General features: G+C 55.5%; 191 protein-coding genes and 16 pseudogenes (1 of these 207 cut by a window edge). 114 read left to right on the forward strand and 93 right to left on the reverse strand.

All coding sequences use genetic code 11. From position 1 onward, the window contains the following. The first annotated feature begins 495 nt into the window (after positions 1 to 495). From MW046_RS12970 to MW046_RS12980, 3 genes are all read left to right on the forward strand, one after another. Positions 496 to 1359 carry a ParA family protein gene (locus MW046_RS12970; RefSeq protein WP_247995012.1) on the forward strand — a complete coding sequence of 288 codons (864 nt, stop codon included), beginning with the start codon at positions 496 to 498 and terminating at the stop codon, positions 1357 to 1359. 1 nt (position 1360) lies between these two features. After that, positions 1361 to 1771 (forward strand): DUF7970 domain-containing protein, encoded by a 411-nt coding sequence (locus tag MW046_RS12975; protein ID WP_247995013.1) that lies wholly within the window; start codon positions 1361 to 1363, stop codon positions 1769 to 1771. Positions 1772 to 2518: 747 nt separating this feature from the next. Continuing rightward, complete coding sequence (locus MW046_RS12980; protein ID WP_247995014.1) at positions 2519 to 3541, forward strand: threonine ammonia-lyase; 1023 nt, start codon at positions 2519 to 2521, stop codon at positions 3539 to 3541. A 3-nt stretch (positions 3542 to 3544) separates the two neighbouring features. Here the strand turns inward: MW046_RS12980 and MW046_RS12985 are convergent, their stop codons facing one another. After that, entirely contained in the window at positions 3545 to 4303 is a 759-nt protein-coding gene (locus tag MW046_RS12985) for a creatininase family protein (RefSeq protein ID WP_247995015.1), read from the reverse strand. A gap of 426 nt (positions 4304 to 4729) precedes the next feature. On the opposite strand from MW046_RS12985, the gene MW046_RS12990 reads away from it, so the two are divergent. Next, positions 4730 to 5827 (forward strand): hypothetical protein, encoded by a 1098-nt coding sequence (locus MW046_RS12990; RefSeq protein WP_247995016.1) that lies wholly within the window; start codon positions 4730 to 4732, stop codon positions 5825 to 5827. A gap of 8 nt (positions 5828 to 5835) precedes the next feature. Here the strand turns inward: MW046_RS12990 and MW046_RS12995 are convergent, their stop codons facing one another. The 3 genes from MW046_RS12995 to MW046_RS13005 all read right to left on the reverse strand — a co-directional run bounded on the left by MW046_RS12995 (position 5836) and on the right by MW046_RS13005 (position 9716). Then, positions 5836 to 7413 (reverse strand): DNA-directed DNA polymerase II small subunit, encoded by a 1578-nt coding sequence (locus tag MW046_RS12995; RefSeq protein WP_438268204.1) that lies wholly within the window; start codon positions 7411 to 7413, stop codon positions 5836 to 5838. A 246-nt stretch (positions 7414 to 7659) separates the two neighbouring features. Continuing rightward, positions 7660 to 8895 carry an MFS transporter gene (locus MW046_RS13000; protein WP_247995018.1) on the reverse strand — a complete coding sequence of 412 codons (1236 nt, stop codon included), beginning with the start codon at positions 8893 to 8895 and terminating at the stop codon, positions 7660 to 7662. 86 nt (positions 8896 to 8981) lie between these two features. Then, positions 8982 to 9716 (reverse strand): CPBP family intramembrane glutamic endopeptidase, encoded by a 735-nt coding sequence (locus MW046_RS13005; protein ID WP_247995019.1) that lies wholly within the window; start codon positions 9714 to 9716, stop codon positions 8982 to 8984. Between the two features lie 136 nt (positions 9717 to 9852). Here MW046_RS13005 and MW046_RS13010 point away from each other — a divergent pair, with 136 nt between their 5' ends. Beyond that, on the forward strand, positions 9853 to 10152 hold the full coding sequence (locus MW046_RS13010; protein WP_247995020.1) for a hypothetical protein: 300 nt from the start codon (positions 9853 to 9855) through the stop codon (positions 10150 to 10152). Between the two features lie 178 nt (positions 10153 to 10330). Beyond that, positions 10331 to 12919 carry a heavy metal translocating P-type ATPase gene (locus MW046_RS13015; protein WP_247995021.1) on the forward strand — a complete coding sequence of 863 codons (2589 nt, stop codon included), beginning with the start codon at positions 10331 to 10333 and terminating at the stop codon, positions 12917 to 12919. Positions 12920 to 13024: 105 nt separating this feature from the next. Here the strand turns inward: MW046_RS13015 and MW046_RS13020 are convergent, their stop codons facing one another. Continuing rightward, a complete protein-coding gene (locus MW046_RS13020) occupies positions 13025 to 13432 on the reverse strand; it encodes a hypothetical protein (RefSeq protein ID WP_247995022.1) in 408 nt (135 codons plus the stop codon). A gap of 274 nt (positions 13433 to 13706) precedes the next feature. Between MW046_RS13020 and MW046_RS13025 the strand changes: the two genes are divergently transcribed. Continuing rightward, positions 13707 to 14903, forward strand: a complete 1197-nt coding sequence (locus MW046_RS13025; RefSeq protein ID WP_247995023.1) for a helix-turn-helix transcriptional regulator — start codon at positions 13707 to 13709, stop codon at positions 14901 to 14903. A gap of 73 nt (positions 14904 to 14976) precedes the next feature. Here the strand turns inward: MW046_RS13025 and MW046_RS13030 are convergent, their stop codons facing one another. The 3 genes from MW046_RS13030 to MW046_RS13040 form a co-directional block, all read right to left on the reverse strand. After that, positions 14977 to 16767 carry a S9 family peptidase gene (locus tag MW046_RS13030; RefSeq protein WP_247995024.1) on the reverse strand — a complete coding sequence of 597 codons (1791 nt, stop codon included), beginning with the start codon at positions 16765 to 16767 and terminating at the stop codon, positions 14977 to 14979. A gap of 91 nt (positions 16768 to 16858) precedes the next feature. Then, positions 16859 to 17515, reverse strand: coding sequence for a metal-dependent hydrolase (locus MW046_RS13035; RefSeq protein ID WP_247995025.1), 657 nt, complete (start codon positions 17513 to 17515; stop codon positions 16859 to 16861). 86 nt (positions 17516 to 17601) lie between these two features. Further along, positions 17602 to 19107 (reverse strand): SagB/ThcOx family dehydrogenase, encoded by a 1506-nt coding sequence (locus MW046_RS13040; RefSeq protein ID WP_247995026.1) that lies wholly within the window; start codon positions 19105 to 19107, stop codon positions 17602 to 17604. Positions 19108 to 19299: 192 nt separating this feature from the next. On the opposite strand from MW046_RS13040, the gene MW046_RS13045 reads away from it, so the two are divergent. The 3 genes from MW046_RS13045 to MW046_RS19730 all read left to right on the forward strand — a co-directional run bounded on the left by MW046_RS13045 (position 19300) and on the right by MW046_RS19730 (position 21170). Further along, positions 19300 to 19722: a hypothetical protein gene (locus tag MW046_RS13045; RefSeq protein ID WP_247995027.1), complete on the forward strand. Its 423-nt coding sequence runs from the start codon at positions 19300 to 19302 to the stop codon at positions 19720 to 19722. Between the two features lie 312 nt (positions 19723 to 20034). After that, on the forward strand, positions 20035 to 20817 hold the full coding sequence (locus tag MW046_RS13050; RefSeq protein WP_247995028.1) for a hypothetical protein: 783 nt from the start codon (positions 20035 to 20037) through the stop codon (positions 20815 to 20817). A 224-nt stretch (positions 20818 to 21041) separates the two neighbouring features. Further along, positions 21042 to 21170 (forward strand): DUF7503 family protein, encoded by a 129-nt coding sequence (locus MW046_RS19730; protein ID WP_438268198.1) that lies wholly within the window; start codon positions 21042 to 21044, stop codon positions 21168 to 21170. An 85-nt stretch (positions 21171 to 21255) separates the two neighbouring features. Here MW046_RS19730 and MW046_RS13055 read toward each other — a convergent pair whose 3' ends face one another. Together MW046_RS13055 and MW046_RS13060 are read right to left on the reverse strand one after the other, a co-directional pair. Continuing rightward, positions 21256 to 23412: a CHAT domain-containing protein gene (locus MW046_RS13055; protein ID WP_247995029.1), complete on the reverse strand. Its 2157-nt coding sequence runs from the start codon at positions 23410 to 23412 to the stop codon at positions 21256 to 21258. Positions 23413 to 24094: 682 nt separating this feature from the next. Next, on the reverse strand, positions 24095 to 24331 hold the full coding sequence (locus MW046_RS13060; RefSeq protein ID WP_247995030.1) for a DUF8593 domain-containing protein: 237 nt from the start codon (positions 24329 to 24331) through the stop codon (positions 24095 to 24097). A 252-nt stretch (positions 24332 to 24583) separates the two neighbouring features. Between MW046_RS13060 and MW046_RS19735 the strand changes: the two are divergent. Further along, positions 24584 to 24708: pseudogene (locus MW046_RS19735) on the forward strand (TetR family transcriptional regulator); the annotation flags it as partial. A gap of 212 nt (positions 24709 to 24920) precedes the next feature. Here the strand turns inward: MW046_RS19735 and MW046_RS13070 are convergent. Next, entirely contained in the window at positions 24921 to 25124 is a 204-nt protein-coding gene (locus MW046_RS13070) for a DUF1328 family protein (RefSeq protein ID WP_247995031.1), read from the reverse strand. Between the two features lie 340 nt (positions 25125 to 25464). Between MW046_RS13070 and MW046_RS19740 the strand changes: the two are divergent. After that, a pseudogene (locus tag MW046_RS19740) lies at positions 25465 to 25632 on the forward strand (YunG family protein); the annotation flags it as partial. On the opposite strand, the gene MW046_RS13075 reads toward MW046_RS19740, so the two are convergent. Further along, a complete protein-coding gene (locus MW046_RS13075) occupies positions 25608 to 27308 on the reverse strand; it encodes a methylmalonyl-CoA mutase family protein (RefSeq protein ID WP_247995032.1) in 1701 nt (566 codons plus the stop codon). The pseudogene MW046_RS19740 and the gene MW046_RS13075 overlap by 25 nt on opposite strands. A 1227-nt stretch (positions 27309 to 28535) precedes the next feature. Between MW046_RS13075 and MW046_RS13080 the strand changes: the two genes are divergently transcribed. Both MW046_RS13080 and MW046_RS13085 read left to right on the forward strand, forming a co-directional pair. After that, entirely contained in the window at positions 28536 to 29807 is a 1272-nt protein-coding gene (locus tag MW046_RS13080; protein ID WP_247995033.1) for an orc1/cdc6 family replication initiation protein, read from the forward strand. 299 nt (positions 29808 to 30106) lie between these two features. Further along, complete coding sequence (locus MW046_RS13085; protein ID WP_247995034.1) at positions 30107 to 31429, forward strand: glycosyltransferase family 2 protein; 1323 nt, start codon at positions 30107 to 30109, stop codon at positions 31427 to 31429. Positions 31430 to 31438: 9 nt separating this feature from the next. Here the strand turns inward: MW046_RS13085 and MW046_RS13090 are convergent, their stop codons facing one another. Then, positions 31439 to 33514 carry an alkaline phosphatase PhoX gene (locus MW046_RS13090; RefSeq protein ID WP_247995219.1) on the reverse strand — a complete coding sequence of 692 codons (2076 nt, stop codon included), beginning with the start codon at positions 33512 to 33514 and terminating at the stop codon, positions 31439 to 31441. A 192-nt stretch (positions 33515 to 33706) separates the two neighbouring features. Further along, a complete protein-coding gene (locus tag MW046_RS13095; protein ID WP_438268199.1) occupies positions 33707 to 34192 on the reverse strand; it encodes a hypothetical protein in 486 nt (161 codons plus the stop codon). Between the two features lie 214 nt (positions 34193 to 34406). On the opposite strand from MW046_RS13095, the gene MW046_RS13100 reads away from it, so the two are divergent. The 4 genes and pseudogenes from MW046_RS13100 to MW046_RS13115 all read left to right on the forward strand — a co-directional run bounded on the left by MW046_RS13100 (position 34407) and on the right by MW046_RS13115 (position 39392). Beyond that, complete coding sequence (locus MW046_RS13100) at positions 34407 to 34808, forward strand: RDD family protein (RefSeq protein WP_247995035.1); 402 nt, start codon at positions 34407 to 34409, stop codon at positions 34806 to 34808. A gap of 209 nt (positions 34809 to 35017) precedes the next feature. Then, positions 35018 to 35164 carry a hypothetical protein gene (locus tag MW046_RS13105; RefSeq protein ID WP_247995036.1) on the forward strand — a complete coding sequence of 49 codons (147 nt, stop codon included), beginning with the start codon at positions 35018 to 35020 and terminating at the stop codon, positions 35162 to 35164. Then, positions 35154 to 36815 (forward strand): annotated as a pseudogene (locus MW046_RS13110) (sodium/proline symporter); the annotation flags it as partial. The gene MW046_RS13105 and the pseudogene MW046_RS13110, both read left to right, overlap by 11 nt. A gap of 603 nt (positions 36816 to 37418) precedes the next feature. After that, on the forward strand, positions 37419 to 39392 hold the full coding sequence (locus MW046_RS13115; protein WP_247995037.1) for an AMP-dependent synthetase/ligase: 1974 nt from the start codon (positions 37419 to 37421) through the stop codon (positions 39390 to 39392). Here the strand turns inward: MW046_RS13115 and MW046_RS13120 are convergent, their stop codons facing one another. From MW046_RS13120 to MW046_RS13150, 7 genes are all read right to left on the reverse strand, one after another. Next, positions 39393 to 39938 carry a DUF7974 family protein gene (locus MW046_RS13120; RefSeq protein ID WP_247995038.1) on the reverse strand — a complete coding sequence of 182 codons (546 nt, stop codon included), beginning with the start codon at positions 39936 to 39938 and terminating at the stop codon, positions 39393 to 39395. 41 nt (positions 39939 to 39979) lie between these two features. Then, complete coding sequence (locus MW046_RS13125) at positions 39980 to 41311, reverse strand: ABC transporter ATP-binding protein (protein WP_247995039.1); 1332 nt, start codon at positions 41309 to 41311, stop codon at positions 39980 to 39982. Further along, entirely contained in the window at positions 41304 to 42380 is a 1077-nt protein-coding gene (locus MW046_RS13130) for an ABC transporter ATP-binding protein (protein ID WP_247995040.1), read from the reverse strand. The genes MW046_RS13125 and MW046_RS13130 overlap by 8 nt, the downstream gene beginning before the upstream one ends. Beyond that, positions 42380 to 43414: an ABC transporter permease gene (locus MW046_RS13135; RefSeq protein ID WP_247995041.1), complete on the reverse strand. Its 1035-nt coding sequence runs from the start codon at positions 43412 to 43414 to the stop codon at positions 42380 to 42382. The genes MW046_RS13130 and MW046_RS13135 overlap by 1 nt, the downstream gene beginning before the upstream one ends. Before the next feature lie 3 nt (positions 43415 to 43417). After that, a complete protein-coding gene (locus tag MW046_RS13140) occupies positions 43418 to 44374 on the reverse strand; it encodes an ABC transporter permease (RefSeq protein ID WP_247995042.1) in 957 nt (318 codons plus the stop codon). Positions 44375 to 44454: 80 nt separating this feature from the next. Further along, positions 44455 to 46425 (reverse strand): ABC transporter substrate-binding protein, encoded by a 1971-nt coding sequence (locus MW046_RS13145; protein ID WP_247995043.1) that lies wholly within the window; start codon positions 46423 to 46425, stop codon positions 44455 to 44457. 170 nt (positions 46426 to 46595) lie between these two features. After that, entirely contained in the window at positions 46596 to 47261 is a 666-nt protein-coding gene (locus tag MW046_RS13150) for a nitroreductase family protein (protein ID WP_247995044.1), read from the reverse strand. 224 nt (positions 47262 to 47485) lie between these two features. Between MW046_RS13150 and MW046_RS13155 the strand changes: the two genes are divergently transcribed. After that, on the forward strand, positions 47486 to 47638 hold the full coding sequence (locus MW046_RS13155; RefSeq protein ID WP_247995045.1) for a hypothetical protein: 153 nt from the start codon (positions 47486 to 47488) through the stop codon (positions 47636 to 47638). Between the two features lie 8 nt (positions 47639 to 47646). Here the strand turns inward: MW046_RS13155 and MW046_RS13160 are convergent, their stop codons facing one another. The 7 genes from MW046_RS13160 to MW046_RS13190 all read right to left on the reverse strand — a co-directional run bounded on the left by MW046_RS13160 (position 47647) and on the right by MW046_RS13190 (position 55165). Beyond that, on the reverse strand, positions 47647 to 49332 hold the full coding sequence (locus tag MW046_RS13160; RefSeq protein ID WP_247995046.1) for an MBL fold metallo-hydrolase: 1686 nt from the start codon (positions 49330 to 49332) through the stop codon (positions 47647 to 47649). A 127-nt stretch (positions 49333 to 49459) separates the two neighbouring features. Then, positions 49460 to 50149 (reverse strand): ParB/RepB/Spo0J family partition protein, encoded by a 690-nt coding sequence (locus tag MW046_RS13165; protein WP_247995047.1) that lies wholly within the window; start codon positions 50147 to 50149, stop codon positions 49460 to 49462. Positions 50150 to 50224: 75 nt separating this feature from the next. Further along, positions 50225 to 51667: a lipase maturation factor family protein gene (locus tag MW046_RS13170; RefSeq protein ID WP_247995221.1), complete on the reverse strand. Its 1443-nt coding sequence runs from the start codon at positions 51665 to 51667 to the stop codon at positions 50225 to 50227. A 156-nt stretch (positions 51668 to 51823) separates the two neighbouring features. Further along, complete coding sequence (locus tag MW046_RS13175) at positions 51824 to 52099, reverse strand: winged helix-turn-helix domain-containing protein (RefSeq protein ID WP_247995048.1); 276 nt, start codon at positions 52097 to 52099, stop codon at positions 51824 to 51826. Positions 52100 to 52361: 262 nt separating this feature from the next. Continuing rightward, positions 52362 to 53315 carry a formate/nitrite transporter family protein gene (locus MW046_RS13180; protein WP_247995049.1) on the reverse strand — a complete coding sequence of 318 codons (954 nt, stop codon included), beginning with the start codon at positions 53313 to 53315 and terminating at the stop codon, positions 52362 to 52364. A gap of 156 nt (positions 53316 to 53471) precedes the next feature. Continuing rightward, positions 53472 to 53732 carry a zinc ribbon domain-containing protein gene (locus tag MW046_RS13185; protein WP_247995050.1) on the reverse strand — a complete coding sequence of 87 codons (261 nt, stop codon included), beginning with the start codon at positions 53730 to 53732 and terminating at the stop codon, positions 53472 to 53474. Between the two features lie 317 nt (positions 53733 to 54049). Beyond that, positions 54050 to 55165 (reverse strand): RNA ligase, encoded by a 1116-nt coding sequence (locus MW046_RS13190; RefSeq protein WP_247995051.1) that lies wholly within the window; start codon positions 55163 to 55165, stop codon positions 54050 to 54052. A gap of 98 nt (positions 55166 to 55263) precedes the next feature. Between MW046_RS13190 and MW046_RS13195 the strand changes: the two genes are divergently transcribed. Then, positions 55264 to 55950 carry an RNA ligase partner protein gene (locus MW046_RS13195; protein WP_247995052.1) on the forward strand — a complete coding sequence of 229 codons (687 nt, stop codon included), beginning with the start codon at positions 55264 to 55266 and terminating at the stop codon, positions 55948 to 55950. Positions 55951 to 56179: 229 nt separating this feature from the next. Here the strand turns inward: MW046_RS13195 and MW046_RS13200 are convergent, their stop codons facing one another. Further along, positions 56180 to 58132, reverse strand: coding sequence for an alkaline phosphatase D family protein (locus tag MW046_RS13200; RefSeq protein ID WP_247995053.1), 1953 nt, complete (start codon positions 58130 to 58132; stop codon positions 56180 to 56182). Positions 58133 to 58409: 277 nt separating this feature from the next. On the opposite strand from MW046_RS13200, the gene MW046_RS13205 reads away from it, so the two are divergent. Together MW046_RS13205 and MW046_RS13210 are read left to right on the forward strand one after the other, a co-directional pair. After that, on the forward strand, positions 58410 to 59231 hold the full coding sequence (locus tag MW046_RS13205) for an ABC transporter permease (protein WP_247995054.1): 822 nt from the start codon (positions 58410 to 58412) through the stop codon (positions 59229 to 59231). Continuing rightward, complete coding sequence (locus MW046_RS13210) at positions 59228 to 60100, forward strand: ABC transporter ATP-binding protein (RefSeq protein WP_247995055.1); 873 nt, start codon at positions 59228 to 59230, stop codon at positions 60098 to 60100. Before MW046_RS13205 ends, MW046_RS13210 begins: the two co-directional genes overlap by 4 nt. A 92-nt stretch (positions 60101 to 60192) precedes the next feature. Here MW046_RS13210 and MW046_RS13215 read toward each other — a convergent pair whose 3' ends face one another. The 7 genes from MW046_RS13215 to MW046_RS13245 form a co-directional block, all read right to left on the reverse strand. Further along, complete coding sequence (locus tag MW046_RS13215; RefSeq protein ID WP_247995056.1) at positions 60193 to 60972, reverse strand: IclR family transcriptional regulator; 780 nt, start codon at positions 60970 to 60972, stop codon at positions 60193 to 60195. An 87-nt stretch (positions 60973 to 61059) separates the two neighbouring features. Beyond that, positions 61060 to 62124: a Gfo/Idh/MocA family protein gene (locus MW046_RS13220; RefSeq protein WP_247995057.1), complete on the reverse strand. Its 1065-nt coding sequence runs from the start codon at positions 62122 to 62124 to the stop codon at positions 61060 to 61062. Between the two features lie 64 nt (positions 62125 to 62188). Continuing rightward, positions 62189 to 63259 (reverse strand): ABC transporter ATP-binding protein, encoded by a 1071-nt coding sequence (locus MW046_RS13225; RefSeq protein ID WP_247995058.1) that lies wholly within the window; start codon positions 63257 to 63259, stop codon positions 62189 to 62191. Beyond that, positions 63256 to 64320, reverse strand: coding sequence for an ABC transporter ATP-binding protein (locus MW046_RS13230; protein WP_247995059.1), 1065 nt, complete (start codon positions 64318 to 64320; stop codon positions 63256 to 63258). Before MW046_RS13230 ends, MW046_RS13225 begins: the two co-directional genes overlap by 4 nt. Then, positions 64320 to 65339, reverse strand: a complete 1020-nt coding sequence (locus MW046_RS13235; RefSeq protein WP_247995222.1) for an ABC transporter permease — start codon at positions 65337 to 65339, stop codon at positions 64320 to 64322. Before MW046_RS13235 ends, MW046_RS13230 begins: the two co-directional genes overlap by 1 nt. Positions 65340 to 65373: 34 nt before the next feature. After that, positions 65374 to 66378: an ABC transporter permease gene (locus MW046_RS13240; RefSeq protein WP_247995060.1), complete on the reverse strand. Its 1005-nt coding sequence runs from the start codon at positions 66376 to 66378 to the stop codon at positions 65374 to 65376. Between the two features lie 75 nt (positions 66379 to 66453). Beyond that, positions 66454 to 68241 (reverse strand): ABC transporter substrate-binding protein, encoded by a 1788-nt coding sequence (locus MW046_RS13245; RefSeq protein WP_247995061.1) that lies wholly within the window; start codon positions 68239 to 68241, stop codon positions 66454 to 66456. 114 nt (positions 68242 to 68355) lie between these two features. Here MW046_RS13245 and MW046_RS13250 point away from each other — a divergent pair, with 114 nt between their 5' ends. Next, positions 68356 to 68589, forward strand: coding sequence for a hypothetical protein (locus tag MW046_RS13250; protein ID WP_247995062.1), 234 nt, complete (start codon positions 68356 to 68358; stop codon positions 68587 to 68589). Between the two features lie 485 nt (positions 68590 to 69074). On the opposite strand, the gene MW046_RS13255 is transcribed toward MW046_RS13250, so the two are convergent. Further along, positions 69075 to 69800 carry a sugar phosphate isomerase/epimerase family protein gene (locus tag MW046_RS13255; protein WP_247995063.1) on the reverse strand — a complete coding sequence of 242 codons (726 nt, stop codon included), beginning with the start codon at positions 69798 to 69800 and terminating at the stop codon, positions 69075 to 69077. Between the two features lie 149 nt (positions 69801 to 69949). Here MW046_RS13255 and MW046_RS13260 point away from each other — a divergent pair, with 149 nt between their 5' ends. The 11 genes from MW046_RS13260 to MW046_RS13310 all read left to right on the forward strand — a co-directional run bounded on the left by MW046_RS13260 (position 69950) and on the right by MW046_RS13310 (position 88850). Then, complete coding sequence (locus tag MW046_RS13260) at positions 69950 to 71044, forward strand: Gfo/Idh/MocA family protein (protein ID WP_247995064.1); 1095 nt, start codon at positions 69950 to 69952, stop codon at positions 71042 to 71044. Positions 71045 to 71318: 274 nt separating this feature from the next. Then, positions 71319 to 73376 (forward strand): cellulase family glycosylhydrolase, encoded by a 2058-nt coding sequence (locus tag MW046_RS13265; RefSeq protein WP_247995065.1) that lies wholly within the window; start codon positions 71319 to 71321, stop codon positions 73374 to 73376. Positions 73377 to 73402: 26 nt separating this feature from the next. Next, a complete protein-coding gene (locus tag MW046_RS13270) occupies positions 73403 to 75331 on the forward strand; it encodes a cellulase family glycosylhydrolase (protein WP_247995066.1) in 1929 nt (642 codons plus the stop codon). 26 nt (positions 75332 to 75357) lie between these two features. Beyond that, positions 75358 to 77685 carry a cellulase family glycosylhydrolase gene (locus tag MW046_RS13275; RefSeq protein ID WP_247995067.1) on the forward strand — a complete coding sequence of 776 codons (2328 nt, stop codon included), beginning with the start codon at positions 75358 to 75360 and terminating at the stop codon, positions 77683 to 77685. A gap of 68 nt (positions 77686 to 77753) precedes the next feature. After that, entirely contained in the window at positions 77754 to 79163 is a 1410-nt protein-coding gene (locus MW046_RS13280) for a twin-arginine translocation signal domain-containing protein (RefSeq protein WP_247995068.1), read from the forward strand. A 34-nt stretch (positions 79164 to 79197) separates the two neighbouring features. Continuing rightward, positions 79198 to 80376 (forward strand): glycoside hydrolase family 5 protein, encoded by a 1179-nt coding sequence (locus tag MW046_RS13285; protein WP_247995069.1) that lies wholly within the window; start codon positions 79198 to 79200, stop codon positions 80374 to 80376. 29 nt (positions 80377 to 80405) lie between these two features. Then, positions 80406 to 81989, forward strand: coding sequence for a PKD domain-containing protein (locus MW046_RS13290; protein WP_247995070.1), 1584 nt, complete (start codon positions 80406 to 80408; stop codon positions 81987 to 81989). A 61-nt stretch (positions 81990 to 82050) separates the two neighbouring features. Beyond that, on the forward strand, positions 82051 to 84153 hold the full coding sequence (locus tag MW046_RS13295; protein WP_247995071.1) for an endo-1,4-beta-xylanase: 2103 nt from the start codon (positions 82051 to 82053) through the stop codon (positions 84151 to 84153). Between the two features lie 22 nt (positions 84154 to 84175). Next, positions 84176 to 85870 carry a cellulase family glycosylhydrolase gene (locus MW046_RS13300; RefSeq protein ID WP_247995072.1) on the forward strand — a complete coding sequence of 565 codons (1695 nt, stop codon included), beginning with the start codon at positions 84176 to 84178 and terminating at the stop codon, positions 85868 to 85870. A gap of 147 nt (positions 85871 to 86017) precedes the next feature. Continuing rightward, the gene (locus tag MW046_RS13305) at positions 86018 to 87247 is read left to right on the forward strand and encodes a hypothetical protein (RefSeq protein ID WP_247995073.1); all 1230 of its coding nucleotides are present in this window, start codon (positions 86018 to 86020) and stop codon (positions 87245 to 87247) included. 325 nt (positions 87248 to 87572) lie between these two features. After that, positions 87573 to 88850 (forward strand): MFS transporter, encoded by a 1278-nt coding sequence (locus tag MW046_RS13310; protein ID WP_247995074.1) that lies wholly within the window; start codon positions 87573 to 87575, stop codon positions 88848 to 88850. 100 nt (positions 88851 to 88950) lie between these two features. On the opposite strand, the gene MW046_RS13315 is transcribed toward MW046_RS13310, so the two are convergent. Beyond that, complete coding sequence (locus MW046_RS13315) at positions 88951 to 89847, reverse strand: malectin domain-containing carbohydrate-binding protein (RefSeq protein WP_247995075.1); 897 nt, start codon at positions 89845 to 89847, stop codon at positions 88951 to 88953. A gap of 93 nt (positions 89848 to 89940) precedes the next feature. Continuing rightward, positions 89941 to 90672, reverse strand: a complete 732-nt coding sequence (locus tag MW046_RS13320) for a GNAT family N-acetyltransferase (RefSeq protein WP_247995076.1) — start codon at positions 90670 to 90672, stop codon at positions 89941 to 89943. A gap of 208 nt (positions 90673 to 90880) precedes the next feature. Between MW046_RS13320 and MW046_RS13325 the strand changes: the two genes are divergently transcribed. From MW046_RS13325 to MW046_RS13335, 3 genes are read left to right on the forward strand one after another with little or no spacing between them, the layout of a single operon-like run. Then, positions 90881 to 91546 carry a DUF4129 domain-containing protein gene (locus MW046_RS13325; protein ID WP_247995077.1) on the forward strand — a complete coding sequence of 222 codons (666 nt, stop codon included), beginning with the start codon at positions 90881 to 90883 and terminating at the stop codon, positions 91544 to 91546. Next, positions 91543 to 93477, forward strand: a complete 1935-nt coding sequence (locus MW046_RS13330) for a DUF58 domain-containing protein (RefSeq protein ID WP_247995078.1) — start codon at positions 91543 to 91545, stop codon at positions 93475 to 93477. Before MW046_RS13325 ends, MW046_RS13330 begins: the two co-directional genes overlap by 4 nt. Beyond that, the gene (locus MW046_RS13335; protein ID WP_247995079.1) at positions 93474 to 93974 is read left to right on the forward strand and encodes a DUF7519 family protein; all 501 of its coding nucleotides are present in this window, start codon (positions 93474 to 93476) and stop codon (positions 93972 to 93974) included. The genes MW046_RS13330 and MW046_RS13335 overlap by 4 nt, the downstream gene beginning before the upstream one ends. A gap of 7 nt (positions 93975 to 93981) precedes the next feature. Here MW046_RS13335 and MW046_RS13340 read toward each other — a convergent pair whose 3' ends face one another. After that, positions 93982 to 95721, reverse strand: a complete 1740-nt coding sequence (locus MW046_RS13340) for an acyl-CoA dehydrogenase family protein (RefSeq protein ID WP_247995080.1) — start codon at positions 95719 to 95721, stop codon at positions 93982 to 93984. Positions 95722 to 96132: 411 nt separating this feature from the next. Between MW046_RS13340 and MW046_RS19460 the strand changes: the two genes are divergently transcribed. The 5 genes from MW046_RS19460 to MW046_RS13360 all read left to right on the forward strand — a co-directional run bounded on the left by MW046_RS19460 (position 96133) and on the right by MW046_RS13360 (position 103486). Then, a complete protein-coding gene (locus tag MW046_RS19460) occupies positions 96133 to 96267 on the forward strand; it encodes a hypothetical protein (protein ID WP_282190235.1) in 135 nt (44 codons plus the stop codon). Between the two features lie 108 nt (positions 96268 to 96375). Then, positions 96376 to 97491 carry a hypothetical protein gene (locus MW046_RS13345; protein WP_247995081.1) on the forward strand — a complete coding sequence of 372 codons (1116 nt, stop codon included), beginning with the start codon at positions 96376 to 96378 and terminating at the stop codon, positions 97489 to 97491. A gap of 288 nt (positions 97492 to 97779) precedes the next feature. Then, positions 97780 to 98886, forward strand: a complete 1107-nt coding sequence (locus tag MW046_RS13350) for a TrmB family transcriptional regulator (RefSeq protein WP_247995082.1) — start codon at positions 97780 to 97782, stop codon at positions 98884 to 98886. A gap of 63 nt (positions 98887 to 98949) precedes the next feature. Next, positions 98950 to 99855 (forward strand): AEC family transporter, encoded by a 906-nt coding sequence (locus tag MW046_RS13355; RefSeq protein ID WP_247995083.1) that lies wholly within the window; start codon positions 98950 to 98952, stop codon positions 99853 to 99855. Positions 99856 to 100459: 604 nt separating this feature from the next. Beyond that, positions 100460 to 103486 carry an FAD-binding and (Fe-S)-binding domain-containing protein gene (locus MW046_RS13360; protein WP_247995084.1) on the forward strand — a complete coding sequence of 1009 codons (3027 nt, stop codon included), beginning with the start codon at positions 100460 to 100462 and terminating at the stop codon, positions 103484 to 103486. A 92-nt stretch (positions 103487 to 103578) separates the two neighbouring features. Here MW046_RS13360 and MW046_RS13365 read toward each other — a convergent pair whose 3' ends face one another. Together MW046_RS13365 and MW046_RS13370 are read right to left on the reverse strand one after the other, a co-directional pair. Next, on the reverse strand, positions 103579 to 104112 hold the full coding sequence (locus tag MW046_RS13365) for an N-acetylmuramoyl-L-alanine amidase (RefSeq protein WP_247995085.1): 534 nt from the start codon (positions 104110 to 104112) through the stop codon (positions 103579 to 103581). Positions 104113 to 104452: 340 nt separating this feature from the next. Further along, positions 104453 to 105457, reverse strand: a complete 1005-nt coding sequence (locus MW046_RS13370) for a TIGR04024 family LLM class F420-dependent oxidoreductase (protein ID WP_247995086.1) — start codon at positions 105455 to 105457, stop codon at positions 104453 to 104455. Between the two features lie 150 nt (positions 105458 to 105607). Here MW046_RS13370 and MW046_RS13375 point away from each other — a divergent pair. Next, a pseudogene (locus MW046_RS13375) lies at positions 105608 to 105962 on the forward strand (molybdopterin-dependent oxidoreductase); the annotation flags it as partial. Between the two features lie 78 nt (positions 105963 to 106040). Here MW046_RS13375 and MW046_RS13380 read toward each other — a convergent pair. Further along, entirely contained in the window at positions 106041 to 107198 is a 1158-nt protein-coding gene (locus MW046_RS13380) for a CaiB/BaiF CoA transferase family protein (protein ID WP_247995087.1), read from the reverse strand. Positions 107199 to 107363: 165 nt separating this feature from the next. Between MW046_RS13380 and MW046_RS13385 the strand changes: the two genes are divergently transcribed. Then, positions 107364 to 108440: a polysaccharide deacetylase family protein gene (locus tag MW046_RS13385; protein ID WP_247995088.1), complete on the forward strand. Its 1077-nt coding sequence runs from the start codon at positions 107364 to 107366 to the stop codon at positions 108438 to 108440. Positions 108441 to 108600: 160 nt separating this feature from the next. Here MW046_RS13385 and MW046_RS13390 read toward each other — a convergent pair whose 3' ends face one another. Further along, positions 108601 to 108843, reverse strand: a complete 243-nt coding sequence (locus tag MW046_RS13390) for a hypothetical protein (RefSeq protein WP_247995089.1) — start codon at positions 108841 to 108843, stop codon at positions 108601 to 108603. Between the two features lie 261 nt (positions 108844 to 109104). Here MW046_RS13390 and MW046_RS13395 point away from each other — a divergent pair, with 261 nt between their 5' ends. Further along, the gene (locus tag MW046_RS13395) at positions 109105 to 109551 is read left to right on the forward strand and encodes a universal stress protein (protein WP_247995090.1); all 447 of its coding nucleotides are present in this window, start codon (positions 109105 to 109107) and stop codon (positions 109549 to 109551) included. A gap of 184 nt (positions 109552 to 109735) precedes the next feature. Beyond that, complete coding sequence (locus MW046_RS13400) at positions 109736 to 111880, forward strand: DUF2206 domain-containing protein (protein WP_247995091.1); 2145 nt, start codon at positions 109736 to 109738, stop codon at positions 111878 to 111880. Between the two features lie 20 nt (positions 111881 to 111900). Here MW046_RS13400 and MW046_RS13405 read toward each other — a convergent pair whose 3' ends face one another. Together MW046_RS13405 and MW046_RS13410 are read right to left on the reverse strand one after the other, a co-directional pair. Further along, the gene (locus MW046_RS13405) at positions 111901 to 113214 is read right to left on the reverse strand and encodes a right-handed parallel beta-helix repeat-containing protein (RefSeq protein WP_247995092.1); all 1314 of its coding nucleotides are present in this window, start codon (positions 113212 to 113214) and stop codon (positions 111901 to 111903) included. Positions 113215 to 113297: 83 nt separating this feature from the next. Next, positions 113298 to 114293, reverse strand: a complete 996-nt coding sequence (locus MW046_RS13410; RefSeq protein ID WP_247995093.1) for a GNAT family N-acetyltransferase — start codon at positions 114291 to 114293, stop codon at positions 113298 to 113300. A 333-nt stretch (positions 114294 to 114626) separates the two neighbouring features. Here MW046_RS13410 and MW046_RS13415 point away from each other — a divergent pair, with 333 nt between their 5' ends. The 6 genes from MW046_RS13415 to MW046_RS13440 all read left to right on the forward strand — a co-directional run bounded on the left by MW046_RS13415 (position 114627) and on the right by MW046_RS13440 (position 120524). Beyond that, entirely contained in the window at positions 114627 to 115736 is a 1110-nt protein-coding gene (locus tag MW046_RS13415; RefSeq protein WP_247995094.1) for a glycosyltransferase family 2 protein, read from the forward strand. Then, positions 115733 to 116590 carry a polysaccharide deacetylase family protein gene (locus MW046_RS13420; RefSeq protein ID WP_247995095.1) on the forward strand — a complete coding sequence of 286 codons (858 nt, stop codon included), beginning with the start codon at positions 115733 to 115735 and terminating at the stop codon, positions 116588 to 116590. Before MW046_RS13415 ends, MW046_RS13420 begins: the two co-directional genes overlap by 4 nt. Then, a complete protein-coding gene (locus MW046_RS13425; protein ID WP_438268200.1) occupies positions 116587 to 117618 on the forward strand; it encodes a lipid II:glycine glycyltransferase FemX in 1032 nt (343 codons plus the stop codon). The genes MW046_RS13420 and MW046_RS13425 overlap by 4 nt, the downstream gene beginning before the upstream one ends. A 4-nt stretch (positions 117619 to 117622) precedes the next feature. Continuing rightward, a complete protein-coding gene (locus MW046_RS13430) occupies positions 117623 to 118279 on the forward strand; it encodes an alanine--tRNA ligase (RefSeq protein WP_247995096.1) in 657 nt (218 codons plus the stop codon). Further along, entirely contained in the window at positions 118269 to 119162 is an 894-nt protein-coding gene (locus MW046_RS13435) for an FkbM family methyltransferase (protein WP_247995097.1), read from the forward strand. The genes MW046_RS13430 and MW046_RS13435 overlap by 11 nt, the downstream gene beginning before the upstream one ends. A gap of 108 nt (positions 119163 to 119270) precedes the next feature. Next, positions 119271 to 120524: a carboxylate--amine ligase gene (locus MW046_RS13440; RefSeq protein WP_247995098.1), complete on the forward strand. Its 1254-nt coding sequence runs from the start codon at positions 119271 to 119273 to the stop codon at positions 120522 to 120524. Positions 120525 to 120557: 33 nt separating this feature from the next. Here MW046_RS13440 and MW046_RS13445 read toward each other — a convergent pair whose 3' ends face one another. The 6 genes from MW046_RS13445 to MW046_RS13470 all read right to left on the reverse strand — a co-directional run bounded on the left by MW046_RS13445 (position 120558) and on the right by MW046_RS13470 (position 129199). Then, entirely contained in the window at positions 120558 to 121997 is a 1440-nt protein-coding gene (locus MW046_RS13445; RefSeq protein ID WP_247995099.1) for an MATE family efflux transporter, read from the reverse strand. 293 nt (positions 121998 to 122290) lie between these two features. Continuing rightward, positions 122291 to 123457, reverse strand: coding sequence for a glycosyltransferase family 4 protein (locus tag MW046_RS13450; RefSeq protein ID WP_247995100.1), 1167 nt, complete (start codon positions 123455 to 123457; stop codon positions 122291 to 122293). A gap of 405 nt (positions 123458 to 123862) precedes the next feature. Continuing rightward, on the reverse strand, positions 123863 to 124408 hold the full coding sequence (locus tag MW046_RS13455) for a DUF7344 domain-containing protein (RefSeq protein WP_247995101.1): 546 nt from the start codon (positions 124406 to 124408) through the stop codon (positions 123863 to 123865). Positions 124409 to 125019: 611 nt separating this feature from the next. Then, positions 125020 to 126354 (reverse strand): sulfatase family protein, encoded by a 1335-nt coding sequence (locus MW046_RS13460; RefSeq protein ID WP_247995102.1) that lies wholly within the window; start codon positions 126352 to 126354, stop codon positions 125020 to 125022. 365 nt (positions 126355 to 126719) lie between these two features. After that, positions 126720 to 127736: an alkaline phosphatase family protein gene (locus tag MW046_RS13465; protein ID WP_247995103.1), complete on the reverse strand. Its 1017-nt coding sequence runs from the start codon at positions 127734 to 127736 to the stop codon at positions 126720 to 126722. Between the two features lie 131 nt (positions 127737 to 127867). Continuing rightward, positions 127868 to 129199 carry an MATE family efflux transporter gene (locus tag MW046_RS13470; protein WP_282190241.1) on the reverse strand — a complete coding sequence of 444 codons (1332 nt, stop codon included), beginning with the start codon at positions 129197 to 129199 and terminating at the stop codon, positions 127868 to 127870. A 264-nt stretch (positions 129200 to 129463) separates the two neighbouring features. Between MW046_RS13470 and MW046_RS13475 the strand changes: the two genes are divergently transcribed. Then, positions 129464 to 130039 (forward strand): hypothetical protein, encoded by a 576-nt coding sequence (locus MW046_RS13475; protein WP_247995105.1) that lies wholly within the window; start codon positions 129464 to 129466, stop codon positions 130037 to 130039. Positions 130040 to 130095: 56 nt separating this feature from the next. Here the strand turns inward: MW046_RS13475 and MW046_RS13480 are convergent, their stop codons facing one another. From MW046_RS13480 to MW046_RS13490, 3 genes are all read right to left on the reverse strand, one after another. Then, complete coding sequence (locus MW046_RS13480; protein WP_247995106.1) at positions 130096 to 130953, reverse strand: universal stress protein; 858 nt, start codon at positions 130951 to 130953, stop codon at positions 130096 to 130098. A gap of 386 nt (positions 130954 to 131339) precedes the next feature. Continuing rightward, a complete protein-coding gene (locus MW046_RS13485; RefSeq protein ID WP_247995107.1) occupies positions 131340 to 131765 on the reverse strand; it encodes a hypothetical protein in 426 nt (141 codons plus the stop codon). Between the two features lie 69 nt (positions 131766 to 131834). Next, positions 131835 to 133157: a hemolysin family protein gene (locus tag MW046_RS13490; RefSeq protein WP_247995224.1), complete on the reverse strand. Its 1323-nt coding sequence runs from the start codon at positions 133155 to 133157 to the stop codon at positions 131835 to 131837. A gap of 273 nt (positions 133158 to 133430) precedes the next feature. On the opposite strand from MW046_RS13490, the gene MW046_RS13495 reads away from it, so the two are divergent. Beyond that, the gene (locus MW046_RS13495; RefSeq protein ID WP_247995108.1) at positions 133431 to 134078 is read left to right on the forward strand and encodes an HD domain-containing protein; all 648 of its coding nucleotides are present in this window, start codon (positions 133431 to 133433) and stop codon (positions 134076 to 134078) included. A gap of 48 nt (positions 134079 to 134126) precedes the next feature. On the opposite strand, the gene MW046_RS13500 is transcribed toward MW046_RS13495, so the two are convergent. Both MW046_RS13500 and MW046_RS13505 read right to left on the reverse strand, forming a co-directional pair. Further along, positions 134127 to 136787 carry a penicillin acylase family protein gene (locus tag MW046_RS13500; RefSeq protein WP_247995109.1) on the reverse strand — a complete coding sequence of 887 codons (2661 nt, stop codon included), beginning with the start codon at positions 136785 to 136787 and terminating at the stop codon, positions 134127 to 134129. 529 nt (positions 136788 to 137316) lie between these two features. Beyond that, the gene (locus tag MW046_RS13505) at positions 137317 to 138600 is read right to left on the reverse strand and encodes a nickel pincer cofactor-dependent isomerase, group 22 (RefSeq protein ID WP_247995110.1); all 1284 of its coding nucleotides are present in this window, start codon (positions 138598 to 138600) and stop codon (positions 137317 to 137319) included. Between the two features lie 176 nt (positions 138601 to 138776). Between MW046_RS13505 and MW046_RS13510 the strand changes: the two genes are divergently transcribed. Continuing rightward, entirely contained in the window at positions 138777 to 139565 is a 789-nt protein-coding gene (locus MW046_RS13510) for an SDR family oxidoreductase (protein WP_247995111.1), read from the forward strand. 180 nt (positions 139566 to 139745) lie between these two features. Here MW046_RS13510 and sugE read toward each other — a convergent pair whose 3' ends face one another. Beyond that, positions 139746 to 140066 (reverse strand): quaternary ammonium compound efflux SMR transporter SugE, encoded by a 321-nt coding sequence (gene sugE, locus MW046_RS13515; protein ID WP_247995112.1) that lies wholly within the window; start codon positions 140064 to 140066, stop codon positions 139746 to 139748. Positions 140067 to 140714: 648 nt separating this feature from the next. On the opposite strand from sugE, the gene MW046_RS13520 reads away from it, so the two are divergent. Together MW046_RS13520 and MW046_RS13525 are read left to right on the forward strand one after the other, a co-directional pair. Further along, on the forward strand, positions 140715 to 140948 hold the full coding sequence (locus MW046_RS13520) for a hypothetical protein (protein ID WP_247995113.1): 234 nt from the start codon (positions 140715 to 140717) through the stop codon (positions 140946 to 140948). Between the two features lie 59 nt (positions 140949 to 141007). Next, entirely contained in the window at positions 141008 to 141727 is a 720-nt protein-coding gene (locus tag MW046_RS13525) for a DUF7504 family protein (protein ID WP_247995114.1), read from the forward strand. Positions 141728 to 141790: 63 nt separating this feature from the next. Here MW046_RS13525 and MW046_RS13530 read toward each other — a convergent pair whose 3' ends face one another. Next, positions 141791 to 142828 carry a DMT family transporter gene (locus MW046_RS13530; protein WP_247995115.1) on the reverse strand — a complete coding sequence of 346 codons (1038 nt, stop codon included), beginning with the start codon at positions 142826 to 142828 and terminating at the stop codon, positions 141791 to 141793. 237 nt (positions 142829 to 143065) lie between these two features. Between MW046_RS13530 and MW046_RS13535 the strand changes: the two genes are divergently transcribed. Both MW046_RS13535 and MW046_RS13540 read left to right on the forward strand, forming a co-directional pair. Then, positions 143066 to 143860, forward strand: a complete 795-nt coding sequence (locus MW046_RS13535; protein ID WP_247995116.1) for a helix-turn-helix transcriptional regulator — start codon at positions 143066 to 143068, stop codon at positions 143858 to 143860. A gap of 395 nt (positions 143861 to 144255) precedes the next feature. Continuing rightward, complete coding sequence (locus MW046_RS13540; RefSeq protein WP_247995117.1) at positions 144256 to 145557, forward strand: MFS transporter; 1302 nt, start codon at positions 144256 to 144258, stop codon at positions 145555 to 145557. Positions 145558 to 145949: 392 nt separating this feature from the next. On the opposite strand, the gene MW046_RS13545 is transcribed toward MW046_RS13540, so the two are convergent. Next, positions 145950 to 146564, reverse strand: coding sequence for a class I SAM-dependent methyltransferase (locus tag MW046_RS13545; protein WP_247995118.1), 615 nt, complete (start codon positions 146562 to 146564; stop codon positions 145950 to 145952). Between the two features lie 5 nt (positions 146565 to 146569). Next, the gene (locus MW046_RS13550; RefSeq protein ID WP_247995119.1) at positions 146570 to 146929 is read right to left on the reverse strand and encodes a hypothetical protein; all 360 of its coding nucleotides are present in this window, start codon (positions 146927 to 146929) and stop codon (positions 146570 to 146572) included. A gap of 209 nt (positions 146930 to 147138) precedes the next feature. On the opposite strand from MW046_RS13550, the gene MW046_RS13555 reads away from it, so the two are divergent. Then, positions 147139 to 147537 (forward strand): helix-turn-helix domain-containing protein, encoded by a 399-nt coding sequence (locus MW046_RS13555; RefSeq protein WP_247995120.1) that lies wholly within the window; start codon positions 147139 to 147141, stop codon positions 147535 to 147537. A gap of 1794 nt (positions 147538 to 149331) precedes the next feature. Here MW046_RS13555 and MW046_RS13560 read toward each other — a convergent pair. After that, positions 149332 to 150399, reverse strand: coding sequence for a mannonate dehydratase (locus MW046_RS13560; protein ID WP_247995121.1), 1068 nt, complete (start codon positions 150397 to 150399; stop codon positions 149332 to 149334). 277 nt (positions 150400 to 150676) lie between these two features. On the opposite strand from MW046_RS13560, the gene MW046_RS13565 reads away from it, so the two are divergent. Continuing rightward, positions 150677 to 152050, forward strand: coding sequence for an Nramp family divalent metal transporter (locus tag MW046_RS13565; RefSeq protein WP_247995122.1), 1374 nt, complete (start codon positions 150677 to 150679; stop codon positions 152048 to 152050). Between the two features lie 177 nt (positions 152051 to 152227). Further along, positions 152228 to 152662 carry a universal stress protein gene (locus MW046_RS13570; RefSeq protein WP_247995123.1) on the forward strand — a complete coding sequence of 145 codons (435 nt, stop codon included), beginning with the start codon at positions 152228 to 152230 and terminating at the stop codon, positions 152660 to 152662. A gap of 255 nt (positions 152663 to 152917) precedes the next feature. Here MW046_RS13570 and MW046_RS13575 read toward each other — a convergent pair whose 3' ends face one another. The 7 genes and pseudogenes from MW046_RS13575 to MW046_RS13605 all read right to left on the reverse strand — a co-directional run bounded on the left by MW046_RS13575 (position 152918) and on the right by MW046_RS13605 (position 160946). Next, entirely contained in the window at positions 152918 to 153856 is a 939-nt protein-coding gene (locus MW046_RS13575; protein WP_247995124.1) for a dihydrodipicolinate synthase family protein, read from the reverse strand. Positions 153857 to 154120: 264 nt separating this feature from the next. Further along, positions 154121 to 155572 (reverse strand): 2,5-dioxovalerate dehydrogenase, encoded by a 1452-nt coding sequence (gene xacF, locus MW046_RS13580; RefSeq protein WP_247995125.1) that lies wholly within the window; start codon positions 155570 to 155572, stop codon positions 154121 to 154123. A 217-nt stretch (positions 155573 to 155789) separates the two neighbouring features. Beyond that, on the reverse strand, positions 155790 to 156383 hold the full coding sequence (locus MW046_RS13585; RefSeq protein ID WP_247995225.1) for an IclR family transcriptional regulator: 594 nt from the start codon (positions 156381 to 156383) through the stop codon (positions 155790 to 155792). Positions 156384 to 156386: 3 nt separating this feature from the next. After that, positions 156387 to 156554 (reverse strand): annotated as a pseudogene (locus tag MW046_RS13590) (helix-turn-helix domain-containing protein); the annotation flags it as partial. Positions 156555 to 158272: 1718 nt separating this feature from the next. Then, complete coding sequence (locus MW046_RS13595; RefSeq protein WP_247995126.1) at positions 158273 to 159583, reverse strand: site-specific integrase; 1311 nt, start codon at positions 159581 to 159583, stop codon at positions 158273 to 158275. 181 nt (positions 159584 to 159764) lie between these two features. Next, positions 159765 to 160115, reverse strand: coding sequence for a DUF7437 domain-containing protein (locus tag MW046_RS13600; protein WP_247995127.1), 351 nt, complete (start codon positions 160113 to 160115; stop codon positions 159765 to 159767). A 288-nt stretch (positions 160116 to 160403) separates the two neighbouring features. Continuing rightward, positions 160404 to 160946, reverse strand: a complete 543-nt coding sequence (locus tag MW046_RS13605; RefSeq protein ID WP_247995128.1) for an NUDIX hydrolase — start codon at positions 160944 to 160946, stop codon at positions 160404 to 160406. An 830-nt stretch (positions 160947 to 161776) separates the two neighbouring features. Here MW046_RS13605 and MW046_RS13610 point away from each other — a divergent pair. After that, positions 161777 to 161917, forward strand: coding sequence for a hypothetical protein (locus MW046_RS13610; RefSeq protein ID WP_247995129.1), 141 nt, complete (start codon positions 161777 to 161779; stop codon positions 161915 to 161917). A 15-nt stretch (positions 161918 to 161932) separates the two neighbouring features. Continuing rightward, complete coding sequence (locus MW046_RS13615) at positions 161933 to 162073, forward strand: hypothetical protein (protein WP_247995130.1); 141 nt, start codon at positions 161933 to 161935, stop codon at positions 162071 to 162073. 1149 nt (positions 162074 to 163222) lie between these two features. On the opposite strand, the gene MW046_RS13620 is transcribed toward MW046_RS13615, so the two are convergent. After that, positions 163223 to 163870, reverse strand: a complete 648-nt coding sequence (locus tag MW046_RS13620) for a hypothetical protein (protein ID WP_247995131.1) — start codon at positions 163868 to 163870, stop codon at positions 163223 to 163225. Between the two features lie 421 nt (positions 163871 to 164291). Here MW046_RS13620 and MW046_RS13625 point away from each other — a divergent pair, with 421 nt between their 5' ends. Both MW046_RS13625 and MW046_RS13630 read left to right on the forward strand, forming a co-directional pair. After that, entirely contained in the window at positions 164292 to 165125 is an 834-nt protein-coding gene (locus MW046_RS13625) for a hypothetical protein (protein WP_247995132.1), read from the forward strand. Positions 165126 to 165708: 583 nt separating this feature from the next. Continuing rightward, a complete protein-coding gene (locus MW046_RS13630) occupies positions 165709 to 166392 on the forward strand; it encodes a haloacid dehalogenase type II (RefSeq protein WP_247995133.1) in 684 nt (227 codons plus the stop codon). Between the two features lie 82 nt (positions 166393 to 166474). On the opposite strand, the pseudogene MW046_RS13635 reads toward MW046_RS13630, so the two are convergent. Together MW046_RS13635 and MW046_RS13640 are read right to left on the reverse strand one after the other, a co-directional pair. After that, positions 166475 to 167239 (reverse strand): annotated as a pseudogene (locus MW046_RS13635) (SDR family oxidoreductase). 53 nt (positions 167240 to 167292) lie between these two features. Then, positions 167293 to 167751 carry a TVP38/TMEM64 family protein gene (locus MW046_RS13640; RefSeq protein WP_247995134.1) on the reverse strand — a complete coding sequence of 153 codons (459 nt, stop codon included), beginning with the start codon at positions 167749 to 167751 and terminating at the stop codon, positions 167293 to 167295. A 277-nt stretch (positions 167752 to 168028) separates the two neighbouring features. Here MW046_RS13640 and MW046_RS13645 point away from each other — a divergent pair, with 277 nt between their 5' ends. Beyond that, entirely contained in the window at positions 168029 to 169141 is a 1113-nt protein-coding gene (locus MW046_RS13645; RefSeq protein WP_247995135.1) for an NAD(P)-dependent alcohol dehydrogenase, read from the forward strand. 206 nt (positions 169142 to 169347) lie between these two features. Beyond that, positions 169348 to 170136, forward strand: coding sequence for a formate/nitrite transporter family protein (locus MW046_RS13650; RefSeq protein ID WP_247995136.1), 789 nt, complete (start codon positions 169348 to 169350; stop codon positions 170134 to 170136). Positions 170137 to 170309: 173 nt separating this feature from the next. Here the strand turns inward: MW046_RS13650 and MW046_RS13655 are convergent. Then, positions 170310 to 170912 (reverse strand): annotated as a pseudogene (locus tag MW046_RS13655) (FAD-binding domain-containing protein); the annotation flags it as partial. 125 nt (positions 170913 to 171037) lie between these two features. On the opposite strand from MW046_RS13655, the gene uvsE reads away from it, so the two are divergent. The 5 genes from uvsE (at position 171038) to MW046_RS13680 (ending at position 173754) form a co-directional block, all read left to right on the forward strand. Next, positions 171038 to 171970: a UV DNA damage repair endonuclease UvsE gene (gene uvsE / locus MW046_RS13660; protein WP_282190236.1), complete on the forward strand. Its 933-nt coding sequence runs from the start codon at positions 171038 to 171040 to the stop codon at positions 171968 to 171970. Between the two features lie 134 nt (positions 171971 to 172104). Next, on the forward strand, positions 172105 to 172416 hold the full coding sequence (locus MW046_RS13665; RefSeq protein WP_247995138.1) for a hypothetical protein: 312 nt from the start codon (positions 172105 to 172107) through the stop codon (positions 172414 to 172416). A 17-nt stretch (positions 172417 to 172433) separates the two neighbouring features. After that, positions 172434 to 172628 (forward strand): helix-turn-helix domain-containing protein, encoded by a 195-nt coding sequence (locus tag MW046_RS13670; protein ID WP_247995139.1) that lies wholly within the window; start codon positions 172434 to 172436, stop codon positions 172626 to 172628. Between the two features lie 182 nt (positions 172629 to 172810). Beyond that, a complete protein-coding gene (locus MW046_RS13675; protein ID WP_247995140.1) occupies positions 172811 to 173386 on the forward strand; it encodes a carboxymuconolactone decarboxylase family protein in 576 nt (191 codons plus the stop codon). Positions 173387 to 173526: 140 nt separating this feature from the next. Then, positions 173527 to 173754 (forward strand): DoxX family protein, encoded by a 228-nt coding sequence (locus MW046_RS13680; RefSeq protein ID WP_247995141.1) that lies wholly within the window; start codon positions 173527 to 173529, stop codon positions 173752 to 173754. 202 nt (positions 173755 to 173956) lie between these two features. On the opposite strand, the gene MW046_RS13685 is transcribed toward MW046_RS13680, so the two are convergent. Both MW046_RS13685 and MW046_RS13690 read right to left on the reverse strand, forming a co-directional pair. Beyond that, positions 173957 to 174499 (reverse strand): hypothetical protein, encoded by a 543-nt coding sequence (locus MW046_RS13685; RefSeq protein WP_247995142.1) that lies wholly within the window; start codon positions 174497 to 174499, stop codon positions 173957 to 173959. 539 nt (positions 174500 to 175038) lie between these two features. After that, entirely contained in the window at positions 175039 to 175671 is a 633-nt protein-coding gene (locus MW046_RS13690) for a class I SAM-dependent methyltransferase (RefSeq protein WP_247995143.1), read from the reverse strand. 404 nt (positions 175672 to 176075) lie between these two features. Between MW046_RS13690 and MW046_RS13695 the strand changes: the two genes are divergently transcribed. After that, positions 176076 to 176537, forward strand: coding sequence for a hypothetical protein (locus tag MW046_RS13695; protein WP_247995144.1), 462 nt, complete (start codon positions 176076 to 176078; stop codon positions 176535 to 176537). Positions 176538 to 176695: 158 nt separating this feature from the next. Here the strand turns inward: MW046_RS13695 and MW046_RS13700 are convergent, their stop codons facing one another. Continuing rightward, entirely contained in the window at positions 176696 to 176863 is a 168-nt protein-coding gene (locus MW046_RS13700) for a hypothetical protein (protein WP_247995145.1), read from the reverse strand. A 604-nt stretch (positions 176864 to 177467) separates the two neighbouring features. On the opposite strand from MW046_RS13700, the gene MW046_RS13705 reads away from it, so the two are divergent. Next, entirely contained in the window at positions 177468 to 177734 is a 267-nt protein-coding gene (locus MW046_RS13705; RefSeq protein ID WP_247995146.1) for a hypothetical protein, read from the forward strand. 21 nt (positions 177735 to 177755) lie between these two features. Further along, on the forward strand, positions 177756 to 177953 hold the full coding sequence (locus tag MW046_RS13710) for a hypothetical protein (RefSeq protein WP_247995147.1): 198 nt from the start codon (positions 177756 to 177758) through the stop codon (positions 177951 to 177953). A gap of 168 nt (positions 177954 to 178121) precedes the next feature. Here MW046_RS13710 and MW046_RS13715 read toward each other — a convergent pair whose 3' ends face one another. Both MW046_RS13715 and MW046_RS13720 read right to left on the reverse strand, forming a co-directional pair. Next, entirely contained in the window at positions 178122 to 179129 is a 1008-nt protein-coding gene (locus MW046_RS13715; RefSeq protein ID WP_247995148.1) for a DUF5784 family protein, read from the reverse strand. Positions 179130 to 179282: 153 nt separating this feature from the next. Further along, a pseudogene (locus tag MW046_RS13720) lies at positions 179283 to 179513 on the reverse strand (transcription initiation factor IIB); the annotation flags it as partial. Positions 179514 to 180857: 1344 nt separating this feature from the next. Here MW046_RS13720 and MW046_RS13725 point away from each other — a divergent pair. From MW046_RS13725 to MW046_RS13765, 9 genes are all read left to right on the forward strand, one after another. After that, a complete protein-coding gene (locus tag MW046_RS13725; protein WP_247995149.1) occupies positions 180858 to 181631 on the forward strand; it encodes an IclR family transcriptional regulator in 774 nt (257 codons plus the stop codon). A gap of 94 nt (positions 181632 to 181725) precedes the next feature. Then, complete coding sequence (locus tag MW046_RS13730) at positions 181726 to 182739, forward strand: Bug family tripartite tricarboxylate transporter substrate binding protein (protein WP_247995150.1); 1014 nt, start codon at positions 181726 to 181728, stop codon at positions 182737 to 182739. Between the two features lie 16 nt (positions 182740 to 182755). Next, positions 182756 to 184174, forward strand: a complete 1419-nt coding sequence (gene tcuA, locus MW046_RS13735) for an FAD-dependent tricarballylate dehydrogenase TcuA (RefSeq protein WP_247995151.1) — start codon at positions 182756 to 182758, stop codon at positions 184172 to 184174. Beyond that, positions 184171 to 184767, forward strand: a complete 597-nt coding sequence (locus tag MW046_RS13740) for a tripartite tricarboxylate transporter TctB family protein (protein ID WP_247995152.1) — start codon at positions 184171 to 184173, stop codon at positions 184765 to 184767. Before tcuA ends, MW046_RS13740 begins: the two co-directional genes overlap by 4 nt. Next, positions 184767 to 186272 (forward strand): tripartite tricarboxylate transporter permease, encoded by a 1506-nt coding sequence (locus tag MW046_RS13745; protein ID WP_247995153.1) that lies wholly within the window; start codon positions 184767 to 184769, stop codon positions 186270 to 186272. The genes MW046_RS13740 and MW046_RS13745 overlap by 1 nt, the downstream gene beginning before the upstream one ends. Continuing rightward, positions 186269 to 187465, forward strand: coding sequence for a PrpF domain-containing protein (locus tag MW046_RS13750; RefSeq protein WP_282190237.1), 1197 nt, complete (start codon positions 186269 to 186271; stop codon positions 187463 to 187465). The genes MW046_RS13745 and MW046_RS13750 overlap by 4 nt, the downstream gene beginning before the upstream one ends. Positions 187466 to 188382: 917 nt before the next feature. Next, positions 188383 to 188628 carry a TetR/AcrR family transcriptional regulator gene (locus MW046_RS13755; protein WP_247995154.1) on the forward strand — a complete coding sequence of 82 codons (246 nt, stop codon included), beginning with the start codon at positions 188383 to 188385 and terminating at the stop codon, positions 188626 to 188628. Then, positions 188625 to 190991 (forward strand): PEP/pyruvate-binding domain-containing protein, encoded by a 2367-nt coding sequence (locus tag MW046_RS13760; protein WP_247995155.1) that lies wholly within the window; start codon positions 188625 to 188627, stop codon positions 190989 to 190991. The genes MW046_RS13755 and MW046_RS13760 overlap by 4 nt, the downstream gene beginning before the upstream one ends. Further along, the gene (locus MW046_RS13765) at positions 190943 to 191134 is read left to right on the forward strand and encodes a PEP-utilizing enzyme (protein ID WP_247995156.1); all 192 of its coding nucleotides are present in this window, start codon (positions 190943 to 190945) and stop codon (positions 191132 to 191134) included. The genes MW046_RS13760 and MW046_RS13765 overlap by 49 nt, the downstream gene beginning before the upstream one ends. Positions 191135 to 191445: 311 nt before the next feature. Here MW046_RS13765 and cysC read toward each other — a convergent pair whose 3' ends face one another. From cysC to MW046_RS13780, 3 genes are read right to left on the reverse strand one after another with little or no spacing between them, the layout of a single operon-like run. Beyond that, entirely contained in the window at positions 191446 to 192300 is an 855-nt protein-coding gene (cysC, locus tag MW046_RS13770; protein WP_247995157.1) for an adenylyl-sulfate kinase, read from the reverse strand. Beyond that, positions 192300 to 192668 carry a hypothetical protein gene (locus MW046_RS13775; RefSeq protein ID WP_247995158.1) on the reverse strand — a complete coding sequence of 123 codons (369 nt, stop codon included), beginning with the start codon at positions 192666 to 192668 and terminating at the stop codon, positions 192300 to 192302. Before MW046_RS13775 ends, cysC begins: the two co-directional genes overlap by 1 nt. Further along, the gene (locus MW046_RS13780; protein ID WP_247995159.1) at positions 192659 to 193882 is read right to left on the reverse strand and encodes a sulfotransferase; all 1224 of its coding nucleotides are present in this window, start codon (positions 193880 to 193882) and stop codon (positions 192659 to 192661) included. The genes MW046_RS13775 and MW046_RS13780 overlap by 10 nt, the downstream gene beginning before the upstream one ends. A gap of 179 nt (positions 193883 to 194061) precedes the next feature. Between MW046_RS13780 and MW046_RS13785 the strand changes: the two genes are divergently transcribed. Beyond that, entirely contained in the window at positions 194062 to 194817 is a 756-nt protein-coding gene (locus tag MW046_RS13785; RefSeq protein WP_247995160.1) for a YqcI/YcgG family protein, read from the forward strand. Between the two features lie 399 nt (positions 194818 to 195216). Here MW046_RS13785 and MW046_RS13790 read toward each other — a convergent pair. Continuing rightward, positions 195217 to 196037: pseudogene (locus tag MW046_RS13790) on the reverse strand (aldo/keto reductase). Between the two features lie 249 nt (positions 196038 to 196286). Here MW046_RS13790 and MW046_RS19465 point away from each other — a divergent pair. Further along, positions 196287 to 196790, forward strand: a complete 504-nt coding sequence (locus MW046_RS19465) for a helix-turn-helix domain-containing protein (protein WP_282190242.1) — start codon at positions 196287 to 196289, stop codon at positions 196788 to 196790. Between the two features lie 276 nt (positions 196791 to 197066). Here MW046_RS19465 and MW046_RS13800 read toward each other — a convergent pair whose 3' ends face one another. After that, the gene (locus MW046_RS13800; protein ID WP_247995162.1) at positions 197067 to 198557 is read right to left on the reverse strand and encodes an aldehyde dehydrogenase family protein; all 1491 of its coding nucleotides are present in this window, start codon (positions 198555 to 198557) and stop codon (positions 197067 to 197069) included. A 1323-nt stretch (positions 198558 to 199880) separates the two neighbouring features. Between MW046_RS13800 and MW046_RS19575 the strand changes: the two genes are divergently transcribed. Together MW046_RS19575 and MW046_RS13815 are read left to right on the forward strand one after the other, a co-directional pair. Then, the gene (locus tag MW046_RS19575) at positions 199881 to 201389 is read left to right on the forward strand and encodes a formate/nitrite transporter family protein (RefSeq protein WP_368411425.1); all 1509 of its coding nucleotides are present in this window, start codon (positions 199881 to 199883) and stop codon (positions 201387 to 201389) included. 509 nt (positions 201390 to 201898) lie between these two features. Next, positions 201899 to 202159, forward strand: a complete 261-nt coding sequence (locus tag MW046_RS13815; RefSeq protein ID WP_247995163.1) for a hypothetical protein — start codon at positions 201899 to 201901, stop codon at positions 202157 to 202159. Positions 202160 to 202715: 556 nt separating this feature from the next. Here the strand turns inward: MW046_RS13815 and MW046_RS13820 are convergent. The 3 genes from MW046_RS13820 to MW046_RS13830 form a co-directional block, all read right to left on the reverse strand. Then, positions 202716 to 205055: a glycoside hydrolase family 95 protein gene (locus MW046_RS13820; protein ID WP_247995164.1), complete on the reverse strand. Its 2340-nt coding sequence runs from the start codon at positions 205053 to 205055 to the stop codon at positions 202716 to 202718. A 200-nt stretch (positions 205056 to 205255) separates the two neighbouring features. Then, positions 205256 to 205468: a hypothetical protein gene (locus tag MW046_RS13825; RefSeq protein ID WP_247995165.1), complete on the reverse strand. Its 213-nt coding sequence runs from the start codon at positions 205466 to 205468 to the stop codon at positions 205256 to 205258. Next, entirely contained in the window at positions 205401 to 205550 is a 150-nt protein-coding gene (locus tag MW046_RS13830) for a hypothetical protein (RefSeq protein WP_247995166.1), read from the reverse strand. Before MW046_RS13830 ends, MW046_RS13825 begins: the two co-directional genes overlap by 68 nt. 26 nt (positions 205551 to 205576) lie before the next feature. On the opposite strand from MW046_RS13830, the pseudogene MW046_RS13835 reads away from it, so the two are divergent. The 8 genes and pseudogenes from MW046_RS13835 to MW046_RS13865 form a co-directional block, all read left to right on the forward strand. Next, positions 205577 to 206271: pseudogene (locus MW046_RS13835) on the forward strand (amidohydrolase family protein); the annotation flags it as partial. A gap of 10 nt (positions 206272 to 206281) precedes the next feature. Continuing rightward, a pseudogene (locus tag MW046_RS13840) lies at positions 206282 to 206774 on the forward strand (urease subunit gamma). Then, positions 206668 to 207284: pseudogene (gene ureG / locus MW046_RS13845) on the forward strand (urease accessory protein UreG). Before MW046_RS13840 ends, ureG begins: the two co-directional pseudogenes overlap by 107 nt. Then, positions 207285 to 207533 (forward strand): urease accessory UreD/UreH family protein, encoded by a 249-nt coding sequence (locus MW046_RS19470; RefSeq protein WP_282190238.1) that lies wholly within the window; start codon positions 207285 to 207287, stop codon positions 207531 to 207533. Between the two features lie 83 nt (positions 207534 to 207616). After that, positions 207617 to 208168 carry an urease accessory protein UreD gene (locus MW046_RS19475; RefSeq protein WP_282190239.1) on the forward strand — a complete coding sequence of 184 codons (552 nt, stop codon included), beginning with the start codon at positions 207617 to 207619 and terminating at the stop codon, positions 208166 to 208168. Positions 208169 to 208224: 56 nt separating this feature from the next. Then, on the forward strand, positions 208225 to 208569 hold the full coding sequence (locus tag MW046_RS13855; protein ID WP_247995167.1) for a hypothetical protein: 345 nt from the start codon (positions 208225 to 208227) through the stop codon (positions 208567 to 208569). Positions 208570 to 208578: 9 nt separating this feature from the next. Then, complete coding sequence (locus tag MW046_RS13860; RefSeq protein WP_247995168.1) at positions 208579 to 208764, forward strand: hypothetical protein; 186 nt, start codon at positions 208579 to 208581, stop codon at positions 208762 to 208764. 99 nt (positions 208765 to 208863) lie between these two features. Beyond that, positions 208864 to 209091 (forward strand): hypothetical protein, encoded by a 228-nt coding sequence (locus tag MW046_RS13865; RefSeq protein WP_247995169.1) that lies wholly within the window; start codon positions 208864 to 208866, stop codon positions 209089 to 209091. A 462-nt stretch (positions 209092 to 209553) separates the two neighbouring features. On the opposite strand, the gene MW046_RS13870 is transcribed toward MW046_RS13865, so the two are convergent. From MW046_RS13870 to MW046_RS13880, 3 genes are all read right to left on the reverse strand, one after another. After that, a complete protein-coding gene (locus tag MW046_RS13870) occupies positions 209554 to 210459 on the reverse strand; it encodes a DMT family transporter (protein WP_247995170.1) in 906 nt (301 codons plus the stop codon). A gap of 53 nt (positions 210460 to 210512) precedes the next feature. After that, positions 210513 to 212117 (reverse strand): HAL/PAL/TAL family ammonia-lyase, encoded by a 1605-nt coding sequence (locus MW046_RS13875; protein ID WP_247995171.1) that lies wholly within the window; start codon positions 212115 to 212117, stop codon positions 210513 to 210515. 350 nt (positions 212118 to 212467) lie between these two features. Further along, positions 212468 to 212632 (reverse strand): hypothetical protein, encoded by a 165-nt coding sequence (locus MW046_RS13880; protein ID WP_247995172.1) that lies wholly within the window; start codon positions 212630 to 212632, stop codon positions 212468 to 212470. 314 nt (positions 212633 to 212946) lie between these two features. Between MW046_RS13880 and MW046_RS13885 the strand changes: the two are divergent. The 9 genes and pseudogenes from MW046_RS13885 to MW046_RS13925 all read left to right on the forward strand — a co-directional run. Then, positions 212947 to 213270 (forward strand): annotated as a pseudogene (locus MW046_RS13885) (MFS transporter); the annotation flags it as partial. Between the two features lie 524 nt (positions 213271 to 213794). Next, a pseudogene (locus tag MW046_RS13890) lies at positions 213795 to 214122 on the forward strand (ferredoxin--nitrite reductase); the annotation flags it as partial. Between the two features lie 425 nt (positions 214123 to 214547). Next, the gene (locus MW046_RS13895; RefSeq protein WP_247995173.1) at positions 214548 to 214787 is read left to right on the forward strand and encodes a hypothetical protein; all 240 of its coding nucleotides are present in this window, start codon (positions 214548 to 214550) and stop codon (positions 214785 to 214787) included. Position 214788: 1 nt separating this feature from the next. Then, positions 214789 to 216519, forward strand: coding sequence for an NAD+ synthase (locus tag MW046_RS13900; RefSeq protein WP_247995174.1), 1731 nt, complete (start codon positions 214789 to 214791; stop codon positions 216517 to 216519). A gap of 166 nt (positions 216520 to 216685) precedes the next feature. Then, positions 216686 to 216901, forward strand: a pseudogene (locus MW046_RS13905) (MFS transporter); the annotation flags it as partial. A gap of 2 nt (positions 216902 to 216903) precedes the next feature. Next, the gene (locus MW046_RS13910) at positions 216904 to 217155 is read left to right on the forward strand and encodes a hypothetical protein (RefSeq protein WP_247995175.1); all 252 of its coding nucleotides are present in this window, start codon (positions 216904 to 216906) and stop codon (positions 217153 to 217155) included. A gap of 290 nt (positions 217156 to 217445) precedes the next feature. Continuing rightward, entirely contained in the window at positions 217446 to 219188 is a 1743-nt protein-coding gene (locus MW046_RS13915; RefSeq protein WP_247995176.1) for a transposase, read from the forward strand. A gap of 400 nt (positions 219189 to 219588) precedes the next feature. Beyond that, positions 219589 to 219846 carry a hypothetical protein gene (locus MW046_RS13920; RefSeq protein ID WP_247995177.1) on the forward strand — a complete coding sequence of 86 codons (258 nt, stop codon included), beginning with the start codon at positions 219589 to 219591 and terminating at the stop codon, positions 219844 to 219846. 886 nt (positions 219847 to 220732) lie between these two features. After that, a complete protein-coding gene (locus MW046_RS13925; RefSeq protein ID WP_247995178.1) occupies positions 220733 to 221140 on the forward strand; it encodes a hypothetical protein in 408 nt (135 codons plus the stop codon). A 239-nt stretch (positions 221141 to 221379) separates the two neighbouring features. Here MW046_RS13925 and MW046_RS13930 read toward each other — a convergent pair whose 3' ends face one another. Beyond that, positions 221380 to 221709, reverse strand: a complete 330-nt coding sequence (locus MW046_RS13930; RefSeq protein WP_247995179.1) for a hypothetical protein — start codon at positions 221707 to 221709, stop codon at positions 221380 to 221382. Positions 221710 to 221927: 218 nt separating this feature from the next. On the opposite strand from MW046_RS13930, the gene MW046_RS13935 reads away from it, so the two are divergent. Next, positions 221928 to 223082 carry a hypothetical protein gene (locus MW046_RS13935; RefSeq protein ID WP_247995180.1) on the forward strand — a complete coding sequence of 385 codons (1155 nt, stop codon included), beginning with the start codon at positions 221928 to 221930 and terminating at the stop codon, positions 223080 to 223082. Between the two features lie 263 nt (positions 223083 to 223345). On the opposite strand, the gene MW046_RS13940 is transcribed toward MW046_RS13935, so the two are convergent. Together MW046_RS13940 and grpE are read right to left on the reverse strand one after the other, a co-directional pair. Further along, entirely contained in the window at positions 223346 to 224221 is an 876-nt protein-coding gene (locus tag MW046_RS13940) for a hypothetical protein (protein ID WP_247995181.1), read from the reverse strand. Between the two features lie 552 nt (positions 224222 to 224773). Further along, positions 224774 to 226681 carry a nucleotide exchange factor GrpE gene (grpE, locus tag MW046_RS13945; RefSeq protein ID WP_282190240.1) on the reverse strand — a complete coding sequence of 636 codons (1908 nt, stop codon included), beginning with the start codon at positions 226679 to 226681 and terminating at the stop codon, positions 224774 to 224776. Between the two features lie 574 nt (positions 226682 to 227255). Here grpE and MW046_RS13950 point away from each other — a divergent pair. Next, a complete protein-coding gene (locus tag MW046_RS13950; RefSeq protein WP_247995183.1) occupies positions 227256 to 227405 on the forward strand; it encodes a hypothetical protein in 150 nt (49 codons plus the stop codon). 485 nt (positions 227406 to 227890) lie between these two features. On the opposite strand, the gene MW046_RS13955 is transcribed toward MW046_RS13950, so the two are convergent. Further along, positions 227891 to 228502 carry a hypothetical protein gene (locus MW046_RS13955; RefSeq protein ID WP_247995184.1) on the reverse strand — a complete coding sequence of 204 codons (612 nt, stop codon included), beginning with the start codon at positions 228500 to 228502 and terminating at the stop codon, positions 227891 to 227893. A 198-nt stretch (positions 228503 to 228700) separates the two neighbouring features. Between MW046_RS13955 and MW046_RS13960 the strand changes: the two genes are divergently transcribed. The 6 genes and pseudogenes from MW046_RS13960 to MW046_RS19580 all read left to right on the forward strand — a co-directional run. Next, positions 228701 to 228841: a hypothetical protein gene (locus tag MW046_RS13960; RefSeq protein ID WP_247995185.1), complete on the forward strand. Its 141-nt coding sequence runs from the start codon at positions 228701 to 228703 to the stop codon at positions 228839 to 228841. A gap of 130 nt (positions 228842 to 228971) precedes the next feature. Then, complete coding sequence (locus tag MW046_RS13965; protein WP_303657547.1) at positions 228972 to 229241, forward strand: helix-turn-helix domain-containing protein; 270 nt, start codon at positions 228972 to 228974, stop codon at positions 229239 to 229241. A gap of 35 nt (positions 229242 to 229276) precedes the next feature. Continuing rightward, the gene (locus MW046_RS19745) at positions 229277 to 229549 is read left to right on the forward strand and encodes a DUF7558 family protein (RefSeq protein WP_438268201.1); all 273 of its coding nucleotides are present in this window, start codon (positions 229277 to 229279) and stop codon (positions 229547 to 229549) included. A gap of 1 nt (position 229550) precedes the next feature. After that, complete coding sequence (locus tag MW046_RS13970; protein WP_247995186.1) at positions 229551 to 229919, forward strand: ribbon-helix-helix domain-containing protein; 369 nt, start codon at positions 229551 to 229553, stop codon at positions 229917 to 229919. Then, positions 229916 to 230485, forward strand: a complete 570-nt coding sequence (locus tag MW046_RS13975) for a hypothetical protein (protein ID WP_247995187.1) — start codon at positions 229916 to 229918, stop codon at positions 230483 to 230485. Before MW046_RS13970 ends, MW046_RS13975 begins: the two co-directional genes overlap by 4 nt. A 60-nt stretch (positions 230486 to 230545) precedes the next feature. After that, positions 230546 to 230686: pseudogene (locus tag MW046_RS19580) on the forward strand (ribbon-helix-helix domain-containing protein); it runs 192 nt beyond the window's last position.

A 230686-nucleotide genomic window follows, 5' to 3' on the forward strand; every position in this document is an offset into this window, starting at 1 on the left:
CTAGTCAAATATGATCCGACTTCACAGCGTATACAGTGTATCCTGTAACAACAGTACAAACAGTTCGTAAGGTATCAGATGTAGTGCTGAGAGATGCAAAAGCTGGATTCACAGCAATAGAACTTCTCATACTGTGTATCCACTGTAACAAATAGGGACTCTACACAGTGAGAACAGTGAACACTGTAGAAACAGCGATTACTGTCTGGAGGCTAAGAGAAGTAATCGGGTACTGTAACTCCAGAGGACACCTACTTGTTGTACAGTAAGTACAGTGTAGACGGTATAGAACCCCCAGTGTGGGTGTGTTCGTCCGACCATGATAGGGACAACAGCATATACAGTTAGAACTGTGTCCACCGTTATTACTGTTTGTATAGTAGTGATAAGCGTAGTAAACCGGGATTATTATGATGTGTTAACGTCATAGACCGTCTGTACAGTATCAATGGAACTCGTATACAGTACAGACAGTTCACACAGTTTTTAATGCATATGGAACCACAAACATCACAAAACGGCGTCGTTGCAGTATGTATTTTGAAAGGTGGAATGGGAAAATCGACGATCGCAATCAATCTTGCACACCGTCTTCAGGAGAATCACGGAAAAACGGTGTACGTCGATGTCGATAAGAACGGTCACGGAACGGAATTTCTCGGATTCGGGAAGGCGTACAGCGAAAACGGACAGCTCGAAAACGTCATTTTCAGAGATGCACACCCATCCGAACTCCTCATCGAGACGGAGTGGGGATTCAGCGTGGTACCCAGCTCTGCAGAGATGTCGACTATCAACGATCGGATGAAAAATCAGATGAACGCTGACGTCATTCTCAAAAACAAGATCGTCGATCCGTTACGTGAGGATGGGCATGAGTACGTCGTTTTAGATACGCCCGGTGATCCCTCGAAAGTGGCTGACAATGCGCTCGTGGCTGCCCAGAGTTTCATCGTTCCGGTCATCCCTGGTCAGGGTAGTATCAGCGGTCTCGAACGCATCATGGAATCACAACTGCTCCCGATCATCGAAGCAACTAACGGCGCAGCTGATATCCTTGCGATCACACCGAACATGTTGAGTGAATCGATCCGACCGAAGAAACCGGATCGCCGTTTGCTCGAAGACCTCAACGAGAACTGGGTCGATTATCTGCCGCCGTACGCGCGAATCACTGACGAACAGTGGGAACAGATCGACAACCAAGGCCGGGGAGATATCCCGCTTCCGGGTATTCGTGAACGTGATGCCCTATCGGATTCGTTCTCCGATAACAAACCGGTAGCGCAGTACGACTCATCGTGCGATCAGATCAAACATTTCGATACCCTGGCAGAAATCGTCGCGGAGCGTGCATAATATGGACAGCAGCAATCTACGGAACCAGTTGGACCAAGTAAAAGAGGGAGCAAGCGAACAGGAAGAAACTGACGAGCAGGCCTCTAAAGACGAGATCGAAACCCCAACAGACGAATCGTCGACTGACTCGGAGACAGAGACGACAGATTCGGAGAATACCGCTGGGCCGGCGTTTACCGCTCAAACGAGCCAGAAACTCTCGATCTATCCGAACGAAGAGACTGCACGACTCATCAAGGTGTTGTGCAACAGCGTCGAGAACGACTTGATCGCGCTGGGCCACGACGATTTCGAGGTTCGAGAAGCCCACGACGCGATGGTCCGTTTCGCCTACGAACACCCACAAAAAGTAACCGAGCTCGTCCTCGAAGCACGCGATCTAGACCCAGACGCTGTAGAGGACCTCCCCTAATTCTACCGCGTACACTGTTTAGACAGTACTAACTTCGAACACCGTTAGTACCGTCCGAACGTTCGAACAGCCGTAGTCCGGTGTGCAGTGTGAACTGTGAAAAGCGTATACACAGTTTAGAATTTACGTACTGTTACAGATGTGTTCACAGTGAATTAACAGTACGACATCCTGCTGCATCAGAGAAGGACTCATTCGGGGGAAACGGCATTGCCGACTGAGATGGTTCCGCTTTCAATGATCGTCGCTCGAAGGCCACCCCGGCGAATAAGAGCGTCTCGGAGGCCGGACAGATCGAGATGCTGCTCTAAGTACGCACAGGTTTCCACCGCTCGATACCGTTACAGATAGCGGCACCGACCTGGAAGCGATCACCCACGAGAGAAGCAGGATCAATCCCGCGTGTCGTAACGTTTTGGCGTGACTTCCGGGCGACAAATCGATGTCGTGCTCCTGTTGCACGTTAGCAAGGGTACTGGTCTCGATAAATGTGATATCACAGCCGGATCGATCCGAGAACGTACCATCTCCTCGAAGATACCGATCACCACGGATTCCTCGCCGAGAAACAGCCACTGCCTTGTCGACGGAGGTCACTGCAGCACCTTGTTTAGAGGCTACGTGAATTCGTTCCACCCGTCCGTGGTAGCCATACTCTTCGTTCTCCTTTCACGTGCTACAGTAACCGGATACCGGACGGCCTTGCCACCCGAATCGTTTACTGTCCATCCCGCCCACCGCATTGCTATGTACGAACCGGTCGATTCGCCCGACGAAACGACGCTGTTTCCCTACCACGACCGAACGCCACCAACGACGGCCGACGTGATCCGTGCTCGTCGGGTCGTCGAAGAGCAACTGCCTCAAACACCACTCATCCGGAGCGAGGCGTTATCTGCCGAGTTCGACGCCGACGTGTATCTGAAACGCGAGGACACACTGCCGACCGGCGCGTTCAAGGTGCGTGGCGGCGTCAGGCTGATCTCACAGTTGGCCCCGGAGTTCCACGATCCGGGCGTGATCGCTGCCAGCACGGGTAATCACGGCCAATCGATCGCGTATGCCGGCCGCGTGTTCGACGTTCCTGTCACCATCGTGGTTCCTGAGGACGCCAACACGTCGAAAGTGAGGGCAATGGAACGATACGGGGCCACCGTCGTGTTCCACGGGAGGACGTTTGATGACGCCCGCGAGCACGCCGAAACGATGGCTACCGAACAGGGATATCGGTACGTACATTCGGCGAACGAACCGTCACTCGTCGCTGGCGTCGGAACAGCTGGTCTCGAAATCGTCGAGACACTTCCCGACATCGACTACCTGTTCTGTCCAGTGGGGGGCGGTTCGAGTGCCGCGGGGTACTGTCTCACCGTCGGCGCGCTCTCGGATGCCACGGTGGTCGGTGTGCAATCGGAGGCCGCACCGGCGATGTATCGCGCCTGGAAGGAAGGTCATCTCCAACCCGCCGAACGGATGGAGACGTTCGCCGAAGGCATCGCGACGCGAGTGCCGTTCTATCTCACCACATCCGTGTTGCGAGATCAGTTGGACGAGTTCCAACTCGTGAGCGAATCAGCCATCGAACGCGGGATCCGAGAGCTGTTCTTCGAAGAAACGATCGTCGCGGAAGGAGCGTCTGCGACGAGTCTCGCCGGAATGGGCCAACTTCAGGAGGAGCTTCGCGGGAAAACAGTGGTGTTTCCCATCTCGGGGCGGAACCTCGCTCCCGAACGCTTTCAGCGGATCGTCGGGACTGCGTCGTCCGATTGATGCTTAGACGGCGTCGCGTTCGGCTTCGATCTGCTCCGCGTAGGCAGTTGCAACCGTTTCGAGGATCTCTTCACCGGCTTTCCGTGTCGCCTTTCGTGGGTCACCGAGGACGCCGTTTTCCGTGATCGATTTGAACCCCCGACTAAGCAGCCGTGATGGGGAGATAGCGCCCTCAACGCCAACTTCGTACTCGTCGGTTCGAACGTGGTCCTCGTTGATGGCCAGTACTTCTGAGGTTTCAACGGCACCCGCATGGATGGACGACTCCTGGTAGTCGACGCCAGCTGTTCTGAGGCCCTCGTTCTGTAGCTCCATGAGTTCCTCAAGATCCGCGAGGGTGATCACGGTGGCGTCGATGTCGCGGGCGATCTCAGGAGCAACGGTGTTCGTCGGGGCGAAGTTCCCGCCGTGGGTCGGAACGAGAACGATGTACTCGAAGCCGTGTTCGTCCAACGACTGACAGTGTGCGCGTATCAGTTCCATCAACGTCGACGCCGGGATCGTGATCGTTCCGGGAAACTCCATGTGGTGGCTCGAACAGCCGGGACGTATAGTAGGAGCAGCTAGCGCATCACCAAGCTTCTGGGCGATGCGTCGGGAAAGCTCATCGCCGGCGAGCGTATCCATGACCAGCGGAAGATGTGGTCCGTGTTGTTCGACCGACCCGATCGCCACAATCACCGTCCGCGTTCCGTCTTCGAGGGCCGTTTCGATCTCTGTCCACGTGTGCTCAGCAAGGCGTACCGACGTGTGAGATGACATACAAAGCAAGCTGGTGGCTCAGCTCTCATCCGTGTTGGGGGGACGAACGCACAAATCAAGGTCGCACCGTTCAAGAAGGGTGTTGGTGCCTGAGTTGTTCTGCGGTCTGTCCGGGAACTGGCGTTCCACAGTCTTTGCATTTCCACGTGGGCCGGATCGCGCCTTCCTTCGTGAGATCCTGTTTGAATCGTAGCGTGGCACCACAAGGACATCGGTAGTCGACGGGGGCCATTGGTGGAGTTATCCGGTCATCCGTAAAAAGCGCTGCGTGTCCGTCAGTCGAATGGGCTTCTGCTCCACGACAGGCCATGAACGGCGCGAGAAAAGCACGGACGTAATAGGAACATAGCACCCGACGCGATAGTTCCGTCTCTTATACGAATCGGAAAGCATTTCTCACAAAGACTGATCGCAACAGGTAGTCATATGAAACGCACAGTGTATTTGCGTGTCGGCGTCGCCGTGTTGGTGGTGCTGGTAGCCGCCGGGATGGTCATTCCCTTGGGAGCGGTCGCTCAGGACCAGGGAGAAGACGAGCCGAACGACGCCCGAGAGGCCGCAACGGCGATCAAAGGAACGTCCGTCACCGGTGAGATCACTCAACAGGGCGACATCGATTGGTTCTCAAAGGGGTTCACCAAGGGTGAGACCGCTTCGTTCGCGCTCACAAAATCACTGCGAGAGCCGGGATTGAAGATGACGCTTTACGCGCCGAACGGGTCGGAAATCAGCAATGAGACTGGCTATGACGGAATTGGAAAAATTGAGGTCTCAGCTACAGCGTCGCAAACTGGCAACTATTTTATTAAGGTAGAAGAAATAAACATGGATTCATATAACACACCATACACTATTTATTCGCCAGCAAAAAAGGCTCCACCGAAAAAGCAACCAACAAAACCAGTAACGGGAACGCAACAAGAGAGTGAGCCTAACGATGAACGAGGAAAGGCACAAGCTATTAGCGGGGAACAGATCAGTGGCAAAATCAGTTCTCCAGATGATACTGATTGGTATTCGTTCCAGGCTACTGAAGGCGAGAACGTTTCACTCGTGATCACCAAACCCGACAAATCGACGAGTGAACTGTTCAAATTTTATCTGCCCGATGATGACGACTTTTCTCATATGGAGACATTCAAGAGAGAAGATACGAGGCACCAAGTAGTGATTCCGATCGAACGGACCGGTACGCACTACATCAAAATAACATCGAAAGTTGTCGGTGAAGTGGCAGAATCTGGGGACAAGTACACAATACAATTCACTGGCGACATGCCCGTGCAACAATCCGAACCACCAGCCACTGATGGCGATGTTTCACCGGAGGCGACGAGTTCCAGCGAATCAGACGGTGATACCACAACCGAAGCAGGGACGGAAACCGGAGCCAATACGGATACAACAAACAACTCCGATGAAGACAATGAGGATCTAACCAGCCTGTTTGGCCCCGGCTTCACGGGTGGTGGCGCTGTGATCGCCCTCTTCGTGACAGCGGGGTTCGCACTCCGACGCCAATAGTTGCCATCTCAAACGGTGAACTTCCGGATCGTCATCTCGTGGGTGTCGAGATCAAGGATCGGGGCGTAACCGACGTCCGGATCGATCCCCTGTGAGCGCTGATATGACGTTTGTTTCTGCCAGCAGCCCGAATTGACGGCCAAAACGTTGTTGTACGAGTCACAGCCGAACTTGTGGAGATGGCCGGTGTGGAACACGTCGGGGATCTCGTCGATCACGAGATAATCTCGCTCTTCGGGTGCGAGTCGGAGCTGCCCGCCGTATTGGGGCGCGACGTGACGTTTCTTGAGGAGATTGCACATCGCCTCTGCGGGATGTTCTAGATCTAGGCCGGGCGTGTCGATAATGACTTCATAGAGAGAAACGCCGTGGTACAGCAACACGGATACGCCCTCGATCGTAACCGTGGAGGGGTTCCCCGTGATGTGGGCATCGTGGGCGCGCATGATGTCCCGAAGTTCCTCGTCGAACGCCGGTTGTGGTTCGGCCAGTCGAACAGCGTCGTGATTACCCGGGATCATGACGATCTCCATGTCGCCGGGCACCGCCTTCAGCAGCTCCGAAAATCGTTCGTACTGTTCGTAGATGTCGACGATCGACAGCTCGTCGTCTTGTTCGGGATACACGCCGACCCCCTCAACCATATCACCCGCGATGAGCAGATACTCGACGCGTTCGGCCTCCTCGGTGTGAAGCCAGTCGGTAAACTGCTCCCAAGCCGCCGCATGAAACTCCTGACTGCCGACGTGAACGTCAGAGATGAGCGCGGCCCGAACGTGTCGATCGGCCGTCGATGGTCGGTACGTGTGGGGAATGTCCGGGAAGTGAATACTGTCTACGAAGAGGATCTCGCCGTCGTTCGACAACGTTCCCGCCACGCCGATACACTCATCGAAACACAGTTCATCTACGGTGTCCGCGATCTCCCGGTCTTTCATCACGAGGCAACTGAACGTCCCGGTGGTGTCTTCGAGTTCGATCAGCCAGTGGCCGTTTTTCGTCGACTGGATGTCGTTCACCAAACCGATCATCTCTGCCTCGTTCTGACCCGGCATCTCCGCTAATGTCTCTGCTGGCCGATGGTTCAACCGTCCACGTAACTGCCCGGAGAGACGTTGGTACCGGTCTTGAAACGTCTGAACGAACGTCTCATACGTTCCGGTTCCAGTGCTCTCATCGGTGACGTCTCCCGTGATCGTCAGAGACCCACGTTCACGGTGTGTCGAACGGTGGTGATCGGTCGAACTGGATGTCTCCCTCGTCGGTTCCGGGTCGGGTGACTCGGAGTCGATTACGCCCGTCTGGTCGGTCTCCCCAGTAGCGGTCGATTCCTGTGGTGTCGGAACGTTACTTGGATCGACGGTGATAGGCTCTGACGTTTCGATTTCGCCCCCTAGTCTGTCGAGTGCATCCTGTACGTTGTCGGCGGTGACTCGGAGCGTGTCCTCCGGGAGGTGGTCAGCCATCGTTTCGATCACGTGCGTCGGTGACTCCGACGACGTAAGGAGCGTTACAGCCTCTCGGTCGGCGTTGTACCCCTGTCTTGCTAGTGTCCTTACAATCTGGATTCGGCGATTCAAGGTTATCGACCAAAATGCGCAAACGGCTGAAAAGGATTGGGATCACATGCTACGACCGTTCGGATAACGAATCGATCGTATCCGTGATATCAGTTCATTGATCACCAAAGAGTGAGCAACGCCGGATGCTCCTCCGTTTGTGGGGTGCGCTCTAAAGGATATCGACACGGCTTCGGACCGTGTCGTGTGGATGATGAAAAAGCTGTTATCGAGCGCGTGAACGCGCTGTATCGATCGCTCGCTAGCCGGATGTTACGTACTCCCTGAGTCGACAGCGGTTCGGACGGGAAGGAACACGTACAGACCGGTGGCGACGGCAGTGAGTACAGCGAGACCGACGATCGCGGTGTTCGCCAACTGCGCATCGAACAGCGCTCCGACGACAGTTGATCCGGTTGCAGCAAGGAGGAAAAAACTCGTACGAAGAAATCCCCACGCCGTTCCTTGAACAGCATCTGGGAGCACGGCGATGATGTAGGCGTTACTGACGGGATTGATCGCCAATCGAGAGCCCAGAAGCACGGTCACCACGCCCAACGGGACGGGTCCCTCGACGAACGGCAACGCGAGCAACGGCACGACGCTCACACCAGCAACGCTCATCAGCACCGTCGGACTGCCGAACCGATCGGCTGCGTTTCCTGCGAGCGACTGACAGACCGCACCACTCAAGAAAAACAGCGAGAACAGCCCGGCAGCGGTCGTCTGTTCGAGTCCCTTTACCATTACGAGATACGTCGGAAGAAACGCCGTCAGTCCTTGCACCACGAACAACATGAGCGTGACAGCGGTCGTGGCGATCGCAACTGCACGCCGCGTAACAGCCGTACGGACTGTTTCGAGGAGCTTCAGGGACGATCCGCTTCCGTCCGGATCAGTAGGAGGTTGTGATACGACGACCCACACACCGATCCCGACGAGCAGAAACGGCACGACGAGCATTCCGACGGTGGGTTGCCAGCCGATGGAGTCGACGAATCGGCTAGCAAGCAATGGGATCGTCGCCGAACCGATCGAGCCGGTGGCGAGCACAACGCCGATCGCGGTTCCGTCGTGTTCACCGAACTTCCTCGAGATGACGATCCCGCGAGCGGGACCGTACAGTCCGGTTCCGAGACCGAACAGCCCACAGCCGACGACGAACAGCCAGAACGTTGGCGCGAAACTGACCGCCACGATCGCTGTCGCTCCGATCAGGAGACTCCCTGTGAGGAGTCGTCGTTCGCCAAGCCGATCAGTCAGAGCGCCAGCCGGAAACTGCATCAGTGCATAGCCCGCCCAGAGCACCGTGATCGCCGTCCCAGCTGCCGCGTTATTGACGCCGAAAAACCGTCTGACCTGTGGCAGCACCACCGGAAAAAGGTATCGACCCCCAAGGATCGAGAGCCATCCAGCAGCCACGACGAGCAACGTCCATCCTCGTCCGTCACCCAACAGTCGCCCGGTTCTCACGAGCTGTTGTTTGAGTACGTCACCGACAGACTGCATCCGTCTCAACGATGGGACGAACATCGTATGAACGTGGCGAACTCGGGATCATCCGACCGAGTACCGGCAGCGTCGTTGGCAAGTGATCAAACCAACGTTATGTACGTGGTAACAAACAGAGTCGCGTTGTAACAGCCGTGAGTGAGGATCGGAACGGACAAGTTGTCGAATCGTTCGTAGAGAACGCCCATGATGATCGCAAGCAAAAACGGAACAGCACTCAGAAGAACGACACCCTGTACACCCCCGAGATAGCCGATCGCGTGGGGGATAACGAACAGAAACGCAGCAGTGACAATAGCGACGTCAGAACGCATACTCCGCATCAATCGACGCTGAATCACGCCACGGAACAGATATTCCTCGGCTGGCGCGATGAGCACGAACGAAAGTGCCACCATCACGAGCGCCATGGTCGGAGTACCGGCTATGAGATCTTGATCGAGACGACCAAGCTGAACGTCGAACGTGGTGGCGATTGCGCCGATGAGAGTCGCAATGCCCAGCATTAGCAGCGTGCTGACGATTACCCACCCAGCCTCACGGAGTGTCGGCATCTCAAGCGACACCGTCTCACTGAACCATCTCTGGAGATAAAGCCATCCCGTGAGAGCATAGCTGGCTTCCGATAGAACGATCGTTGCAGTGAGAACAGCGAAACTAGCCTCGCCTACTAACAGGGGACCGCTCGAAAGGACCGCCCCGATCAGGAGGGCGGCGACGACTAATCCGAATCCGACCGCGATGGCCCGTCCACGACCACGCCAGCTAGTTTGAGAAAAAGGACTATCCGAACCACTTTCTTGTTGTATACTATCCATTATAATGGTAAATAAATGCGCCTAGACGATATAGCTACCGCTACAGTCGGCTTCGATCGCAATCAGAAATTGTCAATCATTAAGAGCAACACTCGCCAGTCACAATACAATTGTATGACCGTTCCGTACAATATCTATGGATCCGGTACAAGTACCGGTCGTCAGCATCCCCGCTAACAGTTTTGGACTTTTTCTCGTTGGCATCGGGTTGCTCTGTCTCGGTCTAGGAGTTGGGTGGTGGTGGCTGCGAACCGCCCACGAGGACGAAAAGAGCCGCGTGGAAGGAGACAACGGGAACGAAACAGCACGTTCGTCCGATGATATTCCTGGCGACACCGGAGCGTTCGTATTCGGGACGGAAGGAAACGATTCCGACGCGTTCGAAAGCGACAGTGACGGGACCGTCGACACCGACGCCGTCGATCAGCGAGAGTGAGTCATGGTCGTATCGTCAGTAACACCGATCGGTTCGAACGAGTAAGCGTTCGGATACGGCCTACTTTGGAATTCGAAGTTCGTCCGGTTGTGATGATCGAACACCGGTATGAGATCGGGAACACCACCGACTATCATAGCAGAAAGGGCATTGAACGGGAAACCCCTACTTGAACACAATGGCACCACGCACCGCACAGTTCGATATACGGGGAATGAGCTGTGCAAACTGTTCTCGGACGATCAGAGAGGCGTTGGAGGAGGTTGATGGAGTAGCCGAGGCGACGATCAACGCCGCTACAGACGAGGGACGGGTCGAATACGACACGGCGAAGACATCGCTCGGAGATCTCTATGAGACGATCGACGACGCGGGATACAGCGCAGTAAAGTCCTCGATTTCGATCGATATCACCGATATGTCGTGTGCAAACTGCGCCACGACCAACGAAAACGCACTCACGGACGTATCCGGTGTGATCTCCGCGAACGTCAACTACGCGACTGGGGAAGCGACTGTTGAGTACAATCCGGCGGAAGTCACCCCTGAGCAGTTGTACGATGCCATCGAGGCCGCCGGTTACTCACCCGTCAGGGACGATAGAGAGATCGAACGGGATGCGGCCCAACACGATGAGATCCGTCGTCAGTTGCGTCTGACGCTGTTTGGTACGGCGTTTTCTGTTCCGCTGCTTGCGTTCCTCATAGAGACGTTCCTCTTTGGCGGTGGGGTGCTCCCTGAGACGGTGTTCGGGGTCGAATTCGGCTGGATCGAGTTCCTGCTGGCGACTCCAGTGCAGTTCGTGCTCGGCTGGCCGTTCTATAAGAACTCCTACAACGCACTGGTCAACAACCGGACCGCCAACATGGACGTGTTGATCGCACTCGGCTCCTCAACCGCGTACCTCTACTCGGTTGCGGTGCTGTTAGAACTGGTTGCCGGGAGCCTTTACTTCGATACAGCGGTGTTGATCCTGGTGTTCATCACGTTAGGCAACTATCTCGAAGCCCGTTCGAAAGGACAGGCCGGCGAAGCGCTCCAGCAACTCCTTGAGATGGAAGCCGACACAGCGACGCTCGTCGACGACGGAGACGAGCGTGAAATCCCCCTCGAGGAGGTCAGTGTCGGTGATCGGATGAAGGTTCGACCAGGAGAAAAAATTCCGACCGACGGCGTCGTGATCGACGGACAAAGCGCGGTCGACGAATCGATGGTCACCGGAGAAAGTGTTCCGGTCGAGAAGACCGTCGATGATGAGGTCGTCGGCTCGACGATCAACGAAAACGGCGTGTTGATCGTCGAGGCGACGAAGGTCGGCAGTGACACGGCGCTCCAGCAGATCGTTCAGACAGTCAAGGAGGCCCAGTCCCGGCAACCCGACATTCAAACCCTCGCTGATCGCATTTCGGCGTACTTCGTTCCGCTCGTGATCGCTAACGCCACGGTGTGGGGACTCGCTTGGTATCTCATTCCGGAACTGCTTGTGAGTGTAGTGAACACACTCCCCCTGTGGGGACTTGTCGCCGGTGGCCCCGCACTCGCCGGGGGAAGCGTTTCGTTGTTCGAGTTTGCGGTGGTTGTGTTCGCGTCGGCCGTGTTGATCGCCTGCCCGTGTGCACTCGGACTCGCAACGCCAGCCGCGACGATGGTCGGCACCTCGATCGGTGCACGAAACGGCGTGCTGTTCAAAGGCGGTGATGTGCTCGAACGCGCGAAAGATGTCGATACGGTGGTATTCGATAAGACGGGAACGCTGACGAAAGGAGAGATGGAACTGACGGACGTCATCGCCATAGATCGGACCAATCCTGATCTGGTTTCGGACGGCGGAGCAACACTCGAAGACCACCCGAAACCCGACGAAGAAACGGTGCTCCGTATCGCAGCGAGCGCCGAACGAGGCTCCGAACATCCGCTTGCCCAAGCGATCGTCGCAAAAGCGAACGCGCAAGGCATCGAGTCGACTGAACCGACCGAGTTCGAGAACGTTCCCGGCCACGGCGTCCGGGCGACCGTCGACGGCACGAACACGCTCGTGGGCAATCGTAAGCTCATGCGCGAGCACGGGATCGATCCATCGCCCACAGAGGACACCCTTACACGCCTCGAAGCGGACGGAAAGACCGCGATGCTCGTCGCTCGCGTGCCCGCTGGCACGACCAGCGGTGAACTCATCGGTATCGTCGCTGTTGCCGATACGGTCAAAGAGAACGCGAAGCACGCCGTCTCTGTGCTCAAAGAGCGCGAGATCGAGGTTCATATGATCACTGGCGACAACGAACGAACCGCACACGCGGTCGCAGCGCGTATCGGAATCGACCCGGACAACGTCCAAGCCGGAGTCCTGCCGGAGGATAAGGCCGATGCAGTCGATGCCGTGCAATCGAACGATAATCGGGCGATGATGGTCGGTGATGGCGTCAACGACGCACCTGCGCTTGCGGCCGCTACCGTCGGAACCGCAATCGGTTCGGGAACCGACGTCGCAATCGAGGCTGCCGACGTGACACTGATGCGCGACGATCCGCTTGACGTGGTGAAAGCGATCCGGATCTCGGAAGGATCACTCCAGAAGATCAAACAGAACCTCTTCTGGGCACTGGGGTACAATACGGCGATGATTCCGCTCGCCTCGCTCGGACTGCTTCAGCCGGCGCTCGCTGCAGGAGCCATGGCGTTCTCCTCGGTGTCAGTGCTCACGAATAGCCTGCTGTTCCGGCAGTACACTCCCGATCACGACTACGAACTACTCGGCGCGCTCCGGTGAACCATGTTAGATTGTCGTATGGCTGACCGCTCATAGCAAAATTCACCACGAAACCGCAGAAGCTGATGAGGAATCGATGCCACTAATTTTGGTCCGAAAACGCTGTTAGAGATCCTCGATGTTGTAAGAGATGCCCTCAGCAGACGGAATCGCTACGTATCCGTAGAACCTGTACACGTCGTAGTTGTTGGCGTATATCGCTCCGTCGACCGCGTAGTAATACGTCCGTCCATTATAATTGAATCCATTAGGATAATGATAAATATAATCCACTCCGTTACCACTACCATCTCCACCGTAGACATCTCCAGTGGTATAAAGCGTGTAGTAAGTAAAGTCAGCTATCCCTCCGATAGTCACCCTGTTTCGAGTAGCTTGCGTCCCGATGTCGCCGGACGGTTCGGATGACTCGGTGACGCGTATTCGGTCACCGTCTGGGAGGGAGTGAGATCGATTCTCGTGGACAGAAGGGCCTGTCTCTGTAGCGCTCGCTGTCTCGGTCACCGCGGTCATCGCGGTCATTCCGAAGAGACCTGTGGCACCCACAGTACGGAGGAAGCCTCGTCGACTGTGTGAAGCGCCAGTGTGTGTTTTTTCGTCCGATGCAATCGATCGAGCCGGTTCGTCGGTTGTCATGTGGTTTAGTTCACCACAAGAGCACTAATCGCAGGCGAATAGTTACCTAACCGATCGTGAAACTAGTCACCTATTATCATTAGTATATAAATACTAAGAAAAATATAAATATAGTACATCCATATCATATGCCAACTCGTTCGATCCTCCAATGGAACACACAGCCACCAACCTCGTGAGACTCTTGGATCAGCGTAATAATGTGCTGTCACGAGTGATCGAGGGACCGACGGACGCGTCAACGCTGACCCAGAGAGTATCGGTTTCCCGCTCAACCATCGATCGAGCTCTTTCAGCATTCAAAGAGTGGGAGCTGATCGTTCCCGATTCGGATCGGATCGAGCCGACCCTTTTTGCCCGTCTCGTCGGGAAGATCTACGGCGACTTCGAGACGGAAGTCAGGTCTGTGGCGGGCCACCTCCCCCCCGACAGTTCCTCCTGGAGCGCAGTTGATACTCGAGCTGATGCCGTGAGGTTAGTTACAACCCGGATCGAGTTCCTCGAATACGCTCGAACCGCGAGCACAAAACGCACGCTCGTCGCGGATCTACCGTACGCGCGCTCTACCGTCGATCGGGCTGTCCGTGAGCTAGAACAAGCTGGACTCATCCAGCGAACTGCTACTGGGTACGCGACAACCGACATCGGAGAGTGGATCACCACTCGATATCGCGTGACACGTGAGGCGATAGAGGACGTCCTCGCTGTACGTGATCTACTCCACTACCTCCCGACAGACGAAGTGTTTCCCCCGGCGCTGTTCGCTGGAATCAATATCGAACGGGCGGAGCGGACGGTACCGTATCATCTCCTCGAAGGATTACGCGAACACCTCGTTACCGCAGATCGGGTCAGTGCTGTGTTTCCGACGCTTCCAACACCCCAGTTTCTCAGCGTCTGTCACCACCGGGTCGTACAACACGGAATGACTCTCGAACTCATCACCACCCCGACGTTAGCCGATACGCTCACCGACGAGTTTCCTAGGCTCCTCACGGAGATGGTCGCCGCCACTGCTGGATCGGCCACTACATTCACGGGGACCCCGCCGCCGTTCGGTCTCATACTGAGCACGACTGACGCCGGACTGGGTGGTTCGATTCTCGTCTACGACGACCATCAATCGGTCGTCGGTGCACTTCATGCCGACAGTGACGCGGCACTCGCGTGGATCAAGAATTACTACGAACATATCCACGAACAGGCCACAGAAATGCCATCTGGCTGGTTGGATACAGTCACCACAAAAGCATCGGACAGTTCAACGTTGTCCACTAATCTCGACTACGTCGGACACGAAGACGAAGCGTCAGACAGATATGATTACAATTTTATTTATAAAAATTGATGGATAAACAAAGCGAGGAGCTACCGCGTTATCGCGCATCGGTTTTGGAACGCCCACAAGCGAGAAACGTGTATCAAGACACGTGTTCATCGAGGAACGAAACAATGCGCCTGTAGGCAGTAATGCGGTTCTCGAGCTTACTGATCCCGTGGCCTTCGTCCTCGAAGATGAGCGTTTCAGTCGGAACGTGTTCGCTCGCTTCACTGGCGATCTGTTCGGCCTCTTCTACAGGAACACGAGGATCGTTTTCGCCATGGAGGACAAAAAGGGGAGCAGTGATGTTTTCGATCGAATTGATCGGAGAAATGGATTCGAGAAACTCCGTTTCCTGTAGCGATCCATATTCGGCTTCGCGGTGCTGACGACGCCACGGCCCAGTGTTTTCGAGGAACGTAACGAGATTGGCAATACCGACGATATCGACGCCAGCGGCCCACAGCTCCGGGTACTCGGTGAGCGATGCAAGCACCATGAATCCACCGTATGATCCCCCAACAGCGACCACTCGGGAGGCGTCGATTTCCTCGCGATCGGTCAACCACTCGACGCCTGCTTTGATGTCCCTAACGGTGTCCATTCGCCGTTCCACGTTGTCGAGATCCATGTACGTTCGCCCGTATCCTGAGGAACCCCGAACGTTCGGTTCGAACACCACGTATCCGTTGTCCACGAAGTATTGGCGGAGCGCACGAAACGATGGACGGCGTTGGGCTTCGGGTCCGCCATGGATGTCGACGATGACTGGAAACGGTCCGTCGTCTCTTTCGGGGAGCGTGAGAAACGCAGGGATCTCGAGTCCATCGAAGGAGTCAAACCGGACGAGTTCAGGCATACGAAACGTCTCTGGTGGAATGCCCGCCGTCGCAGCGTCCGTCCACTGGGTGTACGCTCCACCCCGATCGAAGACGAAAACGTTCGCGTTCGCTGTCGATGCCGAGATGGCAGCTGCGATCTGTTCGCCGTCGGGACCGAACGACAGCCCCGAAAGCACGCCATCAGGACCGTCGAGAGTGACAAGCGGCTGTAGATCTTGGTCTGAATCGAGTTCGAACAACGAAAGATCAGAGTATCCTTCGACGTTGCGGGCGAGAGCAAGCGTCCGTGAGTCGTGATCAACACGGACATCGGAAACGTTCCAATTACCTCCTTCATACACCACGGTTACCTTGCCTGTCTCCGGATCGAGCGTCGCGAGTTCGAGCGTATCAGTCGCCCAATCGGTCGTGGCATATATATCCTCTCCATCAGGACCCCATGCGACCGACGGATATCGGACTTCCCTGTCTGGGTCAGTGAGCAGTCTCGTCTCACCGGAGGAACGATCGAAACAGTGAAGATCGTGATTCCGGTTCGAATGAACTTCGTGAGCGAGAAGACGTTCATCGTCCGGACTCCAACCCACGATGGAGAGGAGATCTGCATCCGATCCGTCGATAACGAGGTCGGCGTCCGTGCTGGCGCGGTGCTGGACGTAGCCATCGAAGCGGTCTCGTGAGCGTCGATTGGCCGTAAATGCGATGTGCTCGCCGTCGTGGCTCCATCCACCCCACTGGTGGATCGCATCGGGATGGCGGGTGAGATTCACCTCCTCGCTACCATCATCCGACAGTCGAAATAGCTGCCACCGTTCGTTGCCACCGTCGTCCATGCCGTACACGAGTTCATCGCGCGTCGGTGAGAACGATGCGAACGTGACTGACTCCGTGTGGAACGTGAGCTGTTGAGGCCATCCCTGTGGCTCGGTGAGACACCACACCTGTGAAACGCCGGTGGTGTCCATGAGAAAGGCAATCTGTCCGTTTGGACCGAACGACGGCCTGCTAGCACTCCGGATAGCAAGATACCGTTCGATATCATACGCCATGGATCGGATTCTCTCCGTATCCGGTTAGTGTTACCGGCGCCATGGACGATCGAGCCAGCTGGAGTGAAACAGATCTAAAAACAACGAGGAGTCATGTCCCACTTTCGAAGACCAATCCGCCGATCGCACGGACGGCGTCACCAAGCGGAGTGGTGACGAACGAAACGACGAGGATTGCTAGCCAGCCGAGCAGAAAGAACCCGAGGTTTGCCGTCTTATCGTCTGCGTACAGCGATGATACGGAGATCGTTCTCTCAGAGAACGGAAGCAATGGCTGGATACCAGACACCGTGATGATGTCGCCAGCAAGGTGTAACAATACGCCTCCAGTGCCAACCCATACCCCCACGAATGCGAGCGTCAGGGGACCGAGTGCTCCCAACCGGGTGGCAGCCCACGCCAGAGGGGTGTCCTCGCTAGCGACGATCGACAACAACCAGTCGGCGGCTGGTACGGTCACGTACGATCCGACCACCCAACCAAAACACGCACACAGACAACCGATAATACCGGCCGTCAGCAACGAATGACTCGTTTTGCGGTGTTCGAGTCGCGTGATCCGCTGGTCGTAGTCCGGCAACGGCTCGATAACGAACACACCGAGTGTCAATAAGGCAAGAAATGGTCGATCGGGCAACAGGAAATACAACACCGGAGAAAGCCCCAACAACGTGATCCCAATGTGCCCGCGACGGTGCATCACCACCCACCCCAGTGGCTGTTCATGAAACGATTCAGCGATCGACATCTAGTATCCATATGATTCAGATGTCGATCATTGCCAAAATAATTTTCGGATCTATATTAATAATAATTAGGTGAGTTAGGTAGTTCTCAAGCAGGTCGACCGAGCGTCCAAAGGAACATCGGCGTTTGACCTTTAGCTCGTGGGCTGAAGAAGGCGGTGATCTCGTCGTCGTAAAACGTGAGACCGGTTCCCCCGAGGTCCCGGTGGGCGTACGTCCCAAGGTAGAGCCGTCCGGCAGTGATCGCCGCTTCGAGTTGGGCAACTCGGTAACCGCGGTCACCTAGACATCCAGTAACAGCATCGAGGTCGGCGAGGAAAAACAGACAAAGGGCGGCGTCAGCTGCGAGTTGCTGATCTAAGGCTAGGTGAGCAGCCTCGCTGCGAAACGTTCCTGCTCGAAGGCGTTCGAGCGAGCCAGTCTCGGGATGGTACTGATAGGCTCCGTTTTGAACGGTTTGTACGTCGTTGATGATCAAATACGGATCACTGAATCGGAGTGGTCCGGAGTCGCCGACATCTAACGGAACATCTCGAATCGAACGGTCGAGAATCGTCGATATCTTGGAAAACGAAAGGGAATCACGGACGTACTCCCGGCAGGATCCCCGCCGTCGGATCGTCCAGTGTAACGGCGTTTTCACCGCACGTTCGTCCCCGACGGGCGTAAGATCGATCTGATGTCGTGTACCCGGTGAGACCGCATCTCCGTTGGACAGGGAAGTGCTATTCGTTCGCCATGTCCGGACAGCAGCCGTATCCGGAAGCATCGAGGCGGTGTACGCTTCCCGAATCAGCTCGTATTCGACAGGAAGGTCCGAGCGCGTCTCCGGATCGATCGGTTCGAGTGCTGGAGGTTTGGTCACCGCTTGGGCGTCTTTTGGGGCTCCGATGGGGACGAGGGCGATCGGAGCCTCGTCGTCGATATCGATTCCGAGCAGTTCGGCGATCTGTTCGTCGACGAAACCGGTCTCTACGTGCGCCGGCAGTTCGAGCGCGTGAGCAACGGCGAGCAGATTGGCAAGGATAGTTCCCGAATCCCAGAACGCGTGCCGATACGTTCGCGCGCGGTATTTCCACGCGTTTCGCCACCATACCGTGGTCGGAACCATCACGAACGGGGCTGTCGGTCCACACACGCCGCGAAAATCTCCAGTTCGGAGTAGATCGAGCGAGAGCGTGCGCGGATCGAAATGATACACACCGGCATCGAGACCAGGAAGAGGACCACAGATCACGTACAGTTCTACGTGATAGAGCGCGCCGGTACACGCCGCTGCACGAAACGGAATCGAATGTCCGCCTCGTTGGATCGTTTTCGTGATGCCTGTGGCGAAATAACACAGTTGAGTGATCGTCTCTCGGTCAGGAGAGGACAGCATCGAAGATGGCTGTCCATTACCGGTGATCGCCCGCAGTGTCGGAATCTGTGGCGGCCGAATCGTCGACGACAGAGACACCGATCGGAGTTTCTCGTAGATCTTGTACGGATGAGGCTTGTTCTCTAAATCAAGCTGAAAATCGCTGGTTCGAAAAGATTCCGGTGTCTGCCTCGTCCGATCGTGATAGCGCTGTGCCGATGCTTCCCGTGTCATTAACTGTCTCTATCCCCATATAGGCAAAAAACTGCGTGGGAAATGACAGTTGTAAATTTCAAGAGATCATACGTCTTACTGAAGAGCGAACAGCGATCGGGGCGATAGAGATTGGATCACCTAGCGGAGATGGGCGGGGGTAATCGATGGTAATTCGTGTGTGGCCTACAAACACTCTCTTGAGACCAATCAATGGGCAATGAGTATCGCCCACCTGCACAACGAATCGAATCACTGCTTGAGGAGCGTGAACAGTACATCGATCAGCAGGAGCAAATCCGGCAGAAGCGGATGGAGACGGAGCTTCACCTCCTGTTACTGATGATCGATGAGCGGTCCGCAGAAGATCCCCGTCTTATCCGTGAAATCTGGGATGAGCACGTCGATACAGACGGACTGTCCTCGTTCGACACGCTGTACGACGAGTGGAAAGAGTTGGGACACGAACTGGATCGGCTGTACAGCCACCAACAACGCGTCGAGATCGATCTCGCCACCTGCGTGCTCGATACTGATGAAACCGTCCTTGCAAACCTCGACGAAGCGATCGAAACGGTGTGTACGATGCGGGCAACACGGGATAACGAGGACGATACGACCCCGGACAAACAGTGACACACGGTATCACCGGTGTTCCACTCCCGATAGTAGCAGAACAGTTCAGGAATTGAAGATCGTTACTGAACGGAACGTAGGACACACACGGACAGAGCTTTCGAACGGATTTGGAACTAAGATCTACAACTCAGGAACACCCCAGCCACTCCTGTCGTGACTAGAACAGAATGTCACTGTCACATTCCCGTAATAAAATGTTACTGTTATGTGGATTGCAGCATACTAGGTAATGATCCGTCCGTTTGTAAAAAGTTATTATTAAGTTGTTCGGATTGTATTCGTGATTTGATGTCCTCGCATCAGTTAGATATGCCATCCGCCGCTGCGCTTGTCGTGGTGGCTGGACTGGTAGTTGCGACCGTGTGGACCGTTCCACACCAAGTCGTCGGACAAGAAAACATCGGCACCAAGTCACACATCGAAGGGGAGCTCGTCGAACCAGGGAGTTCCGTCAACGATGAGATAGAGGACATTCAGGGTACCGATCACTACAAGATAGATATTGAGCAGCCGGGAAAGTTAACTGTCAACGTCTCTAAATCAAATGGAAACGAATCGAAGCTTTTCGCTAGCCTTCATCGGATGGATACCCACCATCTTATCAATTACACTACGTTAGAACGAGGTGGGCAGCTGACAGCTGAGATCACTGAACCCGGAATGCATTACATCGAAATCGAGGGAGATGGATACACTGACTACTCATTCAATGTAAACTTCGAATCCTCAGAAACAGACGAACCGACCACTGATACGCCAACTGAATCAACCACTGATACGCCAACCCAATCGACTACTGACACGCAAACCCAATCGACTACTGACACGCAAACCCAACCGACCACTGACACGCAAACCCAATCGACTACTGATACGCAAACCCAACCGACCACTGACACGCAAACCCAACCGACCACTGACACGCAAACCCAACCGACCACTGACACGCAAACCCAATCGACTACTGATACGCAAACCGACACACAAACAAGCAGCTCGGAAGAAGAGACGTCACCGGATTCGGAGATCACGCATGAGTTGATCCGAGAAGACGATTCAAACGACGAGAGGAGAGACGAAGAGGACTGCTAAGCAAAAACGCAGAACTCCTACCGCATTATTTTTGGGCGGAAGTATGTGAGTAACATTCTTGTACGCCAAGTCGTGAGCCCTTGATCTCAAGACGCCCGAAGCCATCGAACGCGAACATCTGATCTAAACTGGTTTTCATGCAAATGAATATATTTTTTACCCATTCATATTTGATGAAAAATTTAGTTAGTTATTTTGTTGTATACTTATAATATATCGGTGTAATGTCCGATGGTAGAATCGCGACGCGTGTGGCAAAGCATCCAAAACTGATCAGCGGTCTTCTGACTGGACTTTTAGTCCTCTCACAGGTCGGTATGGTCGCTGCCGACTGGCACCCTGCTGGGCCGTAGCTACCCGAGGAGTGTTCCGGGCGTACATCAAGTGAACTACTCTGTCCTATCGTATCCGTTGGATATTATTAAGAGAAAACAGCGTCTACAATTTCGTTACATCGCTCCACACTAACGATCCATCGATACGAGCAGGGAACCGATCTTCCTGTAGAAATTCCACTGCTGTCTCTTCGGAAACGGTGAACTCTGTTATATTACTACTGCCGATATAGTACATATCACTGTCCACGACTGATGGGAGATAAAGCGATCCGATCAGTGATTGATTCGCTGCATAGGTTTGGAGATCCGCGACGAAGGCATCCTCATCCGACGTTGGAGTGAGTTCTACAAGCCGGGGGGCGTCCTGTGGATTCCAAACAACAGCTGTGCTCGGATCACCGACGATCATATACTGCTGTCCAGCGAGAGATTCCTCGTTGATAAGTCCGAGTGCGCCACCCAGGGTAAAGCCTACGTTGAGGAGCCGAGCCACCGTGCGCCCGATACGAGTAGCTGCCGTATTAGCGATGTTCGAGAGCGTACACATTCCTCCGTTCGCTCCGGCATCGACTAGAGATCGACCCTGAAAATAGGACCGACAGCCGTTGAGGACGAACATCCGTGTTTCGACCGTCTCAAGCGTGTGAGCGTCCAGCCACCCATCAGTACACTGAAGGCCCTCTGCGTCGACGTGACCGACGTAATGAACGAGATCGTAACTCTTCGTAAACACATCCCGGAGTTCCGAACGTGACAGATCTTCGTACATCGTCACATCAAACGTGATCTGTTCTCTCTGTCCGTACAGTTCAGTTACGTTCGACTCGGCACGCATCTCCGTGTCGTTACTGACGACAGCCACTTCGTATTCGTCGATAGAGGACGTATCGAATCGACGTTTGAGCGAGTCAATCGTTGGTTTTGCTCCCTGCAACGGATAGCCATCGGCGAGCCAAAGCTGGGTGATGCTGTCGGTTTCCGGAGGCGTATAAATGTTCGTCGGGAAGTCCGCGTCTTCCGACGACCGAGAACGGTCTCCTCTGACTGTCGATTCGTCATCGTTGTCCTGTATAGAACACTCGTCGTTAGGTGTCTGCCGACAGAACTCCTCGATCACAGGAGAGATAGAACCTGTCCATCGTTGACAGCTCAGGGGTAGACACCGTATCGTTCCGAGACTCTGGACAACGAACGGTAAAAACGGTATGTGTTTCCCTAACGGACGAACATCAGCAGTGAGTGGCCAGCGGGGCACAAGATCATCAAAAAGATCGAACGGGATCGAGACGTACTCGTCCAGCCGTTCGACCAGCGGCTGCTCATAGAGGGTAGCGAAATCAATCTCGAGTCCGGCATCAAGTAGGCGCTCTTCTAAGGTTGCACGCTCTTTGAGTGGAAACGGATAGAATCCCTCCGTTCGAGTGATACAATCGAGCGTGAAGACTCGTTTGAGAAGTCGTGCTGCACCAGCTTCGAGTCCATCACCCCGATCGAGCGGATGGGTGGTATCAGCAGTAACGATTCGAGGAGTGTCACCGGGACGAACGATGGCGTTCAGATAGTAGGCGAGCGGCGCGATCGGATAGATGGCTTCGAGCGACGGTGGAACTTCGATACGAACACTTGCCGTCTCCTCAGTCCGCTCGAGATTTGCAGGCGCTTGAAAACGCTCACCGCGCTCGAACAACGGTGGATGGCCGCGCAACGTCGGAAACGACCGTTCACAGGAAGTGGTTTTGAGTGCCGAACCAAGACACGAAAACGCGCGCATCACATCATAGGGTCGATCCGTCGTCGTCACCGTCGCAGCCGGTAATTCGTGAAAGGATCGCAATCCGAACCGGACGGTGTTGGCATCCGAGCAATCGATGATCCGCCCCCGATCCGATTCCGAACGAATCGTTACCGGACCATCAACGACCAGATACACCTTCATTTCTATCGACATGATATCGATAGTGTACTGTCCCGACGGAAGGGAATCCGATTCATCCCCTTTTATTTCTGCGACGATAGACTTATTAGAATTACGTACTGCAACTGGGTGGAGCTTACCCGTCCAGAGAACGAGTGGTGTCAGCTCATATGCTACCTCCACTGGAAAAAGGAACATATCTGTCGTACACTGTGTCGGGTTCGGAATGTGACTCGTCAACAGCGTGGTGGACACCCCTTGGATATCATCGATCAGTTCAAGGGCTGGTGGTTTTCGAGACACGTCGACGCGAATATCATCACAGCAGGTCGGAAGACTCATGATCAAACTGGGGACCGATCGGTCTCAAGCCTCGATACATGTGGGACTGACGGAAAACCACCCATCCGGATCAGCGTCCTACGTAGGGCGACATCCAGACGAAACGGACTCAAGCTAGAGAGTCCATTCGGGACGACAGCCTCAATCGATTCATACGCCATCGTTCCAAATGACGTATTCAGTATTGGAGAGCTGCCTCCGACCACACACCGGAGCGACGTGCCAACTATTCCTACTACATCCCGACCGATTTTGTATCGTTCAATTTTGGACTGCATGAATACAACAAATGATATCTGATCCTGAGACGGTTCATGCCCGGAGGAGTTCGAACACACTCACATCCCCATACAATGCACGGATTCCCTTACAGAAATATTAATCCATCGAAAATGCGTTTCATATCATGTAACTCCATTTCCCCGGTTATGCTGTGAATTGAATATCATACTATATGTATTCTTGAAATATATATCTAAATGATATCTATATTCATAAACATTAATGAACTCGCTTGTGCGCGCCTATTTATGAAGAAAAATACTAACATCCCTAATTGATCCGACCACGAAAAAGATGCGTTAATTGTCAATAAACTCGACAGGAGCATTCCGGGAACGTTTGATCGAAGTTCGTTTTCTCGTTTCCTTAGAAACGCCGGTGTCAAATGTTTCCTAGATAACTATGGTGAAGTCTGGAGTTTAATCTCATCGTCTGTTACGTCAACGATTTCTTGTTCTTGGAGCGGAAACGTTTCTTCGTCGATATCCTTCCATCCTAACTGGGACATCACTTTATCTGTGAGACCGGGATCAGGTTCGACGTACGCCGTTCCATGTTCGACAGTGGCCACGATACCAACAGTCGTATCGCCACGAACGACGGATTTCCCTTCGTCGGATTCTGTGATCCTTGACATCACACGATGTCTATCGTCTGGCACGAACATATGGCTCTCGGCTGCAAATGCTGCTGTTCACTGCACCGTTGACTGCTACATACCGATTGCCGTCGCCGACAGCCCTAGACTCGATACGAATAATTAATTACTGTTTGCCCATAAGCAAATGCCATAACTTTCTACACGTCGTCGGATTTTGGGTATCAATCTGTTGCAGTTCCGGAGAGAAACACGATGGATGGGGAAAAGAACCAATCTCGCCTCGAGCCGATGGAGCGAGAGATCATGGAGCAACGTGCCAGGCACTGAGCACACGGTTACGACGATCTTACGATCCAAGCTATTGCTGACGAGTTCGAAAACAGTAAATCTCGTTCTATTATCGCTACGATAGTAATGTTGATTCCGCGTCCGATAGAGATCGATATAAAATTCTGCGAGAGTCTCGACCTCTTTCCCGAGAGATGATCGATATCGCCGCCATTGATCTCATAGGCCACTGGTTTCTCGACAGTTGCGGTGAGCATCTCGTACTGCCCAGCCTCGGCTAACTCATCAATATATGCGAGTGTCGAGAGTTTGCTCGATCGGGGGTGAAAGGTGGTCGCTAAAGGAAAAACGAGATGATCGCCAATATGATGAAAATGACAATAAGTATGTATGCGATTCTCATTGTGACCCCTGCGATACCGCGCGCACCGACGATGTACGCAGCGAGTGCGAGGACGATAAACACGACTGCGAGAGACGCAAATCCTCCCTGAATAACAGGGCCGACCCCTGAGACAACAGAAGCAGGGGAAAGAATCATTGCTCTACCCCTAAAAACGCTGCTGGCTGCTGTTTACAAATCGATCGATCGACGCTAGTTGGATTACGTTGGCCGTTCACATTGTGTGATAATATCTGCCAATGTATTATGATTATGCTTGCATAAAACAGGATATTACAGTCGACAGCCTCAAGGGCAAGTCAACAGTGCTTGATCCACAGTGTGTTCCACTAACCAATTATTTAGTTTCACTAACTTTTTTCCTTAGAGAAGGGGGTGATGATACGGCTGTTTCGCGTGATACGGAGTTTGACGAAGGACAGTCCATCGATGGTTACGGGAAGCATGGTCTCCGGAATCGAGTTCGTTATGGACCGAAGACAATCCTTCGCGGGGACAATGCGGCGTTACTGCTCTCATACTCCAAGATCGATTCGGTGGAGAGATTCGAACACGAACAGGGATCAATACGTGGCACTCTCGAAACGATTTCACGCCGCGAGTGATCGAGACTGAAGCCGTTCACACCGTCACGGGGGTTTCCTGATAGGAGCCATACTGATCCTCGAAGACACCCATGATCTCGCCCATCGTGGCGTAAGTTTTCACGGCGTCGATGATGTACGGCATCACGTTTTCATCCGATTCGATGGCGTCAGACAGGGATGTGAGGGCGGTTGCAACCGCTTGGTCGTCTCGTTCGCGCTTGACTCGTTGAAGTCGTTCGAGCTGCGCTTGTTCGGCACCCTCATCCACGGTGAGAATATCGACGGACGTGTCTTCCTCAATCTCGTACTCGTTGACACCAACGACCGTTTCTTCACCTGCGTCGACGCGCTGTTGATACTCATAGGAGGAATCCTGAATCTCTCGATGGAAATAGCCGTCGTCGATTCCGTAAAGGACACCGTTGCGCACGGAACCATCTCCCTTCGCTTTGATCTCCTCGATGTACTCTATGATTTCGGTTTCCATTTCGTCAGTAAGAGCCTCAACGGCGAAGCTACCTCCGAGCGGATCAACGATGTCGGCCACGCCCGACTCCTCGGCGATGATCTGTTGGGTCCGTAACGCGACTCGGACGGCTTTCTCGGAGGGTAGTGCAAGCGCCTCGTCGAAGGAATTGGTGTGTAGCGACTGAGTTCCTCCGAGGACACCCGCAAGCGCTTGTATCGTTACTCGGGCGATGTTGTTCATCGGCTGTTGGGCGGTCAACGACTGTCCTGCCGTCTGGGTATGGAACTTCAACCGCTTCGCTTCATCAGTTTGTGCACCGTACCACTCGTCCATGATCCGAGCATAGACGCGCCGACTAGCACGGAACTTCGCCACTTCCTCGAAGAGGGAGTTGTGTGAATTAAAGAAAAACGAAAGGAGCGGCGCGAATTCATCTACATCTAGTCCTCGTTTTAGACAGTCCTCAACGTAGGCGAAACCATCGGCAAGGGTGAAAGCGGCTTCTTGAGCGGCCGTCGAGCCAGCTTCTCGGATGTGATATCCCGAGATCGATACCGGGTGGAACTTCGGCGTTTGCTTGACCGCGAACTCGATGGTGTCGGTCACCACATCCAACGACGGTTCGGGGGGAATCACCCACTCTTTCTGGGCGATGAACTCCTTGAGCATGTCGTTTTGAAGGGTGCCGTTGATCTGGTTGCGAGGGACGTCCTGCTGATCGGCAAGCGCGACGTACATCGCATAGATCACTGCGGCACTCGGATTGATGGTGAAAGAAGTAGATACCTCCTCGATATCGATGCCGTCGAACAACACTTCCATGTCTGCGAGCGTATCGACGGCGACGCCCTCTTTTCCAACTTCTCCCTCGCTCATGGGGTGATCGGAGTCGATCCCCATCAAGGAGGGCATATCGAAAGCGGTCGAAAGGCCAGTTTGCCCTTCTTCGATGAGATAGTGAAAGCGCTCATTGGTCTCCTCGGCTGTTCCGAACCCGGCAAACTGACGCATCGTCCACGTCCGACCCCGATACATCGTCGGATATGGACCACGCGTGTATGGGGGTTCACCAGGCATACCGAGATCCGCTTCGTAGTCGAGGTCAGCTATGTCCATTGGCGTGTACAGTCGGTTAATCTCGTGATTCGAGACGGTCGCGAATCGATCGCGCCGCTCACCGTAAGAATCGATCACAGGATCGAGGGTGTCCTCTTCCCACGTGTCGTGAGCCTCACGAATGGTGTCGAGGTCGTCCTCATCGTACATGTGTCTCTCGTTTGGCATCCGAAAGTAAAACAGTTCCTATTAGTAGTAAAATATACACGGGGAGATTAAGGTGGATTATATTCCTCGTTGCACTTTATGCCGGTCTCAGTTCAGAATAACCGAGAGACGGTTAGGAGGGGGAAGGACCCTCACCCCTGATCAAGAGTGTATCGTTAACCGCCTCGTTCTTTGACCCCCTCGCCCCTCGTCAAGAGTGTAAGCGCGTTATGGACGAAGAGAACCGGGGATTCAACCTATTTGTTATCCAACTTCTTTCACCCACCCACCCCTGATCAAGAGTGTATCCATTTACGAAGGGGGACCGGACTGAACGATCATCTCGGCAACCTTCGTCGGTTATCGAGTCCCCCACCCCTCGTCAAGAGTGTAAGCTCGAAAGGAGTCGGTGTTCTATACCTCCACGAGCGGCAGCTGTCCCGCTAAGCTATCCCACTAGTTCTAGCGTTTAATTTTGGAGCTGCGACAGTACTTTAATGTGCTACTGGCGTTTTCTTATTCTCCTAGTATTATCACTGTCTAGCCTAGGATTTCATCTAGTGTCTCTAGCTGTACCTAGCTAATTCTCTAGTAGTAGCTGGTTAAGCTGTAAGCTACATCTAGTTAGTACATCTAGTTAGTACATCTAGTTAGCTACGTCTAGTTAGCTATATCTAGTTAGTATATGTCTATAGTAGTTTATAGTATGTGTCTAGTACGTTTCATATGTCTAGTACGCTATCTAGCATCCACATGGCAGCAGAAAAGCAAAATCTTTATAACTAATACGCGAGAATAGTCCATTAAGTGTATCGTGAAAGAAGAGAACGAAGAGACCGTTCTCGTTCCTATCGAAACGATACCACCAAGCAGATTTTTATTTCCGCTATTCTATCACCTCTAATCGGGTTTTTCGACCTTTTCCGGAAAAATAACCCTCGTCTCGCTTGGACACCTCCCTTCGTGAACGGATACACTCTTGATCAGGGGTGGGTGGGTGGGGAAACGAGGTGAACCGCCAATACACTCTTGATCAGGGGTGCCCCCGTCTCGTTACGAGTTGTCATGATATGCAATCACAGAGAGACGCGATACATTCTGTTTCTGGTCCATCAGTCATGGATATGATACGGTTCGTACGCCGCTGTCACATCAGCGTGAACCGGAGAGATACACTCTTTCTGAGGAGGGATAAACCTAAGTAAACTCCCTCCACTGCATTGGATATACATGGTCGACGAGCCTCCTCGACTATCCGATTTCGACGACCGGTTTGAAGATCCGTCCAAAGATCCTCTGTTCAATTTTGACGACAATCCTTCCCACACCCATATTTTCAACCGGAAGGAGCTTCTCAAGGTCGGCCACGTTCCAGAGAGCGCTCGTATCGTAGGTCGGGACGACGAGATCGAAGCTGTCGCCGCGGAGCTTCGGCCCATCGTTCAAGATCAACCCCCGAACAACGTCATGATCTATGGGAAGACCGGAACCGGGAAATCCTTGGTCGCACGCCATGTCACTGAACGAGCGAAGCGTGCTGCGGAGGCTCAGGGAGCGTCTGTCGGGATGGTGTACGTCGATTGTGCTCAACATAACACTCAAACCCGTGTCGCTCGCTCGATCACCCGTACTGTGAACTCTCCGGACATAACTGGCTTCGACATTCCTCGATCCGGTATCGGAAGCGGAGAGTACTATGATTATCTGTGGGATATCCTCGATCAACGATACAACGCGGTTGTGATCATCCTTGATGAGGTCGACCGTCTCGAAAACGATGACGTGCTGATGCAACTTTCCCGTGCCCGTGAATCCGGCAAAGCCGATTGCCATCTCGGGATCATTGCGATCAGTAACAAGATCGAATACCACAACGAGCTGAACGAACGCGTCAAAAGCAGTCTTCGCGAGGAGGAATTCGTGTTCCAGCCCTACGACGCAAATCAGCTTCGGGAAATCATGAACCACCGACGTGATGCTTTTCACGACAGCGTTATCACCGACGATGTCATTCCGCTCACCGCTGCATTCGCAGCTCAAGAACACGGTGACGCCCGGAAGGCGATCGAAATTTTGCGCCACGCCGGAGAACTCGCTGAGCGACAGAACGCCGATAGGATCCGTGAAGAACACGTACGGGACGCTCAGGAGTGGGCGGAGATCGACCGTTTCGAAGAGCTGCTCCGGGGATCGACGACGCAAGTGAAATTCATCCTGTACGCGCTAGCGCTCCTTACCGAGAACAACACGGATGACGAGTTTTCGACGAGCCACATCTACGACCACTACACGGAGATCGCCAACACTCTGGGTACGAAAACACTCAGCGAGCACCGCGTCTACGAACTCCTCAAAGAGCAGGCGTTTCTCGGTGTTATCGAATCGACTCGAACAGGCGGCGGACGGGGACAGGGCAGCTATCTCGAACATCGACTCGTTCAGGATACGGACATCGTCTTGAAGTCTGTCCTCCGCGATAGCCAACTTGAGAAACTAAAATAACTCAAACGGGAGCTTCCGTAGCGGATCTGAACGTGATTGATGGTGGATACGTATCTATATCGAAGCATTTGTGAGGGTGGGTTGTGTTTCCTTCAATTACATCGAATGTATTCCTTGGTGATGGTAACATGAATGGTGACTTTCTTCGATCTTCCGACGCAGGCTACAGCATAATCCGGCCACGTCGGATGGTTCGGTGGAGTGTTGAGTCCGCCCTGTCCCTCCCAATAGCCCCGTTGTCGAACAACCTGACACTATGGAAGAAATATGATCTTTATTTATAATTGGTGGTTGTTAATATGAATATTGATCAGCGGTTTATCCGAGTGTATCTCCGTCGCTGGTTCGGTCGCCTCTGTTTTCTCAGTCTTTCGAGCGTAATCTTTACCTTCGAACTGGTTCGAGGGTTATCGATTATAACCATCCATCTCGATTTGATCGTCATCAGTTTTATCGTGGTAACGTTACAGGCTGGTATCGCGGCAGTCTCGTTTACTGGGATGGTGTCGTTGTCCGCCGTGGTGTTCTTTGTACAGCTTCTCATCCACCGTAACGACTCGACTGAAGCGTCCGAGATGGATGAGAGATCGATGACAGCCATCGTTCCCGTCTATAAGGACGCTGACGTGCTTGATTTGAGTGTCACGAGTCTCCTCGAATCGACGGTGCCGGTCACCGTTTGTGTCGTCTGTGAATCGGACGATCAACCGAGTATCGATCGGGCCACGACCCTTGCGTCCGATCACGAGGCCGTCAAGTGCCTCATCAATACGCGCTATCCTGGGTCGAAAGCTGGAGCTATCAACTACGCTGTCGAACAGACGTCGTCTCCGTACATCTCCGTTTTCGACGCAGACGAGTCGGTCCATCCTCGCTTTTTAGAAAGTGCACTAACTGAACTCTCCGAGTGCGATGTCGTACAAGGACGCACCGTCCCCCGCGCGAGTGGTCTTATCGAGGCGATCGCTTACTACGAATCTATTCTGCTGAGTTACATCACGAGCCGGTTGCTCTCGATATTCGTAGGATTCCGCTTAGCGGCCAGTCGGGCCGTCGTTATGCACCGAGACACCTTCGAAACGGTAGGTGGGTACGATCCAACGATGCTCACAGAAGACTACGACTTCGCGTATCGGTGTTACAAACACGGGTTTGACGTTCACGAACAACTGTACTACGCTTCGACGATCGAAGCAGCTCACACGGTAGACGATTGGTGGGGACAGCGCAAGCGATGGATGAGCGGATACGCGCAAGTGTGCCATATGCTCCTTCGAGAATGGTTCCCGCCGCGTGATCTCCGGAGTGTGTTGAGTATAGGAATCTGTATTGGTTCGGTTTTCGGTAACCTCTTGCTTCTCTCACTCACAGCGAAATTTGTGGTTGTCGTTCTGTTCGGTGACACGATGATCTCGTTGGGACCGTTCCTCGCAGTGATCACGATCACCGCTCTCGTTCGGTGTGTCGATTACCTCCAAGGGCGTGTCGACCGACTCGGCTGGGAATGGATCTTAACGCCGATCATTTTCCCTCTGTACGGTCTCGTGGCGACGAAAGCGATCACCGAATACGCGATCAGCGGTGTCGGAGACTGGTACCACGTCGAAAAGACTGGCCACTGAGTCCTACTCCTAGCGACAGCCTGCCGTGTTTTCGTCCCACGGCTCGTTGCTGGGATCGTCGTTTTTCCTGCCGTCGTTGTCGCCGTGTCCACGATCTGTATCTTCGGGTTGGTAGACGTACAGGCAGTCGTTGCTGTACGAACGCCCCAATTGATCCGCATCCTCACAGCAGAGGACTCGTCCGTCGTCCATCACATAAACGTTATCGACGTTAATCAATGCATCATCGGCAATGTCGGCTGGATCGCTCGCGTCCGGTCCGACGATGACGGGTTCGAGCGTCGATACGTCGTAATCGTGCTGGAGAGTGGCCCGGTAGACGACGCCGCCATCGACCCGTTCGAGTTGGAGATCGCCTTCCTCGGACATTCCATCGCTGAGCGCAGAAATGGCGAAATAAACGGGGTCGCCAGGTCGTGCATCGACATGGCTGTCGACACCTTCGGCTTTGTTGAATTCGATCGTCGCTCCGATCTCCTTGGCAGCCGCACGCGTCTCCAAAAACGGCACTTTCCGGAGCTTTTCATCCACGTCTCCGTCTTCGTACTGTTCTGCCCACTCGACGATCTCCTCGTTGGTAATGTAGTTTTGATTGCCGTTTTCTACCACTTCTCGATCGGCTTCTTCGAGTACCGCGTCGGTGACTGAATCTCCAGCTGTCCACTCGTCGGTGTGGGTAGCGAGGTAGTCGATTTGGGTGATCTCATCGTACTCAGCGATCCAGGCTTCAACCTCCCTGTTTGTGGCGTGTCCCAACTCCAGCCACTCGATCTCTAAGGAAACGTCAGCTGGGGATTCGTGTTTTGCGGCCGCCCCGTTGGTCACCGTCGGAGCGTACAAGGTGCCTGCGATGTCCATCGGATCCTGATAGCTGGGGATCGGTCGATCAGCCACAAACTTGTAAATCCCCTTGTTGTCGCCGTCCGAGCAGCCGTACACTGTTCGCAGATCGTTCTGGATGTCGGGCGCTTCCCACGAAACTCGACCCATTACGTAGTATTTGACCGGCTGTGGGGGATCGGCTGTCGGCTCTCGGATGTCGACGAAGTAGCCATAGCGGTACGGATTCGGATAGGGACCCTCGATTGGAGTGGTGGACTCGGTCGGTTGTGCGCCGAGGTAGTACGCCAGAAATTCGACACCTGACATCGCCCACCACCCCTGTACTGTCCACGTATCGTCGTAGTATTCCTCGATCGCAGATTGGATCTCGGAGGGTGCAGGCCGATTCCAAAACTGACATGCACCGATATACCCTTTACCGGTTCCGTTCGCTGCGATATCTCCGACAGTTGCGGTTCCAGAAACACGGGGATGGGCGTAGTTTTCCTCTGCGGAGATCATCGTGTTCCACGGGGTGCGATCGCCGTAACAGTTGATCCGTGTACCACCGATCTCACGGAACGGTTTCGTGTTGGCGAGGTTGATGGCCCGGTCGAGGTCGGCGTTCCATCCCCCGTTTTCGTCCTGACTGATCGGAATCCGTGAGATGTTACCGGGACTGTTCTCCCAGTTCGTGAAGAGATAACCGGTAGTACCGTTTCCGTTCATCGGGATGAACTGGTTGCAGTCGGGGTTTGCAGCCGGATCCCCATACATCGTTCCGGAGAAATTCTCTCGCGTGATGTTCGTCCCATCAGGTGTTTGAGCCACACCGAGCCGTTCTGTGTCGGAAATCGTCTCGCCTCCGTGTGCCAGGAATTCGTACTCTCCGCCTGCGCCACGGATCATTCCCTGCTGCTCGTTCGTGTTGGGCGTCGAAAGTTCGGTAAAATCGTCATTGGTTCCGTCCATCGAGAACCGGTACCCGGCGAAATATCCGATCCCCGAGCTGTTGTACGGTTCGGGATTGTCGCCGCTTGGATGTTGAAGACTGTACAGGAGCGTTCCATTCTCGAACACGAACGGACCCGTGACTTCAGCACCGAGTGCCGTCGAGGAAAACCGCTTGAGCTCCCCCCGGACGGACGGAGCTCGTTGGGTGTTCGTATCGCTGGCTGCAGCAGTTCCGACACCGGAGACGCTCGCCCCCAGCGCAGCCGCCACAGACGTTGCCATCAGCTGCCGTCGAGTGAACTCGACCATGCAGCCGAACGATGACAATGCCATTTGTTGTACATTTATAATATCGGTACACGGGTGTACGGTCGGGAAACGAGCACTTCCAAGGAATATATACCGATCGAAACGGAACTATGGAGGAAGGTGTTGGGTAAAAGCGTCTCATATAGAGGGTCCGGTCCGACGCTTCCGCATCGAATCATTGATCCGCAGCTGTCACTGATCTTCCGCTGTAAGCCCGCGTTCTGTCGCGTTGTCCCGAATCTCTTGAGCACGTTTTCGGACCGCAGTGACGTATCGCTCGATCTCCGAGGGCGTTTTCCCATAGAACGACGCTACCCAGTTGAGGTTCGTGTGTGGCTGGGTGAGAAGGTACGTGGCTAATGTGTCTCGTCCGGCCTGTATGATCACCGGTGGAACCCCTCGTTCACCCGTTCCTTCCTCCTCGAAGCCGTTGACGTCGAAGTAAACGTCTACGTACAGCTCTGCGAACTCCGGTGACTGAAAGACGACACCTCGATGGTTCGGTGCTTCGAATCGATATCGAACGCCGTCTTCGTCTCCGTGCTCCGCTATGAGGCGCACACCCAGAATGTACTCCCGGTACACCGATTCGGTTACGGTGTTCGCCCCCTGTTCGTCTGGTACCTGTTGTGCGTCCCGTGAACCGTCGGATGCAGTCAGTGTCGATGTCGGATCCACACATCTGATCGATATCTGGCCGATTCTTAAACCATTCTAATTCATGTATATATTAATATAAACAAATATTGTGTCTATATGGAGATAGCGCATGGCCAATAGCGCATACCGTACCACAACGTAATATCATATTGATAATTACCAGATGTAGATGTGATAGTTTCTTATATCTCGTCCTAATATGCCCGTCTGAATGTCACATGCAACCCCGGCGATGAATACTGAAGATAATGTTATCGGTGCCCGCATTGTTGCGGCTTTCATAGACATACTCATAGCTGCCGTCCTGGGATCGATCGGTGCTCTCCTTATTGGTGGCCTGCTCGAATCGATTATCCTACTCGTGCTCCTCTACGTACTCATTCCGGTGCTCTACTTCATCGGTCTTGAAGCACAGTACGGCCAAACACTGGGAAAACGACTCCTCGGTCTCGTCGTAGTCAAAGAAAACGGTACCCCTTGTACGTTTTCCTCCGCAGTACTCAGGAACGTTCTCCGAATCATCGATCAACTCCCGGCCTTCTACCTGCTGGGAATCATTTTCATGCTTCTCACGGACCGAAGTCAACGTATCGGTGACAGCGCCGGTGGAACGGTTGTCGTGCGCACTGAGTAGTTCCGTTCACTAGTGTAGACTACCGGCTGTCGAAACACGGATGTGGATGAATCGATTCCATTGATCGTTCACTACCGCCATCGATCGCCGTCAAAAACGAACGATACCCCGAGACTCACGCCACGGATCCACGGCTATATAACAGATAATATTGTTTTTAAAACATTAACCGGAAGGTAGAAACGTGTGTATGGGTTGTTGTGTTTGTAATGGCTCCCATAAATGTCATCGACTGGATCGGCTTGGTTGGACCGTACATCGTGTTTTTCGGCATGTTGATCGTGTACTACGTCTGGGAAGGAAAACGCGAGCGACGGCTTCGAAAGCGCTACACGGAGGAGAGACATGGCGAGTGACGCTATCGCCGGGTCTGCAAGCATCTGGGTACTGGGAACGTTCGCCGTGTATCTTCTGGTGCTCGTGGCGATCGGGCTGTACACCTCGCGGTTTATGGACTCCGTTGGGGACTACGTCATCGGAGGCCGCCAGATCGGTCCTGTGGTGACAGGCTTTTCCGAACGTGCTTCGGAGATGAGCGGTTGGCTCACGCTCGGTGTCCCCGCAGATGCCTACGGAACCGGTATCATGGCTTTTTTGAACGGACTCGGGATGATTCCGGCGGATCTGTTCTCGTGGGCTGCGATCGCAAAGCGACTCCGGAAGTACACCGAGTTGGTTCGTTCCGTGACGCTGCCGACGTTCTTTGCCCATCGACTCGGTGACGATACGGGTCGTGTTAAAGGTGTTTCTGCAGTAGTGCTCATGCTGTTTGAGGGAGGCTACGTCGGTGCACAGATCGTCGCAGCAGGAACGTTGCTACAGATCCTGACGGGCATCGAGCCGTTGGTTGGCATCATCGTCGGGGGAATTATCGTTATCGGCTACACGTTCCTCGGTGGATATTTTGCCGTTGCGTGGTCCGATTACTTCCAAGGTACGATCATCCTCATGGCGTTCATCGCGCTTCCAATCATCGCATTCGTTGACATCGGTCTCCCGTTCGAAGCGCTAGCCCAAAACGGGGATAGTCTCACGAGCATCACGGCCGGAGCGACCGGATGGGCGGCCGTGTTCGGGATCATCAGCTACGCCGCTATCGGACTCGGGGTGCCTGGCAATCCCCACATCATGGTGCGGTTTATGGGGATCGATCGAGTGAAAAACATTCGTCTGGCGGCACTCGTCGCACAGTTGTTCATGTTCGTCGCGTACATCGGTGCGGCTTTCGTTGGCCTGTACGCGCTCGCCGTGTTCGGTGGTGGAACCATCGAGAACGGTGATGCCGTGATGCCAATGTTGACTCTCGATTTGCTGCCAGACGTGCTCGCTGGGATCGTACTCGCGGCTGCGCTGGCGGCGATGATGTCGAGCGCGGATTCACAGTTACTCGTTGCCACCAGCGCTGTCGTCGAGGACGTCTACCACGGATTTTTCGATCGAGACGCGACTCAGGCCCAACTCGTTCGGTACTCCAGGTATGTGACTCTCGGTTTGGGCATGGCTTCCGTTGCGTTTGCATCTCTTGCCAGAGACACCCCCATCTACACGCTCGTACTCGACTACGCGTGGGGTGGACTAGGCGCGGCGATCGGTCCGACGATCATCGCCACGCTCTGGTGGAAACGCGTCACAGCTGAAGGATCGATCGCCAGCATGATCGTCGGAACGGTCACGATGATCCTGTGGACACAACTCCCGACTGTTCTACAGCCGATCGGACTGATGCCACCCGAGTCGGCCGGATTCTGGTACGGTCTCGTTACGGTGTACGGACTGTTCCCGGCGTTCGTTCTATCGACGCTCGTACTCGTGATCGTCTCGCTGCTTACGTCTCCACCGGACGGTGTCGACGAACGGTTCGAAACGTTCGACAAACCGTTGTCCGCGGTGCTTTCGGAGGATGGCACGCCCGAGTACGCCACTGATGGCGGCGCTGTCGCTGTCGATGCCCCCACCGAACCGAAGGTAGTAACCGAGACTGACAATATCCGGAGCCACGTTGCTGCCGTCGCAGCGGAGAACACGACCGTAGACGCAGAGCAGTCAGTGATTACCGGGGAACACCACGAACACGCCGAGCTGTCGGTGTTTCCGCCAGCGATCACGCGAGAGATGGTTACGACCGAATCCTCGGGCCGAGTCATCGCGGTCGCGTACCCACACCGTGTATACGAGACCGAAACCGAGGTCGATCGGCCCTTCATGTCGTCACACACGGACGATCACGTCGTCAGTGTGGACTGCTCTCGACGACTCTCGGTGAGAGCCGATCTGTTCCCTGAGACCAACACCAAAACCATCTCGGACGTGATCGTTCTGCCGAACGAACTGAGCACGCAACAAGCAGACGAGAAAGCTCGTAATCAGACGTTCGAGTGGACGCTTCGAACCTCAATACTCGCTGACGTCCCCGAGACCGAGATCACTCGTGTGACCGATGCATACAAGCTCTTTTGGGTGGTGGAACGTCCTGACGGTGATGTGATAATAGATTCGGTCCGAGGAACAGAGCGTCTGCTTGACGGTTGACGCGTCGTTCTCGAACTATCCGACAGTAATATGTCCTTATCGAATAAACGGTTACCTTGTGTGAGACACACGTTATCAAGGATGAGTAGTCGAGCAGCACCGAGTGCCGAGTGGTGGGACGCCGAACGAGAGTACGATGATGCGGTCCTCGAACCGACAACGATCGGACAGTCGTTCGAGGAGAGCGTCAAATCCAACCGCGAACGGCCCGCTCAGCGGTACAAAGGCGGGATATACGATCGCTCACTCGTTTCAGCAGACGTGATCGAGCAACCGCCAGCTGGGCGCTACGAAACGCTCACTTACAGCGAGATGCAACGGATCGTCCACACTCTCGCGGCCGGAATACGTGATCTCGGAGTCGAACCGACTGACCGGATCGCCGTTTTCGCTGATACGCGTATGGAGTGGGCACAGGTCGATTTCGCGTTATTGGTCGCTGGTGCGGTCGTGACGACCGTCTATACTGAGTCATCGACGGAGCAGGTGCGGTATCTTCTTTCCGATTCTAGTTCGGTCGGTCTGTTCGTGGAAAACGAGACGCTGTTAGGCCGCGTTCTCGCGGTCGAGGACGATCTCGATCTCCGGTTTATCGTCGTTATGGACGAGTTCTCATTGGCAGAGTCCCGCGAGGATATCTTCACGCTCGGAGAACTATATCGCCGTGGAGAACAGCTCTCACAGTCGTTGCAGCCTGAAACGTGGCTCGACTCCCGTTCACCGGACGATCTCGCAACCATCATTTACACGTCGGGAACGACGGGACAACCGAAGGGCGTCAAGCTCACTCACCGGAACCTCAGAGACAACGTCAACGGGATTCGAAAGCGAGGTGGACCGCGACCCGACAAGCCAGAGGACATGTTCGTTATTGATAAGGAAATTACTACCCTCTCGTTTCTCCCGCTCGCTCACGTGTTCGAACGGACTGTTGGGCATTTCACTATGTTTGCATCCGGGGCAACTGTCGCCTATGCCGAGTCTCCGGAGACGGTAGCAGAGGATATCGGAAAGGTCCGTCCGGACGGACTAACGAGCGTTCCTCGGGTGTATGAGCGCATCTACGATTCCATGCAGGAACAAGCCCAAGGATCACGACTTAAAGAACACATCTTCGAGTGGGCTCTCGACCTCGCCAGAGAACATTCACGCCGTTCGGAGCACGGCGTGTTCCATCGGCTCAAACACGCGCTCGCCGATCGATTGGTGTACAGCAACGTTCGCGAAGAGTTGGGGGGTGGTGTCGACGGATTCATCAGCGGTGGTGGGAGCCTCTCGGTGGAGCTTTCCCGACTGTTCGATGGGATGGGGCTAACGATATACGAAGGATACGGCCTCACGGAGGCCGCCCCTGTCGTGAGCGTCAATCCGATCGAGGATCCCAGACCGGGCACGCTTGGACCGCCACTCCCCGGCGTGGAGGTGTCTCTCGATGGCTCACAGATCGACGAGAGCCGAAAACATCATTCTACGAGTGAGATCGGCGAGCTGCTCGTTCGCGGCGCGAACGTCACGAGCGGCTACTGGCAGGACCCCCACGCCACCGAAGCCGCCTTCACCGAGAACGAGTGGTTTCGCACTGGCGACATCGTAGAGCAGACCGACGATGGGTATCTCATTTTCCACGACCGTCTCAAGCAGCTCCTCGTTCTCTCGACGGGAAAGAACGTCGCCCCCGAACCGATCGAAAACGCCTTTGCCACCAGCGACCGCGTCGAACAGATCATGGTCATCGGCGACGACGAGAAATTCATCAGCGCACTCATCGTCCCGAACTTCGAGGAAGTCCGGCGATGGGCCGACCGAGAGGAGATCCGACTCCCCGATAGTCGAGAGCAACTGTGTCACGATGAACAGGTCCAACGGTGGATCGTCGAGGAAGTAAATGCAGTCAACCGTCGGTTCCAACCCGAAGAGCAGATCAAGCTGTTCGAACTCGTTTCCGAACGATGGACTCCGCAGAACGGTTTGCTCACGCCCTCTCTGAAGAAAAAACGCCGAAATATCCGACAGCGCTACGACGAACGAATCGAGGATATCTATTCGAGCAACTGATCACCCGGAGTCAACGACGCGAACCGTCGTCTCGTCGTACAATCCTTTTTCGACGGCGTTGTCGACGTTGAGTCCCGCTCCGATCGTGTACGTTCCTGGTTCGGCAGGTATCCATTTAGACGCTGTGACGCGAAACAGCTGTTCCCACCGTCGTTCGAAGCGCTTACGCTCACCACGCCCGAACCGAAACGCTCCCGGTTCGTCGGGAGGGTCCCGGATCGACGCACGCGTTGCTTCGGTCTCTCCGTCGACGTTCCACGTCCACAGGATCGGCGAGCGTGTTCGGAAGGTGACCGGAACCGGCAGCGCGTTGGCCATCGTGACCCGAAACGGTATCGTCGCCCCTAGCGGGAACTCCTCGCTTGGCGTCGCCACCGATACCGAGACGGCCTGGTTGCGGAGCCAGCCGGGAAGTAGCCGTCGGCTTAACGCAGTCGTGTTCACCGACGGCACCGCTTGAAACGGCGTCTGGGAACGTCGCTGACTCGGAGTAAACTGCTCTTCGTCGTCCCGGTGGAGAGCTTCGGACTCGTAGATCCGACGCATACCCTCGCCAAGCGTCGTGCCAGCTAAAACGTTCGGAGTGATTAGTTTTCGACGATGGCGTCGGTCCCGCTGTCCGAGTCGGCATTGTCAAACCCACTGTCGTACAGCAGACAGGCGATTCGGTGTGTGTCGTCAGCTCGGTAGTGGTCTGGTGTACTGCGTTCACACGGAGAGACGAACGCCCCGAGCCGATCGGTTGCGTCCGCGATTTCGCCCGCATGAAGACGATCGATCGCCTCCGAGAGGATCGTTTCTGCTTCCGGATCACTCAGCTCACGGGGCAGCGAGAACTCCTCACGGATCAGCCTGTCAAGTCGATCGTTCGAAATCGCTGAGCGATCCACGTCTACCGCTCCGTCGTCAGAGGTTGTGAGCGATTCGACGCTTTCTGTGTTGCCCGCGTGCAGTTTGAGATCCACGATCGAGCGCCACTCTGTCTGGGTGAGATCGTACTCCTTGGATTGGATGATCCGTGGACACCGGGTGTGGAACCGACAGCCCGACGGTGGATTGATCGGCGATGGAACGGTGCCAGAAAGGGTAATCCGTTCACTTTCCCACAGCGGATCGGGTTCGGGAATCGCCGACAACAGAGCCTCCGTGTAGGGATGGTGAGGTGGGGAGAACACCGCTTGGGTCGGTCCGACCTCTGCGATTTCTCCGAGATACATCACCGCGACACGATCGGAGATGTGCTCGACGACGCTCAGATCGTGAGCGATGAAGATGTACGACAGTCCGAACTCGTCTTGAAGATCCTCTAGTAGGTTGAGGATCTGGGCTTGCACGCTCACGTCGAGCGCGCTCACCGGCTCGTCACACACGATGATCTCCGGATCGACCGCGAGCGCGCGAGCGATCCCGATACGCTGACGCTGTCCACCTGAGAACTCGTGTGGATAGCGTCGCGTGTAATTCGCGCTCAACCCGACAGTTTCGAGCAGTTCACCGATCCGTTCGGTACGCTCTTGTCCCGTTGCAATCCCATGGACATCGAGCGGTTCGCCGATGATATCGCCGACGGTAAGCCGAGGATTCAGGCTGGCAAACGGATCCTGAAAGATGTACTGGAGATCCGTTTTAAGACGCCGGAGCTGCGTGTTCGAAACGTCCGTCAGCTCCTCGCCGCGGTAGTACACGTTTCCATCAGTCGGCTCTATCAACTGAAGGATCGATCGGCCAAGGGTAGTTTTCCCACAGCCGCTTTCACCGACGATTCCGAGCGTCTCTCCCTCGTGCAGTTCGAGATCGACGTCGTCGACCGCTTTCACCGTCTGTCCGCGCCCGAGCAGGCTATCGATGAATCCACTAGACGTGTCGTAGTACTTCTTCAGTCCCTCGACCCGCAGGATCGGGTCAGACTGCTTAGTCATCCCGACCATCTCCGGTCTGATGGGGTTTTTCCTCTGCGTCCGTCTGTTCGACGACGACTTCGTATTCCAGTCCTCCTGTGAGACCGTCGGTGTATTCGAGACAGGCCGCGAGGTGATCGTCGGGGCTCGTCGCTCCCTCATCGGTCTCGACGTCGATCAACGAGGGCTCGGTACGCGAGCAGCTCTCTTCGGCGAACGGACACCGCGGGTGAAAGCTACACCCCGGCGGGAGTTCCACGAGATCCGGCATGGTTCCCGGGATCGTCTGGAGGCGATCGCGGTCGTCGCCCACTCGCGGGATCGAACTCATCAGTCCGACCGTGTAGGGGTGTTTCGGATCGTAGTACAACTCCTCGACGGGCGCTTTTTCGACGGGCTTGCCGGCGTACATCACCATCACCCGGTCACACAGCTCCGCGATGACGCCCAAGTCGTGGGTGATCAACTGGATCGCGGTGTCGAACTCCTCGGCGAGCTCTTCGATCTCGGCCAAGATCTGGGCCTCGATGGTCACGTCAAGCGCGGTCGTCGGCTCATCGCAGATGAGCAGCTCCGGATCGCACGATAGCGCCATGGCGATCACCGCCCGCTGTTGCATTCCACCGGAAAACTCGTGGGGATAATCGGAGTATCTTGCTTTTGCTTCCGGAATGTTCACGGTGTCGAGTAGCTCGATCGTCCGCTCTTTTGCCTCCCGGTCGTCGTAGCCGAGGTGGTAACGGATCGCCTCGGAAATCTGTTCACCCACGGTGTACACCGGATTGAGCGCGGTCTGAGCGTCCTGAAACACCATCGCGATCTCGCTGCCACGGATCGAACGAACCTCCGTTTCGGTCATTTCGAGGACGTTTCGATCCTTGAACCGGATCTCGCCGCTCGTGATCCGTCCCGGACGCTCGATGAGCCGCATCAACGAGAGAGCGGTGACGCTCTTTCCTGCGCCGCTTTCGCCGACGACGCCGAATTTCTCCCCGCGCTCGATGGAGTAGCTCAACCCGTCGACAGCGGTGACGACGCCCTCTTGGGTGTAGAACTCGACGGTCAGATCCTCGACTTCGAGCAGCGCCATCAGGCACCCCCCTGATCGTCCATCGTCGCTGCTTGGGCATCGAGCGCGTCGTTGATGCCGTCACCGATCATGTTCATCGCCATCACGAACAGGAAAATCGCCATTCCCGGATACACCGTTGCCCACCACGGGATCTGTCCGTCAGGGCCTTGGATGAGCGTCTCGCGGGTCGCGTCCAACATCGTTCCCCACTCGGCGGTGCCGGGCGGCATGCCGAGTCCGAGAAAGCCGAGCGCAGCGACGCCGATCACGACGGTGCCGATGTTGAGCGACGCCACCACGAGCAGCGGCGGGACCGCGTTCGGGATGATGTGTCTGAGAATCACCCAGCGGTCGCGCGCCCCAAGGGCTTTCGCTGCCAGCACGTACTCGTTTTCCTTGATCGACAGCACCTCCCCACGGACGAGACGGCCGTAGCTCGCCCACCCGAACACGGTGAACGCAAGCACGAGCTGCCAGTAGCCCCCGCCGAGGATCGTAACGATGATCAGGGCCAACACCAGCCCCGGGAACGCGTAGATCGTATCCACGATCCGCATCATGATCTCGTCGATCCAGCCACCATAATACCCCGAGACAGCGCCGTAGATGCTTCCGAAACTCGCGGTGAGCGCGACGACGACGAACCCGATCGAGATGCTGTATCGACCGCCGTACAGGATCCGCGAAAACAGATCCCGTCCTGACCCATCGATCCCCATGGGATGAGTCAACGTCGGCGGATCGTACACCTCGACCGTAGGATCCTGTAGATACAAGATCGTCGATGGTTCGTGTGGTGCCAGCGCGATCGGCTGGATCGGAACCCCTGCCACGGTGATCGGCCGGGCGAACAAAGCGGCGACCGACAACACCACCACGACCGCGACCCCAATCATCGCCGAACGGTTGCGCTTGAACCGTTTCCAGCCGCGATGCCATCGGCTCTCTGTCGATACCTCGCTGTCTTCCGTCCAGTCCGACAACGGATCGCGCGATTCGACGTGGTCCGCATCGAACCCGGAGATCCGAATTCGACCTCGTTCTGTAGACATGTGTTACTCGTATCTAATCCGCGGATCCAACACCGCATAAAGGATGTCTGCAAGCAGATTCGCCAGGATGATGAACACGCCCGTGAACAGGGTGATCGCCATCATGAGATTGATCTCCCGGGCGTTGATCGCGTCGATGAACTCTTTTCCCAGTCCCGGCCAGTTGAACACGACTTCTACGACGACCGAACCGGCGACGATGCTCGCCGTGAGCGTCGCCGCGAGTGTGACGACCGAGATCAACGAATTCCGCAGGACGTGTTTGAGCACTACCTGCCGTTCGGGTAGCCCCTTCGCTCGCGCGGCGGTCACGTACTCCTTGTTCATCTCCTCTGCCATTGAGGTGCGCATGACGCGCATGATCGACGCCGCCGACGCGGTACCGATCGTCAATCCGGGCAGAATGAGGTATTTCAGCATCTCGGGGTGCCACAGCGGCAGCCGCGAGGGTGCGAGCACCGGCCAGATGTCTAGCCAGAGCGCACCGATCAGGATGAGCATCAGACCCAACCAGAAGTTCGGGATCGAGATCCCCGACAGCGCGATGAAACGGCTCACGGTGTCGCCCAGCTGATCTTTATTCACCGCCGCATAGATCCCCGTCGGGATGGCGATGATGAGACCGAACGCCCAGCCGAACAGGCCGAGCGCGATCGTCTCCGGGAGTCGGGTCATGACGACTGCCGAAACCTCGCGGTTGTTTCGAATCACTGTTCCGAAGTCGCCAGTCAAGACGTTACCTATCCACGTCATGTACTGCTGGTAAACCGGCCCATCCAACCCGTACCGTGACCGAATCTGGGCCTCTTCGGCCGCCGTGATGTCCGGATTCAGTGCGACCATCTGACTGATAGGATCGCCCGGCGTGAGGTGAAACAGCCCGAACGTGATCACTGAGACGCCAAACAGTATCGGGACGATCGAGAGAACCCGATGCAGTATGAACCGTCGGAGACTCATGCTACAGTATCACCCATCTGTGTGTTTTGTCGATCATTGTAAACGTGGTGGTTCGATCGAGTGAATCGAGCGCAGGGTCATCAGTCTGACTTCTCAACCCAGATCGCCTGTGATTCCTCGGGGGCGTACAGCGCGAACGAGTAGAGGAACTCGTCGAACGGATCCGCTTTGAATCCAGTGACGTCCGTGTTCATCACGGCCGACGTGATGCTGAAGTGGGTGATAGAACTGTAGCGTTTCTCCGCGAGATACGACCAGATTTCGTCGTAGCGCTTGGCTCGCACCGAGGGATCTTTGACGACCTTGGGATCGTACCGGGCGTCGTTTATCATCTGGTCCAGTTCGGGATCGTCGATCCCGTTCATGTTACAGCACTGTCCGACGTTGTTGCTGTGATGTAGCGCTTCACAGAAGCTTTCAGGATTGAACGTTCCCGACAGCCCGATGGCCGGGAGCAAACCCTTGTTCTGGTAGTCAGGATTGATCACTCGGGCGGTGTAGGTGTTCCATTCGTAGGATTCGATCGATACTTCGAAGTACTCCGATTGCTCCATCGATTCGGCGATCAACTCGACCATCTTGACCCGATCTTCGCTGTTCGTGTTGACCTCCATTTGGATCTCGATGGGGTACTCGACGCCGAGATCGTTACCGACCTCATCCAGCAACTCGGCTGCCTTCTCGGTGTCGTATTCATTGGACGGGCGGACCTCCTCCTCTAGTGCTTCGATGTCGGCCGTTCCGTTTTTCTCAGCCAGTTTCGGGATCGATGTCCACGCTGGCCGTCCCCACCCGTTCAAAACGTTGTTCACGGTGCTCTCTCGTGGCACGAGATGGTTGACGGCCCGCCGGAACCGCTCGTCGTTCCACGGCTCGACGTTGACCGGATACTGGATGTAATCGTACGAACCGCCTTCGACTGCGGCTACGCGGTAGTTGTCGTCGTTATGGAACTCATCGAGCGTGTTCGATGCCAGCCCGGAGGTGACATCGATCTCGTCGTTTTGGAGCGCGGCCGAGCGGCTGGCGGGCTCCGGAATGATCTCGACTTCGAGCTTATCGATCACCGGTCCGTCCGGAAACTCCGATGGCCCATCGAACCAGTCGATCGAGTCGACGCCTTTGTCCTCGACCCAGTAGTTCCCGAATTTCGAAAGCTCGTAGTACTGTCCGTCCTCGAACGTATCGAGCGTGTACGCTCCGGTGCCGATCGGCGTGTTACCCTGTCGAGGATCGAGCGCCCCCCCGTCGAGATCGGCCTGCTCGGTCGCGTGGATGTACAACCCCGGCAGTTCCCGTTCTGCTTCGGCGTCGGGGACTTGTGCGAACAGATCGACCGTGTGCTCATCGACAGCGCGGGCGTGTAACAGCGAGTCGAACGTTTGCGCGGACATGTCGGAGTTCTCGTAGCGCTCGGCGGTGCGAACCACGTTCTCGGCGGTTAACTCCTCACCGTTGTGAAACTGGACGCCCTGCCTGAGCTGATACCGGAACTGCATTCCATAGACGCCGTCCTCAACAGCATTGGCAGCTTCATCGGGAGTGAGCACCCGCACCTCGTCGCTCTCGGCCGGATCGTCCTCTGGATGTTGGACGATTATCTGTGCGTCGGTGTCGGGTGCGCCCTCGTCGGTGGTTCCGACGGTCGTCATGTACTCCGTATAGGCGGTCCGGTCGATCTCTTGGATCTCCCGTTGATCGTAACTTTTCGCCAGCCACGGGTAGAGATTTCCCTGTCGATCGGTGGTGAGGAGCTGCTCGAAGACGAACTCCTGTGCTTGGGTCGACTGTGCGTCGGTGCTGTACGGTGGGTCGAACGATTCGACGTTCGTCGTGGTCCCGATTCGTAGAGTTCCGCCTTTCTGTACATTGGCGAAGTCGACGTTCGGCTCTTCCAGTTGCTCCAGCTTGTTGGTGCTGTCGTCCCCGCCGTTGTCATCGTTATCGCCTCCGAGACAGCCGGCCAGTCCGACCACACTAGCGGCGCCTATTCCTCGGAGTAAATACCGTCGGCTGATCGGACTGCTCCGTAAACCGGTGTATCGTGCCATGCACCCGGTTTAGAGTGCATCTATATAAATATATGATTAACTAAAATAGCGATATTACGAATAGTCAACGTAGTAAAAGACGTTTCCGATCGGGCCGACACCGTTCGCTGAACGTGCCGTGTCGACGATCAGAAACGAGTTGTTAACAATTGATCGCGCTAGAAGCGGCTTCAGTACTCCTCTCTGTGAAGCACTTCGTCGACACTGCGACGGGGAAGCTGATCGGGTTCCTCGCCGCCGCTCGGACCGAGGGCGATCAACACGACTGGGACCGTGTCATCGGGCAATCCGAGGAATTCAGCGATTCCTTCGGCGTCGAAGCCGATCATCGGCGTTGCGGCGAGTCCACGTGCGTGGGCGGACAACAGGAGGTTTTCGGCGGCAAGCGAGGCGTTCCGGATCGCATAATCCCGCCCCATCCGTTCGTCGGCGTACATCTCGACGGTCTGCTCTTTGGTTTGGGCGGCCGTCTCCTTGTCCATCCGTCCGGATTCGGTCCACTCATCGAACACGCGATCGGCCGTCTTTGGTGTGGTGTGTCCAGCGACCAGCACGGCCGTACCAGCGTCCCGAATGTGCTCTTGTCCGAACGCGAGTTCGACGACCGTATCCAGACGCTCCTCGTCTTGGACGACGACGAACTCCCACGGTTGGAGATTGTACGAAGATGGCGCAAGCGTCGCATCCTCTATAATCTCTTCGAGGGTCGCATCGTCGATATCGGCGTCGGGCGCGAAATTATGCCCCGAGCGGCGCGTCCGAAGTGCTGTGATGGCTCGTTCGAACGTTTCGTCGTGCTCGACGTCGTCTTCTCGTGTCTCCGAAGTCGGTTGCATCGTATCGATTCGTACTACTTCCGGAGATAAATCAGTTAGCTATCATTGGTGTCTGCTAGTAACAGTGGTGTAACCGGGCCTATCGACGCCTCTTTTTGCCTGATAGTGTATCACTACCAAAAACTATCAATGTATTTTTATTCCAGCATCGGCCGGTTCACTCTATCCGTCAACGACTTGAGCATCGAAACTGGCATATGGATGTTGGTCGTACAGTCCGTACTATGGTTGCTGTACTGCATCTGGGATTGGAGCATCCCAATCTCGTTTGGATCGCACTCACCGGGCTTCTCGCGTTCATCGCGGGGCTGGGCGTGAACCTGTATCGATCTTCGAGGACGTTCGGTCGTTCGGATCCCGACGAGAACTCCGAGTGAGGCTTGTGTCACTCGGAGCTTCCGAGTGCGAGTCGGACGAGTTCCGCGCGGACGATCTCGCGGATGCGCGCTTCCTGTTCGTCAGTGAACGCATCGCTCTCGTTCGTGATCTGGGGAAATTTTTCCGAGTCGAGAAGTCTCTGGACAGTAGCGTCAGCTGCTGGCTCCGAGGATTGCGATTCGTCCGATCCGTTCGTGTCAGTCGGTGTGAGACCGCTTTTGGTCGTCGCCCAGTCGATGGGCACTGAGACGCCCTTTGTCGCTGCTGACACCATCGCAGTGGTGTTCTCTTGCAGGTAGTTCCGGAAGGTTTTGACCGTCTCCGGTTCGCCGTGGATGAGATGAATGCTCGCAGGATCGACTTCTCGGGCGAAGTGTAACAGCCCTTGTCGGGCGGCATGGGCGCTGAAACCGTCAATTCTGCCAACCCAGTTGCGAGGGACGCTGATCGATTTGCGGTGAATTCCATATCCGTGGCTCATGCGTTCGTCAGCTTGATCGGGATCCATGAGTCCAGTGATTTCGACTTCCACTGTTGGTTCGTCGGCTTCGAGCAACGCTCGTCCGGGCGTGTAAGCGGCTTGGAACCCCGTGATGAAGACGCGAGCCATCTCACAGTGCTCGGTCAGTTGCCAGAGATACCACGGCGACCAGCCGCCGGTGAACATCCCCGAGGGAGCGACGATTATCGGCACTGTCTCTCCGTTCGCGGCGTCGGTGATGAGCCGCTCGCGTTCGGCAACTTGAGAGGGTGTCCACGCCTGTTCCGGCAGGAACGGTTTGCTGTCGTTGTGATCGGTCTTGTAGGTGACGACATTGTCGGCCAGCCACTCGTTGCGTACGAAGGCGTGGTAGATCTGCATCGAATCCTCGATCATGCCATCGTAGACGATCTCCATTTTGTCGAGTATCTCCGATGGGGCCTGCTGGGAGCGGATTCGCTGGGTGAACAACTGGAGCAGCTCCTGAGCGCGTCCGACGGCGAACGTCGGCAACAGCACCGGTAGATCGCGCTTGACTGCCGCACAGATCTCTTCCCAGAGCGTCGTTTGTGCGTCAGTGAACGAAGGGTGCGTGTCTCGGTTCCCGTAGGTGCTTTCGAGAAATAGTACGTCTGCTGCTGGGGGCGTATCGATCTCGCGAAGGTGGCCCGACCGACCACCGAGATCGCCCGAAAACACCACCCGGCGGCGGTCGTGTTCGAGTGCGAGCCATGCGCTTCCAAGCAGATGACCGGCGCTGCCAAACTGGTACTGAACGCTGTGGAACACCCCGGTTCCGTACTTGCGGGTGTCGAACCGATCCAAAACAGCTTCGACATCCTGTTTTCCGAATCGCTGGGACCGTCCGTCCCGGTCACAGTTCGCCCTGTGGATCTCGAGCGAGTCCAAAAGCAGGGTGTTCGCCAACGTCGCGGTCGGTTGGGTACAGATGATCGGAGCATCGTCAGCGAGGTGTCCCTCGTGTTCGAGAGCGGGTAACCCGCCGATGTGATCGATGTGCGCGTGTGTGAGAAACACGGCGTCGATCGGTCCCGAGAGCGCCTCGAAATCAGGGAACGTGGTCGGCGTCGATTGCCGTAGCCCGCAGTCGATGAGAAACGTTCGATCACCGACTGCAACGTGATAACACGACCGACCGACCTCCTGGGCACCACCGAGTGGAGTAACCGTAAACGAGTCTGGCTCTGTCATTGGTAGCTGTGTGAATCGAATCGTGTATCCTTTTTAGATGTTCTGATAGATCAGATATGGTGTGGTTAGAATGATAACTGATTGTGGTCTGTGTCGGCCACGAACTCCAGATCGGTTTCGATCACGTTCACCCGGTGGTGACGTGTCCGTGTCGGATCGCCTCCCGCCGGGTGGCTGCGAGCGTTTCTCGAAGATACGGAATCAGTGGTGTCAGCTCGCGGAGTCGATCGTCCGGCCACTCCTCTCGGAGCCGCGATATCGCCCGGTCGATATCCTGTTGAGAGTACATATCCTGTTCGTCTCCCCCTTCGACCGGGATGTGTTCGTCGACGAACCACGTGACCGCTTCCCAGTCGTCGAGTTCTACGATTCGTACCCCGATCGTCTCAAGCCCCGCCTTCCGGGCGGCGTGAAACCGCCGATGCCCAGCGACGATTTCGTAGGCGTGATCGGATGCGTCGACGGGACGAACGGTTGGATACGTCAGAAGGTGGCCGCGTTCACGGGTGAGCTTCACGAACTGTTGGTGGTCCGTGTCGTCTGTTCGACGAACACTGTACGGTGATGGAGCAACGGTGTCGGTCCGGACCTCCGTGATCGGCGGGAGCGGATCGAGTCGCTCGACGGCTTCCGGAGCGGTGATCGTGACCGCACCGACACGTTCCCCGTCCTCGCGTTCGGCGTCGTAAACGAGAAACGCCTGATCACTGTAGTTCCAACGTCCTCCCCACCCCTCGTAGGTGTGCGATGAGGTCTTTACTCGAACACGAACGCCACGGAATATGTCATTTAAATCTTCAACGAACGGATTACCCATCCAAATATCACCGTTAGGAGCTATTGGCGGTCCATCCCTCTTGTAGGTATGGGTCCGATTTCGGATATGTGACAGTCAAATTCTAAGTTCTGCCTCTGATATAGGATCGACGTACGATCCAACGTATTCCCGCTGCCACCACTGTCCGGTTTCAGAGCGTTCTTCGGGTGTCGTAAACCGGTAGCGATACCGGTGTATACGCACCAATCTCGGCGGGTCATTCGGAAACGGATCGCCTCTAAACAACGAGAGCGTTGCGTCGTCGTTTTCGAGGAGCTTTCCGAGGAGCGTGAGGAGCCAGCGCTGTCGAGGTCCGGGCCGGGACCGCATCGCGGCGAACCACAGTTGCCAGTCCAACCGCAGGTGGTACGGCGCCCATTGGGGGGGTCGCCGATCCGTTCGGACCGGCTGTCCTTTGAATTCATAGGCCGTCCAGTCGTCCTCGTCGGGGTTTCGTGCTTGGGTTCCTTCGATCACGAGCTGATACCGCGTTTTCGTGATCGAACCGAACGCGCCGTAGGTGTTGACGAGATGGAGGGGATCGAACGAGGTATTCATCACCTGTTTCGAGGAAAGCATGTTCCGAACCGGTTGCACGCTCAAGATGACGACCAGCACGGCTACGAGTAGTGCTCCCGCTTCGAGAAAGAACGGTGGAGAGCTACTCGTTGGACTCCCAACAGGCAGGATCGACGCGAGCACGCCGTCGCTGAACGTCGCTACGCCTTGGACTGCCGTCAAGGCGTTCAGCCACGAAAAGTTGCCAGTGAGCATGAGCCACAGTTGAAACAGGATCGTTGCCCCACCGGCGAACGACCGATACGGCTGTGGTGCAAACAGCACAAACGGGATCACCAGCTCGACGACGTGGTTACCGAACACTTCTACGCGATGGAATCGGTCGGGGAGATGGTGGACGAACCAACTCGTCGGATTCGGCATCGGTTGGGTTTCGTAATGGTAATCGAGGCAGGTCAGGTCCCGCCAACATTCATCACCACGGATCTTGATGAGTCCAGCTCCGAACATGTTCCGAAAGAGCACCCATATGAGCAGCCAAACGATCACGACAGGTGGTCCGGTCGCCCCAGCTCCGAGGAAGATCGTTAAAAATCCGGTTTCGAGGAGCATCGTCTCCCAGCCGTAGCCATAAAAGATCTGCCCGGAATTGACGAAAGAAAGATACAGAGCCCACAACACACCCCAGAGGAACATCGACGCGGGAACGGCGTACGGTTCGGGCAACCAGTACGGTCCCCCGAGGAGAGCGAAAATCGAAAGCCCGACTCCGAGCGCTCCGATGGCTCTGATGACGCGATCGTCAGGAACCAAATAAAAAAGGCTCGGTCGCTTCCTGAACGTCGCGTTTTCGACGTACTCTCCGATCGGTAACAGCCCTTCCTCGCCTGCGAGGGGCCGGAACTGCTTCAGCGCGACGAGAAACGCAACGAGATAGATGACGGCGAGTGCTCGTTGAAATGCGAATCGAACGAGCCAGTAGCTCTCGCTACCCCACAACTCCATACTGAGTATCACTGGAGGAAGAGCTAAAAAACCCGCTGTGGGCTATCAGGGACTGTCGTTCGTCCTCTCGGTTTCCGGTTGGTCGTCTCCCTCATCGCCTCTGGTGGGTGTTGGGCTGTAGCGCGCGAGATACGGCTACAAAGGTACAGATTATGCGAGATTTTGGGCTTCGATCGTCTCCCACACGTCGGCTCCTTGGTCGGTAATCCCGTAAATGCGTCCTTTCTTCCGGTCTTCCGGTACGAGTAGTTCGACGAGAGAATGCTCTCGAAGCTCACGCAGCGCCCGCGAAACGTGAGAGATCGGAATCTGAGCCTCGGTAGCGAGTTGCGACGGCGTCGTCGAGCCATCTGCCAGTTGGTTGAGCACGTCGACACGGTACGTTGATGCGAGGACGAAGCTTACGTCATCCCATTGCGGTGTCATTGCATACCACGACATGCGCGTTTGGGTACAAGGCACTTGAATACTCGGAGCATACACGATCTGAACACCCTGTAGTCACTGGTTGGGACACTACATCGTTCACTACGTGGACGGCGGTATTCGTTCCGTTGGCCCACCAGCAGGTCCGCTTCTCCCTACGATCGATAGCTAACCATTTGATACACGGATCACCGGTCGTGAGTTCTTGGGTGTTGTTCCGGGGTAAGTGTTACATACGTCGATAGATAGCTGTGGCGTCGGGTTACTCGGAAATAGGTTTTGACTCCTCATCGGTCGAATGGGCCGGTGTGTTCGTCTGTCCCCCCTTCCAGCTGAACAACAACTCCCGTGGAGAGAGCACTCGGGCCTCTGGATACGGATGCTGTTCGACCTGGGCGAAGTTCACTAGTCCAACGAGGAAGACGCCGCCGACGGTGTTTCCGAGTAACACCGGTAGCCAGAACTCATAGAAGATGCTTACTCCACTCCCGTTGACGAACACGAAATAGAACACGTCACACGCGGCAGTGATGACGTGAAAGAGATCGGCCACGGCGATCGTATAAAAGACGATGTAAATGAGCAACAGGCGTGCGATCGTATCGCGCGCGGCGTTGCCGAGCCACACCACTCCGGCGACGAGCCAGCCGGCAAACAGCGATTTGAAAAACACGTCCCACCACGCAGTTTCGAGACCGTGTTTGGCGAACATTGCTCCTGCCTCCATCGTTTGTGGGGAGAGGACGTGTGTATTGGCGAGAATGTACGAGCCAAGTCCGGCTCCGAGAACGTTCCCGATCAGCACGATTGTCCAGACACGAATCAGCAACGGCACGCTGGCGAGTCGAGTCAACACCAACACGACCGGTGGAAGCGTGTTCTCAGTGTACAGCTGATACCGACCGAGGATGATGTACATGAATCCCAGCGGATACAGAATCGCACTCAGGAAGTTGTTGTGTGGGAAGTATGTCTTGCCTACCGCGTATCCGATGAACGATAACACGATCGCAAACCCAGCAGCAAAGCCGCTGAAAATGAGTTCCTGTTTGCCTGTCGCGATCTCCTCGTCGGCGCTTGCGATCAGCCGTTGAAAGATTTCGTCTGACGAAAAACGATCGCGGATCGCCCATCCGGCGGCGGGTGCGCCCGATGCGGCACGATCGATCGCTTCCCGGGTTTCGCTATCCTCACTTTCGAACTTTTTATTTGTCATGAAATTATCATTAAGGCGTCCTTTCGATCGTTTCGCTATAGATTGCGTCCGTCAAGCGTGCATTGTAGTCGCCTTCTTCGCCCTAAAGCGGGCTTGTCGGTGTACTCCTGTTCTGGCCGACCTACTGGGTGGCAGGCGAGTAGCCGCCATTCACGTTCAGCGCCACCAGAAGCCTGAGGCTTCTGGTCGGCTCACAAGAGTGAAGCTCTTGTGAACGTCGACAGAACGTTTGCGTTCTGGCTGTCCCAGATATAATCTGGTGACCACCTTGTAGTCCACGTTGACCTCGTAGCCGCAGTTCTGGCAACAGAACCGTGTCTGCGTCGTGTGGTTTTCGTCCAGCGTCGTTCCGCACTTCGAGCACTGGGTGGACGTGTACGCCGGAGCTACCTGCGTGGCGTCGATACGCCCGTTCACCGGGGAGAGGATACATGGTCATCATGGAACGTGACACTCCGTTTGTCGTACCGGACGGAGGGCGTCGAGATGTGTGGTTGTGACGCCTGCTTGCCGTTCTGCTACCGGGCAACCACGCCCTTGATGGTGTCGTGGCATAGAGGTTGTGCTTGGGTATGGGAGTCGGTCGGCAATCGAACGACAGTTGGTTCTCACCGTGTCGCGTTCCTTCCCGCCGTGAACGGCGGAAGTTCCCGCTTGTATCTTGATGACTCACTGTATGGGCCTTATACCTTAGCCTGCATGGACGTTTCGGCCGCGACTGAAACGGTTGTAGGTCAGTCCCGATGAACACCTTCTTCGAGGTAGTATTTGATCTGATCTCGTGTTGCTTCGGCCACTTTCACGAATTCGACGATCTGCTCATCGTTCTCACGAGTGATTTCGTTGATTTCGAGTGTCAGTGATTGGTCGTAAAGGTGTTCGAGCAGTGCGTCGATCTGCTCGGGCGAGCCACGGACAGTGAACTGTTCGCCGATGGATCTGCCGTTTGCTGTATCACGAATGGTTTCGACCATCGGGAGCAAGATCGCCTCACCTAGTCGGTGTGCGCGCTTGCGGAGCTGGTCGTCGTCCGCTTCGAATTCGGCGGCCTGAAACGCCTCTCGGACGAGGCGCGAGAAGACGAAGTCCCGTCCCCGATCGAACGGTAACGAGAACGCGTAGGCGAGTTCCTCGTGGTGTTGGGATTTTGTCGTGTACTTCGCCATCTTTTCCCCGTTTAGCGTCTTTATTACGACGCCCTCCCGTTTTGCTGCATCGAGCATCTCGATGGCCGCACGGATGCCGTCGATCGCTTGCGATGGTCGATACCGGCCGAATAGCCGTGGCTGGGGAAATCCATATTCGGAACAGAGTTCACGTCGATCCAGAACGGGGAGCGGTTCACCGGACTCGCGGTCACGGATGTCGAACACACAGAACGTGTGAGAGTCGATCTCATCGTAGTCGTGAGTCGTGTATGGTGTCTCTGGGCCGACGAGTTCGACACAGAGCATTCGATTTGGATGCTCACGGAAGAAGTCCGCAGGGGCAAGGAGTTCCTTGGCACGCGCCGTCGTGTACGGACACACGTATCCACTGCGGGTGAATGCAAGGGGTTCATCGATGTTCGCGATCCGAACGTTCACTCCATCGAGTTTCTCCTCGACCGCGAGTTCGTTCTCGAAAAACGATGGAACGCCCGCCTCGATCACGAGTATGCGAGGAATCTTCGGGTATCCCCGGACGACGGTGTCCTCGATGACGATGGTGCCGCGTTCGATGCCGTGTCGCGCGTTCGGGAGTGCGTGGTACGTACGACCGGCTGCGGTGCGTCGCTCGAAATGTTCGAACAGATCCTCCGTGTCTGTCGCTGTCGAATCCAATCGGTCGAGACACTCCCGATCGTCCATACTGTACCTGGGTGGTGCATCCTGAAAAGTGCGTGGGAGAGAATATCAACCACAGAATGACAGTGAGAGCTTTGTGGGTGCTCCCCGAATTCATGGGTATGGCTGGATCGCTTCCACGCCAGCGGTTCGTGCTCGATACGTCCCTGTTCATCACGGACGAGATACGCGAGGCAGGACGTTCACTCCAGGAAACCATCTTACATCTACTCGATCTCGTGGCAACGGCTCGGCTCGAACTCAACATTTCCTGTTACATGCCGCCATCCATCCACGACGAACTCGGGACGATGCTGCGCGATCGAGAGGTGAGTGATGCAGTTCACTCTCGACTCGACACGTGGGTCGTCAGAAAAAGCCCTGACCGGTACGGTGTTACGATTCCTGCGGACATCGTGTATGAGTTCATCGACGAGATGAGCGACCGCGTGAATCGTGGCCTTCGCGTCTCGGAGGAAGCGATTCGGGAGGTTGAGCAACTCGATCCAACCGAGTTGGCAAGCGACGCCGACCGAAGCGAATACATGACGGAGGCCGACCGCATCCTCTCGGACATGCGGGATAAGTATCGTCGGGCGCTCCAACGAGGGGTCCTCGACTCGCGCGAAGATTTCGATCTACTCGTGCTCGCCCGAGAACTCGACGCCGGGGTCGTGACCGAAGACCGGGGTATCATCTCGTGGGCCGACGAGTTCGGTCTTCGATACGTTCGGGCGGGCCAGTTCCCGACGCTTCTCGAAGAGTATCTCAGGGCTACTGGAGTCGAAAATTACGGTAGTGAGGCGTAACCATCGAACCCCCATAATGGAATTCTTACTTATATATAGAAAACTATAATAACATAATGTTGTTGCTATCCGTCTCGTCGGGATTGACATCGCGTTGACTGTACATGAATGATCGGTAGTTCCGGGGTGCTTTCCATCGGAGACGCCGCACCCGTTTTGTTTGAGCGCAGAACGGACGAGAGGTTGTCGTAGAGCCGTTCCAGAGCGTGGCGGTCACCGTTTCGGTGAGCTACTGGTTCGCTGAAATCGAATTGGTCTCCCTCTGCTCTTGGTTCGGCGCATACGACGCCTCATCGAGGACGATCCCGTCGTCGTTGGCAACGATCACCAGATCCGGTGAACTGTCGTTCAAGACGGGATCGTCGAATCCAGTGTAGCGGGTCGAGGCGGTGTCTTTGCCGGTGCCGTTCCGGACGGTTACCGTCTGTCCAGCGTCCAGCGTGAACTCATCGAACGTGTAGAACTGACTTTCCCAACCTTCGAAACCGAGCCGGAACCCGGAGCAGTCGACCGTTGTGTCGCCCGTGTTTCGGAGGATGACGTATTCTTCCTCTAGATCGTCACTGTCCGGGGAGTTTGGCTGAATTTCGGTGATTACTAGTGGCTCGTGCGGCGGTCGTTCGGAGTCGAGTTGCGCGCCCGGTTCTCGATCGCCCGTCACGAACGACGCGATCGTTTCTACCGACGCGTTCGGCTTTTCAACGGTCGACACGACTCGGTAGTCGGTTCGCCACTGATCGGGAGTGATCGTACACCGAACGTAGCCCCGGTCGTCGTTAGCGAACTGCTGCCACGGTTCGCCCAGTTCGGAATCGTATCCGGTCAACCCGGTGCCGTCACCGAACGAGGAGATCGATGTACCGACGTATTCGGTGGCGACGGTCTCGGCGTCGGGATCGGTGGCGTCAGCTTTCACGTCGTACGCGTAGTTGCGGTGAACATCACCGGTGATCACGACCGGATTCCGGACGGAGTCCCGTTCTAGTACGGACAGCAACCGCTCTCGGCTGGCCCGATAGCCGTCCCACTTGTCTCCGCCTCCGAACTCCCGTTTCTCGGGATGTGGGTTCTCGTCGGTTGGGGCTACCGGAACCTGATTTGCAAGGACGTTCCAGCGAGTGTTCGACTCCGTTAGTCCTTCGAATAGCCACGACTCCTGTTCGTCGCCGAGTAACGTTCGATCGGGATCGGCGGCGGCGTCGCCGGAGTACACTTGATCGTCTCTGTATTGACGAGTATCTAATACGTTGAACTCGACCAACTCCCCGAACGTGAACCGCCGGTATAGTGGGAGATCCGGACCGTCCGGTTTGCGGGTGGGACGCAGCGGTTGGTGCTCGAAGTACGCTTGGTAGGCGTTGGCTCGGCGTTCGAGGAACTCCGCGGGTGGATCCTCGTTCTGGGAGATCTCGTCGGCGTAGTTGTTCTCCACTTCATGATCGTCCCATGTCACGATCCACGGACAAGCCGCGTGGGCGGCTTGGAGGTCCGGATCAGTCTTATACTGGGCGTACCGGATTCGATAGTCGTCTTTCGATGTGATCTCTCTGGGTGGTTCGTGCCCGCGGCCGAGCGATCCTTCTTGTTTTCCCTCATAAATGTAATCTCCAAGATGAATGGCTACGTCCGGTTTGTCGTGGGCGATCTTTGCGTGCGCCGTATGATACCCGGCAGGATAGTTCTGACACGAGGCAAATGCGAACGTGAGTGAATCGATCTCCGTCCCCGCTTTTGGAGCCGTCTTCGTGCGACCGACGGGACTCCGATACGGTCCAACGGTAAACTGGTAGAAGTATTCGGTGTTCGCTGCCAGTCCGCCAACGTCGACGTGTACCGAATGGGCCCACGCCGAATCGGCGTTCGTCGTGCCCGTCTTGACGATGCCGTCCATCTCTTCGTCGCGTGCCACCCACCACTGCACGGGAACGGAGCGATCCGGCATCCCCCCGTCCTCCGATAGCGGTTCCGGGGCAAGGCGCGTCCAGAGCACGACAGAGTCCGGGAGGGGATCACCCGATGCGACCCCCAGAGTGAACGGATCGTTCTCGAACGGTCCTTTCGTTTCCTCGGCCGCACCGGTGGCCGGACCACTCGCGGGAGCAAAGCCGACGACCATCGCGGTTGCTCCTGCCCGATGGAGAAACGTCCGTCGGTCGCTCTCGAATTGATCTACGCCTTCCATTTCTATTCCCAATAACACGCCTCGAATAAAATAAGTTAAAGTTATTCTGTTTATATTTCACATCTATATGGATTTCATAGAGTAATTGGTAGCCGAACAGTCCGGTCAGAGGAGAACTCATCTATGCATTAGTGCTAATTATTTCGTCTTTATCGGTATCTAGATCTTTGGGATCCAATCGAGGATGGGGGGACGACGCGATGTACACCCTGAATTTATATATGAAGTAGATAAATATATGATAAGAATGATAGGTGTACCGGTTAGTTTACGAGGAGTGGACCGGGGTGACGTTACAGTGTGGATCGATCAGGTCAGAGCCTTCGCCGAGCGGAGTTTGCGAGAGCTTTCTGGCAACCGGATTATGTTGTTTTGGGCGTTCGTTTTTCCGTCGGTCATGTATTTGTTGTCCGTGGAGTTGGGTCCTACCGACACCGGATCCATCCAGCGGGCGGTCATGGCGGTGGCAAACGGAATGTTCGGTTCGATGTTCGTTTGTCTGTTCATATTTGGCGAGCAACTGGTTACTGACGTAGAGGATCAGCGATACGAGGTGTACCGTGCGCTACCGATCCATCCGTTCGCTGATCTGATGGGACGGATGGTCTCTGTCCTCTGCTTCGCTTTCGGTGCGTTCGCCTCGACACTGTTCGTTGCCGCGCTCACAGGGGCTTCGTTCGATCTCCATGGCGTTTCGTCGGTCTTGATTACTGTCGTGGCTGGGACGTTGTGTTGTGTGCTGTGGATGGTCGTGGCGGTCCCGGTCGTCGTCGTTACTGAGGACGAACGGTACGCCGGGTTCATTACGACGGGGATCGCGGTGGGTACGTTCATGCTCACCGGGTACAACGGTGTTTTACCGGCATTGTTTCCGTTCGAGGAGTGGCTGTTGAACTACCTTCCGAACGCACTGCCTACACGGCTGTTGGTCTCTCACCTAGTCGATGTCGATCAGTCCGTGGCGATCGAGCTCTCTCGGGCGGCGTTACCGACGAACACCGCGTATCTCGGACTGCTAATGGGATATGCGGTGGTGTGTCTCACCGTCGGATCGGCGGTGTTTCACCGTTCGCTGTACAAACGGGGTGAGTGGTCGTGAGTTCGCCACACGAGATCATCAGGGCACAGAACGTCCGGAAAACGTTCGGCGACGACGGCGTTCTCACGAACGTCGATCTCGTCGTCGAAAAGGGAGAGATCCTCGCGTTGATGGGGAAAAACGGCGTCGGAAAATCCGTGCTGCTGTCCTGTTTGGCGGGCAGTGAACCCCTTTCTTCCGGTCGTATCGAGGTGTGTGGCGTCGCACAAGCGGGTCGGGAAGGAGTTGCTGGCTTTCTCTTACAAGAGGCGATGTGTATCGATCGGCTCACGGGTCGAGAGACCATCGCGTTCTACGATCGGCTCCACCCGCGATTCACTAACGCGTGGCGGGAGTACACCGACCAGCTCGATCTCGATGATCTCGACAAGCGCGTCGATACGTATTCGGGCGGGATGAAACGCAAGCTTGAACTCGTGATCACGCTGTCGATCGACGTACCGGTGTACTTCCTCGACGAGCCGACAGCGGGGCTGGATCTATCGGCGATTCAGGCAGTGCACGCCATTCTCCGTGAACAGCGGGCCGCGGGCAAGACGATCGTCGTCGCCAGTCACCTGCCGATGGACGCAGGGCTTGCCGATCGCATCGCATTCCTTCAGGGAGGAACGATCGTCGCTACGAATACACCGACAGCGTTGCTGTCAGAACTCCCTCCAGTGATCACCACCGCGAGCACGGACACCGCAGACGCGCTCACCGAGCATGTGCTTGGCGGAGAACTGTTCAGCGACGGTGGAACAGTGCGCGGGTTCGTCCGTCCGAGTCTGGTGTCCACCGTTACCGATGACTCGGACGTGCGAACCACCGAACCGACGTACACGGACGTGTTCAACTACTACACGAACCTTTCCCAGGAGAGCTACTAACCCAAATATCAACCGACAGAGTAAATCGAACTCGTTCGAAATCGACCTCGGTCCCGTTGATAGCGTCCACGCATGCTGTTCCGTACGCATCTTTATTCCATCCAGTCTCGATATGTACTATTTATTTCTATGACGCCTGAAACGTTTCTGATCTCCTGAGGGATGGTCTCGTGAAACGTTTCGTCATCGATCCGATCGACGGGGCCGCTCACGCTGATCGCACCGAGTAGTTCGTCGACCTCCGTAGCAAGCGCCGTAGCGACACATCGGATACCATCGAACTGCTCTTGATCGTCGAACGCGATTCCGCGCGATCGTATCTCTTCGATTTCCGAGCGGAGCGTTTCCGTCTCGGTCGTGGTGTTGTCGGTGTGGTACTCCACGTTTCGTTCTAGAACCTCGTCGATGGTACTGTCGGTCATCACTGACAACATCGCCTTGCCAGCGGCTGTACTGTGGAGATCCTCCTGGATACCTAGATGCGTTGGGATCGTCTCTCGATCGTGGTGTGTCGACTGATACAGCGTCACGGTGTAGCCTTGTCGTTCGACGACGAGGCGGGCTGTCTCGCCCGTCGCTGCTGCGAGTCTATCGACGCCGTCTTTGCCGATCTGGAACACTCGTTCGCGCTCCCGAGCAGCACCACCGTACGACAGTGGCCGGAGACCGAGTTGATACGCACCGTCCGTTTTCTCCACGAAATTCTGCTTTCGAAGCGTCGCAAGATAGTGATGTACGGTGCCTTTCGAGAGACCGATCCGATCGCTAAGCTCGGTTACACCCACTTGTCCCGTGCGCCGCAACTCCTCGAGGATCAAAATCGCGTTCTCAACTGATTTGATCGTTTTGCTCTCTTTTTCCCCCTGCTCCATATCATCTACTCTGTCTGATGCCACAAGTATCTCTCCATGGTGTATTGTTTATATTATAAATTTATTGATATTATAACTTATATAGGATCAATTGTCATCGTAGATTCGATCTATGATCCGTTGGACGGCGAGCGCTTGTTCGACCGTGTTGATCGATGGCGGTTCGTCGGTGGCGACGGCGTCGATAAACGTCTCTATCTGTTCTTTGTATGGGTCGTTTCGGTTCGTCGTTACCGAGCTATCGAGGTAGTGATCAGCCCCTCCAGTTCGTGCTTCGAAGAGTTGGAGCGACTGGTGAACGTCAGCGGTAGCGTTCAACACATCGGTGATGTCGAGGCGGGCACCGGCTTCTGTGCCGTGGATGTGATAAGTGTGTGTGGTTTCGGCGTTGACAGCCCATGCGACCTCGACTGTCGCAGTCGTGTCGTCCTCGAACTCCAAAAACGCCGACACTGAATCCTCCACGTCGAACATCTGTGTATCGTCGTCCTCACCCCACATATCGAGATACGCATATGAATCACGACCGCCGAAATCGCTTCGAGTCGTGGACATGATATCGTCCACATCCGATTCATCCAAAAAATACAGTAATAAATCGATCACGTGGATCCCGATGTCGATCAGTGCACCTCCCCCCGAGATCTCCTTGGAGGTGTACCACGATCCCCGGCCAGGGACGCCACGCCGGCGCATGTAGGCCGATTGAACATGTCTGATCGTACCGAAATAGTCCCGATCGATATACCATTTCAGGATCTTACAGACGTTCAGAAACCGGCTCTGATACCCTACCATACAGATTCGATCGGTTTCCTCGGCGACAGTCGCGATTTGGCGGGCGTTTTCGAGCGTGTTCGCTAAGGGTTTTTCGATGAACACATCGATTCCTCGCTTCATCGCCTCGGTGGCGACTGGGGCGTGAAACTTGTTCGGTGTCGTGATGACGACCGCATCGAGACCCTGTTCGAAGAGCGCCGTCGGTGTTTCGAAGTGATCATCACCGAATCGTCGTTCGAAGTTCTGCCGTGCGTCCGGACTCGCGTCGGATCCGTACACCTGTTGTCCGAACTCCTGAAGAATCTCCGCACGGTGTAATCCGTGGGTCCCTAGCCCTACCACTCCGATGTCGAGGTACGCGTTGGTGTTCATGCCCGTGTGTCAGACGGGACACTGATACTGGTTTCGACCGTCTGGTTGAAACCGGCCGTGTACGTCAGTCGGTAGCGTCTTCGTCCTCTTCGATCGGTTCGCTGTCCCAGTACGGGCTGGTAGAGCGAGCACGGAAACAACGGACGGACGATTCCTCCACGGGGACGGGTTGTGGATCAGTCGTCCGACAGTGCTCGCGGGCCTCCGGACAGCGGGTGTGAAACCGGCAACCGCTAGGTGGATTTACTGGATCCGGAACGTCGATCTTTCGCATCGGTAGCTCCTGTGGTGCCGTGTCGACTGCCGCGAGATCCGGTGTCGCCCAGCGCAACACTGAAGTGTATGGGTGCTGTGGATCCTCGATGAGTTGTTTTGCTGGCCCAACTTCTGTAAGCTCTCCGAGATACATCACACCAATCTTTCCATCACCGTGCTGTGTGAAATATCTGGCGTTCGAAAGATCGTGAGAGATGAAAATGTACGACGTATCGAACACGGCTTGCAGTTCGAGCATGAGATCCATCATCTCGACGCGTAACGACACATCAAGCGCACTGATGGCTTCGTCGGCGAGGATGACGTCGGGATTCATCAACAACGCACGGCTGAGGACGACGCGTTGTTGCTCCCCGCCCGACAGCTGATGTGGGTACCGATCGGCGAAATCCTGTGCTGGACTCATCCCCACTCGTTCGAGCAGCGAATAGATGCGTTCTCGGCGCTCACTCGTCTCCAATTCCGGATTGACCTGTCGGAGTGGTTCGGAGAGGATCGAGAGGATCCGTCGGTTGGGGTTCAAGGAGCTGCCCGGGTCCTGATGAATGATCTGCAACGATTGGCGGATCTCCTGCCACGACAGATCGGCATCGCTCTTTCCATCTCGGATCGACCAGATGTCGTGACCGCGGTACGTGACATGGCCCGCAGTCGGACGCTGGAGACCGATGGCGGTTTTTCCGAGCGTGGTTTTTCCACAGCCGCTTTCACCGACCAGAGAGACGACATCGTTTTCCTCGATAGAGAGCGACACGCCATCGACCGCCCGTACGACCTCCGACTCGTCCGTCAACAGTCCGGATTCGTTCTCGAAATGGACTGCAACGTCTTCGAGACGTAATAGGGGATCGGTGCTCATCGCCACTCACCATCGTTTGCCCCCTCTTCCGCGTAGTTCAATGGGATCTCCGTCCGGGCATTTTCCCAGTGGAAACACGCGGCTGTGTGTCCGGATGCGACTGAATCCATAGGGGGATGGTTCGTTCGACACTCCTCGGTATCGAGTGGACAGCGCGGGTGGTACGAACAGCCCGACGGCACGTTGATCGGGGCCGGACTCTTGCCTTTGACCGGTCGCATCTCCGCAAGAGGGGCATTGAGGTTCGGTGTCGCGTTCAACAGCGCTCGTGTATAGGGATGGGCAGGAGCGTCGATCATTTCACTGGCCGGCCCGAGTTCGACGAGTTCGAAGGCGTACATCACCGCGAGCCGATCGGCCAGCGACGCGACCAATGGGAGATCGTGAGTGATAAACACCATCGTCAGATCGTATTTCTCCCGTAACTCTCGCAATAACAACAGGATAGACTGTTGCATCAACAGGTCAAGCGCTGCAGTCGGCTCGTCCATCACCAACACGTCCGGTTCGAGCACAAGACTCAACGCGATGAGCGTTCGCTGTTGCATCCCCCCCGACAGCTGGTGGGGATAGGAGCCGAGTATGCGGCTTGGCTCCAGATACAGGTCTTCGAGCAACTCATGTGCCCGGTCGAGTCCCGTCTCGACGACCGCATCGTGTGCTTCTAGCGTCTCGATGAAGTGCTCTTTGATCCGCATCGTCGGATTGAACGAACTCATTGCCCCCTGGAACACCATCGATATCTCCTCCCAGCGCAGGGAACGGAGCTCAGAATCTTCTAGCGCCAGTACTTCGACGGTCTGCTCCTCGTCGGGACGGTACTCCACACTCCCCGACAACTGACCGGGATCGGGCACCGCATCGAGTAACGACGACGCTAACATCGACTTTCCGGAGCCGCTCTCCCCGACGATCCCGATGATTTCATTGCGCTCGATCGCCAACGACACATCGTCGAGCACGTAGGAAGTACCGTTATCGTACGTTACGGACACATCGTTCATTCGAATGATCGGGTCTTGAACCTGCGATTCGTTCAGCGTATCACTGCTAATAGACATCACATATTCACCTCAGTGTTCGTTTCTCGGTCCTCGTTCCCCGCGGTCGCTTCGGATTCACCCGCGAGCCGGGTTCGGACACGTGGATTGAACACTCGGTCGAGTCCCTGCGCTAGCAGGATGAGACCGAGTGCGATGCCCATGATGGCAATCATCGGCGCGATCAGTTGGTAGAGCGCCTCGCCGCCGACGAGCGCGCCTTCCTGAGAGTAGGCGTTTTCTAGCTGGAGTCCCCAGTTGTCGACCGAACTGGGTAACACGCCGAGATAGTACAGCCCGACGGAGGCGAACACCACGTACCGAGCGGCGTTGGCGAAGTTGACCAGCACGAACGGCATCAGGTTCGGGATGATGTCTTTGAACAGGATCCGTGACGTACTGACGCCCATCGTTCGTGAGGCCTCGACGTAGGACTCCTCCCGGAGTGTGAGCACTTGCGACCGGATCGAGCGACCGAGTCCGGCCCAGTAGTTGATCGTGAGCAACACTCCGATGAGAACGGGATCTCTCGGCCTGAAGACGACCGCGAGCACCATGACGAGCGGAAGTCCGGGGATCGACATCGCCACGTCGGAAAACGAGGTCAATGCGCGGTCAACAGTGCCGCCCTTGTAGCCAGCAACCGTGCCGATGAGAACCGCGACGCCGGTAGCGAAGATCCCGCCCGACATGACCATGATGAGCATCTCGGGGGTCGCGTGGATCACCATCCCCAGCACGTCCTCGCCCGATCCCGTCGAGCCCAGCGGTGCGCTCAGCGTCTCGAACGGTCCCAGTCCCCGTTCGACCTGGTTGCTTTCGGGCGCGGGGTAGAACCACGCGCCAAGGATGCCCATGAGCACGTAGATGGACATGATTGCCGCGCCGATGCGCGTCCGCCGGTCGTCCCACGCGACGAGTCCGGGCTTGTAGATGAACTCCTCGTAGAAATCCTGGAGCCGGTCGCTCCAGGTGACTTCCACGGTGGACCCACTCGTCTCGAAGGTGAACGTGTCCGTATCCGGCCCATCAGAGACGATGGTGGACTGTGCTGTATCGGCGTCCGACGTGGAATCAGTAGGTTTCACGTGAATCACCAGATTTGACTCGCGGATCGATCAGTCCGTAGGTGAGATCAGCAATGTACACCGCCAACACGAGCGCAATAGTGATGATGAGGAAAATACCCATCATCAGTGGGTAATCGCGGGCTTCGAGCGCTTGGAACATGTAGTAGCCGATACCGGGATAGCTGAACACCTGCTCGAGAATGATCGATCCGCCGAGATTGAACCCGATCAGCGTCAGAAAGCCAGTGTACATCGGAAGAATGGCGTTTCGCGCGACGTATCGCACCGAGATTCGGCGGTCCGACAGCCCCCGCAGCCGTGCCACACGGACGAAATCCGAACCCAGCACCTGAATGGCGTTTCCACGCATTGCCAGCACCTGTAGCCCCGCGCCGGTGAGGACCATCGACGCGATCGGTAGGATGGCGTGATCGATGGCGTCCAAAACGAACAACAGCGACAGTCCCGGTTCCACGTCGGGACTCAATCGGTGGCTCGTCGGAAGCAGCTCCAACTGATAGCCGAACACGATGATCAGCACGATACCCAGCACGTAAAACGGCATCGCCGCGAACAGGATCGAGGCACTGCTCGACGCCAGATCGAACGTGCTCCCTTCCCGGTAGGCCATGAGCGCGCCCCACACGATGGCGATCAGGAAGATGAGCAGCGTCGACGTTGCCATGACGAACACCGTCCACGGAAGGGCGTCACCGATGATCGCAGTGACCGGCTCCTTTTGGAGGAACGATTGTCCCATGTCCCCGGTCAGCAGCGCGGTCATATACTCGTAATACTGTTCGGGAAGCGACTGGTTCGGACGGACGTTCTGATACGACTCGATCATCGCGTTCACCCGGGAGGGTGAAACGCCTTGCCGAAGCAGCTTCCCACGAAGCTGTTCCAACGGTCCGCCGGGGAGCAGCCGGATCATCCCGAACGTGACAGTGATGACGATCCACACCGTCAACACAGCCCGGATCGTCCGTTTGAGATAGTAGTTGTTCATACGCATCCTTGATAGCTACCGTATTCTTATGTTTATCATACTAGCTCCAATCATACGTTTCAATGATGTCACTGTTTAGTTACCAGTGTACTGCATCTCCCCTTGACGTGGAAGCCATGTGTTAGCCCATTGGACTTGTGCGACCTCGGCGTCCGGTTTGGGAATATCCCATTCTTCACCGCCAGTAATGAACGTCTGTTCGACCTTTTCGAGCACGGGAAGCATCGGGAGATCCTGATTCGTGACCCACGCTTGTTCGACGGTGATCTCATTGACAGTACTCTCATCAGTGCTTCCAGCTAGTTCCGAGAGTCGCTCGGCCGGATTGACCGTTATCGTCCCCGATCCCGACCGCGCGGGCACGGTCACATCCTCGCGGTTCCCACCGCGGGAGCCATCGGCCGCTGGGTAGTTGTACGTGACGGCGTCGTTGTTCTTGACCAACTGATGATGCAGGGAGAAGTACGGGAACGAACCCTGTGGCGAACCATACAGCCAGCCTGCTGCGGCCACAACGAAATCACCGTTAGGGAAGACGTTGCCGAGCATGGCGTCGTAGCTCCGGGTTTCTTTCGTTGCCTGAAATCCGAACTGGGAGAGCTGGTCGACGACCGTATCGGTCGCCGTGTTCCAGTCCGACCAGTCGGATGGCACCATGATCGGCAGTTCGACGGTTTCGCCGTCGCTGTCGACCCACGTACCGTTTTGTTTCTTATAGCCAGCCTCTTCGAGGACCTGCGTGGCTTGTTCGGTCGCTGTGCTGTCCACACCGTACGTATCGAAGTCGTCGATCGCATCGCCCAACCACTCTTGTTGATTGTCCGAAGCGATTCCAACCGGGTACTCCGGAGCGGTCTTGGAGTCCGGAGAGACGTTGTCTCTCACCTGTGCCCGGTTGATGACGTACTGGATCGCTTGACGTACGGCCCGATCACTGAGATGTGGATCGCTGTGGTTCGGATACAGTCCGTAGCCCCAGTTCGAGGGCGTCTGGATCTGGGTAACTTTCTTCGGGAAGTTTTCGAGGATATCCGTCTGCACGAACAGAGAGAACGCCGAATCGATCGCCCCGTTCTGGAGCGCCTGCTGGGCCTGCTGGTTGCTTTCTCGGTATTCGAACACGTACTCATCGAAGTTGATGTTATCAGCGTCGGGGTGGTCATCGCGCAGCGTGAGTCGCAGTTGCTCCTGTCCGACGCTGTCGTGTTCGAACGGGCCGCTAGCGATCGGTTCCCGGTAGGCGAAATCTCCGAGCTCCTTGAGTCCTTTCTGTTCGTCGTTTTTGAGCGTCTCGAGATACGTACCGAACTCGCTTTCCTTTTGGTGAACGAATCGATCAGCAAGGATCTGGAACGTGACGATCTGCTCGTTGACGGTCGAATCGAACTGTAGCCTGACGGTCGAATCGTCGGGCGTTTTGATGCTCTCGGTGAAGTCGGCGTACGGTTCTCCCGTGTACAGTCCGATACGCAGCTGCGTGGCGATGTCGCTGGCCGTGACGTCGTCCCCGTTCGACCACGTTAACCCATCCCGAACCGTCAGCTCGAACGTATTACCTCCGAAATTCCACTCTGAGATCGCATACGGAATGAACTCGCTCGTCTTGAAGTTGTACTTCACGAACGGATCGAACAGCGCTCGATTCGTGATCTGGGGCGTATTCGCCGGATTACTGCTGTTCCACTGTATGTCCGCCGGCACTTGGTTGACGTGGCTGACGTGTCGTGGACTTTCATTTTCGTCGTCCCCGTTGTTGACGAGGTTAGCACACCCTGCAACGGCAACAGCGCTCGCAACACCGGTTAGTTGGAGGAACCGTCGGCGGTCGAACGGCTCTTCGCTCTGGTCTCCGTATTCTACCATGTTCTACGTTAACTCGGAGAAGCACGCAGTAATAAGTGTTGTGGTGTTGATACGCTAGGTGCCAGTGAGACTCTCGGTGGCAACCTTCATATCACTAGCGACATACCATCACGCATGTCGTGGATTGATGTGTTCTGGGCGTACGTGTACGATCATCGCCAGTATGGCTGGCTGCTGTTCGTACTTCTAGTGTTTTTGTTGCTCTTGACGGTGATCTCACTGTTGTTCGGAGAGCCCGGAACGACGTCCTACACGATCTCGATCGTGAATCTGGGTCTCGTCCTCTTTGTCGGACTCCTCGTTGGTACCCTCTTTGGGTACAGTCATTACCGTCGGCCGAACGAATAAGCCGTTTTCGTTCTGTTTCGCCAGTGTGAACGATCGATCTTCGTGAGTCCATAATACGTCTCTCTGATGTTTTATGGAAATAATATATGAAATCTTATGCATATGTCTACTATCTCTTTTCTATCTCCTTTCCATCCCCGAGACGGATGCGTTTCTTTTCCCTGTCTCGCGTCCGTCTTGTATCCAACTCCACAACGCGTTCGTTTGATATAGACAAATAACCGTCCTCTGGGTATCTCGTATTTGATATTGTCCGGGCGCGTTTCGCAGATGAGAACGACCGTTATCGTTTCAAGAGGAGAATCTCGAAACAAGAGTTACAAACGTACGTGTGTAATGGGACCGTGCTTCCTCTTCCCGATCTACTCATCCGGTCTGTGACCGAGTCTGCTGTTTGATTCCACAGACCTCCTGCGTTTTTCCTGAACTTTCGTCTTTCATCCGCTCCGTGGTTTTGTATTATCAAACACGGCAGGGGTTTTCGATCAGTCCGCCAGCAGCGCCGCGCCGTGTTTCAGGGAGTCATGGGGGTTCTCCGGTTCGTCGTGCTCGTAGACGATCGTTTCCACGTCGCCGAGTGCGGTTTTGAGACAGTTCGTAACGTCGACGGCACCGGTTCCGACTTCGGTCGGGGTTCCGTTGTCCGAACAATCTGTGAGATGGAGTAGTTCGATGCGGTCGGCATTGGCTTCGATAAACGTTTCGGGGTCTGCGCCGCCGGCTTCGATCCAGCCGGTATCGAGCTCGAAGCCGAGCGCGTCGCCGCTCTGTCGGATCAGCGCTTCGAGACCAGTTCGATCACCGATAGAGACGAGCTCGTGATCGTGGTTGTGGTAATGCAGCGATCCACCTGCGTCGGCCACTAAGTCGGCGAGTCGCGTCAGTCGCTCTGCGGTCGTGGCCACGCTGTCGGCGTCGGCGAACTGATCTGGATCGAGCCACGGAACGACGAGTGTATCACAGCCGATCTCGGCGTATGCCGCTACGGTACCCTCGGGATCGGTCTCCAGTCGGTCGATGTCGACGTGAGCCGAAACCGCATCGAGTCCATTGCGTTCGAGTGCGGCACCGACACGTGCCGTATCGGCGTCGGCAAACCGGTGTGCGAACTCGACGCCGTCGAAGCTGGTCTCTCCTACTCGGTCGAGTAGCGACGGGAGCGGTTCATCGATCTCACGAAGCGTGTACAGTTGTATCGCTGTAGTGCTCACAGTCGTGGTTTTGTCCGGTGAACTAAATAATTACGGCTCTGGACATCGCGCCGACCACGATTGTCTCCGTCCGACCGTCTCAGCCGGTTCTCATTCGACAGTGGAGCGAAATCACTATCTGGGTGGTAGTATAAACTGACTACCTGAGGATGAATCAGTATACAGTTGCGATCATTGGAACCGGTCCGGATCCAACGAACCCGACGGTCGAAGGGTTCGCTATGGGATATCGGCACGCGGAAGCGTATCGTGATCATGATCAGTGTCGCATCCTCGCGTGTGCGGATATCGTCCGCGAACACGGCGAGGCATTCGCTCAGGAGTTCGATCTCGATTCCGAGAGAGTGTATGAGGACTACCAGACGATGCTCTCGGAAGTCGAGCCGGACATCGTCAGCGTGACCGTTCCCCCCGCTGTTCACGAAGAGATCGTGGTCGACTGTGCCCGCAGCGATGCAGTGGCTGCGGTTCATTGTGAGAAGCCGATGGCCCACACGTGGTCCAGCGCCCAGCGGATGGTCCAAGCGTGTTGGAGAGCCGATACCCAGCTCACCTTTAACAGACAACGCCGGTTTGGTCGCCCGTTCACGGAAGCCGACCGGCTCCTGAAAAACGGCGAGATCGGTGCGCTTCAACGCGTAGAGATCGGCTGGGGTGACTTCTTTGATACCGGCGCTCACACGGTCGATCTCGCGGGAATGTTCGTCGGTGACCGGTCGCCGGAGTGGGTTATCGCACAGTTGGACTACCGAGAAGAAGACATCAGATTCGGTGCCCACCAGGAGAACCAGATGTGGGCGCAGTGGCAGTATACGAACGGTGTCTACGGAACGCTGTCGACCGGTGAAGGCTCCTCACTCGTCGGTGCAGCGTTCCTCCTGCGTGGTACCGATGGTACGATGCGCATCGATGTCGACAACGGGCCGATGCTCGAACTCGAACAGGACGGATCCCGAACTACCGTCGATGTCGGTGGCGAGACGATCCACGGTACCCCTGTCGATGGCGATCGCTTTGGCTCCCGGCTACACACCCGCACGATCGAAGCGGTCGTCGATGCCCTCCGGAACGACGAAGAATCCCAACTCTGTGGACGGGTCGGTCTCAACACGGCTGAGATCCTCTTTGCAGGATACGAATCGGTTCGCCGCAGAAAACGGGTCGATCTCCCGCTTGAGATCGACGATAATCCCATCGAACAGATGGTCGAATCCGGTGCGCTCTCACCCTCTCCGAGTGAGTGAACGCTCAGACGAACGGTCGGCGATACCCGAAAAACGCGTCAGCTCGTGACCCAACCACCGGAATGGCTGGATAGCGAGCTCGCTCTGAGGCTCGCAGTTTTATGTATTGTTGAAGCTGAACTCGACATAACTATAATCAAAAAACAATATAATAATCTACTATATATTTATAGAAAATCAATACTAGTAGAAAGTATTATTATGTTGGAGTTTATCTATATCGTTGTACCGCATTGACGCGTGTACCAAAGAATGGAGGCGACAGGGACATACAATGAGTGGCAACACGAACCGAACCGAACGAGGCGAATCGACAGAGCTTCGATCAGCGACCGGCGATTGGTCGGCGTCGCGTCGGGATTTCCTGCGTGCAACGGTTGCAGCAGGGGGTCTCGCGGCGTTCGGCCCTCTGGCTGTCACGGAGGCTTCGGCGGGGGTTCCGACGCCGTGGCTCCATCGAGACGGCAACCTGATCAAAGATCCCAGCGGGAACACGGTGACACTCCGTGGATTGAACATCGCGGATCCAAAGCGGATCAACATGACCGCACAAGCGCGCGGGATGAACGCGGTTCAGGTGATCGACAGTCTTACCAACGAAAGCAACGGCTGGTATCCACGGATGATCCGAGTCCCGGTTCAGCCCGTTGACATCGGGGAGTACGAACCCGGCTCGGGCCCGCCGATTCCAGGGTTCGATCGTAGTCAACTGGAAAGCTACTTGGAAAACCACCTGGATGCAGTCGTTCAGCGGTGTGGCGAGCGTGGAGTTTACTGCATCATCGACTATCACCGCCACCGGGATGTCCAGTGGGCAGAGGGACAGTCGGGTCCTGTCAACACAGCCCTTCAGGATGAGGTCGACATGTTCTGGGACGTCGTTGCTCCCCGGTACGCAGACCAGTCTCACGTCCTGTATGAGGTGTACAACGAGCCACAGGAGCCGGGGATGTGGAACGATCCAACCACCACGGAGTGGGTCGCCGACATCTGGCGGCTTTGGCTTGAGATGGGCCAGCCATGGGTGGACACGATCCGCTCGCACGCCGACAACCTGATCCTGATGGGTTCGCCGAGCTGGAGTCAAAGTCCGGAAGGTGCACTGGTCGAGGAGTTCTCGGGCAGCGACATCGCGTACACCTACCACATCTATCCGGGACACAACTCCAGTGCTGCCAACGACTGGGAGGACGCATCGAACAACGGTGAAGGCGTCGCCCACATGTACGAGGAGGCTCCCTTGTTCGTCACCGAATTCGGGTGGGAGGAAGGCGCTGGACAGTACATCGGCGGCACGGACTCGGGATTCGGGCAGCCGTTCCTCGACTGGCTCGAAGGCAGCGACGCGATCCACTGGACGGCGTGGTGTGGTGACCCCGTCTGGCGACCGGTGATGTTCGACCGACCGTTTGCTGATGACGCCGACGATTCCGTCGGTGATCCGTACAACGGGACGGTTCCAGAAGACTGTCCGGAGTTGCCGTGTGAGTGGGAACTCACGACTGGCAGCGGCTACATGGGTGACGATATCAAAAACGCGTTGGCGGACCTGCGCAACGACGGGATTCCGGGCGACGGTAACGGTAGCGATGACACGACGCCCCCAACCACGCCGTCGGATCTCTCGGTAACGGCGACGACAGGAACGTCGGTGTCGATCGCGTGGGCAGCCGCTACCGACACCGGTGGCTCGGGCCTAAGCCACTACGTTATCACCGTGGATGGCACCCGGGATCACACCGTTTCGACGGGCACGACCGAAACGACGGTCGAGGAGTTGTCCCCCGATACGAGCTACGAAGTGGGCGTGTCGGCACTCGACGGTGCGGGCAACGAGTCCGCAGCGACGACGGTGACAGCGACGACTGGTTCCGATGACGGTGGTAGTCCGGGCGATGGGTTGGTGATCAACGACTACGACGGTGATCCGGCGTGGTCGAGCAACACGAACGATCTGGGTCAGTGGTGTGGCGCTGGCTCCTTCGAAAACGGCAGTGGTACCGTCAGCGACGGGGCACTCGTGCTCGAATACGCCAACGGGGGGTGGTACCAAGAGCAGCTCAACCAGTCGATCACCGACTACTCGACGCTGGTCTTGCGCGTGAGTGGTGCGAACGGTGGCGAGGAAAACGACATCACCTTCGAGATGGGCGGAGTGAGTGCGTCGTTGGCTGATGTAACTAGCGATTCCGTCACCACGAGCGCGGGCGACGTGACGATCGACCTCGAAGCGGCAGGCGTCGACCGTTCCTCTGCCTCGCTGTCGCTCCGGCTCAACTTCTGGGGCGGCGGAAGCTCGACACTCACCATCGAAGCGGTGCGACTCGAATAGCAAACGATAAGACAGATTACAGACCAATGACGACTGACGACACATACGAAACGACTGACGAATCGACGACCGACCGATCCAACGAATCGAGCGCGCGCATCATCGACGGCATCTCGCGGCGAGGGGTGCTGAAGGCAGCGGGTGCGGGAGCGCTGTCTCTCGGATTCGCTAGCAACTTTATCAACTCCGTGTCGGCGGTGGGGATTCCCACGCCATGGCTCCACCGGGACGGCAATCTGATCAAAGATCCCAGCGGTAATTCCGTGATCTTGCGTGGTGTGAACATCGCCGATCCAGCGCGGTTGGCCCGGACGTGGCGGAGTAAGGACGCGATGGCGGTGTTCGATAAGGCAACGAACACCGACGAGGATTGGTACAGCCGCATCATCCGTATTCCGACCCAACCCCAGGATATCAGCGGTGTGAACAACAGCCTCCAGATGGCGCACGGCGACGATTGGGGTCCCTTGTTGCCCGGACAGTTCGACGAATCGGATCTCGATACGTATTTCAGCTCCTACATCGATCCGCTGGTCGATGCGGCCGAAGAGCAGGGACTGTACGTGATGATCGACTATCACCGGCACTTCCCGATCTTCCACCAGCCCCAACACGAATCGGATCTCGGTGAGTACCAGTGTGGAAACGAGAGTTTCCCCAACGATATCGGCTTCTGTGGCGAGCGAGGGATGCTCTGGCACTCCGAAGAACAGGCCGCTCAGCTCGATGGTTACACCGAGGAGTACGCCGCGGAGCTCGATGATGAGCTTCGAATGTACTGGAACTTCGTCGCCCCGCGCTACAGCAACCGCTCGCACGTTATCTACGACATCTACAACGAGCCGACCGGCCCGTACGCTGGCGATTGGGGTTCTCCGTCGGAAGTTCCACACGGCGGCAACGACGAGGGTGGCGAGGACACCGACGTGACCGACCCTGTCTGTAAAGACTACTGGGACATGTGGGTCGATCGGGCACAGCCATGGGTCGACATCGTCCGCGAAAACGCGCCCCAGAACCTCATCACGATCGGTTCGCCACGATGGAGCCAATACACGTACTGGGCACCGGAAAACGAGTTCGACGGCGACAACATTTGCTACACGGGCCACGTGTACACCCACGACAGTATGCGGCCGCTGTCGACGTACTTCGGTGAACCAGCCCAAGACGTGCCGATCTTCTTCAGTGAGTTCGGCTGGGCCGAGGGCGGTGGCAAGGACGACTTCGACTTCCTCGAGGGAACGGCCTCCGAATACGCCCCCGAGTTCGAGGAGTTCATCGAGAACAACCCGGTGCATCCGATCTGTTGGAACTTCGACCACACGTGGGAACCGGCGTTTTTCGTCCACGACACGAGTCAAGACGGAACGTGGGAGATGTGGGACTACGAGGCTCGTCCCGGCCAGTGGTGGCAGGAATTCCTCGCTGCTCACCAGAACGACGATCTCCCGGAGGGTAACGGGGGCACCACACCGACGGACACACCCACGAACACGCCGACGGACACGCCGGGCGATGGGTTGGTGATCAACGACTACGACGGTGATCCGGCGTGGTCGAGCAACACGAACGATCTGGGTCAGTGGTGTGGCGCTGGCTCCTTCGAGAACGGCAGCGGCACCGTCAGCAATGGGACGCTCACCTTGGAGTACGCCAACGGGGGGTGGTACCAAGAGCAGCTCAACCAGTCGATCACCGATTACTCGACGCTGGTCTTGCGCGTGAGTGGTGCGAACGGCGGCGAAGAGAACGACATCACCTTCGAGATGGGCGGGGTGAGTGCGTCGTTGGCTGATGTAACTAGCGATTCCGTCACCACGAGCGCGGGCGACGTGACGATCGACCTCGAAGCGGCAGGCGTCGACCGTTCCTCTGCCTCGCTGTCGCTCCGGCTCAACTTCTGGGGCGGCGGAAACTCGACGCTCACCATCGAAGAGGTCCGCCTCCAGTAACGCGGTCTTCCAGTAACCACTCGACCATGACACACGATGAACGAACGACTGCGAGCGAGACGGGATCGAACCACGATCGAACCGTCGACACGCTGTCCCGACGCGACATCTTGAAATCCACGGTGGCAGCCGGTGCGCTCGCAGCTGGCGTCGGTACCGGGGTCGTCGACACGACACGCGCGGCAGTGGTCTCGACGCCGCCACTACACGTTGACGGCAACCTCGTCAAAGATCCCGATGGCCAGACTGTCACGCTCCGTGGCATCAACATCGCGGATCCGAAACGGATCAACGTGACCGCGTCGGCCCGAGGCAAGACCGCAGAGCAGGTTGTAACTATGTTGACAGACACGGAGCGGGACTGGCATTCCCGAGCGATCCGCATCCCGGTCCAGCCCGTCGACATCGGTGAACACGAACCGGGACAGGGTCCTCCGCCCGTAGCGTTCTCCCGGGAGCAATTGGAGACGTATCTCACGAATCATCTCGATCCGCTGATCGAGCACTGTCTCTCGCGTGGAACGTACGCTATCGTCGACTACCACCGCCATCGAGACATTCAGTGGACCGACACTGCGCTCCACGAGGAAGTAGAGCTGTTCTGGGACACGGTCGCCCCGCGGTATGCGGACGAGCCACACGTCATGTACGAGCTGTACAACGAGCCACAGGAGCCGGGCATGTGGGGCGACCCCACACAGAGCTCCAACTGGGCTGATGTCTGGCGGGACTGGAAGTCTACTGCCCAACCGTGGGTCGACCTGATCCGTTCACACGCGGCGGACAATCTCGTCCTGATCGGCTCGCCAAGTTGGACCCAGAGCCCGGAGGGTGCGCTCGTCGAACCGTTCGACGGGAGCAATCTGGCGTACACTTACCACATCTATCCGGGCCACAGCGTGAGTGCCGAGAGTTGTCACTGTTGGGACGACGCTACCACCAACGGGGAGGGAGTGGCGCAGGTGTACGAGGAGTATCCGCTGTTCGTCACGGAGTTTGGCTGGGAGCGGAACGGTGGACAGTTCATCGGTGGGACTGACACCTTTGGGACTGCGTTTCTCGATTGGCTGGAACAAAGCGATGCGATCCATTGGACGGCGTGGTGTGGTGATCCCGTCTGGCGGCCGGTACTGTTCGATCTTCCGTTTCACGATGGCTCGTGGGAAGACGCCATCGGTAACCCCTACGAGGAGGAGATACCCACGGTGTGCCCGGAGCTCCCGTGTGACTGGTCGCTGGCCACTGGCGACGGCCACATGGGTGACGATGTCAAAGACACGTTGTACGAACTTCGCAATCACCGTCCACCGACCGTTCCATATGATCCGGATGCCCCGCCGGTCCCCTCGGAACTCACCGTCGACGGCGTGACCGAGATCACGGTCGACGTTTCGTGGTCGGCCGTCGAGGACGTCGGTGAGGCCGGTTTAAGCCATTACAATGTGTATATCGACGGAACAGAACACGTCCGAGTGGATCGTGGAACGACGAGCACAACGATCACGGAGCTCAGCTCCGATACGAGTTACGAGTTTGGGGTGTCAGCAGTCGACCGCGCTCGCAACGAATCCTCGCGAGTGACGGCGACAGCGACGACTGACGCGTTCGAAGACGCCACACCGCCGTCAGTGCCCGGAGACGTTTCCTCGCCATCGAACACCTATCGATCGGTTTCCCTTACCTGGATGGAATCGACTGATGAAGGCGATGCTGAGACGGCTGGAATGGACCACTACAACGTCTATCTGGATGGAAGGAAGGAAACGACGGTTCCGGCAACAACCACGGAGACGACGCTGTCCGGGTTGGATGCCGACACCACCTACGAGTTTGGGGTGTCAGCAGTCGACCGGGCTGACAACGAGTCCGAACCGGCGACGGTGTCCGTGACGACCGATCTGGCAGCCGCCGGACCGGATGATCTACTGATCGACGATTACGACGATCCCTCGTGGCCGTCCGCGAACGATCTCGGCAATTGGACCGGATCGGGCGGCTTCGAGCATATCGATGTGGTCGACGGTGCGTTGCGCATCGAGTACGATTCGAGTGGCTGGTACGGCACACAGGTGTCCCGGGACATCACCGCGTATCCGACGCTCCGCCTGAAAGTCGTCGGTGACGACGGCGGCGAGCACGAGGATATTCAGCTCGATTTCGGTGGCGTCCGGACGGACTTGTCACGGATAACGGCTGATTCGATCGGGACGACCGAATCGATCGTCTCGATCGATCTCGAGGCTGCGGGCGTAAACCTCACGTCGCCGGGACAGCTCGATCTCCGGTTTTACGGCGGCGGGACCGGTGCTATCGAGATCGAAGAGTTGTGGCTCGATCACGAGGAGAGAGGATAACAACTGAACGCCCATCGCTGGCGTCCGTCTCGATCGGACGGAACCGGGATGGGGTGTGAACGACAACGATGACTAGAAACACACACGATACGACGCGATCGACGAACAGCGACGCTGATGGGGGATCTTCCGAACGCTACCTTCCCGACGTGCTCGACGGCAGTTCCCGACGGGATTTCCTGAAAGCGGGGGTAGCCGTCGGTGTCGGCGGACTCGTGCTCGGAGGAGGGACCCCTGCGACGGCTGCGAAGGTCGAGGAGCGATGCAATTCGGACTACGGTACGATCGACGTTGCCGACGGCTTCGTCCTGATGGACAATCGATGGGGCAACGAGAACGCCCACCAGTGTATTTGGCGCAACGCCGATGGGAGCTACGGGTACGACTTCGACGCTTCGAACACAGGCGGCGGAATCAACTATCCTGAGGTGTTCATCGGAACGCGCCCGTGGGGTGCAAGCACTGGTGTCGCCGGGTTCCCTATCCAGCGCCGGGATGTCGAGGAGTTCGTGATGGAAGTGGACGGCGACGTCGATATCTCCGGTGGTGAGTGGAACTGGGCCGAGGAGTGGTGGTTGATGGAACAACCACCCACCCAACAGCCCGAAACACACCAGTATGAAGTCATGCTGTTGTTGGATTGGAGCGACGACCACGACCACGGCGCAGTACAGGATCCCGGTGCGTGGACCGATCGCTTTGGAAACACGGTTGATCTCTGGGTCAACTACGAATCGGGAGGTACCGACGCCGATTTCTACATCTTCCGGATTCAGGGCGGTCACGACGGCGGTAAGATCGATATGGCGGAGATCGTCACATATCTCAGCGGCACCGAGGGCGTCCGGGGCGATCTGTGGCTGTCGGGCATCGAACTCGGCAACGAGTACTGGACGGGTGCCGTCGGAGAGACCACGTACGACACGTTCGATGTCACCATCAACGGCTCGACGTACACTAGTGGGATCGATGACGGCGGTCCCGTCCCGACGGACACACCCACGAACACCGCGACAGAGACGCCGACGGACACGCCGGGTGATGGGTTGGTGATCAACGACTACGACGGTGATCCGGCGTGGTCGAGCAACACGAACGATCTGGGTCAGTGGTGTGGCGCTGGCTCCTTCGAAAACGGCAGTGGTACCGTCAGCGACGGTACGTTGGTGTTGGAGTACGCCAACGGGGGGTGGTACCAAGAGCAGCTCAACCAGTCGATCACCGACTACTCGACGCTGGTCTTGCGCGTGAGTGGTGCGAACGGCGGCGAAGAGAACGACATCACCTTCGAGATGGGCGGGGTGAGTGCGATGCTGTCGGAGGTCACCAACGACACGATCACCACGAGCGGGGGTGACGTGACGATCGACCTCGAAGCGGCAGGCGTCGATCGTTCCTCTGCCTCGCTGTCACTCCGGCTCAACTTCTGGGGCGGCGGAAACTCGACGCTCACCATCGAAGAGGTCGCGCTGGTGTAGCCGACTGTACGCAATTCGATACCAATCAACACATATGGTACGAGACGAACGAACGCACGGCAACGATTCGGCAACTCCCAGAGGCGTCGTTTCCCGGCGTGAGATGTTGGGTGCAACGGTCACTGGTGCGCTGGCGCTCGCTGCGCCCGGTGTCGTCGGTCGTGGAGCCGCGGGGATTCCGACGCCGTGGCTCCATCGAGACGGTAACCTGATCAAAGATCCCAGTGACAACACCGTGATCCTTCGGGGCGTCAACGTTCCCGATCCCAAGCGGATGGACACGAAAGCGTTCCGACCGAATGCGACGGAGACGATCCGACGGGTGACGAACGAAAGCGAGAACTGGTACGCCCGCGTCATCCGGCTCCCGGTCCAGCCCGTCGATATCGGTGACCACGATCCCGGCGGAATCCCGCCGGTCCCCGGCTTCACGGAGCGCCAACTGGAACGCTACGTCAGTGACTATCTCCGGCCAGCCGTCGATGACTGCGCCGAACAGGGGGTGTACTGTATCGTCGATTACCATCGCCATCGGGGCGAAGACGATTCTCACGCGTACACCAGTCAGGGGATTCACGACGAACTCACGATGTTCTGGGAGACGGTTGCCCCGGAGTTCGCCGAGGATTCACACGTCCTTTTCGAGGTGTACAACGAACCGATTCATCCGTTCCAAGGACATTACGAACCGAACGTCGACGTCGATCCAACCGATGATGAAGCGATCGAAACGTGGAACACGTGGAAGGACGCGGCTCAGCCGTGGGTCGACACGATCCGATCGAACGCTCCCCAAAACGTGATCCTGATCGGTTCGCCGCGCTGGTCCCAATGGACCTATCAGGCACCGAGAAACGAGTTCGACGGCGATAACCTCGCGTACACGGGTCACGTTTATGCACACCCGTCTCTCCGTCCACTGTCGACGTATTTCGGCGAGCCGTCACGGCACGTTCCGGTCTTCATGACCGAGTTCGGATGGGGTCCCTACGGCGCGGAGTGGCTGAAAGGCACCGCCGAAGTGGAAGGCGAGGAGTTCAAAGCGTTCTTCGAGAATCACGACGTTCACTGGCAGGTCTGGTGTTTCGACAGCAAGTGGTCGCCCGCGATGCTCGACCACGACTGGTCGATCAACAGCTACGGTACCTTCTGGCAGGACGTCCTCGCACAACAGCGCAGTTCGGCCCTTCCCGAAACGACTGGATTCGAATAGCCAAGTAGCTACCCTCCACCCAGATACCAATGACAACGAACGATACACCAACCTCGGAATCGAACGCCGATCACCGATCCGAAACGACTGACTCTCGACCCGACACCGTCTCGACGACGCTCCGACGCCGAAGCGTTCTCCAGGCACTAGGTACCGGTGTGGCGCTCGGGCTGTTCGGTGTCGGCTCAACGAGCGGCGCACCGGCTAGCGTTGGCGACGGCGTGAATCTCCAACCGTCATATTTCTGTGATGGCGATCAGAATCTGGGTTGGGGACTGATGGATCAGTATCCGGACATCCAGACAGTGCGAATCGAGATCGAGCCGTTCTCCTTCAACGAGGTCGCAACGACGAGAGAGGACGCAAAGCGCTGGATCGACGAGGCTGGGAGTCACGGTTATGAGGTGATCGCTACTTACCACCACTATCCAGACAACGGTGCGGCCGACGCACAAGCGCTACAGGCTGCGGCTGACTGGTGGGTGGAACAGTACGACTATCTCTCTCAAGATACGTCGTTTACGATCAACATGATGAACGAGTGGGGTGATCACACCGTCACCGCAAGCCAGTACGCATCGGCGTACAACGACGCGATCAGTACGGTGCGCGACGGAACCGGTTACGCCGGTCCCATCGTCTGTGATGCACCCGGCTGGGGACAGGAAACCCACCGCCTTGCCGATGCTGTCTCACAGATCGACGACGACGATCTCATCCTTTCAGTACACGTGTACCCGAGTGGGTGGAATCAGGAGGTGAACGAGGCGCTCCAGCCCGCTCACCTAGATGTCGTTGACGAGACCGGCTACCCCTGTATGATCGGGGAGTTCGGGAACTGGGCAGCGAACCCGAGCGGGGCCGACTGGTCGGCGATCGTCGATCACGCCAAATCGTTGGGCTGGCCCGTCATCGGATGGACGTGGAACGGCGACGGCTCGGACGATCCGATGAACATGGCTTCCCCGTATTGGGGCGATGACTGCGGTGCCACATCCTACTCGGCGTCGTCGTACTTCGACGTCGTGTACGACAAACTCGGTAGCGGTGGGGGTGGTGATGACACGACAGCACCCAGTTCGCCGTCAAGCCTGTCGGTGACCGGGACGACGAACTCCTCAGTGTCGCTTGCGTGGGAGAGCGCTTCGGACACCGGTGGCTCCGGGCTGGATCAGTACGCCATCACGGTCGACGGCAGCCGTGATCACACCGTCTCGGCAGGCACGACCGAGACGACGGTGTCGGGACTGACGGCCGGAACGAGCTACGAGGTTGGCGTGTCGGCACTCGACGGTGCGGGCAATCAGTCCGAGCCGGTGACCGTCTCGGCGACGACTACGGATGACGATGGATCGGATGCCGTACTCGCGGAGATCGATCCGAGCACGACGACAGCGTCGGTCGGCGAACGGATCACGTTCCAAGTGACGGACACCTCGGGCAGCGACCAGTGGATCACGGCGTTAGACTGGGCGTTCGGCGATGGGACCACTGCCACTGGCTGGTGGAACGAACACGCCTACGATGCGGCCGGCACCTACACCGTCGCGTTGACAGCCACCGACAACGAGGGAGATACGACGACTCACGAAGTCACCATTACCGTCTCTTGACCGTTGTCGAGTCAGTAGCTCCCGTAGGTGTCGTTGGCCGTCCGGCAGGTGCCAGCACCACGTGGCTGACACATGGAGCAACGCACGCGAACCGAACACACAGGACACGACAATGACCGACCGACACGACCCACGAAACGAGACCGTTCCAGGATCGGCCCCCGGTCGATCCGCGAACGAGGCAGATCCATCTGAATCATCGGAAAACGGACCGTTCTGGACGTTCGGCCGTCGGGATTATCTGCGCGCGCTGGGCGGGCTGGGACTGGCCAGTGCGCTTGGCGGTGCCTCCGCTGTGGCAGGTGAGCCAGCCGACACCACGAAGACGGTCGAGAAGCGCATCGAGGAGCACCGTACGACGGCTCTGGAAGTCATCGTCGAGAATCCCGACGGCACCCCGGTTTCGGATGTGCAGGTCTCCGTAGAGATGCAAGAGCACGAGTTCGGGTTCGGAGCGGCTGCCAGCGCCGACACGCTCATCGAACAAACGAATCCCGGCGACAACTACCGTACCTACCTCGCCGAGCTGTTCAATATCGCGTGGTTGGGAAACCACCACAAGTGGCGTTTCTGGGAGAACAACCAGCAACTGGCCGATCAGGCCACCCAGTGGTTGCTCGATCACGGTCTGGACGTGCGCGGGCACACGTGCCTCTGGGGACGGGAAGACGTGTACGCGATCCCGGACGATATTCTGACGGCCATCGATAACCGGGACGCCCAGACGATCCGCGACCGCTCGATGCAACACATCGAGGACATTATCGTCCACTACGGCGAGGATGTTATCGAATGGGACATTGTCAACGAGGCGATGCACGCATACCGACTCCAGCTTGGCGTGTACGGTGACCGAATTGACACGGACGAACCGTGGACCGGCGAGGTCGTTCCTTGGACGTCCGACCTGCTGGCCGACTGGTACAGCCACGCTGCCTCGGTGATCGAAGATAACGATCTCGATGTCGGCATCGCGGTCAACGACTTCAACCAGTTCGCGTACGACTACGTGGACGGTCGCTACGAGACCCAGATCGAGTTTCTCAATGACAACGCGGCGCAGATCGATTCCGTCGGACTGCAGGGCCACATCGCCGCCCGGTCGGGTGAGAATGACACTGACACCGATCCCGATGGGCGGATCAGCGCTGACGCGGTCGTCAGCGAGATCAACCAGTGGGCCGACCACGGCGCACGCGTGAAGATCACAGAGTTCGACATGTACAACGGCGACGACTGGAACGGCGACCAGGAACGCGCGGAGGTGATGGATAACTACCTCCGGGGGGCGTTCAGCCATCCCGCTGTCGACGCGTTCATCATAGGCGGCTTCTGGGATGCTAACCACTGGAGGGACGAAGCACCGCTGTTCTACGAAGATTGGTCGCCCAAGCCTGCCTACGAGGTGTGGACGGAGCTGGTGTTCGGGGAATGGTGGACCAGCGAGAGCGCCACCACCGACGACAGTGGTACCTACGCCACGTCGGCGTTTCTCGGCGAGCACGAGATCACGGTCACGACCGATTCGGACTCGACGACTACGAACGTCTCGCTGACCGACCCGTCCGGCACGGCCACCGTCACGGTGACTGTCGACGGCAGCGGCACCGACGACGAGACGGCACCGACACCCCCTTCCAACCTCTCGGTGACCGAGACGACGAGCTCGTCGGCAACCGTTGGTTGGGACGCCTCCTCGGACACCGGTGGGTCGGGATTGGATCAGTATGTCGTCCTCGTCGACGGTTCTCGGGATCAGACTGTCCCTGCTGGGATCACCCAGACGACGGTGGCGGGGCTATCGGCCGGAACGAGCTACGAGGTTGGCGTGTCGGCACTCGACGGTGCAGGCAACCAGTCCGAGCCGGTGACCGTGTCGGCGACGACCGCCGAGAACGGTGGCTCTGACGACCTGCTGGCGGAGATCGATCCGAACACGACGACGGCGTCGGTCGGCGAACGGATCACGTTCCAAGTGACGGACACCTCGGGCAGCGACCAGTGGATCACGGCGTTAGACTGGGCGTTCGGTGACGGCACGAGCGCGACTGGCTGGTGGAACGAACACGCCTACGATGCGGCCGGCACCTACACTGTCGCACTGACGGCCACCGACAACGAAGGGGATACGACGACTCACGAGATCACTGTCACCGTCTCCTGATCGAACACACCAACACATACTAATGACTGATACAAACCAACCTGACGAAGGCGTATCGAGCAATAACGACGGTTACCGCAGCGGACTGACGCCGTTTTCCCGGCGTATGTTCCTGCAAGCCACTGGCGCTGGTGTCGTTGGACTCACACTCGGAAACGGAGTCGGAACGGGGGCTGCGGCTCCCGGTCGACTCCACACCGAGGGCCGATGGATCCGCGACGCCGATGGCAACGATGTCCGCCTCCAAGGGATGGCCCCCGCAGATCCGGGTTTTTACCGGCGGTTTCATCCCAAGACGTTCGAGGAGGTGCTCGAATGGACGACCGACGAAAGCCGTGGATGGCATCCGAACGTCGTTCGTCTCCCGTTCACGAAGGATTCGGTCGATCACTTCGGTTTGGATACCTATGTGACTGAGATCATGCGCCCGGCAGTTGATCTCCTCGCAACACAGGGCGTTTACGCTCTGGTCGACTACCATCTCATTCGGCCGTACACACAGGCAGCGACCGATGAGTACAACGACGAAAACGACGAGAATCTCGATCCGATCAACGACGTGATGGAGTCGTTTTGGGACCGAGTTGCGCCCGAATTCGCTACTGACGAGCATGTCATTTTCGAACTGTTCAACGAACCAACGCAGCCGGCGATGTACGGCGACGATCCCGGTGCGTGGCAGGCGTGGCGCGAGGCAGCCCAACCGTGGGTCGACCTCATTCGACAACACGCCGCAGAAACACCGATCATCATCGGTTCTCCGCGGTGGACGTCCGTCACTCACATGGCTCCGGAGTATCCCTTCGAAGGGGAGAACCTGATTTATGCGGGCCACATCTATCCGGACAACGGCGCTCCCTCGGAGTTCGACCAGTACTACGGCCAACCCGCTACTGACGTTCCTGTCGTCATCACCGAGTTCGGCTGGGATCCAGCTGGCGGGAGCGTCGACCAAGGTACCACTTCCGGTTGGGGTGAACCGTTCCGCAACTGGGTCGAAGGCTACGGGAACATGGGCTGGGTCTCGTGGTGTTTCGACGACTCGTGGGCACCGACGTTCTTCGACTCTCCCGATGCGGGTGCCAACGAACCATGGACGCTCAAGGACGATCCCGAACAGATGGGTGGATACATCAAAACGTGGCTTGCAGGAACGGAAAGCGACGATACGGCTGCCCCGACAGCTCCCTCCAATCTGTCAGTTACCGGGACGACGAACTCCTCGGTGTCGTTTGCGTGGGACGCTGCTACCGATACCGGTGGCTCGGGCCTAAGTCACTACGTCATCGCTGTCGGCGGCAGCCGTGATCACACCGTTTCGGCGGATACGACGAGCACGACGATCACGGATCTCACTGCTGACACCGAGTATGAGATCGGCGTGGCGGCCCTCGACGGTGCGGGTAACGAATCGGCGACGACCACTGTTGTGGCGACGACTGCCGAGAACGGTGGCTCGGACGACCTGCTGGCGGAGATCGATCCGAACACGACGACGGCGTCGGTCGGCGAACGGATCACGTTCCAAGTGACGGACACCTCGGGCAGCGACCAGTGGATCACGGCGTTAGACTGGGCGTTCGGTGACGGCACGAGCGCGACTGGCTGGTGGAACGAACACGCCTACGATGCGGCCGGCAACTACACCGTCGCGTTGACGGCCACCGACAACGAAGGGGATACGACGACTCACGAGATCACCGTCACCGTCTCCTGAACCCGAAACGATTCCACACCGTTTTTCGCCGGCCTACTACGGATCGATCGGCTGTAGCAAACTCCATATAATATAAAAATAATAAATTATTAATTAAAGTATTAGTATTAATAGTTAAATTTAAGTTCTAGGAATATAATATATAACATGGTCAGACGACGGACCATACTGAAAAGTAGCATCGCCTTCGGGACGTTCGGTCTTGCGAGCGTGGTTACGGGACGGAATGCGTCTCCCTTTGCAGTGGCGGCAGACGATACGCTTCCCTCGACGATCACGGCTGATACGACGGTTGAGGAGCTGTGTCCTCAGTACGACGATCCGTACTACGTTCCACGGGACTTCCTCGATTACCTTCCCACTCAGTATTCATCGGATGCTGAGAAGGCAGCGCAGTTCGATTATGACGCCGAGGCGGTTCAGAATACGGTCGAGGATGGCACGCTGACGCTTGGCGATCTCGGAACGCAGGCCCTCCCCCTCGTTCAGACCCTCGCGGAATCGGATTTTCCCGCGCATGCAACCGTTAAACTCCTTCCTCGATTGGCTCTCTTGCCCGACGAAACGGAGACGTTGGAGCTGCACAACGAACCTCAAAGCGTTTGGGAGGAGACCGCCGGGCCGACCGTTGCGAACAACGATCCTCCCCAGTTCACTCAAGAGCAATGGCCCACGGATGCCCGGACGTACATCCCCGAGGAAGTCGCCGAGCGCGATCGTGTCCACGATCAACCCCAAAACGAGGAATGGGGAAGTGCTGCCCCGCTTCCGGATAATGTTCTTCACGACGACACCAACCCCGTTCTCGATGCAGCAAGCGAAAAAATCCATCCTGTGAGTGGCGAGTCGCTCGGGGGAGAGGGCTTTACTGCCACCGCACCGATGGCGGCCGAAGTCAACATGCACGTTCTCAACGACGGCTACTGGTACCAGTACTTGGAGTTCGAAAACGTCAGTTCGGTGCCCTACCACCTAGACGGTGCGGTTCTCTGGTGGCTCGGTCCCTCGGGTATGGGCGAGAATCTGGCTGATGGCCACTACAACAATGCTCAACGCCCAGATCCCTCGCTCGGTCACCCCCAACGCGACGTTATCGAGGTCGTTCACGGCGACTACGAGGGGCTTTCGGTGTATGCGACCCGGTTGGCATTTCACGACCAACCCTACCACATGCGAACCGCCTACCCCAATCAGCGGTGGTCGCTTGAGATCGGCACTCCAGTGTACGCCACTGATGTCTCCTTCCCCACTTCAGAGGAGCGTCAACAACTGATCGACACGATGTTGAATTCGCTTCATGTCGAACTAGAAACCAACATGGATCGAAACGATGACCTCATCGAGGCCATCAACCTGAAACACCGCGTTCCGAACTGATCTCGCCGAAACTCTTCGATATCTTATTCCTACTGGACCGAAGACGTGTACACATAAGACAGATATCTGATGATATGCGATAATAACAATTTTTATTTTATATATTAAATTTGTTATTTTATGTGGAGATAATTAATATTCTGTTTATAGCGTGTATTTTGAACGGTATAAGTATCTCTGCTGGTTTGACTGCTATAGATAATGCTAGAAATACATAATTACTGTTCATGTCATAACTGTAACTTCATTTATTGTATAGGAACAAAAACTGAGTTCAGCGAGCATTTTAGCCGTTAAGACACGTTCAATGGGTGTGTCAAGTTTCATGTCTGACCGGTCGCTTCTGGCACGGTACTACGTGTACCGTGCCACGATGTCGGTCGGTTTCATCACGCCGATATTCACGCTGTTTCTGTTACGATCGCTGACGTACACGCAGTTTGCGGTGCTGTCGTCGCTGTACTCGGTGTTGGCGGTCGTCAGCGAGGTACCGACGGGCTATGTGGGTGATCGGTTGGGTCGGCGAGCGAGTTTGCTGCTCAGCGTGGTGTTCACCGTCGGCTCGGTAGGTGGGTTCGTGGTCGTGAACGGTTTCGTTCCGTACGCCTTCTTGTACGCGCTGTGGGCGCTGGCGCTGACGTTTCGATCGGGCAGCATCGACGCGTGGCTGTACGATATTCTCGACGAGCGACTCGACGCCGATCGGTTCAGCGATGTCCGTGGCCGGGGGGACGCGATACAGAACTGGACCGCGGCGGTGACGATGGTTGTGGGTGGTCTGCTGTACGGAATCGAGCCGACGTATCCGTTCGTCGCTGCCGCCGTGTTTAACAGCGCAGGATTCGTCGCGTTGCTTTCTCTCCCGAAGAACAGCCAGTACGTCGAGGGTGAGACGGGTCCGGATCGACTGGGACTACGAGCTGTGTTCGCCATCGTTCGTGATCACCTCGTTCGTCCCCCGCTGCGGTCGCTGGTCGTGTACATCGGGTTGTTTTACGCCGTTATCGGTGTGGCTCAAGGCTACGTCCAACCGATGGCGATCGAGACGCTGGCTCCCACCGTCGCGGCGTTTGGTGTCCAGCTTCCCGTAGACAGCGGGATGGCGCGTGCCGGGGAGGCGGGACCAGCGCTGGCGTTCGGACTCGGGGTACTGTACGCCGGTCTCAGGATGGTCTCATCGGTCGGTAGCTACTACGCCGGACGGATCGAGGACCGACTCGGTGTTCGTCGGGCCGTGTTGCTCGCGTCGACGATCCCGACTGCTGCTCTCCTCGTCCCTCCTTGGATCGGACTGTTCGCGCTACCTACGTTCGCGGCGATGTCGAGCGGGCGGCCGCTGGTCGAACCCATCGCCAACGGCTACATCAACGACCACTCCCAGGCGGTCGGTCGGGCGACGCTGCTCTCGGTGGTGTCGATGGTGTACATGACGCTGCGCACCCCGCTGGCACTCGGGACCGGAGTGGTGGCCGATGCGACCACGGCGACCACCGCGGTCGCTACACTCGGTGGCCTTTTTCTCACGATCGGTGGAACCGTGTGGCTGGTCGGCTCCGTCGCGCCGACATCCCGACCGACGGCTGAATCCGGTCCGACTGGCTGATATCGTGACTGATCTGCCGTGATCTTTTTACTGTCCGTGCTTCGAGAACTGTTCGTACGGTACTAACTGTTCGTACAGTACCAACAGTTCGCAGGGAACGTCAATCGTCATCTGTATCGCTCGGTCCTTTATCCACGATCTCGATGCCGGAGACGATGGGATTCTCCTCTCCGCGGTGGAACTGGATCGTTAGCGTGCCGTCCTCCGAGGTCGTCTGGAAAGCATTGACGCCGCCCACATCGTGACCGTGTTCGAGGAACGGGTTGTACCCCTTGAGGACGGTTTCGTTCTCGACGCTAACATCGAACGACCGCGGTCCGGCTTCGGTGTAGGCCGCTTCCTCCGAGCGTTGTGGTTCTCCGTCGGTGAGGAACTCTTCCATGACGTAGATACGGACTTCATACTCGCGGTCTGGATCGATGGGGAACGCCCAGGTCATCTCTTCGGACGGGTTAAAGAGACTCCCTCCTTGTTCGAAGCGGTTCGTTTTGAACATCTCCGGAGGCACCGACTCGGACACGTTGTCTTCGACGGTGATCGGATCGGAAGTGTTACTGACGGCCGTATCTGACGCTTCATGGTTTAAATACGTCGCTGGGGATTCCGGACTGTCGGCGATCCAATCCGGACCGTCGGAAGCTTCGAGACGCTGCCCACCGACGTTGATACGGTATTCGACGCTGTCGGTTGGAGTAGGCGTCGGCGTTGGCGTCGCTGTCGGGGTGGGTGTCGGTGTCGGGGTAGCTGTCGTCATCACCGGTGACGTTCCATCGTTCGGTGTCGGTGTCGGTGTCGGAGTTCCCTCCGAGTCACCGCCGAACGGGATTCCTGTTCCTGCGATGACGACGATCGTTCCGATCAGGAAGATCCCTCCGACGCCGAACAACAGCCACTGTTGCCAGTTGCTCGTATCTTGATCTCGATTTCGATCGCGTTTCCGCTTTCGTTTCCGATTCCGATCACGGGATCGAGAACCACGGTTTGGGGGAGGAGACACGGATATCGGTCAGTTTAACCAGCACATCCAATTATATCTCACGTTTTCGTGTCCCCAACGGATGACTCCCCCGATCGTTGGGTGACAGACCGACTACAAGGACCGTGCCATCATCAGCTCGGCAGTAAACTCTCCGTCGATCATATACTGTTCTTTCCGGATGGCTTCAGTTTCGAAACCGTGGTCTTCGAGAAAGCGAGCAGCTTCTTGGTTCGTGGCTGGGATGGAGTTGTACACCCGCTGGTAGCCGTGGCTGCCCGCCCATTCGAGGCTCCGGTGGAGCAGGTGTCCCCCGATCCCGTGTCGGCGGTACTCATCGAGAACTCCGACGGTCAGTTTTGCAGCGTGACTGAGCTTTTCAAGCTCGGGGGCTTCGAGGTGTGCCCACCCGATCACGTCGTCCGCCACGGTAGCGACGAAGAACATCCGTGTCTCCACGTCGTTGTGACGGATGAGAACGCCCTCGAAATCGACCTGTTGAGCGACGGTTTCGGCCACGAGATACGTCTTTTCGCTCGTTATCTTTCGTATTACACCGACGATTCCAGCCAGATCTTCTTGCCGCGCCGGACGGATCGTGAACCCGACGCCGTTACTGGTGTATTCCTCCGCAGTACCGGCTTCAAGAGCTACTCGTATCGTGTCGTCCTGCTCTTCGAGATATCCATCACGCTTGAGCACCGCCAACTCGTGATGGAACTGCTCGGGATCCATCTCGAGCGCCTCTGCCGCCTCGCGGGGCGCGACGGTCCCCTGCTGTTCGACGTATTCATAGATCCGTCGGTGGTCCGGTGTTTCGAACGCAGGTGTTTGACGGGCTTGCATGGTCGTGATGGATTATCGTCCTGTGGGTATTTATCTTTGATGTATGGTATCTATTGACGTGCGTGTCACGAACGGACTGGATGGTTTCTATTCGTGATCCATTTCCGATCGTATCTGCAGGAAACCGTGCTTTCCTCGTTGCCTCGGTGTCTCTCGTTGCTAATCGTAACCACCAACATTCAATGTGGTACGTTCATTGTTTCCCTGCATGGATCGGTCCTTTGCTGCGTTCGTCTTCGTTGCTCTGTTCGCTATCACGGTGTTCGCTGTCGCTGCCTCATCTCTTGACTCTGCGGCGATCGAAAGCGGCTTCGGGATCGACGGAGGGCCCGTTTCCAGCGATTCCGAAGGCCGTTTGGAATCGAGCGAACTGCGGGCGGACGGTTCGGATGGAACCGGTAGCGGTGGGTTCTTCGATACGACGTTTGCGGTAGATCCTACTGACGGTAGGTCCGGCGGTCTGTCTCCGTTGGTAGTCGTGGGGCTCATGATCGGCGTCTCAGTCGGAGGTCTCGCGCTCGTTCTCTGGGTGGCGGGCGCTCCGCGTGTTCAGACCGAATCGACGCCCGCTTCACCCGGCAATGATCCGGAACCACCGGACGATACTTCGATCGTCGCTCCGACTAACGAAGTGTATCGAGCGTGGTGGGAACTGGTCCGACAGCTCGATGTGACACAGCATCGATCCCTGTCTCCGGCCGAGCTTGCGTCCGTAGCTGTCGACGAAGGAATCGATCCGGAGTTGGTTGCTGACCTCACGGCTCTGTTCAGATCGGTTCGATACGGTGACACCTCAATTACTGATAAAATCGAACAGCGGGCGGAGACCGCGCGCGACCGGCTTCGTGGTGAGGGGGTTCGTGTCGAGTCATGAGCCTTCGGTCCGCCACACTCGGATTCGGCGTCGTTCTGGGAGCTATCGGATTGGTGCTCGTTTTCGTTCCGAGCGTCTCCGTCGCTGTTCGCGTTCCGTCGGTCGTCGTAGCCAGCATCGCACTCCTCGCGCTCGTTGTGGCTTTTCATCTCGTACGCGTTCGATTCCGAAATGAACGCCGATCGCTCGCATTCCCTGCACCGGAAAACCACACGCACCCCATCGCTGGGGAGGCGACCGACCGACGGATCCGTGCCCTCTCGATGAACGCTCACCGTGGGGATGACGGCTCCTCTACGGCTTATGCGGCTCTTCGGACACGGATGAAGCGCCTCGTGCGCTTGGGACGGTCCTCGTTCGACGAACAGGCAAGACTGTCGGACGGAACGAACGATCACCGGGCAGCGGCTGTTCTCACTGAGGAACCCCTTGCTCGGCTCTCGGTGCGAGAACACGTTCACTGTTTGTGGACCGGCGAATCGCCCGTCCAACACCGGGCACGACGTGCTATCACTGCGCTCGTTCGACGACTCGATACCGCTGTGCCGACAGCTCGGGACGAGGAAGTGACTGTCCAATCTCTTCCCGAACCGAGACAGCCCATGGCCCACGAAGAAAAACTGCGTTTTCCCGAGGCAGACGAGACGATCACCCGCCGAACGGATCGGTGGCGAGGGATCAGTGCGTTGGCACTGGCCGTCGGTGCGGGTGGGATGTTGTTGCGCCAACCAGCCCTTTTGCTCGCTGGCGGGATCGGTGTCTGTCTAGCCGCGTACAGTCGAGCGGCATCTCCGCCGTCGGTTTCCCTCGCCATCAAGCGGACGGTCGAGGAGACTGAAGCTGGCGTTCGGGTCACCGTGACGGTTCGGAACGTTGGCGACGTGCTCCTTCCCGATTGCTCCGTGATCGACGGCGTTCCATCGGGGCTCGTCGTTACGGCTGGCTCTCCTCGGCAGGGCACCGCTCTTCGACCGGACGCGGAAACGACGTTTTCGTACACGCTCACTGTTGTCCCGGGTAAACATTCGTTTACACCGCCGTCCGTGATCGCACGTGACAGCAGCGCAAGCGTCGAACGGCTCACTCGTGTCGAACCGTCTGGCGACTCGACCATCACCTGTGCCCCGCAACTCGAACCGCTCGAAACGTCACCGCTTCGAACGCAGACCACGCGGTTCGACGGGCGGAGAGCGAGCAGTACTCCGGGACACGGTATCGAATTCTACGGGCTACGTGCGTACCGATCAGGAGATCCCCGCTCACGAATCGACTGGAATCGACTCGCAAAAACGGGTGAGCTATCGACGCTTCAGTTCCGTACCCGACGCAGGACGGCCGTGGTGATCGTGATCGACGCCCGCAAGGCGGCGTATCTGGCCCCCGACGCGAACGGACGGTGTGCCGTCGATCGGAGCGTGACGGCAGCCGGTCGGCTCTTCTCGACGCTTCTCGATGCGAACGTCAGTGTGGGCATCACTGCATTGTCGGCGCATCCACAGGCGTGCTGGCTCGCTCCGAATCGTGGTCCGGTTCACCGGCGACGGGGACGACAGTTGCTCACGAGTCATCCAGCACTCGCTGCTGTGAACGATCAGCAAGAACGGCCTACAGTCGAACAGCTGTGTCACCGACTCCCTACTGCTGCCCAAGTCGTCGTCTTGACGCCGTTGTGTGACGATGCGATTTCGGCGTCGATCCAGCAACTTGAGGCGCTCGGCCATCCTGTGACGGTGATCAGCCCCGATCCAACGACGGTAACGTCGCCGGGACGCCAGCTCGTGCACGCTGAACGAGCGCTTCGCAGCACTCGTCTTCGATCGGCGGGAATTCCGGTTCTCGACTGGCAGTATGACGATGAATCCCTGTCGACAGCGATCGATCGGTTGGAACGGCGGCGATCTGCCGGTGCTACCGCGGGGGGATCGTCGTGAGTGCAGTCGACCGTTCACCTGCTCGCTTGAGCAGTGCGCTGGGACTTGCCTTCGGAACGACTGTGTTGTTTCTCCTCGGGAGTTCGGGGCTGTCACTGGCGGTGGGACCGGGCCTGTTCGGTATGGGTGTCCTCGTGGTCGGACTCCGACGACAGTCGCGGCTTTTTCTCACATTAGGCGTGAGTGGATTACTTGTCGGCGTGGTGGTGATCGGCCTGCTCGGTGCTCGACCGGTACCGCTGTTGATAGCGACCGTGGCTACCGTTCTGACGTGGGACGTCACCGAAAACGCGATCACCGTCGGGGAACGATTGGGACGGGATGCCGAAACGTGGCCCGTCGAGATCGTTCATGTTGCTACGACTGCGGTTGTATCTTTCTTTTCGGCAGGGGCTGCCATTCTCGTCTTTCATCTGTCGATCGACGGTGCGCCGGCGGCCGCAGTCATCGTTTTACTCCTTGCGGGCGTGTTCCTCGCTCTCGGACTACGGACCTGAAACGAGCTCACTCCCCGAACCGTTCCGGATCGAACCGTGCGTATCGAACGACAGCGTCGAACCCCTCGTCTGACGGCTGACGGTCACTCGTGATCCCGCGGTCAGTACGGAGGTACGACGCGATGAACTGGCGGGCGACGAGCGCTTTGCGAGCGTCGTCGTCTTCTGTGAGTTGCCAGTGGGCCTGTTCGAGCAAGATCGCGGCGGTCATCACGTCGAAGATGTACTCGGTGAGTTCCTTGGCTTGGTGTTGGGCCGACTCGATGTCCGCGGACCCCACGCTGGTGATCGCGGTTTCGAGCTGTTCGCGTTCGGAGCGGACGACGGTGACCAACTCATCGAGTACAGAATGAGTGACTGCGTCGAGTCGTTCGTCGATCAGCGCTAGCAATGGTTCGTGTGCAGCTTCACGAGCCATCGCACGGAGCACATCGAGAGCCATGACGTTCGACGGTCCTTCCCAGATTGGAAGGACCTGGGCGTTACGCAGCAACCGGGGATGGACGAATTCCTCGACGTACCCATCACCACCCTTGATCTCCATGGCGTACGAAGCGGTGTCGACGGCCAGTCTCGCCGTGCGATACTTCGCAACCGGAATGAGAATGCGCACGAGCCGATGGGCCATCTCCGCATCGGTGCGCTCTCGCCGGTGGAACGCCTCGACGGCTTCGAAGGTGAACGCCAGCGCCGCCTCGTGATCGACCACCATTTCGAGGAGGTCCCGGCGCAACAGGGGGTGTTCGTCGAGTCGCTTGCCGAACGCCTCCCGGTTGGCGGCGTGGACCTTCGATTCCAACACCGATCGTCCCATCCCACCGCAGGCGGAGACGGCGTTGTACAGTCGCTCGGCGTTCAACATCTCGGACATCTGTTTGAACCCGTTTTCCGGCTCTCCGACCAGATACGCCTCGCTGCCCTCGAACACGACTTCGCCGGTCGGCACGGTTTGGGTGCCAAGTTTGTCTTTCAGACGACGGAATCGGTAGTCGGTCGGCTCCCCGTCTCGGTCGTGAGTCGATACGAGAAAGAGCGACAGTCCGTCGGTGCCATCCGGGGCGTCGGGTCGACGAGCCAACACGAGCGCAGCCTCCGAATCGAGATTCGAGCAGAACCACTTTTCTCCGTACAGTTCGTACGTGCCGTCCTCCTGTGGCTCGGCAGTCACCTCGTTTGCACCGACATCGCTTCCACCTTGCTTTTCGGTGAGAAACATCGCACCGGTCATCAACTCCTCGTACTCCCGCGCGGTCAAGCCCTCATAAAACTCCTGTAGTGCGCCGTCGTCGAACGAATCCAGAACCAGGGCAGCCCCTCCCGTCATCGCTGCCGGACAGCCGAGTCCGACGCTCGATGCGTACTCCATCAGGTAGAACTGCCCGAAATGGTATGGAAAGGAAACAGGAGTCTCTCGATCCGGTGGTGCCTCGAAGACGTCAGCAATGACGCCGGCTTCGTACACCAATCGCTCGTTTTCGATGTGGGCCGGGTGGTACTCGATCTCGTTCGTGAGTTCGCCATGCTTGTCGTGGGCTCGCAAGGTCGGGGGATTGTCGTCTGCGACGTCTGCGTTGTCGGCCACGGTGTAGCCGATCATCTCACCGAACTCGCGTAAACGGGATGCACCCCAGTCGAGTTCTTCGCTCTCACAGCGTCGTCGAAGTTCGAACTGGAGTGCCCGGTCGTGGGTGTAGTAGTTGCAGTGACGTCCCTCCTCTAGCACGGCGTAATCAACGGGTGCGGTCATGTCTTGTTATGATTGCATTAGAATTTCATTCTTTTGCCTCACTGCATCGTTTCTTTCACAAGTGGAAATCTTCGCCTTTGAGTTTCTACGCCGCTGGGGACGGAAACACAGTGGTGAATGTGACACCTGAGGAGGGTAAGAACGATCACAGTAGGTTCATTACATAATATATATTATATGAATAACGAGATGTCTATTGCTCGTTTCTATCGTCGAAGGATCAGCAGTTCTATAGTGACTGTTTCTGTTGTATGATACACTAGGGAGTGGGTTGAAAGGAACGCAGTGTCGTAGAAATGTTTGTTCACTGGTTCGGTTCGCTTGGCCAGTATCTCTGGCTCTGTTTCGAAGCTAGCTTCCGCTTGCTACTAGTGGGCACAAAAAGCCGGTAAGGGGCTTGGGTTGTTCGTGTTGGCGCTGATCGGCGCGACGATTTTCAACGGGATCGTGCAACCGGCGTTGGTTGATTTCCATCCGATGTTCTCCGATCACCCGCCGGGATTCGATCCGGAACCCGAACCGTCGGCCACCTTATTTCATATTTGATAATTCCCATAACTATGTATGCGTTTTCATCTTCGTTAACGGATCGTGGTATGACTTGATGAATTATTTAATGACTGAGAAAGGTAGTTGACGGAGAGGTCCTCGATGATGACGACTGCAGTTGATATCGTGCATAACGAACCGATCGATATTCGGCTCAAGTACAGGCGGTCAACCACCCCATCGAGTTCGTCGATCGAGTGCTTCGCGTATTTCCAAGACGTTAGAGGAGTGTTTGTCACTCTCACGATCTTTCCGAACAACGACTATCTGATCGAGCACGAGTGGGAAGACGGCCACTGGTATCAGTTTGAGGGAATGAACGGAAACATCTACGATGGCGAAATTGGGATCAAACATCGGGACGGAGCCTCCGTTGCAGGGGCGGCTCCTCCCGATCAGGGTAGTCCCTCTGATGGCCATCGAGCAGCCGACGAGTATCGTCCCAATCTCCATGTTGATACCGCTCGGATCGCAGTCGATATTGAGGTATTGACAACCGTTCCCGAGTCTGTACTTGATCTGGACGATTCCGAGCATATCGAACTGTTTTGTCTCGGTGTCGGATACCAGCCTGACCCGTCCTATCCACCGATCACGGACGTACTTTTCCGACCAGCGGATGGACCTGCCGGGGAGTGCCAACTGCTCGAGCAGTTCTGTCGGTGGCTCGATGATCATCCCGGTCAGACGCTCTTCACGTACTGCGGCAAGCAGTTCGATCTCCCTCATCTTCAGGAACGGGCAAGAATTGCTACTGAAACGGTCACAGCATCCGGCACCCACCCTTCCTACGAGGGACTTGAAGACCGCATCACTGAGACTCTCGCGTCGTACACCCACGTCGATCTCGCTGAGACCGCGTTCAAAGCATTCGACTATCCATCGTTGGACGACCTACTGAATCGGTTCAATATCGACGTGCCACAGACGTATTGGGCGGCGTACAATCATGGATTTGACGTTCAGGAATGGCGGACGGAGCAACAGGAACATACGTCACGAGCGGAGCCGACCGTTATGGGATCTGATATCCCTCAGTTTGCCGATCATTGGTTGACACTCCACGACCATGGAGCGACTGAAACCTGCCGCTTCCGTTCCTTAGACGCTCTACTCCGAAAATACGTTGAAACAGATATTACGCCGCTCTTTGAACTATCTCATATCCAACCGTTCTTTGGGAATTATCAGAACGAGATAAAACGAGCAGAAAGTGACTGAACGATCGATTCATGCGTATATCCGGGTTAGCTTCGGCTCGGTCGGGATGAGACTGGGAGCTTTGTAAACGTCGAGATGGTGTTCTGAGACGTACCGCTATCGAGACACAGCAGTCCGACAGCACGAAGGTGAACAGTTCTCTCCCGGTCCGATCCAGTCCGTTGGCTTGCTGTCGCGCTCGTGGTTGGTGAACACGAACACTGGCGGTAGCCGTCGGGTCGTGGCCGTCTTGTCCACGGCCCGATGGATCACCGAGTGATGTAAGTACAGTCCGCATACAGTACGTGCATGGACGACGCATCGCTCGAAGAATCGCTGTATGCGCTGGGATTTTCGGCCAAGGAAGTAGATACGTACCTCTCGATCCTGGAACTCGGAGGGGGGAAGGCGAGCACGATTGCTGAGGCCTCTGGTGTCTCCAAGCGGTACGTTTACAGCATCGCTGAGCGGCTGGCGGATCGGGGATTCGTGGAAGTCAACGACCACGTCGTTCCGACGATGATCCGACCATACCCCCCAGAACGGGTCATAACTGAGTTGACCGACGATCTCGAAGCGATGCAACCAGCACTCGAATCGCGGTTCTCCCGGTCGTCTCCTCGATCAGAGCAATTCGAGGTCATCAAGTCCCGTGTAACCGTTCTTAAGCGCATCTCCGAGGGGATCGAGCGCGCAGAGCAGGAAGTGACGCTCTCGATACCCTACCGACTGCTTGATGAGGTCGGCGACGAACTCCGTGCAGCGTTCGAGCGCGATGTTTTGGTGCTCTTGCTCGTTACGGGCGTTAGTCCGAGCACCGATCTCGCGTTTGATGGGATGGCATCGGTCGCCCGAGCGTGGAAGCAACCGATGCCGACGATGCTAACGATCGACCAGGAGACGGGTCTCGTCGTGCCCGACAAGATGCTTTCAGGATCTAACAGCCCCGCCCAGGCTATCGTCTTCGAACAAGAACAGCTCAGTCCGGTTATCGCTGGCTCGTTTCTGGGGAACTATTTTCCCATGGCGACGGAGGTGTACACCACCGATCCCATCGACCTCCCAGCCACCTATCAGAATTTCCGACACGCGGTTCTCCAGACGCGACTCCACCGGTGTGATGACCGTCCGATTCGTGTTCGGATCACGGGCTACACCGTTTCCGATGGGAACGCACAGACCGAATTCGAGGGCGCTGTCGTCGACGTTCGTCAGTCGCTTCTCGAACCACCGACGAGCTCGTTTCCCGTCGAAAACACACTGATCGTCGAATCCGAGGATCGAACGTACAGCGTCGGTGGAACGGGTGCGTTCGTCGAGGACATCGAGGCGACGACGGTCGAACTGCGTCCGGCCGATAGGCCACAAACGTCGGAACACGCCGATTTACGGCAGGTAGACGAACACCGTGAATGACAGTCACACGGTCTCTCCTATCGAATATGAACACTCAAAGCCGTCGCCTCGGTACAGCGAACTATGCCTGTTTTCGAGCGCTTGATGGCTCTTCTTGGACTGTTGGTGATCGGGGTTGGACTGCGTATAACCGGTGTTCTCGATGACAGCCGGGCCGCTCGCCTCAATTCTCTCACGTATTACGTCGCCCTTCCTGCGCTCATTTTCATATCGACGTACCAGCAGTCGATCACTGAGCTCCTCTCTCGGGCCCTTTTGGAGGGACTCATCATTGTCGTGGTCGCGACCGTAGGGCTTGCGTGGATCATACACCGAAACGCCTCGACGCAGTATCGGAGCGTTGCGCTCGTCCAGTCGTACCACTCCAATCTGGGCTATCTCGGACTGCCGCTCGTGGCGGCAACGTTCGAGGCGAGAGTGACAGCAATCGCGAGTGTGATTCTCGGTATTGTCTCGTTGATCCAAGTGCCGTTGACGATTCTTATCCTCACCATGATGAGTGATGCGAACACGCGGTTTCACCACGAACTGCGTCGACTTGTGACAAATCCCGTGTTGCTCTCATTGCTCGTCGGTCTCGCAGTCGGATCTACTGGACTTGCGATCCCGTCCGTCGCCGCTACCGGTCTTGATGCGCTCGGTACGCTCGCACTGCCCTTGGCGTTGCTCTGTGTCGGCTCTTCCCTCAATGTCGATCTCTCGGCAGTCGATCTGAGTGCGACCGGTTGGGTCGTTGCGCTCAAAAACGGCTGTATGCCAGCGCTCGCGTGGGGAGTCTTCTCACTCCTCGCTGTCAAACCTGCAACATTTACTGCGAGCGTCGTCATGTTCGGAACGCCGACCGCAGTCTCGACGTTCGTGTACGCGAACGAACTCGGTGGCGACGAACAGTTCGCGTCGTTGAACGTCTTCGTGACCACGTTCATCTCTACTGGAACCTTGTTTCTCCTCATTCGCTTGGTTAGCTGAACGGCCTGATCAAACCCATCAATTCTACAATACTACATATTGTACTGTAGAAGAACAGTGGTTAAAAGTACACATTTGATACATAGCGGAGGGTGATGGAACAGTACTCCTATGCCACACAATATTGTGTAATAGATGAAAATTTTTGTGTTGGTTATATTATAGTTATGGGATAATACAGCTATATTGAATATTTAATTTAACCAACTTATATTTTTCAAACAGGGATACGGCGTTGTGGCTAGTAGTTGAAGAGAACCAAAGCATCTCGATATTTATTAGATTTTATTAATAGTATGATTATAGGGGGATATATCATAAGCTATCTAATGTTAGTGATGTAGTCGTTATCTCCATCGCGGCTCAATTACAAACGTACGTTTGTAATTATAGACAACCACTTTGTCCGGAATACAAACGATTACCCCATACATAAGTTAACTTTGGTAACTATTTTCGCTGAACAATCCTGCGGTCGTTCAGATTGTGATCTTGCATTACACTGTGCTTGGATTCACCCACTCATAGATGTGTACTGTCGGTCTCGGCTGAGACTGCGGTGAGCATAGTTTTTATGAATATCTCTCGTCTGTAACAGTACGATATGGCTCGCTCGGACGGCGAACAACAGCCGGAACGATCGGGGAGCATCGCGCCTAACGGACTGCACGATCACGACACTTTCCGTACGGCGCGCGATCACACTGACGATGAGGCGTATGCCGAACTCGCTCATGCGCTACGAACCGCTGTCGATGGTGAGGTACGTTTTGATGAGTACACACAGGTTCTGTACGCCACCGACGGAAGCATCTACCAAGCCCGACCCGCAGGCGTCGTTCATCCGACGACTGTGGAGGATGTTCAGGCTGCCGTCCGAATCGCTGCCGACCACGACGTCCCGATCATGGCTCGGGGTGGCGGCTCTTCGCTTGCGGGACAAGCCGTCGGTCCCGGATGTGTGATCCTCGATATGGTTACACACATGGACAGCATCCTCGAAATGCGCCCTGATGAACAACGCGTGCGTGTCCAACCAGGCGTCGTTCAGGATCACCTCGATGCGTACGTTGGACAGTGGGGGTTGCAGTTCGCCCCTGATCCGGCCTCTTCGAACCGTGCGACGATCGGTGGTGGCATTGGGAACAACTCGACGGGTGCTCACTCGGTACGATACGGAATCACCGATGCGTACACCGAGGAGCTGACAGTGGTACTAGCGGATGGCTCGTTGCTCCACGCCCGTGAAGTCGTTCTCGATTCGGCGGAATGGGACGACATCGTTTCGAAAAACGACCGGGAGGCCGAGATTCACCGATCCGTTCGCGAGATCGTCGAAACGAATGCGACGGAGATCGAAACCCAGTTCCCCGATCTCAAGCGGAACGTTTCGGGCTACAACTTGGATCGCGTCATCTATACGAATGAAGATGGCGATCCTGTTATCAATCTAGCAAAGCTCATCGTCGGATCGGAGTCGACGCTGGGTATCGTTGTGGAAGCCGAACTCGGTCTCGTCACTGTTCCAGACGAGACGTCTCTAGCAGTGTACTGTTTTTCAGACCTCATTGATGCCCTTCAAGCCGTTCCGACTGCACTCGAATTCGATCCGAGCGCGGTAGAACTGATGGATGAGGAGGTGTTTCGTCTGGCCCGCGAATCCGACCAGTATGCGCAATACGCGGAGTCGTTCCCCGATACGATCGAAGCAGCCCTGATGTTGGAGTTCGACTCAGAGTGTCACGAGACCGTGCGTCGCCCGATCGAACTAGCCACAGAACGTCTCGTCGTGAACGGTGATGCGTTCGATGTGTTGGAAGCCTACACCGACGAGGAACAGACATCGATCTGGAAGCTCAGAAAGGCTGCGATACCGCTGTTGATGAGTCTCGACGGCGATCCCAAACCCTACCCGTTCATCGAGGATGCGACGGTTCCTCCCGAGGAACTCGACGAATACGTTCACGAATTCCAAACCGTCCTTGCGGACCACGGAACGTCAGCGGCTTACTTCGCTCACGTGGGAAGCGGTACGCTCCATATCCGTCCTATCCTCAATCTCAAGGAGGACGACGGGATACAAACGATGCTCTCGATCACGGAAGACGTTACCGAGTTGGTGAACGAACGTCACGGGTCGTTCAGCGGCGAACATGGCGACGGTCTCGCTCGGACTCAGTTCAACCGCAAGATGTACGGTGAGCAGCTGTGGGAGGCATTCACGGACATCAAACGGGCGTTCGATCCAGACTGGCGGATGAATCCGGGAAAGGTCGTGTATCGTGAGGACTCTCCGACCGATATGCGCGACCACCTCCGGTACGGAAACGAGTACCAGTCCATCGAACCCACGACGACACTCGATTTCAGCGAAGAGGGGGGGTTCTCTCACCTCGTGGAACTCTGCAACGGCTGTGGAACGTGTCGTCAGACAGATGATGTAATGTGTCCTACCTACCGAGGAGCGAAAGACGAAATCGCTACCACGCGGGGTCGGGCAAACATGCTCCGAGCGGCCATCAGCGGAGAACTGTCCGAAGATGAGCTGTATTCGCAGGTGTTTCAAGAGGAGGTCTTGGATCTCTGTGTTGGATGTAAAGGGTGTAAGAGCGACTGTCCGACGGGGGTGGATATGGCCAAGCTCAAAACTGAGATCAAACATCAGTATCACGAACACGATGGGGCGAGCCTCAGAACGCGACTGTTTGCCCACATCGATCGACTCTCGGCGATCGGTAGTACTCTGGCCCCGCTATCGAACGTCGGTCAGGCGGTCCCCGGCGTCCGAACGGTCGTTGAAAAAACGCTCGGGATCGCACCGGACCGTCAGTTGCCGTCGTTCCATCGGCAGTCCGTACAGGAATGGTACGCAGAGCGCGGATCGTTCGTCTCCGAATCGGATGCTGAACACAAGGTGGTGTTGTTTCCCGATACGTACACCAACTACGTGTATCCGGCGGCTGGAAAGGCGGCTGTCCGCGTGCTCGAAGCGGCTGGGGTGTACGTTTCCATTCCCGAAAACTGTGGTCCCAGCGGGCGTGCAGCCTACTCGGTGGGACTGCTCGATCTCGCACAGGAGCGGGCTGAGCACAATCTCGACGTGTTCGAGGAGTACATCGCGGACGGCTGGGAGATCGTTGCAGTCGAACCCTCCGACGCTGTCGTTTTCCAAGACGAGTACACGGATCTGGTGTCCGACGCGACAGCCGAACGACTCGCGGGTAACGCCTACGGGATCATGGAATACCTCGATACGTACCGGCTGATCGATGCACTCAGCACGGATTCCCGTCTCGACAGCCCCGAAACGACGCTTACCTACCATGGCCACTGTCACCAGCACGCGATCGGAACTGATCACCATGCTGTCGGCGTTCTCCGGCGGGCTGGATACACGGTCGATCCGCTAGATTCTGGGTGCTGTGGGATGGCCGGTAGCTTTGGCTACGAGGCCGAACATTACGATCTTTCGAAGGCGATCGGACAACTCCTTTTCGAGAAGATCGATGACAGCGACGGCGACGTGGTGGTTGCACCGGGTGCCTCCTGTCGCACTCAGATCGGTGACCGAGCGGGGAGAGAAACCAATCCACCTCACCCAATCGAAGCGGTGGCGGATCTACTCGACTGACCGAGCAGGTCTCGGGAGCAGTAAGGGGGCGAGGAAGCCTACGCCCTGAGTTTCCTGCCTGTGACTGACGGTTTTCTCTGACCAACCATATATCAGATAAGACTCAAGAAATACTCCCAATCCCAGTTTGAACCGGGATCAGTGTGGTCGTTGTATCCACAGTCGGACTCGGGCACCTGATGATGCCCCATGATTCCCCATTCACCCCCACACGACGCAACACCGGAAACGCGGCTTTTGGGAATGTTGTATTCGTTACACAGCCAGCGGACGAGCTCCGCGGAGCTTTGATACTGGGCGTTCGGGAACCCACTGCTCACGTATCCCCCGTGCTCGATACCGATCGTCGCGTTGTTGTACCACGAGACTCCTCCGGCGTGCCACCCGATGTTGATGTCGCTCAGTGATTGATATTTGTACCCGTCGTCACGGATCGTGTAGTGCGCGCTCACGTTGGCATCGGGGTTCTGAAACCAGTTGACTGTGCCCTCGGCTGAACCCTGGGCAACGTGGATAACGATCGCGTCGATATCCGAGGCACCACGGTTCGCAGCGGTGTAATTGCTCGAATGAGCGGGTCTCCAATCGACTGTCGGCTTCGCCGCTACGGTGCTACTTGTGAGCATCGTCCCCCCCACACTCGCTATACCAACGGTTCCGATCTTCTGTAACAAATCTCGCCTGCTTTGAGACATTTCAAGTGGTTAAATAATCTATAACATAATAAAATGCAGTGTAATAAATTTGGTAATATATAGGTGAGTATCATGGATTTAACTATAGAATCAATGGTATGAGTTGGATTCCGTCTGGTCGATCTATGCCCGAGTCACGTCGTTAGGAACCACTTGTCGTCCCGTCCGGCATCGACAAACGCTTTCGTCAGTGGCTGAAGACTGGCAGCCATGGGAATCCGGTGAAGTTCTGCTGAACGGTCCCCGTGTGCCTGTTTCGACTACGTCCTGTTCACAGCAAGGGAGCCAGCGCATTCATCGTCGTTTCCTTGTCTGTCTGGTCCATGCCTCGCACGAACCCGACACGAACCGCGTTGACGCCATCGATCGATTCGAATCGCTTGATCCGGTCACGGACTTCCTCTGGGGTTCCTGTTGCAGCGAGTTCGTCCAACAACTCGTCGGGGAGCGCTGCCGCCATGGCGTCCATGTCCCGATCGTCCCATGCGTCGCGAATCTCGGTAACGACGCGTTCGTACCCTTGTTCTGCGACGGATTGTCCGTAGAACGGTCCGTATGCCCCGATTAGAAAGGCAACCATAGAACGGGTGGTCTCCCGAGCACGGTGGCGGTCCTCGCTTGCAAAGCAGCGCACGAGTGGGGCGACGCGCAGTGCTGTCTGCTCCCTATTGCCGAGGCTCGCCCCGCGTCGTAGGTCGTTCATTCGTTCTTGGAGCCCCGGAGGGGTGAACAGTTGGGGCACCCAACCGTCAGCGAACCGGCCGGTGAGTTCGACTGCCGTCGGCCCGAGCGCAGCTACGTCGATCGGTGGTGGTTCCTCAGGTGTCGGGCGATCGTAGGACAACCCCTGAAGCTGGTAGATATCACCCTCGTATTCGATGGAGCCACCGGAGTACACTGCGCGAACGATGTCGATCGTCTCTCGGAGCCGCCGAAGCGGCCGATCGAACGATCCTCCGTGCCACTGTTCGGCGATGGCAGGCGAACTCGTCCCGAGCCCGAGTCGAAATCGCCCTCCTGTCGCTTCGTGCATCGTTAACGCCGTTTGGGCGAGGACGGTCGGTGCACGCCCATAGGGAGAGAGCACATTGGTCGAAAGACCGATCTGCTCAGTTCGTTCGCCGAGGACGGCAAACGTCGTTACCATGTCCCGTCCAGTCGTCTCACCCGCAGACACTCGCGCGAATCCAAGCGACTCCGCTCGGTGGGCCTGCGTTGCGATCGAATCCAACGTATCGTGGTCCGAAACGCTCACGACGAGATCTAACTCGCTCATCGAGTATCATGTACGACAGAATACTGATAAGCATTTCTCCCAGACCTCGGATCGTCGTGCGACAGGGGATCGTAAACGAATGCGATCTTACTCGGTATAGAATTGGAATTTATAAATAAAAAACCGTTTTACAAGAAGTCACCGAATATAGAGGGTGAGTTGCGCTGGACGTGGGATGTGGCGCTCGCACGATAGCGGGATTGTACGAGGCGTACACTCCGGATCCGGACGCCATTGCCGTTCTCAGAAGCGGTCAACAGACCGACGAGGCTGCTTATATCCTCGGAAAGGTCGCCGTGGTGGCTTCGGCACTCGAAATTACGATGCGAACGCGACGCTGTGTATGGCTAGCGCGGTGACAACGCACTGCCAAGCCTTCGGCAGCGATGGACCACCCTGTTCGTACGCTGATATCGATGTGACAGAGAGCCACGTCGTCAGGGGCGCGAATCCAGTTGTCGCTCATCCTGTGTTGTTTCGTTGGATCCGACAGGCCGCCACCGAGAACGGTACGCACTCCGAGCGCGATCCACGATCTCACGAACCCCATTTCAAGCAGTGTACCGTCCGGCGTCGCTGATACTTACGTGATCACTCCTGTCTCTCGCAATCGTTCGATCGCCGTCTCGTCGTAGTTCGCCGCTCGGAGCAGTTCGTCTGTGTGTTCTCCGTGGTCGGGAATGGATTCGTCGCTCGCGGGCAGCTCACACACTGCGGGAAAACCGATTCGCGGCGGGGCAGTGTCGTCCTGTATGAGTCCGCGAGCACGGCAGTGAACCGATTCAACCGCCTCGTTAGGTGTATAAACACCGTCGACGGTCGCGTCTACGTCGTCGAACGCCTTGACCCACTCCGCACGCGTCCGGTCACCGAAAATAGAGTCCAATTCCTCACGGAGGGCCTGCCGCGCAGCCGGATCGGATGTCATGTGCTCGTCACGTAGGTCGTCGCGGTCGATCGCTCTACAGAACGCTCGCCAAAACTGTGGTTCGAGTGCTGCGAGTGTGACGTGTTTTCCATCAGCGGTTTCGTAGATGTCGTACCACGGGAGTCCGCCGGTGAGTGGTGTTTCGCCGGGCCGAGGCGGCTTCTCGGAGAACACTCCGGCTGTGAGCGATTGGGCAAAAGAGAGCACAACGTCGGTCATCCCGACATCGATGTATTCACCTGTGCCGTCGCCGAGTTCGCGTGAGCAGAGCGCGCCAACGATGGCGAACGCCGCGAACAAACCCCCACTCATATCTGCCACCTGGTAACCCGGGACGACCGGGGTATCCTCGTCTCCCCGAGTCATATCGAGAAGTCCCGCCCGTCCGACGTAGTTGAGATCGTGTCCTGCTCGATCGGCGAGCGGACCTGTTTGTCCGTATCCCGAGAGCGAACAGTAGACGATCGATGGATTTTGCTCGCGGACGGTCTCGTATCCGATCCCGAGCCGTTCGGTTACACCGGGACGGAAGCTTTCGATCACCACGTCGGCGTTATCGAGCAGCCGATAAAACGCTTCGCGGCCTCCGTCGGTTTTGAGATCGAGACCGATGCTTTTCTTCCCACGGTTGACCGCATCGAACACCGATCCGACACCACGAGCGGTCATCGGTGGCATGTATCGGGCGTAATCACCTCTGTCCGTGTCCTCGATTTTAATGACGTCTGCACCCGCGTCACAGAGCAGTTGGGTGGCGTACGGTCCCGGAAGGAGTCGCGTGAGATCAAGCACGCGAACAGTATCGAGTTGCACAGTATCGAGTCAGCCGTCACCACCGTAAAACTACGTGACGTTTCCGAAAAGTCGGCTATTACATGTGCTATAAAGACGGAATTCAAATTTATATCTTATAATAATATACAAAATAAACAAAAATTCTCGTAATATTTTTCGGATCGAATCTCCAATCACGAACTGATGGTTCGTGGGTCTACTCGTCGACGATTTCTCGTGACCGTTGGAGCAGGCACAGTACCGTTGGCCGGTTGTTTTACACAGCAGAGAGATGACGGCCAAGACGTTTCTGGAACGGTGACTTTCGATGGTACGACCGATCCACGCGAAACCGACCGGAACGCGGTCGAGAAACGGGCCATCGAAGCCTCCGATCCGCCGGAGAACGGGGCTGTGGTTTTCGTGTACGACGACGGGCCGATGACGGACTACACACAGGCGTTCCCCGCGCATCAATCATACGATGCGCCAGCGACGGTCGGGATCGTCAGCGAGTGGGTCGGTCGCAAGAACTTCATGGACCGGGATTGGATGGGTGTCACGCATCTCACGGACCTCGTGGATGCCGGCTGGGAGATCGCCTCTCATACGGCCGAACACACGACTGTTGGGACGTATGAACTGGTCGAAGACGCTGCTCCAAACGATGAACGCGTTTATCCGACGGGGGTTCGACACGGGTTTTGGACACCGAAAGACGTCGAACTTACCGACGGGGACAAAACGGTGCGCGCAAACGCTGTTGGCAGGGGTACCGACGATACCGGCCGATACGTCGAGCTTGCGGATCCCGTTGGTGACTCGTTTGCCGCTGGGGAAGCAGTCATACGATACCCGGCGGATGTGATGAAAGACGCACTCCTTGGATCGAAGCAACGACTCGAAGCGTTGGGGTTCGACGTCGAGACGTTCCTCGCACCGTACGATGATTTCGATGCGTGGTCGCAGCGGTTCGTCGACGACTATTACATCGGGGTCGCCAACGGCGATCACGGAAGCCGGATCAACGATCCTGACGAGTTCTCTCCCTACCGTACCCGTCGAGCGTACTTCATCGAATTCACCGAACCGAAATTCGTTCAGCGTGATCTCGATGCGATCGCCGAGCGTGGCGCATTGGGCGTTTTTGGTGCTCACACGCATAAGGATTCTGTCACAGAGGATCGGATCCGAACGACACTCGAATGGATCGAACAACGGGATATCGAGGTAGTGACGCTCCGGGATGCGATCGATATCTACGTCGGAGACGGCGACTGACCGACGGTCGTTCCGTGTGTCGCGATGATCCTATCCGCTGCCGACAGACGGAGACTGCTGCCCGCTACGGATAAACAGTCTCACCGAGACGAGTATCGCTTATACTCCAAGCGTGCCGTGATCCAGTGTCGAGCGAACGTAGCCTGCATCCCTGTCCCGATCACGCCGCACTCGGGATCCGTGGGCGGACATCGTCTCGATGTGCAACGGCATTCCGTCGTTGCAAGCCATCGAGGTGGTCTGCCCGAAGCGTATGGAACTGGTCGCCTCCAAGCTCACGGATCCGGACGCGTAGGTGGACGAACTCCGACGACTTGACGATCCAGCGGTGTACGACGCCTTCGCCGAACACGGCCGGAAACGGGCAGAGGAGTACAGCGAGCGGCTTCCGGCGCAGATCCAACGTCTACAAACAGTTCTTGAAAGAGTGTGGCTGAACGATAACAGTGTCTCTCACTCGGTAGTAGTCTCTGGAGTCCTCTAGCGCTGCTGAAGCTCAGTGATCGAACGCTTCTGGCGTACCGATCCTCGTACTCGGACATTCCTGTGAGCCGAGCAAATGGAATATCACATCTAAAATGGTACACAATAGGATGATCATAAATATTCTATTGATATTTCATGAGAACAGAAACTTTATTTGCATAGAAAATAACATAGCACTATGGAACAACTACTCGTTGTAGTCGAGCCAACCGAGCCATCGAGGGAACTGGTACACGAGGCCGGTGAGGTCGCCGAGGCGGTCGGTGCTGAGGTGCTGTTGATTCACATCACCACTGCTTTGGAGTACAGCACTCGTCGGAAAGCCAGAGAAGAACCCTTGAGTAGCACAGAAACGTACACTCGAGAGGAAGCCAAAGAGGGGGCGACACGGATCGCTCGTGAGATGGGTGATGACGTCCTTTCGGAGTTCGATGTCGAATACGAGGCATCTGGTTATCTCGGTGATAGGGCCGAGACGATACTCGAAGTCGCCGATCAGCACGACTGCGATCACGTCTTTCTCACGGGCCGTCAGCGCTCACCGGCTGGAAAAGCTATTTTCGGTGATGCGACACAAAAAGTCGTCCTCAATTTCGACGGTCTTGTCACTGTATCTACTAACTGATAACGTTTCACAATCTCCTATCACTACAGTGGGTTATACAGCGGGTTTTTGCGTTGGACCGACCGAATCGAGTGCTCATCAGTACTAGTGGTGTCTGCTCGCAGTTGTTTGGCGATTCAACGAGTCGATTGACGGGTTTATGCACTCATTGATTATCTGTGGGTAGCCCGAAACGGCGGACAGTATGCCCATCGTTCCGAATCGGACGGTTCTAGCGTTACTTCTCGCGTTAGTTTCGTATCTGCTGCTCGATGTCGTGTTTGGTGGTGTACTGCCGGGAAGTTTCCTGCTACGACCGTTTCTCGGGATCGTGTTGCTCTCAGTAGTACCGGGATATTTGTTCGTCGTGCTACTGAGAATCCGTGATCGTCGACCGGGTCGGATCGTTCTGTATTCGGTCGGACTCAGTCTGTTTGTCGTGGTCGTCTCGTCGCTCCTACTCAACGGTCTGTTGTCACTGCTCTCGTTCGACCGCCCGCTCTCTCCGGTGGGTCTGACAGTCACCGTGTTGGTGCTCGTACTCGGTATGGCTGCGGTATGTTACGCCGCCGGTCCGGCCCTTCGATCACCGCTTGGGTCGTTGTCGCTGTCACATCGTGACCGAATCGCTGTCGTAGTCGTGAGTTTATTGCCGGTGGTTTCGATCCTCCTCACCGTGTTCTCCGAGATCCCTCGGTTCGACCAGTTGCATCTCGTACTGTTGTGTCTCCTTTCGACCGTACCACTAATACTCCGGCGGTGGCAGGGATCACCTGTCCTCTCTCCGTACGCGATCTGGGCGGTTTCGGCGGCCGTGCTGTTCCAGATGACGCTGGTCTCAGGGCACCTGTGGGGCTTCGATATCCACTTTGAGTATGCAACGGCCGCGGATATCCTTCACGAGGGATACTGGAATCCGGAAGCCAGCGCCCCGAGCAACTCGTTGGCGACAGTTACGCTGTTGGCAGCCGTTTACTCGATGGTCACGGGATTAGACCTCGTGTGGGTGTACAAGTTCGTCTACCCGTTGTTCGTTTCGCTCCTCCCGCTTGGCATCTGGTACGTCGTACGGAGCACCTTCGAGGATCGATCGATCGCCACGCTCGCCCCATTCGCTCTCGTGTTTTATTATGGTTATTTCAAAGATATGCCCGACAAACAACTAGTCGCTGGGCTGTTTGCCGTTCTCTTGCTCGTCGTATTTCTCGATACGAAACTGTCCCCCGCCCAGCGGTGGACCCTCGGTCTCGCGTTCGCCGTCGCACTCACGTTCTCACACTACGGTGTCAGTCTGTTGTTCACCGCGTTTCTCGGCAGTGCTCTTCTGGCTCGCTATACAGTACAAACGGTGACGACGGTCGACGTTGACGCTCGTCTCACCCGTCCGATGCTTATCGGCTGTCTCGGTGTGTTTTGGGTCGTGTGGTATCTGTTCAGCGCCTCCGGGGTGAACTTCTACCGCGTCGTTGGGGTCGGCTACGAACTCCTCTCGGTGCTTCCCTTTCCGATGGCCGAACGGAGCGGGGCGGCGTACGCGACCGCAGGATTCACGTCGGTATATTGGCTTATTTACAAATTCCTGTACATCACTCTGGTGGGACTCATCGGGATCGGAACGCTTGATGCCCTCTCTGGGATCGTTACTAGTCGTGATAATCCTCGTTCCATCGAGTACACCCTGTTTTCGGCCGGTGTACTCGCGTTTCTCGTCGCATCGGTCGTCTTCACGTTTGGTATGGGGTTCGATAGGACGCTCCAGATCGCCCTGTTCGTGGTGTCTCCGTTTGCGATCGTCGGTGTCCGAACCGTCGTCTCGACCCTCTCGTGGGTTGTCGTCCGCCTTTCCCGGAACGGACTCCGCGAGCGCATTGCTGCTGTTCCAGTTGAGGGACTTTTCGCGGTGTTTCTCGCCGTGTTGTTTCTGTTCAGCTCGGGCACCGTTTTCGCGTTCGGTGGAGAACAAGTCCCACCGTACAACATCAACGTCAATGAGGACGCCGGGTGGCCAGTGTACACTCAAAGCGAAGTCGACGCCACGCGATGGTTGGCAACACACACCGATACCAACGACACGATCGCGGTTTACAACGAATGGGACCAGATCAAAAGTCGGGATGGATTGCTCGTGAGTGAGGTCGTTCCTGCGGATGAGCTGGAACCGATCTGGCTGAATCGAACGACGCTGAACCGGAGTGGTTACGTCTACGTGAGTCACAAACCCATGTTGAAATTGGATAGCGACAGGGAGTACATCGATGCCCGTGAAACGACGTTTTATCGACGAACGCTCTCGACGGCCGAGCGTGTATACACGGACGAGAACGTGACGATCTACTACGTGGAAGCGTGATCACCACCGTTCGATACGATTCAGGTGGTGTTGAGATTCCCCACTCTGATCCATTCTCCGGGGAGATCGATCTTCGTCCCGTTCATCCCGCCGGTGAAAACGTTGTTCGTGAACGCACAGTCGATAAACGAACCGTTCTCCGCCCGCGCGACGACCCCATTGTTCGCGTTTCCACCGCTTTGGATCGTGTTGCCGCGAACTTGCAGCGCGGTGATGGCGTCCGAATCGGCCAGACACCGAATTGCCGATCGATATTCGCCCCGGAAGTCGTTGTTTTTGATCTGGTTGCCGATGCTGGTGACCCCCTCGGACGCTCGTACGACGATGTGATCCCGTTCTGAGTGCTCCACGTAGCTGTCACAGCCGCTGATAGTCGAATAACTACATCGGTCGAGTTCGATCGACGCACCCTGCTCGGTGGCGTTGCGATAGAGCTTGGCGTTGGTGATCCGCCACGCGTTCCCTCGGGCGACGATCGCGGGGCCGCCGTTGTTACCGAACCAGTTGGTGTTCACGCGCACGACACCGACGGCTGGATGTGACTCCTTGTTACCACCGCCACGGAGTCCCGTCCCCGCATTCGTGATGAATCGACACCCATTGAAGTAGTTGTCATCGGTGCTTGCTTCGGAACCAGCCAGCCAGAAACCGGTCTCTGGGGCGGAGTGAAAGCCACAGTCGATGAACCGACTGTTCCAGAACGCTCCATAGACGACGTTGCCAGTGGTGTTGTTCGCCTTGTTCCCATCGAACGTGATGTCTCGAAGGGTACACCGCATCACGTTGTCGCGGGGCGGATCGGGCGTCGTCACCAGATCGGTGTTCGCGTCGTCATCGAGTTTGATCGTGGTTGCGTTTCGGCCCGATCCGTGTAGTATAACGCCGTGGGCGAGCGTGAGCTCGCTTCCGACGTACGTTCCGGGTGCGAGACGAACGACGACGTTTCCCCCTGCTCGGTCGATGACGTCCTGAATCCCTTCGACGCCGTCCTCGGGTGTAAGATAATACTCTCCCGGTCTCTTCGATTCGGGTTCGATGTTCAATGTGATCCAACGGTCGCCGTCTGACAGCGTCCGTCGGGTCGTATCGGTTTGCTCCTCGTCGGTTATCTCCCAGATCGTACCCTGGGCTTCGCTCGCTGGGGGTCGGTCTCGTTTCGGTCCGACGTAATACTGTTGTCCGATTTGGTAAACTCGATCGATGCTCATTGGTGATGTCGCATGGACTCGATCGGTGGCCCGTCGGCTCGTTACCGACCCAGCGACGACGGTGCTCCCTGCGCTCACGATCGCTAGGAACGTCCGTCGTCGAATCGACACCGACTCCCGAGCCATTTACGACCCATTTCTCCCAGAACGGATTGGCTATTGTGTCATTGAGCATCCGAAACGATCGGCTAGTGGCCCATTGAGTACGGCTAGTAGGTGATCAGTTCGTATGCTTTCTGTGCGAGATCCATCAACGGCCCCGATTTGATGAGATAATGTGGGACTGGTTCGGCGCTGTACTTGCTTTTATAGTGAGCGAGCGATTCGAGGTTCGCGTTACCCAAGTCGTACCGATCGACTGACGCCAGTTCCGAGTCGGTAAGGATGTCATCGATGATTCGCCAGTGCAACAGTTCGTTGGCGTCTCCGTTCCGGCCGGTGCGTGTCCCGCCCTGGAAGAAGTATCCTTTTTCGTTCGAGTATACCACTGTGATACCGCTGGCGAACTCTCCGGTGGCCGTTTCGGCGGTGTAGATCCGAATCCGATCCCCGAGTGTCTCCACGAGATCTCGGGTGTACGCCCAAGATACGGGATAGCTGTCTCCTTGCTCGTTCCGACGGGCTTGGTGTGCGGCGTAAATGGCGCGTGCATCCTCGACACCGCCCCGTGAAACGGTGATTCCCGCATCCTCCGCCCCGTGGATCCCACGCCGGGCCTCCCTACTGAACGACTGTAAAACCTGCTCTGGGGTCGTCGATCCCAGAGCGAGTTGGTAGGTAAAGCGCGCCTCGATATCGAAACCGGCCCAGAGATAGGGTCGCGGGTCGGTGTATGCGGTGCTACAGGACAACCCAAACAGCGTAAATGGCTCGTGGGCTGCCACGGTCTCGAGGATCGCTTTCGTGAACTCCCGATTCACTATCTCCCGCTTGCGCTGTTTGGGACTCGTCGGCATTAGTATCGGTCCCATCTGTGGAATACCGAACCCAGGTGGTGGAGAGATGATCGCCGTCACGAACAACCCGGTTCGAACGACAGCAGGCAGCAGTCCGATCAACTGTCTGCCCTTGTATCCACCGTACAGACGCACATCTCCCGCGTGCCTATCGAGCACCCGAAGCGTCTCGGGAGCGTGAGACCACTCGAACCCGGTGGCCGGAAGCGCCTCTTCCCAGTCGGAGAACGTGAGTGTTTCGACGTGCATGCTACGTAGTACCCATACGAAGTCGATAACTACTGTTAGTGGCCGATATTTTAAACAGAATTGATGGTTTATCAGTTCGTTCGATGTGATGAATCGTATAACGCACCGATAAACAGTTCTAGCGACCCAATGAATCCCACTGTTAACTACGTTCATCCTTTTCTGTACCATTCCGGCTCCGTTCTTTCACACACCGTTACATCGTGTTATCGCTCTGTCTCACCACGAATAACCACACGTTAATCATTTCTTGACAATGTAATAAACTGTTCTACCGATCTAATTAGATGATATTTACTACTCATGATGGCTAGTTCATAGCCATGAGAGATGATGACAGAAGGAGCGAATGATAGGGCTGACGGTACTTCCTCTGAGGATCGGACGGGGGTGATCGGAACCGCTATCGAGAATGGTGTCGCTGGGTCGGGCGATATCGCTGCAAACGGAAACGCGATAAGCCACGAACACACCTCCATACAGCAGTTTGAATTGGAGATTTCGGAAACGATCTGTTCCGTTCTCGTGGCGATTCCCGCGTACAACGAAGCAGCCACCATTAGCGATATCGTGCAGCGTGCCGATGAGCACGCTGATTACGTGCTCGTTATCGATGATGGAAGCGATGACGACACTGCCGCTCGGGCGACAGCAGCCGGGGCAACGGTGATCGAACACCGACGAAACAGGGGCTACGGAGCCGCCATCAAGACGGCGTTCGAGGCCGCCTTCCGATACGATGCCAACCATCTCGTTATCCTCGATGGCGACGGCCAGCACGATCCAGCCGACGTTCCACGGCTGGTGGCTGCCCAAAAGCGGACTGATGCTCACCTCGTCATCGGGAGCCGGTTTGTCGATGGGGCCGTATCGAACGCCCCCCTGTACCGTCGTGTCGGTCTCAAAACGATCAACGGACTGACCAACCTGAGTCTCGGTGTCGTACGGGCTGCCTCGCGGGTGAGTGACACTCAAAGCGGGTTCCGTGCGTACGACAGGACGGCGATCGAGACCCTCGCTGCAGATCAAAACATCGGAGATTGGATGGATGCGAGCACGGATATCCTCTATCACGCTCACCACCACAGCTACTCCATCGAAGAAGTCCCCATCACAGTGACGTACGATGTGGCGAACGCGAGCACCCAAGCACCGCTGTCTCACGGCGTCGTCCTCGTTCGGAACATTCTGAAAACGATCGAGCGCGAACGCCCCCTGACAGCGCTGGCCGTTCCGGGTTTTGGACTCACGTTCAGTGGGTTGAGCGTCGGCTACCTATCATTGGATAATTACATCCAATCCGGGACGTTTCCGATCGGTCTCGCGCTCACTGCTGCCTTTCTCATGCTCGTTGGGACGTTTGCTTGTTTTACCGCGATCGTTCTCCACGCACTCAGCACCTACTTTGCGAACACCGGTATGGAGGGCAGACGGGTTCGATGAGGGTTTCAAACGTCCTTTCGTTCGATCTCGAACATTGGTATTCGGCCACGCTGCTCCGGGATTCTGTGACCGGTCCAGTCGCACACATCGAGAAATCGGTGGATATCGTTCTCGATCTCCTCGCCGAGCACGGCGTGACGGCGACGTTCTTCGTCGTCGGTGAAGTCGCACGCCGGTATCCGGAGCTCATCGACCGAATCGCCGGTGCCGGTCACGAGATCGGTTCGCACGGTGACACGCATCGACCGCTGTTCGATCTTTCTCCGAAACAGTTCGCTGTGGAACTCGACCGCAGCACTCAAGCGATCCGCGACGCCATCGGAGCGAGACCGGTGGGCTTTCGCGCCCCGAATTTCTCCGTGACGCCCAAGACACGGTGGGCGATCGAGGTGCTCGAAGACGCCGGATATCGGTACGATTCGAGTGTGTTTCCGGTTCGAACGCCGATGTACGGCGTCTCCGGTGCGCCCATCCGACCGTACACCCTCGATCCGAACGCTCCTTTCGAGGAACGGAACGGGAACGGAACACTCACCGAACTGCCACTCGCCGTGTTCCATCCGCGACTCAAACTGCCGGTGGCTGGTGGATTTTACGCTCGTCTGCTCCCAACGTGGCTGTTGAAACGAGGGATACGCACGCTCAACGCGCGCGGACTTCCAGCAACGATATACTTTCATCCCTGGGAGTTCAACCCAGCTGTGAAGACCTCAACCGTTCCAGCACACGAACGGTGTATCAGCTTCTACGGTATCGACCGGTTGCAAACGAAACTCGACGCCTTGCTCGATGCGTTCGCGTTTACGACGGCTGAGACCGTCGTCCGTACGTCTACCGATGGCGGTGAACCATGACCGAGACGAATGCCCTTACGGTACGGTCGGTTCGTCCCCATCGAACTCCCGAGTGGCGAGCCTTCGTCGAGGCACACCCCGAGGCAACGGTGTTTCACACCGCAGAATGGTTACACACCGTCGAAACGGTGTTCAGATACGATCCTCGACACGTTCTACTCACCGATAGCGGAACGGTTCGTGCACTCATGCCCGGATTCGTCGTGTTCGAGGGCGTCGGACGAAGCGTACTCAACCCCTTCTGTGAGTACGGCTTTCCGCTGATCGAGACGGAAACGACGGACACAGCAGTGCTATCGGCACTCCAAAACACCGGCGACACACGCGTCGTCAAAGACGCCGGTTGGAGCGGTGTCGCCGGGTACAACACGGTTGGCTACGGTGGCGTCCCGACCGGCTCGTCGATCCGTCTGTCGGTCGATCGATCGTTTGCGGTGCTCTGGGAGACGGTCTTTGATAAGGACGTTCGCCGGTGTGTCCGGACTGCACGCGATCAGGGTGTTAGCGTGACTGACGGCACTGTCGAGGAGTTTTATCCGCTGTATCTCGAAACGATGCGCCGGCTAGGAAGCCCGCAGTTTCCCGAGCGGTTTTTCGCGTCGCTTGTAGACGCCTTCGAAGAGGCAGCTACCATCCTACTCGCACGACGCGACGGCGAACCGATCGCAGGCGTGTTCCTGTTCGAGTGGGAAGATACGACGACCGTCTGGACGCCCGCTTCGAGGCGAACCCACTGGGACTACCGACCGAACCATCTGCTTTACCTCGAAGCGATCGAACGGGCTTGTCGGGCCGAGCGGTCGATCGTTGACTTCGGGCGGTCGCGTCGTGGCTCTAGCGTTCACGAGTTCAAAGCCCAGTTCGGCGGCGTCGACTATCCGCTCATGAGCTTCGTAACGCCGCCACATCGGGCTCACCGCGCTTCGCTTGAGGGATACAGCCGACTGTCCGCGATCACACCCTATCTCGCACCGGTTATCACCAATCCCGCCGTGGGACCACGGTTAAAACGATTGATCCATGAATAATACGATGTTCATCGGACTCGTCTCGGTTCTCGCTCTCACCGGGACGACTGTCTACTGGTGGCGACGAGAGCGTCTGGTCAAAGAGAGTTTGACCATCAGTCGTGATTGGGAGACGAACACGAACGCCGCGCCCACCGTTGCCCATGGGGAGTTGCAAGCGGCAACAAAAGCAGCTAAACGTCTCGACGCACGCATCACGGATCTTCCAGAGCGGGTCACGACGCTCGATGAGGAACGTCGCGATCTGCGCCGTGAGCTCGATACCGTTCGGGAGCGATGGGCTGATTCGTGGCTGTCACAAGTCGATATGACGATGGACGGCGATCCGCCCGTTCGAGTGATCACGTTCGATTCTTGGGAACTCGACGACGTGCGAGCGTTCGCAAAACGCGCCATGAGAGAGGACGCGATCACCATCGTGGTTGCCGGTGGTGACGGTTCGTTCGCCGTCGCGGTTGGTGAGCCGTTGGCCGGCGAGTTCAGTGCGACCGGGATAGCCAGCGACATCACCGGGCACGCCGGTGGAGGTGCGGGTGGCACCGATCGATTGGCCATCGGCGGCGGAGCAACCGGTGCGCTCGATACCGCCTGTCGAACCGTCAAAAGCTCCCTCGTACAGTCGACTACGATATCCCCCGGTCCCGAAAACGATGTGTCGTGATCGACGTGGGGATCCCTCGACCGACGACACGCCTCGAACCGGGAACTCCGGTCTCTTTTCTGTGACACACCGACTCCTGAACACGGCGTCGCAGCTCACCGACCGATACGATGCGTTATCGTTCCTCGACGAACTCTATTGGAAGATCGACACCGCGTACTGTTTGCTCCGGATTGCACTCTGTGGTGGCGTGATGTCCGTTCGGATCGGTGGAGAAACGGTCCAGTTTGGACTTTCCACGAGATCGGAGTACCGCAGAGCCACGGATCTTGGCGGCGAACGTGCCGTGATAGAGGCCCTGCTGGCGGAGCTACGCGGCTCCGAAACGGTCTGGGATATCGGTGCGTGTATCGGAACGTATACGTGTCCTGTTGCGAGTGCCCTCACCACCGGGAGCGTCGTCGGATTCGAACCCGAGCCAACGAATCGCTCCCGTCTCCGGCGGAACCTCGAACGGAACGCGTTCACCGCCGACTGGACGGTCTCTTCGGTCGCGCTCTCGGATCACGACGGTACGTGTACGCTCTCTTCGGAGTTCGTGGCGGCTGGAGCAGGCCATCACCATCTCTCCCTGGAATCGAACGGTTCGACCGTCGAAACGAAACGAGGCGATTCGCTGGTCAAGGATGGGGTATTTACGCCCCCCGGCGTGATTAAAATGGACGTTCAGGGGGCGGAGCTGCAGGTTTTGCGCGGGTTACAAGGGATACTCACAGAAGTCAGATCTCTCTACCTCGAAGTCCATTCGAACAAGTGCCGACGATATGGGACGACTGCCGAGGAAATCGAAGCGTTCCTCACCAGGGCAGGGTTTTCGATCACGGTTTTTGGCCCACCGACGAACCGGCGATCAGGGGTCTATCTCGTTCATGCCCAACGATGATGTGTCTCATTCGCTTGCTCCTGTCTATTCTTATATTACCACATTATCACATACTCTAATGTTAACCATTTAGATAAAGATTATATTGTAATCACATCACTACATAGTATGGATCAGCGAGATGAGAGTGATCGATCGATCCTTCTCCCAGTTAACGATTCTGGGAGCAGCGTTTCGTGTGTTCGGTCGCTCAGCAAACAGGGCGTTCACACGGTTGTCGTCTCTGAACATCCGGACAGGCCGGTGTTTGCGTCGCGGTACTGTGATGAGATGCTCACTGTTCCCTCGCCCTACGACGATCTGATCGCGTACAAGGATGCCCTACTATCGGCTGCAAAACGGCCGGACGTGCACACGATCATTCCACACCGAGAGATGGACAGCTACGTTCTTTCGAAGTACCAGTCCGAGTTCGAAGAACACGTCGTTCCGCTGTGGCCCTCCTTCGAGAACGTCCAAACGGTGCACGATGGGCTTCGAATGGCTGACGCCGCCCGAGAAGCGGGGATCGAAGTTCCTGAAACGTGGTCGTTCGAGGACGTGGCGGACTGGGATCGTGAGCTGATCATCAAACCCCGGTATTCGATTCTCACCAGCGACTACGTGAGCTCGCTGTCTCCGCATGACTGTGAGGGAAAAATGGAGCCGATATACGTCCCGCCTGGTACCGAGCCGGATTTGAAGACGATCCAAGCGACGATGCACAAAAGTGACTGTCAGGCACCGGATCACATCCCGATCGTTCAGGAACTCGTTCGAGACACGCGCACCGAATACGGCTTTCGCGGACTGTGTGAGGACGGCACATCGGTGTTGACCTGTCAAAAATGTCAGATTAGAGGAACGTCGTACGCCGGTGGTGCAAGCGCGTTTCGAAAGACGATGCACGATTCCCGTTTGGAAGAGCTCGGACGGAGGTTACTCGAACACCTCGGGTGGGACGGTCTCGCCTCGGTGCAGTTTCTTCAGGATCCCGACTCAGGGGAGTATAAATTCACCGAGATCAACCCCCGTGTGTGGGCATCGATCGAGATGGACGTGCTCGCAGGTGCCGACTTTCCGTACGCTCACTGGTTGGTAGCGACGGACAACGCGGATCGCATCGAACCGGAATACGAATTGGGCACCGGCAATCACCTTCTCATCGGTGAACTGCAGTATCTCTGGAGCGTTCTCCGAGACGAGTACCCTCTTATCGAACGGCCGCGATTCCGTAGCGCGTTGTGGGCGGTGCTTTCCTCGTGCTACGATCAGCCCCATTTCGATTTCGTTCATCTGGACGATCCTGGTCCCTTCGTTCGTGGCGTCCTCAATCAACTGTCGATCGGTGGTCGTCCGACAGGAGAAACCGCCGGAGAGTGATCGTCTGCTTTGCCGTCGCCGATATCACGCGTTTCACGTTTCCATCCTCAACAGTAGGGTTCGGAACATGTCAGCTGTCGCAACCCGGATCCGTTCGACCAATATGAGCACCGATGCGGCGTAAATCGCTGCTCCAACCCCGATGAATACGATAGTTTCGAACGGTGGAAGCGACGACGAGACGGGAACGAGCAACCACAGACAAAATCCCATGATCAGCGCGGAGAGTATCTCCAAGAGGATCTCCTGTATTGGTATCGAAAACGTAAGTAGCGAACGGATGTAGTAATACGATAATCCTGTTTTGAGTACCATCGCCCCGGTCGTAGCGAGTGCGGCACCGAGCCACCCGATGGTCGCAACGGCGAGGACATTGAAAACGAGGTTGAAGAGGATGAACACGACGTTCGTTCGGAACATCAGATCCGGGCGGTCGAGCGCGTTGATCACTTTCCCGAAGACCACTTCGTAGCTGTGGAACACCCGCGAGAGGATCAAGACCACGACGACCGTAGCTCCGATCCGATACTCCTCACCGAAGATGGCTAATAGTGGCTCGGCAAAGATCATCCCACCGACCATCCCCGGAATTGCAAGGATTCCGGTGTAGACGAGTGAGCGTTCGAGTAGGTCCGTTATCCGCTCGGCCTCATCGTGGACGGAAAGTTCGCTGATATTGGCGAACAGTGTCGAACTGATCGCCGAAGCGAGCAAAAAGAGCACACCGGTTATCTGCCAGCCGAGTTCGTAAACCCCGATGAACGAGGGCACGACGAAGATTCCGAGAACGAGGGTATCCGTCCAGATCCATGATTGGGTAGTTACTGCTCCAACCCAGCTGTATTTGGCAAACTCGAACAGGCTCCGAAAATGCTGTATCGTGGGCCGCTTCAACCGGAGCGTGAGCAAGATCATTCCAACCCCACTAGCAACCAACTGTCCGACCACGTAGCCTACGAGGACACCGAACAATCCGTAGCCAAGCGATACGAGAAAGATCCACGAAGCTAGCTGTCCGGTTGCGTATATGAACTGGAGCAAGCCCGCTTGTGCGACTTTCTTCTCACCGATCAACCCGGATTCGATCGTTTTCCGGACGAGAAAGGCGAACGATCCTGCGAATAGGAACGGCACCACCAACTCGCTTCCGATGTAGGTGGCGATCTGCTGGTGGTAGATTGCGACACTGATACCGACGGGAGCGAACAAGCCCAGACGAACAACCAACGTGGCGGTGAAATATTCGTCTCGTTCGGTGCCTTCGCTGATCCGTTTTTGCGCTGCTTCGGTGATCCCGACGTTGGTCAGAAGATCGAGTGCTCGAATAACAGCGATGAATAACGAGTAGATGCCGAGTACTACCGGGGTTGTCGCCACCGCGAGATAGAAGATGCCCAAAAAGACCGCTACCGACAGACCGACCCTCGTTACAAACGTTCCGAGCGACGATCGTAGTATCTTCGTATAATTCATGGGATCTGTCGTTCGCGTACAGTTCTTCCTGACTGGCTACACTGACGCGGCGTGATCGACATCTCCGGGCTCATCACGGGATACGCATCGACAGCACGTTTTTATTTACTATATTTGCTTTATCTAGATATAATACTATCTTCATTATCGTCGTACTGCACACGGATTGCGCATAAATATAAGCTTGTTAGGTCGTTTGACGGGTCCGTTCTCACCGTTCAATCCGGGTCGATCGGGGAATGAGAAGCGTTTAACGACGAGTTATACGATGCAATCGGTCGTTAGAGCGGTGTTCACCGTGTGGACTGTTCGATTATGTGCTCGTACATCTCGATGTGGCGCTCGGCAATGTTTTCCCAAGACAGTCGTTGGGCTTGCTGTGCACTATTGGTAGCCATCTCCGTCCGTCGTTCGTCGTCTTCAAGGAGTTCGGTGATAGCGTCTGCGAGCGCCACTGGATCTTCGGGTGGAACCACTAGCCCGGAATCGGATCCGCCAACCTGTCTGGGAAAGTCACCGATCGCAGTGGTTACCACGGGTTTTCCGAAGGCGTAAGCTGTCGACAGGGCCCCGCTGTGTCCTTTCGTGCCCTCAGCATGCGCCTCTCGATACGGTAACACGACAAGCGCAGCCCGCGAAAAGAATTCACCCACAGCTTCGTTCGGGATGAAGTAGTTGTGGATCTCGAAACAGTCCTCTTCGTCCTCGATGATCCGTTTCGTTTCCGAAGAGAAACGACCGTCTCCAGCAATGACGAGCGTCACATCGGGAATATCACGTTTCACTATCCTGATCGCCTCCGCCAACACGTCGAGACCTTTTCCTGGAAAGACGTTTCCGAAAAAGAGCAGCGTAGTCGGGCTTTCAGGGTGTCGCTGATAGTCGTGCTCCGTAAAGAACTCGTAGACACCGTGGGGAATGACCTCGATGTCGAGTCGATCAAGTCGACGGGCGAACGCCGTCCGTTGCTGGTCGCTGTGGACGATGATCTGATTGAGATCAGCGTCCGGAATCGCTGTGTTGAGGAGTTCTTCGGCTGTTCCAAGCGGGTTCGACAGCGAAGTCACCGGTGGCGGGACTTCGTGGTACGTCACCACGAACGGATAGTGCGTGTCCAATCGGTACATTTTCGTGAAGAATTTCACCTGTGGAAAGAAATCCGTAGGGTCGTGGATGATATCCGGATCGTACTCATGGATCCGTTTTAGATTTCGATAAGACGATAGTCCTTGTAGATTGTTCGTAATTTCAAAATCGAATGAATACATATCGGGGATAGATATGCTCATACTTCTGAATATATCGACGGTTTCGACGTCGTCCGAAAAGACACTATCTGCGGTCGTCTCTGCTGGTTTGAACACTGTGACATCGGCGTGATGGGCGACAGCGTTGGCGAGTTCCGCAGCGTAGTGTGGAAGTCCACCCTTGTTCTGGGAGAGCACGTACGCGATCTTCATAGCCGAACGATCCATCCAAGTGACTTATATATTGTAGTTAGTTAATGTTCATATGATATTCAAGCGTGAGTTGTTCGTCCGTTTGATGGAGCTAACCACTCGTTGAGATACGTACTACGGGTGCATATCTATGTGTGTTGCCACTATAGCAGTGGTAATGATGAGCCGATTCGTGAGATAAGTGAAAATTGGCATATGGACAATGAAATGATCAGGTACACTGAGTTATTAGAAGTCGCCCACTCAGTCTTCTTCGTCTTTCCAGGGATAAAGCCCAAGGCAGTAAAGCGAAACGTACTGATAGTGTTGTTTTACCTCCTACTGCTTGGTATCGGCTTGTCGCTATACACCTATAAGACGTATTTTTGGTTGTAAGTCACGATCGACAGCTGGTTGTGGTGAGCGCTAGTCATCATCTCGGAAGTGGAGCACATCGAGATAAATCGACTCGTGACTCACTCGTTGATACAGCGCAGAGAGGGCGAACAGGGCAAAAAACAGTATCGACCATCCTGTCACTGAGAGCGCAGCGAACACCGGGAGTCCTACGCTTGAGAGCGTGATCACTACCAGTGTCACACATCCTACTGCCAGATAGTAAGTTGCCCAGGTAACGTCATCAGCTGAAACCACCTCCATATAGAGGGTGACTTGATGGAACCCTTCGGCTTGTGCGACAATCTTCCGGTCGACGTGATACTCGACAATTCCGAGTTCATCGAGTTTTGGCAGATGAGTCTGGTGTAAGGAGTTATAGACGCTTTCTCTGATGTTTCGAGGCGGTGGTGTCTCGCCCGTTTCCACTGCTGCCACTTGTTCGGACAACTCCCGTAGCGGTATCGGTTTCCGTGTCTGCTGAAGTTGTTCTAGCACCCATGTCCGTCGTTTGTTCCGCAGTACGTCGTGAATCTCGTACTTCGTGAGCTGCGGCGTCCTCTGAACGCTAGCCATCGATGCTCGTTCGTCGACTTTCATCTGTAGAGTAATGATTAGTATCGTCGTCCGTACTGCGCTCTCCGATCCGAGCGTTCATATTGTTTGCTCCGTGATGGCACGATGGATGTCGATTGTACCGTTTCTGTACAGCTAGTGAAGATCGTTGTGTGTATCCACCTCCCCAAAAGATCGATGCCCTCCGTCGTTAGTGCGATCGACCTCATACTATACGGAGCGCGTCGATGGTACCGATTACGTCCCATGATATACATCTTTGATTGTATATCTGTATAATAAGCTTTCTGCCCATTATTCAGAATATTTATGATTATGGAAAACAGCTTTAACGGTGTAATTTTTAATTTTGTAGGATATTCAGAGATAGAAAATAGATAAAATATTAACTATCATGTATTGGATATAAAACATTACGTATTTACATATTTATTATAACGTGGACAACACTGTTCTCCCGATCAGCTCCGACCTGAATCGACTGTACGAGGGCTGATGCATAGCAGACCGGCTTCAGCGATCGAAGCGGTGCTCTCCTGTTTCCGCCATTAGGGACGCGAATATGCGTTCGATCTCACGTATCGAATTGTTGCTCATCGCTCAGGCCTCCGTTATATCCGTGGAAGTAATTCCTCGTAATCCGCGGGCGGTACGGGCCCTTCGAGCAGTGGATCGGACGTGTGTCTCATCCAGCGCACCAATCGTCCTCGGAGCTGGTCACGGACGTGTTCGTACTGCGGATCATCGACTAAGTTGGTCTGTTCGTACGGATCTTTTTCGAGATCGTACAGCTCTTCGTAGGGTCGCCGGCCGGATTGTAACTGTTCGTGGACTTCTCGGCCAGCCTTGCTTTTGAAGACGTCGTTCGTGAGGTAGATCGATGGTAAGTGCCAGAAGTTCCTGATGTATTTGTACTGGTCGGTCCTGATCGCCCGCATTGGATTGTACGTATCGTGCCAGGTCATTTCGGCGAACAGATTATCGCGGGGGTAGTACATCTCTTCGGTCAACAGGGGCAGGAAACTCTGTCCCTCGATCTCTTCCGGGATGGCTTTGCCGAGTAGATCGAGCAGCGTGGGTAGTATATCAACATTGCTCACTAGATCATCACAACGCTGTCCACCGTCGATTATTCCTGGATACCGTATGACAAGGGCGGCCTCGATACCGGGATCGTAACACGATCCCTTCGCTCGCGGGAAGGCGATCCCGTGCTCGGTCGTAAATATGACGAGCGTTTCATCGGCACACCCTGCTGCTTCGAGTGCGATGGTGATCGTTCCTACAGCGTCGTCGATCGCCTGAATCATTCCGTGCATCGCAGCTATGTCTTCTCTGATCCCGGGTTCATCAGGGAGATACGGTAGTGGTTCGATCTCGGCGGGATCAGCAGCCTCGTACTCCGTGTCCGTGAATCCGTACAGTCCGTTGTCCTGTCTGCGGTGGGTTTCGAAAAACCCAATCGAGGCGAAAAACGGCTCCTCAAAGGTGTCCTTCTCGAAAAAGACGTCGATCGTTTCGGCGATATTCCGCGCTCGGTTGATCTCGTGGATCGCAGGCGAAACTGCTGGTGAGAGATTACCGCCGGAATGGATGTGTTCGTATCCGAGTCGATCGAGATGATCTGTGATGTGCTGAAGTCCAAACAAATGCGTACTGTATCCGCTCTGCTTTAGGTACTCCGGCATGGTACGCTCGTTGGGATGTAGAGCCCAGTCCTCGTGAGCCAGTCCCATTAGACCATTGACGTGTGGGTATCGGCCAGTCATCAGACTCCCGCGACTCGGTGAACACTGGGGGGCCGTCGCGTAGTGATTTTCGAAGAGGACCCCGTCGTCTGCGAGCGCATCGATGTTCGGCGTGTCGATATCCTGTCCGTAACAGCCGAGATACCGTCCGAGATCGTGACAGTGTATCAAGAGGATGTTTGGTGTATTCCCGACCATTATTTCGCGTACGGAGCACACATGATTAATAGTTATGCTGGCTTGTCCCGGTATGTATTATTTCAGTACTTTAGAATAAGATAGTAATGCGAGTCAGAAGCGTTCCCATGGTTTCTCTAACCGTTACGTAGTACAGGAGTAGAAGGGTACCAACAGCTTTCGATTACAAGCGTATGTTTGTAACGGTCATATGATTTCTGACCGTGGCGCGATCTCGTTCGACTCGTAGCCTCGTGGAAATCAGTCGGCTACGCTGAGCGGTTCTTGGTAGCGGTTGCGGATCGCTTGCTGATGCCGATGACTTCACGCTTCGAAGAAGGTAGCCGTCGCTGATTTCATTCGGACCGAAAGCACGGGGATCCCGCTCATAGATAGCCCAAATTATCTAGTTGGTTTCTCACGTCATCGGCTGTACGAGTCTGAACACTGTCGTTACCCGTGTATGCTGGCCGGAGTGCTGGTTCGTCGACTGTTGGGTTACTCGTCGTGACGGTTTCGATTACGGACCGGATGTCGTAAACGGACTCGGCATCGTCGAGGAGTCGTTGTTCAGTGGTACCGAAAAACGCAGCGTGTGTATGCTCTCCCTCTTTGAGGCCGTGATCGGAGACACATATCAGTCGATCGCTGTCTTGGAGGGAGTGTTTGATTTCATCCGTCCACTCTGCAGCCATTCGGTACGCGCGTTCTTGCCAACTCGGATCGGTTTCGGCTGCGACGGGCGCAACGTGACCGATCGTGTCGAGAAATCCCAACCACACGAAGATGAGGTCGTATTCGCGTTGAATGGCGGAGTGGACGACACCCAGCTTTCCCAAGGCTTCAGTGGCGAGTCGCTCTTCGAGCTGAGAGAGCGATGCTGTCGGAACCGATTGGGTGTTTCCATTGCCCATATCTTCGACGTTGAGGAACTGTTTGAGGTGCGCGCCTCGATCGAACACGATTCCGAGTTCGTCGTCGGCGGGAACCCGGTAGTTCGGGATCGCAACAGGACGAGCTGTTCGCCCGTCGAACACCGTCGAGATACCCTGTGATTCGTAGTAGTCTGCGGATTTGAAATCGAGCTGCACTCCTTGGTTCTGGAGCCGTCGCCCGAACTTGGCCCGGATACGTCGAGGCACGATGCCTCTGGCCGTTCGACTTACTGCCGCAACGGCCGGATTTTTCCAGTCCACCCCGTTTGTCGATTCGACGTGAATCCCGTGTTCTTCCGGTGGCACCCCTGTGATGATCGAGGGCCATACCTCGTAGGTGTGGGGCTTACCGAGATGAGGATTGTCGAACGTTTCGAGCTGCGAATAATACGGCCCAAACGTTTCTGTGAGCCCGAACTTTTCGACTAATTCGTAGTCTAGAGCGTCCCATCCTAGCACAATCGTCATTCCATCCATATCAATATTTGACGTATGTCTTCTATTACTCTTTGGCTTGCAGTGGCAGCTACGATCGCGTTGTGGGATCTGTGTCGTTCGAAAATCGGGTTATGAGGACCGCTTCACGAGTTTGGATAGCGTTAGTCGTCGGGCGTCGACGCGTGCTCATCGTCGGCACCTGCTCGATCGGTCATCATCGTCGTTCCTCGCTCGCGCCAATCACCGGTCGCGTAGTAGAAACAAAGTACCACGTTCCGCCACGCATAATCAGCGACAATCCCGGCGTATGCCGCAACGACACCGTATCCGAGTCGAAGTCCGAAGAGATAGGTCGTCCCGAGAAGGAAGATGAACGTCCCCGAGAGTTTGGCCAGAAACGGGACTCTCGTTTCGCTTCCGCCTCGAAGTGCCCCGGCGATCACGACGTACAGTGCGATGAGAACGGTCGAAAGCGCGTACGCTCGGGCGAAACCCGTCGCGTACGCGACGGTCATCGGATCGTGCGTGAAAAGCAGTACGAACTGTTCTGCGATCCCGAACAGAACGAATCCGAGTCCACCGACGGTGATCACCCCCAGCATAGCGATGATGCTGCCGTCCCAGTACGCCTCGGTCGGATTGCCTTCCCCGAGTCCTTGGCCGACGATGATGTTGGTCGCGATTCCGTATCCACGTGAAAGCGGGGCAGCGATCTGTTGATACATCCGCCGTCCGATGTGGTAGGCAGCGTTGACCTCCGTTCCGAACACGAGTAAGATGGCGTTAAACGGGAACTCAGCGATCAGTTCGGTTAGTCCCTCGGCAGTACGGGGGAGTCCGATGAGGATCAGCTGCTTTCCGATGATCGGATCGGTCGGATGGACGTATTCGATCTGACTCCAGTGGCTGTAAATAAACACGAGAAACGCCATCGCTTCGAGATAATTGGCGCTGGTGGTTGCGACCGCGATACCGATGACTGAAAGCTCCGGCAACGGACCGATCCCGAACGCGAGAACGACCGTTCCGACGATGTTGACGGCGTTTGCTCCGCTCCGAACGATCATCGGAGAACGCGTATCACCGGTTCCCTGAATGGCGCGGGCAGCGATCAACACGGTGTGACGCGCCGGACTACTCAACAGAATGATCACCAGATACAACGCTCCGCTCTGGACCACGTCGATCTCTGCCCCGAGTACAGCGATCGCCCATTCGTTGAAGAAGAGACCGAACACGATGAACGGAACACTGGCGAGTACACCGATGAGAAGCGCTTGTGTAACAGCTTCGTTCCGGTTTCCAACGGCACCACGGCCGGTGTCTTGACTCGATAATGCGATCGCTCCATCGCCCACGCCGGAGCCGATGCGCGCAGGGAGTCGTGCGTACACATCCGCGAGACCGACAGCTGCCACTGCTGCTGGCGAGAGAAATCCAGCGACGATTACGTCTGTGGTTCGCATTAACGTCCGAAGCACCTGCGTCAGTATTACCGGCCACGATAGATCCGCAGTCCGTTTCCACACCGACCAGACGCGCTGTTGGAAATCTTCCCCCACGATTTCGTAGGATAGTCGGGTCCGAACCGAAAAGAGCTGTATTGCGGTTATCCTTTCTGGAATCGGCAGCGAGTGAACCGTCACAAACGGCTCTGACAGTGTGGGCCGTAGCCAACGCGACACCGAACAGCTTGTTGTCCGAGGAGCATTCGCCAACGAATCCTTTTGTCGGTCAGCGTCGTACCTTCTAGTGTGATGAACGCCCAGGCCGAGACCTCGACCGAATACAGTATCGGCGGCAGCCTGAACTGGTTGATCGGCGGCGCTGTCGGCGGCGTCGTTGGAGCGTTGATCTTCGGTGGGCTGCTGTGGGCGATCGATCCAGCGATCGTGATCGAGACCATTCCAGCCATATACGGGTTGTCACCCGCCGGTCCTATCGGATGGGTGTTTCATCTGATACATGGTCTCGTTCTCGGTGTCATCTTCGGCTTTCTCGTCTCTCGCTCCGTGATCTTTGATACCCTCACTGCCGACGTGGAAACTGACATCATCGATACGATGGGTCCTCATTTGCGATTCACCGCAGCCGGGATCGTCTACGGGCTTGCGGTTTGGACTGTACTACCGGTGACTGCCTTGTCGATTTGGATGACGATCGGTGATGTGGGTGCACCGTCGTTTCCATCGACCGCCATCGAAAGCCTTCTCGGCCACGTACTCTATGGACTCCTCCTCGGAGCGCTCTTCTCGATCTTCGTCGAAATAACACCGAAAGCCGAGGAGTCGGATGCCCCCTTCGAGGAGGCTTCCGATTCATCACACCAGTAGCGTTCGGTCGAGAGTCGGCTTTTGAGCGAGACGTTTCAATGACGACCGATAGACCGCTAGGTGACGACCACGAGTACCGGTATGTCCACTGTCTGGAGAACGTGATCCGTCACGCTTCCGAGCGACTGGCTAGCCAAGTTCGATTTCCCCTCTGAAGCGATGACGATCAGATCGATTCCGTGCTCGGTAACGTATTCATCGATAGCCGTGTACGATGTCCCTTGAGTCACTGATGATCGCACCGTGATCTCGGGATCGTTGATGCGTCGTGCAAGTCGTTCGACTGCCTGTTGTCCCTCCGACTCCAGTCGTTCGATGAATTCCTTAGTCACCCCGCCAGCATCGAAGATGCCTGCTTGTGCCTGTACGTCGACAACGTTGAGTAGATGCAATGACGTATCGACGTGTCGAGCGATGTTGACCGCGTACGGTAGCGCACGTTCGGCGTTTTCACTGCCGTCCGTCGTGAGAAGGATATCTTCGGAAGCGTCCGAGATACCGTTTTCTGACGTGACAGTCACCACCGGAGTGTTGGTCCGACGCAACACACGGTCGGTAACAGTTCCGAGTAGGCGTTCTCCGAGTCCACTTCGGTCGCGACGGCCCATCACGACGAGATCGATATCGTTCTCGTCTATGTGCCTGGCAATGTATTTGTGAGACTGCCCTTCGACGAGATGGGTGTCGATCGCGAGCTCGTCTCCACCAGCCAGTTCTGTAATCTCTTCAAGTATTTCTTGGCCTTGTTCATTCCCATTTTCTGTTTGCGATCTATTAGAAAAACGCGAGCCGTTCCCGAGGACATGAAGGATATCGATACGAGCGTCGTAACACTTTGCGATCTCCTGTCCGAATCGAGCGGCGTTCCTCGCGCTAGCACTCTCATCCGCTGGTATGAGTATCGTATCGAACATGATCTATCCTCACTACCTGTTAGTTGTTCCTCCATCGAGAAGATATTTTCGGATACGAATGTAATTTATTATTTGAGTAGCAGGTGAATATAACTGGTTCGGTCGTTTCGACGAAGACGTTCTCGATACGATGTCGGTCTGCTACTGGATAGTTTACTGGCAATAGGTGTCCTATGATCTCTTCTACTCTGTACGATGTTCTATATTTCATCTTCATCCGATCGTTTGGTGGATATACGGTTTATATTATCCATTTTTACTAATGTGTATTCATATAACAATATTGTTATATTTATTATATATTGTCTGGAAAGGGGCTCTTCGGACAGTTCTATCCGATCTGTGACGGCGCTCTTCTGTCGTGTTTCGATCGACCTCTGATTTCGTCACAGCTCTTCTGATAGGATGACGATCGGAATCGTGATCGTTTCCTGTTCTTCGACGACGATATCGGTTACTGTAATGTCGTCTTGTTCTGTCGCTGGGAACGAAAGTACGATGTTTAGCGTATCTACTGTTTCGGGCAGCCATAGGGTGCATCTACCTGTATCGGTAACCGGGAGTTCACTCACACTGTACGTCGGGTGGGTTGCTTGAATCACCATATCCGGAAGGGAATCGATACCGGCGGCACTCAACGTCACAGTGAGTCGCCGCCACCGAGGCGTTGCGGGTTCGTCATCCTGATCGTCGGCAGCGTCGTTCTGTTCCACTGGGGGTGTCTCCGTCGATCCCCCGGCTGGGTACGTTGCTGTCGTTCCTTTTAAGCTATCGATTTCTTCTCCTGTTTCCGGATCGTAGGAAGAATCCATATCAGGCTCTGCTGGCTGCTTCTACGAATCGGTGTCGATACGTTCTGCTCGAAACTAGTCACTGAACTGTCATTCGTCCTGCGGTTCCTCTTCCGTGCGGATCACGATTGACGCGATCCGAGTCCCTTCGACATCAGCGACCGAAAGGACATACTCATCGACTGTGATCTGATCTCCGACATCGGGGGCTCGACCTAGTCGGTCTAAAACGAGACCACCGATAGTCCCGAACTCATCGGTCTCGAAGTCCGTGTCCAGTTGTTCGTTGACCGCAGAGACGGTTACGGCTCCATCGACGACGTAGGCGTCCTCACGCCGGTCGATCGACGGCTCGTCGGTATCGAACTCGTCACGGATGTCACCAACGATCTGTTCGATGATATCTTCGATGGTTACGAGTCCCTCAAAGACGCCCCACTCGTCGATCACTGCGGCCATCTGACCTCGATCGCGCTGAAACTGGGTCAAGATGTCAGCAATGGGTGCCGTCTCCGGGACGATCGGGATATCGCGTGCGATATCCCTGGCGGTCGCTTCGTGGCTCCCAGTGTCGGAGTCGCTCGCCCGTAACACGTCTTTGACGTCGATGAAGCCGATGACCTGATCCGGCTCTTCGGCGTCGAGGACGGGATATCGGGTGTGATCTGCCTCTATAATCAACGAGCGAACCTCTGTCAGTGACTGATCGCTCTCGATCGTCACGACGTCCGGTCGAGGGACCATCACCGCTCGGGCTGTCGTGTCATCGAGCATAAAGACTTGTTCGATCATCTCTACTTCGGTCGTATCGATCTGACCTTCACGGCCAGCCCGGCTCAGCACGGTCCGGATCTCCTCTTCAGTGAGTATCTCGTCGCTCTCCGAGGCGGGTGGAACACCGATGAGCCGCGTAAAGCGGTTCGCCGTTCCATTGAAGGTGACGATCCCAGGAACGAACAGATAGTAAAAGAGCTTCATCGGTGGTGAGACCATCAAGGCGATACGCTCGGGTTTTGCGATCGAGATCGTTTTCGGTGCGAGTTCACCGAAGACGACGTGGAGGAACGTGATGACGCTGAATCCGACGGCGAAGGCGACGAGGTGGAGCACGCTTTCGGGAAGGATCGGTGCTAACACTGGCTCCAGTAGCGCTGCAACGGCCGGCTCGCCGAGCCAGCCAAGGCCGAGTGAGGCGATGGTGATTCCGAGCTGGGTGACCGCGAGATAATCATCGAGGTTGTCCACCGCTTCCTGGAGTGTCGCTGATCCGGTTCGACCCTCCTCGACGAGTTGCTTGACAGCTGATGAGCGCACGCGCACGTAGGCAAATTCCGCGGCGACGAAGAAGCCGTTCATGAACACTAGCGCGAATGCACCAATAAGGCGCGCTACAGAGACGACGATATCTACCATCGTTTGCCGTTCTTTTCCCGCGTAATCGTAAATTCTGTCCATTCGAGACCCGTCTCGATGGTGACGATCGAATTTGCTGTGGTCATATCTCGCAGTAACTACCCCAAGGTAAATAATTCCGCGGAACGATGACTGTAACGCCACGTATCGACCGCCTCTCGAGTCGATCCGTATGAAAGGTGTGATTTCCCGTTTCGACCGTTTGACGATAATATCATAAAAGTGTCTACTTTCGATACCGTTTTACGAGCGTTTCTTGATACTCGTCCTAGGATGATCGAGAATATCCGATCCATCGCTCGGTCCTACTTTCAGCCCGAAATGAATCCTGCACACGATTGGTTTCACGTACAGCGGGTCGAAGCGAACGCTGACAGGCTCGTGGGCGACCATCCTCACGTGGATACAACGTGTATCCGGCTTTCGGTGTTGCTTCACGATATCGGACGAGCGAAAGAGGATCGAGGCGATATCGAAGACCACGCTGAGTGGGGAGCAACCGAAAGCGCACGAATCCTCGATGAGCACGATGCCACTGAAGAAACGATCGACGCCGTCAGCCACTGTATTCGCGCACACCGCTACTCCAACCACGTCACTCCCGAGACCACTGAGGCGAAGATCGTCAGCGATGCGGACAATCTCGACGCGCTTGGGGCGGTCGGGATCGCACGATGTTTCACCTACGGCGGCGAACGTGGCTTATCGATACACGACCCTGCCTTACCCCCCCAAGAGGATGGTTCCCCTGCTGGAACGACGCAGTTCAACCACCTTCACAAGAAGATCCTCGACCTTCCGAACCGAATGTACACCGACGCCGGAAGAGAACTCGCTAAAGCACGAAGGGAGTTCGTAGAAGAGTTCACACAACGATTCGAAAAAGAGACGGCAGGACGGTACTGGACGGAATCTCATTAGATCTGACGTCAAGTGGATCGATGTATTCCCGACAGGCGGTCGTCTGCTCTATCCCTCCGATTCGTTTCCGTCGGTCTGGATCTTACCAACAATACCCTGTTTGACGCTATCGGGAAGCGTTCCGCTCGGCTGTATCGGATCGTTGAGCGATGTTTTCGCAGTTTGTAGCGTTCGTTTCTCAACAGCAAGTCGTTCGACCTGTTCGCGGGTGTAGGGATGGGGAATGTAGTCGAAGTTGACGTACTCCTCGAGTTGCTCGGTCAGCCGGGCGGGTTCGTCGCCCGAGATGCGGGTGGAAAGCACCTCGCCGAACGAGAGGTGTCCGGTGTTGCTCGGCACGAGAACGTGCTTCGAACTGTCGAGTCCTTCGCCCATCGCAATCGCCTGATTGTACGTGGCGCGATTGATCATGTCGATGGACGTCTGCGTGCTCCCTCCCAGCGACCGGAACGGAGATTGTCGCACGTCGAGTTGCCAGTCCGCAGGATCAGCGCTCCCGTAGCGCTCTTCAAGAGTGGTGCCAGCACGACGGAGTGCCTCCCTGACCGTGGCGCTCTGGCGACGCTTTCGCCCGGCTGTACTGAGATCACGCTCCTCGACGTCTTCGAACCAAGTGTGCGTGGTTCGGCCGGCAACCGCGTCGACCAGCACGATGTCCTGTTCGGCGTTGCCGTGGTCGGCGGCGTGGCGCGCTTGTGGCGGTTCGAAGGTGAGCGATGGTGTCTGCTCTCCAAGTTCGTCCGAGAAGACGAGTGATTGGAGTTCGCGCCGTGTTTCCTCCCAAATCGCCATGCCGCCCGAATCGTAGCGTGCGTTTTCGCCGTGCCATTTGTAGTTCGTCTGCTTCCAGGCCTCAAGCTCCGCTGCCATCGATTGCAGCCGGCGATCGTCGCTGTTCTGTCCGGCTTCGATGAGTGTTGGGACGGTGTAGGACGCGGCGGCGTCGTGGATCGAAACGCTGTCGATGATCTCTTCGACGTCCTTGAGCGACAGCGGACCGTCCTTGAGCGCCTGCTGTGTGTACTGGTCGAGCAGCTCGGCTCGGTGAATCGACCCCCAGTTGAGGGGTTTGTCACCGGCACGCCAGCCCGCACACGGACCATTGTTCCAGTTCACAACGTACCCTTGCGAGGGGTTCGTGTAGTGCGTCCCGAGTCCAAGTCCAACCTGCATGCCGCGCCATTCGTGAGCTGCCCCGGGTGCAGGGAGGCGGTGGTCGAGGGATTCGTTGCGGTCGGGGACCTTCCCCGTGTGGATGAATGCGATGTCCTCCTCATCGACGTAGTGGAAGTTGAACGTGAACGGAAATTCGGAAAGCTGATCTTTGAACTCTGCAAGGTCGTTTCGCTGGCCGAGGGTCGCCCACATGAACGCGCCTTCGAGTTCTTCATACCGAGTCGTGGTTCGTTGGCACCATGCGATCCGCTCGTCGGGGTTCCATGCCACTACCGGCATTACCGCGCCGTCCTCTTCGATGCGGGCGACTTCCTGTTCGACGATGCGAACGTCAGGATCGCCGTTGACGATGGATGCGGGGATCGACGCGCGGTGTTTGACCGTTTCCGTGGTCATCTCGTGCCACTCGTCATACCATTTGTATCGATGTTTGTCATCCGGATGGAGATCAACTGCGATGGTGTCTATCTGATCGTCACGGCCGCTCGTAACTGTCCACGCGAATTTGGGCGTGCGGCCGATAATCACACCGGGAGTTCCGACCACGCCGACGCCCGTTACGTCAAAGCCTGCGCCGTGGAGTCCGACCTGATGGATGACGGGCGGCTTGAAATACCCCATCTGTGGGCCTCCGCCGAGCATCGGTTTACCTGTTTCAGTGTGCTCGCCGTCCACGATGAGGGCGTTGCTGCCGAACTTGAACCCCTCCATAACTCCTTTTGCGTCCCGACTGAGCCATTCATCGAGCGAGAACTCTTCTTCGATCCCCCATGGTTGTGCGCCGAGCGCAGCATCCACGTATCGGAGCTGCTCGTCGGGAACGTCGTCGTAGGGAAGCGCGTCCTCACCGCCGTCAACGGTGAGATCCTCTTCGGGGATGGAGGTGTAGTGATCGTCGCGGATACGCAGCCAGTTGAGGTCACCGAACGCTTCGTAAGCCTCGCGGTCGTCCTCGAACGATCGCTTGAGGCGGGCAAGTGTCCGTGCATTGTCGAGTTCCATCCCCCCACCGACGCCGAATCGTCCGATCATGTAGCTGAGCACGGCGATGGAATCTTCGGGTTTCCACGGCTCAGGAGCGTGTGTCAGAGCAGTAAACTCGCCAGGGAGTTGGGCCGTCGCGCCCATCTCGACCATTTTGCGGTTGACGCCGTCGGCGAACGCTTCGAGGAGCCGTTGGGTCTGCTCGGAGGCGTTCTCATACTGGCGCGTGATTTCTTCTTTGTCGTAGAGGTCGCGCCGGACTTCGATATCTGATTGGAGCTGTGCTTCGCCGATCACCTCCGCGCTGTTACCATACCCGACGTGGCGGAGTACGTCCATCTCGAACAGCCGATCGCGCGCCTGCACGTAACCATTAGCGAAGACGAGGTCGTACAAATCGTCGCTATAGAGGTGGCTCACGTTGTGTTCGTCCGTCCGAACTTCGACACTGGTGAGTGGATCATCCCCTGTAGCGCTTGCTATCCCCGTCGAAAGGAGACCGGCACCCACAAACGATCCAGTCGAACTCAAAAACGTTCGGCGCTTCATGACTGAGAGTGTTTATCAAACGTATCAGGGAAATAACTATCTCCGCGTACTGACGGTGCTTTTTATTCTCCCTGATTACGAGATGTCCTCCACTGCTGCGGTTCAAAACTTCGTATAGCGTTATTCGATTCATTCGTACGTGATGTCTCTGTGTTTGGTGCGTGGAATAATTACGAGCGTCTCGAAACAGGGAAAATTAGGTGTTCGATTACATAAGTACTGCTGTAACGGTACGAGCGTCCAGCACTCTTGGACTGCGGATCCCTCGAATCAGGACTGTGACTCGAAAGGCGCTTGCCGACGCGCGTTCGTAGCGCTTGATGATCGACTTCTTTGAAGACGATCACGGGCACACCCTGTTTTCAACCATATACCGGGCGACTCCTCTATCTGTTCTCGGCGCGTCGTGTTTGCCGACGTTGGCTTTGGAGTAACCATCTTCTTTCGTTTCATCATATTGACCTCCGGGATCGACGTCGTTGACAGAGGAGTAGTGCCGCTCTGATCGCTGGTTGGCTCCCGTATTATATCAAACGAAACGCACATTGCCGTTATCGAAGCGGAGCGTTGCGGTCCCCCCCGTCTGCACATCGGCTGGTGACTCGTCTGCGAGTACCGGCGAGACGTGAAACGATGAGAGCTGATCGGTCGATCGTATCCACGCGATGCGGATCGTCTCCGGATCGTACGGGCCGACGGTGGAGAGTGCGGCTCGCACTGCGTGCTCCTCGTCGGGAAGAACGACCGGAAGACGAGCCTTCGAGAGGGAGCTACTCGTGAGCGCGTTCGTGTACATCTGGTCGAAATCGAGTTGTTCCACCACGCTCCGAGTCGTAATGTCTGCGAGTCCGATCCCCTGTCCGTTACCATGCGTCGATTCGGTTAGTCCGAGCACGACGATACGATCGATATCCGGTGTCTCCGGATCCTCCGCGTTGAGAACCTGATAGCGACCGATAACGTTCGTATCCATCCCGGCACCGCTGATGTCCTTTCCGATCTTCTCGACGACGAGTACGTCGAGATCGTCGTAGGGTAACGTCGGCATCTGTTCGGCGGCATGCTCTAACAGGGATGTCTCCCCGTCGGGAAGCGCCGTCGCTCGCAGTGATTCAACCGCTGCGGTTCGGTCCTCAAAGTTCTCGACAACGGCGACGCCCCCGAGCAACGGGGTCTGTTCTCGAACGACCGAAAACGCCCGTTCGAGCGTCTCGACGTACCCCGTGACCAACGCACGGTTATGGATCGTTTGTGCCCCCGCCTGTTTCCCCAATCCGACAGTCGACATTTTGACGAGACCACTTTCGAACCGACCTGTGAAGTTCGTGTGGGGTTTTACCCTGTTAACGACGACGATCCCGTCGGCAGACAGGGCTGCTGTTGCGAAATGGACTGGCTCCCCGTTGGGTGTCTCGCCGATCACCGTGGTCTCCATACTGGCATCGATCCGACAGCCCAGTCGGTCGGCCGACAGACCGAGTTCGGCGAGCGTTCGGCGCTGCCCCTCGGCCGTGGCACCGCCGTGGCTACCCATTGCTGGAACGACGATCGGTGTGTAACCGGCTTCGTGTAGCGTCTCGATGATTCTCGACGCGATCGGCACGATGTCGTGGATACCACGACTCCCGAGTCCGATGGCGATCGTTCCGCCCTGTGGAACGCGATTCAACGGGAGATCGTGGATCGCGTTTTCGGCTACGGTCGCAGGGTCTTCGAGTATGGGTGTCTGTGGTGTGTAGTGTGCATCCACGAACGTCGGAAGCTCGAAATCGGGAAGCACGCCGGTGAACGTTTCGGCTGACGGGAATTCCATGTTGTGAGCGTATCACGGGTATACGTTTGGATTTCTTATAAACTGTGGTAGTCGTCCCGGAACGGTGTCGAACGCTCCTTTGTCTGGCGATCCGTCCGTATTTCGACTCCGGATAAACGCGTTTCATAGGTTGCCTATTGAGAAACTCTTTCAACAACCACACGACATGATGTGGTATGGACCTACAGATCGACGGCAACGTTGCGTTGGTGACGGCGTCTTCGAGCGGACTCGGAAAGGCATCAGCGACGGCACTCGCACGCGAAGGGGCACACGTCGTTATCAACGGTCGGGATGAGGACCGATTACAGCAGGCAAAAACGGAGATCGAAGCGGTGGCGACCGGTGACGTTCGTTCGATTGCGGGTGATATCACCGACAGCGACGACGTTACTGCACTCGTCGAGAGAACAGTCGAGGAGTTCGGGCGACTCGATCATCTCGTAACGAGTGCTGGCGGACCCCCGTCGGGAGCGTTCCTCGAAACGGATGACGAGGATTGGCAGGATGCCTACGAACTTCTCGTAATGAGCGTCGTGCGACTCGCAAGAGAGGCCCATCCCCACCTCCGTGACGACGGTGGGGGAACCATTGTGACCATTACCTCCCGAAGCGTCAAGGAAGCTCTCGACAGTCTCGTGTTATCGAATTCGGTTCGTATGGGCGTTGTTGGTCTGGAGAAAACACTCGCTACGGAGTTCGCGCCCGAAATCCGCGCAAACGCCGTGTTGCCCGGCTCCCACGAAACGGCTCGCATCCGGGAACTCGTCGATCAAGCGGTCGAGCGCGGTGAGTACGATTCCTACGAGGCTGGAATGGACGATTGGGCTGACAACCCACTGGATCGGATCGGGGATCCGATGGAACTCGGAAACACGGTCGCGTTCCTCTCTTCACCAGTGTCGGGCTATATCAACGGGACAGCGATCCCGATCGACGGCGGCTCCACCGGGGCGAACCTCTGACCGGAGCTGACGGCGTGGTCTGTTATGAGTCTCCTACCCGTCAGTACCACAACATATTATTAGCCTGCCTGTGGGACTGGAATGATAACATGTCGCATTATTTAGTATAATTACACTAATTCATAAACTCATTGGTGTATGCTGATACTCCCTCTCACGTGTGAGCATCTATCACTGGGATCAGTGGCTGCCGGTGAACTTCAGTCCGATGACGCCCGTGATGATGAGACCGATGAAGAGAAACCGTGCTATGTTCCGTGGCTCGCCAAAAAGAATAATACCGGCGATAGCGGTCCCGACTGCACCGATCCCCGTCCAGACAGCGTATGCCGTTCCGATAGGAAGTGTTTTGACCGCCTGTGCGAGTAGCCCCATGCTCAAAACCATTGCGCTGCCGGTCAGCACGCTGGGGAGGGGTCGAGTGAACCCCTCCGTGTATTCGAGACCGATGGCCCATCCGATTTCGAAGAGAGCGGCACTGAAAAGATATATCCACGACATCAAAGAGGGTTCCACCGGAACAGGGATATAGGTTGTTGTCCGTTCTCGTCGTCGATCAGTCGCCTTGTGATCGATCATGGTGTCCTCTCGATCGCGTTCCTGATCGATTTAGTCGAATTATCTTCTGTTAATATCTCTATCTCACGAACCTTCTGCCGACAATGGAAAATGGAAATTATTCCGCTTTTGCAGCATGAAACTGGTCTCAGTCGCGTCGATGGTGATCTACCCATATCTTATCGTACAGCATCCTAGATTTTTTGTTATCTTATTAGTTACTGGTCGTTTTTGGATAGCTATCTTTATGGATCGTATCAAAAACACTGTTTCTAAGACGAATATAGGGGTATTGCTGATGAAACGAAAATAGTAATTCTACTATCTATGTATGAATTTATATATTTCGTGGGTACGGGGTACGACGTGGTCGCCAGCCAGCACAGGAAAGAAGAATACAACTGGGCTCGGTAAGCGCATGCCATATGGGCGATCAAGAGATATCGAACGTACTGTTGCTACTGGGTCCCATGGAGAGGTAACGTTGCCTAACTACGCACGCTTAAGACGATCGACGAATTCATCACCTTCTATCACGAAGAGACCATACCGGATTGGCGTCGGATTCTTCCGGAGAGATCGATTCTCTTCGTGAGACACCAACTATCGCTGGTTGAAGGGAAACTACTCGGGGTTCGTCGAACGGTTCCGTCGGACGGACGATCCCTCGCCGGAGCAGTACACCGTGGGACTTCCGTCGGACCGGGACAGAACACCTACATTGGTGCGTATCGCAGTGTCAATCGAGACGAACCACGAACGTCCGTCTATCGCGTCGGTGAGCTGGTCGTCGCTTCGATTGGCAATCTGTTACTATGGATTTAGTGGAAAACAACTCACGTTCCGGTAGTTTAATATTTCTATATGGACATGTTATAAATACCATGGGAGATGTGCCCCGCGATCCGGATTCTTCGAGTCGTGAGACGGCTCAGAATCCGGACTCATTCGCTGTCGAACTCATGGGCCTCAAACGCCGTGGCTGTTGCGTCCTCGTGACCGGACCCGTAGACGAACGGGTGCGTGCCGCCCAATCTCGTCGGCTCTTCGGCGAGAGCGAGACAGACCGACAGCGGGTACTGATACTTACAGAGCGAGCCTCCGATTTCACAGCCCAGTATCTGCCGGATGGGATCCCATCAGCGCACCCCTCCGTGAACATCCTCGATTACACGGACCTCATTGACGATATGGCAGGGACCACCAGTCCTTCACCACCGTTCTCACCGACGGATGCCAGTCCGGACACATCGGGATCGATGAACGGGCTCTGTGCACACCTGTGTGATCCGATCTGTGACGCCATTCCGACCGATTCCTGCTGCCCGGGTGAACTCCGTCTTGGAATCACTACCTTGGACGTGCTCATCGATACTGACGGTCTCTCGGCAACTCGGGCGTTCGTCCGCTCGATCCGATCCGATATATTGGCCGTTCACGGGATGGGCCATTTCCATTTTCCAGGTGAACCGGATCCGGAACTGCTCACCGCGTTGAGTCCCTTGATCGACATCCATATCGAGCTTCGAAAAACGGACGATGTTCCGGAACATCGCTGGCATCTACTCCGAACTGACCACTCGACCGGTTGGCTTCGACTGTAACACTGTGTTCCGACCTCTCGGATGCAACGGGAACGTAATCACGACTGATTCGAACGGTTTCGATCAGTCTCCCCCAGAGATAGTGGCATCTTCGTCGTGACGATCGGCGACGGTGCCGCTGTCAGCGGCCGGATATTCGGGACCGCCGTGTGAATCGCCCTGTCGGCAAACGTGATGTGGCTCCGTGTCAACTGTCGATCGAACGAGTCCCGGATAGTCCAGCGTTTCACTCCCGATGACGGCGAATCCACCGAAGATGACGAGAAAACCGGCGATGGCGGATCCCGAGATCGATTCGCCAAGCAGCGTCCAGCCGCCGATCGACGCGACGACGGGAACGACGTAGAAAACCAGATTCGCGTGGATCACGCCAGTCGTATCGATGAGGTCGAAGTACGTGACGTACGCGACACCACCGGCGACGACGCCGAGGTAGGTGACTGCGGCGACGGCTGTCGGCGTCCACGTGACGTTTGCCACCGACTCGCCAGTGCCGGCGCTCAACAGGTGGGCGAACACGGCCGCGAGCGGGAGTCCCCACGCCGTGCGAACCGTGGAAGAGAGATCGCCGTCTGTCCATCGGACGAGAACGCTTCCGAGCGCGCCAGTCGTTGCGGCGGCGAGCAACACTGCTTTGCCGAGGACACTTCCGCCTAGCAGGTTCGCTGGGTCGGGGCTGACAACGAGCGCGACGCCTCCCAGACCGAGCCCCATTCCGACGGCACCACGGCGTGTGAGGCGTTCGTCCGAAACCAACGCTGCCGCGAAGACGGGCGTCAAGATCGGATTCAAACTAGCGATGATCGAAGCAACGCCGCTGGTGACGTACTGCTGCCCGACGAAGATCAGGGCGTTCGTCGCTCCGATCGTGACCAAACCGGTCGCGAGGATACCAATGACATCATCCCGAGTCTGCGGTCGCAACGCTGTAGATGAGAACCGCCAAACGGTGTATCCACCGAGCACGAACGCCGCGACGTCAAACCGAAACGCCAGCAGCGCCAGCGGTGGAACGTGGGCGAGACCGGCTTTAGCACCCACGAACGTGCCACCGAAGGCAACGCTCGTGACCACGAAAAAGACGACTGTTCGCCGATCCATTCAGCGACTCCCCTCCGATACATCCGTCCAACCCGACTGCACGAGCACGATGGGGATGGTGTGCACCCGACGGTCTGATCTATTCATTCTACGTCGTTCTACGAGTTGGGGGGCTTATAGATCCGTTCAGAAAACAGTGCACAGCGAGAAACCACTACGTACACGGCGATGGTATCACACTATGAAAAAATTTCACAGGACGAAAACGCTTTTTCGGATGGACGTCCGACAAACAACATGAACGCGGTGCTCGAAGAGGTCGAGTTTCTCGCGCGGTCGGAACACCGCGTCGAGGTGCTTCGATTGCTCGCCGAGGAGAGTCACACCAGAGGGGCCCTTCTGGATGCGACCGATGCATCGGGGGCTACAGTCAGCCGAATTCTCCACGACTTCGAGGAACGGTCGTGGATCCAGCGGCGAAACGGAACGTACGTCGTGACGGCGGCCGGACGTCTCGTAGCGTGTGGGTTTACTGATCTGCTCGATGTGCTAGCGACAGAACGAGAACTGCGGGACGTGGTCGAGTATCTCCCGGTTGAGGAGCTAGCATTCGATCTCCGACAGCTGGCGGACGCGACGGTGACGCTCCCAACGGGAACACGGCCGGACGCACCGGTCAGGCGGCTCTTGGAACTGGAACGGGACGCCGATCGGATCCGGGCGTTCTCTCACGCGTTCAACGAACGGAGTCTTTCGCTCGTTGCCCAGCGCGTTCATGACGACGAACTCGTGTTCGAGGGTGTCTTTTCGTGGGACGCGATCGCCGCACTGGCTTCCGATTCCAAACTCCGGGAACAGCTGATGACTCTACTCGACGCTGACCAAGCGACAGTCCGGGTTCGTTCCGGAGAGGTTCCACTCGCCGTGACTATCGCTGATGAGACAGTTCATCTGCTCGTTCGCGATGCGAACGGCGTGCTCCAAGCGTCGATCGACACGGATGATCCGGCCGTCCAATCGTGGGCCATCAACGCCTTCGATGAGTACTGGGACCGTGGTCGGGATCTCGACTGGACCGATCTCTTCGAGTGAGCTGCGGGAAGACGACTCGCTATTATCTATCAACTCGTGTGTGATAGTTACTGATATTCACTCTCGTTGCTAGCCCGATCGTCGGTCGTGTCATTGTGTTTGAGTCCGATAAAGCTATGTTCGGTGGTGTCTATTTTCCCTCCGAAGCGTTCTATGATCCGCCGGCTCGTGTGTCGTCCGGTGTTCGTTCCGCTCGTGTCTCCCGCAGCGCGACGGGCCCGATAGCTGCAGCACTCGGGTTCGTTTCGCTACATTCTGTAGCCGTACTATTCCGACCGAACACACACGTATATGTCGATATTCGCTGAGTCACCGGTGTCTGGCCGGGACTCGTCCGATCACGCATCGCTTCGCACACAGCTGTATCGCTCACTGACCATAACCGGTGGTTGCCGATGACCACTGCCGACACGGCTGGCGGAACGTCTCTGTGGGAGAACCGTGATTTCCGTCGGTTTTTCGCTGGACAGTTCGTGACGAACGTCGGGGACAGTCTTTACACCGTCGCTGTCCTGTGGCTCGTCTTCGAGCTCAGCGGTTCGACCGTTCTCACGGGCATTGCGAACGCGTTGTTGTTGCTTCCGTGGCTGTTGCAGATACTCGCCGGCCCGATCGTGGATCGACTTCCGCTCACACCCGTTCTGGTGGGATCACAGTTCGCACAAGGTATCGTCGTGCTCGTGCTCCCGATCGCTGGAATGACAGGAAGACTGAGTGTCGATCTCCTGCTGGCGGTCGTCCCTGTGTTGGCGCTTGCTACACTGTTGATGTCGCCGATGCAGGCGACGCTACTCCCTCGCATTGTCGCCGACCAGCAGCTGTCGCGGGCCAATTCCGCCCTCGCAACCATCACGCTTGGACTCGATATGGTGTTTGACGCCCTCGGCGGTGCGTTCATCGCCATCTTCGGCACAACGACGTTGTTCTGGTTCGATTCGGTCACGTTCGCCGTCGCCGGTCTGCTGTTCGGTGGCATCGAGGTGTCCCCTGTCTCCGACGGGAGACAAGCGAGTGAAGCGTCGATTCGGTCGGTGATCGACTCATATCTCATCGATTTGCGTGCCGGGATCGACGTGCTTCGCGGGACCGTCTTCGTCGATCTGGTGCTCACGACGGCGGTGTTCAACCTCACAACCGGTGTAACGCTCGCAATCTTGCCGGCGTTCGGCAACACGCTCGGTGGACCCGCCGTTTACGGGCTGTTGCTCGGTGCGCTCGGCGTCGGTCGGCTCGTTGGATCACTCCTTGCACCGTTGCTCGAACGCGTTGCGTACGGCCGGCTGATTCTCGTTGGCTACTCGGTGGCCGCGTGCTGGTGGTTCACCGCGGTGTACGCGCCGTGGACGGCACTCACCGTTGTCCTGTTCGGACTCGCGTGGGTGCCGGCAGCCATCGATGACGTGCTCACATCGACGCTGAACCAGACCGTGTTTCCAGATGATCTCCGCGGACGTGTCTCTGCCATCAAAGGAACGGCATCTGGGGGGACGCTGCCGCTCGGATCGCTCGTCGGTGGCATCGTTGCCGAACTGCTGGGAACGAAGACGACGATGGGGTTGGCCGCGCTCGGCCTCGGGTTTACGGGTCTGTACGTCCTTGCCCGCCCACGTCTTCGTCGCCTTCCCGCGGTTGCGGAAGCCACCCCGGCGGCGTTCGGCATGACGGAGTCATCTGCTTGCGATCGGGACTCAGCCTGATTTCTGCCGGAGTCTCGATCCGTGCGATGAGATCCCGCCGTTGACAGGACAAGCCATTGCAGGGCTCCGTGGATACGGGGCCGCTGTCACGACGGACGTATGCTCTTTCGCAACGTTGTCTCTGGGGATACGATCTCCGAGGTGGAGGACTTATCGGGGAAGGACACCGTTCGCAGATGAGGATATTATGTTTGTGGGAACGACTGCTTAGGAACTGGCCGACGATCGGTATCACGACGTCGACACTCCATGAACATCTCTACGAAGCCGATCGGAAATTATTGTATTTTTACTATATATTTTTAAAAAATTTATGGATATATCTATATATTGAAAACCAAGTGGTAGTTCTAGCTATGGGTTCCCTATCGTCTGTATCAACTTCTACATTGTTACTCGTCCCGTTCGGCGGCGAGGACGCCCACTTGATCGTGCACTCGTTCAACTGCCGTCATTACGAATCCAGCGTCGGTGAGTTCGTCCACGAGCATCCCGACGGTTGCCCCATCAACTCCATGGCCGAATAGCGGTTCCTCGGGGTTGGGTGCGCCGAAGAACATCGCGTCTCCGAGGACGAACCGGCGCGGGTCGAGATCGGCGATAGTCTCGATGGCTTCCCGTTTCTCTTCGTCGGGTAGGTGGTGCAGGGCGAAGTTCGAAACGACGATATCTACTTTGCTGTCGTATTGTGGGTCGCGGAACTCACCGTACCCGATCTCCACATTTTTCATACCCCTGTCAGCTGCCTTCGCCTGCGCCTTCTCTATCATTCCCTCGCTGATGTCGCGACCGACGACGTGACTAGCGTCCTCAGCGAGCGCGAGAGCGATCAGACCCGTACCTGTTCCAAGGTCGAGGACCACGTCGTTGGGACGTGGATCGGCGTGTTCTATGACGAGCGAGGCGCACGCATTGTACATCCACTTTTCTTCGCTATCATGTTTCTCGTCGTAGTGATCGGCCATCTGCGAGAAACGATCGGCGAGTTCCTTGAGTTCCTCGTCCATTATTATTACTCTATTCGAACGTTTCTCTGGGGGATTCCGTACCGACCGTTTTGGCCGACTTCCGTCTCGTCGCCGACGGTCGCCGCTATTGAATGAGAAGCGCCGCTTGGGGCATCCTCTGCGGTGAAGAAGTCCTCAACCGATGTGAGCCCCACACGCTGTGACTGTGTTGTTTCGACCAACCTAGCTTGGTTCACTTGGGAACCGAACTGTTCAGTCGATTCGCCGTGTTGGTTCATCGGTGGGACGTAGGAGTCGTACACGCTCCGGTGTGAACGCCCCAACTGGAAAGTGGCATTCGATCTGAGCCTGTCGCCGATGATAGGAACATCGAGATCCGAATCGCCGTCATCGGTTGTTTGCATAGGTAATGCAATGAGGATCGAGAGTATAAGAATGTTGTTCTCAGTGACGAGTGCCTCTCGATGATGTAAGAATGCTACTGTCTGAGCTGAGCAAGCGTCTAAGAGCTTGGATGATCCTGTATTGGACTTCAATAGTCAGTGCAGAGGTGTGAGAAGTATGTGGTTGAAGTACAATCTTTATCCGGAAGCATTACCAAGCACCGATAACAATGCCGGACGCCATACATAAGCAACTCCAAGATGAACGGGAGTGTGAGGGTCTTCTTGCCTGTATGCTCGGGCTGAATAAACTCGACAAAGGTGTATTTAGATTGTTAGCAACGCATCCTGAGCCGCTTACAGTCGATCAGATTGCGAAATTCATCGATCGGGAACGGACGACCGCGTACCGTTCAGTCAGACGACTTCAGGAAGCTGGAGTTGCCGTGCAAGACCAGGAAAACTGTCCCAAAGGTGGTTATCACTACGTGTATCGAGTCGCTGACCCGGACGAGATTGCAGATGAACTCCAGCGGATGCTCAACGAGTGGTACGCTAATACTGGGCAGCTAATCCAGGAGTTCCGAGATACGTATGGCAAGGACCGTTCTCCTGAAACAAATCCGTAGCATCTCGCTTTCGTTATCAGATAGCACGACAAACAGACGGAGTAACGTGGCTGCCGATTGACCGATGCAGTTGCCGCTGCCCTCGGATTGCGTGAGCACCTGAAGGTACGGGTACGATTTCTGTACTGCCCCTACCGATCTCAGACCCCAAATCGAGACGCTTGAAGACGGCTACCGGAGTGGCATCCCTCCCGTACTCGTTTCATGGAATGCGCAAACTCTTCTCCGATCTGGAAGTCACCGGGACAGTTAAGGTCCCTTACATCACTCCAAGCTCGCCCTAACGTCTGACCAGACCAAATTCCGGACGTCCCTGTCCGCTCAAAAGGTGGCGTAACCACTTTGACAACGACTGCTTCTATGAGTGCTCGGACCATCTCATGAAACCCACCAGTGTAGTCCTGTCGCTGCTCTCTAAATATAAATAATATTTCATAATATGGGCTTCGTAACGGGAACAGAAGAAGATGTATAGAATATAGTATAGGAATATTTATATTTGTTTTCGAGATCCTGCTAGTCAGCGCATGTTCAGATTCCAGTAGTGTATAGTAGAAAACTGGACGTGATTCTTGAAGTCGGGGTATCCTCGAATTTCCGAATAAAAGTAGCGAGCTTCCCAAATCTACAGCTTTCGGAGTGTCTGCTTCAACAGCGTCATTGATTGAATACTGCGGTCTCTGCCAATGATTCGCTGCCAGCCAAACTTGGGCCGTTCCACCACTGGCATCAGTCCTACACCGCTTACGCTTACTACCCCTACTATCGAAGCCACTGACTGCTAGGGACCCCAACCTGTACATCTTGTATATATTATAAATTATATCTAAAAGTACAGTTAGTAATATTAGAAGCGTATGATTCTGAGATAGCATCTGGTAATCAGCCCGTCCGTTACACTCGTACACTTGTAAAAAACTATAGTTTATTTTATAGGATTGGATTCGCGACTAGCGAACGTTTGAGGTACGAATACATGAAATCGACCGCAACGATTGGCTGCTAGGGAGATCGTTTCGGATGATTATTCATAATAATATCCTCTCGAGATGCACAGAGCACATATCGTCACTAGCGATCGGACAGCGATACACTACGTACTTCGCGCTTTTTCCACCAAACACATATACTCGCTTACAATTCCTTCAAAAACGTTCCGAACAGTACCTCACACGCTGTATGAGTGCTAACGATGCATTCGTCAATGGAAAATAGAGTTTCAGGTATCTCATTGCTCTTTTGTACGTATCTTGGAAGCATTTTTAATATATTTCTTCATATATTTATATAATTACTATATTAGATACAAATGGGTGTTATGGACTGATCGATAAGGAGATGTTGCTGCCGGTTTCTACCGGTTGATCTATCCGTCTATTAAACAAGGCGTTCTCGACATGAGAACAACATTCATCCTGTTCTAATTCGATGCTATATGGAGAAAATGTATCGAACAGTTGAGCGGTGCAGCTCCCAACTTGATCACCACCAATCATGAAACGGAGCAATGTTACTATGATCGACGAAAGAAGCCTGGTGAAGTTACAGTTCGTGCCATTCAACCCGTTCAATACTAGGAGTACATCGTCAACGAGAGTGGCGAGTGCCGGCTGAACTCCCGTATCTCGCTGTAGTGACCAGAACGATCACACGGTTCGCTCTCTTCCGAGGTAAACAGTAAAATCTAATCTAATACTAATTCAATACTGTATTTATACCTATAAACATATTCCAATAATCCTTTGGAGTTATCATCCGACCGGCAATCTCTCCTGTTCCTCTGGCAAGGAATTACTACTCCGATGTAACACTGTCGACGACGCCACGGAGGTAGCCGACAGTGAAACTACGTGCCCGGTGTCGCCAGTCGTCGTCGCCGACCATTTCCGGGACGTGGTCGGGAATGACAACGCCGTCGAACTCGATATCGTGAAGTGTTTGAACGGCTTCAACCGTATCGAAATTGCCTTCATCAACGAACGTCTCATGGAACTTCGGAACCGTGCCAACGACGTCACGGAAATGAATGAACACTATCTGATCGCGCTCCCCGAAGCGTCGCAACACCTCCGAGACGTCCTCTCCCATCTGAGAGAAACAACCCAGACAGAGCTTCAAACCATGATTTTTGCTTGGAACGAGTTCCATTGCTCGCTCGAAGTTCTCGACACTGCGGAACAGGCGGGGAATACCGCCCAGCGATTTGATGCCTGGTGGGTCGACGGGGTGAAGTGCGAGCCGAACACCAGCCTCCTCAGCAACGGGAAGCACATTGTTGAGGAAATACTCGTAGTTCTCCCAAAACTCCGTCTCGGTGTATGCCCGCTCAAGGCCGGGAGCGAGTCGGTCCGTATCATTAAACTCCTCGATCTCGTCGAGGTCGAAGCCTGTTCCGTCCGCTCCGCCGCGGAGTTCTACCGAATCCGTCCGCATCGGAACCACACCACGGGGGTTCCACTGATAGCCGAGGATTGGGATCTCTGCTTCACCCAGATTTCGAATAAGAGTCGTGATCTGAGTGAGGGCATCGTCAGCATCCTCGCGGTCGAACATGAGATCGCCATACAGCGAGTAGGGAAGGGATTGGATGCCGGTGAACGTCAGTCCTGTATCCTCAATTCGCTCGCGTGCCGCCGTTAGCTCGTCCACCGTTGGAATAGTATCACGACCAACCGCGAGCGTGTCAGTTCCATCGCGGTCGTTAAACGCGTCAGGCTCTTCTTCAGTATCCATGTGATCGACGAAAATGTCCGTTGCACCGAGCTGTCGAATGAATGCCAACCGATCGTCAGAGAGACTCCGAGTTCGCACGCCGATACGTACATCCGCCTCCACAGAATGCTTCGTGGTTTGTTTGACCATATGCCCCTCTTGATCCTAGAGAAGAAAACGGCTACGGTTGTAGTATCACGACCGACTACTGGAGTATAACTAGCGGTTAAGCATCCAGCACCAACTGAATCCGGGAAACTGTACACATTGAGGATGTGCTCGAAATCCGCCGTCGGTAATTTTCCGGTGTCACTGTACAGTCGAGGTGTCTTGGATGCGTAGATAAATAACGAAGAGAGGAAACTGGGAAATCGAATCAATCGTAACTATTATTACTGATCCAATTCTCTATCGATTGGAATCACATATGAGTGAAAGTCTCAGCCGAAGTGAAGAGTCCCAACAGTCGGACTCATCGGCTAAAGAATATCGAGAACCGCCGCAAACGTTTGTGGGTATACTAAAGTATTTAGGACCAGCGTTTGCGACGCTGGCGATCACCATCGGGTCCGGTGAACTGATCGCGACGACGGCCGCGGGTGCCGAAGTCGGGATCGTCGTACTGTGGTTTCTAATTATCAGCCTTTTCGTCAAGATCGGAATTCAGTACATTATTGCCAAGTATGCAATGATCGAGAACAAGACCCCTCACCAGATCTTCGATGAAATACCGGGCGAGATATTTGGACACAGTTGGAGTTACTGGTTCATCGTGATCAAGTGGTTCTTTTCGGACAATATCCAGTACATGGGTGTGTTCTTCGGAGCTGCAGTGCTGCTCCACCACCTGGTAGGACAGACGATCCCGATCTTCTTTACAACGCTCCTCGTTCTCCTCGGCGTGACGATACCTGCATTGAGAGACTACGATTTCGTTGAGGATTTCTCTACGATACTCGTCTTGGTGCTGGTCGCGCTGACGCTCGCTGCGGCGGTGCTCTCGTTTATCTCTCCGTTCAGGCTGTCAGCCGGAGACATCGCGTATGGACTATCCTTTACCATCCCTGATAATGGATATTACATCATCTTCGGAACGATCGGGATAACCGGCGTTGGAGCGGGGGAGATCATCGGTTACGTGTTGTTCGTCAACGACGCGGGCTACGGCAAACTTGCTGGTCCAAGGGACTCAGATGGATGGAAGGACCGAATGCAGGGATGGCTCCGAGTGCTGAGAGCTGACGTGTTCTTGAACGTGTTCCTCGCGGCTATCGTCACGGTTTCGTTTTTCATCGTCGGATCATCGATTCTCGCCAACTCGGGATCGTATCCTGATGGGCCTCAACTAGCTGTCTATCTCGCTGGTGCGTACGAGCAGTTGTTCGGTCCGGTCGGCTACTGGATACTGATCGTCGGTGGATTCTTCGCTCTTTATTCGACCATCTTCGGTAAACTCAATTTGCTTACCGAGGTATGGCCAGATATCCTGAATCAAACCGAGCGGTGGAATGACCTCGATATGCGGAAAGTTAGTCTGTTCATCGGCGTTGTTTCGCCGATCATCTGGCTACTGGGTGGCACGATCACCGGCTCGATCACCGGGCTCCTGTTCCTCGGTGGATTCATCAACACGATGGCGCTGTTTCCAGAGATCGTCACTGCCATGTGGATCCTGTACAACGACTCCGAGCGAGACCCGATGTTCCAGTTTTCATTGCCAGCCAAGTCTCTCGGCTGGATCTCTCTTATTGCCACGTTCGGGATGCTCGCAGCCGTGCTTGTGCTCCAGATTCCGGCCTGATTAGAGGCTTCGGAACTGTTCGTGCTGGCAAGTAGTGTCGACCCCTTCTAAAAGCCACGGCGAGATCTAGGCTGTTCGATACTGAACTTTTCCTACGGCAACATCAATGAAGCGCCATTGAGACGGTGCCCACCCGAAGATAGTTTTTTGACAGTGTGTATTCAAACTACACTCGCGATGGAAACCATACTGATCGTCGTGACTGGTGAGAAGCCAAATAAGAAGTTGCTAGCAGATGCAAAACGATACGCAACTGGTATCGAATCGCAGGTAGTCCTCTGTGACATTCGTGAGGAAGGATTCCACCAAAACAGCATCCAGCGGCACAGCAAGGTGGGACGCGAGGCTGAAGAGATCGACCAGTATGCCGCCGAGACGGCTGCAGCCGAGATCGCTGAGGATGCTTTCGGTGACGAAATCCCGTACGAGGTAGTCGGTGTTCCCACAGAGAGCGCCAGTACAGTCCTAGAGATCGCCGAGGAATACGGCTGTGACCGCGTCTTCATCGATGCTCGGAAGCGAACGGCGGTAGGAAAGGCTATCTTCGGGGACCTCGCACAAACGATAATACTCCAGTTTGACGGACCAGTGACCGTAACAACTGAATCATGAAACGCACTCCATCCCGTAATAATACATAGAATACAACTAACAAAATGATGAAATAAAGTTCCGGATATTCGACGCCAAATCGATCGTCTCGTGTAGCTCAATAACACACAGCATTCCCTGGCTGAACTGTTTCTTAAATAAATCATCAGTGAGATGGATAAACTTGGAGTCGATCCATCTCAGTTGTCGGAGATGGCCGATCGCTACACCGGTGGTTGATGCGCCGTTAGTTTTTGTCTCTATCTTTTATGGAAATCACCTGATGAGACGGTTGATATCATCATCCAACTGTCTATAAAGTTCTTCAGCTTTCGCTTCTTCTTCTGGTGCCAACGGTCGTATCGGTTCGCGCACGGCTCCGCCGTGAAGGCCAGCGAGCTCAAGCCCTTTCTTAACAGCTGGGACGCTGGCCGCGCCGGGGATAGTGTTGTTCTGTCCCGTTTCATCTCTTAGATTTTGATATGGAAGGCAGATATCACGGAGAACTCGGGCCTGTTCCCAGTTTTCTGCTGAGAGCGCATCAAACAGTTCCAACCCGATCTCAGGACGGAAGTTACTGACACCTGCCGAGAATCCTTCGACACCTTCTGCCCAGTAGGCGACTGCATACGGTTCTGCGAGACCGTCGATCCACACTACATCATCAGCACCTGCATTTATACCTGCGCCGAGTTTTACTGGATCCTCCAGTGCATACTTGATTCCAATAACGCTCTCAAGTCTGGTCAGGTCGGCCAGATACTTCACCGATGGAGTAAACCCACGAACATACGGGACCAAAGGTGTTTCCGTCACCGAAGCGAGATCACGGTAGTAGTTTAGTAATCCTCGTTCATGGATGTACGAATGGTCCGGCGGCATGATCATCATCGCATCGACACCGATCTGGTCATACGCACGAATCAGTGTTTGTGCAGTCGCTGTACTCCCGCCAACACCGGCAAGGACACACGCATCCGATGGGAGCGCGTCGACGCTTGACTCTGTCACAGCGATGCGCTCGTCCTGCGACAGAGAGTGATATTCGCTGATGTTGGCAGACGCCAGAAACGTCCGTATTCCTTCTTTGTAATGAGTTTGTGCGTTTTCCTCGATTTTCCAGTGCTCGATGTCTCGGTTCTCGTCGAATGGCGTAAGAAGACCGACAGCAACGCCACGGAGGCGCTCCTTGATCTGCTCGGCTACTAATGGCATCACGATAGATCTGGTTGCCAAGTTTAATAAACCTATCGTCCATGAAGAGATGTAGAATAAATTTTACTTCGTTTGAAACCGGGCTGTCGGTATCGCATGCTGTTTTCCTGTATTTACGACGTGAGTAGGATCGAAACTGTCGTTTGACTCAACAGGAAGCCACAACATCGACCTTCAGTTACTTGCTTTCTGCTGATTGCCTTGCCGGATGGATAGTACCGTTATCCAGCCCTGGAAATACTGATGGGACGGTTGCTCGCTATTTCAGTAGTTGCGGTAGATCGTTTTCGTGGTAGTAAAGAAATCGAGTCCGGCGTCGCCCTGTTCTCTATAGGTGTTTGTTGAGGAGTTCTTGAAGCCGCCGAAAGGAACGTGCAGCTCTAGTCCAGTCGTCTTTTCGTTGACCTTGGCGACACCTGCTTCGATACGGTCGACGAACTCGTCGGCTTCGGTCAGGTCCTGGGTAACGATACTCGCTGCGAGCCCATATTCGACGTCATTGGCCAGAGCAAGCGCTTCTTCGAAGTTACTGGCCTTGATGACGGACAACACTGGACCGAAGATTTCCTCTTGAGCGATCTGCATGTCGTTATCCACATCAGAGAAAACTGCTGGGGATACGTAGTAGCCGTTCGCGTACTCGGGATCGGTAAGTCGCTGTCCACCAGTTTCTAGGGTTGCACCCTCGTCCTGGCCGATTTCGACGTATTCGAGCGTGGATTCGAGCTCACTGTTCGAGACGTGGGGTCCCATATCGGGATCGTTGCGTCCTGGACCAATGTCCATACTGTTGGCATACTCAACCATTGCGTTGACGAACTCGTCGTACACCTGTTCGTGAACGATCGCGCGAGAGGCGGCGGTACAGGACTGGCCGGTCGTACCGAACGCTCCAACACCCAGGGTTTCAACAGCCTCGTCGATGTCGGCACTCGGCATGACGACAGTCGGGTTCTTGCCGCCCATCTCACACTGGACGCGCTTGAGACCCTCCGTGGCAGTTCGGGCGACGGTTATCCCAACAGCGGTACTGCCGGTAAACGAGACACCATCGATCATCTCGTGTTCGGTCAGTGGTTTTCCGACGTCGCTCCCAGAGCCAGTTACGACGTTTACAACACCAGCGGGCAAGCCGGCTTCATCAAGACACTCAACGAGGATTCGTGTTACATTGGGTGCAGCCGATGCTGGTTTCACGACCACTGTGTTGCCAGTAACCAGCGCAGGGGCAAGCTTCCAAGCAGGGATTGCGATAGGGTAGTTCCAGGGTGTGATCAGTCCGACCGTCCCGAGCGGTTCACGTTTGGTGTATATCTCTTTTTTGGGACTGCTTGGCGATTTCACCACGCCGCCGAGGTCGCGGGCTTTCTGTGCATAGTAGGCGAAGATATCGATCGCACGCTGGACCTCACCAGCGGCTTCCGATTGCGTTTTCCCTTCTTCTCGGACGAGCATCGTGGTTGTCTCCTTCTTACGCTCTTCGAGAAGTCGGCCTGCTTGCTTCAGGATCGCACCCCGTTCTGGTCCCGGTGTGGTAGCCCATTCGTCTTGGGCAGCGACAGCGGCCTCGATCGCCGCTTCGGCATCGGTTGTCGTCGAATCCTGATATCGTCCGACCACTTCGTCTGTGTCTGACGGATTTAGCACGTCGAACGTCTCGCCAGATTCAGAATCGACCCACGTTCCGTTGATATAGTTACCATAGGTTGTTGGCATCCTTGTGGATGTTCTCGATTCTCGTTTACTAATGTTTTGGTGGGGTCGGTACGGTGGTTGCCCTTCGATTTAAGGAAGCGCTACAACGGTCGTTCTCGATACGTCTGGATATGCGAAAACTGTGGAGTTGTCTCCGATGTTGCTGTCCAAGCGCCGAGTCGCGAGATCTGAGTGCCACCACAGCGGTCTAATACATTCTTCAGAAGGTGATAACGTCTTACGAATACATCGAATTGACCTCAATGACGTTAGCTGCCTGTGCTATTACCCCACTGAGATCGTTCTCGATTCGCTCGTCTGTCATTCGCTGTGACGGTCCTGAGATACTGAGTGCCCCCAACACATCAGTGTCAGGAGCGGCAATAGCCATCCCGATACAGCGTACCCCGGGAATGTTTTCCTCGTCGTCGATAGCGTAGCCCCGCTGTCGTGTTTTCGCTAATTCTTCATGTAGATCATCAGCGTGTGTGATCGTTGCCTCGGTCCGTTTGGGTAGGCCGTGTCGCTCGATAATTTGTTCGACCTGTTCTGGCGACAGCTCAGCTAATATCGCTTTGCCAAGTGATGTTGAGTGCATCGGCATTCGTTTTCCGATACTCGAAACAGTTTCCACGGCAGCATCTCCACGGGCTTTAGAAATGTAGACGACCTGCCCCGCTTCTTCAGCGCCGAAATGGACGAGTTCACCGGTATCGACAGCAAGACTGTTGACCTCGTCCTCGACGATGTCGTGCTTTGCCACTTCGTTTTTCACGTATTCAGCGATATCAAGAAATCGGAGGCTCAGACTGTACGTGTACCCGTTTTTCACGACGAGACCTTCCTCCTTTAGTGTGGCTAGATGTCCATGTACGGCACTCTTCGAAAAATCAAGATCTTCTGATATTTCTGTAACGCCAGCTCCTCCCCGCTCTCGAAGCACATTTATAATCCGACATGTGTTCTGAACAGCTTCAATTTTTCTCGGGGTGTTCGTTGGCATGTACGAGCCGATGAGACGCAGAGTAAAAACTCTTGTTCCCCTCTTGAGAACGTTCTTTTATCGGGACTGTCCACAGGGGAGTATGGTTAGTAACGGTTCGACGCGCTTTTAGAGCAGAATGAATACCTCTATTGTTCTTCTCTCTCGAATCCGCTGTGACAGGTTATGAAAGGCACATTATCAGCACATTCGTGTATCGCGTCGTAAATGAGCGTTTCTCTGATCGCCGGTTCGTTCCATTTGTTACTTACACCTGAAATAGGGCTCGCTAAGGACTACAGTGTTGCTATCGTCATACTATGGGACGAGTAATAAGCTACGATCGATGGTTACATCCGTACTATTGTAATAGATATCTATGACAACTGTCTATCGTACTCTGTTCACTCGTAGATAACAGATGAATACTACGAAAACAGGGACCGCACCCACGAAGTATTCGCAGCTAACTGGTTCTCACATCCAAGTCGAAGCGGTTGCACTGTCGGTTGGACGAGGAGATTATGGACGACGGAGGTCTGTCGCTGTCGTCGTCTCTGTGTTCGACCACTGCGACAACGACCGGACAGTCAATGAACCGTTACGACAGTACGCTTGTAATAGGAGGATACACCAACATCACAGTGTAACGAGTGTGTTACAGATCTAGCTCATTTGGGTATGCTATCTCCGAACTATTCAATCACACGCATCATGGCTCTAGAACAAACATCTCATTACTCATACCGACGCTGCATCTAGTGGAGAGCAACTGTCGACGAGTCAGGTTGGAGTCTAATTTGGCTAGCGATTCATCCTCGATTCATACTTGGTTCTCCAGTAACGATAAATACCTACCGATCATGTTGAAATACAACAAATAGTTTGATTATGTCTCTTTATATGGAAATATAATTATTAGAATTAGAAATAATCACTCGATTACTTTGTAGGTGATAGACATCTATCAACATTCATATTAAGGACTGTCACCACGTACGTCTCATAGGTAACGTAGAGCCTGACAACCTGCGCTTATCGATAATCACCGGAATGAATCTCACTGGATGGTATCAGTCTACGACACCTGCACTCGAACGATGGAATGTAGCTAGTGATCGATGTGGGTATTTCGGAATGATCATCACTGTATTCTACTAAATGTCTATTCCTATACGAGTGGTTATTTCTAATGTTATATAAATTATGGTATAGATATTGAAACGCGCTAGCGCCAAATGCTTTGTCCGTCGCATAGAACATGGTGGCCATAAAACGTGAGCATACATCGGCTAGCTGCCTACGATGCCGAAGAACGGCGATATCCTTCCGTATCCCAATAAATTTCTATTATCACATAGATATTTCGTGTAGAATGATGCAGAGAGCGTCATCGCTACCTCATCTCTTTCGAAATGATTTATGAATCGTATGGTGTATAGATATCCTCGGAGTCAGAGGCCGATTAGATGATAGCTCTCTTATTGACACACTCAATTCGTCCTTCCACAGCTCTGGTGGCTTAGCAGACTGTCATTCTCTGACTGCCGTCCTCAAGAGCACCGCTATCGGGTATCTGGACCGAACTGGGTGTCGAGAAGCGTGGAGAACACGTCCTAGTCGTGAGTACTTTTGAATAGCTTGATCGTCTACCGATGATTACTGGTAAACACGTTGCTGCTGCTCCCTCCGTCGTTTCTTGAACGGCAGTCTCGAAGTATTATCTTCGAGAGAGGTGCTTATGCTGGATCTCCCTCGAACGCATCAGAGAGTCGTTCGCGCATATACTGTCGGCGGAGGTGGCGCCGGCGTGTTGGGGAGAGATAGTCTTGGAGTACCACTTCAGCACTCGCACTTCCCTGTTCTGCGGCGATGTCACTCACGTCAGAGAGGATCGCCTCCTGGGTTGCTGAATAGGCGTCATACCAGAATCGTCGGCCCATCTGTGGAATTGGTTTTTTGCCCTCGATCGTCTCTGGAAGACCAGCTTGGTCAGCGAGTGTATCGAACCACGAGAGGATCGTCTGGCGGGTTCGATGGCCCGAGCCAGCTCGATCCGAGGGAAACAGATATCCGTTCCATCGGTCGCGCTCGCTGAGTTCTGCCACTCGATCTGACGCAACTTCACGGCCGTAGAGGATCGAGACCTGACCGGGACCGTTTTTGCGCTCCTCGAAGGCGACATACGGCACCTCGGTTTCCGGCGGATCAAGTACGAGCTGGGATCGATGGAGTGCAGCCACCTCTCCCGATCGGAGGCCCCACGCACAGAGCGCCACGACGAGGAGGCGCTCGGTTGATGTCTGGGCGTGCTCGTAGAGCGCGCGGACGTGAGACGCGTCGAGCGCTGGATTTACCCGGTCACCGGACGCGTTGTCACTGCGGCGACTCCACCGATATTCGTCGTCGAGTCCGGAGACGGGGTTGACCGCAGCCCGTTTGCGGCGCACCAAATGCGCGTACCAGTCGTCAACGGCCTCGTGGAGCCGGCGCATCGTTCGAGGCGCGAGCTCGGCGTCAAGTGTATCGAACGCTTCCCATGCGGCATCGGTCGCCTCGTACGCTGGGACATCACTGTCGCGGGCGACCGGTGTGAGCAGGTCCTCGGTATCGTTAACCGAACAGTAGGTCTGCACATATCTGCCGAGTCGATACCGGAACGTGTTGGCGGATGACTGACTTAAATCGCCCCGTTCGGCCCGGCTGTCGATGTATGCTTCGAGCAGTTCGACTGTCTGGTCATGGCTTGTTCCCCAGTCGAAGCCCGCGTCACGTTCGGTGAGATCGAGGTCCTCGGCCCAGAACTCCCCGAACGTCCGATCGTGGTGCTCGCGCAGCGCATAGATCAGTCCACGAAAGCCGTTGGCAGACAACCACTCGTGGGTTGGGCGCTCAGTGTCAGGATCGAGCCCATATTCGCGCATTGCCGGAGCGACGTGTTCCCAGTACACATCGACGAGCTCGCCACGATCGAGCAGCGTCCACCGGATCTCATCGGGTACCTGGTCGTGCTGTTCTACTGGTTCGGTTGGTCCGTCGGTGGTGGTCATGTAATGAGGTCGGAATGAAGTCGAACCTATCGACGACTTCGATCTGCTCTGGAAAACCGTTTTCCCTGACGGCTCTAGCAGTGCCGGCCCCCGCGTCGGTGTCGGTGACGAATCTGATCGAGACACGGATCGCGGGCTCGCATCTCACAACGACATCCAGAGCGAATGGAGAACGGCAATATCAAATGCAGATTGGGGGGAGTTCGAGCGCTGCCACTCGTTCGGTCATACCTTTGATGTCGGGAATAGCATACGTGAGTGCGGCTGCAACTTTCCCACCCCCGTGTTTTTCGCCGAGGAGCCCAAGGTCACGATCGTGAGGAAGCCTCCCGACCGCCTTGATGAGAACCGGTGTGATCATGTACTCAGCGCCGTTGAGTGTTGTGGTGAGTTGGAGAGCGTGCGGTGTATGTGTTTTCTGTGAGTCGTCCCAGTGAGCGCCCCACGATCGACGAGCACTCGTACATCGGCATACGCTGTCGGGAGAGATCGAGATCGTCACCGATCTGGTCGATCGTGACGGTCCCAGCATGGAGAACGCACGCGTATAGGCAGACGGGGATGGTTGCGCCAGTTGAGCTACCAGGATATCCCATTGACCGCTTGTTCTGGGTCGGCAATTCCTGATATATAATTCATAGTTATGTATTACGTAATAACGACTGAGAAGTTTTTCAGTGCCCTCATCTAGTGAAGTAACCCTTGTGCTGCGGTTGGGGATGAATCTGAGTCAGTCATGTTCGGTTGGTAGCGTGGTACAGACAGCTTTCATACATGTATTGTATGTTTCCAGACCGATTAGTCTATACTACTCGTACTGTTAGCCATTGCTCGTTCGGAATTCGTTGATCGCTGCTCGAATGTGTAATGCATCATTGGGTTCTGGTCGGAGCTCCTGTTCTGAGCCTCGAAGCTCATTCAGAGACCAGAATCGCGCGTCACTCGCATCACCGCCTGCTGTTGGCTCACCACTCACATCCTCGAACTGAACAGCATAGGTGTACCCAGCGTTGTACCAACCTTGTGGGGCAGCGGCTGCGTACCCGGTGATGAGCGTCAGGGTAGATGGAGTAATGTCGAGCCCCGTCTCTTCGTGAAGTTCGCGGGCGGCCGCCTCCGCTGGTGGTTCACCCACTTCGATGACGCCGCCAGGGAGTGCCCACTTTCCGATGTGTGGTGCATTAGTTCGTTTGATGAAGAGCACATGCTTTCCGTCCATGACCGCAACATCAGCACATGGGATCGGACGCTGGAAAATAATCCGGGCACAGGCCGCACAGTATGAACGGTCTCTGCCGTCGAACCATTTGCTTTCGAGTTTGTCTCCACAGTCCGGACAGAACGTTGCCCTATATGATGTCATAGTTGAGTATCACACGTACGCGGTATAGGGTATTATCCTAATCCGACTGGGATGGAAGAGGTATACTCATGTCGTGTCCATATATACAGTGTGATTGTAGATATTATGTGACAAAATACATATTACTCGATGCATATTGTAATACCATTGATCACAGCGACCGTCTAGTAAAGAGAACGTGATAGCCGAGCTGCTGAGCGACACTTAAAGGGAGGTACAGTCTCAGTTGGGCATCTATCTGCACCACGAAGAGGTTTCACATGCCATTCTGGTTGTCACCTAAGAATAACTCTCACCCAGGTCGTGTCAAAGACTCAGATGGTGACGCTATTGAGGAACCTCAACAGGTTCAAAACTCCCATCTATATCTTCACCTTATCGCTAGAGTCACTTAAAGGATCGACAGTGGTGCTTATTCTAGCTATGGGCCAAGTCTGGTCTCAGAGGTTGGAGCATCTGCCTTCTCAACTGGGGTTCCGTTCGGCGTCCGACCGCTGGCGGTTTCTCGTGCCGATCAACCACATCAAGAAACAGAGATGCCACAGTATTGCACCATTTTATATTATATAATAACTAGAAACAATAAAGATACTGTCTCATATTGTGGGTATAAATGTAATTATCCTACTATGGGTTCGAATCTTTTCTGAGATCGATGGAGAGCGCGTCGTCTCACGTCTCAGCGTGGTCTCCCTCGAGTCTGTTATCGCTGATAGGTTGTCGTCTCAACGCCAAGATCAGTATCGAGTTGGTTTCGATGTGTTGTCCGACCCGCCTGTTTATGACCGACTGGCACAAAACGGGACATAGCTGACGACGCAGTGAGAGCAATGACCGAGGATAATGATCTCGAACAGCATCGAGAGCGAATTCGAAAGATCGTCGAAGAAAGCGATAGCCCGTTTGACACAGACAAAACCCGTAATCCAGAGCGGATTGAGCCGATCTGCGAAGCACTCGAACAACGATAGAAGGAAGCCACCGATATGCGACTCGGGCAGCTCGTGAGCGTTCTCACTGGTCAGGGTGACACGTTCGCTGTCGAAGACACACTGGTCATGGACGAATTGAGTGTCGAGATTGACGGGGAGTTTTGGGCCGATACAGAAGACGTGAACAATGCCTAACAATGACAGGCAAGCGATGACTGCCAGAAAGCGTATTCTGGGTAGTTTTGAGCCCTCGACGATGGTTCAAACGCGAGTAATCCATGTTGCAGTGTTGCTAGTCGGCGCGCCGCTGGCTAGATGTGTGGATAATAGCGGCGCTACTGAACTCAAGAACGCGCGTGGCTCAGTAAGCAGCGTGACGAGTAACGGAGGCTTCGTCACCATCTTATACGTTTCCTGTATGAAAGTCTCGCAATCAGTGTTCAAGAACTGAACCGACATCAGCGTATATGGTTGGCAAGAGACCAAGAACAGAATAGATGAGAACTACTCAACCCACCACTCTTATATAGGTTATTTATATTTAATGAACATATTGGGATAATTTGTAAAAATAGTTCGTCTGCTGAGAGCGTCCACGGCGAGCCCGGACTGTTCCGGGGAAATGGGGCAAGATCGATGATTGCTCTGAATTCGGGCCGCTGTGATGTGTATCGACGATTGGCGTCTCTGACACCCCGGCAGCGGACACTCCAGCAGGAATACTAAAAGTCATTTGGGCGGCGAGTGCAAGACGGGTGGCCCGTTGAGCCGACGAGCTGCATAGCAGTAGATGTGAATCCGCTAGCAGGACAGACAATGACCGAGAAGCGATGAGTGATGAATAATTGGTGGTCAGAGCGTTCAGCTAAACGTGTTCGTCACGATTAGTAGGACGGAAACCTGTGTTACCACAGGTTCCAACGTACAATGGCCTGAAATGGCCATTTACTCATTTTACAGTTTCATATATAAGTTTTACTTATTTCCCTCACCAAAATTTTATATATGAATATAAAGTAACAATAATTGGGTTTGATCCTGTGGTTAAAGGATGAATCCAACGTACAATGGTCAGGAAATGTCCAAATTGCAGTACGCGGATGGATAAAGTGAAAAAGCGAGAGAAAGGGTTCGTATGGACCTGGTATTGGGTGTGCCCCAACCGAACCTGTCAAAGACAGGAACCAGCAGAATAGAACCCTTGTCGGCTCCAAGCCGATTTCGACTGACGAACACGGAATGACGCTGATGTAGCGGGGATTTCCCCCTGTGACGATACGGTTTCACCGTGGCAGTAAAGACGACAATGTAGCTCACCGACGATGGGTCGGAGACGACGCAATTTTACGAATGAATCAGAGCGTCCGTGCGCGCGTCATGATAGATCCACGTAGCATATGCAGCTAGTTCGGGAATACCCCAGTTGTCAGCATATTCCTCAATCGTTGATCGATTTGTTTTACCCATCTCGATTGCGCGGTTGTAGCCGTCAATAGAATCATCATGTCCTTGGGGAACGAACGTCGTATAGGCAACTTCATCGGGTGAAAACACTCCGTTTGAGACGAGATCTGCAGGCAGTGTTCGTTGTTCTCCGCCGGTTAAAAAGTGCTCAACATCCTCTTCCGAATATCCATAGAAGCATCCCAGACGACGATGGTATGCTTCGGAAACCTCTCCCTGGGATGGAAGAAGATCAAGGCGCCAAGAGCTTCGAGCAACATCTAAGCAGGTATCTGCCCACCACTGGTAGTTGAGGTCGAAGGCTTCAGCTATCTCTTCAGGAGTAATTGGATGGTCAGGATCATCAGGCGGGCCAAAGATAGTGATCTCAGTAGCAGGGCGTTTACCGGCGAGCAGAAGCGCAAACCAGATCGGTTCTCGAATATTCATCTGATCCTTTTTTCTATGAGTAATAAATTGTCTGAACATCTCCCGCTGGTGCTCCGTTAGCGTCTCAAGGGGGAATGTCGTCCGATCTGGAATAGACATGATACTACCTATTTCGTTCTCGTATTAAAACCATGCGTGGCTTGCCATGATCATGGTTCACTGGTATACAATCCTCGCCGAGCGGATCGTCGAACCCGGTCAGCAACCGAAATTTCAATGTTCTCTCCGTTCCCAAGGCAGGCTAATCGGCGTCTCGTTGGAAGGTATGGACGATTCTCTGAACGTATCCAACTACCTGCTGTCACGCTAGAACAATACTTCACCGACAGCAATCCTTGTCAGATTTCTGAAGAGCAGTAGCTGTTGAACGGCGATCGTCTCAGAAACTCTCTGGTCGCCGGGTGTCGCCCTCCGAGAGTATGGTTGTAAATCTTGGTAGCAGTAGCTGATTGCGGGTTTTGTTGATTGTCGGGTCATCCGTGACGAGCATTTATCATACCTACCCGATGTACCAACGACTATGTATGGGGTCCTTACAAGCAATTCAACGCTGGTTCGAGAAGACATCGGGAGCGTCGCGTACTACATTGCCGACGAAGTAAGTGGTCGCCGTCGTGCTCCGATTGAAGGGATAATCAACTCCGTTGCGTGCTGGGGAGACACGAAAGCTGTTCGTGACGATCCCTCTCGAGCTGCACGCACCGAAGGTGGAACTCGTGCACTTCCTACAGTCGATGGGCATCATTGGGGAACTGTCTGTCCGACCGACCCCGACTACCGGATGGAGCTCCTTGACCGGATCGAAGCGGTTGGCAATATAGGTGCTGTCAGACTCACCACCCCCGGATTTCCTGGTTCTGAATTCTGTCGATGTGATCGCTGTGAGCGACAGTTCGCAACGAGTGCGTTCGACGATTGGCAGGCGTGGCGAACGGAGACGATCACCCAGTTCGTCCGAGAGGCGTCAACTCGGGTGGACGGGGACCTGATCGTCACGTTGTACCCGGATCCGTACCCAGGTAATCTTCGTGAACGGACCGGCCTGAATCCCCAGCGACTTGTCCCTCATGTCGATGGCTTTCTTGTCCCGCTCTGCAGTATCAGCTACGAAACAACCTATTGGGTCGAATCGCTAGCCGGAGGCTTCGCTCGCGAACTGGGAGATTTTGATGTCTCGCTCATGATCCAGCTCTCGGCATCTGAAGCCACGATCGAGCGGCTTGTCGACATAACCCGCCAGATCGACCCGTACGCCGATGCGGTCGTCTACGGGACTGACGAGGATAGCGTCGACACCATTCGGGAGGTCATCCATCGTTGCCGAACGGCTGAACCACTGTCACCGATCGTCTGAACATCCTCGCTGCCGATGTCTAGTTCGCCCACCAAATCCAGCGAGCACTCAGTCGGAACGACACTTGTGAACGTGCTTAAAACCAAACGACACAGCGAGCGTACTGTGGTACTTCTTGCAATCACCGGCTCAACCACCTACGGTATTATTACTAACTCAATATAACAATGGATTCCAAAGCGAAGCCCCGAACACGCCGACATGATCGCTGGTTTCCTCGGATCCATTATCGGAGCTGTTGCTGGTAATACGTGGAACAACGCATGCAGTCCATGGCTTGGACAGCAAGTAACGAACGGCGATTCGTAACGATCTTTGATAACGGAAAAAGAGCTGTTTTTCGTGAACGTTCACTCACCTTGACACTGGGCGCTAGGAACGACATAGATCTCGGGGAATGGATTGTAGTGGCAGGAACGTTCAACGGCGAAGGTCTTTCTGACGCCGTTCGAATTCCTCTCGGAAGAGTTCTTCTTCACCTATTAAGGAGATCATGAAGACCATTAGCAGTAACGAACAAAACGAGCCACTTGCAGAGCCGAACCCCCGGTAGTTTTGAGTAGATTCGGGGAGAGAGATCCGTATGGCCCTCGATCCAGAGTCCGTTTCCGTGGTCGCGTTCGATTCGTACAGCACCATCGTTGATGTCGATACGGCCGCGAGGGCGCTTTCTGAGCACACTGATGACGCAGAAAGTGTCTCAGACCTCTGGCGGTCACGCTCTCTCAGCTATGCGATGCACAGTGCCCTCATTGATACGTATCGTCCCTTCGACGACCTGCTCCGCGATTCGCTTGACTACGCACTCGCTGTCAATGATATCACTGTCGACGAGAATGAACGTGAACAAATACTCGAAGTATACCACAACCTTGCTGTTTTTGAGGACGTTCATGAGGGGATACGGCGACTCACGGACGGGGGATACGACTGTTATATTGTTTCAAATGGTACTCCGGAAATGCTTGATTCACTCGTCGAACACGCCGACATCGGCGCGTATATTGAGGAAACGATCAGCGCTGATGAGGTAGGTATCTATAAACCTGCCCCCGAGCCGTACCGTGAGGCTGCCACCCGGTCAGAAACACCGATCAAGGAGATCGCGTACGTGGCTGCTGGGTGGTGGGACGTTCGCGGCGCACTACACGCTGGAATGGTGAGTGTTCGTATCGACCGGAAAGGATTACCGTGGAGTCCGTACGACGGCACGCCTGTCGCTACGATCGAAACGTTCCATGACCTTGCGGATGAGCTCGGGGTTTGAAACCACCGTGTCTGAATACTGTGGGCTATTATCTCAGCACCACCACTCAAAAACGAGTGCAACCTCGCTACGGACGCCACCGCTACGGCTGAACTTGGTCCGTCGGGCGAATCAGGACTTCATTGATATCTACGCGTTGTGGCTGTGTCACGATAAACGTGATTGTTCGGGCGATGTCTTCAGGCGTGAACTGCTCCATCGATTCAAAAAGGTCTTCGGTGGCTGACTGGACTTCCTCATCAGGAATGTGTTCGATAAGTTCCGTATTGACGGCTCCCGACTCGATTGTCGCAACGCGGATTCCCGCTTCGGCAATATCGCGTCGAAGCGACTCACCGAATTGGATAACACCGGCTTTTGTCGTGTCGTAATGTGAACTGTTAGGCTGAGAGAAGCGTCCAACGACTGAAGAAAGATTGACGATGTGTCATCTTCCTTGTTATACCATCGTGGGGGTAACAGCGTGAGTGAGTTTGACCAGCCCACTGAGATTGACATCGATAGTGGTCTGAAGCGTCTCATGGTCCGCGTCCGCGATATAAGCAAGAGGCATGAGACCGGCGTTGTTCACGAGGATATCGACTCGGTCGTGTGCGTCGATTGTCGCATCAACGAGGGCGTCGATATCCGTATCGTCCGTGAGATCAGTCGGAATAATGAGCGCCTCGCCGCCTTTGTCTTCGATTTGGGTTGCGAGTTCTTCGAGTTCGCTTTCACTGCGTGCAGCGAGAACGATGCTTGCCCCCCGTGACGCTAAGGAGGTGGCCGTCGCTTCTCCAATTCCCGAAGAGGCCCCTGTAACGATCGCAACGTGTCCATCTATCTCTGAATCGAACTCTGTTGTCATCGACTGTAATAAGGATCATGAGCGAGTTAGGGGTGATGCTATCTAAAAGGTGTTTAAGTAGGCCTGCGACTGGGCAGAGGGTTCTTGAACGGATCACGTTCGGTGTGAACACGTGTCTGAGCTGGTTCAACAGTGTCTGCAGGGGCTGGTGAGAGTCGTGCTGCAACCCTCCCGCGAAGTTCACCTGTCGTCTCCACGAGTGTCGTTCTGTGTTCTACAATCCGTCCGAAGTATGGGATTTCCTCATTGAACCGGGTAGCGATGAGGAACGGTGGAGCGCACGTGAGGAGTGTTCCAAGCAACGCCAACGGAACTTTGACTGGAAAGCCGAACGCATAGCCGATAAAGACGGGGAATATGCTGAGTGGCCACAGGAAGAAGGGGCGCACGAGATACAGACCGATCAGACCGACTACAAGCATCGGCCAGTACCGGTCACTCCACTGGGCCAAAGGAAGGAACTCGGTGGGTGCATGTAGGACTCCAGTGAGAGCGAGCAGTCCGAAACCCATACGGGGATTAGCACACGCAAGAGGCGGTAACGGAATGTATTGCTCATTGTAGTGAATATGCATACGTTGTGGTATAGGACAGTTTTGTCATCGTTCTGCTCGTATTCCGTGGTGTTATCTCCGGTTGAGAACGGTGAAAGCGTGGTGACTCCGATCGGGGTGATCATTCGCTTGAGATATCTGGGCACTCGTTCGACTTTAGCCGTGTCGGTCACGGTGGTGTATTTTCCATGCAGTTGGGAAGAATAGTAATGCGGTCTCGGAGAGAATATTAACTATGGAGATCGAAGCAGCGGTTGTAAGAGAGCAAGAAGGACCGTTCGAGATCGAGAGTCTCACCCTGGAAGATCCCCGTCAGAAGGAAGTACTTGTTCGCATTGTTGGCACTGGCATCTGCCACACAGACCTTACCGTTCGCGACGGTAACTATCCACCGGATCCGCCGGTCGTTCTCGGTCACGAAGGAGCTGGCATTGTTGAGTCCGTTGGAAACCGTGTTGCAGCAGTCGAACCAGGTGATCGTGTTGCATTGACGTTCAACTACGATGGGACGTGTCCAAACTGTCGTCAGGGTGATGTCGCGTACTGTGAGTCGTTTTTCGAACAGAACTTCGGCGGGACTCGATTCGAAGACGACTCCTCGCCGATAAGCGATAACGGTGACCCCATCAACGCTAACTTCTTTGGCCAGTCATCATTTGCAACACACGCTATTGCGCATGAAGAGAACGTTATTCCCGTTACAGACGATCTCCCCCTAGAGTTGGCCGGACCGCTTGGCTGTGGTGTTCAGACCGGTGCAGGAGCAGTAATGAACTCTCTCACTGTTACTCCAGGGTCATCACTCGTCGTCTTCGGCACCGGAACGGTCGGTCTCAGTGCTATCATGGCTGGGCAGGTTGTCGGAGCGAAAGATATCATTGCTGTGGATCTCGTGGATAGTCGCCTTGAACTTGCGTCAGATCTCGGCGCAACAATGACGGTGAACCCTCAATCAGTTGCTGACGTTGTTGAAACGGTCCGAAAAGCAACCGACAACGGGGCGGATTACGCCGTTGAGTCAACGGGCGTCACCGATGTCCTACGGCAGGCGTTCGACTCGCTGGCCAAACTCGGCACTGTTGGTGTGCCCGGTGCACCACCGCTCGGAACGGAGGTCAGTCTCGATGTGAACAGCTTCGTCACCACTGGCCGTTCGGTACGGGGCGTAACGGAAGGAGATTCGTATCCTAAGGAATTTATTCCAACGCTTATCGATCTCTATCAGCAAGGCCGATTCCCGTTCGACGAGTTTGTCGAGTACTACGAGTTTGAGGATATCGATAACGCCATTGAAGACGCAGAGAACGGTGAGACTATCAAGCCCATCCTGCGAATGAGCGACGCCTAATGGATGATATACTGATACGTTCGGGTGGCTCCAGAGGATTTTGCTCCTTGCGCCGGTGCCCACTAATGCTGTTTAGCTCGACTCGGCACTCTCCACGGCCGACACCTTCGTATAGGGCATCGAGCTGACAGCGAACCACTGTAGCAGCTAAGTCTTATCATTTGCTAGACTGAATCTTTATCACTCAGCAAACCGATAGCCAGTACGTGACTGTAGCCCCTTCTCCGGCTGAGATCTTCGACCGGGCAGTCGAAGAGGGTGAACGGCGACTCAACCAGTCAGCGCTCGAACTCGTTGCGACGAGCTTCATCGCGGGGTTCACAGTCGTTTTCGGCATCGTTGCTCTCGGTATCGTCCACGCGGCGGTCAAGCCCCTGTCCGGCGATCTCGCTTCGGTTGCAGGTGCACTTGCCTTCGGTCCTGGCCTCATATTTTTGGTAATCGGCCGAACGGAACTATTCAACGAGAACTTTTTGGACCCGGTCGCGAAAGCGGTCAATCAGCCAGATTCGTGGATGGTCGTGCCGCTCCTCCGCCTGTGGAGCGTCACCTTTGTGGTCAACCTCATCGGTGGTGTTCTCATGGCGCTCATCTTTTCGGTCGAGGGTGCGCTGACACCAGCGACAGCGGCGTCATTACGCACGTCAGCGAATGAATTCGTTCACCGAGCGCCGCTGGCGAAGTTCGCGGACGCAATCGCGGGCGGCATCCTCGTGAGTCTGCTGTCTTTTCTCTTGGAAGCCGCAGACAGCGTCAGAGACCGTATTACTCTCGCGTACATCGTCGGATTCCTGCTGGCGCTCGGACCGTTCGACCACGTAATCGTCACCGTGCTGCACGTCGTTTTCGGTATGCTCTTCAACGCCAGCATCGGCGTTGGAACACTCGCCCGCATGACGGTCATCATCACGGCTGGCAACGTCGTTGGCGGACTTGGTCTGGTTACGCTCACTCACATCGTGCAGGTACGCGGAGCACGCGAATCCGACGATTGAACGAGAGAGTCGCTTGATCCACTGTCGTTTACTGGCGTCGATCACGCACGCTTTCTACCGAACAGTATCACTGAAAACAACGATACTGAAGCGGTTGGGGTGAGCGAATCGGCCTTCAGTACGTATCTCGATGGTGGTGACGGTCTCGATGAGACCGTGTCTGATCGATACTGCTACTCTTTTCCGCGTGCCGTTTCGAACATTTCGATCGCTCGCTCTCTCCGTTCTTTGTGATCGACGATCGGGGCAGGATAGTCAGGGGCGATCTCATCGCGTTCATCGTCTTCGAGTTCGTGCCACTGGTGGATCTTGTCGGGTGCCACGTCACGGAGTTCGGGCACGTACTGCTTGATGTGCTTGGCGTCGGGATCGTACCGTTCGCCTTGTGTCATCGGGTTGAACACACGGAAGTACGGCTGTGCGTCCGCCCCTGTCGATCCGACCCACTGCCAATTGCCGTTCTCGCTTGCCGTATCGTGATCGACGAGCAGTGCACGAAACCAGTTGTATCCGTCCCGCCAGTCTTGCATGAGATCTTTGGTCAGAAACGAGCCAACGATCAGCCGCGTTCGGTTGTGCATGAACGCTTCTGCCCGCAGTTGTCGCATTCCGGCATCCACCATTGGATACCCCGTTTCACCGTCTTTCCACAGTTGTAGTTCCTCATCGTCGTCACGCCACTGTATCTCGTTTTCGTATGTCTTGTAATTCTCTGTAACCACATTCGGATTGAAGTACACTATCTGCGTGTAGAACTCTCGCCATGCTAATACTGAATGCTGTTACACTGTTTTTTGATATGAATGACTGTTGATCCCGTGAACTGGAAATACCCGTTGCAGACAGCAACGAAAGCGAAGATGGTAGCAGATAGCAGCGCGTAGCTGTAGACAATGGTCCCATGACACGCTATGGCTATGCTGTAATGAATGTGACTCTTCGTGAGGAGGACATCCGTACGAATCGTGGGATGCGCAAGGCGACTTTCGAGGATCGCGGGCTTGAATACGCTGGTACCCTCACTGTCCAGAATTGCCGTGATCTCAAACGCATCATCGAGTGGAATCTCGACAACGGCATCTACTATTATCGTATCAGTTCGGATCTGCTTCCTTGGTTCAGCCAGTACGAACTCGATGACTTGCCGAACGCAACCGAAATCCGTCGTTTATTCGAAGAGATCGGCACGCTTGCCCGCGAGCATGACCTTCGGCTCACCTTTCATCCCGGTCACTTTGTGAAGTTGGCGAGTACCGACGAGGGCGTTGTCGAGCGATCGCTAATCGACCTAGAAAATCACGGCGCGCTGTGTGACGCGATGGACCTGTCGCGGACACCCTACAACGCGATCAACGTCCACATCGGCGCACATTATGGTGATAAGGAGACCACCGGAAAACGATTCTGTGAGCACTTTCAGCGACTCTCACAATCTGTTCGACACCGTTTGACTGTCGAAAATGATGACACAGAATCACTCTGGAGCATTCCTGAGTTGATTGAGGCTGTTCATGATCGCATCGACGTTCCGATCACCTATGATGAGCTTCACCACCAATTCACGAGTCGTGGACTGACCCGCCAGGAGGCGATCACGCGCGCGACAGCGACGTGGGACACGACACCGATCATCCACTACAGCGAATCCCGGCGACTGCACGAAGCCGATCCGTCGATTCGACCACAGAACCACAGTGATTACGTTGCGGGACCGATCCGAACCTACGAAACTGGTGCCGATGTGATGATCGAAGCAAAGAAAAAAGAGAAAGCGGTGTTTCGGTATCGCGAATCCACAAAAATGCGGTCCGGGAGCGATACATGTTCGCGTTAAAGCAGAAGTGGTTAGGGATCGAACAGAGCAGTAGATGTCCCACACCCGATTGCAGTTCAAACTTCCGGGGGGTGCGTTCGAGTTTTCAACCGATCATCCTGACAAGGAGTTCCGGATACTCGCTGCCTTCCCTTGTGGACAGTGGACTCTTCGTCGCGTTCGAAGCACCAACGGAGCACCGTCAGGCCGTCCTTCGGTATTTCGATGACGTTCCGCTCTCCCATGACGTGCTCCACACCGACGACCAATCCGTTCTGATCCAGTATGAGATGCCGTCCATTCCACCACCAGTTCGCGCAATCTTGGCTTCCGGAAACCTTGTACAATTCCCACTCACCCTACGAGCTGGATGGATAACGTTCGACCTGACGACCTCACACGAGCGGTTGTCGAAGCTCAAAGCCGAGTTCGAGGACACTGGCTTCACGTATGAGTCGTCTCGGTAACACAAACGACCGATCCGGTGGATCTGTTGACCGACCGCCAACGACGATTCATGATCAAGGCTGTCCAGCGCGGCTACTACGACAGCCCCCGCGAGTGTTCGCTCACCGATCTTGCGGTCACACTCACTGTCAGCAAATCGACGGCGAGCAGGGTGCTCCACAACGCCGAAGAGACGGTTATCAAGGAGTTTTTCGCAGAGCCAATTGAGTAAATCGGTGGCTGTTTAAAGACGATCCACGGTGCACAAGAGGACGCCGGCGTTTGGGTACGCCAGTATCCCTCTGAGTCGACTGGCTCGATACACTGAGATCTTCGCTCGGAGTTGTGCGACTGGCCGTCGAATGAAACATGTTGCAGCGAATATCCATCCTCCGTGCTCTCGTACGTGAATCTATGGTTCTACGACCAGAGTCAATCGAGAAGCCCGATGGACTCAAAATGCGGTTCGGCTACTGGATGGTGCAACGGAAGCCCGGAACGGTGAAGGTCGTGACTGCCTGTCTACCGGAGTCTCTGGGACTTAACCACCCGTTCCATGCGAATGGAATCCAGATTGAGCCTGAACTCAAGCCCATGGTGGGGATGCTCACCTCAGAGAGCAACGGGCGTGGCTTTTGTGTGGGCTTTGGGCAGTCAGGGGCGATCCGCAGGAACCGTGGGATGGAGACGTTCAACGAGCTTGCGGAGTACCAGACGAGTCCGCTCTTTTCTGATCAGGAACGTGTGGCGCTGGCGTATGCAGAGGGAGCCACGCGCAAGACTATCTCCGTCGCCACGTTCAAAGAGCTCCGACCGCATTTCGACGATCGAGAGATTGTCGAAATCACGTGGCTGAATGTGACGCAAAACTACATTAATCTCGTTAATATTCCGTTCGAAATCGAATCCGGCCATCTGTGTGTGATCGCAAAGTCGAAGACGCGGATGGAACATGATGAACGAATTCCCGCGCAAAACGTACAAGAATAAATCATGGCACTCACCATATCTACCGCCCATATTTCTATAAATATTCTGACTATTGTCGCTGTCGGTATCTCAGCGGTAGCCTTCTTTCGCCCCCCAGAGGTCATCCTCGAATCCATGGCCGAGGTAGACGTGAAGGAATCGTGGCTGCCGATGCTGGGCACCCTGAAGGCACAGCGGGCGCGCTCGGGTTGCTGATCGGCATCGGTGTGCCAGTGCCACCGATCGGGACGGCCGCCGCAGTCGGTCTCGTTGTATACTTCGTCGGTGCCGTTATCGTCCACAGACGCGCTGGCGACTACTCGGTCAGTGGGCAACACGTGTACCTTCTGCTGGCTGTGGTCACACTGGTGTTGAACGTCGTCTCGTGAACCGTCATTTGGCCGCCAAATTTGTGTAATTCGAGGAACATCACCAAAATAGGTTCTGAGGCCCCGGCTTGAAACGGTTCGTTTAATAATCCCACTGTACTCATCACCGCCGAAACAAGAGTTGAATCGGCGGTGATGTGCAGAGCAGTTGCCCGGAGCTGGTGACGACTCCGTGGGAGACGAAGAGATCGGTGGCGACGATTTATTTTTGCGGAGAACACTTGTGGACAGCCATATCATAGAAATAATTTATATACGCGTCCAGGTGTGCATGGTCCTGTTCATCGGCAAACGAGGTGATCTGTTCATAGATCGCTTTGCCTCGTTCGATAGCTCGTTCATATCCGTCGACCGAATCATCGAAGCGTTGGGGTAAGAACTTCGTATAGGCTACGTGGGGCTGAAAGACGCCGCTGCGAACGAGCTCCTCTGGATGCGTATCTGCCGGTTCTGACTCAAAGTAATGCCTCAGATCGGCCGGTGAATACTCCAAAAATACCCCCATCCGGTAGTGAAAATTGGTCGCGTGCTCGTCTGCCCGTGAGAGCAACTCAAGTCGCCAAGAGATACGGGCCACATACAGATCGTCGTTCCTGCAGACATGATAGTTCAGGTCGAGCGCCTCAACGAGTTCTTGAATGGTTATCTTGGGCGTGTATTCGCTGTCACTCGGCAGGACAAGGGGTGTGAGAACCATGCCAGGCTTGTCACGAAGTAGTACTCGAACAAACGAGATCGATTCCACTGCATTCACGCTTCAATATTTGGCGTCGAGATAGTGAGTTAGGGTTCGTCGTTGATTATCTGTCAGCGTCTCAAGCGGGAAGGTGGTCGGCTGATCTGACGACTTGCTCGTGTGCTGTGGGCGTGACGGAGTAGACATACTATTGGCTATTTTCTCGCTGTATTAAATGTATGTACAACTGTCTCATAGCTTGCTGGTATTGCCATATCGACTCTATCGCTAGATTCTATCAGGCAAGCTGATGGCCACCTAGCTCGATCTCGATATCGTTCCACCCAGAAATACACGAAAGACGCTCGGCGAGGAGGCCAAACGTGAGGAGACGGGCGTGGCTGACCGAACCGGCACAGCTGGGTATCGTCTTCGATGGAAGCGGAAAGGTCGTGGCTCGAGAGAGCTTTGCTTTTTCGTCACTAAGCGTAGAGGACCTCCGAGAGGTCCGCAAGAGCGCGGCTCTTGTGAGATCACGAACGATCCCAGATCTTTCGAACGACTCCGTGAGGTCGGAGGCTCCACCTTGAAGTATGCATGAGACGAGATTACGAGAGCTTGCGCGCTAGCAGGTTGTAGTGGTCGTCTCTCTTGTCGAGGTCCTCGATCTCGAAGTCGGAGAAGATTTCGTGTACCTCCTCTCTCTTGAAGTTATGATGGGGGACCCCCTCCTCGGGACCCTCGAGCGGGATGTTCGTCCCAGGCTCGACCTCCTCGAACTCCTCGCCGTCTCCCTGCAGTTTCTCTAGTTTCTCGTACGTCGGAACCTGAACGTAGATCAGGCCAGAGGATCGCAGGACCCTGAATATCTCATCTACGGAGTGGTTAATCGTGCTCAGGTCCGCGTGGTGGATGGATCTGATCGCCAGCACGGCGTCGAACTGCTCCCCGTCGTAGGGGAACTTCTCGGCCATGTCCGCCACTTGTACGTCCGCCTCGGCGCCGAGTTCGTCCAGTTTCTCTTTCAGTTTGGCGACCGCCGACTCAGAGAAGTCGAACCCATGTGCGTCGAACTCGTTCTGTGTCAGGTATAGCAAGTGACGCCCTGCGCCACAGCCGACATCCAGGACACTGTCCTTGTCCTCTTCTTCAAGCTGTTCTCGTAGCTCCACGACGGCCGGATCGACATCGCCCTCTACCTTCTCATACCAGTCGCCCCAGCTCTCACGTGCGTCTGTCACAGTTGACCGAGATTAATATATCCCTCTCACTCATAAAGAGCTATCTTTATTCTCTCATAATTTGGTCATCTGCCGTGCTGGACATGGTCGACGGCTCGATCACAACGACTGAAGCCAGGGGGACAACATCGTTTACAAGGGTTCACCTTCGATATGATTTCGCTGGTAAACACACCGGATTTCCAGTAAAAATTCGACCAAGGCGCGACGAGCCACCACCACTATTTCCAGTGGTTCCTGTCTCCACCACGTACCAATGGACGGTGAACGATCTCACGGATCTCGAACAGCTCTTCTGAAGCGATCGCTCCGGTGATCGAAGCAACCTCTGGCCCCATTTGTCGCTGATGGTATCTGCTATAGGCGACAGGATCCTTATAGTGTCAAGCGAAGATGAACGCATCATGGTTGATCTATCTGACGAAGACGCTGCCGTCGTTGAGTTAGTACGACACGAGTTCGAATCGATGGGCGACTTCCATGCGGAGGGACCGAACAGCAGTGTCACTGTGGATCCAGCTGATGTCCTTAGTTCGGATGTGGACGGAAACTGTAGCGACTCGATCTTCTACTCACCGGCACGGGGAGAGTTCATGGACTGGGGCTTCAGATTGACCTGTGAGCTCCGCGATGCGTTCCCACCGGGGGCAGATCACTCTATGACGGAGCTCACCCCGTACGCTAAACGGGTTGCGGAGCGATTGCTGCGGACGTGGCTCACGGTGGATTTCAATAACTATTCTCCCTTTGGTGACACATGGATTTCTGGTAGTATCACGGATGCTGCCGATGCCAAGCGAGCTCGGGAGGCGTACGCAAAAGTACACGGCAAACAACCGTCGGACAGATATTTTCGAGCCTCATAGAAGTTAATGAAGAGGTGATACGGATAGCCATGAAAACAGCCCCCGGGAGGGCGTTTGATTCGGCGGATGATTTTCGCCAACAATGTCCCGAAGGAGAGACAGCGCTGTACCATATCGATTCCACCGACTCAGAACTGACACAGCTCTATTGAGCGTCTTCAATCGCTGTTCCAACATTGATTTTCATGGTGGTTTCTCCCAAAGGCCTGCGCAAGTCGCTCACGCATGTACTGCCTGCGGAGTTGGCGCCGTCGGTCCGGAAAGAGATACTCTTGGAGCACCACTTCGGCACTCGCGCTGCCCTGTTCAGCAGCGATGTCGCCCACTTCAGCGAGGATCGTCTCCTGTGTCGCTGAATAAGCGTCGGGCCGTCTGTGGAATCGGCTTCTGACCGTCGATCTCGGTTGGAAGGTTAGCTCTGGCAGCGAGTTCGTCGAACCACAAGAGGATCGTCTGACGTGTGCGATCGTTCGGTGGGTACAGTATTGGTCTCGTTGCTCACGATCCTACCTCTGGTTTTCTCAGAAGAAGCCGGTATACCGTGGTCCGGGGTGGATCTGAGTCGGTCATGTTCGGTTGGTAGCGGGATACGAACAGCTTACGTACATGTGTTGTGTATTTCCAGACCGTCACAGTCTGTACAACCAACGGTCGATATCACAAGGATATGCATGGTGTGTATAAACTTCATGTCGCTATAGCAAATCCTGTATGCGTAGAGCCATCACCAGTTGCCACTGCCAACGATAGCATCAGACAGATCTGAGACCCTCATCCGGAGGGTATACACCGTGATGACGCCTTGAACCGTGACAGTGGGTAACGACGAACTGGCACTGTTTTCAAGTGAGCGACAATACAACAGAATCACAAGTTTCGTCATCGCTTGAACACCCGAACGACTATTGTAACTGTTTATCAAGTAGATGTATGGTCCTCAAACGGTGGACATCTGTACTACTACATAATTTGATATTTTGGGTGGCGCTTGCGTTGTTCGGTGGCGGACTACTTGTCCCCGAATCGGTCGTGATTCGAACGGGGGGTCTCAGCGTGGGCATTGTTCCGGAGGCGGTCTCGGTTGCGATGATCGGTGTTCGCTTCGGTGGCCTTCTCATCGTGGGGCGGATCGTCGTTTCTATCCTACTCCTCATGTACAGAGAAGGGCGATATGGATACGCCAAGGGGCGACACTGACAGGAGTGGCAATCATCCCGATTGAACCGCATCCCCACCGCAATCGATGACGAGCACGAGCAGCAGATCGTCTTGAAGGCGGTCACCTATTTCGAGGACGGGATGATACCGTTCGATACCTTCTATGCGGCGACTGCCGAAACTCGCGAGTTGCCGATTTGCTCGTTCGACAAAACGTATGAGGATGTTGATCCAGCTCCCGTTGGAACCACAGCGTAGTAAGGAAGAATAGCGGTAGGTGACATTACCGAACGTCAGCGAGGACGTATCGCTGCCGACGGATTGGCTGACTCAGCCGCGATTGAACAATCACTGTATCCGGTGTCGACCGTCAATCGGCAGAGTCGTGTTTTGTTGTCGGATAGTCATGGTTGTCGAGCACCTATCTCAGTCAACGAACGTGAGCGCCCCCCCAAATTCGAGTGGGATCGATCCCTTCCGGTAACCCTCAATCAGACCACTTGGTCGGGCGCGATAGACGATGACTGGCCGGTGGTGAACAGCCGGTTGGTCGTTCCGAACCGCGGCCCACTGCTCCCCACTAAAACTCGAGCAATCAACGAAGAGGATAGCGCCTCCTCCATGTTTGGCGAGCTGTCCATTTGTTTTCGTCTCGACAGTATCCCGAACAGCAGCGACGGGACCGGCGGCGACGCGGGTTTGGGGCTGCTGTGGACGGGTTACCTCGACGAGGACGTTCGTCGCGGCGTCGGTCGCCCGGTAGTCTAGGGAGTGTCCAGTCGTCACTTCGATCTCCGGGACAATGGTGTAGCCCGCATCGACGATGATCCTCGCGGCGATGAATTCGCCCATCGCGGCACTCATGCGGACACGATTGACATGATCGCTGGTACCGAGTTTGCCGGCCATCGTGTGTCGATACTCGTCCAGCGCGCCGGTAGTAAGAACGTCCTCAAAGAATCGAGTCGTCTCACGCCAGCTGGCATCTGGAAATCCCGCCGCATGATCTCGGAAGAACGCTCGCGTCGAGTCACGACCGTCTTTCGACATAAATACCGGCAGGAAAAACCACGAAAGGTGAGGGTAATCGGCGAGCCACGGATCCTCCTCGTGGAGTGTTGCGAGGAGTTCACGCTGGGCCCAGCGCGAGACGTGATAGGGTACTTCGTCCCAGTCGAATTTATCAGTCTGCCAGAGCGAATTCGGTGTTTCGGTGTTGCCCATCCAGTAGGCCTCGCCGTTCTGGCGGGCGAACAACGCGACATCTCCGTTCGTCATCTCAAAGCGGTGGGTATCCCATCCCCCATTGATATCGAACCGAGGAGTCACTGCTCGAGCACCGATATTGCCCCGGAGCGGTTGAAGAATCTGTTGTCGAACACGTTGATCATCCCATGATTGGGACGAATAACGAAAGCGAAGCGGCTGCGCCACAAAGAATAGTACGGCATCAGGCGGGATACGTCTTGTCTTCAATTCACTGTTCTGTCTCCGAGATAGATCGATTCCAAGTCCGTAGAAAAGAGAGATCACCACGTCGTTCACCGAACCGTGATGGTTCGATGAAACTACGCTAGGGGCTGTCCATCACCTCGATCTATTCTTGATAGGGTTGTGGATGGTCACTATGGTTACCTCTGCTACTGCGGCGACCTCGCGTTGGGTCTTCTTCTCGTTACACAGTACTGTAGCGGCGTAGATTGCCACCGTAACGTATTCCGTTGGCGATTTACCGGAAAGCAGGCCGCTCTCTACGGTGGTGTCAATGATCTCGTTTGCTTTGACTTCTTCGGAGAGATCGAGCGCAGGGCAGAACCTCCTACTGGCAGTGGCCTATTGGGATCGCTATCGGATATCCTATAGTCGAGGCATCACCGGTGTGGGATTTTCACCACCTTCCCTTGACAATACCAGCATGGTAGTAGTACTCCCCAAGCGTAACGTTGGTGTGTTGTTGCCGATCGTGCCAGCATAAGTCGGTATCTCGGAAGCCGAACAGGTATTGTGTGCTAGTTCGGCTGGGATCAACGTTGCTCAGATTATCACGCTGGGCTTTGGCTTGTACACGATGTATCTGATCCTGAAAGGCTTGATTCGGGTGATGGTGGGGACAGACAACGCAGGTGCGACAGAGTTGGTTGGAAGCGACGGGATCCGTCGGACGGATGCTGCTCCCGGGTATGGCCGTCAGTAAGTCCAAGGCGGTATCTTGTCGTGTGTCGCGGCGTTGATGCCGGTGTTCATTCCTGTGTTCCTGGCCGTGGTGGGGATCAACGTCGTCGAATATCTGCTATGATGATCAGTGTGTAAGTCTCGGCTCCGCGTCTTTCCGTGGTTATTGTCTTTTTGTCCAGTGGAAGCACACTTGATCAAACACAGTATCCACACACCGTACGCCTCCGCCCCCATTAATGATGCTCTCTACAACCAACACTGCGGGGTAAAACGTCATATTCGACGACAAAGCGCTCGCTCGGCTCTGCTGTGCGAACGTAGGCGTGGTACCACGAGTTTAGAGAATGCATCCTCATGTTGGGCCGTCGCCACCCTCGAACGCACCTGCTCAACACAATGAGCCCAGCCATACCCTATTCAACAAAGCATTCCAGTCTCATCTCACATCTACTCATCATTGCTATCAGCCTACGTACTTGTAGAAGCAATTGGACACAACTGTAGTAAGACGTGGTCCAACGCCTCACATAGGGCCATCTGTAGTTCGTATCGCCTTCTGTTGGTAGTGTACGTCGAAGGAGACAGCAGTCAAAGATCGCCTAACGGGGAATGATAGCTGGTGTTTATCCTTCTGCGCGCGAGTTAAAACCATTTTAATATCTATTAATTTAATATATACAAATACAATATAACCTTGGAGATGTTAGATACACATAATTGTAATAGAAATAAACTCCAATAGTGCATTTGACTCTCGTGATTGGTGCTACCTCGTCACCGACTTACACGGATATAATTAGATAATCATTCAAATTATATTTAGGACTAACGATCAGCAGATCATGGCTCAACAGTAATACAGCCCGTATATTCCCCGCTGCGTAGGAGTTCAGTGCTACTATACTTAGTGATCGCTAACGAAGATTGTGAATGTAGGATTGGTGTTAGTTCACAATATGTAAAGTCATATGAGTCCAGTTGGGTAGTATGAGTGAATGGGAATCACCGGGACGTTCCCTGAAGACAATCGAGACGGCCACGACGATTCTTGATACAGTGCAGCGACTTGAGGGTGCGAAGCTGAGTGAGATTGCGGTTGCAGTCGACCTTGCTGAGAGTACCGTCCATGGGTATCTAACGACTCTCGAATCGCTCGGCTACCTCACTCGCAACGACCAGGGCTATCATATCGGACTGGAGTTCCTGAACAAGGGCGGGCACGCCCGAGCTCGAACTCCCGCATACGAGCTAATCATTCCGAAGGTCGATAGTCTCGCTAGCCAAACTGGCGAACGTATCCAGTTCATTGTCGAGGAGAATGGCTATGGCTACTACATCCATGTGGCGACCGGAGAGAACGCGATCTTAGTTGATGCGCATATCGGCAAGCGAGTGCACTTACACGCCAGTTCTGCTGGAAAGGCGATCCTCTCAACGCTCCCCGAAGTACGTGTTGACGCTATTCTCGATCAGCGGGGGATGCCCAGCTACACTCCGGCAACGATCACGACCCGAGCGGATCTTGCTGACGAACTAGCAGCGATCCGTGAGCGGGGCTACTCAATCAGCAACGAAGAATCAATCAGTGGATTAACAGGGATAGGTGTACCGATCCGCTCTGATACTCGTAGAGAACCAATCGGTGCGATCAGCCTCTCTGTGTCTCCACATCGCTTGGATAACGATCACTTTGAGGATGAAATCAGCAATACCCTTCTCAGAACAGTCAACGAGATCGAACTCGATCTACAGTACCGCTGATGCTATCTTCACATATCTCGGATCGTTCATCATAAGGAGACATCGCTCTAAATAGGAATATTTATATATGTGGTATTGACTGGACTTCGTTGCGATGAGTGATAGGCAATACCGTATCTCGCGGCGGTCGTTCCTGGCGAGCACGACGATCGGTATCACAGCGTTGGCAGGTTGTAACAACAACAGTGGCCAGGTGGGAGCAGCCTACCCAAGCGAATCGCTCTCGTGTATCGTTCCGTTTGGCCAAGGCGGCGGTACTGACACATACGCTCGGCAGATTATGCCTAAGCTGTCCGAGGTACTCGATGTGAGCGTTGCGATCAGGAACGCTCCTGGTGCGTCTTCATTGAAAGGTACCGGTGAACTCGTCCAGACAGAGTCGGACGGCTATTCATTCGGTGTGTTCAATCCTCCCTCAACACCGATCTCCTATCTCGTCTATCAGCCGAGCTGGGACATACGCTCGCTCGTTCCGGTTTGTACGTACGGACAGACTCCGTATGCAGTCTTCGCTCGGAGCGAGCTTGGGGTTGAGGGGCTACGTGATCTCGTTGAACGCTATCGAACCGACGAGTTATCGATCTTCTCCGGGCTCGGTCGCGGGGGGATCGTTCACGTCGCGGCCAACGTGATGCGAACGGAATACAACCTGGAGTATGACCGCTACGTCAGCTATGGCGGGGGTGGTCCCGCTATCAGAGCGGCTGTCTCGGGTGAAGTACCGATCGTTGCGACGACAGATACCGCTGCGTCGGGTGCGGTAGCCTCGGGTGATCTCGAACCCATAACCATTCTTTCAAGTCGAGGAAGCTCGATCTTCCCAGACGCACCCTCCCCATCCGATGAAGGATTTTCGAGCATCGATTACATCGGACAGCTCACGAGGTGTATGTTCCTTCCACCAGGGACAGACACCGGGAAGCGGGCAACCCTAGAGCAAGCCGTGCAAACGGCTCTTCAGAAGAATTCGGCCCAGAAATGGGCAAAACAAACGGGTAACACCGTCGAGTTTGGCGATCACGAGGCAGCGAGAAATGCGCTTAAACGATCGCTCGATACGATCCAACAGCGCATCAACATTGATGAAATAATGAATGGAGATACCTGATAGTAAGAGTGATACCATGAACGAAACCAAATATATCGACGAACGGACGTACGACATCGTAGTTGTGGGAAGCGGCACCGCCGGTCTTGTCGCCGGACTCAGAGGTGCTGAGCTCGGACACTCGGTTGCAATCCTCGAAAAAGCCCCCGCAGACCAGCAGGGGGGCCATACTCGGTTCAGTGAGTCCTTTCGAGTACCCTCAGTCGGCACCGATCTTGGACAGGGCTATGAGTTCGCAGTCCAGGACTACACAACCGAGGATTTCCACGCGGATGTGATGGCCCAGACGAACGGTCGTGCCGACGAGGACCTCACAGCAGTGCTCGTCGAGCGCGCTGGTGAGACTATCGAGTGGCTCACCGCTCAGGGGGTTGACTGGCGGATGGAGCCACTTGCCGTCGGTTATACAGCAGCCCGGACCTGGTTCGATGGCGAGGAGTACGTCGAAACGCTCACTGAGGCGGCCACCGACTGTGGTGTAGATGTCCATTACAATACCGCGGCGTCCGCAATGGATCGCGCTCCGAATGGTGCGCTCCGGAGCGTTGACGCTCGCTGTCCGGACGGACGGATTCGGTTCGATGCGGATGCGGTGATTCTCGCAGCGGGCGATTATGGCTCAAGCGATGAGAAACGCGTGCGCTACTACGGCCAGAACTACGACGCAATGCCCGTCCGCGGGAGCCGACATAACACCGGCGAAGCGATCACGATGGCCGAGACCGTCGGTGCCCGCCTCGTCGGTCAGTGGGGCGGCGCACACATGGCGCTCATTGACGCCGATGCTCCCGCAGTCGAAGGAGGGGCAAACCGTGTCGATGGCTACCAATACGGACTGTTGGTGAACGATCACGGCGAGCGTTTCGTCGATGAGGGAGAAGATGCCCGGGCACATACATATGCCAAGTTCGGTCGGCGCATCTTTGAGCAGCCCAGTCATGTCGCCTATATCGTCTTAGATTCGAAGGCCCACCACCTTGCACGGGCGACCGGCCCCTCTGATCCGACCACGGGCACGGATCTGGAAGCCGTGCTCGCCGAAGCAGGCTGTAGTGAGCCAGCAACCGGAGCCGAGACCATACGCGAGTTCAACAACCACACCACCACCTCGGAGTTCGATCCCGAGACGCTTGATGGCAATCGGATTGAGGCGATCACGCCACCGAAATCCAACTGGGCAATTCCGATCGACGAGCCGCCCTACTACGTTTATGCGGTCACTGGTGGAATCACGTTCAGCTTCGGTGGTGTCGAGATAACCACCAACGCGGAAGTACTTGATACCCGGGGGGAACCGATCCCTGGTCTGTACGCAGCAGGCAACAGTACAGGGGGGCTGTTTTACGACAACTACCCTGGTGGCACCGCTCAGACGAACGCAGCAGTCTATGGGAAGATCGCCGCCGAATCCGCGACTGAATATCTGGATTCATGAGTCACGAACGTCGCTCCGAGGGTGAAGAAACGGGCCGCTTAGAGCCCCTCGTCGAGTTCGTTCGTCTCGTCGATGGCGGGCGGGTACTGTTCTGGACCATACTGCTCGCGGCGGGCTATATGTTCATTACAGCCAATAGCTTCAGTGCAGATGCACGGCTGTTCCCACGGCTCACGTCCGGTATCGTCTTGCTTGCTGGTGTTGCCCACATCTGTGTTGAGCGGTTCGATGTGGCCGCGACGGTGGCCCGTGTTGTAAGTCCTGATACCAGAGCGAATGTCCGTGATGCCCAAACGACGACCGCGGATACATCAACGGGAGAGGAAACGACGGCATCGCCAGCGAGCGATCGCGAAAACGCCGCAACTGCGGATCTCGATACGATGCTCGTACTCGCTGCGCTCATCACAAGCTACATCATCGCTGGCTATCTCGTTGGCTTGTTCTGGATCACGCCGTTGTTTGTGATTGCCTATATGCTCTATGCCGGGCAATCTTACCTGCGAACACTGTTGCTGACGGCACTCATGATCGGTGTCGCCTACGGATTCTTCGGTATCATGAATCTAGACATCATGACGGGGGTGCTCTAATGGTTGCTATCGGAATTCTGATCGATGCGATTCAGACCACCTTCGGTTGGCCAACCGTCCTTTTTCTCCTCCTCGGTGTGGTTATCGGCATGATCGGCGGAGCGCTCCCTGGCGTCGGCGGTGCACTGACGCTGGCGATCATCACGCCGTTTACGCTCCAGTTCGAGAGTACGACCGCGATTGTCTTCCTCATCAGCGCCTACAATGGTGTGATGTACGGTGGAAGCATCTCCTCGATCTTGTTCAATGTCCCTGGAAGCGCCTCGGCAGCCGCAACCTCGCTTGAAGGCTACCCGATGACCAAACAGGGGCGCGCGGTCGATGCGCTTACGATTTCAGCGATCGCCTCGGGGATCGGAGATATTCTCGGGGCGCTGGTTATCATCCTCTTGCTGCCGGTGATGGTCTCGATAGTGTTGCTATTCGGTACACCGGAGTATTTCCTCATCGCGGTGTTCGGACTCTCGCTAATCATCGTCGTCTCAGAGGGGACCTTCCTGAAGGACGTGATGGCGGGCGGATTTGGTGCGCTTATCGCCACTGTCGGGATCGCGCCGATGTCCCCGACGCCCCGATACACCCTCGGACACTTTGGTCTCTACGATGGTGTCAATTTCGTCGCTGCACTCATTGGTATCTTCGCTGTCTCGGAAATGCTCCGGCTCAGTCGCTTTGAGGGCAGCATTTCCAAGGAGAGTACTGGGCTCGATGGAAGCGTCACGAGCGGGATTCAGAACGTCGCTTCAAACATCGTAGCACTGGTAAAATCGTCAGCGATCGGTCTCGGAGTCGGAGCAATCCCTGGCTCGGGAGGCTCCGTTGCGACGTTCATCGCGTATGGTGAAGCAAAGCGCTCCAGTGATAGCCCTGATGCATTCGGCCATGGCGCTGAAGAGGGAGTTGTCGCCACAGAATCTGCGAACAACGCAACCGTTAGCGGAGCACTCATCCCAACGCTCACATTCGGTATTCCAGGTAGTACGACGACAGCAGTCCTCATTGGAGCACTCTTGTTACATGGTCTCCGTCCCGGACCAAAGCTGTTCGGTGATGAGATCAAGCTCACCTACTCGATCTTCGTGACGATCCTCATCTGTGGTATCCTGATTATGGCGATCGGACTGCTGGCCATCCGCTGGATGGGCTACATCACAACGATCAACACTGACCTGATCATTCCGGCGATCATCGTACTTTCGGTGCTCGGTGCATTTTCACTCAATGGAAACTACACCGACGTCTTCGTCGTGCTTGTGATGGGAGCGATCGGCTATCTGATGAACGCACACGGCTATTCGATCATTGCACTGCTGTTGGGATTGATCCTCGGGCCGATTGCCGAGGAGAACCTCTATCGTTCACTTCAGCTCAGTGGCGGAAACTTCGATATTTTCGTCGCGAGTCCACTCCGGATCATCCTCGTCGTGATGACGGTACTCGTTATCGTCGGCCCGTACCTGCAACCAGCGATCGATGTGCTCTGGAAGAATATTTCTGAACAATGACACGGGATGTAGATCCTGCGAACATACCGGGATACGGATCGAGGACGGCAGCCAGAGCTGGCAGTCAGGAGCATCTCAAGTGTGCCCTGGTCCGTGGTGGGACGAGTAAGGGTATGCTGATCCGCGGCGGTGACCTTCCTCTTGAGCACCAGGATGAAGCGATTCTCTCGGTTTTTGGCAGTCACGAACCCCGTCAGGTTGACGGGATCGGGGGGGCAACCTCCACAACCTCGAAGCTAATGATTGTCTCGCCGAGTTCGCGGCCCACTGTCGATATCGAATACACGTTTGGTCAGGTCGGTGTTAAAGAGGCGATGATCGACTACGGAGGAAATTGTGGGAACATGACCACGGCCATTGGTCCGTTCGCCTACGATGAAGGAATGCTTGAGATTCCGGAGGAATCGACACTAACAGAAGACCCCTACCGACTGAGTCTCACCCTCTTTAATACAAATACGGAGACGCGTCTGACACAGACATTCCCCGTTAATGGGAGGAGAGCTCTCACCGAGGGATCGTTTTCTATCCACGGTGTCCCTGGAACAGGCGCTCGGGTCGATACCACGTTTCACGATCCGAGCAGGACGAAAACCGGCGCACTGTATCCTCTTGGTGGACCAACAACGACACTCGAAACTAGCACCGGGTCAGTCGAAGCGACAGTACTCGATGTCACGACGCCCGTCGTCTTCGTCCGAGCAGAAGCACTTGGACTCACCGGCACAGAGCGTCCCGACGACATCGACAATGATTCTGCGCTACTCGAACGTATCGAAGAGATCCGCTCGGTCGCATGTTCGCGTCTCGGGATTGTTACGAACGCCGCACAGGCGACTCACGATTCGCCGGGCTTCCCGAAGCTCGCGTTCGTCACCGAGCCACAGTCCTACGAAACGGATACGGATTGTGTCAAGGCAACCGAGATCGACCTTACCGCTCGAATCATGAGTATGCAGTATCTCCATCCTATTTACGCAGTGACTGGTGCTGGCTGCACGGCTGCGGCAACACGCCTTCCAGGAACGATCCCTAACCAGGTCGCTACGGACACCACAGAGGAAGTGGCTATCGGTCATCCACAAGGTATCATGACGGTCACTGCTGATGTCGAAGCTGAGACGGTGAATGCAGTAACTGTGTCGAGAACACAACGACGTCTCATGGAAGGTAACGCCTTCTATACGCTGTAGCGCCACACTACGGTGTTGGATCGTCCTCTGGGGAGGGTGTCATTGGAGTCCATCTCTATCTCAGCTTTCCTCCTCCTTCGTGTGGTAACTGTTCTATGACATCGCTGAGAAGCAATCTGACCCGATATAGATGTTCCGCCTCTCGAGCTACAGTGGTATCTGTGGTGTCGTGAATCCCGTTACGGTGATTAAATCGAGCCTCCACAGCCGAGGCGGAGGATACGTAAATTCGACTCACAGTCGCTTATCAAGCTCCTATCCGCCCGAAGAGAGACGCGCGGCATCTCTCAGGTATTCACCCCCTGGATCATATGATTCATGTTTTTCGGCCCCTGTTGAAGAGCCGACACCGCTTGTGCAGTCAGCACCGCCACACCTCGCTGCTACTGCCGTCACGCGACCGAGAGACAATAATTTATACCATGAAGTGCTTGCGTTTCTTGAAGCCGTTCTCAATACCCCACCGATGGCGATACCACTGGATCACCCGATCGATGTGGATGAACGCCTTCGCATCTATCTGTTGTTCGTCGGTATTGCGCGCACGTCGGGATGGTTCGTCTCGGATACCAGCGGCACATCCATGCCGATGATCCTGAGCACCGCCACTAGTAGTACTGGTTACCATCCTTATCCCCGAGGATGTCGTCCCCGTGGTCCTCTGCGTCGCCAGTGCACGGAAAGCCTTGTCCGAACCCGTCGGTTGGCTGCCTCGTCACATTCAACGGTGACAAAGCGGTCGGAACAGATGATGGTGTTGTCGATCAGCCTATTTGACGAAAGAATATAATGGTCATATAGCATAGATTGGATCATGGCGACGAAACGACGGTGCACGACTGGCGGTGTAGCTTGGCATCGTGCGCGATACAGAGGGAAGATACTAACAATTCACCTACTGCTTCACCAGCCCAGCCATGCCGACCTTTACTGAGGAGAAGCGCGAACGAGTCCGAGAAGCGCTTTGTGACACCGGGCGTGGGCTCTTGGGTCGCTATGGCATCCGTAAGACATCGATCTCGGAACTCACTGAGGCGGTGGGAATCGGAAAGGGCACGTTCTACCAGTTCTACGACTCGAAAGAGGAGCTCTACGTCGACATCCTCGCCCAGTACCGCGAAGAGGCCGTTCCTCGATTGCTGAACATTCGAGGCGCACGATGACCCAGAGGACGCGATCGACGAGCTATCGGAAATCGACCCGGCGGACACGAAAGCGATCGCGGATGCAGGGGCCGCCTCCGAATCCGTATTCGAGAACAGGATATCCCACAAGAGATGCGATCGAGGACGCCCTCGACGCGATGGCGAACGATCCGGAGCAGGCGTATGCCGTCCGCTCTAGTGCCACCGCCGAAGATCTTCCGGCGGCGTCGTTTACGGGCCAACAGGAGACGTTTCTCAACGTCCGCGGCACAGATGCCATCGTCGATCGGGTGCGTGCGTGCATGGCGAGTCTGTTCACCGATCGTGCGATCACCTACCGAGCCAGAAACGACGTGTCCCACGAGGAGGTCGCGATCGCGGTCGTCGTCCAGCGGATGGTCTCTCCCGACGTGTCTGGTATTCTCTTCACCGCCGATCCACAGACTGGCAATCGTCACATCGCGTCCATCGAGGCGGGGATCGGTCTCGGAGCGGCGTTGGTGTCGGGGGAAGTGACCGCCGACACCGTTCCCGTCGAGAAGCGGACCGGCGAAATCCTCGACTACGAGGTTGGCGACCAACAGGTCGCAGTTCGACCGACTCCGAACGGCGGCACCGAGACGGTCGAACTCGATTCGACCGACCGGGTCCTCACCGACGAGCAGGTCCGGACGCTCGTGGAGCTGGGCGAGGAGATCGAAGCGCTGTTTGAGGGGCTACAGGACATCGAATGGTGTCTTGAAGACGGGGCGTTCTCCATCGTCCAGGCCCGCCCGATCACGTCGCTCTTTCCCGTACCATTGCCCAAGCCGGACGACGATCGCCTGCACGTCTATTTCAGTATGGGGCATGTACAGGCATTTGCCGAAGCGATGCCGCCGCTCGTCAGGGACGTCTGGAAAGACTTCACCCAACTCTGGGTGATGGAGTTTGGGATAGATGCTGACACGCAATGGGCCGTCGAGGCCGGTGGGCGGATTTACGTGGATATGACACCGCTCTTAGGAGTCAGTGTTCTTCGGCGTGGGGTCCCGAAGTGGCTATCAGCAACGAGTGAACCTCTCAGCGCTGCTGTCAATGATCTATTGGCCCGACGCGGCGAGGCGTTCAAAGAAGAGCGGACTGTCCGTGAGACACTCACGCTGTTGCGTCGGTTCGCTGGCGCGGTTTGGACAGAAGGACGGCCGTTGATCGCAACGATGCTTAACGGGTTCTTCGGAGCGTTCGTCGGTGAGCCGAATCCTCCAGACCACGAGGAAGCCATATGGAACACATGGGGAGAAAACGTTGCTGCCTACGTACGTGCGCCCGAAACACCCGCTGAACGTGCTCGTGCCGTCTTTGAGACCGACAATAGTGAGCTTACCACCTATCCGCGCATCGGCTCGTTGTATGCTGCCATGGTAGCAGAAAAATTGCTCCAGCAGCTGTTTCCGGATGCTCCCAAGGCTGTAAACGATGTCGGTAGAGGCTTTCCGAATGAGCTGGTGACACGGATCAACCTCGGACTGGGGGACCTCGCGGATGTGGCGCGTGACCATCCCGCTGTTGCTGACGCGCTGAGAGAGGATGCATCGCTTGCAGAGATCGAATCCCGAGAGGGTGGTGAGGCGTTCCGAGCTGCGTTTGAGGATTATCTTGAGAAGTTCGGCCATCGTGTGACCGGCGAGTTGGATATCAGCCGTCCGCGATGGTGCGAAGATCCGTCTGGACTGCTCGCGACAGTTCGCGCGAACCTCGACCACGAACAAGCAGGCGAACACCGCAAGCACCTCCGCCAGATGGAACAGGAGGCGAGCGCAGCGGCCGAGCGTCTCGAACAACAGGCCGACCACGGACTCCTGGGTTCGATCCGGAAACGACTCGTCCGCCAACTGATCCGGACGTATCGGAACTACGTTCAGACCCGCGAATACCCCAAACATGGTACTGCGCACCTCTTCGCAGCGTGGCACGAAGCATCCCGGGATGCCGGAGAAGTGCTCGTCGACCAGGGTCGCTTGACCGATCCTGACGACGTTTGGTTCCTCCGAAAAGACGAATTGTTCGCCGCGCTGGAGGGCGACTCGATCGACGTCAATATCGCGGCCCGGCGCGCCGAATTCGAGCACCAGACGACAATGGATGCGCCGCCGGTGCTGACGAGCGAGGGTGAAGCGCCGAGCGCGAACCCCGAACGTGCGCGGATGTCCCGGATGGTGCACTCGTCGGAACAGGCGTTTCGAGCGGCGTCGTCGAAGGGACGGCCCGCGTCGTTCACGATCCCACAGGCGAGACGGTCGAGACCGGTGAAATCCTCGTCGCGCCCCCCTCCGATCCCGGCTGGACCCCGTTGTTCCTTAATGCGGCGGGTATGGTCGTGGAGGTCGGCGGCCAAATGAGCCCCGGCGCACTCGTCGCACGGGAATACGGGTTGCCCGCGGTGGTATCGGTCCCCGAAGCGACCCGCCGCATCGAGACGGGACAACGAGTGCGAATTGATGGCACCCAAGGAACCGTCGAGATCATGGAGAACGGCCAATGACGTACCATCTCCCGGACCCCGTGCTCGTCGTCGATGGGCTCTTGGGATCACTGGCTCCCCTTCGAACGGCTGGACGTCGTCTGCTCAAGAGAACTGGAACAGCTACGACCGGATGAGGAAGCCATCTACTGACGCTACGCTGTACGTTCGGGGTCGATCGGTTCGCCATTGACGGTGGCGTCAGTAAGCATCCTTTCGGCATGGTTATAAATGGTTTCGGCACCGCTGGGCATACCACCGCGTTATGTCGCCGAACTATCAAGTTCGTCCAAGAAACAAGCGCGATACGTTTGGCATCAGATGGAACATACCTAGTCCGATAAATGCTTCCCTGTGAGGAGTTCACACTGTTCGTACTCTTGCCGTGTTTCTGTTCCACTTATCTCCGCTATCTCCTCAGGAACCGAGACGACCGAATACCCTACCTCACGCCCAACAGTGACCGTATCGATGTCTGGAACGATCATCACCTCGACGTTCGGATGATTGCTATATACGTCTTCAATGAGTTCTTTTCGCTCCTGTGCAGTGAACGGGTTTTTCTCGCTGAGCTCGGTGTCGCGGATAGCAACAACGACCTCTCTGTTGTCGGCAACGGAATCGATGATAGTACGATGACCATCATGGAGTGGCTGCCACCGACCGAGAAACACGTGGCTCGGCTCGGACTGACGATTCAGCTCCATATTGATTTCCTTGAGGTTTTCCTTCTTTGAGTGCATCGCAGTCTGCACTTCGAGCACACCCTCTCCTTGCTCAGGCACCTCGAAGGGCGCATCGATACCGGTGAAGTTCTCTATCTTCCCCTTCCGAGCTTGTTCATACATGCCCTTCACATCGCGCTCCTCACACACATCAATCGGTGCTTTGACGTGGACGAACGCAACGTCGCTTACCTTCTCACGAATCATCTCGCGTTGTGATTCGTATGGTGTAATGAACGAGGCGACGACATCGAACCCTTGCTTGTTTAACCCTTCAGCTATCCCGGCAGCACGTCTGAGATTCTCAGTGCGGTCCTCCTTCGAGAACCCGAGGTCGGTGTTGAGCGTGTCGCGAAGATAATCTCCGTCCAAGTGGACCGTCTTCGGACCAACTAATCCTTCAGCGAGGGTTGTCTTCCCGGAACACGGTAGCCCGAAGAGCCATGTTGTTTCGCCCACCATCAGTCCACCTCCCTTGTGAGAGAGGCGAGTTCATTCGCACTCGCTCGGATTGTACCGACACTGGTCGTTTCGATGTCGTACTGTCCGGCGAGTTTCGACGCCGCGTTCGGTGTATCGTTTGACATGAGAATCGTCTCATCCGCTGTAATCGTGAAATCCATCGCTTGTTTTCCGTCGTAGCACGATTCTAGTGTCTCGGTATTCTCGATGTGGGGGTGTTCGAGAAACTGGTGTTCGTTGGGAGTAGATCCGCGAGACCCAGCAACCGTACAGAGGAGCGCGGTTTCGAGATATAACTCACAATCTTTAGGTGCCTCACAAGGGGAGTATGTTGTACCGTGGGAGGCTGCCGCTTCGCTCAGATCCATTCTGACTCCTCCGTGTATTCCAGTTGCTCGACGATGTCGGTATACGTCCCATCGGCTCGTTCGAGTACACTCTTGATGAGATCCGCTCTGTTTCGCCAGCGAGCGGGTTCCGGTTCCTTCGTCGTCATCACTTTATTGGGGTTCTCAACGTTCTCAGAAAGCAGCGCCGACTCGCCGAGATCGGCGAACTCGACGATTTCCTCGACGGTAGCGTCGGTCTCGGTGATGACGTCCTCAAACCGAACTCGAAGGACATCATCGAACGCGTCGCGGTCAGTAAGGATGTGGCGGTGAGCTTGGGTCCACTGTGCCAGGCAGATATCGATGAGTTTTCCCTCGTTAACCCAGTCCGGCGGAAGGTCGTAGCTCCACAGCGAGCCGTCGTATCCTTCGAAATCGAGGTCACCCACGTCGTACGTCTGGAACCCCCTGTTTAGACGCCATCCATCATAGAGACCGTTAATCGACGCCGCCGGGTTCCGCGTGAGATGAACGACTTTGATGTCTGTCTCGGGAAATAGCTGATTGCGGATCCATGAAAGTCGGTATGCATCAACGCTCGCTTTCAGGATGAGCGTCCGTTCGAAGTCGTCAGCCGTGAGACTGCGTTTGTGATCGTGCGAGGAGACGAACGGTCGGTCCTCGATCGTTTCGGTTTCGAGCGGACTGTCTGCGTCCTCTCTTGCGTACTCATCGTACTGTAGCGTCGAAATCCCGAATCCCTCGAGTACTTCATCGAGGGAGGCGCCCTCGAGCAATTCCTCGCGCACCTGCTCGTACGGAATATCTCGATGCGGGAACTGCAATGGAAGTCGGACGAGCGCGTTGTCTACACGATGCGTTCGGTCGCCGGATCGCTCAGTTGCGCCGACATCAGCTAGGATATCTGTCAGAAGCTGCTCCCGGTTGAACGACTCGAAGTCAGCAGGAACGACGTCGGACTCGAACGCCGGGTAACAGATCCCGTTCAAGGTGTACCATTGGCCGTGTTCGCCATCGGGACTACACGTTCCTTCATGGTGTCGAAGGATATCGAAAAGGAGGCTACTGCCCCCTCTTGGAGCCGATGCGATAAGTAACACACTGTCGAAGTCATCAGCCCGATATTTCGACAGCGTCGATCGTTTGCCATCTGATATAATGCCTTCCGTTATATGTTCGTAATTTCGTCGAGCGGCATTTTGCGGGCCACTCATCGTGGGTTCGCTATTCATGTGACTCTCTACCTATGGCGTTTATCGGGAGTAAGGAGCATAAGCGCAGGACTTTCTCACGCTGGCCGCTCTATCTACTACCCCTCACAACGGATGAAAATTTGCGTTCCTGCTGAAAGTGAGACAGCAAGCGCATGCAGGCGAAATATACTCTTAATTACTTCCTCTCAGCTATACAAATGGGAACGCTCGATACAGACGAGCTCTGGACGAAAAGCGAACTCGAAGACGCTATCGAGCGTGATGCATTGGCTGACTGGAAGGCACTGCGGTATACGACCTTCCACGAAACGATGACCGATGGGGATACTCCCTATCCATGTTATTTCGCGGTCGAAGCCGAACGGACCGGATGCTTTCGATATCTCTTTCCCGGCAGCCCAGATGACCCTACTGCCCGCTCACAACTCACAGATGCGCTCGTGACCTACCTTGATGGTTATAGAACAATTGGCGATATTACCTCACTGGTTATCCTGTTTGAACCGCCGATAAGCGAACAATCTACAGAGACGTACAAGCGCCAGTTTTGGGAGTTGCTTGAAGCCCTCTGGGATCGGGATCCTGAGCCGTGGCCCGAGTTGGTTCCCACGGATCCTAACCATCCGAAGTGGCGCTACTGTTTCGCCGGCGAACCCATGTTCTTGGTTGCTCGTGCACCATTCTACGAGGCACGACGCAGCCGATACACACCTCATGGGCTCGAAATCACGATCCAGCCTGCAGGCGTCTTTGAGGGACTCTCTGGAATGTCCGATGAGGGCCAGCGCGCACGAAGTACCATCCGCGACCGGCTTGCCAACTATGATGAGATGCCACGACATCCGGATTTGGGTGATTACTCTGACCCGCGACGGCATGAGTGGAAGCAATATCTGCTTCCAGAGACAAATGAGGAAAGCATTGCTCGCTGTCCACTCCCAGAACGGTCGTGACATCCTCGAACGAAAACGGATCGAGGAAGAAGCATCTGCGCGAACACGGGAAGTCTACCAGAAATATAAATTTATTGTCGATAGACTCAAATCGACTTGTTGAACGCGTTCGCGATCATCTCCAGTCGATGCAAGGGTTCTCACCACAGAAACGCAAAACAGAGGGCTTCAGGGTGGATCGCATCGACGCTCGGCATTCTCGGGAGGATGAACGCATCGATGAAATCGTTGAGAACCTAGTTGATACGGCAACTACGAAACGTCTCATCTAACTTACGTTTCGTCTTCTCGCGGAGTGTCGTTCTTCGGTGCGCGTTTCCACTCGTACGTACTTCGGTGTCTCGTCAGATCCAACTGCATCGGATCGGTGAGTTCATCTTTCGGACCGTTCTCTCGATTCTATGTCTTCCACGGGCCGTGATCGGGATCGATACACTGCTTTTCACGCTCGATGGCGTCGATCGTCGCGATGTCCTCCGCATCGAGTTCGAGATTCTGGCCCTCGAAGTTACTCTGGAGGTGGTCTTCGTTCATCGTACGCAGGATGACGGCGACGTTTTCCTTCGAGAGCAACCACGCGAGGCTCATTTGCGCCGGACTCATACCGTGTTTGTCCGCGATTTCCTGTATTTCCGGGGTGTTGAAGACCTCTCCTTTTGCAAGCGGAGAGTAGGCGACAAGCCAGTGATCGTGTTCGCAAGCATACTGGTGTAATTCCTCCTGTTGGAGCAGGGGATGCATTTCGACCTGGTGAGCAAAGACAGGTGCGCTGAGGACCTCCCGTGCTTCGTCGAGTAGGTCCGGCGTGAAATTGCTCAACCCCACGTGACGGATCGCACCTTCCTCGTAGAGACGGTCATATGCTGGAAGAACGGTTTCATGATCATAGATGCCGACAGGCCAGTGGACGTATAACATATCAACATAATCAAGGCCGAGACGATCAAGACACCCTTCGGCGGCCTCAAGTATACCTCTGTATCAGGATTAGGACCCGGAATGTCGACATGGACCGTCTTGGTGGAGACGAAGACATCTTCGCGGGGGACGGACGCGTTTTCGAGTCCTTCGCCGACGTATTCCTCATTGTCGTAGACCTGGGCTGTATCAATATGACGGTAGCCAACCTCGAGTGCTGATTCGACTATTTCAGCCCAGTGCTCTCTGTTATCGTCTGAATACGTTCCAAGTCCGAGTCGTGGGACGTCGTTTGTCGGCATATTTATGGAGGCTCAGGGAAGACAGAAGACTCTAGTGGTTGCGAAAGAGGGGCCAGTGGAGAGTATGTCCAGCTCGGTGCCATCTACCCCGATCACGGTCTTCCTTGAGAAATGCTCGGCGCATAGGTCGGCTCAGTAGGGAAGATCGCAAGGCAATGAATGAAATCGCTACCGACGCGGCTGACAGGTGGGGAGCCAGCCTGGCTCTATCGAATTGAGTGGGTGACAAGGGTAGCGCTGGTCTGCCAGATGCTGACCGGTGAAGTGGCAACGATACTCTCGGCGGTCGGGAGTGGCAGTGAGTGGTTCTTGCGGCTACTCTATCCCAACCGGGAGGCCTGCTCAGAAATCCATACAGTCTGTAAGACCTACAACCTCGGTCTCATAGTCGACTCGATTCGGACTATTGACGGTGAGCAGTCTACACACCACGGCCTCACCGACGCCCAACACATGGCCCTTGCTCAGGCCTATAATATGGGATACTTCAAGGTGCCACGCGACACCAGCCTTGCTGCGGTGGCTGAGTCCTTGGACATCTCTCACCAAGCGCTCTCAGAACGCCTTCGCCGCGCCCACCAGACGCTGATTGGGACCATGATCAGACAACAGGGATCGGCACAAACCACAACCAAGACAGCCCCTACTGACGGCTCCTCCTCGCAGACCCCGATGGCTATGTCCTGGAACTGTCGCAACCTCACAGGCAGTAGCGACGCGCTCTTATCCTCCTTCAGAAAAATCGTCTATTGATGGATTGCCGTTACTGCTGTTAGGTCGGACGGATCAAATATTGAAGGATATACGTCGCGCCAGCCACAATGGTAAAACAGGCGATAGAACCTGGGAGTATCGAACTACCGAGAGTGAACTATCACCAACGAGGATGGTGAGAATTACATCTCAATGGCAGATTTCGCGATCCCGTTCGTCGACGAGCTTGAACACGGTAACGCAATCGGAACGGTGTCGGATCCTGATCCATCGAAAGGCCGTAATATGACTATATACTGGGAATTCAGAGGAACTTCAGAATGGGTACTCGCGCGCCTCGTGTTGAATCGAGATCCACTTGGTCTCCGTGATCTCGTGAAGGAAGGCGTCGCTGTTGTACGTACCGACGCCGGATGCACCGGTACCACTGAACGGGACGTGCGCCTCGTCGTTGATCGGCTGATCGTTGATGTGGACGTTCCCGGTCACCATCCGTTCGGCGATCTCCTTACCGACATCGAGGTCCCCAGCATGGACAGATCCCGAAAGGCCGTACTCAGTATCGTTGGCGATTTCGACCGCCTCGTCGATGTCGGAGAATGGAATGACAGGGGCGATCGGACCGAAATGTTCGTTGCAGGCGGCGGCCATATCGTTAGTCACACCTGAAAGGACAGTGGGTGCGACAACAAGGGAGTTGTCGATCCCTTCGAGCGCGACGGCCTCGCCACCCGTTTCGAGCGTGGCACCCGCATCAACCGTTTTCTCAATGTAGCCGAGCATCTCGTCGCGCTGAGATTCGTCGATGATCGGTCCGACGATCGTGTCCTTGTCGTGAGCACTCCCGACCGGCAGCGACTCCGCTCGATCAACGAGCCGCTCGACGTACTCATCATAGATGTCTTCATGAACGATATGGCGGTTAATCGAGATACACACCTGCCCTTGGTGGACGAACGACCCGAAGGTGCCGCCGTCGATCGCGCGGTTGAGATCGGCATCGGCCGTCACAATGTGGGCATTGTTTCCGCCAAGTTCCATCGCTGGGATCGCCAAGTTCTCCCCCGCAATCCCGGAGACGTGCTGGCCGACCTCCGTCGATCCGGTGAACGCCACTACGTCGCTTTCGGGGTGGCCAGCGACACGGTCACCGATCTCCGACCCCCGTCCAGTCACGACATTTATGACGCCGGCCGGGAGATCAGTTTGCTCAAACAGCTTGCCGAAAAGGAGCCCACCTGTAATCGGTGAGTTGGACGACGGTTTGAGGACGACAGCGTTACCGGCAGCGATTGCGGGCGCAACGGCACGCATCGAGAGGTTGAGCGGGAAATTCCACGGCGAGATGACCGTGACGACTCCCTTGGGACCCCGTTGGACCAGGTTTTCCTTCCCTGGAACATTCGAGTCAACGTGTTCTCCCTTCATACGTCGAGGGAGAGTCGCAGCTTCGCTCGCGTGGTCAGACGCAATCTGTATCGACGTCTTACCCATGATCCGTGAGCCCCCCACCTCATTCTCTAGCAACGTCATGATCTCCTCGCTGCTCTCTTGGAGAACGTGAAGGAACTGGTGAATCACCTCTTGTCGACGCGCCGGTGGCTGGTCCTTCCAGTCGCTTTGAGCGGCTGCTGCTGCCTCATAGGCGGTGTTGACATCCGCCTCAGTTGCAGCCGGAACCTCAGTGAATACCTCCCGAGTCGACGGATTTTCGTCAGTCAGCGTTGCATCGCTCTGACCGCTAGTCCACTCACCATCGATGTAGAGTGCGTTCCAGTCGGTCTCGGGCGAGAGATCCTTTGACATCGGTGTTTGACCATATGGTCTAACCGCGTAAAAAGGATAGGAATAAGAAAGTCGACCATGGCTGTTTGGGGCAGACAAAGGGAAGTGTCAAGGTTAGAGCGTCGCATTGTGGAATGTCGCAACGGCAGTGAGCCATGATCTGGGGAATCAGGGATGCACCGGTGAGCAATCGCCAGAAGTGCCTGGTTCGGCACTTGAACAGTCCGAGCCAAGCTTCGATGAGTGGCCGATTACCCCACGTTTCTCGCGTGATATCACAATCCAAGAGATCGCACGGTTGGGAGAGACCGAAACAGCCAGTACTTCGAGCATCACACAATCGACTGCCGCCCAGATGTAGACCACTTGGCTGTCGATTTCGATGTTCGTCTCATCGACAGTGACCTCGTCTTGATCCCGGCAGTCCGGCTTGAACAAATGCAGCTGATGAAACCACAGCCGAATCGCCTCGTGAAAACGATTACCGAACGGTTCGATCTTGCGGTACGAGGGACCAGCATGAGACAGAACGCTGCGAGGACATGCCGACGGAGCGGCGTATCTTCATGTGTGCACACGGCCTGCTTGTGGGCCCGTAATCTGAAGGTTTCCTTGAAAGTTGTAGGATAGTATGACCCCACCGAAGTAGTGGCAAGGGTGAAGGAGGCGATGCCAATTACAGACGTATGGATGTAATGCGTCTGCTATTGACTCACAATGACCCAGTAGCATGTACAAGACCCGCTTGCAAAGATTTCAATCACGTCGTAATCGTCATATCATATTCTGTATGTATGTAACCCAATATTAATGATCTCGGGCAGCCAGCGACACTCACTGCGACGCCACGGCCGAGGTATCTGGACTACGGTCTATAGCGCTCAGGATGTCTCCGCTTGTGTTTTGATGGCTGCCGAGAAGCCTCGGCCACTGGATCTCCTGACCGTTGGTAACTGTCTATGCCGTGCGCTCGGTGTCGACTTCGATGCCCCTCCTGACGTCGAATAGCGACTGATAAATATACCGAAGGTCACCCAGCTTTCTGGCGATTATCTGATTACCATCGTCTCAAGCTGGTATGTCTCGAACTAACGTTTATGCCTGTCTCTCGTGTATCCCAGAGCACTATGATGACAGCTACGAGTGAATCACTTGACGAGGAACGAGAGATGAGTATTCTATACTGGCGGTCAGATGTATGTAAACAAACTCCGTCGCAGAATCTGGTGACATCGGTCAATTTAGTCAAAAACGAGATGAGCGGATTCCCCACTGATAGCGTATATTACTCACAAGACAGAAGTGTTACACAGTCCAACTGGGAAATCGACCCGATGAAGTCATATGAGTCGATCTAGGGTATCAACACTTGCTTCACCAGTTCACGAACGCGATCATACCAAAGGGCCGGACGACGCACCTGTGACGTTGGTCGAATACGGTGACTACGACTGTCCGTCCTGTAGCGATCTATATCCAATACTCAGGCGGATTCAAGACCGGCTCGGGAACCGGTTGCGATTCGTCTTTCGCCATTTCCCCCTGTCTAGGGTACATCCGCATGCACAGCGTGCTGCCGAAGCAGCCGAGGCAGCTGGGTCTCAGGGACAATTCTGGCAGATGCATGACCAACTCTATGAACATCAAGACGCACTTGAGGAGGATCATCTCATCGAGTATGCTGCCGAACTCGGACTCGATACAGACCAGTTCAAGCAGGAATTGCACGAGCGAGTCCATAAACAACGCGTCAACCAGGATGTCCAAAGCGGTACACGCAGTGATGTTACCGGCACGCCCACCTTCTTCATCAACGGTGAGCGCTATGAGGGCCCGCTCGAATTCGATCATCTCCTCGGGGCACTCGCAGAAGCAGGTGGGTTCTTGGGTATTCAATCACAACTGGACAGCGACACTCCTGCGCTCCGAGAGACGATCGACCGCTCGCGGAGTGGGGCTCCCGCAGCCGGAGCGGCCATCCGTGATCGATTCTCGTCGGACGAGATCTTCCAGCGCATCGTTGCGAGTGCTGATGAGGAGATCGATTCGAGCACTCGTGAGCTTTTTTTCAGCGGGCTCGCCGCCGGGTTCGCTATCACGCTGACGTTCCTGGGACACGCAGTAGGCAGTGCCCTCTTTCCCACCAACAGCTTTCTCAGTGCCGTCCTCTATCCGCTTGGCTTTCTCTACATCATCATGGGACGATATCAGCTGTATACTGAGAACACGTTACCACCAGTCGCGCTGGTTCTGACCCGACTTACCAGCGTACCGATGTTGTTTCGAGTGTGGCTGATCGTGTTAGCAGGAAACGCAATCGGAGCGGGACTCGGCGCGTTCGCCCTCGCAAACAGCCACGTCCTCTCGCCTGCTGCGATGCGCGCTGGTGCTGAATTCACCCGGCACGGGATTTCCCTCGGGTGGTGGGACGTGTTTCTCAAGGCACTGTTTGCGGGATGGCTTGTCGCTGGCGTGGTGTGGCTCGACCACGCTGCACGCGATACCGTCTCTCGCTTTCTGCTCATCTATATCGTGTTCTATATGATTGCTGGGGCTGAACTGTATCACGTCATCACGGCAGTGTGTGAAGCGTTCTATTTCGTGTTGGTCAGCGGAGCCGGGCTGTTCACCGTCTTCTACGAGTTCTGGTTGCCAGTATTGCTCGGAAACACTATTGGCGGTGTGGTCTTAGTCGCGCTTGTGAACTACGCACAGACGACAGAACGGCGCTTTCCGGACCGTGATCGCCAGCTGCTCAAACTTAGCTGGTCGGACTGGCTGTTCGGGCAGCGTACCATCCGGCCTGAGGTGTCCTCGTTTGTGGAAGACAACGATGCTGACTCCAACGATTGACGGTAATTATCCCCAATAATTTAGTATTTAATTCGTCTAAATTTACCAACGCTCATTTGGCTGCCAGTCTTTTCTTGAAGTCAGTGATTGCGGACTCGGATACTTCGAGACTCGAGAGATCCATCGTAGAGAGGACGTGGTTAGGCTTCGTGAACTGGATCTCTTCGTAGGTACCGATCTGGATACGATTGCCTCACAGGTCGTAGAAGTCGAGACCAGTGCTCGTCCCACTCACGCTCTGTCCACCAGGGTTAGAGACCACGTTCACGAGCGATACGACGGTCACCGTGCCATATTTCAGACAGACAGCCCGTCAGTTGACTCTCTCGTGGCATCCCCGAAGTATCCCCGATCTGAAGCTCTCGAAGCGAGTTGTAGGATCAGCAGTCCGATGATAGCCCATGTCCGTAATTCGTTCGCCGATCTACCTCGCTTTGTAGTCGGGTATGGATGAATCGCCCATTACTGGTTCCCTCATTTGATCATTTGTCGGACTCACTGATGTCTTTGTGCACGACGACCCGAAGACGCTCCTTGAAGCCTTCGGGGCGATCGACAGAATCGACATCTATCTCATTGAGTGTGTCAGCCACTCGGTCGTCGTCCGTTTCGACGTAGAGAGCGAGGCGGTCATCATCCTTACGGATGCGGGAGAGCGTTCGACGGCTGATTCCGGTGCTCTGGAGCACGCTCAGAATATCAGATTCACGGCGGTCCTCTCTGAGCCGGTTAATTCGCTGGGTAACGGAACCATCCTCCTCCGCAAATAGACTGTCCTTCTTCCGTCACCCATAGCGATTCCTATAGGAGTCAAGATGTCATAAGACAGTACGCATATCTGTGTTCTATTCATTTGATAAATGGGTCCGAGATTATCTGTGTATGTCGGATCGCATGTAGTTTGCCTCCCCGAAATCGCCCAGGGGATGCTTGTCCGAGGGTCATCCGTTTTGCTGCCTGGCGTTGTACGCTTCTATCGCTTTCTCGCCGGCCTGCTGGGCGGTTGAGGCCATGCGGACATTGTCATCTGGGAATTCTCGCTTTGGATAGCATGGGTTACTCCCTGTTGTGAGTGTTACTGATTTGGCTGAAATGATATCACGAGCTAATTAACTATCCCACGAAACAACCTCTATGAAATCCTGATCCAATACTCTGAAATTTACTTATCGACTGCGATCGGTACCGCGTTGGACTTCGATACGTGGCACCTCGTTGATATCCTAGTCAATATAGACGAATGTGAGTATCGAGTCAAACTGAGAATCAAAACAAAACGGTTCTAGAACTCAGTGAGTAGTGTCTTTAGTACTGGTGACGGAGACGTCAATTCGATGTTGCGGTCACGCGGTAGCGCCCTCTCTCAGTCGTCTCGAAGGTCAGCGTGCCGTCCTCGCGGTGCGCATCAACGGGAGCACCATCAGACGTTTCGACGGCGATGTCGGGCGTCGTCCTTACACGACAGCTTTCTCCGGATCCCGAACGGATAGTCGCACGATCCAGGCTCCCGTCGGACCACTCGATGTCCACCTCGAAGTCGCCACGGGCACGGAGCCCTGAAACCGACCCATCTTCCCACGTGTCGGGGAGCGCCGGCAGGAGACGAATCTCGCTTCCGTGGCTCCCTACCAGCATCTCGACGATGCCTGCAGTACCTCCGAAGTTTCCATCGATCTGAAACGGCGGATGGAGGTCGAAAAGGTTAGGCGCAGTCGAGTCCGCTAGGAGCGTTCTGATCCATTCGCGGGCTCGCTCACCATCTTCAAGTCGGGCGAACTGGTTGACCAGCCACGCGGCGCTCCACCCCGTATGCCCGCCACCGTGTTCAAGGCGCCGGTCGAGGGTCGTCCGCACTGCGTCCGCGAGGTCCGGGGTGTCACGAAGTGTGATTTGATCGCTTGGGTGTGCTCCATAGAGGTGCGAGATGTGTCGGTGGCCCGGATCGGCCTCCTCGTAATCCTCGATCCACTCCTGCAACTGGCCGTATTCGCCAACCTGCATCGACGGGAGACAGTCGAGCGCGGCTAGGAGGTCCTCATGAAACGTTCCGACCACACCCAGTGTCTCTGCGGCGGTGACGCAGTTCTCGAAGAGATCGTGAGTCAACTGCACGTCCATCGTTGGTGCGTATGTGATCGTCGCCTCCTGTCCGTCGTCGGTGATATACGTGTTCTCCGGCGACATCGACGGTGCCGTCACCAGCCAGTCCTGCTCAGGGTGCTCAACGAGAAAGTCCAATACGAACGCCGCCGCCTCACGCAGGATGGGATAAGCCGTCTCGCGCAGGAATTCTTCGTCGCGGGTGAACGCGTAATGGTCCCAGACGAGGCGGGAAAGCCACGCTGCGCCCATCGGCCAGAGACCCCACCACGCGCCGTCGACAGGCGAGACGTTCCGCCAGAGATCAGAGTTGTGGTGGACGGCGAAGCCGTCACAGCTGTAGTGAGCATTGGCGATGCGGCGGCCCGGTCTCCGGAGATCGTCCACGAAGTCGTAGAACGGATCCGCACACTCTGCAAGATTCGCTTGCAAGGCCGGCCAGTAGTTCATTTCGAGGTTGATATTCAGCGTGTAGCCGCTGTTCCACGAGGGATCAAACTCCTCGTTCCAGATCCCCTGTAGGTTCGCTGGTTCCGTGCCGGGCCGTGAACTCGCCATTAAGAGATAGCGCCCAAACTGCGCGTACAGTGCCACGAGGTGAGGATCATCGTCACCCTCGACAACGCGATTGAGACGCTTGTCCGTCGGCTGGTCCACAGGATCGCCGAGGTCCAACTCTACGCGATCAAACAGATTTTGGTGATCAGCGACGTGCGCCCGCCGCAAATCGCCGTAGGACTGACCTGCTACCGTCTCCAGCACGTCCTCACTGGCTGTAGTCGGGTCCGCTGTCTCGTGGCTCGTGAATCCGGTCAACACAACTGTCACCTCGTCGGTGCCCGTGACTGCGAGCCCGGCGCTCGACGCGCGCGGTGCGTCCGTCCCCGTCACCTGTTGAACCTCGCCTGTTGGTACGTCCATGCGGGCCTGCGCCTCGAAATGCATCCCCCACCCGCCCTCGCCACGGTTGTCAGCTGGTGGGTCGGATACAGTACCGCGGAGAAAGAGGGTGTCGTCTCGGGCGGCATCGCGGGCATCCTGCTCCCGGTGGAAGCCGATCGTCGCAGCCATGTCGGCTGGACCGTCGGCTGTGATGCGGATCACGATGGCGTCGTGGGGCGCCGAGGCGAAGTACTCGCGGTTGAAAGTCGTTCCTTCGTGATCGTATTGGATTCGCACTATGCCCGCCGATAGGTCAAGTTCGCGCTGGTAGTCGGTGACACTATCGTGGTCCATTTCGAGATACAGGTTCCCGAACGTCTGGAACGGTCGCAGTCGGATTGGATCACCCATCATCTTCTCCTCGGCGAGCGCCTGCGCTCGTTCCACCTCGCCGTTGAACAGGAGCCCGCGGACCTCGTCTACGTATTCGCGGGCGACCGGATTCGTCCGGTCCTCGTGGCCACCCGCCCACAGCGTGTCGGCATTGAACTGTACGCGTTCGGTATCAGGGCGTCCAAAGGTCATGGCCCCGAGGCGGCCATTTCCGATTGGGAGTGCTTCCAGCCACTCCGTCGCGGGCGTGTCGTACCATATCGTCGTCTGGGGATCGAATGTCGGAGGCATGGTTCCGGAAGAAAGGGCGATTAGTTAATACTAGGGGTTAGCGAAGTACAGCTTGGATGAAATCATTATAAATTTACCTGTCTATTGGTAGAGAGCCAGCCCCGTGTTATTTGTATCTTACACGAGATTTTCAGTACGGATCCGACATCTTACCGTCTTGTCCCCGTTCGCACGCCCCCGAGGGGTGATACTGTTCTACCTTAGGACGTGTTGACGACGACGCGGCCTACTTGCTCGTCGCCTTGGCGGATGAGATCGATGCCCTCCTGTAAATCCCCTAGTGTCACCTCATGGGTGAGTGTTGGCGAGATATCCACTGATCCGGTTGCGAGCAGCGAAAGAGCCTCAGTCAGTTCTGAGCGCGTGGTCGCCTGAAACGCGGAGCTGGCCTTCGCGTACGTCGTCGAACTCAACTGAGATGTCCTCGGTCTGGATACCAACGGTGCCCGATTCGTATCCGTTAGCTCCGTTGATGGCGTCGACGGCCTGCTCCATCGCGATGGACGACCTGGAGCACTCGACGCATCCGTCCCGAGACGATTGCGGCCGAGGACGTGCTCCACGACATGGGTGCGATCTCGATGATGACCACCGACTCCCAGGCGATGGGTCGGATGGCCGAACTCGTCACCCGGACGTGGCAAACCGCGAGCAAGATGAAGGCGCAGTGCGGGCCGCTGTCCACCGACCGTAACGCGGACAATCACCGGATCAAGCGCTATCTTGCCAAGTACACTATCAACCCCGCGATCACCGCTGGCATCGACGAGTACGTCGGGTCCCTCGAACCGGGCAAGATCGCCGACCTCGTGGTGTGGGATCCGGCGTTCTTCGGAATCAAACCCGACGTATCTTCAAGAGCGGCTTCCCGATCTCGTCAGCGATGGGCGAGGCAAACGGCTCGCTGATGACCTGCGAGCCGACCGTCCAGCGCGAGCGCGCCGGCGCGATGGGCAGCGCGAAGCAGGAACTCTCGTTGACGTTCGTCAGCGAGGCCGCCCACGAAGGTGGCGTGAGCGAGGCCTACGACCTCGACAGCCACGTGGTGCCCGCTTCGGGTATCCGTGATCTTGACAAGTCCGATATGCACTACAACAGCTACGCACCCGACGACATCGCCGTCGATTCCGAGACCTTCGAGGTTCGGATTGACGGCATGCCCGTAACGTGCGAACCGAGCGACGAACTCCCCCTCGCACAGCGGTACATGCTATGAGAGATCCACAATGAACCTCGTTCCGAAAGAACAAGAGCGCCTCACGGTGTTCATGGCCGCAGAGCTCTCGCGCCGCCGGATAGAGCGCGGCGTCGCGCTGAACTATCCCGAGGTCGTGGCGTACGTCTCGGACTGGATTGTTTGAGCGCGCACGCGACGGCTGGAGCGTCGCGGAGATCCGAACTGGAGCCACCCAGTTGCTCTCGACCGAGGACGTGATGGAGGGCGTGCCCGAGATGGTCGACACGATCCAGGTCGAGCCTGTCTTTCCCGATGGTACGAAGCTCGTCACGGTTCACGATCCGATCCGCACTGAGGGAGCACGCGACGTAGAGAACGACGAGGAAGCCGTCGAGGAGGAACATCGATCGGGATCCGCGGGGCGGACTCGTGAGCCTGACCCACCGCGACGTGGCAACGGTTGGGATCGGTGGTCCCGTGGGATCGGCCAAAACCGCACTCGTCTCCGAACTCGTTCCACAGCTCACCGAGCGCGACCTTGACGTGGGCGTGATCGCCAACGATATCCTGACCCAGGAGGACGCCGACACGCTCCGTGAGCGCTTTACGGGACTGATCTCGCCGGATCTGGTCGCAGGTGTCGAGACCGGTGCGTGCCCTCATACTGGCATCCGTGAGGATCCTTCGATGAATTTGGCGCAGATCGATTCTTTCCTCGCCGATCATCCCGACCTCGATCTCGTCCTCGTCGAGAGCGGTGGTGACAACCTCGCGGCGACGTTCAATCCCGAACTTGCCGATTACTCCCTCTACGTGATCTCGGTGGCCGAGGGCGAGGACATCCCACGAAAGCGCGGACCGGGGGTCGTGGAGTGCGATCTCCTCGTCATCAACAAGACCGACTTCGCCCCCACATTGGCGCGGACCTCGACACGATGGAGCGAGACGCGGCCGAGGTTCGGGAGGGGCCCGTCGCACCCACCAATTGTCGGGAAGGAGAGGGGATCGAGGGCGTCCTCGATCCCCTCACTGAGGGGGTGTTGTTCGCGTAGATGGCCGCCGATGCTCCACATCCGGCCTTCGAAGGGTACGCCATGGAGACGGTTCCCCAGGCATCCGTCGGCGCGCCGGGAAAGGATGGGCAGCTCGAACTTGCCTTCGCCGCGGACGCGGCGGGCCGAACGCGATTGGTTCGGGACTTTACACGGGCCCCGTTCCACGTCGGTCGCGCCCTTGACCACGACCATCATCCCGACGTCGCCACGGTCTACATCCAGTCATCCACTAGCGGCGTCGCGTAGGGCGATCGCCACTCGATCGAGATCTCGGCCAGTGAAGGCACGATCGCACCCGTCTCGACCGCGAGCCGAACTAGGTGCTCTCGATGGAACACAACTACGCGGCCGCTTCGGTGTCCCTCGACATCGATACGGGCAGTTATCTCGAGTACCTGCCGGAGCCAACCGTCTTCAACGCCGACGCGCGCTACCACCAGGACGTGACGCTCCGCATCGCGCCGGGCGGCTGTGCGGTCTTCGGGGAGGTCGTCGTTCCGGGCCGATTGGCCCGCGACGAGCACTTCGAGTTCGAGCGCTACGTCTCGCAACTGCGGGTTCAAGGCGAGGCCGGGTTGCTGTTTGCCGATACGACCGACCTTCACCCGGCCGAGAACGATCCGACCGCTCCCGGTGTTCTCGACGAGTTCACCGTCTACGGCAGTCTGTACGTCGTCGCGCCGGCGGAGGGTTCTTCGGCTGAATCCGCAGTCACCGACGAGCGCCCGGAGCCGGCGTCCCTCAGTGATGCGCTCCACGAGCGTGTCGCGGACTGTGAGGCGCATGCTGGTGCAACGCTTCTCCCGAACGACGCAGGCGTCCTCGTTCGCGCGCTCGGTCACAGCGCCGACTCAGTTACCGACGCACTTGACAACGCCTAGGATCGTGCTCGAACCGATCTCCTCGGGGTTTCAACCCCCGATCCGAGGAAGTACTGATGCTGGTCGACGACACCTGTCTCGGATCGATCGAGGAGTCCGCGCTCGCCGAGCGTCTCGAATCGGAGGCGTACTCGACGGTCACACTCGACGACACCGAGCGTCGACGCTCGCTGGTGAGCGGTTACTCGCGCTCCAGTCGGATCTCCGCGAGGACGGCCTGGTTGAGGAGTACGCCGAACTCGTGGATATCGGCGACGCTCTCGCTCGTCGGGAAGAGCCTGCCGATCGATCTCGTGCTCGCCGACCGTGGGTTCGAATCACTGCAGGTCTACCAAACCCTGAACAATTTCGATGTCACCTATCTGTTTCCCAAGGTCGAACGGGCGCTCGAAACAGCGTAGCTCAAGTAGATGGAACAGGAGGACGAAGACGTTGTTGTCGAACAGGCGAGGGTGACAGCGAGAAATGGGGGCCATGACTGTCGAGGGCTCTTTGTCCCGAATGAAAACAGCGACACACAGGTGTGTATCACGAACAAGCGGATTACACCTGAAAACGCCCAGCGATGGGTCACGCACTACGCGTATCGCTGGTAGATCGAAGCCGAATACCGCTCGATCAAACAAGAATTCCTCGCGAAAACATCCGCCAAGAATCATACCCTCCGGTTCTACTACTTCGTGTTCGGTGTCCTGATGTACAACGTCTGGCGACTCACGGAGGTGCTGCTGAAAGCCAGCATCTCACGGAAACTGACGACCGCTCCGCCTGTGATCACTGCTGGTGAGCTCGCTGATTGGATGGCGATTCACCTCCAGCTTGGCCCTGACTGGGCTGCCACTCTCCCCGTCGGGAAAGCAGTAGATGGAGCGACAGCTCTCTCTCTACCTATCCTCACTATGGACGACTGGTACCGGGGATAGCTCGTGTACCAACGCCATTCCTGAAGCATATCTCCTTCCCACATCATTTCCACCATATATGATGGAATAAAAGATGCTGATGCACGGATCACGGTTACACTTCGAAGTTAGGGAGACTGGTCGTCTCGGCGACAAATGTGATGCGCTGATAGCGCTCCCGACTCGTGTTCAGCACACGATGGACGCCTGATGTCGGGCAGGTAGCTCAGCAATGCATAATCCCGGACCTCTTTCTATCCCATTCTGACCGTCGAAAACTGCCACCGACGCGCATCAGTTCGCCATTTCTCAATAAAGAGTGAGCGGGTCTTGGAGTTACATAGACTCTAAACCCAAGACCTGCTCACTCTTTGAATAGAGGTACCGTCCCTATTTATATATTTTTGCATTTATATTGAGATGGAACAGAAATATGACTGTATTTAGCAGCTTGTTCATTCGCTTCCGAAGTGATGAGAATTGTCATGGCGACTTTATTTCCTCGCTTATCTGGTCATATTTTGTTATAGCAAACCCGGTGGTGATGACGACGAATCCGAGTACTATCGGCATCGTGATCGGCTCCCCAAGGAGTAACCAGCCGTTTACTGCGGCAAAGATCGGGGCGACATACCCGATAAGGTTAATCTGGACGGGACCGATACGATCCAAGAGCGTGAAATAGATGAGATATCCCACGCCAGCGGCGATCACTGAAAGATAGCCAAGCGCAGCGATCGCAACGGGGGACCATACGACCGATACCAGCGATTCACCAGGGAGTCCAACACTCGTACCGTGGAGTACAACTGCACCAACGAGCATCATCCATGCTTGCATCGATTGAACAGGGATTGCCGTGCGATATCGTTTGGTGAGGACTGCACCGAGCGCGAACGCTGCGGCGGCGAGAAAGACAAACACCACTCCCCGAGCATCAGCGTCAGTGAGTGCTCTTGTAGATGGATTAGCGATCAACATTGTCCCGAACATTCCAAAAGCGATTCCGACGGCTTCCATCCATGTGACCCGCTCATCAGCCAGTAAGTAACCCGAAAAGACAGCTGCAAGCACTGGGTCGAGACTGATAATGACGCTCGCGACTGCACTCGTTACGTACTGTTGGCCGATGAATAGGAGTGCATGGTGAGCTGCGACAAAGAGCACGCCACCGATAGCGACTTCCATCCACCCTGCGCGTGAGGTGGGCCGCCATTGATCGGTTGAGATAATCGCATAGCCTAGCATCAACACGCCCGCAATATCGAAGCGCAGTGCTGCAAGCAAGACTGGCGGCACGTAGGGGAGTGCCGCGCGCGTGGCTACGAACGAACTCCCCCAGAGTGCCGCGAGCAGGACGAACAATCCGGATGTTTGATAGCGAGACATGTGGTGATCCAGTCGATACATAGCGACCGATGATCGAGCACTGGACGCCCGACCTATGCCTCTGGAAACGCAAGCGACAACTGCTCAGCACCGTGGGTGTTTTCGACCATTCGGACGAGTTCCCCACCTTTCGTAAGTGCCTCCATACGGTCGAAATCGCCAGTGAGCTGCCGATCCTCGGTCACCGGCGGGATTTCGTCGCGAATCGTCTCGTAGACTGTTTGTGAGACAGGCGAGAGGTGGTCTGGTCCACGTATTTCGGCTGCCTGTGCTGCAGCCATCAACTCGAAATCAAGCACTCGCCGCACATGTTCGATGATCGTCCGCGCCTGTCGTGCAGCGATCAACCCCATGCTGACGACATCTTGAAACTGTCCGTTGAGCGAGAGACTCTGAATACTCACTGGCGATGCAAGCACACGGTTCTCTGCAATCATCGAACCAGCCACGTACTGAGCCCCTTCGTATCCACATGAGAGTTCGTCAGGGGCCAAAAACGGTGGTAGACCCTTACTCACTGCTGGATCAAGCAATCGAGCCGCCTGTCGCTCACAGATCACCCCAACCTCAGCGAGACTCAGTTTGAGTACGTCCATCGAGTGGGCAAGTGACTGCGCATGGAACTGTGCCGAGTGCAGACACTGGTCTTCCTCGGGAATAACAACCGGATTATCGTCGACGCTGTTGAGCTCTGTCTCGACTGTATCCTTACAAAAATGATAACTTTCGAGCGTTGGACCAATAATCTGGGGAATACCTCGGAGAGAATATGAGTCTTGACGAAATGCGTCCGTATGTACCGACTCGTCTTCGTTGAGGAGTTCGTCAAACTCGACCTGTATGACCTCTTTCTGGCGAATGAGATCACTATCTTCGAGGATATCCCGTAGGATCGTCCCGACACGTAACATTCCGGGATGGGGGCGGATGGCAAGTACATCCGGGTCGAACGGCTCCGCTGAAGCATGGAGCACCTCCATCGAAAGGGCAGTCGCCAATAACGACGTTTTCAGCACATGGTTCGCTTCACGCAACGCCATGGCTGACATTGGCGTTGTCGCCGTCGTCCCGTTCATACACGATAGCCCTTCCTTTGGTTCGAGCGTGATCGGATCCAACCCCTCGTGGTCGAATGCCTCCGCAGCGTCCATCGTTTCCCCCTCGTAGAGGACATCGCCGTCACCGGTGAGCACGGTTCCGATATGTGCCAGCGGGTTGAGATCGCCGGATGCACTCACTGTCCCTTGCTCCGGAACAACGGGCGTAATATTGCGGTTGATGAGTTCCTGCAATAGCTTGGTGAGTGCGAGCTGGACGCCAGAATGGCCTTGAGCAAACGTATGAAGTCGCACGCCCATCATTCGTCGGACCATCGCCTTGTCCAGTCGATCGCCGACCCCGACAGCGTGGCTCTGACAGATATTGTGGCTCATTTCTCGTGACTGATCTGGCGGGACGATATTGTGGAGAAGCTCTCCAACGCCCGTCGTAATCCCATAGATAACGCGTCCCTCGTCCAGCCAGTCGCCCACGTGCTCGTACGATTCCTCGATGGCTTGAGTGGCTGCATCGGTCAGTTCGACTGTTGTTCCTGATTTCCCTAGTTGATGAATCTCTTCGATTCCTAGCTCTTGCTTGGGACCAAGTCTGATTGACATCATCACCATCTTTATTTCATAGAATATTCAGTGTAACGATCATGTTGATAATATTCAACACGATACACAAATACCTTGCACAATTTAATCTTCTATTATAACACATATACTTTGTAATATGACATAGTATATAGAATAATAATTATAATTTGAGATCTCAAATCCTACAAACCGATAGAACATTAATATCTTGAGCGAACAGCGGTTGCTACCACTGTGACCGACACGTTTCACTGATAGATTTGCACCAATCGTCTCGGCGACGAATGTGGTGCGCTGATAGCGCTCCCCCGACTGGTGTTCAGCATACGATAGACGCCGAACTCACTCCCGCAGTCGACGACCCCGCTCTAGCGGGGGCAATCATCCTCCACGCCCAGAGGCTCTGTGAGACCGCCGATCATCTCTCGCGGGTACTTTCTGAGGTTTCGATTCCCGCGGAGGGACTCACCGACGATCGCCAACAACACAAGGTGACCTTCAGCACCGAGTCGATGGCCTGGATCTACCTCCACCAGACGATCTACAACCTCGCCCAAAGCGAAGTCGCAGCTCGCTTTGAGACCTGCGCTGGTGAAAGGACTGAGCCTAGAGAGGCCGCCCACTCAACAGATACATCTCCTACGCCAGGGAGCAGTTCAGTGAGCAGACTAAGCGCACGCTCAACGCCGCTACAAGGGGAATCGCTCGTGAGGTCCTTGACTACGATGTTACCTCCGACGCACTCCTCCCTATCAACCTGGATGAAGAGGAAATTACCACCGAGAAGGATGAGCAAGCATGTCTCGCGCACACGTGTGCGAGCACGGTAGCAAAGTCGTCGAACTCGCTCGTCGGCATGGGGTGCGCTATGGCCGAGGGGTCCATCTTTGCGCAGGTACCGGTATTGTTCCCCAATAGCTCCGGTGCCGTCGCGGGCGTCGTTGGGGGTATTGGGACTGTGGGTGGAATCGTCTATCCGCTGGTATATTCGGCCTCGATCCTTCCGAACCTGCATCTGGGGTACTCTATCGTTGCTGTTACGATGCTTCCCATCGTGTTACTGACGGCATGGGTGTTCCAGCCAACGGTTGCACGCGTCGCGACCGAAGCCGGCTTTGTCGGTGAAAGCGGGCAGCCAGAGACGGAACCAGTATCTAGCAGGAACGACTGACAGAGGCCCAGTGGTTCTCATGAGAGAGGTTTATCCAGTGAACACGATACCGGCAATGCAGAACTGAACAGCGACACAGTACCTGTAGCAACGGAAACGGCGACTGTTTGTAGCGGTCCCTGTTGTGGCGTCATCGTGTGCCGCGATGTTTCTGCTGAGTCCAGACCCCCCAGCCGTGCTGGATCAACTCTCGATCAGCACCATCCTTGATCCAGCGTATGCATATGATAGATAAATCGACACTAAGATCTGGATTCATGTAACCCAAACATAGGCAATGGAGCCAGCTCTCTAGCGAGTTGGTGTCACCCGCTCACGCCTCGTCTTGCGGTTTACTGACTAGCACCGAATCGACTAAACACATAATACGTCCACTAGCCGGTATTATGTTGGACAGACGCATGGCCTATTACCAGTATTGTTAGTTTACCCAATGGATGGTATTCCACTTCGAATACATAAAATACAGAATGAGTTAAGCAATATAAAACATATGGCAGAGATAAGAACACGAGCAACCGTATCTGTGGAGGTCTAACTATAGTGCACAAGACAGGGAAATTAAAGACAAACTGTACGGTGACGCGGTCCGGGAGACACTTAAGGCGTTTGCTGAGCGAGGCTGGACATCTATTTCCGAGGACAAACGCGAAGAGTGGTTTTTATAGTTCAAGTTCTGGGGTGTGTTTCACCAGCACGGTGACAGGAATCATATTTCATGATGCGGTTAACCAACGGCGGGGGATACTGGAGCCGGGGCAACTACAGACGATTGGTGAGGTAGCTCGCGACTACGCGCAGGGACCAACTGCAAACCCTGAATTTGGCAATGGATGGATGGATCTCACGACCAGCAGTCTGTTCTGAAGATTAATCTCGAATTATGCGGGTCGCTCTATGGTGGAAAGATACATGAACTAAGGGAAATCATCAGTTTTCTATCTGATAAGTGTTCGATGTAAACAACAGTGGAGTGCCTACGAGAGTAGTCACGGCTTGATACGAGACCACCGGTTGAGCACAGCGAATTTGGGAAGGAGACAAACACTCAACTTCCGAGTAGAAGCTACATAGTAACTCCGTCACCGCCTGACGCTAATGGATTCTGCCCGCTCATACAGAAATATCGTAAATATCTACCAATACCGAATAACAATGCATAAATCTACAGAGTACAATGAAAAAGACGATGGAACAAAGAGAGATTGCCGATAAAACTTAACGATACCAAAGTAGAAGAGGCAGCACGAATAGATCTCTGTAACACGCTACTCACCATGTCAACCACCACCAAATACGACGAAGAAATGGAGCATACCCGCCCGGGGCGGGATATTGAAACGATCGATGCCATCCTCCAGAAAGTGATCGATGAGGGACGTAGCATCGAAGAAACAGCGACGGCGCTATCGGTCGAACAGGATCTCGTTGCGAGATTTGTCCGGATGCACGACGAAACGGCACACACGCGCTCGCTCCCACCAACACCGGCGACACATCGACGGGAGGAACACTGAAATGGCGACCTCAGACACCAGCACCACCGAGTCAGAGTCAACGGCATCGTATGACACCGACGCAACTCCAGCCCAACACCGCGAGCAGGGTGTTGCACTCATCCAGGAGATGGTAGAGACGGCAGGTGCGTGTGGTGTGGTTGTGAATCTGAGCGGCGGGATCGACTCTTCAACGACTGCTGCACTCGCTGTTGAGGCCGTCGGTGCAGACAACGTGTATGGACTATGTCTACCTACGCTTGCGAGCACCAACGCGAACATGCATGACGCTCACACGGTTGCAACCGAGCTAGAGATCGCCCACAACACGGTCGAACTCCAGCCCGTGCTCGATATGTTTGAAGACCGGTTCGCCCCCGAGCTATCGACGAACGGCGATCGCCACGCGATCGGCAACGTCGCATCCCGGCTGCGGATGGCGTGTGCGTACTACGTGGCCAACACCACAAATAGCCTCGTCGTGGGAACCGGAAATCGAACCGAACAGCTGCTCGGCTACTTCACCAAGCACGGCGACAGCGGTGTGGACCTCCACCCACTCGGAGACTGCTATAAAACCGATGTTCGTCGGCTCGCTCGGCTGCTTGGAATCCCCGCAGAAATCATCGAAAAACCACCGACAGCCGGGCTGTGGGCCGGCCAGACTGACGAAACCGAGCTGGGAGCATCATACCAGGTGCTCGATCCCGTCTGCCATCAACTGGTCGACGCTGGCCTCAGCGTCACAGAGGTCGCGGAGCTGCTGCATCTCGATCCCTCCACGGTTCGCCAGTACGCAGAGCGCAACGACCGAACAACCCACAAACGAACGCTTCCCACTGTCACCAGCCGACAGCTGATCGAAGACATCACTACCACGACCCCAAACACCGACCCGACAACAGCGTTCGTGGCGGGACGGGAGATGCTCTTACAGCTCCACGACGCCCTGACAGCCATCATCGAGACGGAGGTCACTGAGGCGGGTGCTTCGGGAGTCGTCGTCACCATGAGTGGTAGCGTGGATTCGAGCGTTGCAGCTGCACTTGCAGTCGCAGCCCTCGGAGCCGACCGCGTCCACGGACTGGTACTGCCCTGTGGAAAAGCCACGGAGGCAGCAACGTTCGATGCGGTGGAACTCGCTGAATCGCTCGGCATCGAGTATACGATGATGAACCTCCACCCGCTGGTCACACGCATCGAAGACGTATTGCCAGATGCACTCACCACATCGGCGACCGTCCGAACTCATGGTAATCTGGTGGCCCGAATCCGGATGCTCTGTGCATACTACGTGGCCAACACGACTGACCGGCTCGTGCTCGGCACGACCACCCGCAGCGAGTGGCTCACCGGCTATTTCACCAAACACGGCGATGGTGGCGTGGATCTCCAGCCACTGATCGGGCTATACAAGACAGAGCTCCGAGCGCTCGCCAGAACGATGGAGATCCCACCAACGATCATTGCGAAACCGCCGACAGCCGGGTTTCATATCAATCAGACTGACGAAAGCGAGCCAGGCATGGCGTACGACATGCTCGATGAACTACTTTGGTATCTCGTTGACACCGACGCAGGAATTGAGCATACAGCCAAAACGTGTGGAGTTACTCCCGAGGTAGTTGAACAGTACGCCCACAGACACATCCAAACACGGCACAAGCGTCGTCTACCTCCAACGCCAGCCACCCGCGAAACGAAACCAGCTGCTACGTTCTTCCACGAACTGGAACTGCTGTTCGGAGAGTGAACTTAGCCGGTGCTGATTAATAAATTATTAATATAAATATTTGAAAATTAACTATACAGAAATATTATCTTATAGGCATTTCTGTATATTCAGAAAATCTCAAAGAATATAGACGGGTAAACAGCACATGCCGCTGGTGAACATGCGGTCGAGAATGGAGGAAACGATGGGCTTGATCCAGATGACGAAGCACTGGACGCTGGTGTTAGCGACGGTCAGGTTCAACTTCTCGTTGCTCATCTGGTTTTCGTTTGCACCGTTCACCGGACCGATCGCCGCGGCGATCGGTCCGGCGGTGACCGCGATCGGTGTACTTGTAAGCGCGCCATTCGGGCACGTCCTGACTGGGTGGTTGTCGGATAAGTTCGGCACACCGACAGTCTGATGCTGGCGAGTACGTTCTCGACGACTTTTTCCATCACCACAGGGGTGCTCCGGGCAATCGGTGTCTACGTCAGCGACTATCTCGCCCGCAAGCAGTGCAACATCCTCCCGAATTCGCACCTGGACAACTCCGTCGTCGCTGTCTCAATGCTCCTGATCGTGGGACGGGCTGCGTGGGTATCCCAGCCATCAGTTACGCACGTCGCTACCGAAGCCAGTTTCGGCGGGGCTACACACAGACGGAGCCACTAAGCGGAGATGATTGACCGACACCCCATCAGTCCTATCCGCACCCCGCATGACGATCGATTCGTCGGAGATCATTGTTATAGCCCAAGAACAACCGATATTGCGAATACGGATCAAGAGGATGACGTGACCGATGTGGAGTTCATCGCTCACAGGTGTAAGGGGGAATCGGAAACACTACTGAGCGGACAGACCACAGTGTCTTCGTCGGCCAGCAAACGGCATGAAATGTATTGTGGAGAAATAGATCATTACCGTGTGAGCAGCTATTTATTCCCCTTCAGCCTTTTGCCATGAGTGCCACAGATGAGTCTGAACGGGTGCTTGACGATGGACTCACACGGCTCGAAACGGCGCCAACGCTCGTTGACTTCGTTCGGGAGCTGAACGTGCATCTGTTCTTTCAGGACGAAGACGACAAGCGCTTCGAAATACTCGCGTACGATGCTGTCCCAACCGTTCGTGCGCTGTTCTGCCGTGAATTCGCTGGGCTCTCGTGGAACGGCCTCTACGAGTGGCCCTCCACAGAGGACCGAGCTGTTCGGTTTGGCTTCGATCCGGCGAAGTTCGGCCCCTACAATACGGCTCCAACCCGTCAAACGCTCACGACCGCGTGGGATATCCATCTCTCAGATGAGACGAAGCGTGCGCTTCTCTCAGTGAGTGAGCGCCTCGTCGCTGCTGCGTACGAGAACGAGACCACCCTTGATCTCCGGCCCCCACGGCACGTCGACGAGACTGCGTCAGATCTCCGTGAACGATATGCCGGTGAGTTCACCACCGAGCAGATTCACAAACACGTCCGGCATGCTCGCGAGACTGTCTTCAGTGCGTTCGACTCCGGCCGGGCTGCGAATGCGACGTATCCAGACAGTCGATTCACCGAACTCCAGGCACTGATGGCGTTAGGTGGCTGTGGTACGCCCCAAGGACAATCGCGTATGGAGACGTTTTTCGGCGAGGACTACACACCGCACGGCGATACCCACCTCCGAACGGTCAAACAGTACTCCCAAGAGACGCTTCAGGCGGGGTTCGAGCGATCGATCAGGAATCTGCTCGACGCCGTGAATCATCTCCAGATTCTCCAACCACCCGTCACTGTCGCCATCGACATCACGACCTGGCCCTACCACGCCAAGGATGACCTCCCCAATGAGGTTAGCGGCATCGATGCCTCAGGAAAGCGCGCCTACAAGTTCGCGACGCTGTCATTGGTCGGCAAGAGCATGCCAATCGTCCTGGCCGTCGAACCGGTCATCGAGAGCTCCGAATGGGACGACAACGTCACCCATCAGTATCATCGCACGGTCAGACGGCTCGTGCGCCGTGCCAAACAGTTCGTGTCGATCGATCTGGTGCTTGCCGACCGTGGCTTTGAATCCGTGGAGGTCTATCAAACCCTGGACAACCTCGGTGTCACCTATCTCTTCCCCAAAGTCGAGCACGCTCCTGAACAACGGCGCATCGACCGAATGGAGCAGGAGAATGAGGACGTCGCTGTCGAACAGGCAACAGTCAGAGCCAGAAATGGGAGCCATGAGTGTCGAGGGCTGTTCGTCTCGAATGAAAACGGCGAGATACAGCCGTTCATCACGAACAAACGGATTACACCCGAGAACGCAGAGGCGTGGGTTACCCATTACGCGTATCGCTGGTGGATCGAAGCCGAATACCGCTCGATCAAACAGGAATTTCTCGCACAAACATCTTCTAAGGACCATACGCTGCGCTTGTACTACTTCGTGTTCGGTGTCCAGATGTACAACGTCTGGCGGCTCACGGATGTCCTGCTGAAAGCCACCGTCTTACGGGAGTTGACGATCGCTCCGCCAGTCCTCACTGCTGGAGAACTCGCTGATGGGTCGCGATTCATCTACAACTCGAACCTGGCTAAACAGGCTCTCTACTCTCGTGTAAGGCAGGATGCTGAGCGGCAGCTCTCGGCAAATACGACCCAGATCGATCGTTCTCACAGTATACTACTTAAATACCAATTACAATCCCAAAACGTACAGCGCGAGAATATATTTTGACCTAATATTTATAGAATCAAAATTCCAGGAGAACTTTGCGCGTTTACACTCCGAAGTTAGGGGACCCCCTAACTTCGGAAGAGGGTGTTCTGTAAACGATTTGTATCACGGCTACAAGAATGGAACTTGTGGGATAGTGCCAAGAGGAGATCGCTATCGTTATGTTACATAGTCTATAATACTGCAGTAAAGATCTCTGAGTAGTGCAATCTCTTCGGTGGTCCAGTCAGAAAGCGGTCTAAGTATTTAACGTCAGTCAGGTGGGCTTTTCATACACGCACTTGGTAAGCAGGCCTGCGAGCAACATTCCAAACTAACTCTACGACCTGCCGTTCCTCAAACTGCGCTAACTAGATGGTGGATCTCAAATATTAAGATGATTCAGATGGAAATTTGACCTATGACTTGGGAAGGTATCGGTTGGAGGGATCCGAAAGACTTCGCGATAGTTATGGGTAAAATCCTTGTAGCATTAGCTGGAGCGATGCTACTGACCGGTGTTCTGATGATGACTCTTCCGTATAGTGATTACACTCCACAAACTCCAGAGAGAGTCATAGTCGTTAGCGTGTTTTATGCCACTTGGCTGCTTTTGATGTTCAAGCTCCTGTTTGGAACGTTTATTCCCCCGGGAATGTTCAAAGCGAGTGAGGCGTAGTATTTAGTTAGTCAACCCTATTCTGTACTCTGTAACTCGAACAGAACGATGGCGTCGTGATGCTCCAGTTGGCCACCAGGGATCTGCGTTGGAACTGAAACGGTCGTACTTCCGCTCAGAGACCCCGAATTCGCACCCAATGAGGTGACAATCAGCGCATTCGATCGCGAATCGGGGAAGATGCACTGGTACTACGCAGTCGATTTAGGCCCAGCGTGATGGTGTCGCCGGTACTGGTTGATAGAGCTGTATTCTTCACAGACAGTAATATGGACGGTCTCGGACCCCTCGGCGACGTGTCCGCACAAGATAGCTAAAGCAGTGAACTGGCTGCTAGATATGTGGGCTACGAGGTGGTGTGGGTGATCTCTCGGCTGGCGCGATTAGGCAGTATCTACCAGCAGTTTTTCGAGACGTGGGAGGATGCAGCGACGACGGTGGCGATCACCGACGGCTGAGTTAAGGAGATACATCCGGCCTCAGCTAACCCTGCAAGCGCTTCTGGAAATGCTTCCCATCCGCTTTTTGAGCACAAGGACGACATTCACGTGTTGAACAAGTTCGACCAGCGGTGTGGCAGTCCCGACTCGATTGTATACATCAGCAAGCGATCGTTCCACAGTCACGCCGGTCATTCTGTACTCCGTGGAACATCTGGACTGCTCGACTATTCGTGAACTACATGAAGACTTCAGCAGAGATAGCACCGCACAGACACCGCTCATCTCTATCACTGACAACCTCGTCGATCTCGACAGAGCAATGATCCGAACCTACTGCTGGTGCGATCGTATGCAGATCCTAGTAGCACCGATCAGCATGTAGCCGTGCCGTCGGCTCGCACTATACCCACCACATTCATTTGTTATCCAATCGATCAGAGACTGTGACAACTCGGCAGTACTATTCGAACTGGTGGTACGGCATCATGATTCCTCTTTTTGGCGCGGTCGGATGGATGATCGTTATCCCATTTCTCGAGAATACGACCTATTTGGAACTGCCATTCTCTCGGATCATCTTTCTTGCCAGTGGGCTTATTATCGCCGTCACTTCTTTTCTTTCTCCCGTGTTCGTCGTCTGTCTGTGGCTCGACGCCCGAAAGCTCAGGGAGAGTGATGCCCCGTGGTCACCGAACCCGTGGCTATGGGGAACTATCGGTGGGATAGCTATGCTTGTCGGTGTTCTTCTGTCGTATCTCGGGCCGAAGATCATCGTCGCGCTCGGCTATCTGTACCGTCGCCATCGTCGCGTCGGTCTACTCGGCGACACGACCGTCGCTGAGACGGAGTGATCGAGAACTCTCGATGAAACGGTAGCATTCGGGATTTCGTCCGGGCTGGTTCGGTGTCGTGTACTTTGATAATTTGATAGCTCGGGCCGTCTCGGGGTTCGTACTGTCTGACTGGACGTTTTCTTATGTGGGTTGGAGTTCGGGTTACGAGGTGACAGCGGTGAGTTATCTCAAATCGACTTGTCTGACAATGACCACCCATCGCTGGCAGTTGCTACCTCGATTCACCGTAGATGGGATCAGCTGTCTTCATCAGGTGTTTCATCGGCCGGAACGATCTCGATGCCAGCGTCTTCAAACGCTTGAATCGCTGCCTCTAACTGTTGGTCCCCGAGCTGATAGTAGGATAATGGGACTGGTCGGACGCCCGACCTCTCTCCGTCGTCAACAATAATCCGGAGCCTCGGAGGGATCACCCGCGAGCCAGTCGTATATTCGACACGCTCGATGGCTGTACGGTCGAGTTCTGAAGCAGTTGCGATATTGTTCAGGAGCTTCGGAAGGATAGTGACAAGCGCGAAGCTTGCGATAACAACAATGAGAGCGTGCAGCTCGAGAGAGATCGGCACGAACAGCTGCCGTATCTCCCCAGCACGCAACAGAGCTGATCGTCCCCTCAACTGGAGCGCGACGGCGACCACTTACTTCGTCGGCAATGTAGTACGCGACGCTCCCGATAGGTTCCCGAGCCAGCGTTGGATTGCTCGTGAGGATGCCATACATAGTAGTCGGTACATCGGGTGAGTATGATAAATGCTCGTCCAGAACGAGTTATCAAGATCAGACTATGCAATGGGACCAATTTCAGGCCACCTATCCCGACATAGCAGGGTTGCTGCCGCAAAACTTCATGGCTACTGCCGACGATGAAAATCTACTTCGACGGGCGATCAAACACGACCGCACAGGCTATCTCACCACGCTTGATACACTCGCCCGGAAAACACCTGCCAAAGAAATTAGGAAAAATCCTCTCCGGCTGACCAGCAAAACCAATTTCAAGTCGTTCTATGTGGAAATGAAAGCCTATGTTGCCCTAAAGCACTGGGTGTTTGCCCCACATCCTGCTGATATTCGAGGGACAGAGGGTGAGCCAGATTACGAGTTCAACATCGGAGAGCTCGACATTGAGGTGGCCAGCCGGACTGCTTGGGATAAGGTAGACACCGTCAGAGTGGTGTTAGAAGATAAGCTAGAGAACACACCATATACAGCTATTGTCACGCTGAAAGACAACTTCATCAAGATCCCATACACGGGGGGCGAGATTGCTCATAATGAACAGGTGGTTGATAACATTGTGAACAAGGTTGACGATCTCAACCCATCGAATCTGCCATCCTCAATCAGCAATAACGGGTTCATAATAGAATTCGAACAAACGGGCGGCGGTGGGTCAATCTTCACGTGGGAAAGTGCTGAGGAGATTCCGTTGGATCCCCACGACAGTATTGTAGATCAGCTCAAGGATAAGGTGAAAAAACAACGAGGGAAGCGACCACTTTTGTTATTCTACGATGCCGATGTCTCATTCCTTGAACGAGAAGATATGCAGCGACTAGTGCATGGTACGAAATCGGCTGGGCCGAATGAGACGGTCTCAGACACAGTATATCAGCATCGTTCGATATGGGGCAACTATCTTCGAGGCCAGGGTTATATCCCGGACTCGGGAAAGACGACCTACCTGAAACAGGTCAAACCGGATGATCCGAAGTATGACTTGAAGCACGTGGGGGATTCGTGTATCTGTAATGGTGATGAGGGACTGTTCGCGGATAGCATGTTTGACCGAGTAGCCGGAATCTTGTTCATCGACAAACCAGGGTACGGCCACTTCTTACCAAATTTCTATTCCCAGAAGCTGGACTTCTACCCGTTATACCAGTGTATCTCCCAGAACATGAAAACCCGGTCAAACCAGTTCAAAGACTTGCTCTAATGGATGAACGCTTTCCATCTGAAGTCGACTAGGTGAGATGCTTAATGCATGGTCTCATAAAAGGAGATTCGCTGGGCGAATGTGGATACTGAAAGGTTATTGAGACCCTTATAATTGCTACTGTATTACCTTAGCTTTCCGTCTGATGAATATCCCATTCGCCACTGATGAACTCTTCTTATAATTTCATATTCACAATCTCTTTCTTATAGTTAGAAATATGATCGATTCGATTACGATCCTTTCTAACGTTGGACTAAGAATTAGAGATCAGATAGGGCAAGGGAAACGTAATTAAGTCCCCAATCGATTCGGTCGTATACACGCCGGGAATCAATCTCACTGGTATAGATGTTCGGCACATAGCCGACATCATTCGTCTGCAATCGAATCAGGACACCTGCGATGCCACTCAGTTCATCAGCTACAAATAACCCTTCTTCACCAGGACGGATCGCTGTGTATGAATCTGACCTAGCCGGAATCGCTCCGATTTCTTCGAGATAGTCTCCCCACTCAGAGCGAGCAGCACAAACTTCGTCTGAAACCTCGATATTAGACTCAAAGGCAAATCCATGCGGGCTGCCGATAAGAATCCAGACAACCTCTTTGATAGAGTCAATCGACTTCAGCTTACAATCAATAAAGACGACAAAGGGACGGCCTTCACGAACCTGATTCGTTTTGCTTTTCAGAATACGAGGGATTTTCTCTTCTCGATCAGGAATGATTTGTGCTATTCTCTCCCAACGGGAGATGAACCCGAAGGAACCATCCGATTTTTCGGTGAAGTCTATTTTGAGAACATCCGTCTCTATCGAACTTGGATCCTCTGGGTCTATATCCTCAATCTTCTGAAGCAGTTCTTCAACCTGACGTTCGTTTTCACTCCATTGGTTACCCGTTGACGCCTGCTTATCGAACCCGGGTTTTTGAGTGAGAATTCCGATATAGGATCGGTCATCAAAGAGATCCTCAAGTCGCCGTTTGATCCGATATTCTTCCTTAGATTCGTGGAGTCGCGTAGCATCCACGTCGATCTGGCCGCACTCGAAATCAGGTACTCCCGATGTCTCAGGAAGATCTGCTACAGCGACACTATCGCATAACCAGCGGTCGATTGCAATGTACCCCCACATCTCCGAGAGAAAAACGAATCAAACGCGTTTCGATGGTGGAGCTCACCATCATAGGATGTCCGGATGTCTTTCCACGGAGTCTGTTGCACTAGCTTGGACATATAATCGAGCGCTCTGGTGTGATCGCGTCCAACAGTGTATTTGAGGACATGGTCGGACTCGACATTGGCCCAAAATCCGGCAGGTAGTACATTTGCTAAGGTCGGGTAGTGGCTTTCGAATTGGGTAATGTCCATAGTATCGTTAGATATCGCCTCAATATATCTTGCCAGAGATAGTAATGTTTCTGCTGTTATCTACTAGGTTCCCTCACCACCCAAAGATAGAGAGGGAAGAAAGGATAAATTCCTTCCACTACGAAACCTCTACTGTGATATCAGATACATTAAGTAATTCACTCTTGATACCGAGTGGCAGATAAGGTTGGGGGCACGCGGTCGGTGATGTCGTAACGATCAGCGCATCATCCATGAACAGTCCGCGAACGTCGAGGACTGGCAGGCCACCACAGTAATACAGAGCATCGTCTCGCTCGGACCATTCTCAGACGAGTCACTTTTGACTCACGACGACACGTGCTGGTCGAAGGACCTGCTGATTCATTAGATAGCCAGGACTCTCAACAGAGATAACCGTACGTGCAGGAACGTCACTCTCGGCAGTTGCAACTACCTGATGGCGATGTGGATCAACTGTGTCGCCAGGAGCGGGAGAGAAAACCGTCACGTTCATCGTTTCGAACACATCATCGAGTTGTCTCGCTATAGCTTCGATCCCATTGTGAATGTCGCTGTTGCTAACGTGAGCGAGTGCTTGTGCGATCGAATCACGAACAGGAATGAGCTGTTTGACACACCTTTGTCTCGTCTCAGCCTGCTCGTCGGTGGGGGGATGTTCGCCTGAACCGGTGACGGATTCGCCGGGTCGTTCGGCGAGAGGAGACTGAGTGTGATCCACTTCTTCAACCGACTGACTGTGCGTCGACACTGATGAACCAGTTCTAGATGCTGGCGGTACGAGCCGTCGAACGCGCGCAATCACTTCTGGGACGACCTGACGAGTGGATTCGTGGTTGTCTCCACGTTTTTCCCGAGGAATATGCTCGCTGACCTCCTGTTCCCCCGCGCTCGCAGGAGGGATGTCTGTTAGGGTGAGTTCTCCACAGTACTCGTTTTCAGCCGCGATACTGCTCTCCCCCTGAAAAATCGGTATACGTAACGATGTTCGATCATCGATAGCTGTGACAAACATCTTTGTTTCTTTAGTCGGAATAGTAGTGTTTCTTTCAATAATCGGTTCGAATCGACCACAGTGTGTCTCAGTGCCTATTGCGCGTGTGATGAGTGAGAGATTGGCTATATCGTCGACGTCTCCGTGTATCACTCCACTTTCCACTGTTGCCCCCAGCGCAACGAGGTCTGTCCCATTAGCTGCTGGCGTAACAGGCCGTCCCACTGTCTGGGAAATAGTTCGTTGGACGTCTGGTAATCGGGAGCCCCCGCCGATGAGCAGGATGTCATCAATCGTAGCGGAATCGAAGTCACCGCTTGCAAGTACATTCGCAATCGGTTCGACAAGGCGAGCAGCAAGGTCCTGCGTGATGCGTTCGAATGTCGAACGGGATAATGTCGTCTGCAATCCCAACGACTCCGCTGATGTTGTTAGTAGTGATGGAAGCGTGATTTCCGTCTCGGATGTTTCTGACAGCTCTTTTTTCACCGTTTCAGCTGTGTGGTAGAGTCGATCAAGCGTGTAGCGGTTGTTGCGAACGGTACTAGCAGACGAGGCATCATGCTGCTCTGCGAATTCGGAGAGGAGCCACTCAACGATCGCCCAGGTCCAGTCATCACCACCGAGAGTTAGATCACCGGCTGTGGCGAGAAACTCGTAGACACCACCTCCCATTCGCATGAGTGCGACATCGAACGTCGCAGCACCAAGATCGCAGATAAGCATGAGCCGATCTGCATCATTGCCGATTGTCCAGCCGTATCCGAGTCCCGCTAAACATGCATCATCACCAACGCGAGCAAGTGCAAGATCGGCGAGTTCGCAGGCTCGATGGACTCCAGAGCGATGACGATTTGATGCCAACGAAGGCACAGCCATAACGGCTTGATCAACCGACACTTCCCGCGTGGCCTCTGTGTGTTGCGTAAGTGTACGAAGTAGCACCGCTGTCAGCGACTCAGGAGTCAGGTCGTTATCACCGAGCGTGACAGTGATGGGTTCTCCAAGATGTGGCTTGAGCATCCGAACGGAGCGATCAGGGCGGTCACGAGCGAACTGCTTCACACCTGTGCCTGCGATCGGTTCGCCATCATCAGGAAGAGCGACAGTAGATGGAATCGTGGTCACTCCGTTCTGATCGGTGATTATTTTGGGACCACTTGTCTCCATCACGCCAACAGTGCTATTCATCGCCCCAAGGTCAATCCCAAGAACCACGTCATTAGACATAACTCTGTTAGTTATACTATCCTACCGTGTCTAGTACTAGTAATTATTTCGCTTGACAGACACTGATGGTCATGGAATGAAAGTGCCTTGTCGAACGCAGGGCTGCGTCGGGGAGGGTTGATTCCTCACATTTTCGTGGCATAATAGATTTATTCTCTGCCACACTGTTGGTCTGGACGAGGAAACCATGTTGGAATCGATGGAGAGCCATCGCTGTGGGCGGCTCAGTCGCCAGCAGCGACAGCGTCGCCACTCACCTACGATATATTCTGGTCGATGATTACCGGACAAACCGGTCGTCCAGGGGCTGGTTTGCGGGGGACGGCCCGACGCATCGCGAGGGCCGTCTACGCTGCTCGACACAGTGCAAGGGTCGTCGATATAACCGACCTTCTGAGCTATGTACAGAACCGTGCGGCGTTCTTGTCAGTCTGTGATTCCCGAGACGCTCACCGCCGAATTAAAATATCGGTACGTTCTGAATCTCGTCTTGACTACCCAAGAAGCATTCAGTATATACAGTCCAGTCACTAACCATTTCCAGAATAGAAAAGCGTCGAACGTCATTATATGTATGTCCTACGACGTGGTGCAAGCGCTCGCACCCCACTGCGTCGGCTCTGATATCGTCAAGGTGACCGGTCGCGACGGCGGTCAAGCAGCAGTGCTTGGGAGTAAGCTTTTTCAGGCGTTCGTCTCCGACCACGCGACAGAGAGGAACTGACGACGGATTCCATATCGATTACTTTCGTCGAATCAGCTTCCGTCCTTTCTTGATGATTCGTCGCTTGACGCTCGATGGCAGCCGGTTCCACAGTCGACGAGCCGTTTTGAATTTGCTCATTGTAGTGGTGTCTGTCTCCCAGACATCTACCCTTTGGGCACGGTGACCGTTAGTATGGTGGCTCTCCTCTGTCCACTCACACAACTTGTGCAATGATTGGCAGAGCACAGTCTGTGCAAGCAATTCAGTCGGTCGGATTCCAGAGCCGTCTATCACCGCTCCACACGTACTCGCTGGGCTGTCTCTGTCTGAGGGAGAGCCGGTCCAATGACAACGAGCTCGCTCTCGTGCTCATGCTACCGCACAGCCCGGGGTTCTATGATACACACCGGTTCTGCACAGTGTACGCAAAAGGAATTCCTTCTGCACCGTCAAAGGGGAGAAGTGTGTCGTTGTGGCCCCGGCTCCGACGGCAACGAGGGGGCTTAGTGATACCGTTGTTCGACCTCGAGAGTCTTGCGTACGGCGTCATCGAAGTAGTTCTGTAACTCGTCGCTGAAGTGCTCAATGCGCGTATCCCGCTGTACCACTTCCAATGAATCCCAGTCACCGGTCTCGGTTGCCGCGTACAGTTGTGTAAACTTCTCCCCGTTGTTGCCATACACAATTACGACCACATACGGTTTCACCTCTTCAGCGCCTTCGGTAGTGTATCTTTCATCCCACTCCTCGATTTCAGTGACGCTCACCCGGTCGAACGTCTTCAGTTCTGCACTGAATTTACCGATTCCAAGATGTTGAATCAACTGTTCTCGATCCCATTCCTGCGTCTCGCCTGTATCGATGTTCGTCCCCGTTACGGTCTCTGCAGTGATCGATTCGATATGCCAATGCGTGAGCAGCGGCCCGGCCATCTCAGCAGTTGTCCGGGTGCTGACGTCGCCTTCTTGGATACGATCACCTTCCTGAACACGAATATACCGTGGATTCGACGCTGGAAGATCAATAAAAATCTCTCCTGGATCCGTACTGACCAGCGTGTCGATACCATCGACCGTCCGAGCTTCTACCGTTTGCTTGTAATGTTCGTTATTCATTGTTGATGGCTATGATGTATCGGACACAGAGCGGCAAGCTACTGTTCGAACGATTGTCCGTGAGTTCGACCGGTGAGCGAGGTGAATCATGAGCACACCCATGCATCCACTGATATTGTAACCGAGTTCATCCATTAGTCTCCCTCACTCAATGTATACCGGAGAGACGTTTCACTCTGTCGTCTGTTATCATGGCACATGTACAGTGTCGATTTTCTTGGACGATCAAACGACTGCTGGAAAAGTACGAAACTCGGTGAGATCACCGCGGCGTTAGTGGTCAATGACGTCCCGCCAGTCGACGCGAGTGCGTTCTCGGTGGAGCGGTTTGAGAATTAAACCTCACCCTCGCATTCGCCATCGAAATCGGACACCGGCTTGATGTGGCGGACATGGAGTTTACTATGGTGATCCGACTCATCCATCCCGCACCGTTGGCAGGTTCGGTTATCTCGTTCACGGACTCAACTTGCGATGTCTTTCCAGTCACGCTGTTTTCGAAGCGTCGTTCACATGGGTGTTAGCGACGCGCCAGCAAGAGGTACTCGAGGCAGCCGTCGAAGTGGGGTACTACAGTGTTCCCCGAGAGTCGACGCTTGATGACGTGGCAGCGGTCGTCGAGATCGCGCCCACGACTGCTGGGACCATCTCCGAGAAGCCGAAGCACGGGTGTTTGGAACTCTCACCCGTTGAGATCAATCGATCAGAAGTCGGTGTAGATACCACACACGGCATTTGACCGCACACACCCCGTCCACCTACGATCTATAGCCAGTGGGTGCATTCTTATCGACACGTCCTATTGATTCCCCTTCCAGCTTGACCCCAATATTACCCCATCTCAAGGGCTCGTCACACCGCTGTGCCCGCTATTGTCCGGGCAGGCCTGTAACGTACTGGACGCACAATCTCGACGAGCATCTCGTTCGTGACGCCACGTCGCAGGAGCCGTCCACCAGCCCGGTCAACCATTGCTCCAACATTCGTGTGCAAGATATGTGCATACACCGGAACCGTTATCCGGATGTGTGCAGAACTTGCACATAGAATGAGCGCGAGTGACAAGTCCCGCCGGGTCCACTTCCAGTCCCCGGAGTACCTCGTCGAGCGTCTCGACGCGATTGCGGAGCTCTTCGACAAAGACCGGACGGACCTCCTCGTCGAGGCGATTCGCGAGTACATCGAAGAGACTGCCGACAGCGAGACATTCCAAGAACTAGTGGCAACGAAGTACTACGACGACCAACTCGAATTCAAGGCGGTCAAACAGCTGGTCGGCGCTGAAACCGCCCAACGGCTCCGGCTCCTCAAAGCAGATCTCGAGGGTGAACCGTTTGATCTCGCTGCGCCTGCTGACGGCACCATCTATGGCGACGACGCGACGATGGTGGATACCGCGGACGGCGACGAGCGATGAGCAGGCCGCGGCTGCGGACAGTCGTCGCCGACACGAGTGCGCTGGTTAGTCTCGCCGTCCCACGAGCCGATGCAGCCTCCGACACCGACACCGCTCCGGATCCCCTCCAGTATCTCCTCACCTCGTGTGACGTCTCCGTTCCACCGAACGTTGTTGCAGAGCTCCGTGACATGGCCCAGTACCAGGATATCCACGGTGCTGCAGCGTCCAATGTTTTAGCCGCTCGCACTCACTACACGGTCGATGATCCCTATGAGCGAGTCGACACGCCCCAGTCACGACCGACGTTCGGCCTCGACGATGGTGAAACCGACGGCATCGTTCTCGCGAACGCCCTCAACGTCGACGGGTTTCTGACCGACGAGTTCGGCGGGACGAATTTCGCGCTCATCCATGCGGTCCTACAGGGCCCGCGTATCGTCCCGACACCACGGTTGCTCTGTGACTACGCTCGCAACGACCACATGACCCATGAAGAGGCACGGACGCTCATTGTGATGATTAGCCCGCATCGGAGTTGGGAGAACAGCCCCTACGTCGCCCAATTATTGGGTCTCTTGGAGTAGAATTACGTTCCAAGTCCGGTGCCCTCGACTGGTACGTTTCCGTAGCACGATGGTACTACCATGAAATACGCGAGTGTCAGCGTCAAATTCCCGATTGAGCTCGACACTGAGATCGAGCGGTTCCTCGATGAAACGGGGATCTACACCAACAAGAGCGAGTTCATCAAGGAAGCCTGCCGCGCTCATCTCTGAGAACTCAAT

Source organism: Halocatena salina, from assembly GCF_023115355.1.
GTDB lineage: Archaea > Halobacteriota > Halobacteria > Halobacteriales > Haloarculaceae > Halocatena > Halocatena salina.

Excerpts from the sequence above, each read along its gene's own strand:
- MW046_RS12970 (WP_247995012.1), top strand. The coding sequence starts at position 496 with ATGGAACCACAAACATCACAAAACGGCGTCGTTGCAGTATGTATTTTG.
- MW046_RS12975 (WP_247995013.1), top strand. The coding sequence starts at position 1,361 with ATGGACAGCAGCAATCTACGGAACCAGTTGGACCAAGTAAAAGAGGGA.
- MW046_RS12980 (WP_247995014.1), top strand. The coding sequence starts at position 2,519 with ATGTACGAACCGGTCGATTCGCCCGACGAAACGACGCTGTTTCCCTAC.
- MW046_RS12985 (WP_247995015.1), bottom strand. The coding sequence starts at position 4,303 with ATGTCATCTCACACGTCGGTACGCCTTGCTGAGCACACGTGGACAGAG.
- MW046_RS12990 (WP_247995016.1), top strand. The coding sequence starts at position 4,730 with ATGAAACGCACAGTGTATTTGCGTGTCGGCGTCGCCGTGTTGGTGGTG.
- MW046_RS13000 (WP_247995018.1), bottom strand. The coding sequence starts at position 8,895 with ATGCAGTCTGTCGGTGACGTACTCAAACAACAGCTCGTGAGAACCGGG.
- MW046_RS13005 (WP_247995019.1), bottom strand. The coding sequence starts at position 9,716 with ATGGATAGTATACAACAAGAAAGTGGTTCGGATAGTCCTTTTTCTCAA.
- MW046_RS13010 (WP_247995020.1), top strand. The coding sequence starts at position 9,853 with ATGGATCCGGTACAAGTACCGGTCGTCAGCATCCCCGCTAACAGTTTT.
- MW046_RS13015 (WP_247995021.1), top strand. The coding sequence starts at position 10,331 with ATGGCACCACGCACCGCACAGTTCGATATACGGGGAATGAGCTGTGCA.
- MW046_RS13020 (WP_247995022.1), bottom strand. The coding sequence starts at position 13,432 with ATGACCGCGGTGACCGAGACAGCGAGCGCTACAGAGACAGGCCCTTCT.
- MW046_RS13025 (WP_247995023.1), top strand. The coding sequence starts at position 13,707 with ATGGAACACACAGCCACCAACCTCGTGAGACTCTTGGATCAGCGTAAT.
- MW046_RS13030 (WP_247995024.1), bottom strand. The coding sequence starts at position 16,767 with ATGGCGTATGATATCGAACGGTATCTTGCTATCCGGAGTGCTAGCAGG.
- MW046_RS13035 (WP_247995025.1), bottom strand. The coding sequence starts at position 17,515 with ATGTCGATCGCTGAATCGTTTCATGAACAGCCACTGGGGTGGGTGGTG.
- MW046_RS13040 (WP_247995026.1), bottom strand. The coding sequence starts at position 19,107 with ATGACACGGGAAGCATCGGCACAGCGCTATCACGATCGGACGAGGCAG.
- MW046_RS13045 (WP_247995027.1), top strand. The coding sequence starts at position 19,300 with ATGGGCAATGAGTATCGCCCACCTGCACAACGAATCGAATCACTGCTT.
- MW046_RS13050 (WP_247995028.1), top strand. The coding sequence starts at position 20,035 with ATGCCATCCGCCGCTGCGCTTGTCGTGGTGGCTGGACTGGTAGTTGCG.
- MW046_RS19730 (WP_438268198.1), top strand. The coding sequence starts at position 21,042 with ATGTCCGATGGTAGAATCGCGACGCGTGTGGCAAAGCATCCAAAACTG.
- MW046_RS13055 (WP_247995029.1), bottom strand. The coding sequence starts at position 23,412 with ATGAGTCTTCCGACCTGCTGTGATGATATTCGCGTCGACGTGTCTCGA.
- MW046_RS13060 (WP_247995030.1), bottom strand. The coding sequence starts at position 24,331 with ATGTCAAGGATCACAGAATCCGACGAAGGGAAATCCGTCGTTCGTGGC.
- MW046_RS13070 (WP_247995031.1), bottom strand. The coding sequence starts at position 25,124 with ATGATTCTTTCCCCTGCTTCTGTTGTCTCAGGGGTCGGCCCTGTTATT.
- MW046_RS13075 (WP_247995032.1), bottom strand. The coding sequence starts at position 27,308 with ATGTACGATGAGGACGACCTCGACACCATTCGTGAGGCTCACGACACG.
- MW046_RS13080 (WP_247995033.1), top strand. The coding sequence starts at position 28,536 with ATGGTCGACGAGCCTCCTCGACTATCCGATTTCGACGACCGGTTTGAA.
- MW046_RS13085 (WP_247995034.1), top strand. The coding sequence starts at position 30,107 with ATGAATATTGATCAGCGGTTTATCCGAGTGTATCTCCGTCGCTGGTTC.
- MW046_RS13090 (WP_247995219.1), bottom strand. The coding sequence starts at position 33,514 with ATGGTCGAGTTCACTCGACGGCAGCTGATGGCAACGTCTGTGGCGGCT.
- MW046_RS13100 (WP_247995035.1), top strand. The coding sequence starts at position 34,407 with ATGAATACTGAAGATAATGTTATCGGTGCCCGCATTGTTGCGGCTTTC.
- MW046_RS13105 (WP_247995036.1), top strand. The coding sequence starts at position 35,018 with ATGGCTCCCATAAATGTCATCGACTGGATCGGCTTGGTTGGACCGTAC.
- MW046_RS13115 (WP_247995037.1), top strand. The coding sequence starts at position 37,419 with ATGAGTAGTCGAGCAGCACCGAGTGCCGAGTGGTGGGACGCCGAACGA.
- MW046_RS13120 (WP_247995038.1), bottom strand. The coding sequence starts at position 39,938 with ATGCGTCGGATCTACGAGTCCGAAGCTCTCCACCGGGACGACGAAGAG.
- MW046_RS13125 (WP_247995039.1), bottom strand. The coding sequence starts at position 41,311 with ATGACTAAGCAGTCTGACCCGATCCTGCGGGTCGAGGGACTGAAGAAG.
- MW046_RS13130 (WP_247995040.1), bottom strand. The coding sequence starts at position 42,380 with ATGGCGCTGCTCGAAGTCGAGGATCTGACCGTCGAGTTCTACACCCAA.
- MW046_RS13135 (WP_247995041.1), bottom strand. The coding sequence starts at position 43,414 with ATGTCTACAGAACGAGGTCGAATTCGGATCTCCGGGTTCGATGCGGAC.
- MW046_RS13140 (WP_247995042.1), bottom strand. The coding sequence starts at position 44,374 with ATGAGTCTCCGACGGTTCATACTGCATCGGGTTCTCTCGATCGTCCCG.
- MW046_RS13145 (WP_247995043.1), bottom strand. The coding sequence starts at position 46,425 with ATGGCACGATACACCGGTTTACGGAGCAGTCCGATCAGCCGACGGTAT.
- MW046_RS13150 (WP_247995044.1), bottom strand. The coding sequence starts at position 47,261 with ATGCAACCGACTTCGGAGACACGAGAAGACGACGTCGAGCACGACGAA.
- MW046_RS13155 (WP_247995045.1), top strand. The coding sequence starts at position 47,486 with ATGGTTGCTGTACTGCATCTGGGATTGGAGCATCCCAATCTCGTTTGG.
- MW046_RS13160 (WP_247995046.1), bottom strand. The coding sequence starts at position 49,332 with ATGACAGAGCCAGACTCGTTTACGGTTACTCCACTCGGTGGTGCCCAG.
- MW046_RS13165 (WP_247995047.1), bottom strand. The coding sequence starts at position 50,149 with ATGGGTAATCCGTTCGTTGAAGATTTAAATGACATATTCCGTGGCGTT.
- MW046_RS13175 (WP_247995048.1), bottom strand. The coding sequence starts at position 52,099 with ATGACACCGCAATGGGATGACGTAAGCTTCGTCCTCGCATCAACGTAC.
- MW046_RS13180 (WP_247995049.1), bottom strand. The coding sequence starts at position 53,315 with ATGACAAATAAAAAGTTCGAAAGTGAGGATAGCGAAACCCGGGAAGCG.
- MW046_RS13190 (WP_247995051.1), bottom strand. The coding sequence starts at position 55,165 with ATGGACGATCGGGAGTGTCTCGACCGATTGGATTCGACAGCGACAGAC.
- MW046_RS13195 (WP_247995052.1), top strand. The coding sequence starts at position 55,264 with ATGGCTGGATCGCTTCCACGCCAGCGGTTCGTGCTCGATACGTCCCTG.
- MW046_RS13200 (WP_247995053.1), bottom strand. The coding sequence starts at position 58,132 with ATGGAAGGCGTAGATCAATTCGAGAGCGACCGACGGACGTTTCTCCAT.
- MW046_RS13215 (WP_247995056.1), bottom strand. The coding sequence starts at position 60,972 with ATGGAGCAGGGGGAAAAAGAGAGCAAAACGATCAAATCAGTTGAGAAC.
- MW046_RS13220 (WP_247995057.1), bottom strand. The coding sequence starts at position 62,124 with ATGAACACCAACGCGTACCTCGACATCGGAGTGGTAGGGCTAGGGACC.
- MW046_RS13225 (WP_247995058.1), bottom strand. The coding sequence starts at position 63,259 with ATGAGCACCGATCCCCTATTACGTCTCGAAGACGTTGCAGTCCATTTC.
- MW046_RS13230 (WP_247995059.1), bottom strand. The coding sequence starts at position 64,320 with ATGTCTATTAGCAGTGATACGCTGAACGAATCGCAGGTTCAAGACCCG.
- MW046_RS13240 (WP_247995060.1), bottom strand. The coding sequence starts at position 66,378 with ATGAACAACTACTATCTCAAACGGACGATCCGGGCTGTGTTGACGGTG.
- MW046_RS13245 (WP_247995061.1), bottom strand. The coding sequence starts at position 68,241 with ATGGTAGAATACGGAGACCAGAGCGAAGAGCCGTTCGACCGCCGACGG.
- MW046_RS13250 (WP_247995062.1), top strand. The coding sequence starts at position 68,356 with ATGTCGTGGATTGATGTGTTCTGGGCGTACGTGTACGATCATCGCCAG.
- MW046_RS13260 (WP_247995064.1), top strand. The coding sequence starts at position 69,950 with ATGAATCAGTATACAGTTGCGATCATTGGAACCGGTCCGGATCCAACG.
- MW046_RS13265 (WP_247995065.1), top strand. The coding sequence starts at position 71,319 with ATGAGTGGCAACACGAACCGAACCGAACGAGGCGAATCGACAGAGCTT.
- MW046_RS13270 (WP_247995066.1), top strand. The coding sequence starts at position 73,403 with ATGACGACTGACGACACATACGAAACGACTGACGAATCGACGACCGAC.
- MW046_RS13275 (WP_247995067.1), top strand. The coding sequence starts at position 75,358 with ATGACACACGATGAACGAACGACTGCGAGCGAGACGGGATCGAACCAC.
- MW046_RS13280 (WP_247995068.1), top strand. The coding sequence starts at position 77,754 with ATGACTAGAAACACACACGATACGACGCGATCGACGAACAGCGACGCT.
- MW046_RS13285 (WP_247995069.1), top strand. The coding sequence starts at position 79,198 with ATGGTACGAGACGAACGAACGCACGGCAACGATTCGGCAACTCCCAGA.
- MW046_RS13290 (WP_247995070.1), top strand. The coding sequence starts at position 80,406 with ATGACAACGAACGATACACCAACCTCGGAATCGAACGCCGATCACCGA.
- MW046_RS13300 (WP_247995072.1), top strand. The coding sequence starts at position 84,176 with ATGACTGATACAAACCAACCTGACGAAGGCGTATCGAGCAATAACGAC.
- MW046_RS13305 (WP_247995073.1), top strand. The coding sequence starts at position 86,018 with ATGGTCAGACGACGGACCATACTGAAAAGTAGCATCGCCTTCGGGACG.
- MW046_RS13310 (WP_247995074.1), top strand. The coding sequence starts at position 87,573 with ATGTCTGACCGGTCGCTTCTGGCACGGTACTACGTGTACCGTGCCACG.
- MW046_RS13320 (WP_247995076.1), bottom strand. The coding sequence starts at position 90,672 with ATGCAAGCCCGTCAAACACCTGCGTTCGAAACACCGGACCACCGACGG.
- MW046_RS13325 (WP_247995077.1), top strand. The coding sequence starts at position 90,881 with ATGGATCGGTCCTTTGCTGCGTTCGTCTTCGTTGCTCTGTTCGCTATC.
- MW046_RS13330 (WP_247995078.1), top strand. The coding sequence starts at position 91,543 with ATGAGCCTTCGGTCCGCCACACTCGGATTCGGCGTCGTTCTGGGAGCT.
- MW046_RS13340 (WP_247995080.1), bottom strand. The coding sequence starts at position 95,721 with ATGACCGCACCCGTTGATTACGCCGTGCTAGAGGAGGGACGTCACTGC.
- MW046_RS13345 (WP_247995081.1), top strand. The coding sequence starts at position 96,376 with ATGACGACTGCAGTTGATATCGTGCATAACGAACCGATCGATATTCGG.
- MW046_RS13350 (WP_247995082.1), top strand. The coding sequence starts at position 97,780 with ATGGACGACGCATCGCTCGAAGAATCGCTGTATGCGCTGGGATTTTCG.
- MW046_RS13355 (WP_247995083.1), top strand. The coding sequence starts at position 98,950 with ATGCCTGTTTTCGAGCGCTTGATGGCTCTTCTTGGACTGTTGGTGATC.
- MW046_RS13360 (WP_247995084.1), top strand. The coding sequence starts at position 100,460 with ATGGCTCGCTCGGACGGCGAACAACAGCCGGAACGATCGGGGAGCATC.
- MW046_RS13365 (WP_247995085.1), bottom strand. The coding sequence starts at position 104,112 with ATGCTCACAAGTAGCACCGTAGCGGCGAAGCCGACAGTCGATTGGAGA.
- MW046_RS13370 (WP_247995086.1), bottom strand. The coding sequence starts at position 105,457 with ATGAGCGAGTTAGATCTCGTCGTGAGCGTTTCGGACCACGATACGTTG.
- MW046_RS13385 (WP_247995088.1), top strand. The coding sequence starts at position 107,364 with ATGGTTCGTGGGTCTACTCGTCGACGATTTCTCGTGACCGTTGGAGCA.
- MW046_RS13395 (WP_247995090.1), top strand. The coding sequence starts at position 109,105 with ATGGAACAACTACTCGTTGTAGTCGAGCCAACCGAGCCATCGAGGGAA.
- MW046_RS13400 (WP_247995091.1), top strand. The coding sequence starts at position 109,736 with ATGCCCATCGTTCCGAATCGGACGGTTCTAGCGTTACTTCTCGCGTTA.
- MW046_RS13405 (WP_247995092.1), bottom strand. The coding sequence starts at position 113,214 with ATGGCTCGGGAGTCGGTGTCGATTCGACGACGGACGTTCCTAGCGATC.
- MW046_RS13410 (WP_247995093.1), bottom strand. The coding sequence starts at position 114,293 with ATGCACGTCGAAACACTCACGTTCTCCGACTGGGAAGAGGCGCTTCCG.
- MW046_RS13415 (WP_247995094.1), top strand. The coding sequence starts at position 114,627 with ATGACAGAAGGAGCGAATGATAGGGCTGACGGTACTTCCTCTGAGGAT.
- MW046_RS13420 (WP_247995095.1), top strand. The coding sequence starts at position 115,733 with ATGAGGGTTTCAAACGTCCTTTCGTTCGATCTCGAACATTGGTATTCG.
- MW046_RS13425 (WP_438268200.1), top strand. The coding sequence starts at position 116,587 with ATGACCGAGACGAATGCCCTTACGGTACGGTCGGTTCGTCCCCATCGA.
- MW046_RS13430 (WP_247995096.1), top strand. The coding sequence starts at position 117,623 with ATGTTCATCGGACTCGTCTCGGTTCTCGCTCTCACCGGGACGACTGTC.
- MW046_RS13435 (WP_247995097.1), top strand. The coding sequence starts at position 118,269 with ATGTGTCGTGATCGACGTGGGGATCCCTCGACCGACGACACGCCTCGA.
- MW046_RS13440 (WP_247995098.1), top strand. The coding sequence starts at position 119,271 with ATGGATCAGCGAGATGAGAGTGATCGATCGATCCTTCTCCCAGTTAAC.
- MW046_RS13445 (WP_247995099.1), bottom strand. The coding sequence starts at position 121,997 with ATGAATTATACGAAGATACTACGATCGTCGCTCGGAACGTTTGTAACG.
- MW046_RS13450 (WP_247995100.1), bottom strand. The coding sequence starts at position 123,457 with ATGAAGATCGCGTACGTGCTCTCCCAGAACAAGGGTGGACTTCCACAC.
- MW046_RS13455 (WP_247995101.1), bottom strand. The coding sequence starts at position 124,408 with ATGGCTAGCGTTCAGAGGACGCCGCAGCTCACGAAGTACGAGATTCAC.
- MW046_RS13460 (WP_247995102.1), bottom strand. The coding sequence starts at position 126,354 with ATGGTCGGGAATACACCAAACATCCTCTTGATACACTGTCACGATCTC.
- MW046_RS13465 (WP_247995103.1), bottom strand. The coding sequence starts at position 127,736 with ATGACGATTGTGCTAGGATGGGACGCTCTAGACTACGAATTAGTCGAA.
- MW046_RS13475 (WP_247995105.1), top strand. The coding sequence starts at position 129,464 with ATGAACGCCCAGGCCGAGACCTCGACCGAATACAGTATCGGCGGCAGC.
- MW046_RS13480 (WP_247995106.1), bottom strand. The coding sequence starts at position 130,953 with ATGTTCGATACGATACTCATACCAGCGGATGAGAGTGCTAGCGCGAGG.
- MW046_RS13485 (WP_247995107.1), bottom strand. The coding sequence starts at position 131,765 with ATGGATTCTTCCTACGATCCGGAAACAGGAGAAGAAATCGATAGCTTA.
- MW046_RS13490 (WP_247995224.1), bottom strand. The coding sequence starts at position 133,157 with ATGGTAGATATCGTCGTCTCTGTAGCGCGCCTTATTGGTGCATTCGCG.
- MW046_RS13495 (WP_247995108.1), top strand. The coding sequence starts at position 133,431 with ATGATCGAGAATATCCGATCCATCGCTCGGTCCTACTTTCAGCCCGAA.
- MW046_RS13500 (WP_247995109.1), bottom strand. The coding sequence starts at position 136,787 with ATGAAGCGCCGAACGTTTTTGAGTTCGACTGGATCGTTTGTGGGTGCC.
- MW046_RS13505 (WP_247995110.1), bottom strand. The coding sequence starts at position 138,600 with ATGGAATTCCCGTCAGCCGAAACGTTCACCGGCGTGCTTCCCGATTTC.
- MW046_RS13510 (WP_247995111.1), top strand. The coding sequence starts at position 138,777 with ATGGACCTACAGATCGACGGCAACGTTGCGTTGGTGACGGCGTCTTCG.
- sugE (WP_247995112.1), bottom strand. The coding sequence starts at position 140,066 with ATGTCGTGGATATATCTTTTCAGTGCCGCTCTCTTCGAAATCGGATGG.
- MW046_RS13525 (WP_247995114.1), top strand. The coding sequence starts at position 141,008 with ATGGGAGATGTGCCCCGCGATCCGGATTCTTCGAGTCGTGAGACGGCT.
- MW046_RS13530 (WP_247995115.1), bottom strand. The coding sequence starts at position 142,828 with ATGGATCGGCGAACAGTCGTCTTTTTCGTGGTCACGAGCGTTGCCTTC.
- MW046_RS13535 (WP_247995116.1), top strand. The coding sequence starts at position 143,066 with ATGAACGCGGTGCTCGAAGAGGTCGAGTTTCTCGCGCGGTCGGAACAC.
- MW046_RS13540 (WP_247995117.1), top strand. The coding sequence starts at position 144,256 with ATGACCACTGCCGACACGGCTGGCGGAACGTCTCTGTGGGAGAACCGT.
- MW046_RS13545 (WP_247995118.1), bottom strand. The coding sequence starts at position 146,564 with ATGGACGAGGAACTCAAGGAACTCGCCGATCGTTTCTCGCAGATGGCC.
- MW046_RS13550 (WP_247995119.1), bottom strand. The coding sequence starts at position 146,929 with ATGCAAACAACCGATGACGGCGATTCGGATCTCGATGTTCCTATCATC.
- MW046_RS13555 (WP_247995120.1), top strand. The coding sequence starts at position 147,139 with ATGCCGGACGCCATACATAAGCAACTCCAAGATGAACGGGAGTGTGAG.
- MW046_RS13560 (WP_247995121.1), bottom strand. The coding sequence starts at position 150,399 with ATGGTCAAACAAACCACGAAGCATTCTGTGGAGGCGGATGTACGTATC.
- MW046_RS13565 (WP_247995122.1), top strand. The coding sequence starts at position 150,677 with ATGAGTGAAAGTCTCAGCCGAAGTGAAGAGTCCCAACAGTCGGACTCA.
- MW046_RS13570 (WP_247995123.1), top strand. The coding sequence starts at position 152,228 with ATGGAAACCATACTGATCGTCGTGACTGGTGAGAAGCCAAATAAGAAG.
- MW046_RS13575 (WP_247995124.1), bottom strand. The coding sequence starts at position 153,856 with ATGCCATTAGTAGCCGAGCAGATCAAGGAGCGCCTCCGTGGCGTTGCT.
- xacF (WP_247995125.1), bottom strand. The coding sequence starts at position 155,572 with ATGCCAACAACCTATGGTAACTATATCAACGGAACGTGGGTCGATTCT.
- MW046_RS13595 (WP_247995126.1), bottom strand. The coding sequence starts at position 159,583 with ATGACCACCACCGACGGACCAACCGAACCAGTAGAACAGCACGACCAG.
- MW046_RS13600 (WP_247995127.1), bottom strand. The coding sequence starts at position 160,115 with ATGCTGGGACCGTCACGATCGACCAGATCGGTGACGATCTCGATCTCT.
- MW046_RS13605 (WP_247995128.1), bottom strand. The coding sequence starts at position 160,946 with ATGACATCATATAGGGCAACGTTCTGTCCGGACTGTGGAGACAAACTC.
- MW046_RS13610 (WP_247995129.1), top strand. The coding sequence starts at position 161,777 with ATGACCGAGGATAATGATCTCGAACAGCATCGAGAGCGAATTCGAAAG.
- MW046_RS13615 (WP_247995130.1), top strand. The coding sequence starts at position 161,933 with ATGCGACTCGGGCAGCTCGTGAGCGTTCTCACTGGTCAGGGTGACACG.
- MW046_RS13620 (WP_247995131.1), bottom strand. The coding sequence starts at position 163,870 with ATGTCTATTCCAGATCGGACGACATTCCCCCTTGAGACGCTAACGGAG.
- MW046_RS13625 (WP_247995132.1), top strand. The coding sequence starts at position 164,292 with ATGTATGGGGTCCTTACAAGCAATTCAACGCTGGTTCGAGAAGACATC.
- MW046_RS13630 (WP_247995133.1), top strand. The coding sequence starts at position 165,709 with ATGGCCCTCGATCCAGAGTCCGTTTCCGTGGTCGCGTTCGATTCGTAC.
- MW046_RS13640 (WP_247995134.1), bottom strand. The coding sequence starts at position 167,751 with ATGGGTTTCGGACTGCTCGCTCTCACTGGAGTCCTACATGCACCCACC.
- MW046_RS13645 (WP_247995135.1), top strand. The coding sequence starts at position 168,029 with ATGGAGATCGAAGCAGCGGTTGTAAGAGAGCAAGAAGGACCGTTCGAG.
- uvsE (WP_282190236.1), top strand. The coding sequence starts at position 171,038 with ATGACACGCTATGGCTATGCTGTAATGAATGTGACTCTTCGTGAGGAG.
- MW046_RS13675 (WP_247995140.1), top strand. The coding sequence starts at position 172,811 with ATGGTTCTACGACCAGAGTCAATCGAGAAGCCCGATGGACTCAAAATG.
- MW046_RS13695 (WP_247995144.1), top strand. The coding sequence starts at position 176,076 with ATGGTTGATCTATCTGACGAAGACGCTGCCGTCGTTGAGTTAGTACGA.
- MW046_RS13705 (WP_247995146.1), top strand. The coding sequence starts at position 177,468 with ATGGTCCTCAAACGGTGGACATCTGTACTACTACATAATTTGATATTT.
- MW046_RS13725 (WP_247995149.1), top strand. The coding sequence starts at position 180,858 with ATGAGTGAATGGGAATCACCGGGACGTTCCCTGAAGACAATCGAGACG.
- MW046_RS13730 (WP_247995150.1), top strand. The coding sequence starts at position 181,726 with ATGAGTGATAGGCAATACCGTATCTCGCGGCGGTCGTTCCTGGCGAGC.
- tcuA (WP_247995151.1), top strand. The coding sequence starts at position 182,756 with ATGAACGAAACCAAATATATCGACGAACGGACGTACGACATCGTAGTT.
- MW046_RS13740 (WP_247995152.1), top strand. The coding sequence starts at position 184,171 with ATGAGTCACGAACGTCGCTCCGAGGGTGAAGAAACGGGCCGCTTAGAG.
- MW046_RS13745 (WP_247995153.1), top strand. The coding sequence starts at position 184,767 with ATGGTTGCTATCGGAATTCTGATCGATGCGATTCAGACCACCTTCGGT.
- MW046_RS13750 (WP_282190237.1), top strand. The coding sequence starts at position 186,269 with ATGACACGGGATGTAGATCCTGCGAACATACCGGGATACGGATCGAGG.
- MW046_RS13755 (WP_247995154.1), top strand. The coding sequence starts at position 188,383 with ATGCCGACCTTTACTGAGGAGAAGCGCGAACGAGTCCGAGAAGCGCTT.
- MW046_RS13760 (WP_247995155.1), top strand. The coding sequence starts at position 188,625 with ATGACCCAGAGGACGCGATCGACGAGCTATCGGAAATCGACCCGGCGG.
- cysC (WP_247995157.1), bottom strand. The coding sequence starts at position 192,300 with ATGGTGGGCGAAACAACATGGCTCTTCGGGCTACCGTGTTCCGGGAAG.
- MW046_RS13775 (WP_247995158.1), bottom strand. The coding sequence starts at position 192,668 with ATGGATCTGAGCGAAGCGGCAGCCTCCCACGGTACAACATACTCCCCT.
- MW046_RS13780 (WP_247995159.1), bottom strand. The coding sequence starts at position 193,882 with ATGAATAGCGAACCCACGATGAGTGGCCCGCAAAATGCCGCTCGACGA.
- MW046_RS13785 (WP_247995160.1), top strand. The coding sequence starts at position 194,062 with ATGGGAACGCTCGATACAGACGAGCTCTGGACGAAAAGCGAACTCGAA.
- MW046_RS19465 (WP_282190242.1), top strand. The coding sequence starts at position 196,287 with ATGCTGACCGGTGAAGTGGCAACGATACTCTCGGCGGTCGGGAGTGGC.
- MW046_RS13800 (WP_247995162.1), bottom strand. The coding sequence starts at position 198,557 with ATGTCAAAGGATCTCTCGCCCGAGACCGACTGGAACGCACTCTACATC.
- MW046_RS19575 (WP_368411425.1), top strand. The coding sequence starts at position 199,881 with ATGAGTCGATCTAGGGTATCAACACTTGCTTCACCAGTTCACGAACGC.
- MW046_RS13820 (WP_247995164.1), bottom strand. The coding sequence starts at position 205,055 with ATGCCTCCGACATTCGATCCCCAGACGACGATATGGTACGACACGCCC.
- MW046_RS13830 (WP_247995166.1), bottom strand. The coding sequence starts at position 205,550 with ATGGAGCAGGCCGTCGACGCCATCAACGGAGCTAACGGATACGAATCG.
- MW046_RS19470 (WP_282190238.1), top strand. The coding sequence starts at position 207,285 with ATGGCCGCCGATGCTCCACATCCGGCCTTCGAAGGGTACGCCATGGAG.
- MW046_RS19475 (WP_282190239.1), top strand. The coding sequence starts at position 207,617 with ATGGAACACAACTACGCGGCCGCTTCGGTGTCCCTCGACATCGATACG.
- MW046_RS13855 (WP_247995167.1), top strand. The coding sequence starts at position 208,225 with ATGCTGGTCGACGACACCTGTCTCGGATCGATCGAGGAGTCCGCGCTC.
- MW046_RS13860 (WP_247995168.1), top strand. The coding sequence starts at position 208,579 with ATGGAACAGGAGGACGAAGACGTTGTTGTCGAACAGGCGAGGGTGACA.
- MW046_RS13865 (WP_247995169.1), top strand. The coding sequence starts at position 208,864 with ATGTACAACGTCTGGCGACTCACGGAGGTGCTGCTGAAAGCCAGCATC.
- MW046_RS13870 (WP_247995170.1), bottom strand. The coding sequence starts at position 210,459 with ATGTCTCGCTATCAAACATCCGGATTGTTCGTCCTGCTCGCGGCACTC.
- MW046_RS13875 (WP_247995171.1), bottom strand. The coding sequence starts at position 212,117 with ATGTCAATCAGACTTGGTCCCAAGCAAGAGCTAGGAATCGAAGAGATT.
- MW046_RS13895 (WP_247995173.1), top strand. The coding sequence starts at position 214,548 with ATGTCAACCACCACCAAATACGACGAAGAAATGGAGCATACCCGCCCG.
- MW046_RS13900 (WP_247995174.1), top strand. The coding sequence starts at position 214,789 with ATGGCGACCTCAGACACCAGCACCACCGAGTCAGAGTCAACGGCATCG.
- MW046_RS13910 (WP_247995175.1), top strand. The coding sequence starts at position 216,904 with ATGCTGGCGAGTACGTTCTCGACGACTTTTTCCATCACCACAGGGGTG.
- MW046_RS13915 (WP_247995176.1), top strand. The coding sequence starts at position 217,446 with ATGAGTGCCACAGATGAGTCTGAACGGGTGCTTGACGATGGACTCACA.
- MW046_RS13920 (WP_247995177.1), top strand. The coding sequence starts at position 219,589 with ATGACTTGGGAAGGTATCGGTTGGAGGGATCCGAAAGACTTCGCGATA.
- MW046_RS13935 (WP_247995180.1), top strand. The coding sequence starts at position 221,928 with ATGCAATGGGACCAATTTCAGGCCACCTATCCCGACATAGCAGGGTTG.
- MW046_RS13940 (WP_247995181.1), bottom strand. The coding sequence starts at position 224,221 with ATGTGGGGGTACATTGCAATCGACCGCTGGTTATGCGATAGTGTCGCT.
- grpE (WP_282190240.1), bottom strand. The coding sequence starts at position 226,681 with ATGTCTAATGACGTGGTTCTTGGGATTGACCTTGGGGCGATGAATAGC.
- MW046_RS13950 (WP_247995183.1), top strand. The coding sequence starts at position 227,256 with ATGTCCTACGACGTGGTGCAAGCGCTCGCACCCCACTGCGTCGGCTCT.
- MW046_RS13955 (WP_247995184.1), bottom strand. The coding sequence starts at position 228,502 with ATGAATAACGAACATTACAAGCAAACGGTAGAAGCTCGGACGGTCGAT.
- MW046_RS13960 (WP_247995185.1), top strand. The coding sequence starts at position 228,701 with ATGTACAGTGTCGATTTTCTTGGACGATCAAACGACTGCTGGAAAAGT.
- MW046_RS13970 (WP_247995186.1), top strand. The coding sequence starts at position 229,551 with ATGAGCGCGAGTGACAAGTCCCGCCGGGTCCACTTCCAGTCCCCGGAG.
- MW046_RS13975 (WP_247995187.1), top strand. The coding sequence starts at position 229,916 with ATGAGCAGGCCGCGGCTGCGGACAGTCGTCGCCGACACGAGTGCGCTG.